The sequence below is a fragment of the Bartonella quintana genome (assembly GCF_009936175.1).
GTDB lineage: Bacteria > Pseudomonadota > Alphaproteobacteria > Rhizobiales > Rhizobiaceae > Bartonella > Bartonella quintana.
The window spans coordinates 1-230,686 of sequence record NZ_AP019773.1 but is presented as its reverse complement, the minus strand read 5'-3'; the positions used below and the strand labels follow the sequence as shown (position 1 = coordinate 230,686).

Annotated in this window: 159 protein-coding genes, 4 tRNA genes and 16 pseudogenes; 80 read left to right on the top strand and 99 right to left on the bottom strand. The window is 39.0% G+C overall.

Translation table 11 applies throughout. The features are described 5' to 3' along the window. The first annotated feature begins 5 nt into the window (after positions 1-5). From ugpA to MF1_RS00850, 3 genes are read left to right on the top strand one after another with little or no spacing between them, the layout of a single operon-like run. Positions 6-890: a sn-glycerol-3-phosphate ABC transporter permease UgpA gene (gene ugpA, locus MF1_RS00860; protein WP_161510253.1), complete on the top strand. Its 885-nt coding sequence runs from the start codon at positions 6-8 to the stop codon at positions 888-890. A 10-nt stretch (positions 891-900) separates the two neighbouring features. Beyond that, on the top strand, positions 901-1,752 hold the full coding sequence (gene ugpE, locus MF1_RS00855) for a sn-glycerol-3-phosphate ABC transporter permease UgpE (RefSeq protein ID WP_011178992.1): 852 nt from the start codon (positions 901-903) through the stop codon (positions 1,750-1,752). 2 nt (positions 1,753-1,754) lie between these two features. Next, entirely contained in the window at positions 1,755-2,801 is a 1,047-nt protein-coding gene (locus tag MF1_RS00850) for a sn-glycerol-3-phosphate import ATP-binding protein UgpC (RefSeq protein WP_011178991.1), read from the top strand. A gap of 113 nt (positions 2,802-2,914) precedes the next feature. Here MF1_RS00850 and MF1_RS00845 read toward each other — a convergent pair whose 3' ends face one another. From MF1_RS00845 to MF1_RS00835, 3 genes are all read right to left on the bottom strand, one after another. Next, positions 2,915-3,637, bottom strand: coding sequence for a glycerophosphodiester phosphodiesterase (locus MF1_RS00845; protein ID WP_042995544.1), 723 nt, complete (start codon positions 3,635-3,637; stop codon positions 2,915-2,917). 176 nt (positions 3,638-3,813) lie between these two features. After that, positions 3,814-5,370 carry a glutamine-hydrolyzing GMP synthase gene (gene guaA / locus MF1_RS00840; RefSeq protein WP_161510252.1) on the bottom strand — a complete coding sequence of 519 codons (1,557 nt, stop codon included), beginning with the start codon at positions 5,368-5,370 and terminating at the stop codon, positions 3,814-3,816. A 131-nt stretch (positions 5,371-5,501) separates the two neighbouring features. Next, a complete protein-coding gene (locus tag MF1_RS00835) occupies positions 5,502-6,788 on the bottom strand; it encodes an RsmB/NOP family class I SAM-dependent RNA methyltransferase (protein ID WP_161510251.1) in 1,287 nt (428 codons plus the stop codon). Positions 6,789-7,306: 518 nt separating this feature from the next. Here MF1_RS00835 and MF1_RS06620 point away from each other — a divergent pair. Further along, the gene (locus tag MF1_RS06620; RefSeq protein ID WP_167535269.1) at positions 7,307-7,453 is read left to right on the top strand and encodes a hypothetical protein; all 147 of its coding nucleotides are present in this window, start codon (positions 7,307-7,309) and stop codon (positions 7,451-7,453) included. 160 nt (positions 7,454-7,613) lie between these two features. Here MF1_RS06620 and guaB read toward each other — a convergent pair whose 3' ends face one another. From guaB to MF1_RS00820, 3 genes are all read right to left on the bottom strand, one after another. Next, the gene (gene guaB / locus MF1_RS00830) at positions 7,614-9,113 is read right to left on the bottom strand and encodes an IMP dehydrogenase (protein ID WP_161510250.1); all 1,500 of its coding nucleotides are present in this window, start codon (positions 9,111-9,113) and stop codon (positions 7,614-7,616) included. Between the two features lie 150 nt (positions 9,114-9,263). Further along, on the bottom strand, positions 9,264-10,835 hold the full coding sequence (locus MF1_RS00825) for a phospholipase D family protein (protein WP_161510249.1): 1,572 nt from the start codon (positions 10,833-10,835) through the stop codon (positions 9,264-9,266). A gap of 429 nt (positions 10,836-11,264) precedes the next feature. Continuing rightward, complete coding sequence (locus MF1_RS00820) at positions 11,265-12,650, bottom strand: sigma-54-dependent transcriptional regulator (protein WP_011178985.1); 1,386 nt, start codon at positions 12,648-12,650, stop codon at positions 11,265-11,267. Positions 12,651-12,901: 251 nt separating this feature from the next. On the opposite strand from MF1_RS00820, the gene omp10 reads away from it, so the two are divergent. Next, complete coding sequence (gene omp10 / locus MF1_RS00815) at positions 12,902-13,261, top strand: outer membrane lipoprotein Omp10 (protein ID WP_042995543.1); 360 nt, start codon at positions 12,902-12,904, stop codon at positions 13,259-13,261. Positions 13,262-13,547: 286 nt separating this feature from the next. Here omp10 and MF1_RS00810 read toward each other — a convergent pair whose 3' ends face one another. Both MF1_RS00810 and MF1_RS00805 read right to left on the bottom strand, forming a co-directional pair. Then, positions 13,548-14,543 carry a KpsF/GutQ family sugar-phosphate isomerase gene (locus tag MF1_RS00810; protein ID WP_161510248.1) on the bottom strand — a complete coding sequence of 332 codons (996 nt, stop codon included), beginning with the start codon at positions 14,541-14,543 and terminating at the stop codon, positions 13,548-13,550. Between the two features lie 39 nt (positions 14,544-14,582). Continuing rightward, complete coding sequence (locus tag MF1_RS00805; RefSeq protein ID WP_042995279.1) at positions 14,583-15,473, bottom strand: UTP--glucose-1-phosphate uridylyltransferase; 891 nt, start codon at positions 15,471-15,473, stop codon at positions 14,583-14,585. Between the two features lie 268 nt (positions 15,474-15,741). Between MF1_RS00805 and MF1_RS00800 the strand changes: the two genes are divergently transcribed. Next, positions 15,742-16,998 (top strand): lytic murein transglycosylase, encoded by a 1,257-nt coding sequence (locus MF1_RS00800; protein ID WP_161510247.1) that lies wholly within the window; start codon positions 15,742-15,744, stop codon positions 16,996-16,998. A 69-nt stretch (positions 16,999-17,067) separates the two neighbouring features. After that, positions 17,068-18,078 (top strand): SGNH/GDSL hydrolase family protein, encoded by a 1,011-nt coding sequence (locus MF1_RS00795; protein WP_161510748.1) that lies wholly within the window; start codon positions 17,068-17,070, stop codon positions 18,076-18,078. Between the two features lie 358 nt (positions 18,079-18,436). Here MF1_RS00795 and MF1_RS07035 read toward each other — a convergent pair whose 3' ends face one another. The 3 genes and pseudogenes from MF1_RS07035 to MF1_RS06725 form a co-directional block, all read right to left on the bottom strand. Then, positions 18,437-18,637, bottom strand: coding sequence for a hypothetical protein (locus tag MF1_RS07035; protein ID WP_280178046.1), 201 nt, complete (start codon positions 18,635-18,637; stop codon positions 18,437-18,439). Positions 18,638-18,744: 107 nt separating this feature from the next. Further along, positions 18,745-19,417, bottom strand: a pseudogene (locus MF1_RS07030) (M3 family metallopeptidase). A gap of 234 nt (positions 19,418-19,651) precedes the next feature. After that, entirely contained in the window at positions 19,652-19,882 is a 231-nt protein-coding gene (locus MF1_RS06725; protein WP_244614189.1) for a hypothetical protein, read from the bottom strand. 736 nt (positions 19,883-20,618) lie between these two features. On the opposite strand from MF1_RS06725, the gene mgtE reads away from it, so the two are divergent. The 3 genes from mgtE to ppa all read left to right on the top strand — a co-directional run bounded on the left by mgtE (position 20,619) and on the right by ppa (position 25,663). Then, positions 20,619-21,995 carry a magnesium transporter gene (mgtE, locus tag MF1_RS00785; RefSeq protein ID WP_014923690.1) on the top strand — a complete coding sequence of 459 codons (1,377 nt, stop codon included), beginning with the start codon at positions 20,619-20,621 and terminating at the stop codon, positions 21,993-21,995. Positions 21,996-23,236: 1,241 nt separating this feature from the next. Continuing rightward, positions 23,237-25,063 carry a translational GTPase TypA gene (typA, locus tag MF1_RS00780; RefSeq protein WP_042995278.1) on the top strand — a complete coding sequence of 609 codons (1,827 nt, stop codon included), beginning with the start codon at positions 23,237-23,239 and terminating at the stop codon, positions 25,061-25,063. Positions 25,064-25,132: 69 nt separating this feature from the next. After that, the gene (ppa, locus tag MF1_RS00775; protein ID WP_014923688.1) at positions 25,133-25,663 is read left to right on the top strand and encodes an inorganic diphosphatase; all 531 of its coding nucleotides are present in this window, start codon (positions 25,133-25,135) and stop codon (positions 25,661-25,663) included. A gap of 14 nt (positions 25,664-25,677) precedes the next feature. Here ppa and MF1_RS00770 read toward each other — a convergent pair whose 3' ends face one another. The 14 genes and pseudogenes from MF1_RS00770 to MF1_RS07210 form a co-directional block, all read right to left on the bottom strand. After that, a complete protein-coding gene (locus MF1_RS00770; protein WP_011178976.1) occupies positions 25,678-26,022 on the bottom strand; it encodes a DUF167 domain-containing protein in 345 nt (114 codons plus the stop codon). A 24-nt stretch (positions 26,023-26,046) separates the two neighbouring features. Next, the gene (locus MF1_RS00765; protein ID WP_014923687.1) at positions 26,047-26,340 is read right to left on the bottom strand and encodes a YggT family protein; all 294 of its coding nucleotides are present in this window, start codon (positions 26,338-26,340) and stop codon (positions 26,047-26,049) included. A 334-nt stretch (positions 26,341-26,674) separates the two neighbouring features. Then, positions 26,675-27,235, bottom strand: a complete 561-nt coding sequence (locus tag MF1_RS00760) for an invasion associated locus B family protein (RefSeq protein ID WP_161510246.1) — start codon at positions 27,233-27,235, stop codon at positions 26,675-26,677. Positions 27,236-27,346: 111 nt separating this feature from the next. After that, positions 27,347-27,868, bottom strand: a complete 522-nt coding sequence (locus MF1_RS00755) for an RNA pyrophosphohydrolase (protein ID WP_014923685.1) — start codon at positions 27,866-27,868, stop codon at positions 27,347-27,349. A 41-nt stretch (positions 27,869-27,909) separates the two neighbouring features. Then, the gene (locus tag MF1_RS00750; protein ID WP_161510245.1) at positions 27,910-29,235 is read right to left on the bottom strand and encodes a S41 family peptidase; all 1,326 of its coding nucleotides are present in this window, start codon (positions 29,233-29,235) and stop codon (positions 27,910-27,912) included. Beyond that, complete coding sequence (locus MF1_RS00745; RefSeq protein WP_161510244.1) at positions 29,225-30,505, bottom strand: murein hydrolase activator EnvC family protein; 1,281 nt, start codon at positions 30,503-30,505, stop codon at positions 29,225-29,227. The genes MF1_RS00750 and MF1_RS00745 overlap by 11 nt, the downstream gene beginning before the upstream one ends. A gap of 97 nt (positions 30,506-30,602) precedes the next feature. Further along, positions 30,603-31,086, bottom strand: a pseudogene (gene rlmH / locus MF1_RS07025) (23S rRNA (pseudouridine(1915)-N(3))-methyltransferase RlmH). A 1-nt stretch (position 31,087) separates the two neighbouring features. After that, a pseudogene (gene rsfS, locus MF1_RS06715) lies at positions 31,088-31,519 on the bottom strand (ribosome silencing factor). Positions 31,520-31,579: 60 nt separating this feature from the next. Then, on the bottom strand, positions 31,580-32,173 hold the full coding sequence (locus tag MF1_RS00730; RefSeq protein ID WP_161510243.1) for a nicotinate-nucleotide adenylyltransferase: 594 nt from the start codon (positions 32,171-32,173) through the stop codon (positions 31,580-31,582). Between the two features lie 29 nt (positions 32,174-32,202). Then, entirely contained in the window at positions 32,203-33,459 is a 1,257-nt protein-coding gene (locus MF1_RS00725) for a glutamate-5-semialdehyde dehydrogenase (RefSeq protein WP_161510242.1), read from the bottom strand. 49 nt (positions 33,460-33,508) lie between these two features. Further along, entirely contained in the window at positions 33,509-34,663 is a 1,155-nt protein-coding gene (proB, locus tag MF1_RS00720) for a glutamate 5-kinase (RefSeq protein ID WP_161510241.1), read from the bottom strand. After that, positions 34,647-35,672 (bottom strand): GTPase ObgE, encoded by a 1,026-nt coding sequence (obgE, locus tag MF1_RS00715; protein ID WP_161510240.1) that lies wholly within the window; start codon positions 35,670-35,672, stop codon positions 34,647-34,649. The genes proB and obgE overlap by 17 nt, the downstream gene beginning before the upstream one ends. Positions 35,673-35,839: 167 nt before the next feature. Continuing rightward, the gene (locus tag MF1_RS00710; protein WP_014923678.1) at positions 35,840-36,565 is read right to left on the bottom strand and encodes an RlmE family RNA methyltransferase; all 726 of its coding nucleotides are present in this window, start codon (positions 36,563-36,565) and stop codon (positions 35,840-35,842) included. 61 nt (positions 36,566-36,626) lie between these two features. After that, positions 36,627-37,891 (bottom strand): annotated as a pseudogene (locus MF1_RS07210) (Ppx/GppA phosphatase family protein). 568 nt (positions 37,892-38,459) lie between these two features. Here MF1_RS07210 and MF1_RS00700 point away from each other — a divergent pair. Next, a pseudogene (locus tag MF1_RS00700) lies at positions 38,460-38,942 on the top strand (adhesin); the annotation flags it as partial. Positions 38,943-38,986: 44 nt separating this feature from the next. Here MF1_RS00700 and MF1_RS00695 read toward each other — a convergent pair. The 6 genes and pseudogenes from MF1_RS00695 to MF1_RS00670 form a co-directional block, all read right to left on the bottom strand. Next, positions 38,987-39,240: pseudogene (locus MF1_RS00695) on the bottom strand (hypothetical protein); the annotation flags it as partial. A gap of 349 nt (positions 39,241-39,589) precedes the next feature. Then, a complete protein-coding gene (locus tag MF1_RS00690) occupies positions 39,590-40,162 on the bottom strand; it encodes an invasion associated locus B family protein (protein WP_014923676.1) in 573 nt (190 codons plus the stop codon). After that, the gene (locus MF1_RS00685) at positions 40,159-42,981 is read right to left on the bottom strand and encodes a Vomp family autotransporter (protein WP_161510238.1); all 2,823 of its coding nucleotides are present in this window, start codon (positions 42,979-42,981) and stop codon (positions 40,159-40,161) included. The genes MF1_RS00690 and MF1_RS00685 overlap by 4 nt, the downstream gene beginning before the upstream one ends. 393 nt (positions 42,982-43,374) lie before the next feature. Continuing rightward, entirely contained in the window at positions 43,375-46,167 is a 2,793-nt protein-coding gene (locus MF1_RS00680; protein ID WP_434061854.1) for a Vomp family autotransporter, read from the bottom strand. A 175-nt stretch (positions 46,168-46,342) separates the two neighbouring features. After that, positions 46,343-49,150 (bottom strand): Vomp family autotransporter, encoded by a 2,808-nt coding sequence (locus MF1_RS00675; protein ID WP_161510237.1) that lies wholly within the window; start codon positions 49,148-49,150, stop codon positions 46,343-46,345. Positions 49,151-49,543: 393 nt separating this feature from the next. Continuing rightward, the gene (locus MF1_RS00670; RefSeq protein ID WP_161510236.1) at positions 49,544-52,741 is read right to left on the bottom strand and encodes a Vomp family autotransporter; all 3,198 of its coding nucleotides are present in this window, start codon (positions 52,739-52,741) and stop codon (positions 49,544-49,546) included. A gap of 1,630 nt (positions 52,742-54,371) precedes the next feature. On the opposite strand from MF1_RS00670, the gene MF1_RS00665 reads away from it, so the two are divergent. Next, complete coding sequence (locus MF1_RS00665) at positions 54,372-54,593, top strand: hypothetical protein (protein WP_011178960.1); 222 nt, start codon at positions 54,372-54,374, stop codon at positions 54,591-54,593. 1,519 nt (positions 54,594-56,112) lie between these two features. On the opposite strand, the gene MF1_RS00655 is transcribed toward MF1_RS00665, so the two are convergent. The 4 genes from MF1_RS00655 to rplU form a co-directional block, all read right to left on the bottom strand. Beyond that, positions 56,113-56,202, bottom strand: a tRNA-Ser gene (locus tag MF1_RS00655). A gap of 463 nt (positions 56,203-56,665) precedes the next feature. Beyond that, positions 56,666-59,176: a phosphoenolpyruvate--protein phosphotransferase gene (gene ptsP / locus MF1_RS00650; RefSeq protein ID WP_161510235.1), complete on the bottom strand. Its 2,511-nt coding sequence runs from the start codon at positions 59,174-59,176 to the stop codon at positions 56,666-56,668. Between the two features lie 1,429 nt (positions 59,177-60,605). Next, on the bottom strand, positions 60,606-60,875 hold the full coding sequence (gene rpmA, locus MF1_RS00645) for a 50S ribosomal protein L27 (RefSeq protein ID WP_014923670.1): 270 nt from the start codon (positions 60,873-60,875) through the stop codon (positions 60,606-60,608). A gap of 12 nt (positions 60,876-60,887) precedes the next feature. Then, positions 60,888-61,379, bottom strand: a complete 492-nt coding sequence (gene rplU / locus MF1_RS00640) for a 50S ribosomal protein L21 (protein WP_161510234.1) — start codon at positions 61,377-61,379, stop codon at positions 60,888-60,890. A gap of 284 nt (positions 61,380-61,663) precedes the next feature. Here rplU and MF1_RS00635 point away from each other — a divergent pair. After that, positions 61,664-61,753, top strand: a tRNA-Ser gene (locus tag MF1_RS00635). A 37-nt stretch (positions 61,754-61,790) separates the two neighbouring features. Here the strand turns inward: MF1_RS00635 and pgi are convergent. The 3 genes from pgi to MF1_RS00620 all read right to left on the bottom strand — a co-directional run bounded on the left by pgi (position 61,791) and on the right by MF1_RS00620 (position 67,925). After that, a complete protein-coding gene (gene pgi / locus MF1_RS00630) occupies positions 61,791-63,455 on the bottom strand; it encodes a glucose-6-phosphate isomerase (RefSeq protein WP_161510233.1) in 1,665 nt (554 codons plus the stop codon). A 206-nt stretch (positions 63,456-63,661) separates the two neighbouring features. After that, a complete protein-coding gene (locus MF1_RS00625; RefSeq protein ID WP_161510232.1) occupies positions 63,662-66,787 on the bottom strand; it encodes an efflux RND transporter permease subunit in 3,126 nt (1,041 codons plus the stop codon). A gap of 22 nt (positions 66,788-66,809) precedes the next feature. Further along, entirely contained in the window at positions 66,810-67,925 is a 1,116-nt protein-coding gene (locus MF1_RS00620; RefSeq protein ID WP_014923666.1) for an efflux RND transporter periplasmic adaptor subunit, read from the bottom strand. Positions 67,926-68,306: 381 nt separating this feature from the next. Here MF1_RS00620 and MF1_RS00615 point away from each other — a divergent pair. The 7 genes and pseudogenes from MF1_RS00615 to MF1_RS00600 all read left to right on the top strand — a co-directional run bounded on the left by MF1_RS00615 (position 68,307) and on the right by MF1_RS00600 (position 72,332). Next, a tRNA-Arg gene (locus MF1_RS00615) sits at positions 68,307-68,383 on the top strand. A gap of 752 nt (positions 68,384-69,135) precedes the next feature. After that, entirely contained in the window at positions 69,136-69,324 is a 189-nt protein-coding gene (locus MF1_RS07110; RefSeq protein WP_342212006.1) for a formate--tetrahydrofolate ligase, read from the top strand. A gap of 77 nt (positions 69,325-69,401) precedes the next feature. Continuing rightward, a complete protein-coding gene (locus MF1_RS07105) occupies positions 69,402-69,680 on the top strand; it encodes a formate--tetrahydrofolate ligase (RefSeq protein ID WP_014923664.1) in 279 nt (92 codons plus the stop codon). Then, positions 69,628-70,194: pseudogene (locus tag MF1_RS07100) on the top strand (formate--tetrahydrofolate ligase). The gene MF1_RS07105 and the pseudogene MF1_RS07100 overlap by 53 nt, the downstream one beginning before the upstream one ends. 7 nt (positions 70,195-70,201) lie before the next feature. Further along, a pseudogene (locus MF1_RS07095) lies at positions 70,202-70,552 on the top strand (formate--tetrahydrofolate ligase). Between the two features lie 227 nt (positions 70,553-70,779). After that, entirely contained in the window at positions 70,780-71,013 is a 234-nt protein-coding gene (rpsU, locus tag MF1_RS00605) for a 30S ribosomal protein S21 (protein WP_011178953.1), read from the top strand. A 761-nt stretch (positions 71,014-71,774) separates the two neighbouring features. Beyond that, entirely contained in the window at positions 71,775-72,332 is a 558-nt protein-coding gene (locus MF1_RS00600; RefSeq protein WP_161510231.1) for an SH3 domain-containing protein, read from the top strand. Positions 72,333-72,391: 59 nt separating this feature from the next. Here MF1_RS00600 and irrA read toward each other — a convergent pair whose 3' ends face one another. After that, entirely contained in the window at positions 72,392-72,892 is a 501-nt protein-coding gene (gene irrA, locus MF1_RS00595; RefSeq protein ID WP_161510230.1) for an iron response transcriptional regulator IrrA, read from the bottom strand. A 231-nt stretch (positions 72,893-73,123) separates the two neighbouring features. On the opposite strand from irrA, the gene fabA reads away from it, so the two are divergent. The 3 genes from fabA (at position 73,124) to fabI (ending at position 75,782) form a co-directional block, all read left to right on the top strand. Beyond that, the gene (gene fabA / locus MF1_RS00590) at positions 73,124-73,633 is read left to right on the top strand and encodes a 3-hydroxyacyl-[acyl-carrier-protein] dehydratase FabA (protein ID WP_011178950.1); all 510 of its coding nucleotides are present in this window, start codon (positions 73,124-73,126) and stop codon (positions 73,631-73,633) included. A gap of 61 nt (positions 73,634-73,694) precedes the next feature. Further along, the gene (fabB, locus tag MF1_RS00585) at positions 73,695-74,915 is read left to right on the top strand and encodes a beta-ketoacyl-ACP synthase I (protein WP_014923661.1); all 1,221 of its coding nucleotides are present in this window, start codon (positions 73,695-73,697) and stop codon (positions 74,913-74,915) included. Positions 74,916-74,963: 48 nt separating this feature from the next. Beyond that, the gene (gene fabI / locus MF1_RS00580; RefSeq protein WP_011178948.1) at positions 74,964-75,782 is read left to right on the top strand and encodes an enoyl-ACP reductase FabI; all 819 of its coding nucleotides are present in this window, start codon (positions 74,964-74,966) and stop codon (positions 75,780-75,782) included. A gap of 286 nt (positions 75,783-76,068) precedes the next feature. Here the strand turns inward: fabI and gpsA are convergent, their stop codons facing one another. The 11 genes from gpsA to acnA all read right to left on the bottom strand — a co-directional run bounded on the left by gpsA (position 76,069) and on the right by acnA (position 90,293). Continuing rightward, positions 76,069-77,091, bottom strand: coding sequence for an NAD(P)H-dependent glycerol-3-phosphate dehydrogenase (gene gpsA, locus MF1_RS00575; RefSeq protein WP_014923660.1), 1,023 nt, complete (start codon positions 77,089-77,091; stop codon positions 76,069-76,071). A gap of 432 nt (positions 77,092-77,523) precedes the next feature. Next, positions 77,524-78,030, bottom strand: a complete 507-nt coding sequence (gene cyoD, locus MF1_RS00570) for a cytochrome o ubiquinol oxidase subunit IV (protein WP_161510229.1) — start codon at positions 78,028-78,030, stop codon at positions 77,524-77,526. Next, positions 78,030-78,695: a cytochrome (ubi)quinol oxidase subunit III gene (locus tag MF1_RS00565; RefSeq protein WP_042995272.1), complete on the bottom strand. Its 666-nt coding sequence runs from the start codon at positions 78,693-78,695 to the stop codon at positions 78,030-78,032. Before MF1_RS00565 ends, cyoD begins: the two co-directional genes overlap by 1 nt. Next, on the bottom strand, positions 78,692-80,710 hold the full coding sequence (gene cyoB / locus MF1_RS00560; protein WP_014923657.1) for a cytochrome o ubiquinol oxidase subunit I: 2,019 nt from the start codon (positions 80,708-80,710) through the stop codon (positions 78,692-78,694). The genes MF1_RS00565 and cyoB overlap by 4 nt, the downstream gene beginning before the upstream one ends. Before the next feature lie 73 nt (positions 80,711-80,783). Next, on the bottom strand, positions 80,784-81,755 hold the full coding sequence (gene cyoA, locus MF1_RS00555; protein WP_014923656.1) for a ubiquinol oxidase subunit II: 972 nt from the start codon (positions 81,753-81,755) through the stop codon (positions 80,784-80,786). Positions 81,756-81,876: 121 nt separating this feature from the next. Next, positions 81,877-82,323 (bottom strand): type II 3-dehydroquinate dehydratase, encoded by a 447-nt coding sequence (aroQ, locus tag MF1_RS00550; protein WP_014923655.1) that lies wholly within the window; start codon positions 82,321-82,323, stop codon positions 81,877-81,879. Positions 82,324-82,375: 52 nt separating this feature from the next. Then, positions 82,376-83,509 carry a DNA replication/repair protein RecF gene (recF, locus tag MF1_RS00545; protein ID WP_014923654.1) on the bottom strand — a complete coding sequence of 378 codons (1,134 nt, stop codon included), beginning with the start codon at positions 83,507-83,509 and terminating at the stop codon, positions 82,376-82,378. A 20-nt stretch (positions 83,510-83,529) separates the two neighbouring features. After that, positions 83,530-84,651, bottom strand: a complete 1,122-nt coding sequence (gene dnaN, locus MF1_RS00540; RefSeq protein WP_161510228.1) for a DNA polymerase III subunit beta — start codon at positions 84,649-84,651, stop codon at positions 83,530-83,532. Positions 84,652-84,844: 193 nt separating this feature from the next. Further along, positions 84,845-86,416 (bottom strand): chromosomal replication initiator protein DnaA, encoded by a 1,572-nt coding sequence (gene dnaA / locus MF1_RS00535; RefSeq protein ID WP_161510227.1) that lies wholly within the window; start codon positions 86,414-86,416, stop codon positions 84,845-84,847. 696 nt (positions 86,417-87,112) lie between these two features. Continuing rightward, positions 87,113-87,379 carry a 30S ribosomal protein S20 gene (gene rpsT / locus MF1_RS00530; RefSeq protein WP_161510226.1) on the bottom strand — a complete coding sequence of 89 codons (267 nt, stop codon included), beginning with the start codon at positions 87,377-87,379 and terminating at the stop codon, positions 87,113-87,115. A 226-nt stretch (positions 87,380-87,605) separates the two neighbouring features. Next, on the bottom strand, positions 87,606-90,293 hold the full coding sequence (acnA, locus tag MF1_RS00525; protein WP_161510225.1) for an aconitate hydratase AcnA: 2,688 nt from the start codon (positions 90,291-90,293) through the stop codon (positions 87,606-87,608). Between the two features lie 299 nt (positions 90,294-90,592). Between acnA and ccmA the strand changes: the two genes are divergently transcribed. Genes ccmA through MF1_RS00500 form a run of 5 tightly spaced genes read left to right on the top strand, consistent with a single transcriptional unit; the run spans position 90,593 to position 93,564 of the window. Beyond that, positions 90,593-91,219 (top strand): heme ABC exporter ATP-binding protein CcmA, encoded by a 627-nt coding sequence (gene ccmA, locus MF1_RS00520; RefSeq protein WP_161510224.1) that lies wholly within the window; start codon positions 90,593-90,595, stop codon positions 91,217-91,219. Beyond that, complete coding sequence (gene ccmB / locus MF1_RS00515) at positions 91,216-91,881, top strand: heme exporter protein CcmB (protein ID WP_014923648.1); 666 nt, start codon at positions 91,216-91,218, stop codon at positions 91,879-91,881. Before ccmA ends, ccmB begins: the two co-directional genes overlap by 4 nt. A gap of 45 nt (positions 91,882-91,926) precedes the next feature. After that, positions 91,927-92,706, top strand: a complete 780-nt coding sequence (locus MF1_RS00510; RefSeq protein WP_042995537.1) for a heme ABC transporter permease — start codon at positions 91,927-91,929, stop codon at positions 92,704-92,706. Beyond that, the gene (locus MF1_RS06700) at positions 92,694-92,945 is read left to right on the top strand and encodes a heme exporter protein CcmD (RefSeq protein ID WP_042995268.1); all 252 of its coding nucleotides are present in this window, start codon (positions 92,694-92,696) and stop codon (positions 92,943-92,945) included. The genes MF1_RS00510 and MF1_RS06700 overlap by 13 nt, the downstream gene beginning before the upstream one ends. Then, a complete protein-coding gene (locus tag MF1_RS00500) occupies positions 92,920-93,564 on the top strand; it encodes a DsbE family thiol:disulfide interchange protein (RefSeq protein ID WP_161510223.1) in 645 nt (214 codons plus the stop codon). Before MF1_RS06700 ends, MF1_RS00500 begins: the two co-directional genes overlap by 26 nt. An 817-nt stretch (positions 93,565-94,381) precedes the next feature. Here the strand turns inward: MF1_RS00500 and MF1_RS00495 are convergent. After that, on the bottom strand, positions 94,382-94,915 hold the full coding sequence (locus MF1_RS00495) for a GcrA family cell cycle regulator (RefSeq protein WP_161510746.1): 534 nt from the start codon (positions 94,913-94,915) through the stop codon (positions 94,382-94,384). Between the two features lie 483 nt (positions 94,916-95,398). Between MF1_RS00495 and MF1_RS00490 the strand changes: the two genes are divergently transcribed. The 4 genes and pseudogenes from MF1_RS00490 (at position 95,399) to MF1_RS00480 (ending at position 98,570) form a co-directional block, all read left to right on the top strand. Then, positions 95,399-96,592 carry an aspartate aminotransferase family protein gene (locus tag MF1_RS00490; protein WP_161510745.1) on the top strand — a complete coding sequence of 398 codons (1,194 nt, stop codon included), beginning with the start codon at positions 95,399-95,401 and terminating at the stop codon, positions 96,590-96,592. 20 nt (positions 96,593-96,612) lie between these two features. After that, complete coding sequence (locus MF1_RS07185; protein ID WP_350339263.1) at positions 96,613-96,735, top strand: hypothetical protein; 123 nt, start codon at positions 96,613-96,615, stop codon at positions 96,733-96,735. A gap of 11 nt (positions 96,736-96,746) precedes the next feature. Continuing rightward, positions 96,747-97,576: pseudogene (locus MF1_RS00485) on the top strand (Rossmann-fold NAD(P)-binding domain-containing protein). Then, positions 97,569-98,570: an Hsp33 family molecular chaperone gene (locus MF1_RS00480; protein WP_161510222.1), complete on the top strand. Its 1,002-nt coding sequence runs from the start codon at positions 97,569-97,571 to the stop codon at positions 98,568-98,570. Before MF1_RS00485 ends, MF1_RS00480 begins: the two are co-directional and overlap by 8 nt. Positions 98,571-99,502: 932 nt before the next feature. Here MF1_RS00480 and MF1_RS00475 read toward each other — a convergent pair. Then, a pseudogene (locus MF1_RS00475) lies at positions 99,503-100,086 on the bottom strand (Smr/MutS family protein). Positions 100,087-100,142: 56 nt separating this feature from the next. After that, positions 100,143-100,835 carry a Tim44/TimA family putative adaptor protein gene (locus tag MF1_RS00470; RefSeq protein WP_014923640.1) on the bottom strand — a complete coding sequence of 231 codons (693 nt, stop codon included), beginning with the start codon at positions 100,833-100,835 and terminating at the stop codon, positions 100,143-100,145. A 183-nt stretch (positions 100,836-101,018) separates the two neighbouring features. Between MF1_RS00470 and MF1_RS00465 the strand changes: the two genes are divergently transcribed. Together MF1_RS00465 and secB are read left to right on the top strand one after the other, a co-directional pair. Next, a complete protein-coding gene (locus MF1_RS00465) occupies positions 101,019-101,522 on the top strand; it encodes an FxsA family protein (RefSeq protein ID WP_014923639.1) in 504 nt (167 codons plus the stop codon). Between the two features lie 141 nt (positions 101,523-101,663). Further along, positions 101,664-102,140, top strand: a complete 477-nt coding sequence (secB, locus tag MF1_RS00460) for a protein-export chaperone SecB (protein WP_014923638.1) — start codon at positions 101,664-101,666, stop codon at positions 102,138-102,140. Between the two features lie 51 nt (positions 102,141-102,191). Here secB and MF1_RS00455 read toward each other — a convergent pair whose 3' ends face one another. Next, the gene (locus MF1_RS00455; protein ID WP_014923637.1) at positions 102,192-104,489 is read right to left on the bottom strand and encodes an NADP-dependent malic enzyme; all 2,298 of its coding nucleotides are present in this window, start codon (positions 104,487-104,489) and stop codon (positions 102,192-102,194) included. Between the two features lie 209 nt (positions 104,490-104,698). Between MF1_RS00455 and mutS the strand changes: the two genes are divergently transcribed. Next, positions 104,699-107,434: a DNA mismatch repair protein MutS gene (gene mutS, locus MF1_RS00450; protein WP_161510221.1), complete on the top strand. Its 2,736-nt coding sequence runs from the start codon at positions 104,699-104,701 to the stop codon at positions 107,432-107,434. Positions 107,435-107,875: 441 nt separating this feature from the next. On the opposite strand, the pseudogene MF1_RS00445 reads toward mutS, so the two are convergent. The 3 genes and pseudogenes from MF1_RS00445 to MF1_RS00435 form a co-directional block, all read right to left on the bottom strand. After that, positions 107,876-108,307, bottom strand: a pseudogene (locus MF1_RS00445) (dihydroxy-acid dehydratase domain-containing protein); the annotation flags it as partial. Between the two features lie 491 nt (positions 108,308-108,798). Beyond that, a tRNA-Ala gene (locus tag MF1_RS00440) sits at positions 108,799-108,874 on the bottom strand. Positions 108,875-108,991: 117 nt separating this feature from the next. Continuing rightward, on the bottom strand, positions 108,992-109,372 hold the full coding sequence (locus MF1_RS00435; RefSeq protein WP_011178923.1) for a TIGR02300 family protein: 381 nt from the start codon (positions 109,370-109,372) through the stop codon (positions 108,992-108,994). Positions 109,373-109,560: 188 nt separating this feature from the next. Here MF1_RS00435 and aroA point away from each other — a divergent pair, with 188 nt between their 5' ends. The 5 genes from aroA (at position 109,561) to pncB (ending at position 123,571) form a co-directional block, all read left to right on the top strand. Next, complete coding sequence (aroA, locus tag MF1_RS00430) at positions 109,561-110,889, top strand: 3-phosphoshikimate 1-carboxyvinyltransferase (protein ID WP_161510220.1); 1,329 nt, start codon at positions 109,561-109,563, stop codon at positions 110,887-110,889. After that, a complete protein-coding gene (gene cmk / locus MF1_RS00425; RefSeq protein WP_161510219.1) occupies positions 110,886-111,533 on the top strand; it encodes a (d)CMP kinase in 648 nt (215 codons plus the stop codon). Before aroA ends, cmk begins: the two co-directional genes overlap by 4 nt. A 133-nt stretch (positions 111,534-111,666) precedes the next feature. Continuing rightward, the gene (gene rpsA, locus MF1_RS00420; RefSeq protein ID WP_014923634.1) at positions 111,667-113,367 is read left to right on the top strand and encodes a 30S ribosomal protein S1; all 1,701 of its coding nucleotides are present in this window, start codon (positions 111,667-111,669) and stop codon (positions 113,365-113,367) included. A gap of 200 nt (positions 113,368-113,567) precedes the next feature. Beyond that, positions 113,568-122,135: a glycoside hydrolase family 94 protein gene (locus MF1_RS00415; RefSeq protein ID WP_161510218.1), complete on the top strand. Its 8,568-nt coding sequence runs from the start codon at positions 113,568-113,570 to the stop codon at positions 122,133-122,135. Positions 122,136-122,266: 131 nt separating this feature from the next. After that, on the top strand, positions 122,267-123,571 hold the full coding sequence (gene pncB, locus MF1_RS00410) for a nicotinate phosphoribosyltransferase (protein ID WP_161510217.1): 1,305 nt from the start codon (positions 122,267-122,269) through the stop codon (positions 123,569-123,571). A 392-nt stretch (positions 123,572-123,963) separates the two neighbouring features. Here the strand turns inward: pncB and MF1_RS00405 are convergent, their stop codons facing one another. From MF1_RS00405 to nth, 10 genes are all read right to left on the bottom strand, one after another. Then, on the bottom strand, positions 123,964-124,350 hold the full coding sequence (locus MF1_RS00405) for a YbaN family protein (RefSeq protein ID WP_161510216.1): 387 nt from the start codon (positions 124,348-124,350) through the stop codon (positions 123,964-123,966). Between the two features lie 412 nt (positions 124,351-124,762). Further along, on the bottom strand, positions 124,763-125,668 hold the full coding sequence (locus tag MF1_RS00400; protein ID WP_161510215.1) for a metal ABC transporter permease: 906 nt from the start codon (positions 125,666-125,668) through the stop codon (positions 124,763-124,765). Continuing rightward, positions 125,665-126,531 (bottom strand): metal ABC transporter permease, encoded by an 867-nt coding sequence (locus MF1_RS00395; protein ID WP_011178915.1) that lies wholly within the window; start codon positions 126,529-126,531, stop codon positions 125,665-125,667. The genes MF1_RS00400 and MF1_RS00395 overlap by 4 nt, the downstream gene beginning before the upstream one ends. Next, the gene (locus tag MF1_RS00390) at positions 126,528-127,355 is read right to left on the bottom strand and encodes a manganese/iron ABC transporter ATP-binding protein (protein WP_161510214.1); all 828 of its coding nucleotides are present in this window, start codon (positions 127,353-127,355) and stop codon (positions 126,528-126,530) included. Before MF1_RS00390 ends, MF1_RS00395 begins: the two co-directional genes overlap by 4 nt. Next, on the bottom strand, positions 127,352-128,260 hold the full coding sequence (locus MF1_RS00385) for a metal ABC transporter substrate-binding protein (protein ID WP_161510213.1): 909 nt from the start codon (positions 128,258-128,260) through the stop codon (positions 127,352-127,354). The genes MF1_RS00390 and MF1_RS00385 overlap by 4 nt, the downstream gene beginning before the upstream one ends. A 274-nt stretch (positions 128,261-128,534) precedes the next feature. Then, a complete protein-coding gene (pheT, locus tag MF1_RS00380) occupies positions 128,535-130,949 on the bottom strand; it encodes a phenylalanine--tRNA ligase subunit beta (RefSeq protein ID WP_161510212.1) in 2,415 nt (804 codons plus the stop codon). A 38-nt stretch (positions 130,950-130,987) separates the two neighbouring features. Beyond that, positions 130,988-132,067, bottom strand: coding sequence for a phenylalanine--tRNA ligase subunit alpha (gene pheS / locus MF1_RS00375; RefSeq protein ID WP_161510211.1), 1,080 nt, complete (start codon positions 132,065-132,067; stop codon positions 130,988-130,990). Positions 132,068-132,160: 93 nt separating this feature from the next. Further along, positions 132,161-132,562, bottom strand: a complete 402-nt coding sequence (gene rplT, locus MF1_RS00370; RefSeq protein WP_161510210.1) for a 50S ribosomal protein L20 — start codon at positions 132,560-132,562, stop codon at positions 132,161-132,163. 33 nt (positions 132,563-132,595) lie between these two features. Further along, positions 132,596-132,799 (bottom strand): 50S ribosomal protein L35, encoded by a 204-nt coding sequence (rpmI, locus tag MF1_RS00365; RefSeq protein WP_011178909.1) that lies wholly within the window; start codon positions 132,797-132,799, stop codon positions 132,596-132,598. Between the two features lie 148 nt (positions 132,800-132,947). Further along, a complete protein-coding gene (gene nth / locus MF1_RS00360) occupies positions 132,948-133,688 on the bottom strand; it encodes an endonuclease III (protein ID WP_161510209.1) in 741 nt (246 codons plus the stop codon). A gap of 108 nt (positions 133,689-133,796) precedes the next feature. Between nth and MF1_RS00355 the strand changes: the two genes are divergently transcribed. Together MF1_RS00355 and MF1_RS00350 are read left to right on the top strand one after the other, a co-directional pair. Next, the gene (locus tag MF1_RS00355; RefSeq protein WP_014923623.1) at positions 133,797-134,228 is read left to right on the top strand and encodes an Hsp20 family protein; all 432 of its coding nucleotides are present in this window, start codon (positions 133,797-133,799) and stop codon (positions 134,226-134,228) included. A 25-nt stretch (positions 134,229-134,253) separates the two neighbouring features. Next, positions 134,254-134,505 (top strand): BQ00720 family protein, encoded by a 252-nt coding sequence (locus tag MF1_RS00350; RefSeq protein ID WP_011178906.1) that lies wholly within the window; start codon positions 134,254-134,256, stop codon positions 134,503-134,505. Positions 134,506-135,929: 1,424 nt separating this feature from the next. Here MF1_RS00350 and MF1_RS00345 read toward each other — a convergent pair. Both MF1_RS00345 and MF1_RS00340 read right to left on the bottom strand, forming a co-directional pair. Continuing rightward, positions 135,930-136,517 carry a transglycosylase SLT domain-containing protein gene (locus MF1_RS00345; protein WP_011178905.1) on the bottom strand — a complete coding sequence of 196 codons (588 nt, stop codon included), beginning with the start codon at positions 136,515-136,517 and terminating at the stop codon, positions 135,930-135,932. 108 nt (positions 136,518-136,625) lie between these two features. Continuing rightward, entirely contained in the window at positions 136,626-137,810 is a 1,185-nt protein-coding gene (locus tag MF1_RS00340; protein ID WP_161510208.1) for a DNA recombination protein RmuC, read from the bottom strand. Positions 137,811-137,899: 89 nt separating this feature from the next. Here MF1_RS00340 and def point away from each other — a divergent pair, with 89 nt between their 5' ends. From def to truA, 3 genes are read left to right on the top strand one after another with little or no spacing between them, the layout of a single operon-like run. Continuing rightward, complete coding sequence (def, locus tag MF1_RS00335) at positions 137,900-138,430, top strand: peptide deformylase (protein ID WP_014923620.1); 531 nt, start codon at positions 137,900-137,902, stop codon at positions 138,428-138,430. Continuing rightward, on the top strand, positions 138,430-139,359 hold the full coding sequence (gene fmt, locus MF1_RS00330; protein ID WP_161510207.1) for a methionyl-tRNA formyltransferase: 930 nt from the start codon (positions 138,430-138,432) through the stop codon (positions 139,357-139,359). Before def ends, fmt begins: the two co-directional genes overlap by 1 nt. A gap of 1 nt (position 139,360) precedes the next feature. After that, complete coding sequence (truA, locus tag MF1_RS00325; RefSeq protein WP_014923618.1) at positions 139,361-140,104, top strand: tRNA pseudouridine(38-40) synthase TruA; 744 nt, start codon at positions 139,361-139,363, stop codon at positions 140,102-140,104. Positions 140,105-140,136: 32 nt separating this feature from the next. On the opposite strand, the gene MF1_RS00320 is transcribed toward truA, so the two are convergent. Further along, entirely contained in the window at positions 140,137-141,000 is an 864-nt protein-coding gene (locus MF1_RS00320; RefSeq protein ID WP_014923617.1) for an LOG family protein, read from the bottom strand. Positions 141,001-141,105: 105 nt separating this feature from the next. On the opposite strand from MF1_RS00320, the gene dapD reads away from it, so the two are divergent. Next, the gene (gene dapD, locus MF1_RS00315) at positions 141,106-141,954 is read left to right on the top strand and encodes a 2,3,4,5-tetrahydropyridine-2,6-dicarboxylate N-succinyltransferase (protein WP_161510206.1); all 849 of its coding nucleotides are present in this window, start codon (positions 141,106-141,108) and stop codon (positions 141,952-141,954) included. Positions 141,955-142,027: 73 nt separating this feature from the next. Here dapD and lepA read toward each other — a convergent pair whose 3' ends face one another. The 5 genes from lepA to dnaK form a co-directional block, all read right to left on the bottom strand. Then, on the bottom strand, positions 142,028-143,833 hold the full coding sequence (lepA, locus tag MF1_RS00310) for a translation elongation factor 4 (protein WP_014923615.1): 1,806 nt from the start codon (positions 143,831-143,833) through the stop codon (positions 142,028-142,030). A gap of 565 nt (positions 143,834-144,398) precedes the next feature. Further along, positions 144,399-145,313 (bottom strand): DMT family transporter, encoded by a 915-nt coding sequence (locus MF1_RS00305; RefSeq protein WP_161510205.1) that lies wholly within the window; start codon positions 145,311-145,313, stop codon positions 144,399-144,401. Positions 145,314-145,347: 34 nt separating this feature from the next. Then, positions 145,348-146,253 carry an acetylglutamate kinase gene (argB, locus tag MF1_RS00300; RefSeq protein ID WP_042995265.1) on the bottom strand — a complete coding sequence of 302 codons (906 nt, stop codon included), beginning with the start codon at positions 146,251-146,253 and terminating at the stop codon, positions 145,348-145,350. A 1,729-nt stretch (positions 146,254-147,982) separates the two neighbouring features. After that, the gene (gene dnaJ / locus MF1_RS00295) at positions 147,983-149,125 is read right to left on the bottom strand and encodes a molecular chaperone DnaJ (RefSeq protein WP_011178895.1); all 1,143 of its coding nucleotides are present in this window, start codon (positions 149,123-149,125) and stop codon (positions 147,983-147,985) included. A 158-nt stretch (positions 149,126-149,283) separates the two neighbouring features. Continuing rightward, positions 149,284-151,188, bottom strand: coding sequence for a molecular chaperone DnaK (gene dnaK, locus MF1_RS00290; RefSeq protein WP_034449659.1), 1,905 nt, complete (start codon positions 151,186-151,188; stop codon positions 149,284-149,286). An 884-nt stretch (positions 151,189-152,072) separates the two neighbouring features. On the opposite strand from dnaK, the gene MF1_RS00285 reads away from it, so the two are divergent. Next, entirely contained in the window at positions 152,073-152,621 is a 549-nt protein-coding gene (locus tag MF1_RS00285; RefSeq protein ID WP_161510204.1) for a copper chaperone PCu(A)C, read from the top strand. A 134-nt stretch (positions 152,622-152,755) separates the two neighbouring features. Here MF1_RS00285 and lysM read toward each other — a convergent pair whose 3' ends face one another. After that, a complete protein-coding gene (gene lysM / locus MF1_RS00280; protein WP_014923609.1) occupies positions 152,756-153,211 on the bottom strand; it encodes a peptidoglycan-binding protein LysM in 456 nt (151 codons plus the stop codon). Between the two features lie 373 nt (positions 153,212-153,584). Here lysM and MF1_RS00275 point away from each other — a divergent pair, with 373 nt between their 5' ends. The 6 genes from MF1_RS00275 to thpR all read left to right on the top strand — a co-directional run bounded on the left by MF1_RS00275 (position 153,585) and on the right by thpR (position 158,609). Beyond that, positions 153,585-154,307, top strand: coding sequence for a response regulator transcription factor (locus tag MF1_RS00275; protein WP_011178891.1), 723 nt, complete (start codon positions 153,585-153,587; stop codon positions 154,305-154,307). Between the two features lie 39 nt (positions 154,308-154,346). Next, on the top strand, positions 154,347-156,131 hold the full coding sequence (locus tag MF1_RS00270) for a sensor histidine kinase (RefSeq protein ID WP_161510203.1): 1,785 nt from the start codon (positions 154,347-154,349) through the stop codon (positions 156,129-156,131). Positions 156,132-156,154: 23 nt separating this feature from the next. Next, entirely contained in the window at positions 156,155-156,619 is a 465-nt protein-coding gene (locus tag MF1_RS00265; protein WP_011178889.1) for an HPr kinase/phosphatase C-terminal domain-containing protein, read from the top strand. A 132-nt stretch (positions 156,620-156,751) separates the two neighbouring features. Next, positions 156,752-157,159 (top strand): PTS sugar transporter subunit IIA, encoded by a 408-nt coding sequence (locus MF1_RS00260; RefSeq protein WP_011178888.1) that lies wholly within the window; start codon positions 156,752-156,754, stop codon positions 157,157-157,159. 10 nt (positions 157,160-157,169) lie between these two features. Then, complete coding sequence (locus MF1_RS00255) at positions 157,170-157,466, top strand: HPr family phosphocarrier protein (RefSeq protein WP_011178887.1); 297 nt, start codon at positions 157,170-157,172, stop codon at positions 157,464-157,466. A gap of 603 nt (positions 157,467-158,069) precedes the next feature. Further along, entirely contained in the window at positions 158,070-158,609 is a 540-nt protein-coding gene (thpR, locus tag MF1_RS00250) for an RNA 2',3'-cyclic phosphodiesterase (RefSeq protein ID WP_161510202.1), read from the top strand. Positions 158,610-158,710: 101 nt separating this feature from the next. Here the strand turns inward: thpR and grpE are convergent, their stop codons facing one another. After that, entirely contained in the window at positions 158,711-159,373 is a 663-nt protein-coding gene (gene grpE, locus MF1_RS00245; RefSeq protein WP_161510201.1) for a nucleotide exchange factor GrpE, read from the bottom strand. 123 nt (positions 159,374-159,496) lie between these two features. Continuing rightward, complete coding sequence (hrcA, locus tag MF1_RS00240; protein WP_011178884.1) at positions 159,497-160,567, bottom strand: heat-inducible transcriptional repressor HrcA; 1,071 nt, start codon at positions 160,565-160,567, stop codon at positions 159,497-159,499. 268 nt (positions 160,568-160,835) lie between these two features. On the opposite strand from hrcA, the gene rdgB reads away from it, so the two are divergent. Beyond that, on the top strand, positions 160,836-161,483 hold the full coding sequence (gene rdgB / locus MF1_RS00235; protein WP_161510744.1) for an RdgB/HAM1 family non-canonical purine NTP pyrophosphatase: 648 nt from the start codon (positions 160,836-160,838) through the stop codon (positions 161,481-161,483). Next, positions 161,480-162,679: a radical SAM family heme chaperone HemW gene (gene hemW, locus MF1_RS00230; RefSeq protein ID WP_161510200.1), complete on the top strand. Its 1,200-nt coding sequence runs from the start codon at positions 161,480-161,482 to the stop codon at positions 162,677-162,679. Before rdgB ends, hemW begins: the two co-directional genes overlap by 4 nt. Positions 162,680-162,778: 99 nt before the next feature. Here the strand turns inward: hemW and dapE are convergent, their stop codons facing one another. The 3 genes from dapE to MF1_RS00215 all read right to left on the bottom strand — a co-directional run bounded on the left by dapE (position 162,779) and on the right by MF1_RS00215 (position 165,736). Then, a complete protein-coding gene (gene dapE, locus MF1_RS00225; RefSeq protein ID WP_161510199.1) occupies positions 162,779-163,951 on the bottom strand; it encodes a succinyl-diaminopimelate desuccinylase in 1,173 nt (390 codons plus the stop codon). Positions 163,952-164,174: 223 nt separating this feature from the next. After that, positions 164,175-164,921: a M48 family metallopeptidase gene (locus tag MF1_RS00220; RefSeq protein WP_161510198.1), complete on the bottom strand. Its 747-nt coding sequence runs from the start codon at positions 164,919-164,921 to the stop codon at positions 164,175-164,177. Between the two features lie 17 nt (positions 164,922-164,938). Continuing rightward, the gene (locus MF1_RS00215; protein ID WP_161510197.1) at positions 164,939-165,736 is read right to left on the bottom strand and encodes an alpha/beta hydrolase; all 798 of its coding nucleotides are present in this window, start codon (positions 165,734-165,736) and stop codon (positions 164,939-164,941) included. 196 nt (positions 165,737-165,932) lie between these two features. On the opposite strand from MF1_RS00215, the gene infC reads away from it, so the two are divergent. Together infC and MF1_RS00205 are read left to right on the top strand one after the other, a co-directional pair. After that, on the top strand, positions 165,933-166,451 hold the full coding sequence (infC, locus tag MF1_RS00210) for a translation initiation factor IF-3 (RefSeq protein ID WP_011178878.1): 519 nt from the start codon (positions 165,933-165,935) through the stop codon (positions 166,449-166,451). A 223-nt stretch (positions 166,452-166,674) separates the two neighbouring features. Then, positions 166,675-168,441 carry an ABC transporter ATP-binding protein gene (locus MF1_RS00205; RefSeq protein WP_161510196.1) on the top strand — a complete coding sequence of 589 codons (1,767 nt, stop codon included), beginning with the start codon at positions 166,675-166,677 and terminating at the stop codon, positions 168,439-168,441. 28 nt (positions 168,442-168,469) lie between these two features. Here MF1_RS00205 and MF1_RS00200 read toward each other — a convergent pair whose 3' ends face one another. Next, positions 168,470-173,116 carry a translocation/assembly module TamB domain-containing protein gene (locus tag MF1_RS00200; protein WP_161510195.1) on the bottom strand — a complete coding sequence of 1,549 codons (4,647 nt, stop codon included), beginning with the start codon at positions 173,114-173,116 and terminating at the stop codon, positions 168,470-168,472. Then, positions 173,116-175,077 (bottom strand): autotransporter assembly complex protein TamA, encoded by a 1,962-nt coding sequence (locus MF1_RS00195; protein WP_161510194.1) that lies wholly within the window; start codon positions 175,075-175,077, stop codon positions 173,116-173,118. The genes MF1_RS00200 and MF1_RS00195 overlap by 1 nt, the downstream gene beginning before the upstream one ends. Positions 175,078-175,490: 413 nt before the next feature. Here MF1_RS00195 and MF1_RS00190 point away from each other — a divergent pair, with 413 nt between their 5' ends. Further along, the gene (locus tag MF1_RS00190) at positions 175,491-177,023 is read left to right on the top strand and encodes a YifB family Mg chelatase-like AAA ATPase (protein WP_161510193.1); all 1,533 of its coding nucleotides are present in this window, start codon (positions 175,491-175,493) and stop codon (positions 177,021-177,023) included. A gap of 12 nt (positions 177,024-177,035) precedes the next feature. On the opposite strand, the gene MF1_RS00185 is transcribed toward MF1_RS00190, so the two are convergent. After that, positions 177,036-177,905, bottom strand: a complete 870-nt coding sequence (locus MF1_RS00185) for a transporter substrate-binding domain-containing protein (RefSeq protein WP_161510192.1) — start codon at positions 177,903-177,905, stop codon at positions 177,036-177,038. Positions 177,906-178,892: 987 nt separating this feature from the next. Between MF1_RS00185 and gyrB the strand changes: the two genes are divergently transcribed. The 14 genes and pseudogenes from gyrB (at position 178,893) to trxA (ending at position 205,564) form a co-directional block, all read left to right on the top strand. After that, positions 178,893-181,325: a DNA topoisomerase (ATP-hydrolyzing) subunit B gene (gene gyrB, locus MF1_RS00180; protein ID WP_014923594.1), complete on the top strand. Its 2,433-nt coding sequence runs from the start codon at positions 178,893-178,895 to the stop codon at positions 181,323-181,325. A 118-nt stretch (positions 181,326-181,443) separates the two neighbouring features. Next, positions 181,444-182,226 (top strand): bifunctional demethylmenaquinone methyltransferase/2-methoxy-6-polyprenyl-1,4-benzoquinol methylase UbiE, encoded by a 783-nt coding sequence (gene ubiE, locus MF1_RS00175; RefSeq protein ID WP_161510191.1) that lies wholly within the window; start codon positions 181,444-181,446, stop codon positions 182,224-182,226. Between the two features lie 2 nt (positions 182,227-182,228). Continuing rightward, on the top strand, positions 182,229-183,815 hold the full coding sequence (ubiB, locus tag MF1_RS00170) for a 2-polyprenylphenol 6-hydroxylase (RefSeq protein ID WP_161510190.1): 1,587 nt from the start codon (positions 182,229-182,231) through the stop codon (positions 183,813-183,815). A 69-nt stretch (positions 183,816-183,884) separates the two neighbouring features. Continuing rightward, positions 183,885-185,270, top strand: coding sequence for a bifunctional phosphopantothenoylcysteine decarboxylase/phosphopantothenate--cysteine ligase CoaBC (gene coaBC / locus MF1_RS00165; protein ID WP_014923591.1), 1,386 nt, complete (start codon positions 183,885-183,887; stop codon positions 185,268-185,270). An 832-nt stretch (positions 185,271-186,102) separates the two neighbouring features. Next, positions 186,103-186,771, top strand: a pseudogene (locus MF1_RS07205) (sulfate transporter family protein); the annotation flags it as partial. A gap of 575 nt (positions 186,772-187,346) precedes the next feature. Continuing rightward, the gene (gene accD, locus MF1_RS00160) at positions 187,347-188,267 is read left to right on the top strand and encodes an acetyl-CoA carboxylase, carboxyltransferase subunit beta (RefSeq protein WP_161510189.1); all 921 of its coding nucleotides are present in this window, start codon (positions 187,347-187,349) and stop codon (positions 188,265-188,267) included. Positions 188,268-188,270: 3 nt separating this feature from the next. Continuing rightward, positions 188,271-189,590 (top strand): bifunctional folylpolyglutamate synthase/dihydrofolate synthase, encoded by a 1,320-nt coding sequence (locus MF1_RS00155; RefSeq protein WP_161510188.1) that lies wholly within the window; start codon positions 188,271-188,273, stop codon positions 189,588-189,590. A gap of 43 nt (positions 189,591-189,633) precedes the next feature. Beyond that, positions 189,634-190,632 (top strand): complex I NDUFA9 subunit family protein, encoded by a 999-nt coding sequence (locus MF1_RS00150; RefSeq protein ID WP_161510743.1) that lies wholly within the window; start codon positions 189,634-189,636, stop codon positions 190,630-190,632. A gap of 689 nt (positions 190,633-191,321) precedes the next feature. Next, positions 191,322-192,719, top strand: a complete 1,398-nt coding sequence (gene ahcY, locus MF1_RS00145; RefSeq protein ID WP_161510187.1) for an adenosylhomocysteinase — start codon at positions 191,322-191,324, stop codon at positions 192,717-192,719. Between the two features lie 39 nt (positions 192,720-192,758). Next, positions 192,759-195,203 carry a PAS domain-containing sensor histidine kinase gene (locus tag MF1_RS00140; RefSeq protein WP_161510186.1) on the top strand — a complete coding sequence of 815 codons (2,445 nt, stop codon included), beginning with the start codon at positions 192,759-192,761 and terminating at the stop codon, positions 195,201-195,203. Between the two features lie 74 nt (positions 195,204-195,277). Further along, positions 195,278-196,780, top strand: a complete 1,503-nt coding sequence (gene tsaE, locus MF1_RS00135; protein WP_161510185.1) for a tRNA (adenosine(37)-N6)-threonylcarbamoyltransferase complex ATPase subunit type 1 TsaE — start codon at positions 195,278-195,280, stop codon at positions 196,778-196,780. Between the two features lie 1,759 nt (positions 196,781-198,539). Further along, a complete protein-coding gene (gene addB, locus MF1_RS00130) occupies positions 198,540-201,659 on the top strand; it encodes a double-strand break repair protein AddB (RefSeq protein ID WP_161510184.1) in 3,120 nt (1,039 codons plus the stop codon). After that, positions 201,656-205,129: a double-strand break repair helicase AddA gene (gene addA, locus MF1_RS00125; RefSeq protein ID WP_161510183.1), complete on the top strand. Its 3,474-nt coding sequence runs from the start codon at positions 201,656-201,658 to the stop codon at positions 205,127-205,129. The genes addB and addA overlap by 4 nt, the downstream gene beginning before the upstream one ends. Positions 205,130-205,240: 111 nt before the next feature. Next, positions 205,241-205,564 carry a thioredoxin gene (gene trxA / locus MF1_RS00120; protein ID WP_161510182.1) on the top strand — a complete coding sequence of 108 codons (324 nt, stop codon included), beginning with the start codon at positions 205,241-205,243 and terminating at the stop codon, positions 205,562-205,564. A 101-nt stretch (positions 205,565-205,665) separates the two neighbouring features. Here trxA and MF1_RS00115 read toward each other — a convergent pair whose 3' ends face one another. From MF1_RS00115 to MF1_RS00105, 3 genes and pseudogenes are all read right to left on the bottom strand, one after another. Next, entirely contained in the window at positions 205,666-207,243 is a 1,578-nt protein-coding gene (locus MF1_RS00115) for a peptide chain release factor 3 (RefSeq protein WP_161510181.1), read from the bottom strand. Beyond that, positions 207,243-208,904, bottom strand: coding sequence for a lysine--tRNA ligase (locus MF1_RS00110; RefSeq protein ID WP_161510180.1), 1,662 nt, complete (start codon positions 208,902-208,904; stop codon positions 207,243-207,245). Before MF1_RS00110 ends, MF1_RS00115 begins: the two co-directional genes overlap by 1 nt. Before the next feature lie 409 nt (positions 208,905-209,313). Beyond that, a pseudogene (locus tag MF1_RS00105) lies at positions 209,314-209,920 on the bottom strand (adenine nucleotide alpha hydrolase family protein); the annotation flags it as partial. 94 nt (positions 209,921-210,014) lie between these two features. Here MF1_RS00105 and MF1_RS00100 point away from each other — a divergent pair. Continuing rightward, a pseudogene (locus MF1_RS00100) lies at positions 210,015-210,697 on the top strand (LysE family translocator). Here the strand turns inward: MF1_RS00100 and rlmN are convergent. The 6 genes from rlmN to lptC form a co-directional block, all read right to left on the bottom strand. After that, positions 210,647-211,876 carry a dual-specificity RNA methyltransferase RlmN gene (gene rlmN / locus MF1_RS00095; RefSeq protein WP_161510179.1) on the bottom strand — a complete coding sequence of 410 codons (1,230 nt, stop codon included), beginning with the start codon at positions 211,874-211,876 and terminating at the stop codon, positions 210,647-210,649. The pseudogene MF1_RS00100 and the gene rlmN overlap by 51 nt on opposite strands. 45 nt (positions 211,877-211,921) lie before the next feature. Next, a complete protein-coding gene (locus MF1_RS00090; protein ID WP_014923578.1) occupies positions 211,922-212,425 on the bottom strand; it encodes an invasion associated locus B family protein in 504 nt (167 codons plus the stop codon). Between the two features lie 1,406 nt (positions 212,426-213,831). Next, on the bottom strand, positions 213,832-214,296 hold the full coding sequence (ptsN, locus tag MF1_RS00085) for a PTS IIA-like nitrogen regulatory protein PtsN (protein WP_011178855.1): 465 nt from the start codon (positions 214,294-214,296) through the stop codon (positions 213,832-213,834). Positions 214,297-215,468: 1,172 nt separating this feature from the next. After that, positions 215,469-216,263, bottom strand: coding sequence for an LPS export ABC transporter ATP-binding protein (lptB, locus tag MF1_RS00080; RefSeq protein WP_161510178.1), 795 nt, complete (start codon positions 216,261-216,263; stop codon positions 215,469-215,471). A gap of 6 nt (positions 216,264-216,269) precedes the next feature. After that, positions 216,270-216,848, bottom strand: a complete 579-nt coding sequence (locus MF1_RS00075) for an LptA/OstA family protein (protein ID WP_161510177.1) — start codon at positions 216,846-216,848, stop codon at positions 216,270-216,272. A 112-nt stretch (positions 216,849-216,960) separates the two neighbouring features. Then, a complete protein-coding gene (gene lptC, locus MF1_RS00070) occupies positions 216,961-217,629 on the bottom strand; it encodes an LPS export ABC transporter periplasmic protein LptC (protein ID WP_161510176.1) in 669 nt (222 codons plus the stop codon). A gap of 191 nt (positions 217,630-217,820) precedes the next feature. Between lptC and ihfB the strand changes: the two genes are divergently transcribed. The 7 genes and pseudogenes from ihfB to MF1_RS00035 all read left to right on the top strand — a co-directional run bounded on the left by ihfB (position 217,821) and on the right by MF1_RS00035 (position 223,848). After that, positions 217,821-218,099, top strand: coding sequence for an integration host factor subunit beta (gene ihfB / locus MF1_RS00065; RefSeq protein ID WP_011178851.1), 279 nt, complete (start codon positions 217,821-217,823; stop codon positions 218,097-218,099). Between the two features lie 8 nt (positions 218,100-218,107). Then, positions 218,108-218,412, top strand: a pseudogene (locus tag MF1_RS00060) (LapA family protein). A gap of 157 nt (positions 218,413-218,569) precedes the next feature. Beyond that, positions 218,570-219,502: pseudogene (locus MF1_RS00055) on the top strand (class I SAM-dependent rRNA methyltransferase). A gap of 2 nt (positions 219,503-219,504) precedes the next feature. Then, complete coding sequence (locus MF1_RS00050; RefSeq protein ID WP_034449688.1) at positions 219,505-220,326, top strand: TrmH family RNA methyltransferase; 822 nt, start codon at positions 219,505-219,507, stop codon at positions 220,324-220,326. A 25-nt stretch (positions 220,327-220,351) separates the two neighbouring features. Next, positions 220,352-220,855, top strand: coding sequence for a signal peptidase II (lspA, locus tag MF1_RS00045; RefSeq protein ID WP_011178848.1), 504 nt, complete (start codon positions 220,352-220,354; stop codon positions 220,853-220,855). A 1,232-nt stretch (positions 220,856-222,087) separates the two neighbouring features. Then, entirely contained in the window at positions 222,088-222,861 is a 774-nt protein-coding gene (locus tag MF1_RS00040) for a Bax inhibitor-1/YccA family protein (protein ID WP_014923570.1), read from the top strand. Between the two features lie 111 nt (positions 222,862-222,972). Next, positions 222,973-223,848 carry an endonuclease/exonuclease/phosphatase family protein gene (locus tag MF1_RS00035; protein WP_161510175.1) on the top strand — a complete coding sequence of 292 codons (876 nt, stop codon included), beginning with the start codon at positions 222,973-222,975 and terminating at the stop codon, positions 223,846-223,848. On the opposite strand, the gene polA is transcribed toward MF1_RS00035, so the two are convergent. The 6 genes from polA to MF1_RS00005 all read right to left on the bottom strand — a co-directional run bounded on the left by polA (position 223,845) and on the right by MF1_RS00005 (position 230,686). Next, a complete protein-coding gene (polA, locus tag MF1_RS00030) occupies positions 223,845-226,751 on the bottom strand; it encodes a DNA polymerase I (RefSeq protein WP_161510174.1) in 2,907 nt (968 codons plus the stop codon). The genes MF1_RS00035 and polA overlap by 4 nt on opposite strands. A 329-nt stretch (positions 226,752-227,080) precedes the next feature. Beyond that, a complete protein-coding gene (gene dnaQ, locus MF1_RS00025) occupies positions 227,081-227,788 on the bottom strand; it encodes a DNA polymerase III subunit epsilon (protein WP_161510173.1) in 708 nt (235 codons plus the stop codon). A gap of 4 nt (positions 227,789-227,792) precedes the next feature. Then, positions 227,793-228,380 carry a dephospho-CoA kinase gene (coaE, locus tag MF1_RS00020; RefSeq protein ID WP_161510172.1) on the bottom strand — a complete coding sequence of 196 codons (588 nt, stop codon included), beginning with the start codon at positions 228,378-228,380 and terminating at the stop codon, positions 227,793-227,795. Next, a complete protein-coding gene (locus MF1_RS00015) occupies positions 228,377-229,258 on the bottom strand; it encodes a shikimate dehydrogenase (RefSeq protein ID WP_161510171.1) in 882 nt (293 codons plus the stop codon). Before MF1_RS00015 ends, coaE begins: the two co-directional genes overlap by 4 nt. Continuing rightward, complete coding sequence (locus MF1_RS00010) at positions 229,251-229,847, bottom strand: Maf family nucleotide pyrophosphatase (protein WP_161510170.1); 597 nt, start codon at positions 229,845-229,847, stop codon at positions 229,251-229,253. The genes MF1_RS00015 and MF1_RS00010 overlap by 8 nt, the downstream gene beginning before the upstream one ends. Next, the gene (locus MF1_RS00005; protein WP_042995258.1) at positions 229,844-230,686 is read right to left on the bottom strand and encodes a pyruvate, water dikinase regulatory protein; all 843 of its coding nucleotides are present in this window, start codon (positions 230,684-230,686) and stop codon (positions 229,844-229,846) included. The genes MF1_RS00010 and MF1_RS00005 overlap by 4 nt, the downstream gene beginning before the upstream one ends.

Sequence of the window (230,686 nt, the reverse complement as noted above, 5' to 3'; positions counted from 1 at the left end):
TACGAATGCAAGAAAAACATGCATATTTCAAAAATAATCTGCTTCCTTACTGGCTGCTTTTTCCTCAGCTCATTGTGACTTTTTTGTTTTTCTTCTGGCCTGCTGTCCAGTCAATAAAATCATCTTTCGAGCGTGAAGATCCCTTTGGCTTTATCACAACCTTTATTGGTCTTGAAAATTATCTGACAATTCTCTCTGATCCTGCTTATCTAAAATCACTTCTCATAACCGCAGTATTTTCCATTTCGGTAACTGTCGTTTCAATGACGATATCACTTCTTTTGGCTGTCTGTGTTGATCGTGTCATCCGCGCAAAAAAGGCCTACACAACGCTTTTGCTCTGGCCCTATGCTGTTGCTCCAGTATTGGCAGGCATATTATGGTTATTTATCTTTCACCCAACCATCGGAATCGTCCCTTTTGTTTTTCAAAAAATAGGTATCACATGGAATTATCGTATTAATGGCATTCAAGCAATGATCCTTATTGTAATTGCAGCCAGCTGGAAACAAATTTCCTATAATTTTCTCTTTTTTCTTGCTGGTCTCCAATCTGTTCCACGTTCCCAAATAGAGGCAGCCGCGATTGATGGTGCTGGCCCTTTTAAACGATTTTGGACCGTAGTTTTTCCGCAAATTTCACCGACTACCTTCTTTCTTCTTATCGTCAATATCCAATATGTTATGTTTGATACATTTGGCATTATTGATAACATAACCTCTGGAGGTCCTGCGGGTGCAACAAATACTCTTGTCTATAAAGTGTATGACGATGGTTTTAAAAACCAAATAATCGGCGCATCAGCAGCACAATCAACAATATTAATGTTGATGGTTATTGTCTTAACGTTTATTCAGTTCCGCTGGATTGAACGCCACGTACAATATTAGGAAGAAAATAATGGTTGAAAATCGCCCTATTTTGAAATTTCTAACCCATATCACCCTTATTATTGGCATTTTTATTATCTGTTTTCCAGTTTATGTTGCTATCATTGCATCAACCCATAGTTCAGCAGCATTTAACTCAGGAACACTTCCCCTTTTACCGGGAAAGTATGCATTGGAAAACTATAAAACAATCTTTGGCGATGATCTTGTGCAGCTTGGTCTGCCCAATCTCTGGCCACTCTTAATGAATTCGCTCATTATGGCACTTGGCATTAGTATTGGAAAAATTATTATTTCACTCTTGTCTGCTTATGCAATTGTCTACATGCGCTTCCCTTTTCGCAAAACTGCTTTTGCCCTCATTTTTATCACACTGATGCTGCCTATCGAAGTTCGTATTATTCCAACGTATGCAGTGGTCGCACAATTAGGCATGATAAACACCTATGGCGGGATGATTATTCCACTTATTGCATCCGCAACTGCTACATTTTTATTTCGCCAGTTTTTTTTGACTGTTCCTGATGAACTCTTAGAAGCTGCTCGTGTTGATGGTGCAGGATCATTTAAATTTTTTAAAGATATTCTTCTCCCTCTTAGCAAAAGCAATATTGCGGCTTTATTTATCATTATGTTCATTTATGGATGGATACAATATCTCTGGCCTCTCATAGTTACAACTGATCAAAATCATCAAACTATTCTTATTATTCTCAAACAACTTATCGTAGAATCACTTCAACATGATCCTAAATGGAATATACTCATGGCAGTATCGGTCGTCGCCATGGTGCCACCTGTTCTTGTTGTCATCTGCATGCAGCGGCTTTTTATCAAAGGTCTTATTGAAACGGAGAAATGACTGTGGCCATAATCCAGTTATCAAATATAAAAAAACAATATGAAAACGGCATTCTGGTCATTGACGATTTAAACTTAACTGTTGCCGATAGTGAGCTTCTTGTCCTTGTCGGTCCTTCAGGATGTGGTAAGTCAACTTTATTACGCATCATTGCAGGATTAGAGCAAGTTACTTCAGGTGAACTCTATATTGATGATGAGCGTATTAATGATCGTGAACCAGCTGATCGCGACATTGCTATGGTTTTTCAAAATTACGCTCTTTATCCCCATATGACAGTTCGTGGAAACTTAGAATATGGTCTCAAAAATCGTAAAACACCTAAGGACGAAATAAATAGGCGTATCACGCATGCTGCAAAGCTTTTGGAGATAGAGTCATTTCTCGATCGTAAACCACGACAATTATCAGGAGGACAACGCCAACGTGTTGCAATGGGACGTGTTATTGTACGTCAACCACGTGTCTTTCTCTTTGATGAACCTCTCTCAAATCTTGATGCAAAATTACGTGCTCAAATGTGTATTGAGATTAAAACACTACAGCGCTCATTAGGAACAACCAGCCTGTATGTTACCCATGATCAACTAGAAGCCATGACATTAGCTGATAGAATAGCCGTTATAAATAAAGGAGCTATCGAGCAAATTGGGACCCCAATCGAAATTTACGATACCCCAGAAACAACATTTGTTGCTGATTTTATAGGGTCTCCCCCTATGAATTTTCTTGATCGCAAAATACTAGAGCAACATTTAGGTTATTCATTTTCTTATAATAAAGAAACTGATCTTTTGGCATTCAGGCCAGAGGTAATCTTATTGGGCGAATATCCAGACAAAGGACCTGTCTTTCACACACAAATTGAGCTTATCAAACCTATTGGAACAGGATGCCATGTTTTAACACGTTGGAATGAGACTATTTTTACCATTGAAATAAAAGAGCGCCTTACAAACGATTATGGTAAAAAACTAAGCTTTACTGTCCCTCATCAAAATTTTCATACTTTTAATAAAACCACTGGAAAACGTAAAAGCAATAAGTAAATAGTGCAAATTTTCACCTTACAAGCATCATCAATAAATACCTCTCACTTTCTCCTAACAACTTCGTTTTTGTTAGGATATATCGTGCCTTTTATATTATAGACGTGTGCTTTTTATCTCTGTGCACGTAACTGTAAAGCAAGGTCAGGTTGATCTGTTGTGATATAATGTACAGGCATATCAATCCAATGCGATAGGCGAGCTCTCCCATTGATTGTCCATACCCCCACAGTAAAGCCATGTTCAAGCGCAGATTCAATCAAGTCTTGTGATACAATAGAGCCATCTAAACTTAGATCAGAATAACCCAATTGTTTCCACTCAGAAAAATGACGGTGCATATCACCTTCAAAACTATCAATACATGGACCAGATGTTATCCCTGCTTCAATGAAAGGACGAAGGTTCGTAGGATCAAAACTGATTGCAGAAACCCGCTCTGCTAAATTTCGGTTTTTTATCAACGCCAGCGCTTTTTGAGATAAAATCGTTTCACGCTCAACTTCCCCACATGTTTTGATTTCAAGATGCATCGCAATATTGGTTGCTCCCAAAAGATCAAGCACCTCTTCTAATAAAGGAGGAGCTTCAGTACTTCCTTTCACAAAGAGTCGTTTACGTGTTTCATTATCAATATCGTGAATATATCCTTTTTTTCCCACTAGTTGCTCGAGATGAAAATCGTGAAATACAACCACTTCACCACTTTTAAGCAGATGAACATCGCATTCAATTTCATCAACTCCCAACGCAATTGCATGACGAAATGCCGAAAGTGTATTTTCAGGATAAAGATGAGCTCCACCACGATGTGCAACAATTTTTTTCTCAGACATACGAAATTTCACACTTTTTAATTTTAAACAAGCTTGATTCATATACAATGAAATCGTAGCTTTTAAGAATCATCCCTACACAATAACTTCTTTAGAAGTTGGTTCCTTTTGTCCACTCTACCAAATATCAAATTCTAAACAGCACTTTATTGTTAAAATGCTTTGCTTAATTTCAATCATTCCCATTCAATAGTACCAGGAGGCTTCGACGTTATATCATAAACAACCCGATTAATTCCCCTCACTTCGTTAATAATACGTGCTGCTGTTTTGCTTAAAAATTCCATATCATAGGGATAAAAATCAGCGGTCATTCCATCTACAGATGTTACCGCGCGAAGAGCACAAACAAATTCATAAGTGCGTCCATCACCCATAACACCGACAGTCTGCACAGGAAGAAGAACAACAAACGCCTGCCAAATTTCATCATAAAGACCAGCTTTACAGATTTCATCAAGGTAAATGGCGTCTGCTTCACGTATAATTTCTAATTTTTCACGTGTCACTGCACCTGGACAACGAATTGCAAGACCGGGCCCTGGAAAAGGATGACGGCCAAGAAACTGCTCCGGCAATCCTAACTCTCGCCCCAAAGAACGAACTTCATCCTTAAAGAGCTCACGCAACGGCTCCACAAGTTTCATGTTCATCCGCTCCGGCAATCCCCCTACATTATGATGGCTTTTAATTGTTACCGATTCACCAATAGCTGATACACTTTCAATGACATCTGGATAAAGCGTGCCCTGTGCTAAAAATTCTACACCTTCTATTTTTTTGGTTTCTTCTTCAAAAACTTCAATAAAAAGGCGGCCAATCATTTTGCGCTTTTTCTCTGGATCTGTCTCACCTTCTAAAGCATTGAGAAAAATATTAGCAGCATTAACGTGAATAAGCTCGATGTTATAATGATCTCGGAATAATTTAAGAACTTCTTCAGCCTCATTTTTGCGCATTAACCCATGGTCTACCAAAATACATGTCAGTTGATCTCCTATTGCTTCATGGAGAAGTACAGCCACAACTGATGAATCCACACCACCTGAAAGACCACAGATGACACGACTTTTTCCAACTTTCTTCCGTATCGTAGCAATTGCCTGATCACGATAAGAAGCCATTGACCAATTGTCTTTAAGACCAGAAATTTTATGAACAAAATTTTGCAAAAGTTTTGTACCATCGGGTGTATGAACAACTTCAGGATGAAACTGCACTGCATAAAGGCACCTTTTTTCATCAGCAATGGCAGCATAGGGAGCGCCTTTTGATGTTCCTATTACACGAAAGCCTTCTGGTAAAGCTGCCACATGATCACCGTGACTCATCCATACTTGATAACAGGAACCTTTTTCCCATACACCATCAAAAAGTGCACTCTTTTCTTGCACCTCCAAAAAAGCCCGTCCAAATTCACGCCGATGTCCTGATTCAACTTTTCCACCAAGCTGAACACACATGACTTGTTCACCATAACAAATACCAAGAACTGGAACACCAATTTCAAAAATTTCCATCGGCGCACGCGGTGAACCGTCATCAATCACTGAATAAGGACTGCCTGATAAAATAACAGCTTGAGGTCTTAGCCGCTTGACACCTTCTAAAGCTAATTGAAAAGGAACAATTTCACAATAAACACCCATTGCTCGCACCCGCCGTGCGATAAGTTGTGTAACTTGTGAACCAAAATCAATGATAAGAACAGTGTCTGGATGTGATATGCTCATAGAAAACCAATCAATAATTGTAAAAGAGAACCAGTGAAATTTATTATTTAATTTTTCTTTTTTACAAGCCTATTCGCCTGAGAAAAAGATTATTTCCGTAAAAATTAAGCTAAAAAATGTGAAAAGATGTCTCAATGTTTTTTTTGCAACACAGATAAAAAGAAACCGTCTGTTTTTGTTGTTGCCGGCGATAAAGTAAGTCCATAATGTGAAAAGATCGGTTGCACAGGTGAAAAACTAAAATATTTCTGCCAAAGTGTGCGCATATTTATTGGATAAAAATTGGAATGCTGTTTAAGAAAAAGAGAAATTTGTTCCTCATTTTCACCAAAAAAAAGAGAGCACGTAATATAAACTAAGCGCCCATTTGGTTTAAGATAGTCCATAGCCTCATTCAAAATAACTCTCTGTTCCACTTGGCGCTGTCTTACCTGTTCTAACGTTAAACGCCATTTCGTATCTGGACGCCGCCGCCATGTGCCTGTACCACTACATGGTGCATCTAGCAAAACTCTATCCATCTGACTGACTAAGGACTTCAATTCTTCTCTGTGCGCCCGCACCTGTACGTTACGAACACTAGCGCGTTGAAGACGATCAAAAATAGAAGCCAAGCGAACTTTATTTGAATCATAGGCATAAATTTGCCCTTGATTCTTCATACTGGCAGCTAAGGCTAACGTTTTTCCACCAGCACCAGCACAGTAATCCAATACCTGCATACTTTCTTTTGCTTCTACAAGGTGAGCAACAATCTGAGACCCCAAGTCCTGTATTTCAAAGTGCCCCTTTTGAAAAGCAAGTTCCATCTGAATATTAGGATGACGGCCAAATTTTTCAATCGGTGCAATCCTTAAGGCTTGCGGAAACCATGACAAAGACTGAATTTTGGTTTTTGCTAATTCCTTAAGTACCTTTTCTGGCGTTGCCTTCAAGCTATTCACGCGTAAATCTAAAGAAGGGCGGGTTGCTAATGCAGCAGCTTCAATTTCCCAATTATCAGCAAATAAAGGATGCAAATGCGCTTGACACCATTGGGGAATATCACCCCGAATATAGTCTGGTGCATCAACTAATTGCCGCCTTTGCCATGATTGACGCTGCTTAGACCCTAATAACTGGGGCGCAAATCGATCTCCTTCTAATTCACCATCAATTTGTTCAATCGTCATTTTTCCAGTATCTAATAAGGTGCCGAAAACGACATCCCTCATATCATCGCTCTCCATACGCCATTGTAAAGAATAACGCCGTCTTAAGACATCATAAACGATTGTACTAATTGCTGCGCGGTCGCTTGCTCCAGCAAAGCGATGAGAAAGCCCCCAAGCTCTTATAGCTTGACCTGCAGGGCAATGCCGGGTTTCTATCTCTTTTAGAATATCTATTGCCGCCTGCAAACGCCCACCTAAGCGCATTCACCTCTCCTCTTGAATTCCTACAAAATTCTCAACAACTTAAGCAAGAACACAATTATCTTTCTTGCTGCCAACGTAACCTTTTCAAATCCATACAAAATTTGCACTAAAAGCCTAATGATTTTTACTATTCAGATTCTTCATCGCTATGCTGTACATTTGCATTTTCTGTTCTTCTAAACTATGTGATATCTTTTTAATGCTGCAAAATAGGCAGGTATTCATAAAATACTGCTTGTCGTTATGAACTACACAAAAATCGTAAAACCCTCATTATTGTGTAAAATTAAGTGTTTAGCAACCTTATATAAACAGCACTTAATATCAAATATCCCATATCTTTAAAATGCTATCCTCTTAAAAAGTGAGAAAAATACTTCTGCTAAAAAAACCATGCAAATTCATCTTATTCTAAACAAAACATAAGTTAACTTTTTCGAAAACACTTGGAACCACTGTTTGACATGACCGTTTTTACTATACTGGCTCTATGCCAGATAGTTTAAAAGGAGAAAATAATGAACACTTATAATAATGGCAAAACAACTTCATCTAAAAGCCGCTACGATACAACACCCTCAAACAATGGAAAGAAATCCGTCCAAAGTGATCAGGCTAACACTCGTCAACGCGCATCAAAGACGGAGCGGAAAACAAAAAGTTAATCTTCTCAATTTTATATAACCTAAGGAAAGAATTGGATCGTTAGCTTCCAATTCTTTCCCTTTACGCTTGAGATTATTGTACCAAACCACAAACAGCAGTTCTTGTACATTTTTCTAAACAGTCTTTTATGCTCTGAAATGACTCTAAGGTCTTTACATTTCAAAGAGGTTTTCGATAATTTGGACTTTCCCGTGTGATAGCAACATCATGTGTATGACTTTCGTGGAGTCCAGCATTGGTAATACGAACAAATGTCGCTTTTTCACGAAACTCCGCTAGATTTTTCGCCCCAACATAACCCATCGAAGCACGCAATCCACCAGCCAGCTGGTGCAGAACCGGCGCTATCGGTCCTTTATAAGCAACTTGACCCTCAACACCTTCAGGAACTAATTTAAGCTCATCACGAACTTCATCCTGAAAATAACGATCTGCCGATCCTCTTGCCATAGCGCCAACAGATCCCATGCCACGATATGCTTTAAAAGACCGTCCTTTATAAAGATAAACTTCACCAGGACTTTCTTCTGTACCCGCTAAAAGGGAACCAATCATAGCAGCACAAGCTCCACCTGCCAAGGCTTTAGCAAAATCACCAGAAGCTTTGATCCCACCATCAGCAATCACAGGAATATCTGCTTTGTCAGCAATTTCTGCAGCACTCATAATGGCCGCAAGCTGCGGTACACCAACACCTGCAACAATTCGTGTTGTACAAATAGAACCAGGACCAATACCAACTTTCACAGCATCTGCACCACTATCAATCAAAGCTTGTGTTGCTTGCGGAGTCGCTACATTACCAGCAATAATAACCTGAGAGGATGCCATTTTTTTAATACGTTCAACTGCGTCTAGCACACGCTGAGAATGTCCATGAGCCGTATCAATTACCAGCACATCAACACCTGCATCAATTAATCGTTCAGCCCGCTCAATACCATCATTGCCTACACTACTTGCAGCCGCAACACGCAAACGGCCTTGCGAATCTTTGGTAGCATTTGGATTTAATTGTGCTTTCTCAATATCTTTGACTGTTACCAAGCCAACACAGCGATTTTGTTTATCTACAACCAATAATTTTTCAATACGATGATGATGTAAAAGATACTTCGCTTCATCGAGTTGGACATTTTCACGCACTGTAATCAAATTTTCATGCGTCATTAATTCATAAATTTTCTGTTTTGGATCTGATGCAAAACGCACATCTCTATTCGTCAAAATGCCAACAAGTCGCCCAATACTTTCACTTTTAGCAGCATTTTCAACAACCGGAATACCTGAAATACCATAAGAGTGCATCAAAGCTTTTGCCTCTTCAAGTGTTGCATCTGGACCAATCGTGACTGGATTAACAACCATCCCAGATTCAAATTTTTTTACCTGACGTACTTCTTCAGCCTGCTCTGCAGGAGACATATTACGATGGATAACACCAAGACCACCAGCTTGAGCTATAGCAATTGCCAAACGTGATTCTGTGACGGTATCCATTGCAGCAGAAAGCAACGGCAAATTCAGCTCAATATCAGCTGCGATACGTGTTTTAAGATCTACTTGGTTAGGCATGACAACCGAATGACCAGGCTGTAAAAGTACATCATCAAAAGTTAATGCTAACGCCCCTGTCCCCGTTTCAACAATCTTTGCCATAGCCAAATTCCTTCAATAACAAACCATCGCACGTAGTCTAGGATTACAACCGCAGTTCTAATAAATTCTGAATTGGCAGCGAGTTATGCCATGCTATAAAAAAAATGAAAAGAAAAATAAAAATAATTTTTTAATTATGGTTTATAAAATCTACAATTGTGATTCAATGGGCAACCAACTTATTATTCTTGTAAAGGCACGACGCCAAAAGTTGCTTTCTGGCTCATAATCAATGCTGTATTGCTTTTCGTTTTCAATAAAATCCCAATAAATGCGGTTGTTATTATCAAGACGGAGATTATAACTCATTTCACCGGTCGTTTCTTCAGAAAAAAGCAAATCTAACCTCGCTGTAATCGGTGCACATTCAAAAAGAATGCCCATTTCCGTATTCAACGCAGCTGACCGAGGATCAAAATTTAAAGATCCAATAAAAGCAGTTTTACGATCAACCAAAAAAGCTTTAGTATGTAAACTGGCCTTACTTGATCGAAACAATCGCAACCCATGCATGTTTCCATCCGGCTTTAACTCATAGAGCTTAACACCACTTTTCAAAAGCGCTTTACGATATGGTACATAACCACCATGCACGAGTGCCACATCGGTAGCTGCTAAGGAATTTGTAAGAATTTTAACATCAACACCTTTTGAAACTAAATTTCTAAAACTCTGCGTACCGACCTTACCAGGAACAAAATAAGGTGATGTAATTTGAACAGTTTTTTGGGCATCTCCAATAACCTGTGAAAGTGCTTTCATAAGCCAATTTCCAGCTTTTTTGCGCAATGCTTTCTCCGGAGGATCAGAAAGAACAACAACTTTATCTGCTAAAAATAATCGCTTTCCTGTTTGAATAAAACAGTCAAAATTAATATGCTCCTTAACATAATCCAGATAAACCTTTGCAACCTTGGAATCACGAAATTTTCGTAATTTCTCCTTCCAATAACCAAGGTCGCTTGTACTTTTAGGAACAACCAAAGTATGAATTGGTAAAACTACAGCGCTATTCCAAAAGTCATCAAAGATGGTTTCCACCTTTTTAACCGATGGACCAATTAACATCAAATCTAAATCTCGAAAATGTGATTCTTCACCAGCGTCAAAATAAGAATCTGCAAGATTGCGTCCTCCTACAAAAGCCACTCGGCCATCCACAATAAAAGCTTTATTATGCATTCTGCGTGTTACAGTAATTGCCCGTAATATAATCTCTAAACCACGGCGTAAACCACCCTTACGTGATCGCCCTGGATTAAACATTCTCACCTCAATACGAGGATGTTTATCCAGCGCAATATAAGCTGGATCACGTGCCTGAGCATTAATATCATCTAAAAGAAGGCGCACCCGAACACCACGATCAGCTGCCTCCACTATTTCACTTAATAATAAGCGCCCTGTTAAATCATCATTCCAAATATAATACATTAGATCAAGACTACGCCCAGCCTGTGCTGCTCCTATCGCACGAACACAAAATGCATCCAAATTGCTAATGATGAGTGAAAGAGCATCTTTATCAACCCCCAATCCATCCGTTTCCTCCGCCAATTGACTTATTATACGGTCAAGCTTGGTTTCATCTTTCTTAACAGTCAATGCATAAGAACACTCCCCCCGAGCATTTTTAACAAAACGTCCATATGTATAGATCGCTAACATAGACGCAATAAAAAAAAATATGATAAAACTGATAACAATCTGTAGCAGAGTCAAAGAGAATCAACTTTCCATTTTTAAGCCATTGCACCACCCTAGATAGGAACCACAATAACTAAAACCAATAAAATCAATGATTCTAACCTAATGGTGTAATAAATAGAATGCCACCTTTTGCTTAAAAGAATATAAACCCAACATAAACGACTCTAGACTTTTAGCTTCAATGCTAAAAAGCCTGAAAGTGATCCTTTTAAGTGCGGACCTAACTAAAGTCATGAAAATTGAAACAAGAAGAGAAAGCTGAAAATGATTTTAGCAAACAAAATCCATACTTACTTGATTTTATAAAATTATTCTTAATATCTAAACTCTGCAATAAACGCTATTCCTTTTAAAACCTCAAATCCCCCACTGCTTTCACCAAAAGCTCCTACAGTTTTTCTGAAAACCATACTTTTTATGAATGGAAATTTGTCATGAATTTTACTTCCGTTCTTGACTGTTTATCGCTTTCAATCCCTCTATTTTGCGATAAAGTGTAGAGCGCCCTATACGAAGACGGCGAGCAATCTCACTCATATGTCCCTTATAATGCTTAACCGCTTTTTCAATAATATCACGTTCCATCTCAGCAAAAGTACGAACATGCCCAGCAGCATCCAAAAATTTTACCGATTCTTGTTCATGATCCTCTTGTATATTACTCTCGATGATATTTGGAACACTCATTAATGAATTTCCCATTAATTGTGGGAAGTCTCGAACAGTTAACAATGGTCCTTCGCTGAGCAAAATCGCACGAAATAAAAAATTCTCAAGTTCACCCCGATTACCAGGCCAATCATACTGCATAAGCAATGAAAGAGCTGATCCTGCTAAACCATGTACATGCGATCGCCCTGTTTCCGTAATAATGCGATCAATCAAACGTTGCGTAAGATCTGGAAAATCATCCCTCAATTCTCGTAAAGCCGGAACGCTTATAGATAATTGAGAAAACTGTTCAAACAAACTACGCAAAAAAAAGTCTTCTTTAACGAGATCCATCAACCGAGACGTTGAAATAGCAATAATCCGAAAAGGAAAAACTTTGTTCTTTGTAACCTTTTCTCTTTCTTTAAGGTAATGGGCAAAACGCTTTTGCTGTATGGGCTCAAGTCGATCAACATCACAAAGGCAAAGTGTCCCTTTTTCAAGGGAAGAAACCAGTGGTAAAAATTCTTTAAACCACTGGCGATTTTCTTCTTCTGGATCAACGATAGCTGAACATTGAAAGCGAATAAAAGCTCCCTCAGATAACAAACCCTCATGATGAATAATACGGGCTAATGTTTCACGACCAGTTCCTACTTCACCTTCTATCAAAAGATTCTGTAAAGAAGCCGCTGCTCTTTTCGATTGCTCTAAAACTATCTGCATCGATCTACTTTTTATGTAGAGATCAGAAAATCGCAAATGATTCTCATCTTTTCGCCGAATATAACGGACCTCACGCTCCAATGCAGAGATGAGAGCAAGAGTATCCAAAGTGATCCTCAACCGCAGTAATGTAACTGGATGAATCCAATAATCAACAGCTCCCGCTGTTAAAGCTTTCTGGAGTAACTCTTGATTTTCTTGTTGTGCTATCACAACAATAGGCACAGCAACACCAGCAACTCTAATCATTTTAATCAAATCACCCACACTCAAATCACTCATGACAATATCAAGGAGTGCAAGCACAATATTTTTACGTCTGTGTAAAAGATCAATCGTACGGAGGCTATTTTCTGCTTCAATGACACGGTAACCAAAACCTCGGAGCATAGCAGAAAGCTCTATACGCTTCCCATAATCTTCACTCGCAACAAGAATCGGCCCAACCATAATTTAATAATCTCCTCTGAGATTACTAACCAGCTTAATATAAGAATTGTTGTAAACCATAAGAAATATTTCACCTCTTGTGTTTCACATATGAATTGTATCAAGCTGCTAATTAAATACAACATTAAGGCATTTTTTTCCATTTTTTTGCTTTTTCATTGATTTTCATCAAATTTTTTATATTGACTCATGAAGTAATTTAACAATGTTATAGAATCTAAAAGAGCAGAGAACATAAATAGATGAAAAAAATGAAACACACCTGCCGTATTTTATGTCTTACAATCACCGCTTTGGCATTAGGTGCCTGTGGCTTCTCACAATATTATGGCCCAAATATGCCGGCTGGAATTGACGGTAAATGGATTGATGAAAACGGTATTATTTCTTCTTTCCACGATGGTGTTTTTGAAACGCGAGCAGCAGATACCGAAGAAAAACTATCAGAAGGCACATATAATTATATCAGTGCTCAACACATAGAAATTGAAATACGCTCCATTCTCCGTGGAACAATATCTAACGTCAGTTGTACGATATCGCATGACGCAACACAACTTCTCTGCACATCACAGACAGGATCACAATTTTTTCTTAAGCGAAAATTTTAAATAGAATAAAAGCCAAGGCTTTTCTTAAAAACACAGAGAGCATAGCATAACAAGAAGAGAAAAAATCTCTCCTTCTGATGGGAGTCTCTTCTAAGATACACAGACACCGTGATAAGCTCATCTGTCAACGTAATTTGCATTACACTATGGGAATCCGTAAAATATTTATCTTCTTCAAAAGGTACCTCAATAAAGCTGCCTCCCAGACTCCCAGAAAGAATTTCGTCTTTTTATGCTGAACTTCTTACCCAAAACAAACTTTTATCTGAAATAGATATTTTTTAACCTAAGCAACACCAATACGCAAAAGATCGTGAAAATGAACAATTCCTAATGGTTTCTTATCCTCAACCACGAAAAAGGCACCAATATGGTGATCATTAATAAAAGCTGTCGCAGCACCAACCAGTGTATTCGGCTCGACAATTTTTGGATCTTTTGTCATCACCTCATCAACATTAAATTTTGATAAGTTAAAGTGAATATTGCGTGCAAGATCACCATCGGTCACAATCCCAATTAATTCACCTCTTTGATTCACAACACCAACACAACCAAAATGTTTCGCAACCAAAACATTCATAGCTTCAGTCATGGTTGTACCTTGCACCACCAAAGGAATACTATCACCCACGTGCATAATATCACGCACGTATTTAAGGTGTGCACCAAGAGAACCACCAGGATGGTAAATTTTGAAATCCGTTGCAGTAAAGCCACGCATTTCTAAAAGAGCAACAGCTAATGCATCTCCCATCGCCAATTGCACAACTGTTGAAGTTGTAGGAGCAAGCCCGTGGGGACAAGCCTCTTCTATCTTTGGCAATAAGAGTACAACATCAGCTTGTCGTGCTAATACAGAGTGCTCACCCGATGTCATTGCGATAAGTGGTGTGCGAAAACGTGCAGCATGGTTTATAATGCCATTTAATTCCAAGGTTTCGCCTGACCATGATAAGGCAAGAATGACATTGTCAGATCCTATCATACCAAGATCACCATGATTAGCTTCTGCAGCGTGTACAAAAAAAGCAGGTGTCCCTGTTGAAGCTAAGGTTGCAGCAATTTTTGTACCTATATGACCACTCTTCCCAAGACCAGTAATCACCACATGACCATTGGCATTTTTGATGGTTTGAACAGCAACTTCAAAAGAGGAAGAAAGGTTTCCAAGAAGAGCTGCTTCAAGAGCTTCAAGCCCCTGTTTTTCACTCGCAAGTGTTTTAAGCGCCGATGTAACAGCGCTTTGAAAACCTAACATACTAGAAGACTGTATTGTCATGATCAAATTTGATAAATGAAATTGAATGAGAGATCTATATCATTTTCCCACTTTAATGGTTTCTAGTAAATTTTTCAATGAAGCAGAAATTTGGCTATGCATATCAGCGCGTGCTAAAGAAAATGCAACATTGGCTTCAATAAAACCGGCTTTTGAACCACAATCAAAAGTGCGCCCCTCTAACTGGAAGCCAAAGAAATCTTGCTCATTTGAAAGCCGCATCATTGCATCTGTTAACTGAATTTCGTTTTCTGCTCCTCGTTCTTGATTGGAGAGAATATTAAAAATTTCTGGTTGCAAGATGTAACGTCCATTGATGTACAAATTCGATGGAGCTGTTCCTTTTGTTGGTTTTTCTACCATTTTTGTGATTTCAAAACCATTTGCAATCTGTTTGCCTTTTCCAACAATACCATATTTATGCGCTTGTGCAGGATCGCACTCCTGAACGGCGATAATATTGCCACCACCGGTTTTCTCATAAAGATTAATCATCTCAGAAAGGCACCCCTTTTTAGCTTGCATCAGCATATCGGGTAACAACAAAGCAAAAGGTTCCCCCTCAACTAATTCACGTGCGCACCAAAGAGCATGTCCTAGCCCCAAAGGTTGCTGTTGCCGCGTAAAAGAAGTCGTTCCTGGTGGAGGTTGTAAACCGTGTAAATGCTCAAGTTCTTCTCTTTTGCCACGTTCGGCAAGGATTGTATATAACTCAACTTGCACATCAAAATAATCCTCAAGGACTACTTTATTACGCCCAGTAACAAAAATAAAATGTTCAATACCAGCTTCACGTGCTTCATCTACAACATATTGAATAACGGGCTTATCAACAACAGTTAGCATTTCTTTAGGAATTGTTTTTGTTGCAGGAAGAAAACGTGTACCAAGACCAGCTACAGGAAATACTGCTTTCCGAATTTTACGCACTTTTACCCCTCCTGATTTACCGTATAGCATCCTGACTTTATTTAGCATCTGTTTTTACTAAATGGTAAAAAAGATATCTTATTGTTTTCATTGCCAATACAATGGACAGGAAAAAGATGCAAGAGTATGATAGTTTATTGAGAGCATCTCCTCAAAACAAATCATCTGTTTCAGCCTTTCTCATTCGCTTGATAACATTATTAATTAAACCAAGGACAAAATGAAGTTATCCCAATAAAAATACTTGAACATTAATGGGAATTTAAAAATGCAAAAAACAGAATTTAAGGCCTTTTTTTCTTCAGCGGAATCAATAAACGTGAGAACTTTTATCATTTGTTCAGTTGCTCTTCTTTCTGCTTTTTTGATGTTTTTTACATCATTTTCACACGCTGATAGCAACTTTAAACGCTGGATTAAAGAATTTAAACAAACAGCCCTCGCCAACAATATTTCATTAGCTACGTTTGATATGACTTTTAGAACCGTCAACACAATTGATCCAGAAGTTTTAGAAAGAGCTGCACATCAGCCAGAATTTGTCGATCCTTCATGGAACTATTTCGACAATCGTGTTCATGATGTTGCAATTGTAGAGGGACGGCGTCAAGCGCAAAAATGGAAAAAATGGCTTCATCAAATTGAGAAACGTTTTGGCGTTGACCACAATATTCTTCTCGCTATTTGGTCAATAGAAAGCAATTATGGAAAAGTTTTAACAAATAAAAGTGTAATACGTGATACCATTCGCTCTCTCGCAACCTTAGCCTATGCTGATAAAAAACGTGCAAAATACGCGCGTGCGCAACTGATTGCCGCTATGAAAATTCTCCAAAGTGGTGAAATTACACGCGCACAACTTATTGGATCTTGGGCCGGTGCAATGGGACAGACGCAATTTATTCCAAGCAGTTATCTCGCTTATGCTATTGACATGGATGAGGATGGACGACGCGATATCTGGTTATCTGTTCCAGACGCCCTTGCAACTGCTGCTAATCTTCTTCATATGAATGGTTGGCAACCTAACCTGCCTTGGGGAGTAGAAGTGAAATTACCTCAGGGAAAAAATCTTCCTAAAGACTGGCATTCCTTTGAACAATGGACAAAACTAGGGGTAAAACATGCAAACGGTCATCCTTTTCCTTCACCGTTTGAGCAAGCAATGTTGAAATATCCAGATGGACTAGAAGGACCTATATTCTTAGTAACAAAAAACTTCTTTGTTATTAAACGCTACAACAATGCAGATCGTTATGCTTTCGCCGTTGCCCTTCTCGCTAATCGCATTGCTGGACACCCTAAGTTGGTTCAAGATTGGAAAAGACCATTTCAACCTCTTACCTTCCAAGAACGTAAAGAACTGCAATCTCGCTTAGCTGCACTTGGTTATTATAAAGGAGAAGTTGATGGCAAAATCGGTACTGGTTCTAGAAAAGCAATTAAAGCTTTTCAGCTGCACCATAGCTTAGAGGTCAATGGAAATCCCTCTCTTCAAGTGCTTTCTCTTCTCCGAAAACAATAATCGGGAGTTAAGATGTTGTCTCATTTCCGCCTTATATATTTGATTTTCCTGGTTTTCTCTCTATTCGCCATGAGTGTCATACAACCATCCCCAAGTAAAGCGACGAACTTCTTTAAATGGTTGCTCCAGCATAACAAACAAGAGCAACAACCACCACAAATTATCGAACAAAAAATACACAAACAACCCAAAAGGATTGTATTACAAAAAACCACACAAAAGCCAAAAAAAGAGAACGCAAAGCGCATTCTTGTTATAGGAGACTTTGTAGCTTCTGCTGTTGCTGATGCACTCAAGAATCTTTTTACTGATAATACCGATATCATCATCATAAATAATACAATGCCGGATTCGGGCTTAATCCGAACTGATCACACTTCTTGGGAAAGCAATATTACTGAACTCATTGATAAAAACAAACCTGATGCTATTGTCATAGTGATAGGTGCAAATGATAATGAACCAATCATAACACCGCACGGCATAGTCAGTACGATTCATCCAGCATGGCTAAACATCTACAAACAAAGAATTATCGAAATTGCTAAAAGCCTTCGCAATTCAGGAAAACCATGGATATGGGTGGGGCAACCTGCTTTTAGAAATGATAATTTGACACAAAAAATGAAAATTTTTAATGAACTCTACAAGCAAGAAACAGAAGTAGCAGGAGGATATTTCCTGGATATCTGGAACGGATTTATTGATGAACAAGGTCAATTTTCTTTATCAGGCTATGACGTTAATGGAAAAACAACCAAATTACGCACCAATAACGGCATTAACTTCACCTTTAAAGGCAAACAAAAACTTGCTTTTTATTTAGAAAAACCATTGAAAAATATTTTAAATTTTTATCCATCACCCCATAAAAATATACATCTCACTCATACGAATACTTCACAAATTATGGCACAAGAACCAGATAATATTGTGCGACAACCTCCAATGAGCCTCAATGACATAGCACAACAAAATACCCGCTTACTAAATAAAATAGAGCCAAGTCTCATAAAAAAATCGTGGTGCCCTCCAAATGGATATCAAAGAGATCGAGCTGATAATTTTTCTTTCCCATGATGTCTTAAAAAGATAGAGTCTTATTTTCTTAATAAACCAAGAGCAAAATAAAAAGTCTATTTTACATGGTCATTAACGAATCCAGAACCCGCGCAAATCTCAGCCGTAAAAATGAATATAAACGATAAACGGTATAGCACGTACTATACCGTCGTTATACTTTACAGCCCACGTTTTTAATCATCGCTTCTGGTGAAGGCAGCTATCCCCGAAAAGCTTTATATAACTCCTCTGGATTCCGGTTTCCTCTAGCAGAATAGATAAAACACTTTAATCGATCAGCGAGCTGTGAATTAAAAACATCACCTGTTTCTTCAAAAACCTGAAACGTATCGGTATCCAACACCTCTGACCACATCTAAGAATAATAACCAGCAGCATAACCATCACCTGAAAATATATGCGTAAAATGTGGAGGACGATGACGCATGATAATTGTATCAGGCATTTGCAACTTTTCTAATTCCTGATGCTCAAACATTGTTGGCTCAGTTACCGTTTCTCCTTGATAAAAAGCTATATCTACTAGAGCCGATGAGATAAATTCAACTGCAAACAAACCAGCATTAAATGTCTGTGCTGATAAAATTTATCCATCAATATTTGCCGGCATTGGAAGCCCTGTTTTTGCATGCGCAGCATAAGATTGTAATATCTCTGGTACGATTACCAATGTTCATAAAATTGAGAAGGAAGCTCAACAAAATCACGCGAAACCGACGTTCCAACTACAGATAGCCACGTTACATCAGAAAGCAAACTGTGCAATGGCACGACCAAATTCGTGGAAAAGCGTACGCGCATCCTCAAGATAAAAGAGCAATTTTCCCCTTTGGGTAGTTTAGCAAAATTACAAATATTATAGAACAGGTTTTTGCCCGCCATCCAATTTATGCTGCGATTGTAGTCTACTCATCCATGCACCAGATTGCTTTGAAGAGCGCGTAAAATAATCGCCAATAAAATGCCCAAGCAGACTTCCATCAGATTTCTTTATTTCCCACAAACGTGCATCAGGATGCAAAAATACAACAGCGTTTTTTTCTTCAAATGAAATCCTAAAGAGTTTTTCTGCCACTGTAAAGGCTGCTTCTCAATCATATGATCAAGCTGAAAATAATATTTAACGGCTTCGTCGAAAAAAATTTTCAGCGCGAAGTTTTTCAGCATAATAACGCCAATCCCAAGCTTTTAAAGATTCATTGCTTCCCTGACTTTTTGCAAAATTTTGCAATTCGACCTGTTCACTAGCAGCCTTCGCTCGTGCCCGTTCCCGTAGAGGTGTAAGCAAATCCATAACTGCATCAATACTCTTCATCATGGCATTATCAAGTTTCAAATCTGCAAAGAATTTATACCCTAGTAATTTAGCCTGCTCATCTCGAAGCCAACAATCTCTAAAATAATTCCTCGATTATCATTCTCGTTATTATTTTCACCACGTTTAGACCAAACTTGAAACGCTCTCTCACACAAATCGCAACGACGAGAAAATTTCAAAAAGGGTTCAAAAACTGAGTGCACTAATACAATACATAAGCCCCCGCATTACCTCTTTCGTGTGCAATTTTCTTCATTGAAACAATGAGATTACCAACAAACCCAATAAATCTGTTTGTTTTAAAAATAAAATCCACTCAACTTCATCTTTTAAGACATGCTGACCAAAAATATCCCCTAAAAAAGCAAGTTTTTCGTTAATTTCAACAAATCGTTTTTTACCTTTTTCATCAAGTTTTGCATCACTACAAACAAACTTTTTCCACCATAATTCAAGTACACGTGTTGTTTCACTGTCATACATGCCCTGTTGCGACTGTTTAAAACATATTATCTATTTTTCACAAATATCCTCGCATCCATCATAATTTTCGAAGAATAACGAGAAAGTTTCACAATAAATTCCTGTTTTAACTGCTGGATCAAGGCATTACTATGAGCACCTGTACACAAGAAAAATATTGAACATACACAATTAAGTGCTTTGCCCGAAAGCTCAAAAGGTTGCAAAAAATTCTCAAGCATTGGTGCTTCTTGCACCGTTGCAATCGTCTCTAATTCTTCTTCTGCTTCTTGAAAAGCTTATTCAAAAGCGGATTTAAAATCTTCATCCCTTATTAAAGAAAAATCAGGAAGCCCCGAAAATCCCTTCTAGTCCTCCAGCACTGCTGCTTTTGTCACGATACTTTCTATCTTCATTATAAATTTAAGGTATAATAATTATCTTTATGATATACATTGATAATACACTAAAATTATCTCGTGTTCTTAAAAAATGCCTTTCAAATCTATATTTTAGGAAAAAAATAAAGAATGTTTTTGTATCAGGAAGAGAGAAACAAAAATGAAAAATCCTTGATACCTGAATTCATGAAATTGTTTATAACCTGTAATCTACTCTTGATTTTATTTCAAATATTAACAATTGGAGATATAATTGAAAGGTCTTTCTTCTTAAATCTTCCATAACTTTTGTTTTACCCTACTACTACTATATATCTGGATTAATAATTCTCCAATCCTTCGGAAGGTACTTTATCATGACTGAAATCAGAACGACCTTCGACTTCAAAAATTCTTCCCCTGAAGTTCTCGCCGAAGAATTAAAAACCCATCACTTTGCTGACTCGATTGATATCATCAATGATCTCGATATCATGGAACGTGTAGCTATTCTTAGTCTTTTACCTCTTGATTATGTCATTGAACTTTTTGACAAACCAGAACTTGAACAACCAGCAGCTATTCTTGAACTTCTCCCTATAAACCGCTCTGTTGAAATTCTTGACGGTATGTCTGCAGATGCTGCTGCAGATGTCTTTCAAGAAATGGATACAGAAACCCGCACGCGGCTTTATGCATTGCTCAAACCCTTAACACGCGCTGAACTAAAAAAACTTACCAGTTACCCTGATCATACAGCGGGTGCACTGATGACAACAGAGTTCATAGCTGTTCCCGCAAACTGGACTGTAAAAAAAACTTTGAATCACATCCGTGATGTCGAACAAACGCGTGAAACAGTTTATACAAGCTATGTTATCGACCCCAAAACGGGCACTCTTCTCAAAGCTGTCTCACTGCGTAATCTCATCCTTGCTTCACCTGATGATCAAATTCTAAACGTCTCTACACATGACACACCCATTACAATATCCCCCTTCACACATCATGAAGACATCGCTCGCCTTTTTCAGCGCCATGATCTTCTCTCTGTACCGGTTATTGACGACAGAAATCATGTCATTGGTATTGTGACAGTCGACGATGTACTTGATACAATGGTTGATGAAATGAGTGAAGATGCCTATAAATTCGGAGGGATGGAAGCACTCAATAAACCCTATATGCAGATCAATTTTCTTGGGATGATGAAAAAACGTGGAGGCTGGCTTGCCTTACTCTTTGTCGGGGAAATGTTGACAGCCAGCGCTATGCAATATTTCGAAGCAGAACTTGAGAAAGCTATTATCCTTACACTTTTCATTCCTCTCATTATGAGTTCAGGAGGAAATTCTGGCTCACAGGCTACATCTCTTATTATTCGTGCATTAGCTTTACGTGAACTCACGCTTAAAGACTGGTGGAAAGTTATCATCCGTGAAATTCCAACAGGGCTGTCTCTTGGTTTCTTACTCGGAATCATTGGAATTATGCGCATTGTTTTCTGGCAACAACTGGGTATCTATGATTATGGAAAACATTGGATTGCTGTTTCCACAACGGTAGGTACTGCTTTGGTCGGGATCGTTACATTCGGTTCATTATCCGGCTCTATGCTTCCTTTTATTCTTAAACGTTTGGGATTTGATCCAGCAAGTGCTTCAGCGCCCCTTGTCGCAACTTTAGTTGATGTCATGGGGATTGTAATCTATTTTTCTGTTGCCTCCTTCATTTTATCTGGAACTCTCCTCTAACACGGAGAAGAAAAAACGCATTTCATGCAATTTAAAATCTCTTCTGTTTGGCAATTGTTAGCAACATATTGATTTTTTTTAAATATAAAACAGCCTTACACATTTTTTAGAAAAAATCTCTTGAAATTGTTATTTCAAATGCTTCTCTTGTTTTGGTTTTTTAGGGAGTGCATTAAATGCTCATAGTAAGTGTGATAATCTTTGATTAATATTTCTAAGCTTGAATAAGGAAGTTTTCGCTAAGTTGCAAAATTTTTCTTGCTCGTGCTATTTTTAGTTCTTGGCTCATTTCACGAATATTTTTATTAGTAACTAGCTTAGATAGTATAAATGGGTTTGTCTCTTCGACACCTAATCTTTCTAGCTGTTTATTGGCATAATTTATACGTCTGATTAAATTTCTTAATTTGGTATTTATTTTTCTCAAAGATGTTATTAAGTTTTAAATTTAGAAAAATTATTTGACGCTTAATAAATTGATAACTTTGCTGATTATGAATAAAGAGATTAAATGACAGGCTTGTTTCTTTCTATTAAGCATTGTTTACAGATTCCTCACTACTAACTAATTCAACGAGGTATCATGTTCTTTTTCCACTTTTGAGTCGGAAAGTAACTATAAAACCTTTGTTTTAAGAAGGTATACCGAATATTTCAAAAATCATTCTAACAGCTGTTACTAGAATATATGAACAATACGTCACCACTGTCTTTGTATAAGTATAAGAAATTTGCAAAATCTGTTATTTTTTCCCTGTTTTTTCATCATCATAGATTAATTAGCGTTTTGCAATTTCATAACAAATAATTTTTATAATTAAATCGCCTTTGTTTTATATTTTGTATGCTACTAAATCTTAGCATTTAACACTCTAACTCAACAAAGAGAATGATGCTTACCTCATTATGAATCAATGCATTGCTGGTAAAGATGTGTTTTTATCTTTGATATTGATTTACAGACAATAATTAAAATACGCATTTTATTATATAAAGAGCAAATGATATTATTTTTTCTCGAGCATATATCCCATATGAAATATTCATACATTAAAAAGTTTTTGGAAAAACTCCTCCAAGCCAAAAGAACATAAAAAAACCTTTGCAAACACTTTTCCATAAAAATATTTCCTCCTCTTTCAAAATTATAAAAAAACATGTAAAATGTTTTGTAATAGCAGGCAAAGGGCGCAAAAGCTTTGCCTTCAATGAAATTTCATGAAACGAAAAGAAGAAAATTTATGCAATTGCGTAACATTGCCATTATTGCCCACGTTGACCATGGGAAAACAACGCTCGTAGACGAACTCCTTAAACAATCAGGAAATTTCCGCGATAATCAGCGTACTAGTGAGCGTATGATGGATTCAAATGATATTGAAAAAGAACGCGGAATTACAATCCTAGCAAAAGTGACATCCGTTGTTTGGAAAGATACCCGAATTAATATTGTTGATACACCAGGTCATGCCGACTTTGGTGGAGAAGTTGAACGTATTTTAAACATGGTAGACGGAGCAATTGTACTTGTTGATGCCGCTGAAGGTCCAATGCCACAAACAAAATTTGTCGTTGGCAAAGCATTGAAAATAGGATTGCACCCTATTGTTGCTATTAATAAAATTGACCGTGCTGATGCACGCACTGATGAAGTCATCAATGAGGTTTTTGACCTTTTCGCGGCTCTTGATGCAACCGATGAACAGCTTGATTTTCCCATTCTCTATGGATCAGGACGCGATGGATGGATGGCTGAAGCTCCAGAAGGACCTAAAGATCAAGGACTAAGTCCTTTGTTTGATCTTGTAACGCGCCATGTCCCTTCTCCTACTGTAGCAGAAGGGCCATTTCGCATGATCGGAACTATTCTTGAAGCAGATCCTTTTCTAGGACGAATTATTACAGGCCGCATTCATTCGGGCACTATTAAACCAAATCAAAGTGTCAAAGTTCTTGGACAAGATGGAAAACTTTTAGAAACTAGGCGCATTTCAAAAATTCTAGCATTTCGCGGGCTGGAACGGCAACCCATTGAAGAAAGTATTGCCGGCGATATTGTAGCAATTGCAGGTCTCCAAAAAGGTACCGTTGCTGATACTTTCTGTGATCCTGCGGTCAATGAACCTCTCATCGCTCAACCAATTGATCCTCCTACTGTTACTATGAGCTTTCTCGTCAATGATAGCCCCTTTGCGGGAACTGAAGGTGATAAAGTAACAAGCCGTCTTATACGTGACCGTTTGTTAAAAGAAGCAGAAGGTAATGTAGCCCTTAAAATTGAAGAAGCAACCGATAAAGATTCTTTCCATGTTTCAGGACGAGGAGAATTACAACTTGCAGTCCTCATCGAAAATATGCGCCGTGAAGGATTTGAGTTTAGTGTTTCACGTCCTCGTGTCGTTATGCAAAAAGATGAAAACGGAATAACTCTTGAACCAATCGAAGAGGTTGTCATCGATGTTGATGAGGAATATTCTGGAACTGTTGTTCAAAAAATGTCCGAACGTAAAGGCGAAATGATTGAATTACGTCCCTCTGGAGGCAACCGTGTACGCCTTGTCTTTTACGCACCAACTCGAGGTCTTATCGGCTATCAATCCGAGCTTTTAACTGATACACGTGGTACAGCAATTATGAATCGCCTCTTCCGCACCTATGAACCTTACAAAGGAGACATTGCTGGTCGTGTCAATGGTGTTATGATTTCAAATGATACTGGTGAATCTGTCGCTTATGCTCTTTTTAATCTTGAAGATCGTGGACCTATAGTGATCGATGCTGGCGTTAAAGTTTATCAGGGTATGATTATTGGCATACACTCACGTGATAACGACTTAGAAGTGAATGTTTTAAAAGGAAAAAAGCTAACCAATATGCGTGCTTCTGGAAAAGATGAAGCCGTAAAACTAACCCCTCCACTTAAAATGACGTTAGAACGCGCTCTATCGTGGATACAAGATGATGAACTTGTAGAAGTAACTCCTAAAAATATTCGTCTCCGCAAACTCTATCTTGACCCAAATGAACGCAAACGTTTTGAAAAAACACGCGCATCAATTTCAAACTAATTTCATAACTTCCTTGATCAAATATTTTATTGTTATTGAGTTTCATCATACCTCTGAAAGGATATTTACATGAATATTAAGGAAATACCCGTTGGTAAAAACCCACCAGAAGATATCAATGTTATTGTAGAAGTCTCTCTCGGTGGTCAACCAATAAAATACGAGATGGACAAAAAATCGGGAGCATTATTTGTTGACCGTTTTCTTCATACATCGATGGTTTATCCAGGAAATTACGGTTTTGTCCCACATACTCTTTCAGATGATGGTGATCCCATTGATGTTCTGATCTGTAACACCCGTCCACTGATTCCTGGTTGTGTTATCAATGTTTGCCCCATCGGGGTCCTTATTATGGAAGATGATGGAGGTAAAGATGAAAAAATTGTTGCTATCCCTACTCCCAAATTAACGCAAAGATATATCAACATTTATGACTATACAGATCTTCCTGAAATTACACTGAAACAAATTGAGCATTTCTTCAAACATTATAAAGATCTGGAGCCTGGAAAATGGGCAAAAATTGAAGGTTGGCGTGATAAAAGTTTTGCACATCAATTGATTAAGCAAGCTATTGAACGCAATAAAGAAATATAACTCTTTCAGAAAAATCAAGCCTGTTTTTTGAGCAGGCTTTCATTTTTGTGCGTAGAGGTATATAAGGATTGTAATATCTCTCCTACCTCTTGTAAATATCCTGAAAAATAAAGCTGCTTGTAGCGCGATGTCTCACCACTTTTAAGAGAAATATAAGAAGATGGAATTTTCCATTGCTTTGCCAAAAATTTAATAAGTGCTTTATTTGCTTTTCCATTTTCAGGAAGGGTGCGAAGACGTATAACCAAACGCTGCTTTCCATCATCCCTGCATTCAACTCCTATTATTTTGTCAACTGAAGCCTTGGGAATAAGGTATACAAACAGAATTATGCCATTCGTATCAACTTGATGAAACATTTTCGTTCACCTAATGTAGTATTTTTAGAAATACATACCCGCATAAGCGTACCACATAAAATTACGAATAAAATAAATAATCAGGAACACTACAATAGGTGAAATATCAATCGCTCCCAAATTTGGTAAAAACCGCCGGATAGGACCTAAAACTGGCTCTGTAACGCGGTACAAAAAACGCCCTACAAAAAAAACAAAACGATTGCGTGTATTTATAATGTTGAATGCATAAAGCCAAGAAAAAATTACATTTGCGATTAAAATATCAATATAAATATTGAAAATCAAATCAATCACCCGAAACAAGGCATAAACCATTCTTCATCTCTCTTTCAATTAAAGAAACAGAAAACCATATATAGGGCATTATTAAAACAAACCCATTTTATATAACAATGGTTCTTTATACTCCAATGTTCCTTTTTCCATGAATAGAAAATCCAAACATCTCAACTTTTTATCTCTCTATTATGGTGGTGAAACCTCACAAAAAAATAGCTGGTCAAAACAAAAGCAATAGCGAACAATTTAAGAAAACCTCAAAAAACTTTGAACATCTCTTATGCAATAATCTTGCCATTTTAGTTATAAGTATGCTGTAAAAACGCTCAAATTAAAAACGGCCTTAAAGGCCGCTTTTTTATTTTTAAGATTATTTTTGCAAAGCAATCAAACGATTAAGTGCATTGCTAAAACCATTCAGCTGAACAAACAAATCATTTAAAGCAGGTTCGCCTGAAGCAGCAATTGTCATAGCTAACTTCAAATGCTTTCCAGCACGTAAAGCCGCTAAATGATTTTTGTCAAAAACCACTGGAACAACGCAACCTGCTGGCACACAAGTCCGAATACCAGTCTCGATAACAGCTTTCCCCTCATCGACTTGTAAACGAACAGGCTTAGAAACCAAAATGCCAAAAGGAACTGTTAAATTGCCAGATACAACACCATCAGCATTGAGACCAACGTTCATAGCTACAACTACACGATTCTGATCATTCACCTCCTGACGGTGCATAAAACAAACTTTTTTCCCATCTTGTATACCGCAGTTAACACTCCACAAACCGTAGGTTTCAGTCAAAGAAGAAGCACCATTTGGCAATGTAGCTATTGCAGATTTGGTTGCAGCTGGCTTTGAATCTGATGCAAATGCCACAGAAGAAATACTCAAAAAGGCAAAAACTATAAGTGAATTAAATAAATTTTTCATTTTATATTCCAGTTCTTTACATAAAAGAGAAATACGCTTATTATTATTTTTTAACAATTATACATAATATAAAAGGCATCTATAAAAAAGCTCTTTGTAATCATATAGCTTTTATAAACACCTAAAGCTACCTCGAAATTCGCTAACAACTTTTCTATAAACATGCTTTTTAAAAGAAATAACGATTGAAGGAAGGGCTTCTAAATCAACCCATTTCCACTGGTCGAATTCTGCCTTATTATCATCCGGTGGCGGATTAGTTGCAATTTCAGAAAGCTTTCCCGTAAACTGAAAAGCAAACCATTTTTGTATTTGTCCACGATATTTATTTTTTAATGTGCACCCAACAAGTTTTTGTGGAAAATCATAATAGAACCAATCTCGCGCTTCCTTAATCAACTTTATAGACCGGATGCCCGTTTCTTCGTAAAGTTCACGACATGCTGCATCTAATGGTTCTTCACCCTCATCAATTCCCCCTTGAGGGAGCTGCCAACGATGAGACATTTCAATATCCGCATGAGCATACTTCGTTAAACGGCGCCCAACCCACACTTTACCCTCATGATTAAATACAACAACCCCAACACATCTTCGATAAGGAAGATTCTTCAAATTAATATCTGTATCCATTTACTTATCCGTACAAAAGAATAAACTTTACACATCCTTTCTTACTTTAAGACATCCTTTTTTAAAACATTCTTATTGGGATCTGGTGGAAATGCTGCATGTGCCATTTCACCCCGTAAAAGCTTATAAGCCTCACTCAATTGAGTATCATCCTTAGGATCTTTCGGAACAAAAGCGGCTGAACCAGACCCTTTATTGCTCTCTTGTTTTCCTTTGATATGCCCTTTTAACTCAGATTCACCAAGCTTTACATCGTAATCTTTATATTGTTCAGGCAATGGTTGCTCTACAATAATATCAGGTGTGATCCCAGTTCCTTGAATTGAAGTTCCAGCCGGCGTATAATAGAGTGCTGTTGTTAAGCGTAAAGCACCATTTTCACCTAAGGGGATAACCGTTTGAACAGATCCCTTGCCAAAAGATTGTGTGCCTAAAATTGTAGCACGACGATGATCTTGTAGCGCACCTGCGACAATTTCAGAAGCGCTTGCTGAACCACCATTAATGAGTACAATAAGCGGCTTTCCATTGATGATATCCCCTGGCTTAGCATCAAATCTTACCACATCATTCTTTTTGCGCCCGCGGGTTGATACAATCTCGCCTTTATTGAGAAAAGCACTGGAGACATTTACAGCCTGGTTGAATAGCCCTCCAGGATTAAGTCGCAAATCAAGAACATACCCTTTCAATTTATCTTGAGGAATTTTAGACTGAATATCTTTAATTGCAGTCTGAAGATCTCCAAAAGTCTGTTCAGAAAATCGGATGAGTCTTAAATAGCCAATATCATCTTCAACCCGGTATTTCACTGCCTTAACCTTGATGATATCACGAACAACCTTAATCTCAAGCGGCTTATCAACACCAGAACGAATAATCGTCAATGTAATTGGTGTTCCAGGAGCACCCCGCATCCTCTTGACAGCTTCATTCAATGTTTGACCATTCGTCTGTACACCATCAATTTTTGAAATGAGATCCCCTGCCAAAATACCTGCTTTTGAAGCCGGTGTATCATCCATTGGAGAAACAACTTTAACTAAGTTTTTTTCCATGGTCACCTCAATACCAAGGCCCCCAAATTCTCCCTTCGTAGAATCCCACATATCCTTGGCTTCTTCAGCATTCATATAAGATGAATGGGGATCAAGTGATGTGAGCATGCCATTGATAGCATTTTCAATAAGCTTTTTATCATCTGGAACCGTCACATATTGCATACGTACTCGTTCAAAGATATCGCCAAATAGGGACAGCTGTTGATAAGTATCACCTTCATTGTTCGCAGCAACAGACTGCACCATAATCATTGAACTGGCGCCAAGTAATACCCCAGCGACCAAAAGAATAACTTTACGAATCATTTTGGTTCCTTTTCGTTTTTTCACTCTGCCACCAAGGAGTTGGATTCACAGGTTTTCCCTGCTTTCTAAACTCAATGTAAAGCATTGGAGCAGTTTTGCCTATATCCAATGCAACACTGTTTGCAATAAATTGCATTCCCATCATACCCAGAGGCTCACCTGAAAGAACGAATTGCCCCTGTGTTACGTTGATTCTCGACATCCCAATAAGAACAATATGGTAACCATTTCCAACATTCAGAATAATTAACTGTCCGTAAGAACGAAAGGGTCCAGCAAAAGCAACAAGAGCATCAGCAGGTGCTATAATAACAGCTTCTGATTCTGTTTCAATCATTTCACCAAAGCGCGTAATCTGCGAACTATTATTAATGTGTTGAATTTTTTTTCCTAAAACAGGAAAAAGTAAAGAACCTTTTCGACTTTCGAAATCGTACTGCTCTAACAATTGTAAACTTTTTCGTACCTGTATTGATTCATCAGCATTAAGCTTCGACTGACGATCAAGTTCTAAAATCAATTCTTCCAAAGACTGCGCTTTTTTAGCAAGAGCAATATTTTTTTGTTGCTGCTCTGTAAGTTCTTCTTCCGATCTTTTTTGTAGTTTGGCTTTTTTATCTAATAAAAGCTCTAAACGCTTTCGCTGCTCTGCTTGATTTTGCATTTTAGTCTTTAAAGCCTTATACTCCCTTGTAATTGAATTGCTTAAATTGGTCAATTCCTTGAGGTTCTCTGTTAAAGTCCGTGTTTTCTCTTGCATTTGAGGTATGACAGCCCCTAATAAAACAGAACTACGCACAGAAGCTAACACATCTTCAGGTCGTACCATAAGAGCAGGAGGTGGGTTCAACCCCATCCGTTCTAAAATAGCAAGAACTTCGCCAAATTCAGCACGACGGCTTTTTAAACTTTGATGAACTTGTGCCCGCTTCTCTATCATTTTTTCAAGCTTTTTTTCCCTTTCAGCAATATCATTTGCTAACGTACGTTCTTCTTTAGCAGCTTTTATGAGTGCAGCGCTTAAAGTGTGTTGATCTTTTTTTAAACGCTCAACTTCACGAGCAAGAAAAACAGCACGCTCACGCAAAATAGAAATACTTTGGCGAATTTCTCCCAACGCTTTATGTGCTTCTGTACTCCTTAGTTTATCTTCTGCATGCGATACAGACAAGCAAAACCCCATACTCAAGAACAGCACAACAAATATCGCGTATTCTTCACATAAACATTGCATCTTTCTATGAAGAATCTTCTTCATTTGCCTAACCATTAAGCTTTATCGTATAAATTTAGAGATGCTTTAAATGGTGTCAGCTAAAACAATATTAATAAATATATAAATATGTACTAAAAATTGCACAAAAATGTTAAAAACGATGGTAAGGGTGATTGCTCGCAATTTTTACAGCACAATAAAGTTATAAAGTTGTTCTGTAAGAAGTATACGCGCAATTTGGTGTGGCCATGTCATAAAACCAAAAGACAATCAGCGCGATCTCTTATATGTTCTTATGCGTATCAGGCCCATCCAAAGCAATAATGACATCACGAACACCTTCATCACGATAAAACTCCAATTTTTCAGCAAAAGCAGATGATGAAATCGACTTACCCAGCGCATCCAACACGATTAATCGACACCTTTCAGATAAAAATTCAATAAATCCTCTCCCCTCTCCTTCTATTTACTGACACGCCATCTGAGCACAATTTTTTGATATCCCCCGTAGTTTTTCTAAAATAAAAACCCACAGCTTCAAAACTCTTAGAAAAACGGTCCAAATAATGATGAACCAACTTGTGTTCCACCTCCTTTTTCAGGCGATCAACAGCAAAAATAGAAATTTGCATGTCAATGATCTCTGAAGAAAACCAACTTTGTATTGTTTAAGTCCGGAGCGAGCCACATTTTTTCTAAATTGTAAACAGAGACGAATTTCCGGATAAAAACAATGAACGATAATACCGCCTGTATCAATAATATCCACTCTCCTCCAGCAAGCCCTTGTACACTCGCTCGGCTGTACCCACTGTCTTTCCAAGTGCATAAAATGGTCAGCAACAGAAGAGACATAACGCTGTGAATTTGCTTAAGCTATCACCGTGCAATAAGCTAACGACGATTTACTCTGAATATCAATGGAGATGATCTTTTGTACCCTCTAAACTCTTGAGAATAACTTTAAGAATATCACTGATAGAAAAGATTTTTTTCTGCCGGAGGTACAATACTGCAAGAGTGTTTTTGTGAAATGTTTTCCAGATTCATATCCTTTCTTATCATTTGGAATATAGAAAAAAGAGGAACTTCTCTAACAAAGAGAAGCAGAATCTTATAAAATGTTCAAGAAAAATCATTCTCCTTTAAACGCAGATTCGTTGAAGACTGAAAAGAGAGAGGCCCATGCAAATAAGTCCAAGCTGGTGGTTTCATAAAAGGTAACTGTATACTTTTTCTCTCATCTAAACGAAAAGAACGGTAAATGTGCGCCATAGGAGAAGAAAGTGCTGGCATATGCATAAAAGGACGATCGATAATCGCAATAGGAAGCATAGATATGATATCACGCCACCGATACCAATGATGAATTGTTGCCAAACTATCTGAACCCATAACCCACAAAAAATGCACCCCGGGGCAGTGCGTAAGAATATGGGAAATCGTCTTTATTGATACTGCGCTACCTATAGCCTGCTCAAAACCTGTTACACGAATCTTTGGATGATCAATGAGTTTAAAACTTAAGCGCATTCTCTCATCTAAAGATGGTAACTCTGTACAATCTTTTAAGGGATTTCCCGGAGTTACTATCCACCATAACTGATCAAGACATAAACGCCGAATTGCAGTTTTTGCAACAAGAAGATGCCCTGTGTGCGGTGGATTAAAAGACCCACCCAAAAGACCCACAACATTGGATCTTTCAACGTATGGCATACGATTTTTCCACCGAAGAAATGGCTGTTTCAAGACCTAACCTGTCCATTTCCTTTAACATGATACTGAAATGATGTCAGTTGTTCAACACCTACGGGACCACGCGCATGCATTTTTCCTGTTGCGATACCGATTTCCGCCCCAAAACCAAATTCACCTCCATCGGCAAATTGTGTAGATGCATTATGAAGCAAAATAGCTGAATCCAAACAATTAAAAAATATTTTTACCACCTTCATATCCTCAGCAATAATCGATTCCGTATGCCCCGATGAATAACGTCGAATATGCGCAATAGCTCCCTCAATCCCTTCAACTGTTTTGACAGAAAGAATTGCATCAAGATATTCCTGCGACCAATCTTCTTCAGAAGCTAATTTGACGTCTGACAGAAGAAAAACAATATCTTCTGTTGCACGAATTTCACAGCCCTTCTCTTGTAAAGCAGTCAGAACAGGAAGAAATTTTTTTAATGCCTGACGGTCAATGAGAACTGTCTCAACAGCACCACATATACCTGTCCGCCGCAACTTTGCATTTAAAACAATATTACGCGCCATATCTAAATTGGCCGATTGATCAATATAAATATGACAGAGCCCTTCTAAATGCGCAAAAATCGGAACACGTGCATCAGATTGGACGCGTGCAACAAGGTCTTTTCCACCACGAGGTACGATCACATCAATCGCTCCATCCAATCCCTTGAGCATTTCTCCAACGACATCGCGATCTTTCGTTCCAACCATTTGAATGGCATCTTGAGGTAAACCGGCTTCCTCTAATCCTTTCACCAATGCTGAATGAAGTGCATGTGCAGAATGAAAACTATCCGAACCACCACGTAAAATTGCAGCATTTCCAGATTTTAAGCACAAAGTACTCGCATCAATCGTCACACTTGGCCGACTCTCATAAATAATACCAATCACACCAAGAGGTGTACGAACGCGACGAATATGAAGCCCATTTGGACGTGTCCACTCACTCATCACTTGACCAACAGGATCAGGCAAACAAGCAACTTGGCGTACACTGTCTATGATTGCACACAAACGCACTTTATCCAACTTAAGCCGATCAACCATCGCTACATTCAAATTATTCTGAGCAGCGTTCACTAAATCTTGATGATTAGCCTGTAAAATTTCAGCTGACTGAGCTTCTAAACTCAAAGCTATCATTTCCAACGCCTTGTTCTTTTGTTCAGAAGACATAACTGCCAGCAGCGCAGCAGCATGACGTGCTTTTTGCCCCATGTCCTTCATCTGTTCTTCTAAAGTCATATAATCGTCCACTATGCCCAAAAAATAAACAAGGTAAAAGATAACTTTTTTAAGTAGAATCGGTCAAGCAGCGTAAAACCATATCATTACGATGCACCATAGCAGAACGCGCTTCATACCCAAGAATAGACTCGATTTCTTCTCTTTTACGCCCCATAATGCGTACAGCTTCATTTTTGCCATAACTCACAAGCCCACGAGCAATCTCAACGCCCTTTGTATCAACAATTGCAACCGTATCTCCACGATGAAACATCCCATCAACCGCTATAACTCCTGCAGCTAATAAGGATTTTCCTGATTCAAGAGCCTTAGCTGCTCCCGGATCAATCGTTAAAATACCAGACGGACCTAAATGACCAGAAATCCATGTTTTCCAAGCATTAACAGGCTTTTCACTGGCAGCAAAAAAACTTCTGCGTTCCCCTCTATCAATCGCTGCAAGAGGATTCATGCGCTTGCCTGAAGTAATAACCATTGCTGTTCCAGCAGAATTTGCTATTTTTCCGGCATCAAGCTTAGTCTTCATTCCTCCCCGTGAAAGCTCTGAAGCAGCAACGTCTGCCATTTTTTCGATATCACTTGTAATTGATGTAATAAAAGGAATAAATTCAGCTGTTGGATCACGATGAGGAGACTTCGTATAAAGACCATCAATATCTGATAAAAGTATTAAAAGATCCGCACCCATCATCGTCGCCACACGGGCTGCTAAACGATCATTATCACCATAACGAATTTCACTTGTTGCAACAGTATCATTCTCATTAATAACAGGCACTGCTCCAAAACGTAAAAGCACATTAATCGTAGCACGCGCATTGAGATAACGCCGTCGCTCTTCCGTATCCAATAGAGTGAGCAAAATCTGACCAGTTTTTAATCCATATTGAGCAAGCGCATCACCATAGGTTTTTGCTAATTCAATTTGCCCCAAAGCAGCACATGCCTGACTTTCTTCCAATTTCAAAACACCTCTAGGAAGACGGAGCAACGTTCTCCCTAAGGCAATAGCCCCTGAAGACACTAATAAAATCTCAACGCCTTTTTGATGCAACTTGGCAACATCATTTATCAAACTTTTAAGCCATTCAGCTCGTAAACCTGTCTGAGGCTCAACCAAAAGCGCAGATCCAATTTTTACCACAATACGTTTATAGTGCGCAAGTTTTTGCAATCCAGCTGTCTTAATCAGTCCTGACATCCCTATCGACACCTTCTTTGCGTACCATTTCAATCATATGTGCACCAACACGCAACATAGCTTCTAAACTCTCACCACTGACCGCAGAAAACATCATTACAGATTTACCCGTCACTCTTTGTAAAACCTCTTGTTTGACTTTACGTTCTTCAAGAGTGAGAGTATCTATCTGACTTATCGCTACAATTTCAGTCTTATCACTCAGATTATTTCCGTACGCCTTAAGTTCATTACGCACAATCTGATATGCTTTTGCCACATCTTCTTCTTGAGCAGAAATCAAATGAAATAAAACGCAACAACGTTCTATATGCCCCAAGAAACGGTCTCCGAGCCCAATGCCTTCATGTGCCCCTTCAATCAAACCAGGAATATCAGCCAAAACAAATTCACGAGCATCAATGCGTGCAACACCAAGATGAGGATATAAAGTGGTAAAAGGATAATCTGCAACTTTTGGCTTTGCTGCCGTTACTGACGCTAAAAAGGTTGACTTTCCAGCATTCGGCAAACCAATAAGCCCTGCATCAGCAATCAACTTCAAACGAAGCCAAAGTGTGCGCTCTTCTCCAACCAAACCGGGATTTGCACGGCGAGGTGCCTGATTTGTAGAGTTCATAAAATGGAGATTCCCAAAACCGCCATTCCCTCCTTTTGCAAGACGATAACGTTGTCCAACTTCCGTTAAATCACAGATTAATGTTGTATTATCTTCTTCAAAAATTTGCGTCCCAACCGGTACTTTAAGGATAATATCATCACCCTTTTCACCGGTCATATTCCGCCCCTTGCCGTGCCCCCCTGTTTTTGCTCTAAAATGTTGCTGGTAGCGATAGTCAATCAGTGTATTAAGCCCATCTACAACGAGAGCCCAAACATCACCACCACGTCCTCCATCCCCCCCATCAGGACCTCCAAATTCAATGAACTTTTCACGACGAAATGATACAGCCCCTGCTCCTCCATTACCAGAACGAATATAAACTTTAGCTTGATCAAGAAATTTCATTGGAAATGCTCACTGAGGAATCAATTATTCCTACTTTAAAGGTATATATTAGTTTTACCAGTTTTTCATCATTTACAAAAAACTATAAACAATATTACTGACACCTGTTTGAAAATATCCTCACAGTTAAATATGTAAGCAACTTAAACCTTCTGAAAAAAAAGCTTTTATTTTACTTCTGTTTTTGCCTTAAATTCGAGTGCTAGAAGATAAAGCTCCACTGATTCTGTCCGGCTTGCAGGTGGTTTAACATGATGGACTGTTTTAAAGTTCTGTTTCAATGTCGTAAGAAGGGTGTTTTCTGCCCCACCTTGAAAGGCCTTTACTAAAAAATGCCCTCCAGACTTGAGAACAGAAAGAGCAAAATCAGCAGCGACTTCACATAAATAAATCGTTCTTAAATAATCTGTCTGACGATGTCCTATTGTTGGTGCGGCCATATCAGAAAGCACTACATCTGGCTTTGTCCCTAAAGCATCAATCAATTTCTGCGGTGCATCTGTATGCAAAAAATCCATTTCCAGCATTATAACCCCAGGCAATGGAACAACAGGCAAATAATCAATGCCAACCACACTAGGCTTTTCATCACTTGACCCTACAATACGCTGAGCCACCTGACACCATCCCCCCGGCGCCGCTCCCAGATCAATGATTTTTTGACCTTTTTTGAGAAATTTATAGCGCTCATTCATTTCGATGAGTTTATAGGCCGCACGCGAACGATAACCATCTATTTTCGACTGATGAACATAAGGATCGTTCAGATGCCTTTCTAACCATCGCCGCGAAGATGCTTTAATGGTTCCTGCTTTCTTCTTTACGCGCTGATATAATTTATGCGATCCTGAGCCCCCGTATCCGCCAGTCGGTGTTTTTCTCGTTTTTTTCATAACTATTTATTGTCTCCATATTCTGATATAGCTAATGCTTGAAGCTTCCCCTCTTCCCATGTCAACACCCTACACCATCTCGTAACATCAGCTCTATCAAAATTCCTTCTCTCAACCCACGATCAGCAACTCTTAAACGTTGACTGGGCCAAACCTCTCGAATAGCATCTAAAATTGCACAACCAGCTAAAACGAAATCTAGCTCTCTCTCGCCCAATATAAGAATCGATTCTGCGCTTTTTTTATGTCTCATGACAATAAACGTTTGATCATAAGAGTAATATCTGCATCATTCATCCAAATGCCATCCATTTTCTTCCAATCGTAACGCTCTAAATTAAGGTGCATTCCTGCTAAAGTCGTAATCATTCCAGAAGTTCCCAAAAGATGAAACTTCGAGCCCTGAGCTAGATCTCCCAATTTATAATGATCTGAAAAATTATTTAAAAAACCCTGCACATAGCTTTTCATCTTTTCAAAATCATCTAGACTAATATCACTACCTCCAAAACGTTCAGCAAGGTGACAACACCAACAGAAAGCGAAGTCCAAGCTGTAATCTGTTTAGCTAAACGCAAAGAACGCTTTTGAGAAATATCAAGAAGCACAATTTCCGATGACTATCCTCTAATATCAAAAAAGACAATTGCATCAGTATTTCGCTCAACTAGTGTACCATATTCCTGAAACAGCAAAGCGCACTTCTGTTTTCCGATAAACAATTTCCAATTTAAGGTCAGTCGCATCCAAAACGCGTTGAATAAAATGTCTCCCATTTTTTGCCGAACGTCAAGCTTCTTTGCAACCAAACGATAACGCTTAATACGCCTTTATTTTAGCTTTAAATGACAAATCTTTAATGCTTCAATCGCGCGGTCCATAGCTTATGTATTAAGGAAAGCCGTTATTTACTAAACCTTCTCCCAATTTTACAATAACAACTCGAAAATACCCAGGTTTACTAGGAGATACAATAAGAAGACGACAATTATTCGTTCCCAAATCAAGGGCTGCGTAAAGAGGTGAAGATTTTAATTGAGAAAACCGTGAAAAAAAGGTGTTTTTTGACTTTTTGTTTTTTCAACACCTATAATCATTCGACTTCAGAATTCACAAGCTGTATCCGATTGAATAAGGACTTGTCTCTGTTTCCAAAGTCTTTTTCTCTGTTTTTTTTATATCAACAGAAGTAGAGCGTACCCCTGTCTGTAAGAATGCAGAGCGATTATTTCGATTGTTACCACTGTAACCATACAATTGCTCTGTTCTTGTATTGTACAGTCTTCCTTGCTTTGACTCTTTTGAATCATAATCTAACAGAGTCATTTTTTCTTATCCCTTGAGCATTTCCCCCCCCCAAATAAAAAAACGCGAGAACCCTTCTTCTGCTATCACTAGAACTAAAGTAAAAATGCGGAATTAAATTACCAATACTAAGAAAATATTTATTATTTTTCAATCATCGAGATCTTCTACATAAGTATCTTTCAAGTTACTGCAAGATATTTTGATGATTAAAAAATTAAAACTTTCTGCAACAGCATATTTTTCTTTATAAACTTAGAATTATAAATTTTTTTATGCTGACATCCAATTTTGTATTCTGCCGCTCCTCTTTAAAAGCATTATTAATATTATTTTCAGCAATTATAATATCAATATAAAAACCACTGTATTACTTCAATTTATATCTATTGCCATTGAATCATATTGCCCTAAAATACATAAAAGCTTTCACAAAAAATTGACATCTTCCTTGTCGGAAAGAGCGAGTATTCTTAATTTATTTTATTCAGTTTTAAACTCACTATTCTCAGTGATTTTGTACTGATAAAAACTAACGTAATTCACTAGTTTCTCTTAGATGGGGCAAATTGAGCAAGGGTCGAGTGAAGCCATTACAGATAATCAGCTTTATATGATGAGCAATAAGCTTGCTGCTTATTTTGATGGCGGTGCTAGATATGAGAATGGTCAGTGGTCGGATCCAACATTTACGCTTCACCAATGGAATTCTGATGGCAATTTTGTTGAGAAGAACTATAAGACTGTAGCGGATGCTTTTGGTGGTGTTGATACGGTTATCAAGGATATTTATAGTAAAATTGGGGATTTGCCTGGTGGGGGCGTTAAGGATCAAGATGCCTTATTGTGGAGCGAGACTGAGAATGCTTTTGTTGCGCTTCATGGGTCGGAAGGAAAGAAGACGAATAGCAAGCTGAAGTTTCTCTTAGATGGTGCCATTGAGCAAGGGTCGAGTGAAGCGATTACGGGTAATCAGCTTTATATGATGAGCAATAAGCTTGCTGCTTATTTTGGTGGCGGTGCTGGATATGAGAATGGGAAGTGGTTGGATCCTATCTTTAAGGTTGGCCAATGAACAACACCCAATTTCAAAATTTCTCAAGTTGCTGCAGATGGTATAGCTGTAAACCCAGAAACCTGATCTAAACCACAAACATAATCATCACCATCTTCTGCCAAAACACCCTTGCCATCAAAAGCACTTAGAGAAAGAATACAAATATTCTTACGATCATTCTTAGTCTTACGATCCAAAATAACTTCCTGGCTCATAGGTAAAGTCAAAGCAAAAACAGCCGATACACTCGATAAGAGGGTAACCAGAGTGATGCTTAATGAACCCACTTTAAAAAACTTAGTCTTGAATGCAATTGAAACGAGCTATAAGACTGTTGCTGGTACTTTTGGTGGTATTGAAAGCAGTTTTTCTCATTTGAATAAGTATTTGAGGATTGTTTGAACAGGGGACGTCTCTAGTACTTCCGTCTCATGATTCCGACACATTACTATAAGCCCTGTGGAAAACTCTAAGCTGATTTTCTATTACATAGAGAAAGCTTTATGATTTTATATTTGTAAAATGTGCTTTCATTTTGCTAAATCATCTCTCTGATTAGATTGATGTGAACTTCTTACTCCATTGCACTCTTCATTTAAATCTGAAAATACAACGCAAAGATTTATAAAAAAATAATCCTGCTAAAAGCTATCTACACCAATCTATCGTTGTAGAGAATAAAGTGCTGCACTCAGCCCTTTAAATGGCACAATAAAAGAAAATACCTTTCCCTCTTTAACTTTATAGGAAATACGTGCTTCTTTATTCTGCTCTATTTGTTTACTAAAAACTGGTCCTACAAGCAATTGTGCTAAGCAGACCTCTTCATCACATTGCGTATAACGAATGAGGAAAGGCTTTTTAACGCCTTCAATAAACATTCGAATAGGGACATTTGTATCAGTATTTGGCAATGTTCGAAAGAGCATTACTGCTTGACCATTTTTCGTAGAAACAAGAGACCAACTAAAAATAGTATTATCTTCCTGATCATGAACAGTTTGAGTCACATTACATACACCTTGCTTAAACTTTTGTTTTTCATCGCAAATCAACGTCCAATAATAAAATTGCATAATGATTCGACGTGTTTCACCAAGTTCTCCCTTAGGAACAGATAATTGTGGTGGATGCACTGTATAAGCACTATTGTTTTCATCAGCAAAACTATTACCCTTGCCTAATAAAATAGAGGCAAATAAAAAAACTACAATAATAATTTGATTTCTCATCATGATTTTAGTTTTAAGCTTAGCCCCGCACCGATTCCCCAATGACCAGCAGAAGTCGTTATCGACCCACTAGAAAGGATCTTACCATCTTTAGATGCATAACCTGCACCAAAGGCAAATGCACCTTGACTACGCCATAAGCCGCTCCCAAATGCAATGCTTAATTTTCCAGGTGTATCATTGTAACGTAAGTTAGATACCGCTAAACCTACAGCCGCTGCTTGCCTCGCTTCTTTCCGGGCACCCTCAATACCATAATTTAAAGCCTCAAACTTCATATCTGTATAGTCTTTAGCCTGAGAAACAGCATCATTAATGGCATCAACAGTGATATTCTTGATACGTTCATCCGTATATTTTTTCGCATCATCAAGAACAACCTTCATCTGTTGTTCCGTATAGTCATGCAACTGACCACCATTCACTGCTTCTTTCGAACCCTTCTCTATCTTCCCATCCGCAACATTATCAATCACTACAGGTTCACCAGCATTACCACCTTGTAAACTGATTTTATTCGTTTTATTCCCATCCTCATCTCGGTCATAGCTAACAGCACCATCAACAACCTGACCAATCCCTTGCTCAATAGCATCAACCTTTTGTTCAACACCAGAGAGACGTTCATTGGTTTCCCAAAGCTGTCCACCATTGACTGCATCTTTCGAACCTTGCGCAATATTACCATCAGCTACTTCCGTAATCTTACCAGGTTGACCCTTATGGCTCGCATCATACCCGCCCTTCTCTTCATTCCAATGTAACACATCAGAATCAGAAGACGGAGGTACCGGAGATGCCCCTTGTTCAACAGCCTTCAAACGATCATTGAGATTAGACAAACTGCTATCAACACCACCAAAAGCATCCGCTACAGTCTTATAGCTCTTCTCAACAACACTGCCATCAGGACCCAATTGGTGAAGCATAAATGTTGGATCCAACCACTTCCCATTCTCATATCCAGCACCGCCACCAAAATAAGCAGCAAGCTTATTGCTCATCATATAAAGCTGATTACCCGTAATCGCTTCACTCGACCCTTGCTCAATGGCACCATCTAAGAGAAACTTCAGCTTGCTATTCGTCTTCTTTCCTTCCGACCCATGAAGCGCAACAAAAGCATTCTCAGTCTCGCTCCACAATAAGGCATCTTGATCCTTAACGCCCCCACCAGGCAAATCCCCAATTTTACTATAAATATCCTTGATAACCGTATCAACACCACCAAAAGCATCCGCTACAGTCTTATAGTTCTTCTCAACAAAATTGCCATCAGAATTCCATTGGTGAAGCGTAAATGTTGGATCCGACCACTGACCATTCTCATATCTAGCACCGCCACCAAAATAAGCAGCAAGCTTATTGCTCATCATATAAAGCTGAGAACCATTTATGGCATCTGTTGAAGCTTTACTAATGTCACCGTTCAAAAGATAGGTAATCTTACTGTTCGTTTTGTTTCCCTCTTTTGCATGAAGTGCAACAAAGGCATTCTCAGTCTCGCTCCACATTAAGGCATCTTGATCCTTAACGCCTCCACCAGGCAAATCCTCAAGTTTACTATAAATATCTGTGAGTATGTTATCAACACCACCAAAAGCAGAACCAACATCACGATGCTGTTTGCCCTGAATAGTGTAAGTTGGTGCAACATTCTGAGCCACATCTGCACCACCACCTAAATAGTTTGTGAGATTCTTACCTAGATTGTTTAAAGTTCCATTTAGACCCGCAACTGTTTGATTGGTTTCCCAAAGTTGATGACCATTTATTGCCTCAACTGACCCCTGAGAAACCTCCCCGTTCTTCACTCCAGCCAAAACTCGATCTTGCCCATCGCTATTTTTAATATCTATTTTGTCTCCCGAGCGCTTTGAACCAATACGAATAAGCTTAGAACCTTCATCGTACTCAATCATCCCCCCTATATTGTCTTTTACCCACTCTCTTAACGCTTTTAGCTGTGCGACATTGACTGCATCGGTGTCTTCCAAACCTGCCGCCACTCCTGCTATATGTCGGGTTTTACCTTTCTCAACATCACCAATGCTGACCTCACCCAGAGAAGACACCCACCACGGATTATTATCGCTGGGATTAGAATCATTTATTCGAGGATCCCAACCCCTGGGATTCTCTCTCGATCTAGTCGCAGAACCAGAACCTAGAGCTACACTTGTAGAAGTCTCAGCCTTAGTTATAAAGTTAATGTTGCTAGTACCTATAGCGATAGATTCCTCAGCCTTGGCGCCGCGCGATCCTATTCCAATCGCCCCACGAGGCAACGGAGGGGCATTTACCCAGGGTCTGCCCCCATAAAAAGCAATCCATGAATCATTATCATAATGCCCATAGGATTGTGGTCCTGCAACTTTTTTTGTTTCAGCTAGATCAAATATTGCTGCCTCATAACCTAGCGTATAGGGATGGGAACTGCTCCTAACAGAATGAACACCAGAAACTCTAGAGAAAGGCCCCTTCAAAGCGCTATCCTCTCTCTTTACCGTAAGCGCAATACCCTCTTTCTCTGAACTTTCCCCAACTTGGTTGATATCTAACGCATCAGACCCAGAAACCTGATCTAAACCACAAACATAACCATCACCATCTTCTGCCAAAACATCCTTGCCATCAAAAGCACTTAGAGAAAGAATACAAATATTCTTACGATCATTCTTAGTCTTACGATCCAAAATAACTTCCTGGCTCATAGGTAAAGTCAAAGCAAAAACAGCCGATACACTCGATAAGAGGGTAACCAGAGTGATGCTTAATGAACCCGCTTTAAAAAAACTTAGTCTTGAATGCAATTCCCTCATAAAATTCCCCAATAAAAATTGCAAGATTCCCCTTAAGTGCCTGTAAATAATGAAAAATGTTAGGAAAATATTTAAAATTAAGGCATTTTTCCCCCCGCAAACGGAAATAGTCTGTTGCACAGACTTTACTTTAGTGAGAGCCCTTTATAGCAAATACTATAAAATAGCAAGAAAAAAATTAATAATCCTAATTTAGATGCAAATGAACATTTATTTTTATTTATGATAATTATACAGTGGCCAGTATTCTTTGAAGTTTTTGCAATTAGATTTATAATTATGCATCTTAAATAAATTTGTATAATCCCTTTTTAATTCTATCAAAACTCTTCACCTCTGCCTTATTTAGGCAGAGGTGAACGGAATTGCGCTACCATAGCTGTCTTTGTATTATCAATTCAGTGTTAAGCCTAATCCAGCACCAACTCCCCAATGACCACCAGAAGTCGTTATCGACCCACTAGAAAGGGTCTTACCATCTTCAGACGCATAACCTGCACCAAAGGCAAATGCACCTTGACTACGCCATAAGCCGCTCCCAAATGCAATGCTTAATTTTCCAGGTGTATCATTGTAACGTAAGTTAGATACCGCTAAACCTACAGCCGCTGCTTGCCTCGCTTCTTTCCGGGCACCCTCAATACCATAATTTAAAGCCTCAAACTTCATATCTGTATAGTCTTTAGCCTGAGAAACAGCATCATTAATGGCATCAACAGTGATATTCTTGATACGTTCATCCGTATATTTTTTCGCATCATCAAGAACAACCTTCATCTGTTGTTCCGTATAGTCATGCAACTGACCACCATTCACTGCTTCTTTCGAACCCTTCTCTATCTTCCCATCCGCAACATTATCAATCACTACAGGTTCACCAGCATTACCACCTTGTAAACTGATTTTATTCGTTTTATTCCCATCCTCATCTCGGTCATAGCTAACAGCACCATCAACAACCTGACCAATCCCTTGCTCAATAGCATCAACCTTTTGTTCAACACCAGAGAGACGTTCATTGGTTTCCCAAAGCTGTCCACCATTGACTGCATCTTTCGAACCTTGCGCAATATTACCATCAGCTACTTCCGTAATCTTACCAGGTTGACCCTTATGGCTCGCATCATACCCGCCCTTCTCTTCATTCCAATGTAACACATCAGAATCAGAAGACGGAGGTACCGGAGATGCCCCTTGTTCAACAGCCTTCAAACGATCATTGAGATTAGACAAACTGCTATCAACACCACCAAAAGCATCCGCTACAGTCTTATAGTTCTTCTCAACAACACTGCCATCAGGACCCAATTGGTGAAGCATAAATGTTGGATCCAACCACTTCCCATTCTCATATCCAGCACCGCCACCAAAATAAGCAGCAAGCTTATTGCTCATCATATAAAGCTGATTACCCGTAATCGCTTCACTCGACCCTTGCTCAATGGCACCATCTAAGAGAAACTTCAGCTTGCTATTCGTCTTCTTTCCTTCCGACCCATGAAGCGCAACAAAAGCATTCTCAGTCTCGCTCCACAATAAGGCATCTTGATCCTTAACGCCCCCACCAGGCAAATCCCCAATTTTACTATAAATATCCTTGATAACCGTATCAACACCACCAAAAGCATCCGCTACAGTCTTATAGTTCTTCTCAACAAAATTGCCATCAGAATTCCATTGGTGAAGCGTAAATGTTGGATCCGACCACTGACCATTCTCATATCTAGCACCGCCACCAAAATAAGCAGCAAGCTTATTGCTCATCATATAAAGCTGAGAACCATTTATGGCATCTGTTGAATCTTCACTAATGTCACCATCCAAAAGATAGGTAATCTTACTCTCCGTTTTATCTCCTCCCAATCCATGAAGTGCAACAAAGGCATTCTCAGTCTCGCTCCACATTAAGGCATCTTGATCCTTAACGCTTCTACCAGGCAAATCCTCAAGTTTACTATAAATATCCTTGATGACGGTATTAACACCACCAAAAGCAGAACCAACATCACGATGCTGTTTGCCCTGAATAGTGTAAGTTGGTGCAACATTCTGAGCCACATCTGCACCACCACCTAAATAGTTTGTGAGATTCTTACCTAGATTGTTTAAAGTTCCATTTAGACCCGCAACTGTTTGATTGGTTTCCCAAAGTTGATGACCATTTATTGCCTCAACTGACCCCTGAGAAACCTCCCCGTTCTTCACTCCAGCCAAAACTCGATCTTGCCCATCGCTATTTTTAATATCTATTTTGTCTCCCGAGCGCTTTGAACCAATACGAATAAGCTTAGAACCTTCATCGTACTCAATCTCCCCTGGTCCTGTGAGCTCGCTTGCCCACTCTCTTAACGCTTTTAGCTGTGCGACATTGACTGCATCGGTGTCTTTCCAGCCTGCCGCCACTCCTGCTATATGTCGGGTTTTACCGTTCTTAACATCACCAATGCTGACCTCACCCAGAGAAGACACCCACCACGGATTATTATCGCTGGGATTAGAATCATTTATTCGAGGATCCCAACCCCTGGGATTCTCTCTCCATCTAGCCGCAGAACTAGAACCTAGAGCTACACTCGCACGAACATAAGCCTTAGCCTCAGCACCCAAAGCGACAGCATTGATGGTTGCAAACGCATTCTCCCCTATAGCCAATGCCCCTTCTCCCTCTGCCCGTGCACCTTTACCGATAGCAGTCCACATTGAGTTCTGATCATAGTAATTATAAGGCTGTCCTGCAACTTTTTTTGTTTCAGCTAGATCAAATATTGCTGCCTCATAACCTAGCGTATAGGGATGGGAACTGCTCCTAACAGAATGAACACCAGAAACTCTAGAGAAAGGCCCCTTCAAAGCGCTATCCTCTCTCTTTACCGTAAGCGCAATACCCTCTTTCTCTGAACTTTCCCCAACTTGGTTGATATCTAACGCATCAGACCCAGAAACCTGATCTAAACCACAAACATAACCATCACCATCTTCTGCCAAAACATCCTTGCCATCAAAAGCACTTAGAGAAAGAATACAAATATTCTTACGATCATTCTTAGTCTTACGATCCAAAATAACTTCCTGGCTCATAGGTAAAGTCAAAGCAAAAACAGCCGATACACTCGATAAGAGGGTAACCAGAGTGATGCTTAATGAACCCGCTTTAAAAAAACTTAGTCTTGAATGCAATTCCCTCATAAAATTCCCCAATAAAAAGATGAAAAGACATATTTTCCTGTCAATGTAGTTATAGGAATATGTAGTAGATTTATCTTTGTTACCAATTGACGCTATTCCTTTTTGTGTGAAGAAACTCTTACTTTTACCATTCAAAAAATGATATGGAGGCCTAAAACAAGAATTTGATTTCTCATCATGATTTTAGTTTTAAGCTTAGCCCCGCACTTATATTCCAGACCCCCCCAGAAGTTGTTATCGACACATTAGAAAGGGTCTTACCATCTTCAGACGCATAACCTGCACCAAAGGCAAATGCACCTTGACTACGCCATAAGCCGCTCCCAAATGCAATGCTTAATGCTCCAGGTGTATCGTGATAACGTAAATTAGATACCGCTAAACCTATAGCCGCTGCTTGCATCGCCTCTTTCCGGGCACCCTCAATACCATAATTTAAAGCCTCAAACTTCATATCTGTATAGTCTTTAGCCTGAGAAACAGCATCATCAAGGGCATCAACAGTGATATTCTTGATACGTTCATCCGTATATTTTTTCGCATCATCAAGAACAACCTTCATCTGTTGTTCCGTATAGTCATGCAACTGACCACCATTCACTGCTTCTTTCGAACCCTTCTCTATCTTCCCATCCGCAACATTATCAATCACTACAGGTTCACCAGCATTACCACCTTGTAAACTGATTTTATTCGTTTTATTCCCATCCTCATCTCGGTCATAGCTAACAGCACCATCAACAACCTGACCAATCCCTTGCTCAATAGCATCAACCTTTTGTTCAACACTAGAGAGACGCTCATTGGTTTCCCAAAGCTGTCCACCATTGACTGCATCCTTCGAACCTTGCGCAATATTACCATCAGCTACTTCCGTAATCTTACCAGGTTGACCCTTATGGCTCGCATCATACCCGCCCTTCTCTTCATTCCAATGTAACACATCAGAATCAGAAGACGGAGGTACCGGAGATGCCCCTTGTTCAACAGCCTTCAAACGATCATTGAGATTAGACAAACTGCTATCAACACCACCAAAAGCATCCGCTACAGTCTTATAGCTCTTCTCAACAACACTGCCATCAGGACCCAATTGGTGAAGCATAAATGTTGGATCCAACCACTTCCCATTCTCATATCCAGCACCGCCACCAAAATAAGCAGCAAGCTTATTGCTCATCATATAAAGCTGATTACCCGTAATCGCTTCACTCGACCCTTGCTCAATGGCACCATCTAAGAGAAACTTCAGCTTGCTATTCGTCTTCTTTCCTTCCGACCCATGAAGCGCAACAAAAGCATTCTCAGTCTCGCTCCACAATAAGGCATCTTGATCCTTAACGCCCCCACCAGGCAAATCCCCAATTTTACTATAAATATCCTTGATAACCGTATCAACACCACCAAAAGCATCCGCTACAGTCTTATAGTTCTTCTCAACAAAATTGCCATCAGAATTCCATTGGTGAAGCGTAAATGTTGGATCCGACCACTGACCATTCTCATATCTAGCACCGCCATCAAAATAAGCAGCAAGCTTATTGCTCATCATATAAAGCTGAGAACCATTTATGGCATCTGTTGAAGCTTTACTAATGTCACCGTTCAAAAGATAGGTAATCTTACTGTTCGTTTTGTTTCCCTCTTTTGCATGAAGTGCAACAAAGGCATTCTCAGTCTCGCTCCACATTAAGGCATCTTGATCCTTAACGCCTCCACCAGGCAAATCCTCAAGTTTACTATAAATATCCTTGATGACGGTATTAACACCACCAAAAGCAGAACCAACATCACGATACTTTTTGTCCTCAATAATGTAAGTTGGTGCAACATTCTGAGCCACATCTGCACCACCACCTAAATAGTTTGTGAGATTCTTACCTAGATTGTTTAAAGTTCCATTTAGACCCGCAACTGTTTGATTGGTTTCCCAAAGTTGATGACCATTTATTGCCTCAACTGACCCCTGAGAAACCTCCCCGTTCTTCACTCCAGCCAAAACTCGATCTTGCCCATCGCTATTTTTAATATCTATTTTGTCTCCCGAGCGCTTTGAACCAATACGAATAAGCTTAGAACCTTCATCGTACTCAATCATCCCCCCCTCTATATTGTCTTTTACCCACTCTCTTAACGCTTTTAGCTGTGCGACATTGACTGCATCGGTGTCTTCCAAACCTGCCGCCACTCCTGCTATATGTCGGGTCTCATTCGTATCAACGTTACCAATACTCATTGAATCTAAGACACTGCTCCAGATCCAGTTGGCGCCGCTGCCTTCATCAATCGTACCCGTTTTAGGGTTATAATAAGTCTTGTCAGCCCAACGGTGATTGACAGAATTACAACCTAAAGCTATGCCCTTACCAACAGGTGTATTGCTACTCCGACCAATAGCGATAGAGTCATAGTCATAAGTGTTCGAATTTGCTCCTAGAGATATACCCCACCCATATGCACCCTTACCGATAGATAACCACCCTTTGGTACCGGATCCCGACATCGCCCAATTCGCATAGGATTGTGGTCCTGCAACTTTTTTTGTTTCAGCTAGATCAAATATTGCTGCCTCATAACCTAGCGTATAGGGATGGGAACTGCTCCTAACAGAATGAACACCAGAAACTCTAGAGAAAGGCCCCTTCAAAGCGCTATCCTCTCTCTTTACCGTAAGCGCAATACCCTCTTTCTCTGAACTTTCCCCAACTTGGTTGATATCTAACGCATCAGACCCAGAAACCTGATCTAAACCACAAACATAACCATCACCATCTTCTGCCAAAACATCCTTGCCATCAAAAGCACTTAGAGAAAGAATACAAATATTCTTACGATCATTCTTAGTCTTACGATCCAAAATAACTTCCTGGCTCATAGGTAAAGTCAAAGCAAAAACAGCCGATACACTCGATAAGAGGGTAACCAGAGTGATGCTTAATGAACCCGCTTTAAAAAAACTTAGTCTTGAATGCAATTCCCTCATAAAATTCCCCAATAAAAATTGCAAGATTCCCCTTAAGTGCCTGTAAATAATGAAAAATGTTAGGAAAATATTTAAAATTAAGGCATTTTTCCCCCCGCAAACGGAAATAGTCTGTTGCACAGACTTTACTTTAGTGAGAGCCCTTTATAGCAAATACTATAAAATAGCAAGAAAAAAATTAATAATCCTAATTTAGATGCAAATGAACATTTATTTTTATTTATGATAATTATACAGTGGCCAGTATTCTTTGAAGTTTTTGCAATTAGATTTATAATTATGCATCTTAAATAAATTTGTATAATCCCTTTTTAATTCTATCAAAACTCTTCACCTCTGCCTTATTTAGGCAGAGGTGAACGGAATTGCGCTACCATAGCTGTCTTTGTATTATCAATTCAGTGTTAAGCCTAATCCAGCACCAACTCCCCAATGACCACCAGAACTGGTGACAGATAAATTAGACCGAATAGCCCCACTCTCAGATGTATAACCCGCACCAAAGGCAAATGCACTTTGACTACGCCATAAGCCGCTCCCAAATGCAATGCTTAATTTTCCAGGTGTATCATTGTAACGTAAGTTAGATACCGCTAAACCTATAGCCGCTGCTTGCCTCGCTTCTTTCCGGGCACCCTCAATACCATAATTTAAAGCCTCAAACTTCATATCTGTATAGTCTTTAGCCTGAGAAACAGCATCATTAATGGCATCAACAGTGATATTCTTGATACGTTCATCCGTATATTTTTTCGCATCATCAAGAACAACCTTCATCTGTTGTTCCGTATAGTCATGCAACTGACCACCATTCACTGCTTCTTTCGAACCCTTCTCTATCTTCCCATCCGCAACATTATCAATCACTACAGGTTCACCAGCATTACCACCTTGTAAACTGATTTTATTCGTTTTATTCCCATCCTCATCTCGGTCATAGCTAACAGCACCATCAGTCATTTCGTTAACCATCTCACCAATATCAGCAATCGTATTGGAAATATTGTCCACTCTGTCTGAAATATGCTGAATATCTTGTTCAACACCAGAGAGACGTTCATTGGTTTCCCAAAGCTGTCCACCATTGACTGCATCCTTCGAACCTTGCGCAATATTACCATCAGCTACTTCCGTAATCTTACCAGGTTGACCCTTATGGCTCGCATCATACCCGCCCTTCTCTTCATTCCAATGTAACACATCAGAATCAGAAGACGGAGGTACCGGAGATGCCCCTTGTTCAACAGCCTTCAAACGATCATTGAGATTAGACAAACTGCTATCAACACCACCAAAAGCATCCGCTACAGTCTTATAGCTCTTCTCAACAACACTGCCATCAGGACCCAATTGGTGAAGCATAAATGTTGGATCCAACCACTTCCCATTCTCATATCCAGCACCGCCACCAAAATAAGCAGCAAGCTTATTGCTCATCATATAAAGCTGATTACCCGTAATCGCTTCACTCGACCCTTGCTCAATGGCACCATCTAAGAGAAACTTCAGCTTGCTATTCGTCTTCTTTCCTTCCGACCCATGAAGCGCAACAAAAGCATTCTCAGTCTCGCTCCACAATAAGGCATCTTGATCCTTAACGCCCCCACCAGGCAAATCCCCAATTTTACTATAAATATCCTTGATAACCGTATCAACACCACCAAAAGCATCCGCTACAGTCTTATAGTTCTTCTCAACAAAATTGCCATCAGAATTCCATTGGTGAAGCGTAAATGTTGGATCCGACCACTGACCATTCTCATATCTAGCACCGCCACCAAAATAAGCAGCAAGCTTATTGCTCATCATATAAAGCTGAGAACCATTTATGGCATCTGTTGAATCTTCACTAATGTCACCATCCAAAAGATAGGTAATCTTACTCTCCGTTTTATCTCCTCCCAATCCATGAAGTGCAACAAAGGCATTCTCAGTATCGCTCCACATTAAGGCATTTTTAGAAAAATTTTCAATTTGCTGATTAAAGCTATTGGCTACATATGTTAGACGGCTATTCACACTTCTGACATTCACATCAAGCCCTGTCAAAGCTGAGCCAACATCTTCAAAGACCTTTTGTTCTACATTACCATCTGCAAAAACTGCAGATAAATTATATCTAGGGCCCACGAAGACACCACCTTCAAATGCCGCATCGCCGCCAAAAAATTTCGCAATATCTCCAGATATCTTATTAATTTGGCTGCCATTGATTGCATCATGCGATTCTTTGGTAATTTTGCCATCTTTGACATTAAGGAGAGCAACGGGTCCATCGCTCTTACCCCCGCCCAAAGTCACATTATTATAATTAACGGTGTTATCACCATTTTTATCATAGAGAACCGCAAAAGCACTTTCTGTCTTAATATTGTTAATAATATCAGTAATATCTGCAATATGGCCATCAAGCTGTTTTTTATTAACAGCTTCATTATCGTTTTCTGCTGCTTTCACACCGGCGATAATCCGATTTCCCTCACTGCCTGCAATATCAATTCTCGTGCCACCTTTTTCAGCACCAACAGTAATAAGCTTCTGCTCTTCCACCCAATTAACAAGACTATCTCCTGCTATTTGATTTTTTAGTTCGTTCAACTGTGAAACATTTACTGCATCATTCTCTCGAATACCATTTGCTACTCCTGTAATTTGCTTATTTCCGGCATTAATACCACCAATAGTCATGTTTGGGCCACCAGTAATCACGAAACCTACATCACTTACGTTCGCCTTGCCTGCTATTACACGTTTAACTCTGATAATATCATTTAGATCAAATTGTACCTCATTATTATTTCCTTTGGTAATTTTGATATTTCTACTATCTTCATTATCCTCCTCCGCCTTAACACCTACAAATTTTACTATACTGCCTGCATTAACATCTATAGGAGTTTCATCGTTAACAACAAGTTGCCAAGCTCCTACTACCAAATCTTTCATAGCTTTTAGCGGTGCCACATTCATTGCATCGGTACCAGAGGTCCCTGCTGCTACTCCTGTAATTTGTCGTGTTATATCATTCTCAGTATCGCCAACACTAAAAGCTTGCGCACCACCAGCCTTTCGCACCGCTTCTGCACCAAACACTGTTGAATAGTTTCCCGTCGCAGAAAATCCACAACTGGTAGCAAAAGAATAAACACCATAAGCCTCAAGTAGAACACTCTGAAGACCAACAGTGGCTGTTCCCATATAACTACCACTGCTGTTACTTAAGACTCCATCTCTAACCCAAGTAACTTTTTCAGTGGTTGTGCCATAAGGGTTGCGGCCATTAAATGTTCTATCTTCGATAAATCTGTTATATTGTTCCTCTGCCGTTATTTGATTATTAAAGCCCTGAGTACTGCCACCACGACCAATAACATTATCTACACCACAGTAATCATCATCACTAGCAAAAACAATACTGGTATAACTCCTTTTTGGATAAGGACCATCAGTGCCACTCGAGTTTCGAACAAATCCTTCTGTTATGGAAACACCTGCAGCAAAAACAGGAGAGACACTCGATAAGAGCGCTGCCATTGCCGTTCCCAATGAGGTAACTTTAATCCAATTTTGTGTTGAATATAATTTTTTCATAAGAACCTCCTCCAACAGAGTCCAATATCATCACAAGGCGCAAAAAATCCCACGGCAAAACCCCTGTTTGCGCACCAAAAAAACCGATAAATAAAGATAAAACTCCCCCTTCGTAATACCGATATTCATTACGGCATCACCCTAAAATCTCTACAAAGACACTAAACCTAGAAAAGTCCCCAACACTTTTAGCTAGAGGGATTTAAGCTAAAAAATGAATAAAATAGACAATTTTGAAAATGTCGCATACCTCCCCTTTAAAAACTCCGTTTATCTTCTAACAAAAACAGCTTCATTAAGAGAAATTCTAACTTTCAAATAAAGCGCATAAGCAGAATGACAAGAGCATAAAAAATAATTTTTCACAAATTTGCAAAAATAACTGAAACATATCTATAGGCGATATCCTAAGAAGAGCATTTCCATGAAATCTTGTAATTGAAAATATAATAGACAAAATGATTGTTTATCCTTGTAACTTTATTCATAACTATCAGACAATCCAGTAAAACACGCCAATATACAATTTTCTACTCTGCCTTCTCCCAGAGGGATCCTATTTTTTATCGTGCAAAATCCATGGTTTTTATGAAACTTTTTAAGTTGAGGGGTATAAAACAAAGTAAGAGAATAGAATTTTCAAAATTAAGCACCTTTCATCAAAAAAACATCACAATTTGCGATCTTATAATCTTGCTGCGAAAATAAGAATTCTATACTGCTCTACCTGGTGCTTTTTCGTCTTTATGTATATTGCTCCTTCCTTTTTGGTTCATAGAAAGTGAATTGCTGTAGCTTATCAGTTTTCTCGCTGAGCCATCGATTTATTTGCACTGTACCAAAATAAAAAGCCTGTTTTTCTAGAGATAACCAAAACAAATCTTTTATATTTCTGGCGTTGTCCGCACTCCATTCTTTAACGGAAAGCTATCATCCAGTGTCAAAAACATTTGGAAACAGCCCTATGAAAAAGTTGAATAGCTAGTGTCGATTTTATCGGTTTGCCCATCAAGAAGATTTTTGTCGACTGCTCTCCCAAAAGCTACAGTCGCATTTTCAAAGCAGCAAAAAAGACTGATACGATTTCTCTTGTTTATTCCGTACTGTGGATAACGCCGCTTAACCCCCTTGCAAGGAAATGCGTGTTAAACGCATTTCCCATGTGTTTAATTACATAAGATAAAAGGCTTATCAATGTCCAAAAGTCAATATAAAATAGGCAAGATAATTGGTATTCTGCAAAAAATGAGGTCATTACCTCCTATTCAGAGGCTGAACCTTTAGTTGATATCAATGACATTGATTTGACTTTAACTGGCAATGGTGAAACCTCAGGGCGTTTGGTTCATCGTCAAAATGATCCATCTTACGTAGAAATTAAAAGCCAATTAGCAATCATGCATCTTATAACACCTACAGTGAAAATATTGCCATATGTATTCATATGATTGGAGGATTGAAGATCTTGGAGCGATAAAGTTCCTGATATGCATTGCTTTAACAGCTGATGCTTTGTACAAAATTGACAAAACCATGATGTTGGTATACATGGCAATTTCTGGTGATGACATTGGAGCGATGCCTAAATATACCAAAACTGCAAGAAAAACCGCAATGTGGAGGAATGTGCATGATCTCTTTATGCGATCAAGAATTATCGGATACACTTGTTGGTCTTTATGACGACTATCAACGCGGCTTTGACATTGGAGCAGAGCTTAAATTGTGCGTAGATTTGGCTTTATCTCTTGAATTGGAACTCAGTATTCACCGTTTAAGCGAAGCAGATGCAGTTTTTAAAAAGGAAGTTGTCAAAACCTTACACCGACGCAAAGCTTCTCTTTCCAATTAATATGAGACTAACACAGTTATTCATACGGATTTTTAAGAACGCAAATAATGGAATACCCCCTTATATGGTGAGAGATTGCCCGATTGCCTTGTTTAAACATGAAAAAAAGAACTTTTAAGAAGTTTCAAGGTACTGTTTTCTTGACCTCTCACAAGAGTGAGATGAATCAAAGAGACATATTATGCTTCTTAGTCACTGATAAAAAAAATAGCATTTTATAGAATAGATAAGATTTATGCTTTACTCGTTAAAAGTTCTATCCTTGATATTTACTTTTCTATCCTTTAAAAGCAAGATATTCAATGTAAAGCATCGCAAATGTTTGTAGAATAACATATGTTTACAGCATTGAAATGCAATTTATTGTTTTTTATTTTTGTAAAACCAAACAGTGAACATTCCAATAACCGCAATGATACTTTGAAAAAAGTATAGAGACTGAGATGAAATGTCATTGCTATCTCTTGCTATAAAGAGATAGACTCCAAGCATAAAGCACCCAGAGATACCATTAAAACTCGCTTGCAATCTTCCTTGATATTCAGGATCACAAGAGAGTGGTGATAAAGAAATTGAAAGAGCCCAACTCAAAAGTCCAAATCCAATCAGGAAATAACAGAAAAAACAATGAGAATGTGTGTATTGATAGACAGAATAACAAGACCAATAGCCATAATGGCTAATAAAACGTCGATGTTTTCCTGATGATTAAAACTTTACAAAAAAGTGGTGAAAGAAGCACACCAGTAAAGATACCTGCTGAATAAAGCGCTTCAAATATTGCAAAGATCCTGCTATCCGCATTCAAAATCTCTTGTATATAAGGAACCAGAATAACAGGGATAATCAGTCAAAAGAACCATAATAATCAGTCTAGCTTAATAAGGCATAAAAAGAGCCGGATTCTGCTTAAAATAACGAAGTGACGATATATATTTCCCACCAGTTTTGCTGGTTTTGACTTTCAGATCTTTGGTTTAGGTACCTTCATTGCAAAGTTAAACAAACCAGCAATAATAAAGAATACGCTACCTATCAGGAGGGTTCCTTTTGTTCCTGCATAGGCAAATATAAATCCACTTAATCGCCAAATTCATAAACCATATCAATTGTCGCATTTGTATTTATTTATAAGATGTTCTTTCGAAATAATACTTTGGATTAAAGAAATAGCTGATAGCATATAAAAAGAGATAAAAACACCCAAGAGGGTAGATAAAACCATCAATTCAATTTTTATGCCAAACTTCCAAATTACTCAACCCATGATCATCAAACCTCTGACAAGATTTAAGCTGCGCTTTTTTGGGGCGTCGTCGCACAAGCATGACGAAAAACTTTGTACTTTGCTTTTTCAAGTACGTTGTTTTTCAGGCAAAGGGCATAGAAAAGAGAAAAATTAGAGAAAAACGGAGTGTTTTTATAGAAAGGACGTCAATTGCAAAAAGCAAAAAACTGCAAATACTGGGTTTTTGAGACTATGCCATCAAGAGGTATAGGAAAGTTCATTTAGAGTCAATGGCGGAGAGAGAGGGATTCGAACCCTCGATATAGTTTCCTATATACACGCGTTCCAGGCGTGCGCCTTCAACCACTCGGCCACCTCTCCAGAGAGTCCGCACTATACCCAGAAAGAAAGAACCTGCAAGCTTAAACTATACACTCAAAACTCAAAAAATGACTTCATCTACCAAAAGAAGATAGGATACTTGTTGAATAACAAATACATCCTTCATTTTTAAGAAGTAACTTTTTCCGTGGATAGACCTGTAAAAGGCAATAATTGGACGATCATAAATCAACAATTTTCACGTTCGTTTACGCACCTCTTCACTCAACGTTTCTTCAAAAACTAAAGCATGAAAAACACCACCTATTTATTACCACTAATTGTATCTCATAATCAGCAACATAAGCAGCTACATAAACCTTCTTGATCTCCGATATTAAACACGCTTCACGGGGATAATAAACTTCATTCCAACAAAAATAATTTATAATCTAATTGCTTACCAAATTGCAGAATTGACAAACTCTCCCCTCTTAAAATTTCCCATTACCTTATATCATTTCTAAATATCATTTCTAAGGGCACGTACAGCTCCCGCAGTTTCGCACTGTAACGCTTTTTTTGCTAAAATTTTCATATCTTCAAAACTATGCGCTTGCAAACACGCTTTTACTGAAGAAATATCACAAGATATCATGGAAAGTTCATGAATCCCTAATCCCGTCAAAATCATCGCTGCAAAAGGATCTCCAGCCATACCGCCACACACACTAACCCAACATTTATGTTTTGCTGCACCCTGGATAGTGTAGTTAATCATACGCAAAACCGCTGGATCAAGACTATCAGCTTCAGACACAAGATGAGGATTTTGTCGATCAACAGCCATTGTATACTGAGTTAAGTCGTTAGTTCCAATCGAGAAAAAATCAACATGAGCACTCAAAATATCTGCCATAATAGCAGCTGCCGGAACTTCAATCATAATACCAAATTTCAATTTTGGTGCACCAATATCGTTCTGAATTTCTTCTGCGATCTTTTTCATGGCAAAAATCTCTGAAACAGACATGACCATTGGAAATAAAATCCATAGATCACCCCCCTCTTTTGCTGCTCGATACAGAGCACGCAACTGGGGAACCAAAAGATCACGTCGACGTAGCAAAAGCCGTGTTCCCCGAACACCTAAAAAGGGATTGTTCTCTTTAGATAAATGTAAATGTGTAACCTGTTTATCCCCTCCAATATCGAGCGCACGAATAATTAATGGCTTATCTCCTCCCACAGCTGCAATCATCGCTCGATATACATCAAGTTGTGCATCTTCATCCGGAATGTTTGGACTATCTATAAACAAAAACTCTGTACGCATGAGTCCAACACCTTCGGCTCCCAAATCAAGTGCAACAGGAACCTGATTTGCGTAATTGACATTAGCCATGATACGAATTCTTTGACCATCTGTCGTTTGCACTGGTAATCTACACGCGCATACCCCACTATCACGCTTTTGCGCAACAATGCTCATCTGTTTTTGAGCTTCTTCCATATCTTCAAGAGTAGGATGAAGATATATAAACCCGTTATCACCATCAATGATGGCCTGAATATCACGTTCAATTGCTAAAACATCAACACCCGCAGCAACAACCATTGGAATACCAAGAGTGCGTGCTAGAATAGCTGTATGAGACAGTGGCCCTCCCCATGCTGTTGCTAATCCGTGCACTTTTGTACAATCAAGCTGAGCTACATCAGAAGGAGATAAATCATCTGTAACAAGAATAACCTCAGGTGGGATATCATTTAAAAAGAATGATCTATACGATGGATTGATTTCGCCTAGAACACGACGACCAACATCAACTAAATTAACAGCACGTGCTGCTAATAAAGGATTATCTACCTTAGAAAGCATATCTGCAAACTGCCGAACTGCTCTATCCCAAGACCAAGCCACACCATGACCTTCTGCCATAAAACGACAAGCTTGAGCTATCAGATTTTCATCTTCAAGCAAAACCATTTGCGCAGAAAAAATCGCAGCAGAATCCGCCCCCATACGCGCTGTGATATCATCAATAATTGATGCCATTTTATGTTTTGTTTTTGTAAGAGCATTTTCAAGACATACCGTGCCCGCTACAAAACCAGTTGGCTGGTCCGTTATGGAAATGTCATTCTGCCTTAAAACGAAAATCTTACCAAGAGCTAACCCTGGACTTACCCCAATACCAGAAAGGCCTCTTTGCCCCGAGCGCGGATACCAACTATGAAAAGTCTTGGTTTGAGCTTCCATTTCTCTTATCACACATTTTTCACTTATGCTCACTTTTTTCACAACAGAAATTGCTTCCTCAAGAAGTTGCGCACCTTCTAAAGCATCCGTTGAAAAAATAAGAACATCACCGTTTTTTGCTCCTAATTGTAATAAACCAACCAAATTTTTCATTTCAACGGCATATTGACCACGGCGAACTCTGATAGAGCTCTGAGCTTTTTTTGCAAAGTCAACCCAAAGAGAAGCTGGTCGCGCATGAAGACCACTTGGATAATCTAAAGTCCATTCCTGACATACTGAAAGGTCACCAATAAAAGTCCTCCCGCTCTCCGTATCTTGATCTTGACCAAACAGTGTTGTAACAATCTGCTGTCTGTCCGCAGTTGTTGAAAGTGCTTCAAGTTGCTCTTTATTAAATAAAAGACGCATCAATTTTTTGCAAATCTCTATATAGCGATCTGGGCAAGCTGCAATGGCAATGACCAAACGTGCTTTATTTCCATCCCGCCACTCAACACCAGCAGGAATCTGTACAACAGCAACAGCATCTCTGATAATCAAATCACGATTTTCAACCATTCCATGGGGAATTGCTATACCATTCCCAAGCCAAGTATTCGTTACTGCTTCGCGTTTCAGCATGCTAGCTAAATAACATTTGTCAACTGCGCCAATCTGCACAAGCAATTCAGCTGCAGCGTGAATCGCATCATTTTTATGATCAAAAGCAGCTGCAAGTTTTACAGATCTTATCGATAAGATTTCTATCTCATTAAAACCTGTATTCATTGCTTATACTTCCTCACATCTCATCATGAATTTAAACTGTCTCACGTTTGAGCATGAATGTTTCTAATAAACTTCGGTTCAAAACCGCATTTCCTAAAATACAAAGATAAACAGCCACGCAAATTTCCTTTGTTTTAAAGAATATAACTTAAGTGAAGCGTTTTAAAACTCTAACGTAGTTCATTAAATGATTAGATATTGGTCATCTACTTGGGTTACTTAAAGCCATCATAAGCAAACCTGACTCTTCCTCTTTACTTCAAAAAAATAAATGCTCTGTCCAACCAATTGAAAAGCTACTTTTTAAAAATGCTCTCACCATCCCAAGTTATTCAACATAGCTTTGTCATTATTTCTCATATAAGAAAGCAGAATACCCCAATCACCTGCAATTTCAGCTAACATCTTAACTTACTCTCCTAAAACTGAGCAACCAGCACTTGCTCCTTTCCGATTCATTATATGATCAAAAATTGCTACAAGCAGTCCGTCTTTAAGATTCTACGCAGCCTAAATATCTCACAACACAAAATCTTCAAGACACAACCCTGACTACAGATAGGCTTCCTTTTCTCAAATAAATATCGCAACCGTACGATGCATTCTGTCTACGCATCCGCAAAATCTATACACCAACAACCAGCATCCTCGACAGCTATAATCAAGCAGAGCTTCAAAAATGACCTGAATTTCTAGATACTTCGATAAACAAGATAAATAAGGCACTCAAATCAAAAATTTTTACCTTAAATCAATCTTTTCTCTCATGCTGACAGATTTTATCATAACGCTCAAAAACAGATAGATCAAAAAGTACTCTTGATGTAGCTGATTGCACGTAGGTCATTTTGATATCTTCAGACTAAGTCCCCTTAATAGCACAATTTCACCCTCAATTTCCTGAAAATCTTTCAATGTACATATACCCAAAGCAACTTTGATCAATGCTCTTATAGCCTCTTTTACATATTCCTTCTCTTCTAAACGGATAGCCTAAATATCCACCCCCGCCCAAAGAATATTATGATCATTATGAACATCACTGTAGCCAATAAACTGGCTTAGTCTTCACTAACATGACCGCGCAAATGCTCTATTTGAATTCCTCTACAATTCTCTAACAATAAATTGCTTGGCACTTTTTCGCGCACAGAGAGAAAGCACACTTTCTGTATCATATTATAACCGATTACCAGAAAGTTCCATCATCACATCAATGTCTTCAGTACAGAAAAACGTAAAATCCTATCTTTTTGTTATTTAAAGAAAAACACTTCTCCTAGTTTTGTTTTTTAGTTTCCTTCACATACTATCCACTTTGTATTATATCATAGAGTAAAAAAAAAGAAAGACACCATCTTGCCTTTCCTTTCTAGTGCTAAAAGAACTTCAAAATCGAAGTCTAACAAAATATTGGTAATATTACGGCTTACTCTTTTGCCTCCACCATAGAAACGACTGAGACGTACGAACGGTTATTCGCTTTTCTTTGAAAAGAGACCACTCCATTTGACAGGGCAAAAAGGGTATGGTCTTTTCCAATGCCGACATTGTCACCAGGATGCCAGCGCGTCCCACGCTGGCGAATAATAATATTTCCAGCGATAACGGTTTCACCACCAAATTTTTTAACGCCAAGACGTTTCGATTCTGAATCGCGACCATTACGCGAGGAACCACCAGCTTTTTTATGTGCCATGAACGTTCTCCTTTAATCTTCTTTACTATTCGAAATTTCAGCCGCTTTCTTTTGTGTTGCGGACTTTTTTTCAGAAGGTTTTTTTGCAGTTTTTTTAATAGAAACAGTTGCTTTTGTTTTCTTTGTCGTTTCTTTTAATACAGCTGCTTCCTCTTTAATTGGCTTTGCAACTGCTCTTTTAGGCTTTAAACCACCTGTTAAAATTTCTAAAATACGAAGTATTGTCACTTCTTGACGATGACCACGAGTGCATTTCGAATTTTGACGACGGCGCTTCTTAAATGAGATAACCTTACGCGCACGTGCCTGCTTTATAATCTCAGCCGTAACCAAAGCATCGGCAACAACGGGTGCACCAATAATCGCATTATCCTCTTGCCCAACCATCAATATATCATTGAATTCAACAACATCACCGGCATTACCAATAACTTTTTCAACTTTCACCACCTGGTTAGCAACAACATGGTATTGCTTACCACCAGTTTTAATGACTGCGAACATTTTTTATCCTTTCGTTCACCCCAGCTCTTATTTGATTTTGCCTTATAAATAAGGGAAAATAGGCTGCTTTTTATCAGTCGTAATAGATTTAAAGAGAGATGAATTTCTCTCTCACAAATATACGCAAATTTCCCGCGCTTGTATTTTGGGTACATATGACGGAATTTCCATTCTCTGTCAATAAAGTCCCACAAAAAAGCAAAAAAGGGGTTGTACTAAAAACAATTGAAGGTTATCTACCCCCATACACTCAAACAGTGTAAAATTTTGTTGCACTTTTATGTGGAGAGATGGCTGAGTGGTTGAAAGCACCGCACTCGAAATGCGGCATAGGGGCAACTCTATCGGGGGTTCAAATCCCTCTCTCTCCGCCAAAGTATCAGCTTAAAGTAAGCATTCATTAAAATATCTTTATTCTTCACGTCTTGTCTGAATATATGCCAACAACCCTAATGTGGAGCTATCGCGATTATTCGCTTTGTTTTCTCCACGCAGAATTGGTAACAATTCATTTGCTAATTCTTTACCAAATTCAACGCCCCATTGATCAAATGAATTAATATTCATCAAAATACCTTCGACAAAAATACGATGCTCATAAAGTGCAATGAGACGGCCGAGCGTAAAAGGTGTCAATAAATCCTGAACTAGCATAATACTGGGACGATTTCCCTCAAAACTTTTATGAAGTGCTAGTTTCTCTGTCTCATGCACATCAATTCCACTTTTTACGAGAATACGCCGAACATCTTCAACACTACGTCCCTTCATCAAGGCTTTTGATTGCGCTAAACAGTTTGCTACCAATATATCATACATAGGATGTAAATCTTGCTCATGCCCTTTTATAAATAAAATAAATTCCACAGGAATAACATCTGTTCCTTGATGCAAAAGCTGAAAAAAAGCATGTTGCCCGTTTGTCCCTGAATCACCCCAAACAACCGGACCACTTGAAAAATTTAACGTTTTTCCATCCAAAGAAACCTGCTTACCATTTGATTCCATATCAAGTTGTTGCAAATAAGCTGGAAAGCGCGCTAAACGCTGTGCATAAGGAATAATAGCACGTGATGCATAACCACAAACAACACGATGCCAAAACCCTAAAAGCGCAAATCGAATAGGAATATTTTTATGCAAGGGTGCAATCTTAAAATGTCGATCCATCTGCTGAGCACCGTTGAGAAACTGGCGAAAATTCTGACCGCCTATTGCTAACATTACAACAAGACCAATGGCCGACCAAATCGAATAACGCCCTCCAACCCAATCCCAAAATTTAAAGATTCTTGAAGAATCTATGCCAAATTCTGCTACCTTATCAAGCGCACTTGAAACAGCAACAAAATGCCTGCAAACAGCTTCTTCCCCTAAATGTGAAATAATCCATTGACGTGCAACTTGAGCATTTGCAATTGTTTCAACCGTCGTAAAAGTTTTAGAGGCAATAATAAACAGCGTTGTTGCCGGATTCAAAACAGAGAGAGTATCAGAAATATGAGCAGTGTCAGCATTAGAAACAAAATGGCAATGCGGACCATCATGATAAGGTTTTAAAGCATGTGTGACCATTGCAGGTCCAAGATCAGAGCCCCCAATACCAATGTTCACAATATTGATTATCTTCTCACCGGTGTTCCCCTTATAGCTGCCATCGCGCACCATTTCAGAAAATCTTTCCATATGAGCAAGAACATCCTGAATATCCCGAACAAGATCATGACCATCCAACATGAAAACTTCGTCAGTAGGCATACGTAATGCAATATGAAGAACTGAACGCTTCTCCGTTGTGTTAATGGCTTTACCAGAAAACATTGCCTCACGCCTACCTAGCACATTCGCTGCAACAGCCAAATCATCTAGAAGTTGCAAGGTTTTAAATGTTATACCACACTTCGAAAAATCGAAAAGGAGATCATCAAGCCTTAAAGAAAAATGGGAAAAACGCTGTTCATCCTCTACGAAATGTCGACGAATATCATAAACGCCATCCTTTGTGGCGTGCCTTCTTAAAGCTTGCAAAGCTTCCTCAAAAGCTTTTTCATTTCGAATTGATAAACTATCTCCCATGAACTTATACCACATGGTTATTAACAATTAAATCTACACACAAACAATAATAAAACAGAGAATTTCTCCTTTATTGCAACTAATTTGTACTCTTCATACACCCAATGAAATGGTGGAAAAAGTGCAAAGGTAAGACCTGAAAACGACATTTTTAAAACGAAAATAAAAAAATTATCAAATATTTCCTACCAGATAAATCATTCAGCTTAGCTGAGTTCTCTTATTAAGCGTGTAGCTTCTTCTGATTTTGGTCTCACAAAACGACCAAGAAAGAGATAAACAACCGGTGTGACATAAAGCGTAAAAATAGTTGCTAAACCCAAACCACCAACGATAACCCAACCTAAAGCTATACGTGCTTCTGCACCAGCACCTTTGGCTAAAACCAAAGGAATCCCCCCTAAGATAGCACAAATCATTGTCATACAAACTGGACGAAGACGAATATTTGCTGCTTTTTCTATAGCTTCACGCACGCTTTTACCTTGATCACGTAACTGGTCTGCAAATTCAACAATAAGAATACCATTTTTAGCCATAACCCCAACCAACAAAATTAAACCAATTTGACTGTAAATATTAAGACTTACTCCACTTAAAAGCATAGAAATTATAGCACAACCAACCGCTAATGGGACAGTAGCCATAATAATAAATCCTGAAACAAAACTTTCAAATTGTGCAGCCAAAACCAATAGAATAATCACAAAGGCCATTCCAAAAACAATCATAAAATTGGAAGATGTTTCACCAAGTGTAGCGGCTTCCCCCAAAGGAACAATATAATTTCCCTCTGACAACAAAGGAGCAGCGATTTTCTGCACAGTCTGATAAGCGCTCCCTAAAACGACACCTGGAGCAAGATTTGCGCTTAAAACAATGGCACTCATGCGTTTCTCTCGTTTTAATTGAGGCGCAATGGCTTTTTCATGCAAGTACGCAATAACCGATAAAGGAACATATTGATCGCCTTTGGTTTTTAAAAAAATATTTTCCAAATCATGAGGATTATTAATAGGATTCTTACGCGATGTTAGTTTAACATCATAAGCATGGTCATCCACATAAACAGAACCAATTTTTTTCCCATCCAACATTGCTTGTAATGTATTGCCCAAATTGGTGATATCAATTCCTAAATCAGAGGCTTTTTCTCGATTAATTTCAATAAAAAATTGTGGTTGCGTTGCATCAACAGTAAGCCGTGGGCCAATAAAATGCGGGTCAGCTCGCAAAGCACTCACAAGCTTATCAGCAATTGGCTGTAATTTTGTATAATCATTTCCAAGAATTGCAAACTGTAATCCTTGACCGGTTCCTCTAACACCTAAAGAATTTCCCTGCACAGCAAACACAAAAACTGCTGGAAACCGTCTAACCTTTGCATTAACATCTTCCACGATCTCTTGTTGACTCCGCAAACGCTTATCCCAAGATGAAAGCAACAAAATCAAAAAAGCGGTATTGGGTGAACCACCAACGCCGGCGATAGAGTAACTGTTAACAATCTCTCCAGAATCACGTAAAGGTTGTAAACTCGTCTCAATTTGCTCTACCTGCTCATTCAAATATTGTGTCGAAATACCCTGTGGTCCATTAATAACCAAAAAGATAAAGGCTCTATCTTCTGCAGGCGTCAATTCTTGTTGCAACTTCATATAGCCCTCAACACAAAGACCAGCAAAAACAAGCGAAGCAAAGACAACGGTCCAAGGTCTTCCCAAACATTTATGCAGACTATACGCATACCCCTTGCTAAAAAAAGAGCCCAATTTATACAAAAAAGTAAAATGACGCGCCCCTTCCTCATTACTCTCAGCATATTCCTTAAGAAAGCGTGAGGCCAACATAGGACAAAGTGTTAAAGCAACAATCGAAGAAAGAAGAATAGAAATTGCCAACACAAAACCAAATTCTCTAAAAAGTCCTCCAACTTGCCCAGGAAGAAAAGAAATAGGTACAAAAACAGCGACTAAAGTCAATGTTGTTGCTAAAACGGCAAAAAACACTTCTCGTGTTCCGAGCACCGCCGCCGCCCGAGGACCTAACCCCATATTGCGCCATCGAACAATATTTTCAAGAACAACAATCGCGTCATCTACCACAAGCCCCGTTGCCAAAACAAGTCCTAAAAATGTAAGAATATTCAACGAAAATCCTACAAGGTAAATGGCAGCAATTGTACCAATTAAAGCCACAGGAATAGATAAGGCGGGAATGAGCGTTATACGAAAATCTCTCAGAAAAAGAAAAATAATCAAGATAACACTGAGAACAGCAATAACCAATGCAACCTCAACTTCATGAAGTGCACTCTTAATAAAAAGTGCATCATCACTAATAATGCTTATATGCACAGAAGAAGGAATAACACTTTTGAGATGATCGACAACCGTTCGAATGCCCTGAGAAATATTAAGAGTATTAGATTGCGCTTTACGCACAATCCCCAACCCAATTCCTGTCTTCCCGTTGATACGAAGAATAACTGTTTCTACATCAGGTGACAAAGTAACATGCGCAACATCACCAAGACGCACATGAGGTTTTAAAACAACTTGTTCAAAAGCTTCTGGTGTTTTTAAACGCGCAGTAGCACGGACAATTAAAGCTTGCTTAGAATTGCGCAATGACCCCACCGGAACATCCGTTGTCATATCAGCAAGAACACGTGAAATATCCGCCACGGTCAAACCATAGCTCGCAAGCCTTGTTTGATCAACATCAATTTGAAAAATCTTCGTGCGCGCACTATCAACCTGTACATCACCAACACCATCAACGGCAGAAAGTGCATCAACAATTTGATCGTCTACAACCATTGTTAAATCATCAATATTCATCGTTGATGAAGTTACAACCAAATACATCATCGCAGCAGCGTTAGAATCTGCTTTAATGATCAGAGGTGAATCCGCATTTTTTGGTAAAGAATAAGCAATACGAGAAAGAGCATCACGAATGTCAGATGCTGCAACATTTAAATCAACACCGACATTAAAATGAAGCTCCACACGTGAACGACCAAAAGAAGAAGTTGAAGAAATTGTTTTAACACCTGAAACACGAGAAACGGCGTCCTCTATAATTTTCGTAACTTCACGATCAATTGTTTCCGCGGATGCTCCAGCAAAAGCTGTCACAATTGTTGTCACTGGAGTATCAACATCCGGAAGTTCACGTACATCAACGTTCAGCCACGCAGCAAACCCCGCAATTACGATTATGGCATTCAAAACAAAGGTAAAAACTGGCCTGCGAATAAATAAGGTGATTATACCACCTTGCTCCACCTGTGCTCTAGGCTGTTTCGTGCTAAATTCCTGATTCATTGTACATCCTGCTCACGAAGTGCTAATCATTGCTATTGATGGATTTTGGATCATCAAAAGTAACCCTACTTCCTGGATGAAGCATCTGTACTCCCTGTATGACAACTTGATCACCATTTTCTAGAGGTGCTTTCACAACTACCTGATCTGCTTTATGCTGAATAATTGATACTGGAACAGGCTCTACCTTACCCTCTCTTACACGCCAAACAAACGATCCTCTGCTGTTCCATTGAACTGCAAGAGGATTAATGATAGGGAGAGAATCACCAGAAAATTGCAATGCAACAGAAAAAGACATACCAGACATAAGAGTATCTTTTTCATTCTTAATTTCAACTTGAACGTGAAGTGTGCGGGTTTTTGAATCAACCACATTATCAATCGCATAAATATGACCAATAAAAGTCTTATTCGGCTGCGCCGTTAGTGTTGCAGTCACTTCATCTCCTTTATGTATTCGTGACACATATCGTTCAGGAACCCATATATCGACCAAAATACGATCTCTATTCTCAATACGACCTATTACCGTATTAAGGGTCACAGCAGTGCCCTCACCAATGGGTAGAATACCAACAACTCCGCTAATCGGTGCACGAATTGTTCGCCGATCGAGGTCTAACTCAGCATTACGTAAAACCAAATTTGCGTTATCCAATTCTAAACGCGCAGCAATTTCTTGAACCTCTGTGGCTGTATTGCTAGCACGTAATTTAAGAATACGTGAAAGAGTTAACGCACTATTATCATGTTGCATTTTTGCTTTTGCAGCCGCTATTTCTTCCTTTTTAGAATCAAGCTTTGCAATCACATCACCCTCCTGTACTTTTGTACCAGCTGATACAAAAAACTTATCAACAACACCTGATGACCAAGGGATCAACTCCACCGCAGCAAATGCTTGACCACTCCCAAGTACATTCAGCTGTTCATGAAAATCTTGAACTTTTACAAGATCAATGACAACATTCGTTGGCAGCCTTTCCGTTGACGGCTTTGAAATTTTATTGGATGCATTTTTTGTTTTATCCACTAATGGAATGAATTGTTCTGAACTCTGTTTGCCTGCCCAATAAGTAACCACCAAAATGGCAATGAAAAACACCAGTGAAAAGACCTTTTTTGACAACTCCATACATCTACCCTTGCTGTGTCGTGAATATGTAAATTTGTCTGAAACAGTCTTCAACAGTAATATCCGAGTTTCACACAAAAACCGAATTGCAGGTAGTGTCTCTTACCCCCACCGCAAAAAACATATCTCATCTCTTGTTTGATTATCTTTCGTAGATTAAAATATCAAGTTAACTATCGTTCATATTGATTTGTACCGTTCACCCAACAAAAAATGACCCCGCAAAAATCCAACTGAAACTGGAAATATACTCTCACCTTTTTAAAATGTATCACCAACAAAGAGATAAAATTTTCTATTTTTACCAAGTTTCACTTGCAATTCCTTAATGAAACGATTAGGAACCTTTTGTTTTAACAATATAGAAATTAAAAATGTTGTGCACCCGTAGCTCAGCTGGATAGAGCACCAGACTACGAATCTGGGGGTCAGGAGTTCGAATCTCTTCGGGTGCGCCATTATAATTATATAAAACTTCTTTTTTCTTCACTATATTATTGAGAACAATGAACAATAATCTCTCTCTTGAGCTATTTTCTATAACGCACACTTATAACACTATCAGATGGCCGGGCTCCATATAACTGCTTCTTTCAATTACGAATCAAGACTTCTTTCCAGGGTATTTTTAGCCGCATCAGACATTTAATGCGTTTTCGTTGCTTAAAAATGGGAGTCTTCGGCGGCCTGTCTTCCTTCATCTCTTAAGACTCAAGACAAATATTTTGTCCTTCTTTTAAAGAACCTTCATTATTTTAACAAAACCTTTGTCCATAAAACTTCCAAAGCTATAACATTCTTTGTCTTAGTAAGATATAGAAAATCCGAACAAAATAAATTGTTGGGAGGGATTTAAAAGCACAACAATAGCTCTTATAAAAAGTTTAATTGGTATCAAGGCGTCTTTTCTGACACTTTTTTACCTCTTCTAAAAACTTGTCAGAACTAAAAAGCCAAGTTTAAAGAATTTTCTGTGCCTCAAACAGATATTGAAATTGCTCGCACTGCTCAAAAGCAACACATCACTGAAATTGCGCAACAATTGGATCGCACATGAAAATCTTATTCTTTATGGACATGACAAAGCTAAAATTTCTTCTGCATAAATAAAAGCATTCAATAAAAATCTTGATGGTAAACTTATCCTCATCACCGCTATCAATCTAACAACTGCCGGAGAAGAGAAAAACAACAACAACGATTAGACTAAATGATGCTTAATCTCGTTGGAAAAAAAGCAATATCCACCTTGAGAGAACCGTCTTTAGGCCCCTGTTTTGGTATAAAAGATGGTGCTGCTGGAGGTAGTTATGCCCAAGTCGTACCAATGGGTGACTTTAATTTGCATTTTACTGGCGATTTTTTGCCATTACAGCTGCTCATAATCTTCTTGCTGTAATGATCGATAATCATATTTACTGGTGAAACACCCTAAATATTGATTCATGCCACATTGTTTGGAAGCGAGCCCTTGATATGAATGACCGTGCATTGCGCAACATCGTTATTTCATTGAGCAGAGTACCAATGGTTTTCCACGTCAAACAAGTTTTGATATTACTGTTGCATCAGAAATTATGGCTATTTTTTTGTCTCGCAAAAAATCTAGAAAATCTTACGCAAAGACTCAAAAAAATTGTTGTCACCTATCGGTATGATAAAATACCTGTAACAGCTGCTGATCTTAATGTAGAAAAGTGCAATGACAGTTCTGCTCAAAGACGCCATGCAACCCAATCTCGTACAAACAATTGAAAATAACCCTGTTCTTGTACACAGAGGCCTTTTCCAACATCGCTCATGGTTGGTAATTCAGTTACCACAATGAAAGCTGCCTTAAAACTGGCCAATTATACTGGCCGATTATGTTGTCATGGAAGCAGGATTTGGAGCCGATCTTGGAGCAAAGAAATTCTTCAATATTAAATGTTGACAAACAGGTCTTGTACCAGATGCTACAGTAATTGTCGTAACAATTCGCGCATTAAAAATGAATAGTGGCGTGGATAAAAATAATCTGACAAAAGAGAATATCACCACTTTACAAAAGGGGGCAGCCAACCTATATGGCATATCAAAAACATGGCGCACGCGCACTACAATATTATTTGTGTTGTCGCTACCAATCATTTTAATTAAGCAATGCTGGAATAAGTACGTTACAAAAAATAGTCGCAACAACCGGACACACAACTATTCTCTACAGACATTGGAAATAAGGTGGAAAAGACGCAATAGAACTTGCACAAGAACTTATTACTTTGATTGAAGAAAAAATGCTCATTATTAAAATTCTGTATCAAGATGATCCTCCACTCACCCAGAAAATTAATTGTATTATAACAAACCTCTATGGTGGACGGGGAGCCATTATCCCGAATCCTATTCTCAAGCAGCTTGAATATTAGGAAAAAGCAAGGATATGGAACATGCCCTATTTGTACGGCAAAACATCTTATTCCCTTTCTTCTGATCCCAAATAATATGGTGTTCCTGTTGATTTTGAAATTCTTGTACGAGAAGTTTTCCTCTCAGCAAGCGCAGGTTTTATTGTTATCATTTGCCGAGATGTCGCAATCATGCTTGGCTTACCAAACTTACCCTGTCGCGGAAAGAATTCAGCTTGATTGAAATGATGAGATTCTAGGACTTTCATAGGTTTAAATTGTAAACTCAATCATTCATTATGAAAAACACCGTATCGCAAAAAGAATAGAATTTTAAAAAGCGATATAGACAAACAGCTCATTTATGTGCTATATGCCCTATGAGGTGTATTCTTTTAGATATACCTTTATAAGGTGACTGGGTTTTTTCCTATTATTTATGATACTGAAACAAAGCAGGATAAACAGTGCAAGTACTCGTTCGTGATAATAATGTTGATCAAGCGCTACGCGCGTTAAAGAAAAAGATGCAGCGTGAAGGTATCTTTCGTGAAATGAAAATGCGTGGATATTATGAAAAACCATCAGAAAAGCGTGCTCGCGAGAAGGCTGAAGCTATCCGTCGCACACGTAAGCTTGCCCGTAAGCGTGCACAAAGAGAAGGTCTTATGAGCAACGGCCGAATTTCTGCACTAAGATAGTATACTTTATGGTGTGAGAGTGTACTTTGTTAATGTGTTATTAAAGTTACATTGACAATAGTGTAGAAAGGTATCTAAAGGGCCTGTGTGTAAGTAAGTTGCTATGTGTGGAATTTTTTTTGCGTAGTGTTTTTTAGAGGTGTTTATTTTATCCGGAGTGATAGTTGATTTTTCCCTCTTGTAATATGGTAAGGCTGTTTAGTTTTTAGCCATTTCAAACATAAAGAACCATTGCTGATATTTAAGAGTAGTTGTAGTCGCGTAGGATGTGTAGGGTATGTAAGGCGTTGAGCTGTTGTCTTGCGATACAATGTTTTCTTCGCATACAAATCCTGTGATGGTTTTCTTATCTGGACTAAGCTGCAAAATCTTTCAAATTCCCTAACTCACATAAACTGCAACACATACATTACTATCGTAATATGCAATTGTGTCCGCAAAAAGAATGATATCTGACACACGATCCCCCTCATATTAAATCAAAGCGATAAAACTCTGTAACTTTCGGTGTCTCATACTAATCCGGAATTAATATGTGCTTATGTAACTCGATCTACTTGCTTAGCATACTTACTCTACAGATTTTTATAAACAAAGTGACCATTAAGAAATTCAAATTTTGCCTTATTTATCCCGTTATTCTTGTAATAATTTCATCACTGTTTAGATCTCTTTAACTAGTGGTATGCCATAGCTTTGATCAGTTCTCAATCCTATCTTAGATTGCTAATAATAGCAACGATATAGCAAAAGGTTTAAGTGTGCAATATTCTCGTTGGTTTCGATTTTTAGTGCTCGCACCATTTATCTTCATGGCAGGAGTCTTTGCCTTCAGTTCATCTGATTTTTTGCACGCACAAACACTCAATCAAAATTTAGGACCAAGTGGTTTACCACTCCCACGATTTGCTTCGATTAAACCCACCCGTGTTAATGTGCGCATCGGGCCAGGGAGCAATTACTCTATCATCTTTACGTACAAAAAGCAGGGGTTGCCCATTGAAATCATCCAAGAATACGATCAATGGCGCAAAATTCGTGATGCCGAAGGTGATGAAGGGTGGGTCTATCAATCACTTTTATCAGGAAAACGAACCGCTATAACTATTCCATGGCAAAAAGATAAAACAAAAAGGCTGATGCTACGCAAAACCCCCACAGACAACGCAAAAGTTGTGGCAGAAGTCGAGCCTAATGTCATTGGCAACATTCACCAATGCGACGGATACTGGTGCGAACTAGACATTAATAATATCCGCGGATGGCTTCATCAACCCCAGTTATGGGGAATCTATCCTGATGAAAAAATAAAAGGTTAGTGAATTTTTAAACTCACCAAGTTTAATTTTTATTTTATTGAACTCTCTAAGCCCCATTATCAGGTTGATTTTTTTGGTTTCAACCGAACTATCAAATCAACATGCGAAATTTCCATACCCTCCGGCGGTTGAGGCAAATTTCCAATAATCGGAGCCTCCTCCAAATTGCACGGAATATCAAGAATACGATTTTCGCCTTCTATATAAAAATGATAGTGATCAGATGTATTGGTATCAAACCAAGTTTTCGAGCCTTCTACAGCAATAATTCGTAACAACCCTGCTTCCGTAAATTGATGAAGCGTATTGTAAACAGTTGCTAAAGACACAGGCACGCCCAACCTAATTGCCTCTTCATAAAGTTCTTCAGCAGCAATGTGGCAGTTGCCTTGAGAAAAAATCATATTAGCAAGTTCTAGCCGCTGGCGTGTTGGTCGCAAACCATTTTGACGCAAATGCTTCTCTAACACAGATATGGAATAACAACTCTCAACCTCTCCACAGTCCTTCGCAGACTGTCCCTCTTCATCCAAACCTAAATTGTCTGCGTTCACTGACATGTTCCAAACCACAATAAATTTCTGATTCAATAAAGTTAAAATACAAAAAAATAGGAACAGTATGATATATTTTTATTCCATTTTAAATAACCACCCACGCAGAATACATAAAAAAGGGCTTCTGTCACTAAAAATGATACAAAATCATTTCCCTCTCCTTAAAATTTGCTCTAAAAGTAGATTGGGGAAAAGCGCAGAAGTAAAAAATATACGCAAATAAATGGAGTAACAATGGCTGAACAAAAGTCTCGCTATACTTATGAGGAACTTCTAAGCTGCGCTCGCGGCGAAATGTTTGGTAAGGGTAATGCACAATTACCGGCACCGCCAATGTTGATGATTCATCGAATCACCGAAATCAGTGAAACTGGCGGTGAATACAATAAAGGAATAGTTCGCGCTGAATTTGACATTACTTCAGACCTATGGTTCTTTGATTGTCATTTTATAGGTGATCCGGTTATGCCAGGGTGTCTCGGTCTGGATGGCATGTGGCAATTAACAGGTTTTTTTCTCGGTTGGCTAGGCGAACCAGGAAAAGGAAGAGCTATATCAACAGGTGAAGTAAAACTATCAGGTATGGTAACTCCACAAACCCAACTTCTTGAATATGGAATAGATTTTAAGCGTATCCGGCGTGGAAATTTGGTCTTGGGAATAGCCGATGGATGGGTAAAAGCAGATGGAGAAACCATCTATAAAGCAAATGATTTACGCGTTGCTTTATTCAAAGAAGACTAAAAATTATTTCCATCAGAAGATGGTATTATTTTATTATTCTGTATGAAGCAAGGAGGTATGAATGCGTCGAGTTGTTGTAACCGGAATGGGAATTGTCTCCGCGATTGGAAATAACCCTCAAGCCGTTTTGACTAGTTTACATGAAGCAAAATCCGGAATTTCTTACGCATCTCAGTATGCCGAATTAGGTTTCCGCAGTAGAGTTTACGGTAAACCTGATATTAATATAGAAGAATTGGTTGATAGGCGTGCTTTGCGTTTTCACGGTCGCGGAACAGCCTGGAATCACATCGCTATGGATCAAGCAATTGCTGATGCAGGTTTAGAACCTCATGAAGTATCCAATGAGCACACAGGTATTATTATGGGCTCCGGAGGCGCTTCAACCCTGTCAATCGTTGAAGCTGCTGACATTACACGTCAAAAAAATCCCAAACGTGTCGGCCCTTTTGTCGTGCCTAAAGCAATGAGTTCTACAGCATCCGCAACACTCGCAACTTTTTTTAAAATTAAAGGGGTGAACTATTCAATCTCTTCTGCTTGTGCCACATCTAATCATTGTATTGGCAATGCTTATGAGATGATACAATATGGCAAGCAGGATCGCATCTTTGCCGGTGGCTGTGAAGATCTGGATTGGACATTATCTGTTTTATTCGATGCTATGGGTGCCATGTCCAGCAAATATAATGACGTACCAGAAAAAGCTTCCCGTGCTTATGACACTCATCGTGATGGATTTGTTATTGCAGGTGGAGCCGGCGTTTTGGTTCTTGAAGAACTGGAACACGCTAAAGCACGTGGTGCAAAAATCTACGGAGAAGTTATTGGTTATGGTGCTACATCGGATGGGTACGATATGGTTGCCCCCTCAGGAGAGGGAGCAGAGCGGTGCATGCGCATGGCGCTCGCAACCGTGAAGAATAAAATTGATTATATCAACCCGCATGCAACAGCAACACCTGTTGGGGACCCCCCTGAAATAGAAGCAATCCGCCGTATCTTTGGAACAGGTGATCAATGTCCACCGATTTCCGCCACAAAATCCCTGACCGGTCACTCCTTGGGAGCAGCAGGTGTTCAAGAAGCAATCTATACACTGTTAATGATGAATCATAATTTTATTTGCGAAAGCGCCCATATTGAAGAGCTTGATCCAGCTTTTGCTGATATGCCAATTGTTCGTGCACGCCGTGATCATCAACAACTTAATACTGTCTTGTCAAATACCTTTGGCTTTGGCGGGACCAATGCAACGCTTGTTTTCCAACGTTATGGGTAAATAGGAATTCTTAGCTGATTTAAAAAGCACGGTCTTACGGAGAATAATATGAAAGGTTTGATGGAGAGCAAACGTGGCCTTATTATGGGGGTTGCAAATGATCACTCAATTGCTTGGGGCATAGCGTGTCAACTTGCAAAAGCAGGAGCTGAATTAGCATTTACCTATCAAGGAGATGCTTTCGGGAAACGTGTTCAACCACTAGCCGAAAAAATCGGTTGTAAATTAGTGCTTGAATGTGATGTTGAAAAAATTGAAAATGTTGATCGTGTCTTTGAACATCTTGAAAAAGAATGGAAAACAATAGATTTTGTTGTTCACGCCATTGGTTTTTCAGACAAGTCTCAACTAAAAGGGCGTTACGTTGATGTTACAACACGTGAAAACTTTAAGCGCACAATGGTCATTTCAGCTTATTCCTTTACTGAAATTGCTCAGCGTGCTGGTAAGCTTATGCCTAATGGGGGTACGCTTTTAACACTCACCTATGGTGCTTCACAGCAAGTTGTACCTAATTACAATATCATGGGTGTCGCTAAAGCTGCCTTAGAGGCTATGGTGCGCTACTTAGCGGCCGACTTTGGCCCCCACAATATCCGTGTCAATGCAATCTCAGCTGGTCCTATTAGGACCTTAGCTGGCAATGGCATTGCAGCTGCACGAGCAATTTTTTCGTATCAACGCCGAAATGCGCCCCTGCGCCGTAACGTAAACATTAACGAAATCGGAAAATCTGCTCTTTACCTGCTTTCTGATTTATCTTCAGGCGTTACTGGTGAAATTCATTATGTTGATTCAGGTTATAATATTATGTCTATGCCGACGCTGGAAGAATTAAAACAAAGTGAAGAAGCTCAGGGAGAATAATTACCCATAATCCTTTTAAAATAGAAAAAGCAATTTATATACCATTTTAGAATGGTATATTTGTACTTTCTCTGACGTAAATGATACGTATAATGAGAAGAGATAAATTGTTTTCAAAGATATTACTTAGACAATAATCAAAATTTTCATGTTTAAGTCATATTGCATAAAAAACTGGCTCATATAAGCTTTCAATTTGCTAAAACTTACCGTATTGTCCAATGATTAATACAATCTATTCTGTTCCTGCTGTATTATTGACATATCTCTCATGGATTTGAATAATTTAAAAGCATACTTTATCATGTATCTCATCTTTGAGTGTACGGCTCAGTAATGTATTAGCCGCTTCAATTACACTTTTACCACTATAGAGAACGTGATAAATTTGCTCTGTAATTGGCATTTCCACCCCGATACGTCGTGCTAACATACGTACTTCTTTGGTATTTAAATACCCTTCAACAATCTGACCAATCTGTTTTTCTGCTTCTTCTATATCCATTCCTTGGCCAAGCAGAATTCCAAAACGACGGTTGCGTGACTGGTTATCAGTACAGGTCAAAACCAGATCACCTAAACCTGTCATTCCCATAAATGTGGAAAGCTCCGCGCCCATAGCAATGCCTAAACGACTAATTTCAGCTAATCCTCGTGTAATAAGAGCTATTCTAGCATTTGCTCCAAATCCCATACCATCTGATATTCCTGCACCAATAGCAATGACATTTTTAATTACTCCACCTAACTGAACACCGATCATATCGGGGTTTTTATAAACTCTAAAACTTTTATCACAATGGAAAAGTTGCTGTAGTTCTTCACTAAATTCAGCATCAGAAGCTGCTACCGTAATTGCAGTAGGCAAGCCGATAGCAAGTTCTTTAGCAAAAGTTGGTCCAGAAAAGACAGCTAAAGGGATTTTATCACCTAGAATCTCGCGAGCAACTTCTTGTAGAAGGCGCCCCGTACCATGTTCTAAGCCTTTCGTTGCCCAAATAATGCGTGAATGTTGATTCAAATAAGGTTGAATATTGTATAATACCTGATGAAATACATGGCTTGGAACAGCAATTAATATATTACGACTTGCTGTTATTGCAGTCTCAAGCGAAGCCTCAGGCGATAGATTATCAGGAAACTGAACATCAGGTAAAAATGCTTGATTGCAACGATGTATCTGTAATTCTCTAACATGTTGAGGATTATATCCCCACAATAAAACATGATGGCCGTTACGAGCAAAGGCAATGGCTAATGCAGTGCCATAAGAACCAGCACCAATAACTGTCATCGAAACCGCATTCATGAAGTTTCCTAATGATTTTTCAAATCTTTGTTTTTAATTGGATACTATTGTTGCAAAAACTCTTCACCTGAAAGATTTTTCATATCAATTAACTAGATATAAATATTACCTCTTCGTGATTTTACTTTAACACACAATGAACGAGCTTCTAAAAATCCTCATGCTCTCTGTGTTAAATTGTGATAAATACTATTGCTTGCGCACTTATAAAATAACCGTTTTCTTGGAACAAAATAAGATTTCACTAAACCATCTATAGATTCCTTTGTTTAAAATAAAAATATACTCCAAATTGTAATGACAAAACCCCTAATGACTATTCCACCAGCCCACGTACACGCACCTGCTTTACAAAAGCTTACACACTTAGCGATTGCGGTACGGGCATTTCTGCCCGACAATTAATTGATGAAAATCTGCATACCTAGAAACTTACTCCACCAGCGTTTCAGAGTTAGGTGCAAGTTCTATGGGGGTTTGCATACCTGGTACTTGCCCCACAGGCATTTCAGAACCGGGCGCAGATTCCACAGGAACTCGCATACTTGGCAGTTTCTGCACAGGTATGTTTTCGCCCGATAACTGTTTTTCTGGCTCAATAACACGTCCTGAACTACCCATCATATTATAATTCAAATGGGAAATAGCCCACCAAGTACCCCCAATAATAACAAAAACGCAGATAGCTGCAAACCACAGGGCACTTAAATTCCATTTGGCATCGGGACCAGCATTTAAATGCAAAAAGAAAACAATCTGCACTATAATCTGAATAATGGCCATCCCAATAAGATATGCAACCTTCGTGCTAATTGCCCAACTTTCCATCATTCCATACATCACAGGAATAAAAGAACCCAAAGTGAAAAAGACAGCTAGAATAAAGCCAACAAAATAGGAACCAGTACTAGGAATATGTGTTTCGTTATGCATGCTCATTACAATGCTCCTAATAGATAAACCATAGTGAAAACACCAACCCACACAATATCAAGCAAATGCCAGAAAATCGAAAGGCATGCCAAACGTGTTTTATTATCCTGATCCAAACCACGACGACGAAGATGAAAAAACATCACGATCATCCAGAGAAGACCAACACTTACATGAAGACCATGGGTACCAACCAAAGCAAAAAATGCTGACCAATAAGCAGATAAAACCTCTCGTCCAAAAAGCTTTAAACCTTTCGCAGGATCAATACCAGCATAAGCACCAGGATCGTAATAGAATACTTCATTCAAAAGTTCATGGAATTCGTAAATTTCCATTCCAATAAAACAAAATCCAAGCACAAAAGTAACAGTCATCCATAAACGCACACCACTGATATTACCTTTATGCGCTTGAACCATTACAAACCCATAAGTGATTGATGAAAGCAATAAGATAGCGGTTTCAACTAAAACAAAGTTTAAATCAATAAACTCATTGCCAGGTTTTCCCCCACCATAAGAAGCAGAAAAAACAGCAAAACTTGAAAAAAGTGTTGAGAACAGGATCAAATCCGAAAGTATATAAACCCAAAAACCAAATATCATGATTGAGCTACTGTCGTAATGATGCTCATCAATGTGAGTCTTATTCATTGTCGTTGCACTCATACTGTTACTCCTTGCTTTTTCAGAACAGCTGTAAAAGCATCCTCAGTTTTTTGTACTTCTTCAGCTGGAATGTAGTAACCATGGTGATCACCCATTAATGAATGACACAATATCGTGGCAATAAAACCAATCAATCCAATCGCAACAAGCCACCAAATATGCCAAACAAGTGCAAAACCAACAGCTAACGAAAAGAACCCCGCAATAATTCCAGCTGATGTATTTGACGGCATATGGATTTTTGAAAATCCACTTGTCGGACGCTGATAACCATTCTTCTTCATATTCCAATAAGCATCGTCAGATTGAATCTTTGGAATCATTGCAAAATTGTAAGAAGGAGGCGGTGAAGAGGTTGACCACTCAAGCGTACGTGCATCACCCCAAGAGTCATTTAATGTTACCGGTAAGCGTCCTTTATGCTTGATACCATACCAAATCGCTAAAACAATTTGCAGTCCAAAACAAAGGATACCAAGCAAGATAATAAAAGCACCCAGTGCAGCAATCATAAACATCGGCTGCCAACTAGGTTCCATGTAATGTTGGAGACGACGTGTTGCACCCATTAAACCAAGTGCATAGACTGGAAAAAAAGCAAGGTAAAAACCAATGAACCAACACCAAAAAGATGCAATACCTAGGGCCCGATTCGGTTTATAACCAAAAACTTTTGGAAACCAAAAAGCAAGCCCAGCTAAATAGGCAAAAATGACACCCCCAATAATTGTGTGGTGGAAATGGGCTACCAAAAAGAGCGAATTATGAAACTGCCAATCAGCAGGCACAATAGACATCAAAACACCCGTCAACCCACCACCAACGAATGTAAAGATCATCCCTATGCACCAAAGCATTGGAGGTTCAAAGCGAATCCGACCTTTATACATGGTCAACAACCAATTAAAGACTTTAACACCTGTTGGAACCGCAATAATCATTGTTGCAATACCAAAGAAGGTATTTACAGCTTCACCCCCACCCATTGTAAAGAAATGATGTCCCCAAACAAGAAGCGAAAGAATCAAAATAACCAGCATTGCCCATACCATTGAAGTATAACCAAAGAGGCGTTTTGAAGAGAAAGTTGACACAACCTCAGAAACAATCCCAAAAGCAGGAACAACTAAAACATAAACCTCAGGATGACCAAAAATCCAAACATAGTTAATCCATACCATTGGATTTCCGCCAGCAGCATTGGTAAAGAAATTCATACCTAAATAACGATCACATGCCAATAATGCGAAAGCGACAGCTAAAACAGGATAAATAACTAAAATAAGAACATTACTGACAAAAGCACTCCAACAAAAGACAGGCATTCTCATCATTGTCATCCCAGGAGCACGCATTTTAATGATAGTCGCAACAAAATTGATTGCCCCCATCGTCGTCGCAATACCAGAAAGCTGAAGTGACCATAAATAATAATCTACCCCTGTATCCGGACTATTTTGCAATTCTGAAAAAGGAGGATACATCAACCAACCACCACGACCAAAATTACCAATGCCAAGTGATACATTAATTAATATTGCTGCCGCAGCTGTAATCCAAAATCCTAAATTATTCGCAAATGGGAATGCAACATCACGCGCACCAATCTGAAGCGGTATAAGATAATTGAAAAGACCAAATAAAATCGGCGTAGCCATAAAAAAAATCATAATGACGCCATGGGCAGAAAAGATTTGATCAAAATGCTCAGGGGGTAAATACCCTGCTGTTTCACTCCCAAGCGCCAAAGCCTGATGTGTTCGCATCATAATAGCGTCAGCAAAACCACGAACCAGCATGATAATGCCAAGTACGACATACATAATACCAATGCGTTTATGGTCAACTGTTGTAATCCAATTTCGCCATAGAACTCCCCACCATCCAAGAACTGTCAAAGCAATAACAGCAATTAAACCACCCACAAAAATCGCAATACATGTGTATAAAACAATCGGTTCATGTGCAAGTGCATGAAAAGCACCAGCCGTAGGATCTGTAAGTCTTCCAAACATTTCTCAACCCGTATCAGATAAATTTCACTTTAAAGAACCCTCTTTTTCAAAGGGCTCTTTTTCTATTAATATTTTAAATAACACCAGGATCAAAAACAGAACAAAGTGCACCCCAAAGTGTCTGAGCAGCAGCACGCTTCATTAAATCTTCATTACATACTGTATTTTCATCGACACATCGGTTGACAATCCGGTAGTAAAGCCCCTTCTCAACAGGGGCAAAATAACGTATTTCAGCATCCTTTTCCTTCGCAGCAATATCACCCATACGAGGCGCAGTGGAAAGCTGACGATAAGATACACGATCAAGGACTTGACCACTCGCACGAGCTTTAGCAACCCAATCGTCAAAATCCCGAGAAGATACAGAATGCCATTTAAATCGCATACCTGCAAAACCATCACCGCTGTAATTTGCTGAGCTTCCTTTAAATATTCCTTGCTTATCAGCCACTAAATGCAATTTAGCATTCATCTGCGGCATAGCGTAAAGAACTGTGCCCAGTTTTGGTACCCAAAAAGCATTAACAGAACTCTCTGACGTCAACTGTAACAAAACTTGACGACCTTCAGGTGCATAAATTTCATTAATTGATGCAATATTGTACTCCGGATAAATAAAGAGCCATTTCCAATCGAGAGCCACAATATCGACTTGCAACGGCTTCTCTTCACCAACAATTTCCACCGGAAGTGGATTTGCTGGTTCAAGTTTATAGGTATAATAGGCCGTCAATGCACCTAAAACCGTTACGATAAGAATTGGAATACCCCACATAAATGCTTCAATTTTATTTGAATGCCCCCAATCAGGTAAATAATCTTCTGCTACGTTCGACGCACGATACTTAAAAGCCAAAAGCACTACACTTACCATCACCGGAATTACAACACAAAGCATAACAAACACACAAACAGCAATCAAAATAAGCTGTTGACGTGCAACATATCCGGATGGCTGAAGAACATCAACTTTACAACCAGATAGAAGCAGTGCACCCCCTAAAACTGCAAAGATTTCTAATTGTCTAACAAAGCTTCTCATCTTAACCTGCCGCCGTTATACGCACTGGAAGTTGCAAAAAATACAACGGTGATATCTTACTCATCAAGAAATAATTATCAAGTAAATTCAATGCCCATACTGCTCTTATCCAACATTGCTTTTAACAATTATAATTAAATCGTTGAGCAATATATTCAAGCGCAAGCCAATATCCTTTACTCCCACAGCCAGAAATAACTGCATCCACACCCGCAGACGTATAAGAATGGTGACGAAAAGCTTCACGGTGATAAACATTAGACAAATGAACTTCTATTTTTAGCCCCGAAAACATCTTTAATGCATCAAGAATTGCAATAGATGTATGGCTATAAGCAGCAGGATTAATGATTAATCCCGCACTCACGCCAATCGCTTCCTGTATCCACTCTACCAATTGCCCCTCATAGTTGCTTTGATGAAAGTGCACTATTATGCCAAGCCTCGTTGCACATTTTTTGCAAAATTGTTCAATATCTTCTAAGGTTTCAGTGCCATAAATTTCTGGTTCACGTTTACCAAGAAAATTTAAATTAGGACCATTTAAAACCGTTATAATCTTAGACATAATCGCCTCTTCTTTTCGATCATCAGCTTATAAAAAACTTTTAGCATATTTTTTATGGCAACAAAGTTCCATCTTTAATCTCAAAAAACTCTGCTCGCCCTTTCAAAGCGTCAAATAAAATGGGATCTGTTCCGGTCATAAATGTTTGTCCACCTAAATCATCAAGAAGATCAAACAAAGCAGCACGCCGATGAGAATCAAGATGAGCAACTATTTCATCAAGAAGGAGAATAGGTGCCCTCTCCGACATTATACTTGTTAAACGCGCATGACACAAAACCAAACCTGTCACCAAAGCTTTCTGCTCACCTGTCGAACAAGATGCTGCCGCCATATTTTTATCAGCATAAAAAATCTGCAAATCTGTGCGATGTGGTCCTTCTAATGTCCGCCCAGCAGCACGATCTATCGCGCGGTTATTCTGCAATCGATCACAAAATTGCTCTTCAACCTCAATCGCTGATGCCTTACTAAGAGCTGTTTCTAAAAAACCATCAACTTGCAAAAAAGCGCGTGGGAAAGGTGTATGAACTGGCGCTTGTGCAAACATGCCATTTAAAAGCCGAATAATATCAATACGCGCTGCAGCAATAGCTGTTGCCAATTCTGCCATCTGCTTTTCTAAAGCATCAAACCAAGCACGATCTTCACTTCCATCCGAAAATAAACGATTACGAGCGCGCATAGCCCTATCATAATCCATTATACGACGGCCATGAAAAGGATCAATAGCCAAAACCATACGATCTAAAAAGCGGCGACGCTCAAGCGAAGAACCTGTAAAAAGCCCATCCATAGAAGGAGTTAGGACACTCATATGACAGTAATCTGTTAGGCAATCACCTGTCTTATTCACACCATTAATATGTACTTTTCGGCTGTTATCGTCAATGTCCCAAGCCGTACCAATATCTACTTCACCATAAAGAGCACATTGAAGGCGCGCAAACACAACAAATCCTGTATTTCCACTATCTGCAAAGCTGACATCAGAATAAGCCGCCCGCCGTAAACCACGACCAGGAGAAAGAAAAGACAATGCTTCTAAAAGATTTGTCTTACCAGCACCGTTATGTCCAGTAAAGACTACATGCTGACCCGAAAAATGAATATTAAAAGAAGAATAATTGCGATAACGCACAAGCCTTAGCTGCCTCACTGTCACTTTGTGCACATGGCCAGCCATGCATTGCAAAACAATCGTCCCTAAACGCGGATGGGCATCAGCACGTAAAGCGCATCCGCGTCATCATTATCACGAATCAGAGCTGGGGCTCCGGCTTCGGCCAGCATAAAAACCATCTCATCGCCCGAAAGTTGTCCAGCAATATCCAAAAGATAACGTGAATTAAACCCTATCTCGAGTGGATCAGATGTGTAAGTAGCTGCTAATTGATCTTCTGCACTCCCCGAGTCAGGGTTATGAACAACAAGCTTTAATTGTCCCTGCTCAATCGTTAACTTCACTGCACGCCCGCGATCACTTGAAATTGTAGAAACACGATCAACGGCAGAAGAAAAATTCTGCTTGTTGACGATTAATTTTTTATCATTTCCAAGAGGGATAACACGTTGGTATTCTGGGAATGTTCCATCGATTAACTTAGATGTAAAAACCACAGAACCTACAGAAAAACGAATTTTTGTTTCTGAAAGCTCTACACACACATTATCATTAATTTCTTCAGAAAGAAGCTTTTGCAACTCTCCTACAGCTTTACGGGGAATAATGATACCAGGCATGTCTTTAACCCCCGAAGGCGCTTCCATATCAACTTGCGCCAAACGATGACCATCAGTAGCAACTAAACGCAGCTTTAGAACACCATCATCAACGACATGAAAATAAATACCATTAAGATAATAACGAGTCTCTTCAGTAGAAATAGCGAATTGCGTACAATCAAGCAAATGCTTCAAGCTTGATGCCGATAAAGAAAAACGGTAACCAAATTGACCTGGAAGCGACTCTGGAAAATCTACTTTGGGAAGACACTGAAGCTGAAAATGTGCACAACCAGAAACAACAGACATCGTACTCGCCTGATTCATATCAACTGATAATACAATCTCACTCCCATCAAGAAGTTTACGAACTATGTCATACAGCAAATGTGCTGGAACAGTTATTGCTCCCGCTTGTTTTACATTGGCCATAAAAGATTCTGTAACCTCTAAATCAAGGTCTGTTGCTTTTAATTGCACACCGTTCTTGTCTGCATCAATCAACACATTCGACAAAATAGGAACAGTATTACGACGCTCAACCACACGGTGAACACGACCAAGAGACTTGAGAAGTTGATTGCGATCAACTGTAACGTGCATAAAAATCCCCATTATAATTTACCAAGAATTATAGGAATTCTCTAGATTGAAAACAACACGATCCCCTTGAAAGAATCACCCGCTGAATTTTACTCAACCTCTTTTAAAATAGCAAGTGACTCCTGTATAAGCAAAAACCATCTTTATTAATTCCTCTGCAAGATTTTCGATAACAGTGGGAAAATTATAAATGCTATGCAGCTTGCTCTCCAATCAACCGCTTAAGCAATTCAAGCTCTTTGGCTAATGTCTGATCATCACAAACCAAATCTTCAATTTTACGGACAGCATGTAAAACTGTCGTATGATCACGCCCTCCAAAACGACGCCCAATTTCTGGCAACGAACGAGGTGTCAACATTTTCGCCAAATACATCGCAACTTGTCGCGGCTTCACGACTGTACGCGTCCGACGATTAGACAATAAATCTTGCTTAGAAACATTATAATGGCGCGCAACTGCGCGCTGAATTTCTTCAATCCGAATACGCTTCGATTCACCTGAACGTGTCAAATGACCCAACAATTCATCAATCCGTTCTAAAGATAAATCAGATTCAAAAGACTGACGGAACAACAATTGATTAAATGCTCCTTCAATATCACGCCCTGAACCCAAAATCGTTTTAGCAATATACTGCAAAACCTCATCAGAAATTACAACCATGTTATCATCTTGTTGCGCCACTTTTAAACGTTGGCGTAACATTTTCAAACGCATTTCATAATCTGGTACTTCAATTTCAAGAGCAACCCCTCCCTGAAGTCGAGACCGAACGCGAAGATCAAGTGATTCTAATTCTGCTGGCGGACGATCTGCAGCAACAACAACTTGTTTCGCACTATCAAGCAACATGTTGAGCAAATGACAAAATTCGTTCTGTATCGATTTTCCTTGCAAAAATTGCATATCATCAATAATCAAAAGATCAATATCACGAAGCTGTTCTTTAAAAGAAAGAGCAGCATTATCACGAATAGCTGTCGCAAAACGCCACATAAAATATTCAGCAGTTAAATAAATAACCCGTGCAGGCATTAAACGCTTTAGTGCAGCAGCTGCAACAGCTTGAAGCAAATGGGTTTTTCCTAAACCAACAGAGGCGTGAATAAAAAGAGGATTAAAGCGCAAAGCACTTTTATGTCCCTCTGCAATCGAACGCGCTGCAGCTAATGCAACACGGTTAGAAGAACCCTCAACAAAACTTTCAAAAGTATAACGAGAATCAAGTGGAGAACCAAAAACTCCTGCTTCAATATCCTTTACTGAAGGCTCTGTATAACTCTCAACAAAAGAGGAAGCTGTCTGCCCTTCCAGAACAACAGGAGCTGCACTCGTTCTACAGACTACGCCTTTTGAAACGCGCTTCATACCACGAACAATGACTTCAACCCGAAGAATCGCTGAATTCTCTTGTTTCCATAAATTGGTCAAAAGAGAACCATAGTGATTATTAATCCATGAACGCAAAAATGCTGTAGGAACAGAAAGCTTTACAAGATTACGGCTATATTCAGCAAGCTTCAAACGACCAAACCAACTGGTATAAGCCTCGATACCAACCTGTGCCTTTAACTGCGCCATCACACGCGCGAAAGTCGCTGCACCTTCTTCTTCTGAAATAACTGGATGCTCTATAGAAGCATTTTCAACAACTGGCCCACCTATATTCGTCATCTTACTTTTTATTATTTTCTCTGCCGACAGGATATCCACCGAAACCCTTTTAAAGGAACTAGCTTTAGAGTTCAATTTATCCACCATCTTTCATCCCGATAAAAACAAAAACTTTGTCTCGCCAAACAGCTAAAAATCAACTTAGCAAAGGCAAAACGCCCTACCCCAATAAGATTATTCATCCTCCCCCAGGATAACCTCATCACAACCCCACCAACAAAGATGACTAAGATTTACTTGCACTTATGATATGATCCATTTTTCTAAAATGAAAAACACACCATTCAAGAAAACTAAAAAATCCGTCAGAAAACCTATCCAACATGAGAGCCCATAACAGCCTAAACTAAAGCACCTTACACTCAACAACACAGGATAACTCTCTCTGATCTGAACCCTGTATTTTTTTAGTTTCTACAAGAACCATACAAAACAGCAGAGGTAAAATGCAAGAGGTCAAAATAAAATCAAAATCTCCTAAAAAACCGCTATAAACCTGCTGATATAAACGAGGAATGAGAAAAATAATTGATTCAATTTACTTTTTTTTTCTAAATTTACCAATAATTAAAGAATCTCTTCAGACTAAAAAAAAAAAATAAAAAAGCTTGACAAAAAAGACTCTGCAAAAATCCACAAAGACTGTGGATAACCATATAATTTCTACAAATCTTCTCTAGCTTTTCTGGGAAAGAATCATTGCATTTCTCTGCCTTAAAAAGAAAGCAAAAAAGCCAGCACCTGTAGAGGTGCTGGCCTAAATTTTAAAAAAATGGAAAAAGCCTAAATGCTAAGGGCCTTCAAACGTTTTGCTAAACGTGATACTTTTCTTGCTGCAGTATTTTTATGAAAAACCCCTTTGGAAACCGCACGCATAATCTCAGGTTCAAAATTCTTAAATGCTACTTCCGCCGATGCCTTATCACCACCAGCCAAAGCATCATAAAACTTACGCATGAAGGCACGAACGCGCGAACGGCGAGCCCGATTAATCTGCGTACGGGCAGCAACCTTGCGCACCGCTTTTTGAGCCGAAGGTGTATTCGCCATAAATATATCTCTCTTTCAACTCACCAGTAGGAATAGCACAAGTAATACCCCTACAGATATAAATGAATCTAAACCAAATTATAAATTTGCTGATAACTGCATATCTTATAGCGCAATCCTAAGGCCAACGTCAATCGAATTCTCAAATATGGGCATAAAAAACAAACACCAACTCCTTGACACCAAACTTAATAGTTTAAAGACACTCCTAAATAACCAAATACAATTAAACCGCCAGATTACGTAAAACATATGGTAAAATGCCACCGTGATGCAGATAATCCAACTCATCTTCAGTATCGACACGACATAATAATGGAATGGTTTTTACCGTTCCATCAGAAAAAGTAATCGTAGCTACAGTCTTCTGACGAGGTTTTAAGTTATGAATCTCTTCAATCGTTACCTCTTCATCTCCCTTTAAACCAAAAGATTGCCAGCTTGCACCCGCTTCAAACACAAAAGGAACAATTCCCATACCAACAAGATTAGAACGATGAATCCGCTCAAAAGACTGAGCAATAACCGCTTTTACACCAAGAAGATTGGTGCCTTTAGCTGCCCAATCACGAGACGACCCATTGCCATATTCAATACCGGCAAAAACAACCAGCGGAACACCTTCCCGTTTATATGCCATTGCTGCATCATAAATTGCTTGTTCTGTCGCTGAAGGATAATGAACTGTATAGCCTCCTTCACGACCATTTTCTCCTAGCATGAAGTTACGAATCCGGATATTGGCAAAAGTCCCACGCATCATAACTTCATGATTTCCACGACGCGTTCCATATTGGTTAAAATCAGCCACTTTAACACCATGATCAGCCAAATATTTTCCAGCAGGAGAATCAACTTTAATGGAACCAGCAGGAGAAATATGATCCGTTGTGATTTTATCACCAAACAAACCTAAAATCCGTGCGTTTTTAATGTCTGACAAGGCATTAGGAACCTTCCGTATATCACCGAAATAAGGTGGATTACGCACATATGTTGATTGCTTATCCCAGGAATAGGTAGCACCTGTAGGAACCTGAACTTTTTGCCAATTTTCATCTCCCTCAAAGACATCTGCATATTTTTCAGCAAAAATCTTACGCGTGACATTTTTTTCGATAAACTCCTGTATTTCTTTAGAAGTTGGCCAAATATCTCTCAAATAAACTGGCTGACCATCTGCACCTTCGCCAAGAGGTTCCTTGGTTAAATCCTTACGCACTGTTCCTGCTAGAGCATGCGCAACAACCAATGGTGGTGAAGCTAAATAATTCGCCTGTACATCAGGTGATACACGCCCTTCAAAATTACGATTTCCTGAAAGAACCGCAGCTGCAATTAAACCATTATCATTAATCGCTTTGGAAATAGCTGGGTACAAAGGACCAGAATTCCCAATACATGTCGTGCACCCAAACCCCACTAAGTTAAACCCTAATGCATCCAAATCTTTTTGGAGACCTGAATTGTGAAGGTAGGCTTCAACAACTTGTGAACCGGGCGCAAGAGAAGTCTTAACCCATGGTTTGCTTTTCAGACCTTTCGCCACAGCATTACGCGCCAAAAGACCTGCTGCAATAAGAACACTTGGATTTGATGTATTTGTACAGGAAGTAATTGCAGCAATCACCACATCGCCGTGCCCAAGCGTGTATTCCTCACCTTCGACATGATAACGGCCATCTTGGTCAAAAGTCTTCTTATAATCCTCAACCAACGCCTTCTCAAAACCCTGGCCAACACTTTCCAATGCAATACGTCCTTCAGGACGTTTAGGACCAGCCATAGAAGGCACAACGCTTCCCATATCTAATTCAATTATATCACTAAAAATGGGATCGGCTCCCATTTCATCATGCCACATCCCTTGTGCTTTGCAATAAGCTTCTACTAAAGCGATCCGATTTTCATCGCGCCCTGTCATGTTGAGATAACGCACTGTTTCCTTATCAATTGGAAAAAAACCACACGTTGCTCCATATTCAGGTGCCATATTCGCAATTGTCGCCCGATCAGCAAGCGTCATGTGCTCCAGGCCAGAACCAAAAAACTCAACAAATTTCCCTACAACACCCTTCTTGCGTAACATTTGTGTTACCATTAAAACTAAATCGGTAGCTGTCACACCTTCTTTAAGTTTACCTGTTAAACGGAAACCAATCACTTCAGGTAACAACATAGAAATGGGCTGACCTAACATTGCCGCTTCTGCTTCAATACCACCAACACCCCAGCCCAAAACACCCAGACCATTTACCATAGTCGTATGCGAATCAGTTCCTACACAGGTATCAGGATAAATCGTCTGATGTTTCTCCTCATCTTTTATCCACACACATTGTGCCAAATACTCTAGGTTAACCTGATGACAAATTCCTGTTCCTGGAGGAACAACGCGAAAATTTTGAAAAGCTTGCTGCCCCCATTTAAGGAAACGATAGCGTTCACTATTCCGTTCATATTCACGCTCAACATTTTCCTTAAAAGCCATAGGATTACCAAAATCATCAACGATAATTGAGTGGTCAATAATAAGGTCAACAGGGATGAGAGGGTTGATTTTTTCAGCGTTTCCTCCGAGTTTAATCATCGCGTCACGCATCGCAGAAAGGTCAACAACAGCAGGAACACCGGTAAAATCTTGCATGAGGACGCGTGCAGGGCGGTAGGCAATTTCTGCACCAGCACTTCCTTTGTCGCTTAGCCATTTCGCAACGTTTAAAATATCTTCTTTCTTAATCGTACGCCCATCTTCAAACCGTAATAAATTCTCGAGAATCACTTTCATCGAAAACGGCAAACGGGAAATACCCTGAAGTCCATTTTTCTCTGCTTCAATCAAGCTATAATAAGCATATCCCTTGCCACCAACATTTAAAGTTCTGCGACAATTAAAGCTATCAATTTGAGTCATGACTGTCCACCCTCATACTACAAACCTCTCAATTTCCTGGAATGAACAACACAAACCACGCACCAAAGTCGCAGCTTGAGCGCAGACGTAATCACCTCCGCCATCCATTTCCCCCTCTACCTTCCCATCAGCAAATTCGGAAATCAGCGCTAAAAACCATTCTACACCAGATATTGATGTAACACATTGCTTATAAAACTATTTCTAGAACTATTCTAGATACAATTGCGCAAAATAACGTGTTTTTTATCCTATAATGCAATAAAGATTATAGAAGTAAAGGCAAAATAGGCAATCATATGGTGTTATCGGGCAAAGATTTGGCAGCTCACAGAAAAGAAGAAATTCTTTTCCAAGGTCTTTCTTTTTGTTTATTCCCACACCAACTTATGACAATCACAGGTCCAAATGGAATCGGGAAATCTACCTTACTGCGAATCATTGTTGGTCTTTTTGAAGCTGCTGAAGGTCATGTAAGTCTTAAAGACCATGAACAAACATATCCTGTAGCAACTGCATGTCATTATCTTGGCCCCCAAAATGCTATGAAACCTTTCTTATCTGTTATCGATAATCTGCAATTTTGGTCAGCATTTTATGGACAATACCTACGCTCTCCACACGAAGCTCTTGCCGACATGGGTCTTTCTGATCTTGCCCCCCTACCTTTCAATGTTTTGTCAACCGGGCAAAAAAGATGTGTAGCCATTGCCCGCCTTTTGCTCTCCTATCGACCTATTTGGATTTTAGATGAACCTACATCAGGACTTGATAGCCATGCTCAAACTCTCCTTGCCAATCTTTTTCAGCGTCATCTAAACCAAGGCGGTATGATTATCGCTGCAACCCATAGTCCTTTTGGTATTCCAGAAAACCATAAGATCGCTTTGGAAAAATTTGTACCTTCCCAAGAGAAAAGAGAATGAAAGCACTGTTCTGGCGTGATCTTAAATTAATCTTAGTGCCACAAGCTTCCTCGTTAACAGGACTTTTGTTTTTCATCGCTGTTATTGTGATAACCCCCTTTGCCGTTGGACCAGATCCAAAAATTCTTGCACAAATCGGCCCAGGCATATTATGGTTTGGAGTCCTTCTCGCAGGACTCCTTAATCTGAATAAACTTTTCCAAACCGATTGTGATGATGGAAACCTCGACCAGTTCATCCTTTCTGGACAAAGACAGAGTTTTACATTGATTGTGTTTACCAAATGTCTTGCCCATTGGGTGGGAACTATGCTTCCCCTTATTTTTTCTACTCCTATTTTAGCAGTCATGCTTCATTTAGATGCCACAATAACTTTTACAACAATACTCACTCTCTTATGCGGAACACCTGCCATTATTTTTATTGGCGCTATAGGAGCAGCCCTTGCAACGTCATTGTTACACAGCACTCTTCTCATTTTCATCATCATCTTACCGTGGATTATTCCAATCATGATTTTTGGCGTTTCAGCTGCTACAGCCCCAATAAATCCAAATGTCTCTTTTCTTACTTCCTTGACTCTTCTTATTGCTTTTTCACTTCTTTTGAGCCTTTTTAGCTCTTTTGTTGCAGCTATAACACTCAAGTTTTTATCAGAATAGTAAAAGATGATTGCCGCAAAACTAAATTCTGCCTATTATAAATTCATGAATAAAACATCTCGTACATATAAAATGAGGTCACTCCCCGCAAGTTTAAATCATTTCATGAAAATAAGCAGTACCCTTTTGCCCTGGTTAACTTACATAACAGTGTGTTTTCTTATCTTAGGGCTTATTCTGATTACACATTCCCCTGAGGATTATCAACAAGGTATCGCTGTCAAGATTATGTACATTCATGTACCATTCGCGTGGTTATCTACGTTCTGTTATATCATAATGAGTATCGCTGCACTAGGAAGCCTGATTTGGAGGTATCATCTTGCTGATGTAGCACTCAAATGTGGTGCACCCATTGGAGCAATTTTTACAGCCTTAGCTTTGGTAACAGGAGCGCTTTGGGGACGCCCTACATGGGGAACATGGTGGGTATGGGATGCACGACTAACATCGGTCTTGATCTTGCTTTTTATCTACCTTGCCATTGTTATGCTTGCTCGTGCTTTTGATAACAAAGAAAAAGCTGCACGCGCTACAGCAATTCTCACACTGGTTGGATTGGTAAATATTCCCATTATCAAATTTTCCGTTAATTGGTGGAATACACTGCATCAATCAGCATCGCTTTTACGTTCAGGAGGCACAACAATCGACCGTGCTATGTTATGGCCCCTCATAACAATGATAGTTTGTTTCACCTTTCTGTTTATTTCGCTCTATTTGATGGCTATGCGAAACGAAATCAATGGTCGTCATATTCAAATACTTCAGATACAAGAAGCCCGTCGTGCACAACAACAAGACTCTTCATCATGCCCGAGTTAAACAGCATCCACAGTGGACTTTTAGGAAATCTGTCTCAGAAAATTGATTTTTTCCTTGGTACCCTTCACCACGAGCAAATTGTTGTTTTGAGTTACATGCTTTCTGCAATTTCCCTTCTGGGTCTTATTGGGCACATTGTTCGCAAAGCTATCCACCAAAAAAAAATCCTACAGCAGCTGAATGAAAAAGAACTGTTTCAGAAAGAAAAATATAATGAAAATTACCCCTCAAAAACCTAAAAAAAACATATCCTTATCTGTTCTTTTTGGTCTTTTTGGACCATTTGTGCTTTTTCTTCTTCTTATTATGCTTTTCTTCAACTTTACGGACAGCAAATACCCTAACGATACTTTTCTTCTTCCAAACGCATTAGCTGAAAAACCCGCCCCAAAAACCAATCTTCCCTTACTTAACAATGAAAACCATTTGGATCTAGAACAGTTTAAAGGGCGCATAATATTGGTCAATTTTTGGGGATCTTGGTGCTTACCTTGTCGTGAAGAACATCCTCTTCTTATGAAGATTACACAAGATCAACGTTTTGATCTTATTGGCATTAATTATAAAGATAACAAAGAGAATGCTCAACGCTTTCTGAATAATTTTGGTAATCCTTTTAAATTTATTGGCTTTGATGTTTCAGGGCATACGGCCATTAACTGGGGGGTCTATGGACCACCAGAAACTTTTCTTTTGAATAAAGAACACATCATTATTGCCAAATATGTTGGTCCCTTAACATGGCAAGTCTATCAGAAAGAAATCCTGCCAAAAATCGAAAAGATTATCACAACAGAAGAAATATTAAACGGTAATATATTGACTTATAAAGATAATTTATCTTTTTCCCTATATTGAATGAGAAAACACTAAAGACAGGAAGTTTTTCTCATTTCATCCTTCTCTTATGATGAATCATAAAAAAAATGTTGCTCGCGCATCATAAAAAGAAGCGATGTGTAAATAAAAAATATTTGAGAAAAGACTTAAATCTCACTTATGAACCTGCTTAATGCAAGAACAGGTGCAAGATTGGGAGTTGGTAAATAGAATGACGATGCTGGCTTGCACCTTCATAAGTATAAATGGAGGTGCCCTATGGGTCTTATATCATTTACGGACGAGAATTGGAAGCAAGGAGAGATGTCTCTTTTAAACAAATGCATGCAGTAAGAGCAAAATAGCATACTCTACTGGTCTTTGTGAGGAGAGAACCCATTAAAGAACAAAAACGTGAGATTCTGCACAATCTATTATTTAAAAGACATTGCTATAGATACTTTTGAAAGCTGTAAAGTTACCCTAAAAAGAGACAACGAAGATGAGCAATAATTTGCACTTTTACGGCGCATCATTCCGCACGCAACAGAATATTATCGGTCATTATAAGATCAAAACCACCATAAAAGGTAAAACTAAGCGTTATCATAAAAAAAACACGAAAAGATAAAACTTGAATAGCCCCCCTTGAAGGCAGAATTTCTCATTCATTAAAGTATTATCTTCACAATTTTCTCTTTGCATAGCAAATTATATATTGATGATATTCTTTTTATTCAAAAGAACGCTCTCTAGTGAGCCATAGCCCCCCCAATTAATGGTCTTATGATCTAAAACATTTAAGCTGAAATAATAATAAGGGCATACAATGCAATATGAAATTACGTTGCGAATATTATATTCTTATCCGCCGTCTTTCAGAAATTGGCTGAAATGCTATCTTAGCATGAAAGGCACAATAAGGACTATTTTCACCGGAATCGGCACCACAAAAATGAAAATCTGATGATAAAGGATCGCCAACTGGCCATCTACATGTATTTTCACTCAATTGCAAAAGATTAAGCTGGCGGGAAATAGGCACAACCACATTTGATTTTGCGGACATGTCAACTTCTGCCACATCCTCCGTTACAACATCCATCTTTAAAGCTGTCGCCCCAATACTGCAAGAAGCAGCATTCGTTGGTAATATCGTCGATGGTGTGCGACGCATCCGCGGAGCCGATGAACTGACACCTACAACTGTCTTTTGTGCACGCGACATTCCTTGGGCTGTCTTACTACGTCCTGGTAGTTTTAACCGGTGTACTTTACCAATCACTGCATTCCTACTAACTCCACCTAACTGAGATGCAATCTGACTTGCACTTAACCCCTCACTCCAAAACTTCTTAAGAAGTTCAACGCGTTCACATGTCCAACCCATACCGCACTCCATTCTGATCACCTCATTGAGATTGCACCCCTTTGCACCTTCAAATGTTTCAATCATCTTTTCAATGAGCCGAATGAAAAAAATTTATATTCTATCCGAGCACAAAAAACTTCCCTCAACCTGTGGAATTTACAAACCGAAACATAATCTTGCCTGCTGATTTAAATTACAATATGCACTGACTCTATGACAAGAGCCTTTCCCTCTTGAAGAGCCCATTTAGAATGTTTTCCCCAACTTGCGAATCAAACATAAATCAAACTCTCGTTTTTGCTTAAGACTTTTTCCCATAAATGCTTCTTTTAAAAACCTTCTTTAACTTTTTGCCAATCGGTGTTGTAATGATCTATCCTGTAAGGGTAGTAATTGACCGCAATGAAACGCTGATTATCTATACCAAAGATGCAACGTATTTTGTTTGCAGCGTTGTTTTGTTTATTGTATTGCAGAATTCGAAACATAAAGGAAAGCATGATGGACGCTACCACTCTACAGCCACTTTACGAATGCTTTGCTCGACGCAATTTGCGTTTCGAACAAGGCAATGGTGTATGGCTTGTTTCCGATAAAGGAGAGCGTTATCTTGATTTCACCTCTGGCATTTCTGTCAATGCATTAGGATATGCACATCCAAAATTGGTTGATACTCTCAAAATACAAGCTGGAAAACTTTGGCATGTTTCCAATCTTTTTCAATCCCCTGAACAAGAAGCTCTTGCCGCACGACTTTGTGCAAACAGCTTTGCTGATAAGGTCTTTTTTTGCAATTCTGGTGCTGAAGCACTGGAATGTGCATTCAAAACTGCTCGTCACTATCATTATACATCTGGCCATCCAACACGCATTGAAATTATTACTTTTGAAGGTGCATTTCATGGGCGCACATTGGCAACGCTCGCTGCTACCGGACAGGAAAAATATCTTGAAGGTTTTGGACCAAAAGTTGATGGATTTATTCAAATTCCTTTTTGTGATGAAAGCGCTTTGCGTAACGCTATCAATAAAAATACTGCAGCTATCCTTATTGAACCCATTCAAGGAGAAGGAGGAATACGAACAGTTCCCCGTGAATATTTAAGTTTTTTACGCAAAATATGCAATGATAATGATCTGCTCTTAATTTTGGATGAAGTCCAAACAGGCATTGGACGAACAGGAAAGCTTTTTGCTTATGAATGGAGTGCTATCACACCTGATATTCTTACCCTTGCAAAGGGACTGGGTAGCGGATTTCCGTTGGGAGCTTGTCTTGCAACAGAGAAAGCTGCAAAAAGTATGATACCAGGAACCCACGGATCAACCTTTGGAGGCAATCTTTTGGGGATGGCTGTGAGCAACAGTGTTCTTGATATCATATTAGAATCAGGCTTTCTCCATCATGTTCAACACATGGGGAATAAGTTAAAAAATGGACTTTCAAGCATTTTAAGCGCATACCCTGATATTATCTGCGCAATTCAAGGTGTAGGACTTATGCTGGGTATTCAATGTGTCCTTCCCTCAAATATTGTCGTTAGTGCCTTGGAAAATGAATATCTTTTGAGTGTTGGTGCAAACAACAACGTAGTGCGCTTTTTGCCTCCTCTTATCATCAAAGAAGAAGAAGTAGATGAAAGCTTGCATCGTATTCAAAAAGCAATTGCTTACCTTTCGCAAACAAAAAAATAACAAAAGGCAAGTATCTAAACATGAAAAATACTCTTCGCCACTTCACCGATTTATCTGTTTCGATCCCGCCAATAGCACGTGCTATTATCGACTATGCAAAAATCCTTCAAAGCAGGAAAAAGTTCAAAACCTTTCGTTTATAAGATACTAGCTGATGATTTTTGAAAAACCGTCCACACGAACCCGTATTTCATTCGATATTAGCATGCGCCAACTTGGTAGAGACACGATCATGCTAACAGGTTCAGAGATTCAGCTTGATCATAGCGAAATCATAGCTGATACAACACGTGTCTTATCGCGTTTTTTGGATATCGTTACATTACGAACAACGATACATCACCGGATGCTCGAATTAGCACAATATGCACCAATCTCTGTCATTAATGCCCTTACAGATGACCTACATTCTTGCCAAATTCTGGCGGATATGCTCACCTATGAAGAATATCGTAGACCAATCGCAAGTAAAATATTTGCGTGGATGAGAGATAGAAATAATGCGCTTCATTCTTTGATTGAAGGAACTGCTTTTTTTAACTTTCATCTGCGTATTGCCACTCCAAAAGGCAGCAAACCACAAGAAAAATTTTTGCACTGGGCACATAAACGAAGGGCTCATATTACACTGACCCAGATCCCCAAAAATCTGCTAAAGATGCTGACTGTATTATGACCAACACGTGGGTTTCCATGGGGCAAGAATTTCGTGCCCGCAGTCATCCTGTTTTTCAACCTTATCAAGTCAATGAAGCTTTAATGAAATTAGCAAAACTCTGTGCTCTTCTCATGTATTGTCTTCCCGCTCATCATGATGAAGAAGCTGTTGATACTGTGATAGATGGACCGCAATCTGTCGTTTTGATGAGACTGAAAATCGTCTCCATACCCAAAAAGAAATTCTTACATAGTGTTTACAAGATGCGTTTTTCTCTCCACATTAACCTGTCAAATAAATCATATAAAAGGCAAAGATATGAGTGAAAAAACCCCAGATGAAGCCTCTCTCAACAATATCTATTTGAATGAAGATGATACTGTTATTGCCTTTCAAGTCGAAGAACTCGATATCCGTGGGCGTACTGTACAGCTTGGAGAAACTTTAAATTCTATTCTCACAAGACATCAATATCCTGAACCGGTTTCTTACCTTCTAGCAGAGGCTCTAGTTTTGACCGTTCTTCTTGGGACCTCCCTGAAACTTAAGGGAAAATTTATTTTACAAACCCATTCCAATGGACCAGTTAATATGTTGGTGTGCGACTTTTCTCCTCCTTCCAGTTTACGCGGATACGCTCGTTTTGATGAAGAAAAACTAAAACAAGCAAAGGCCAATGATCAAATATCTTCAGAAACACTTCTAGGAAAAGGCACTTTAGCCTTCACCATCCACCAGGACACCCACACGCAACACTATCAGGGGATAGTTGCATTAGATGGATCAAATTTACAAGAAGCTTCCCATGCCTATTTTGACCAATCAGAACAAATTCCTACCGACATCCGTTTGGCAGTCGCTATATTGACCAACCGCGACCAACAAGGGAAACCACAGAAAAGCTGGCGAGCAGGGGGGATTTTGACCCAACTTTTGCCCCAAGCATCGTCTCATCATCAAATATATGAACCCAATAAAAAACCCAAAGAAACCAAAACCCGTTCCCAACTTGAAAATCAATGGCAAGAGGCCAAAGCATTGACGGCAACCATTGAAAATTCAGAACTGATAGATCCCCAAATCGGCAGTAAGCGGCTTTTATTCCGTCTTTTTCATGAACAAGGGGTCAAAGTTTTTAATCCCCTTTCTCTTGTAGAGCAATGCTCCTGTTCGCGCGAAAAAATTAAAGAAATACTGGAAGGCTTTCCCACTAATGAACGAAAAAAAATGGTTAAAAACAAATATATTTCAGTAACATGTGAGTTTTGCTCAACAACTTATCGTTTTAAACTGCAAGAATTTTTTGAAAATAAAACATGACCAATATTTCTCAAAAAAAAAGAAAATACAGATTGCCGCTAAACCCCTTAATTACACCTCAAAAGTCTAGCAACAGCTAGTATCAAACTTGATAACATATTGTGTACTCTGCTCTCTTAGAGTTAAGCACTCTTTCATTGCCTAGACAACCATACGCCTGTTCAAATCAACACACACTTCATACGCTGTTTATGAAAAAAGCCCACTTTTAAAAATATGCTCTGTCTTCTCTAACAATATCTTTATTTTAGTTTTTGGCATACCAGAAGAAATTGATCTTTTACCACGAACAAGTTCCTTTAAGTCCTTTTAACAACCATATCAAGATATTGATTTTAAAGATAAATAATTTCTTTATATTAAATTATATTCCTGAATACAGTCAAATTTTCTTATTCGAATCCTCTCTCTTTGAAGAACCAAAAAAACATTTACGTGCGTGCTACAAGAGAGGTGAGCATGTGGATAAAACATATGAGATAAGATTAAATACGGCTCTACAAACCAACCATTTTAATGCAAGAATAGGTGCATACTGAATGAAAATACAATGAATGATAACACCAATCTGGTATTTCATAAACATAAAAATAGTCGTGAAAAATCTTCATTACAGCGTATACCCCAAATAAAAAAACGAAAACAAAACACTGTGTAATTTTGCACAACTATCGATAGCATTCATCAATCCCAATATGTTGCTAGGACAATACTCTGCTAATCTAAATAATCAAAAATAAAGCCAGCAAATAGAGGTTTAACCGCTGGAGAAAAATCAAAATTCACCAATCTGTTCCTGTAGTATTTCGAATATTCTTTTATTTCACAAATGTTTTTTGACGATAACGGTTATCCAATTCTCTTATGAAACCACCAAAACAGAATGACTATGCGTAAAAATTGGACCTAAAATAGCCTAAACAACATCATACCTACTTCCCGGACATAAGGCGCAACCGAACATAAAGCGCACCAGCACTTGTTGTGAGCAACTTGTTCAAATGCATGAACATAAGCGTTAACAACCAACCAGTGAAAGACAAACTGATACAACACGCCATTACTCCCATGTGACCGGTCTTTTCCTGTGATTATTAGCACATAACGCAATCCATTCTACGAGAGTATTGTAGAAAATTTTTCAAGAAAAAATAGGCTCCTTCCTGCATACAACCGTGAAGATTAAGACGATCCTCAATAGAATAATGACCTTTGGCAATTTTACGATGGTCAAAACGATCGAAGAAATGGACTCTATGTGCTTGTAGCAACTATCTTCTTTTCTCTTTTAACCATTGCTGATCTCTGTTTGTTCCCCTAAGACAATGGGAAGATTTGTGTTATGCGCTTTTTTATTGTCGATATTTGCAAAATCCTTAGTAATATTTGCGGTATCTTTTGCAAAAGAAGAATGGAGCTTATTATGAAGCGGTATGTTACGACACACCCTTTCCCAAAGAAAGCGATCCTGCAAAGCCAATAGATCACTTCTTTTTCTCCATTCATCCATGAACATTTCAATCTTCAGTCTTTTATGAATCTTACTTATAAGATTTTAAGACGAAAAATATTTTAATTTTCATCTTCTGTTGCAAAAAGCTTCCAGTTTGGATCCGATGATAGGCTATTGTGAACAAAAGTCCAAACATCCCTAATTTCTACAATAGCATCAGGATCACCATCTATAAGTTCTTCCTGTTCATTGTAAGTCGCAGAAATCATTTCACTGACAATACGCACAGTTAAAAACTCTTCATTGTCTTGCATTGCTGCTGCAACAAACTCAATTTTATTAATTCCGACAAACGTAAACTGGACTCTTTCATTATTTTTTTCGCGTTGTTCAATGGCCGCACAAAAACTCTCAAAAACATTCTGAGAAAGCAATTTCTTAAGTTGATCGCGATCCCCTTTGGCAAAAGCTGTTACAATCATTTCGTAAGCAACTTGAGCACCCTTTATAAAAAATTGAGGAGAAAAATGAGGATCACTCTGGCGAAGTGCCCGTAAACCTTCATTCAGTGCACTTCCTGTTGGTGAAATTGCATCAATTTCGCTAAAATCGTCCTTTTGCGAATTGCCTTGATGAGGAAAAGAAACAATATTATCAGCCGTTTCTGTTTCAGTCTGTTTTTTAGAACGACCCGAATAAGGATCAAAGGGAGGCTTTTCAAAACCAATCCGTTTTCCTAATACATTACGCAGTTGTACAAAAACAACAACCATAATAACAAGAGCTAAGACAAGTACGATGTTAAATTCCATGGGGACTGTTAATCTCCAAACTTAAGATGATCTGCAATAAACATTGCAGTCAATATCATTTATCAATAAATATGTAAAATAGGGAATCTACCATTCAAGTATTTCTATAGCCTCTAATTTAAGTTTTAAAAGGAGTTTTCTTAAATAATTTTCCATCCCAAACCTTGAAAAGGGAATTTTCATGTGATCAAATCTTATTCCATAAATCCTCGCTTTTTTATTATTCTCACCCTCGGAACTCTCTTAGTTGAAATTGCCGGTTTTATCTTTGTCGGAAAAAAAATTGGAATTTTAGCAACTTTGAGTTTGGTCATTATAACAACAATAGCTGGAAGCATTTTGTTGAGAATTCAAGGGTTTAGCCTTTTAAAAAATATACAACGTGAACTTATCCAAGGACGTACACTAGAGAATTATTTCATCAATGATGGCTTCATTATTCTTGGTGCAATTTTGCTTATTCTTCCCGGTTTTGTAAGCGATATTTTGGGAGTATTACTCCTTATTAAACCAGTTCGTACTATTGTCTGGTATGTGTTTTCATCATTTAGAAACAAAATGAATCCCCACCCTAAAAACAATACCAACGCCAAAAATGAGTCTGAAAAAATAATTGATCTTAAAGCAGAAGATTACCACTACAATATCACAGAATCTCCATGGCGTAAAAATGATGATAACCATTGAAATGCCCCCAAACTTGTAATGGACTAAAAAAATAATCAAGACAAGCAGAGTGTTTCTTGCAACCTTTCGCAAGGCGTGATAACCAGCCTTGTCTTTAGGTCTAAAATAGAAATATATACATTATGATGAGAGGTTCTTAGTATGGTCAAAAGTGAAATTAACAACAATGGTGGAGAACCAGTTTTTGCTGTATTGACGCAATATTTAAAAGATTTTTCATTTGAGAACCCAAGTGCCCCTCGTTCACTGCGTCCACGGGAAAAGTCACCACAAATCGATATCAACATTAATGTCAATGCTAACCCAATTGGTGATGACAATTATGATGTCGCTTTGTCCCTCTCAGTTAAAGCTAATGATAATAACGAAACGTTATTTCATGTAGAACTGATTTACGGTGGCGTTTTTCATATCAAAGATATTCCACAAGAACATATTATGCCACTTGTTTTTATTGAATGTCCACGTCTTTTGTTTCCCTTTGCTCGGCAAATTATATCTGATGCCACCCAAAATGGTGGTTTTCCACCTTTATGGATTGACCCGATTGATTTTGCAGCTCTCTTTCAAAAACGTGTTGCTGAAGAACAAAAAAACAGCCAAACACAACCATCTTAAAAATTTATTTTTTTATCAAAAAGGCCATGAAATATCAGTGGCCTTTATTTTTTATAACTTTTTTGCATGGTAAGCAGCTAAGGTTGCGATATTGACAACATCCGTATCACTTCCACTAAATGGTACAATTTGAACAGATTTTTCCAATCCAATCAAAATAGGACCAATAATAGTTGCTTCACCAAGCTCTTGCAACATTTTGCTCGCTATGGAAGACGCATGATATCCAGGCATCACCAAAATATTAGCAGGTTCCGTTAATCCCATAAAAGGATATTGCTGCATCAATTTTACATTGAGCGCCACATCAGCACTTATTTCTCCATCAAATTCAAAACCAACCTTGCGTTCATGCAAAATATTGACAGCATCTTGAATATGCCGTGTAATCTGTCCTTTCATATAGCCAAAAGTAGAAAATGCCACAAATGCTACCCGTGGTTGAGATCCCAACTTACGAACAAAAGAAGCTGTCTGTTCTGCTATATCAGCAAGTTCCTCAGCTTTAGGATTCTCATAAACAGCTGTATCTGCAATAAACACAGTTCGTCCACGACAAATGGCCATTGAAATACCAATTAACCGTTCTTTTGGTTTTTCATCAATCACCCGGCGAATATCGATCAACGCTGTTTCATAATTGCGTGTGACCCCTGTAACCATTGCATCAGCATCCCCTAATGCTACCATACAAGCAGCAAAATAATTGCGATCATTGTTGATGCGACGATAACAATCACGCAACAACCAGCCTTGACGCTGCATTTTTTTATAAAGATAATGAGCGTAAGCATCTAGGCGACAGGAGAGCTTGGCATTCATAATAGATATACCTTCACGCTCAAGATCAATTCCAGAAATAGCAGCCGTTTCCTTAACTTGCTCTTCACGACCAACCAAAATCGCCTGTCCCAATTTTTGATGAACATAAGATACAGCTGCCCGCATTACCTGCTCTTCTTCACCTTCTGCAAAGACAATTTGTTTTGGCGCCTGACGAACATGATTATAAACACCACGCATCATGGAAGAAATGGGATCACGTCTCGCATTTAAATCGCGCTCATAAGCCTCTAAATCATCAATGTGCTTTTGCGCAACACCGCTTTCCATTGCTGCTTTTGCCACTGCAATTGAAACAACAGTGAATAAACGCGGATCAAAAGGAACAGGAATGATATAATTCGGACCAAATTTCAACCGCTTTCCACGATAAGCTTCTGCAACGCTGTCAGGCACTTCCTCATGAGCTAAATTTGCAAGAGCCCTTGCGGCAGCAATCTTCATATCTTCATTAATAACTGTCGCACGTACATCAAGCGCACCACGAAATATATAAGGAAAACAAAGGACATTATTAATCTGATTTGGATAATCGGAACGACCTGTCGCTACAATCGCATCATTACGCACTTGCATAACCTCTTCCGGTGTAATTTCTGGATCAGGATTAGCCATGGCAAAAATGATCGGCTGAGGTGCCATCGACTTTACCATTTCAGGGGTAATTGCGCCTTTAGCAGAAACCCCGAAAAACATGTCAGCACCTTCCATCGCTTCAGCGAGAGTGCGTTTATCTGTTGGAACAGCATGAGCAGACTTCCACTGATTCATCCCCTCTTTACGACCTTCATAGACAACACCCTTAGTATCACACAATATGATGTTTTCAGGTCGAAACCCCATCGCTTTAATCAGTTCAATACAAGCAATTCCCGCAGAACCAGCACCATTACAAACTAACCGCGTATTTTCCATATTGCGTCCAGTTAAATACAAGGCATTGAGCACGCCAGCAGCCACAATGATTGCTGTACCATGTTGATCGTCGTGAAAAACAGGAATATTCATGACCTCGCGTAAACGACTTTCGATCATAAAACACTCAGGCGCTTTAATGTCTTCAAGATTTATGCCGCCAAAAGAGGGTTCCAAATGACGTACCAGATTGATAAAACTTTCCGTATCGTTCGTATCAATTTCCAAATCAATGGAATCAATATCCGCAAAGCGCTTAAAAAGGACTGCTTTACCTTCCATCACCGGCTTAGAGGCCAGTGCACCTAAATTGCCTAAACCCAAGATAGCAGTTCCATTTGATATAACAGCGACAAGATTGCCCTTTGCAGTATAATCGTAAGCCAATGCTGGATTTTGAGCAATCGCTTTAACCGGAACAGCAACACCTGGTGAATAAGCAAGTGCTAAATCATACTGCGTTGCCATAGACTTTGTTGCAACAATTTCAAGCTTTCCAGGCCGGCCACGACTATGAAAATCAAGAGCTTCTCGCTCATTGACATTATAAACCATTTGAGGCATTTTCTGATCTTGCTCACTTTTTTTCATCTCACCTAAGCTTTCCCAAAAACAGTATAAATTCTGTTCGATAACGCGTGTAATTATCCGATTTTACAATTTGATTCATATATCAGAAATCGCTATGCTTGTTCTAATAAACCTGATAATGCATTTCAATTCACAGATAATGAAGATAAACGTTGAAATAAATAAAAAAGGGTATCAAAGCCTCTATTAAAAGAAGCAAGCGGGTAAAAATGGATAATAAGACTGACCATAAAAATGATTTAAACTCACAACCCGTTCCCTCATCTGCCCCACATAAAGAACGCCTCACACCTATGATGGAGCAATATATAGAAATCAAAGCAGTTAATAGCGATTCTCTTCTCTTTTACCGTATGGGTGATTTCTATGAATTATTTTTCAATGATGCAATTGAAGCTGCTCAGGTTTTAGGAATCACACTCACAACCCGTGGAAAACATTTGGGTAAAGATATTCCTATGTGTGGTGTTCCAGTTCATGCTGCGGATGATTATTTGCAAAAACTGATCTCCTGCGGTTATCGCGTTGCTGTTTGTGAACAAACAGAAGATCCAGCAGAAGCTAAAAAACGTGGATCAAAATCAATCGTTCGGCGCGATGTCGTTCGTCTTGTTACACCTGGAACTATAACAGAAGAAAAGCTTCTTGATCCAACCCGCGCAAATTATCTGATGACACTTGCCCGCATTAAAACCACCAAGGGAGAAGAATTTGCCCTTTCCTGGATTGATATTTCAACAGGCATATTTCGTGTAACAGAAAGCCACCCTGAAAAACTTTTGGCTGATATCATGCGCGTGGATCCACAAGAAATCATTGTAGCTGACTCCTTTTTCCATGATAAATCGCACAAATCGCTTTTTAATGTTCTTGATCGTATTGTTTCGCCTCAACACGTTAGCCTCTTTGATGCAGTCACCGCTGAACGCGACATTTGCAGTTATTTTAAACTCTCAACCCTTGAAGGTGTTGCCGACTATTCACGCTCCGAACTTTCGGCAATTGCCGCTGCCATTCGTTATATCGAAAAAACACAAATCACTCACCGGCCTCCTCTCATGCGCCCTGAGCGCCAAAATGAAAACGCTACCCTTTTCATTGATGCTGCAACCAGACTAAGTCTTGAACTTATTCGAACCACATCGGGACAACGTGATGGAAGCTTACTAAAAGCCATTGATCGCACTGTCACAGGAGGGGGATCACGCCTCCTCTTTGATCGCCTCATTGCACCTCTCACCACACCTTCAGCTATTGATAAACGTCTGGATTCGATTGCCTTTTTTCTGCGCAATACATCTCTTGCAGAAGCCATACAGCTCATCTTAAAAGGGGGACCAGATATGCCACGTGCCGTTTCACGTTTGGCTCTTGGCCGAGGAGGACCACGTGACATAGCTTCAATTCAGCGCGGTTTTGAAATCATTCATGAATTGAATCAGCTTCTTAACAATGAATTGCTTCCCCAAGAAATAAGTGATGTCCAACAGGTTTTCTCACATTTACCTACTGCTTTGCATTTTCGTTTAGAACAAGCATTATCCGATGATCTTCCCCTCCTTAAAAGGGATGGTGGTTTTATTCGCCCTAATTATCATAAAGAGCTCGATGAAATGCGTGCTCTGCGTGATGAATCTCGCCTTATTATTGCTGAACTTCAAGCACAATATGCCAAAGAAACAGATATTAAAACACTCAAAATTAAGCATAATAATATTCTAGGCTACTTCATCGAAATAACCAACTTACAAGCAACTGCTCTCACCAATACCCCACAAGCAAAAGCACGTTTTATTCATCGACAAACACTGGCAAATGTTATGCGCTTTACCACAACAGAACTTGTTGAGCTTGAAGGCCGTATTGCCCATGCAGCAACCCATGCTATGACGCTTGAATTGGAAATCTTTGACACTCTTGTTCATGAAATTACTGAACAGGTTGATTTCATTCGTAAAGCTGCTGAAGCACTTGCTATTTTGGATGTTTCTGTTGCTTTAGCACGTTTGGCTGAAGAACAAGAATATTGTCGTCCTAAAATTGATCAGTCACTTACCTTTCGTATCACCGCAGGGCGCCATCCTGTTGTAGAGCAAGCACTCCGAAAGCAAGCAGCAGAACCATTTGTTGCCAATAACTGCAACCTCTCTGTACAAAAAAATCATCAATATGCAGCAATTTGGCTTTTGACAGGTCCCAATATGGGAGGAAAATCGACTTTTTTGCGGCAAAATGCTCTCATTACTATTATGGCACAAATGGGTTCTTTTGTTCCAGCGAGTTCAGCGCATATTGGCGTTGTTGATCGCTTATTTAGTCGTGTTGGTGCTTCTGATGATCTTGCGCGAGGACGCTCAACTTTTATGATGGAAATGGTCGAAACAGCAACGATTCTTAATCATGCCAGTAGCCATTCCCTTGTTATTCTTGATGAAATAGGACGCGGAACATCAACCTTTGATGGACTTTCAATTGCCTGGGCAGCCGTTGAATATCTTCATGAAGTTAACCAATGTCGTGCTATTCTCGCCACGCATTTTCATGAAATGACAGCACTCACTGAAAAACTTGACCGCCTTTATAACGTAACAATGAAAGTCAAAAATTGGGATGGCGATGTGGTTTTCCTTCATGAAGTCATGCCAGGAGCTGCTGACCGATCCTACGGAGTACAGGTTGCAAAGCTTGCTGGACTTCCCACAGCAGTTATTACACGTGCTACAGATGTCCTGCATCAATTAGAACAAGGCGAAACAGCTGGAAAAGGAAATAAATTAATCGATGATTTACCGCTTTTTTCCCTTAAAACAACATCTCTCATAAATGAAGAAACAAACAAACATTGCATGCTTCATGAGGCTTTAAAAAATATCTATCCTGACGAGCTCTCTCCGAAAGAAGCTTTAGAAGTACTGTATCGCCTAAAACAACTTGAAAAAAAATAAACCTTATAGCTAATCAAACAAAGTGCTCTTTCTGAATTATTCTTAAGTTCTGTACCTTAAGTTAAGATGTGAGAGTCAAAATGAAGCCATAGCAGTGTTCCATTTGTAACGAACAGGAGTATTATATTACCAAAAAGAAGTATTCCATCAAAGAGTCAAAAATTGGCAAAAGATTTACCATTCGTTTATGATAAAAAATTCCTCCGATGCGCATAAGGACTGAAAATCTCTCATTTTGTTGAAGACGTTTCTATTGATTTCACAAGCCAGAACTCAAGAATGAAAAACTTACTTTTACTTCAGGCAAATGGTGTATCATCCATGAATCAATCCATGAAAAGTAGTATAACATCCATCGATAAACATGATCAATTCTTGTCTGAAAGAGATCTCATATTCAGTTTTTGAAGCACTTGCCGAACTTACGGGTTATGATGGTGAAGCTGTGAGGATTGTTGGAATATTTAGCCGTAAAGAAGTCATTAACATACCAGGCGTAATCTTGTCATAATTAGAAATACAAACAAACGCGTCTGCACAACGGGCGTTAACCATATATTCAAAAGAATTAGCAATAATTTCACGTGAAGGCAAAGAATAAAGTATTCCGTCATGCCCTATAGCAATTCCATCATCTACAGCAATCGTGTTAAACTCCTTCGCAACACCGCCAGAATCCGCTATCTGCTGTGCGACCAGTTGCCCAAGATCTTTTAAATGGACATGCCCTGGTACAAATTATGTAAAAGAGTTCGCAATTGCAGTAATGGGTTTGCCAAAATCAGACTCTTTCATTCCTGTTGCGCGCCAAAAACTGCATGCTCCTGCCACATTGCGCCCATGAGTCGAGATCCTTGAACGGTAAGAAGGCATTATTCTCCCCTCAAATAATTCTATTTTCTCTGTTGTGCTACACTCCAGCCCTAAAAATTTAGTATTCGAAAGAAAAAAATACCTTTTATTGAGGCATTTAAATCACAAAATTTTAAGATATGTGCTGCATTCAACAATCATTATTTAATAAAGCCTGCTAATAAAATTCCTTTTTAAAAAATAATTACTGGATCATTCATAAAACCTGATTAAGAGTTGCCTCTTAGCTGGGCAAAACATTTAGATTTAAGCAACAGTGTGTAGAAAAGCGCTCACTTAAATTATAGAAATAATAGTTTTTTATCGTACGCAAACGACCTTTATTAATAAGATCTCTCTGATCCAGATGCTTCTTTTTCTATGCATTATGCCACAAATTATAAACAGCTTATTTTTTTCTTTTTGTACGCATCACAAGAACAGCACCAAGCTGCTTTTTCTCTTTCATAACAATCAAATACTGATGTTCTCTTGAGAAAATATGGTCTTTTTGGTGGAGCTAAGCGGGATCGAACCGCTGACCTCTTGCATGCCATGCAAGCGCTCTCCCAACTGAGCTATAGCCCCACATAAAGACAGATTTTTCCTGGATAGTAAACAATCTTAAGAAGAATTTTTAGAACGAGAAAAATCGAAGATCAAGAAGAATTTGCATTCCATGAAAAGAATGCCCTCTCACTTCTCTTAAGAATCGCCATCCTTAGAAACACCACCTCCAAGAATATCGGTAACGTCATCGTCATCGTCATCGTCATCGTGTGACAAAAATGCATCATCATCATCGCCTAGATCCACATCACTATCTTCCAAATCAGGAATATCATCATCTTTGGGATCGTCACCATCCTCTTCAAGAAGCATAAAGGCAGATTTTTCAAGCGCTGTATCAAGCTCTTCAGTATCAATTTCCTCTTCACTATTTGCTTCAGCTGCCGCAACTTCAAAATAAGAACGCGGATAAGAAATCCCTGTATAAGGCGACACAATAGGGTCGCGATTAAGATCATAAAACTTCTTTCCTGTTTCTGGATCAACACGTTTAGTTCCAAGTTCTTGTTTTGCCATGAACCGTGCCTCTTTAGTTAACTATAATTCCATTATAAAGATAAATTTCATGGTGCTTAATCGAAAAATAATGTCTTTGTCAAAGATAAATACATCGTTCCACATGGATTTCCTCATGACGCCTTTCAAAGCATGTGCTAAAGAGTGCTTAATTTAATAAAAGGCAGATGAGATTAAATAGAACTTCTATGCAAAAAACAACACCCATAACCGCCTACAAATCTACTTGTCTTTCTGGAAAAATTAAAATACCAGGCGATAAATCAATCTCCCATCGATCCCTTATATTAGGAGGGTTAGCAAATGGTGAAACACATATCCACGGACTGCTTGAAAGCGATGACGTTCTCAACACAGCTGCTGCTATGCAAGCTATGGGCGCCTGTATTATTAAGAAAGCTGATCGCTGGATCATTCGGGGAACAGGGAATGGCTGCCTCTTAGCTGCAGAAAAACCTTTAAATTTCGGCAATGCTGGAACAGGTGCCCGCCTGGTTATGGGAATGGTTGGCCCTTATCACATGAAAACGACTTTTATTGGTGACGCTTCTCTCTCCAAACGTCCAATGGGGCGTATTCTGAACCCACTGCGATTAATGGGTGTTGAAATTGAAGCAACACATAGCGACCGTCTCCCTTTAACGCTTTATGGCCCTAAAATGGCTAACCCGATTCGCTACCGTATTCCAATAGCTTCTGCTCAAGTTAAATCAGCAATCCTACTTGCTGGACTCAACACTGCTGGCACCACAACTGTTATTGAACCGATTCTCACACGAGATCATACAGAAAAAATGTTAAAAGCGTTTGGTGCTGAACTTGAGATAAAAACTGATGCAGAAGGAACGCGTTTTATTCATCTCAATGGTCAACCACACCTTACCGGACAAACGATTCATATTCCAGGCGACCCCTCTTCTGCGGCTTTTCCAATTATCGCAGCACTTCTTGTAGAAAACTCTGATATCACCATTGAAAATGTTCTTATCAATAAATCTCGAATGGGACTTATCGAAACATTGTGGGAAATGGATGCTAAAATTGAACTTTTGAACCAACACAAAACAGGTGGAGAAAATGTTGCCGATCTACGAGTAAAATCATCAATGCTAAAAGGCGTAACTGTGCCCAAGGAACGAGCTCCATCAATGATTGATGAGTACCCCGCTTTGGCGGTAGCAGCAGCCTTTGCTGAAGGCAAAACAGTTATGCTAGGAATTGATGAGTTGCGCGTTAAAGAATCAGATCGACTGTCTGCACTTGCTCAAGGACTAAAAATCAATCACGTAGACTGTGAAGAAGGTAAAGATTTTCTCATTGTTCATGGAAAAAGCTCGGCAAAAGGATTGGGTGGTGGACACGTCACCACACATCTTGACCATCGGATTGCAATGTCCTTTCTTATCTTCGGACTGGTATCAGAAAAACCTGTTACCATTGATGATAAACGAATGATTGCCACTAGCTTTCCAGAATTTATCCCTTTTATACAACAACTTGGGGGGAAAATTTCTTGAAACCTTTTGTGATTGCAATTGATGGACCAGCAGCCTCAGGAAAAGGAACATTAGCACGAAAAATTGCTACTCATTATCGTCTTCGCCATCTCGATACTGGCCTCACTTATCGCGGTGTTGCCCATGCGCTTTTACAACAAAAATTGGCTCTCAATGATGAAAAAAGTGCACTTGCTTATGCTAAAAAACTTGATTTTAACACTTTAAAGCCAGCTCTTCTTTCTTCTTATGAACTTGGCGAAGCTGCTTCAAAAATAGCACTCATACCAGCTTTACGTGAAATTCTTGTTGCAAAACAACGCGACTTTGCTAGAATTTTCCCTGGCAGCGTGTTGGATGGCCGAGATATTGGTACTGTCGTTTGTCCGGATGCTGATATTAAGTTTTATCTTCTAGCCAATATTCAAACGCGTGCAAAACGTCGTTATCAAGAAATTTTAAAGAAAGGAGCCCAAGCAGACTATCATGAGATTCTTGCTCATCTTGAACAACGTGACAGTCGCGATATAACCCGCACACAAAGCCCGCTAAAATCAGCGCAAAATGCCCACTTGCTTGATACGTCAGAATTAGGTATAGAAGCAACGTTTAAAATTGCATGTGCTCTTATTGATCCGATCATAAAAGCGCATATAATTGAATGAAGTCGTCAAGGTGATTTCCGGCCAAGCGCTAATTTTTCTTCCTGTATTAAGGAAAAAGGCAGGAAGTTACTCCGTATCCACACTAACTTAGCGCTTATACCTTTTTAAATTAAGGTATGTATCAGGAGTTCTTATGTCACAATACAATCCTACAACAGCGGATTTCGAAGTCCTTTTAATGGAATCTTTCCAAACCAATGATCTTAATGAAGGATCCGTTGTTAAGGGCCGTATCATCGCAATCGAAAAAGACATGGCCATTATTGATGCTGGACTTAAAGTCGAAGGACGCATTCCCCTTAAAGAATTTGGAGCTAAAGGAAAAGACGGTTCCCTGCAAATTGGCGATGAAGTCGAAGTTTATATTGAACGTATTGAAAATGCAATGGGTGAAGCTGTTCTCTCGCGTGAAAAAGCACGGCGCGAAGAAAGCTGGATTCGTTTGGAAGAAAAGTTTAATGCTGGTGCACGTGTCGATGGCGTTATCTTTAGCCAAGTAAAAGGGGGTTTTACAGTCGATCTCGATGGTGCTGTTGCTTTCTTGCCTCGTAGCCAAGTCGATATTCGCCCTATTCGCGATGTTTCACCGCTCATGCATAATTCACAATCTTTTGAAATTTTGAAAATGGATCGTCGTCGTGGCAATATTGTTGTCTCACGTCGTACCGTCTTAGAAGAAAGCAGAGCTGAACAGCGTTCAGAAATCGTACAAAATCTTGAAGAAAATCAAATCGTTGAAGGGGTGGTTAAAAATATTACCGATTATGGTGCCTTTGTTGATCTTGGTGGAATCGATGGGCTCCTACACGTCACAGATATGGCTTGGCGGCGTGTTAACCACCCATCTGAAATCCTTAACATTGGTCAAACAATCAAAGTTCAAATTATTCGCATCAATCAAGACACACACCGTATCTCTCTTGGAATGAAACAGCTTGAAAGTGATCCTTGGGAAAGCATTAGCGCTCGATATCCGGTTGGTAAAAAAATTACTGGTGCCGTTACTAACATTACAGATTACGGTGGTTTTGTTGAAATCGAACCAGGAATCGAAGGGCTGATCCATGTTTCCGAAATGAGTTGGACAAAGAAAAACATCCACCCCGGAAAAATTCTATCCACATCACAAGAAGTAGAAGTGGTTGTTCTTGAAATCGATCCTTCTAAACGGCGGATTTCTCTTGGCTTAAAGCAAACATTTGAAAATCCATGGGTTGCTTTTGCCAATAAATTTCCTGTAAATTCGCAAATCGAAGGAGAAGTTAAAAACAAAACCGAATTTGGCCTCTTTATTGGTCTTGAAGGCGATGTTGACGGAATGGTTCATCTCTCTGATCTTGATTGGAACCGTCCTGGTGAACAAGTCATTGATACTTACAATAAAGGTGATATTGTTAAAGCTGTCGTACTTGACGTTGACATTGAAAAAGAGCGTATTTCTCTTGGAATCAAGCAACTTTCCAGCGATAAAGTTGGAGAAGCTGCTGCTGCTGGCGAACTTCGCAGAGGTTCTGTTGTGACATGTGAAGTGACTGCCATCAATGACAACGGCATTGATGTAAAATTGACCAACCACAATCTTGAAACAACCATTCGTCGTGCTGACTTGGCACGTGATCGTGATGAGCAACGCCCAGAACGTTTCTCGATTGGCCAGAGAGTTGATGCCCACATCACTGCATTCGATAAAAAAACACGTAAACTTTCAGTATCTATCAAAGCTTTAGAAATTGCTGAAGGAAAAGAAGCTGTTGCACATTACGGTTCTACAGACTCAGGTGCTTCTCTTGGCGATATTCTCGGTGCAGCTTTGAAAAAACAAGAACAAGATTAATATGATTCAATAAATTAAACTTAGGTCGCTTGTTTCTCTGGCGACCTTTTTTTATTTTCCAATGAAACTGCTCTGTTGATTTTTCAATGCCTGGTTTAAAAATTGTAAATACTTTCAGATACAAATCCTATTATTAAAATAGAAATGCCAACAACCTATTGAATAAAAGAAACCACCTAATTGAATAGCAATAAAATATTATGGCGCTTACACTCTCTTTCATGAAGTATTTTTTTTCTCAACAAACAAGCAGCTGCCGTCTTACTGAAACTAATTCTCCTCTTCGCTCAACTTACAAATCGCAGGACGAACTCTATGAATTAGGTCATAACATAGCCTCTGGCGAAGAGATTTTAATCCCTGAATATGAAAAAAGTAAGAGTTTTCATAAGCGTTTGAATGAAAATGCCAAACTTATTCTCTGCGCTTTTCATAGAAGCGATATTGCCGCTCGAAACGATGAAACTATTGCACCAGCTGCTCAATGGCTTATTGATAACTATTATACCATTGACAAAACAATACAGCAGCTAAGCCGTAACTTACCTAAATCTTTCATCAAACAACTTCCTCTTTATAAACAAAAGGCAGAAATACCACGTATCTTTGCTTTAGCTTGGCTTTATATTGCTCATACAGATAGCAGATTTTCACAAGAAACACTCACAGCTATGATCAATGGATTTCAAGAAGTTTGTGCCCTCAAAATTGGTGAATTATGGGCGCTACCTTCTGTGATACAAATGCTCTTAATTGAAAATGTTTGTCGTCTTTCATTGCGTATTGAACAAGCACGGCACATGCGCCATCTCGCTCATCAAGTGGCTGATAAAATTTCTCTTGCAGAAAATGAAACAAAATTACACACCCTTTTTATTCTGTATGAAACACTCACTGCTGATTCAACCTTTTCAGCGCATTTATTCTATCGCTTACAGAGTGCATCTGTCGATGCAACAACAGCATTAATTTGGCTTGAAAAGCAATTACAAAGCCAAGGCAGTAATCTAGAAACTGTAACAGCCGATGAATATACCCGCCAAGCAGTAGATGGCGTGACTATGGGCAATATTTTCAATGCCCTTAAAGCTATTGATGATCTTGATTGGACAGTATGGTTTGAAAACATCAGTTCTGTAGACTCTATTTTACGTGAAAATAGTGATTTTTCCGAAATTGATCCTAACTCACGCAATATCTATCGACAAGTGATCGAAAAAATTGCGCGCTTTTCGCCTCTTAGTGAGCTAGAAGTTGCACGCAAAGCTATAGAAATGGTGGATTCCTCCTCCAAAGATACTTCTTATCATAACAATTCCTCTGTTGGGTGGTATCTCGTCGATGATGGGCGTTGTGCATTTGAAAAAGCTTGTGGATATACTACGCCTCCTCTTGTAAAATGGATACGAGCTTACTGTTTTTCAAAGATAAGAATTATTGCAATTCCTGTCTCTCTTTTAACGCTTGTTCTTTTGCTCGCAGTCTATGCTCTCTTAAAGATATCTGGCATCACACCATGGATGACCCTTTTCTTTACTGCATTAGCGCTTTTCCCTGCTATGGATGCCGCTTTTGCTTTCTTTAATACTGTTATTTCGTGGTTTATCCCATCAAAACAGCTCATTGGTTATGAATATAAAGAAGGTATTCCCAAACATGCACGTACAATAGTTGTTGTACCTACTTTAATTACATCACGCGATGACATTGATGAGCAAGTACAAAATCTTGAAGTACATTACCTTTCCAACTCAAAAGGTGCGATTCATTTCGCTCTCCTCACAGACTGGGTCGATGCTCCATTTGAAGAAACGCAAGACGATCTTGATCTATTGCTCTATGCGCAAGAAAGTATTGATAAACTCAATCGCCGTTATCATCGTGATGATCTCCCCCTCTTTTTCCTTTTACACCGTCGACGGCTCTATAATACCAGCGAAAAATGTTGGATGGGCTGGGAACGCAAGCGTGGTAAACTTCATGAACTCAATTTATTATTAAGAGGAGAAAAAAATACAAGCTTTTATCCCCCAAATCCACATCTTCCCATGGATTGCCGTTTTGTTATGACGTTGGATTCGGATACACGTCTCACCCCTGAAAGTGTTACAAAACTTGTTGGAAAGCTTAACCATCCGCTTAATCAGCCGATTTTCGACTCGCAAAATAGGCAGGTTGTAAAGGGCTACAGCATTTTGCAACCCCGTATTACACCTTCTCTTACAACAGGAAAAGAAACATCAATTCTGCAACGAGTATTTTCTACCAATCGTGGCATTGATCCTTATGTCTTTTCTGTTTCTGATACTTATCAAGATCTTTTGGGAGAAGGAACTTTTATCGGCAAGGGTCTTTATAATATTGATGCCTTTGAAAAAGCACTTGATAACAAAATTAAAGAAAATACTGTTCTCAGTCATGATCTCTTGGAAGGAGGATATGCACGTACTGCATTGGTAAGTGATGTAGAAGTCATTGAGGATTATCCAACAGCCTATAATGTTGATGTCACCCGTTACCACCGTTGGATTCGCGGTGATTGGCAACTCCTTCCTTATCTCTTTTCTCCCCATAAAATCAGCTCTATTACACGTTGGAAAATGCAAGACAATCTGCGCCGTTCTCTCACACCACTTATGTGGTTGATTGCAACAGCCGCAGGATGGTCTCTTTTACCTTTAAAGATAGCAACCATCTGGCAAATATTTTTGCTGTTTAGTCTCTTCGTCTCACCAGTTTTAAGTGTATTACAAACGCTTATTCTATTCAATATTGATTATTCTCTGCGGGGAGAATTCCGATCAATTTTGAATAAAACTACCCTCATGTTAGCAAATATATTTCTTAAAACCACGTTTATTGCCCATTCAGCTTATTTTATAACTGATGGAATTATCCGCACACTCTATCGAATGAAGATTTCAAAACAGCATCTCCTTGAGTGGAAAACCTCAGCCGCAACAAAATCGATTCCAAACAGTTTAGGTTTCTATGTCCTCACAATGTGGCCAGCATCACTTATCGGTATGATTGCTATAGCACCACCTCTTTTTTCTCATACTCTCACAAGCTTTGTTGCTTTGCCTTTTGGACTAGCATGGTTTTTTTCACCTTTAATCGCGTGGATAGTCAGTCAACCTTCAGAATTTCAAGATACCCTTCATATATCTTCAGAGGATAAAAAAACATTAAGATGTATTGCACGACAGACATGGCTTTATTATGCAACCTTTGTTAATGCGCAAAACAATCATTTGCCGCCAGATAATTTCCAAGAAGATCCCAAACCTCTTGTTGCTCAGCGTACATCCCCTACAAATATTGGAGTTTATCTTCTTTCCATTATTGCTGCACGTGATTTTGGCTGGATTAGTTTTGAAGAAGCTATTACGCGTGTTGAATGTACATTAAACTCTCTTGCAAAAATGGAAAAGTTCCGTGGTCACCTCTATAATTGGTACGAAACGGATACACTCAAACCTCTTTTGCCAACTTATGTGTCAACAGTTGATTCAGGAAATCTTGCTGGCCATTTAGTGACACTCTCTTCTGCCTTAAGTGAATGGGCTAAAACACCTCATATTTTTTTGCAAAGTGATCGTATGGGCTTATGTGATGTCAATGCTATTCTTGAAGAAATTGTCAAAGAAATTCCCGATAATCAACACATAATACGTCCTTTACGTCAAAGAATCAAAGAGCACATCGCTTCTTTTTATTGCACTGCCAATGCCCTTCCTATGGAAAAATCAGATGATACTGCTCTCTGCCTCCTTAAACTTTCACGTACTGCTCATGATATTGTAAATCTCATAAATGAACTCGATCAAAAAATTCAAACGACAGAATCCGCTCATGCACTCTCATGGGCCAAATGCCTTGTAGAAACCTGTGAAGCTCATCATCATGATACCAATGGTGATTATGATACCGAAAAATTACGTCGAAAATTAAACACCTTAGCCGTAAATGCGCGGCAAATAGCTTTTGATATGGAATTTGACTTCTTAGAACATTCTGAACGGCATCTTTTGTCCATTGGATATCGTGTTCAAGAAAATAAACTCGATACAAGTTGTTATGACCTGTTAGCTTCAGAAGCACGGCTCTCGAGCCTTTTTGCAATTGCAAAAGGAGATATAAAACTTAAACATTGGTTTCATCTTGGACGATTACTCGTCCCCATCGGTTGGAAAGGTGCCCTCTTATCATGGTCTGGATCCATGTTCGAATATCTCATGCCATCTCTTGTTATGCATGAACCATTAGGGTCTATACTGGATCAAACAAATCGATTGATTATTCGTCATCAAATACAATATGCCTGTAAACGTGGATTGCCATGGGGTATTTCAGAAGCCGCATTTAACGCTCGCGATCACTTAATGAATTACCAATACGCCAATTTTGGTGCCCCAAGCCTCGGGCTCCAACGTGGTCTTTCACGTAATACTGTTATTGCCCCTTATGCTAGCCTTTTAGCTGCGCAATATGCACCTGCTCAAGCTGTAACCAATTTAAAACGGCTGCGTGATCTTGGAGCTTTAGGAACATACGGTTACTATGACTCTATTGATTTTACCCCCTCACGTGTACCGACAGGAGAGAAATATGCCGTTGTACGCAATTATTATGCGCACCATCATGGTATGTCTATTCTTGCTATCGACAATATCATTTTTCAAGGGCAGATGCGCGATCGCTTTCACCGTGATCCAGCCATTCAAGCAGTACAACTGTTATTACAGGAAAAAGCACCGCACCAACTTCCCATCATTAAGACTAAAGTTGTTCATCCCTTGCGCAATAACTCTCAAGAATTTAACGACGCCCCTTTGCGCATGATCACGAATCCGCTGCTCAAACCACGTGCAACTTTGCTTTTATCTCATGGTTGTTATTCTATAATGTTGACAGCCAATGGTTCCGGCTACAGCCGTTGGCATGATTATGCGATTACACGATTTCTTCCTGATACTACAGAAGATCAACAAGGCACTTTATTTTTCCTCCGCGATATGCATAACGGGCGTTGGTGGTCTGTTACTGGTGAACCAACACGTGTTGTTGAAGAAGAAGCAATCAGCATTTTTACAGATGAAAAAGCTGAATACACGAAAACGGTTGATGGCATTAAATCAACCCTTGAATGTCTTGTTACTTCTGAAGGGTGCGGTGAAGGCAGACGTATCCAACTTATAAATACAACGAACAAAGATCGTCTTATTGAAGTGACCTCTTACGGTGAACTGGCACTCGCAACAATGGATACAGATTGCGCTCATCCTGCTTTTTCACGTATGTTTATAGAGACAGAAATTGCTGAAAGAGAAAGAACAATTTTTGCTAAAAGACGTAAACGTTCCCCCAGTGATCCTGAAATCTATATTGCTCATTTTGTCACCGATACAATGAATACACTCCGAGAGATAGAAGCTGAAACTGATCGCTCCCTATTTATTGGTCGAGGACGATCTATTCATCAACCCGCTGCATTTGACCGAAATGCTCGCCTTAAAAATAGCCAAGGTTGCGTTCTTGATCCAATCATCTCACTTCGATGCCGTATAAAAATTCCAGCACATGAAAAAGCAGAACTTATTTTTTGGACTTTTGCCGCTAATGCAAAAGAGACACTGTATAATCATATTAAACATTATCGACAACCTAATATGTTCCAGAAGGAACTTTCAATGGCATGGACACGCTCGCAAGTTTCATTGTATCAGAACGGTATCCACCCTAGAGAAGCTATTACTTATCAAAAATATGCGACATCGCTTATCTATCCCGACAGAATATGGCGTCTTCCTCCAAAAATATTGGCAAAAACTCTTGGGAAACAATCTGATCTTTGGCCCATGTCCATTTCAGGAGACACTCCTATCTGTCTGCTTAGATTAGATAATAAGAAGCACATATCTGTCCTGCATGAACTGCTTAAAGCACACAAATATTGGCGTATACGCGGACTCATCGTCGATCTGGTTATTCTCAATGAGCAGGCATTTTCCTATATACAAGATACACAACGCGCTATTGAATGGGTGTGCGAATCCTACCGTCATCAGACTCACGAAACTGATGAACGCCAACATATTTTTATGCTTCAACGGGATCAAATAAATGAACAAAGTTTTAAGACACTTCTTGCCTCAGCACGCATCATCCTTCATGCTCAAAACGGATCTTTATCTGAACAGCTCAAAAAACTTAATGAGAGTGATTTTGATCTCATAACCCGTAATAGTCATCAAGGATCTTATTATAAATTAAACGAAAAAAGAAGACAAATAACAACCCAAACTGAGAAAAACCTCTTTTCTTCCATTGATCTTATCAGTCAACAAAAACCATTCCCTTTCTCCGTTAATGGAGAAGATTTACAGTATTGGAATGGTTATGGTGGCTTTAACCACCATAGTTATTATGTGATACGTTTTCATGGACACACCACAACACCACATCCTTGGATTAATGTCATTGCGAACCACAGCTTTGGCTTTCATGTCTCTGCTGAAGGAGCAATCTTTACCTGGGCCAACAATAGCCGTGATTATCAATTAACCCCTTGGATGAATGATCCCGTTTCTAACCGTCCAGGAGAAGCACTTTATCTTGTAGATCGTCTTTCGTTAAACCGCTTCTCACCTGTTTCTGCTATAGAATGCAACGAAAGTGTTGTATATGAGGCTTGCCATGGTTTTGGATTCTCAACCTTTAAATCTACACATTCAGAAATTGTATTAGAGCTTACTCATACGCTTGATCAAGAAAAACCTGTTCGCCTTTCACGTCTCATTCTCAAAAATGAAGGAAAAAAATCACGGCATTTACGTCTTTATAATTATGTTGAATGGGTTTTAGGCAATGTTCGCACAAAATATGCACCCTTTATAATTCCCTCTTATGATTCCAAACGTGGTGCGCATTTCATTCAAAATCCCTATCACATCGAAAAATCGCAACAAGTGACATTTCTATCAGCATCCGAAATGCCAACCAGCACTACTACTGATCGCACTGAGTTTATCGGTTTAACAGGAACAGTTACACAGCCACACGCTATTCGTAAAGCTGCTCCCCTTTCAAATACGGTTGAAGCAGGGTGTGATCCTTGCTCGGCACTAGCTTATGATATTGATTTGTTACCAGGACAAACAAAAGAAATAACCTTCTATCTTGGCAGTGCTGAAAACATGCAAGAAGCTGAGAAATTACTAGATCAAGTGCGTACAAATGATTTTGAAATTCTGCTCACACAACAAAAACAACAATGGAGTCATTTCGTTTCCCCATTCCAAGTAAAGACACCCGATCCTTCTTTTGATATTATGGTCAATCATTGGCTTCCCTATCAAATCTATGCATGCCGCATGATAGCACGTGCAGCTTTTTATCAAGCCAGTGGTGCATTTGGTTTTCGTGACCAGCTACAAGACAGCTTGTCCTTGTTATTGCTGGAACCACAACTAGCGCGTGAACAATTATTAAACGCCGCGGCTCATCAATTTCTTGAAGGCGATGTGCAACACTGGTGGTTACCTCATACCAATGCTGGGGTTCGCACACGCATTTCTGATGATATTGTCTGGCTTGTGTATGGAACAGCTCTTTATGTTAACACTACTGACGACTATGCATTTCTTGATACCCCAATTGCTTTTATTGAAGGCGCTGCTCTCAACAGTGGACAACAGGATGCCTATTTTCAACCCACACAATCTTCAAAGGTCGCAACACTTTATGAACATTGTGCTTTAGCTTTAGATCTTGCCATCAAACGCTGTGGCCAACATGGACTCCCTCTTATTTTAGGTGGAGATTGGAATGATGGAATGAATTTGGTAGGTATTGAAGGCAAAGGTGAAAGCACTTGGTTAGGATGGTTTCTTGGTACTACGCTACAAGCATTCATCCCAATTGCCAAAAAACGTAATGATAACAGCCATATCAGAATATGGAGTGCATACCTTAAACGTTTAACCAAAGCTTTAGAAGAAAGCGGGTGGGATGGTGCTTGGTATCGACGTGGCTATTTTGATAATGGAACTCCTCTTGGCTCTAAAATAAATGATGAATGCCAAATTGATACCATTGCTCAATCTTGGGCTGTCATTTCTCAAATGGCATCGCCTAAACGCCAAAAACAAGCAATGGTCTCAATGCTTGAGCATTTGTGTGATGAAAAAGGAGGTCTTATACGTCTTTTCTGGCCACCTTTTGATAAAAGTACTCTTGAACCTGGTTATATAAAAGGTTATCCTCCAGGAATTCGAGAAAATGGCGGTCAATACACACATGGTGCCATTTGGAGTATTTTAGCACTCGCTAAAATGGGCGAGAGCGACAAAGCTTATAGTTTGTTTTCTATGATCAACCCAATTACCCATGGGCAAAATCCTGAAACTTACCGTGTTGAACCTTATGTTATGGCCGCAGATATCTACGCTACTGAACCACGTCGTGGACAAGGCGGTTGGACATGGTATACAGGCTCAGCGGGCTGGTTCTACCACGCCGCAACACAAGCTATTCTTGGAATTCACCGCCAAGGCAATCAATTGTTTTTACACCCACATTTGCCTTCCTCTTGGCCCAAATATGAAGCAAAAATGAAATTTTATGATGCTGTTTACACCATTAAAGTGAAACGGGGATCCAAAAACATCCTCTGTGTTGATGATAGAGAATATTCGGATGTGCATACAAAGATAAAGTTAAAAAAAACAGGTAAACATGAAATCATACGCACTCTTAAATCTTAGAAACAGAAAAGATAATTGGCTTTTTACTCTTGCCCACAACCTTAGAATTGTTATACTTTTTGCATTCCCTATATTGATCACACTTGGTGCACAATAATTTTAGATTCCATGAAACTGAAAGAAAAAGGGCTATGAATCATCCAGATATCGCTCAACGTGTTTACAATCATACCTGGAAACTCGATCCTATTATTCGTTCACTTCTCGATACGGATTTTTATAAACTTCTTATGTTGCAGATGATTTGGGGACTTTATCCCAATGTAAATGTTACTTTCACCCTCATAAACCGCACCAAAATAATACGTCTTGCCGATGATATTGATGAGGGTGAATTGCGTGCCCAACTTGATCATGCACTTAGTTTACGCTTTACTAAAAAAGAAATGATCTGGCTCGCTGGTAATACATTTTACGGACGTAAACAAATTTTCAAACCAGATTTTCTTCATTGGCTTAAGAATTTTCAACTGCCAGAATATGAACTTACACGTAAAGATGGCCAATATATCCTTCATTTCCATGGTCCGTGGTCCCATAGCTCCATGTGGGAAATCCCCGCTCTTGCTATTATCAGTGAATTACGTTCACGTGCCGCCATGAAAAATCTAGATCGTTTCGCTCTTGATGTACTTTATGCGCGTGCTAAAGCGAAAATGTGGAGTAAAGTCGAACAACTAAAAAAACGACCGGATATTAAAATATCCGACTTTGGTACAAGACGTCGTCATTCTTTTTTATGGCAACGCTGGTGTGTTGAAGCATTAAAAGAAGGGATTGGCGATTCTTTTACAGGTACTTCTAATGTCCTTCTGGCCATGGCTACAGATCTAGAAGCTCTTGGTACCAATGCACATGAATTGCCCATGGTCATCGCCGCTCTCACCAATAATGATAATGAATTATGCAAGGCACCTTATCAAGTCTTGCAAGATTGGAATCGTTATTATGGTGGAAATCTTCTTATTGTTTTGCCTGATACCTTTGGTACAGAAACATTTTTATGCAATGCACCAGATTGGGTGGCTGATTGGACAGGTTTCAGACTTGATAGTGCTCCCCCTATTGAGGGCGGTGAACGCATTATCCAATGGTGGAAAGAAAAAGGAAAAGACCCGCGTGAAAAATTATTGATTTTTTCTGATGCACTCGATGTCAATACAATTGAACAGACCTATCACCATTTCCATGGGAGAGTGCGCATGAGTTTTGGATGGGGAACAGATCTTACCAATGATTTCGTAGGCTGTGCGCCCCAAGAAATTGCGACCTTTGATGCTCTTTCCCTTGTCTGTAAAGTTACCCAAGCCAATGGTCGACCTGCCGTAAAACTTTCAGATAACCCTGAAAAAACCATCGGTGATCCACGAGAAATACAACGTTATCTTAATTTTTTCGGCAATGAAAACTGTATCACCAGGCCTATAAACACTTAATCATCAGCTCATTTGTATAAAATTAAAAATAAACAGCTATGAAATCAATCACTGACTAATTTCTGTAGGCAGATGTAAATTTTATCGACATTCACTCACAAAAATAGCATTTCTCACTTATGTAATCCATCATTGCTCTAAAGTGATTTTATGAACATTCTTTGGTTAAGGTGCTTGTATTACAGCTTTCTTTGCTCATAAAATTGTTTCACGAACATATAATTCTATTCAACGAACATAATCTTCCCAAAAAGCTTATTCTTTAATATAGGCCCTTAAACTATTGTAGATATGATACTCAAATTTGAGGGCGAAAATTCTCTGCCAATAACTTTAACTAACCAACACAAATAAAAAAAGCATTTGACTCATAAGGTCTTTTATTTCTGTCATTATGAAGATGGACGTGTCACAATATAAATGGCAATCAATAGCAAAAGAGCCGCAATCAATAAAGCAAACCATAAAGGAGGGTGAGTCATCACAAAAAATGATAAAAAGCCACCAGCCATATTAACCACTGCAAAAACTTTAATAAATGTGGGGATGGCTCTCTTTTCTTTCCATTGTTTAATAGGTGGACCGAAAACGCGGTGATTATTCAGCCAATGGTGAAAACGTGGTGAGGAACGAGCAAAACACCATGAAGCAACTAATAAAAAGGGCACGGTCGGTATAATAGGTAACACTATGCCGATAACACCTAATACGACCATTATCCAACCCACTATAGAAGTGCAAATACGCAAAGGATGAGATGTCTTAAAATCTTTTTTCATCTTCCAGCGTTATTTTCCGCTACAAAAAACATTATACATTCTCCTATTTTTCACACGCTTTAGCGCACAAACAGACTCCTCCACAATACCACTTTATTCGTAAGCGTATTTTCTGTGATCACTTCTTCCAAAATATAAGAATAGCTTTTGCAATATGATGATTATTCCAAAGTTTTCAAGAAACCAGAATAAATTTTTAGGAAATCGCAAAATAAAAAAAGGCTGCAGAATAAATCAATGCAGCCTCTTAATTAACGAATGCAGTTTTTTTTAAGGGGGGGAGAGAATACATACTGCATTCATTTGCTAGATATTAGGAGGAAAATAACCTAGCGCCTCGTCTTCTAATTAAAACAAACATGAGAGACAATACACAAAAATGCATGGCTGATATGCATAACTTTTGGCGTGCTCAAATTTCATGAACGGTAATTCGACGCAAGAAAACCGACATAAAAATGGTTATAAAGATCAGTGTTAAAATCAATACAATCGTGGAAGCAGAATCAGAGCCAATAAATAAACTCAGATAAACACCTAAAAAACCAGAAAAAGCAGCAATAAGTATAGCGATTATCAACATAAGAGAAAACCGCTTTGTGATAAGATAAGCTATTGCTCCCGGCGCTATTAATAAAGAAATAACGAGAACAATTCCAACAGCTTTCAAAGCCGCAACAATAGTGAGAGAAATCATTGCTAAAAGGGTATAGTGGAGTACCGATATTCGTAATCCCATTGCACGACCTTGAACTGAATCAAAAACGTATAGCATAAAATCGCGCCATTTCGCTCCTAAAATAAAGGTGACAACAGCAGAAATTATCGCCGTCTGCGTAATATCAAGCCAATTAACACCCAAAAGATTACCAAATAAAATGTGATTCAAATCTAAGCTACTATAAATAGAGGTTGCCAAAACCAGCCCCAAACCAAACATAGATGAAAAAACAACGCCCATCACCGTATCCTGTTTAATACGGCTATTGCTTCCTAAAAAACCTGTTGCAAGTGCACAAATCATACCCGCAACAAAAGCACCACAAGTAATCAAAGTCATTGTAACATTAGCCGGATGCACATGCTGAAACCAAGCAAATGGCAAAGAAGTCAAAAATGTTATCACCCACGGCGTTGTCATATAACCAAAAACGACACCAGGAAAAACCGCATGGGAAATTGCATCACCTAAAAGTGCCCATCCTTTCAAAATAAGAAAACAAGAAAGCATCGCCATTGGAACAGAAAGGATTATGACAATAAACATGCCCTTAAGCATAAAAGAAAACTGAAAAGGAAGGAGTAATTGATCAATCATGATATCACTACACCTCTTTTTGCCGCATTGATACGTAAGCGCGCAGCAATAAAACCGTGTTTAGGAGCAAAAATAAAAGCTAAAATAAACAGAAGCGCTTGAAAAAGCACAACAACACCACCCGTTTGCGCATTCAAAAAATAACTCACATAAACACCCAATATGCTTGTGAATGTCCCAATCATAACTGCAATGACCAAAACATTCACAAAACGATCACTTAAAAGATAAGCTATTGCCCCAGGCGTCACAACAAGACAAATGACCAAAAACGCTCCAACTGTTTGCATAGCGGCAACAGTACAAGCAGCAAGCAATGTGAAAAAGAGAATCTTTAAAAACTTTACATTTAATCCAATAGCGCGTGCATGCGTTTCATCAAATAAAGAAACAAGAAGATCTTTCCATTTCAAAAGCAATATAAGCAAAGAAAAAAAACCAATAAAAGCCAATTGTATAACATCTGATGAACTGATTGCTAAAATATTTCCCAAAACAATCGTATCAATATTAACAGCCATCGGTTTTAATGATTTGAGAAACAACCCAAAAGCAAAAAAAGAAGAAAAAATGAGACCAATAATGGTATCTTCTTTCAGCTTTGTCCGGTGGTTAAAAAAGAGCATCGCCGCCGCAGCAAGCCCACCAGAAAAAAAAGCTCCAAGTGAAAAAGGTAATCCTAAAAGGTAAGCGCCTGCTACGCCAGGAACAATTGAATGGGAAAGTGCATCACCAATCAACGACCATCCTTTCAACATCAAAAAAGCAGAAAGAAAGGCACAAACACACCCAACTAACCCCGAAACCCACATTGCATTCACCATGTATTGGTAACTCAGTGGTTCAAGCAACCAAGAAATCATGCAACATGCTCCATTCTTTGAGAACTTTCAAGAACAAAAGCTTGTTCATCCCCTATGTAAATATCATTTTTTGCGCTTTGAAAATCAAAAATATGATGATGCAAAGCACCTCCAAAAGTTTTCTCAAGATTTTTCTTTGTAAAGACAGCTTCAGTTAACCCGGAAGCTAAAACCGTTCCCTTTATTAAAACCGTGTGATCACAAAATTCACGAACAGAACCCAAATTGTGGGTAGAAACTAATATCACAGCCCCTTCTTTACGAAGATCTTGTAACAAAGCAATGATTTTATCTTCTGTTGTGACATCAACCCCTGTAAATGGCTCATCTAATAAAATAGCTTTTGCCTGCTGTGCTAGAGCACGTGCTAGAAAAACGCGCTTTTTCTGTCCACCAGAAAGTTCACCAATTTGACGCTTAGCAAATGCCAACATATCGACGCGTTCTAATGCAATACGGACAGCTTTATAATCCCGCGCCCGTGCATAACGAAAGAAATTCATGTGACCGTATCGCCCCATCAAAACAACATCCTCAACGAGAACAGGAAAATTCCAATCAACATCCTCACTCTGAGGAACATAAGCAATAAGATTTTGTTTCAAAGCCGTGCCAACAGGCAAACCAAACACACGAATTTTTCCTTTTGATGGTTGCACAAACCCCATAATAGCTTTAAATAACGTTGATTTACCTGATCCATTAACGCCAACTAATGCTGTAATGGAACCTGTTGGGCTTTCAAAATTCACTTCGCGTAAAGCTGTATGTCCATTACGATAAGTTACCGTTACCCCTTGGACAAATATTCCAGATCCCGTCATTGGCCTTTTACTCCATTTAATAAGGCATTGCTAATACGCCGGCTTGTAACACGTAATAAATCAATATAGGTTGGCACCTCACCATTTTTCTCACTCAGAGAATCAACATAAAGAACACCACCGTATTTAGCCCCGGTTTCTCTCGCAACCTGCTTAGCAGGCGCAGGGGAAACAGTGCTTTCAGAAAAAACTACTTGAATATTGTATTTGCGAACCATATCAATAACATGCTTAACTTGCTGCGGTGTCCCTTGCTGATCAGCATTAATTGGCCATAGGTAGAGTTCTTTCAGATCAAAATCACGCGCTAAATAGCTGAATGCACCTTCACTGGTCACAAGCCAACGCTTGTCTTGCGGTACTGCTTCCAATTCAGCTCTAATTGGATCAATTGTTGCGCGAATCTTCTGCTTATAAATTTCGGCATTTTCTTTATAAATAGCAGCATGCTCAGGATCGTACTTTACAAAAGCATCGCGAATATTATCAACGTAAATCAAAGCAGAAGTCTGTGACATCCATGCATGAGGATTGGGTTTACCACTAAAAGGCCCCTCACCAATTTCAATCGGTACAATGCCTTTTGAAACAACAACACTTGGAACATCCTTGATATTTTGAAAAAACTTTTCAAACCAAAGCTCCAACTCTAACCCATTCCACAAGATAAGATTGGCTCCTTGCGCGCGCATAAGATCGCGAGGTGTGGGTTGGTATTCATGAATTTCAGCACCTGGTTTCGTGATTGATTCAACAGTAGCAGCATCACCTGCTACATTCCGCGCCATATCAGCAATAATAGTGAAAGTCGTAACAGCTTTAAATTTGCTAGCACACAAAGCGAGATTGGGTGTCAAAAAAATAACACTCCCCCAAATTATGATAAAAAAAGTTTTTACGTTCATTGGATCCTCTCTTTATTGCCAATGATTTGCATTACCATTTAGAAATAACAGTTATTTTTCACTTTTGCAATCAAGAATTCTGACAAAAAAATAACTTTTCAAAATGTTTAAAAACATTCTTTTTTGTCTTAAAAAAAATTGATGATTTAAAAGAGAGCCTGTGCTTTGATACGGAAAACCTCTTTCAAGAAGCTCTATAGATCTTGAATGCCAAAAAATAAGGGAGCACTCAAAAGTGCTCCCGCTTTATAAAATAATCCGATAAAAAAGAGATTCAACGACGCAGATATGCGCCCGTTGCTTTGGTGACATTTTCTACCACTTTCGAAGCAAGCGCTTCTATATCCCCATCAGTTAAAGTCCGTTCAATAGGTTGAATAGCCACTTCAATCGCAACAGATTTTTTATCTTCACCAAGACTTAAATCTTCAAAAACATCAAAAACCCGAACCGAATGAATAAGCTTTTTATCCGCTCCACTCGCAGCACGAACAATAAGAGAAGAAGTAATCACTTTATCAACTACAAATGCAAAATCACGCCGCACCATTTGAAAAGGCGATAGTTTCAAAGGAGAACGGCTTTTTGTTGCCTTTTTCTTTGACTCCGGAATCCGATCGAGAAAAATTTCAAAACCGCATAAAGGGCCACTGACATCTAATCTCTCTAATATAGCAGGATGAAGAACACCAAAAAAACCAAGAACAATCTTTGATCCAAGCTTCATGACCCCTGAACGACCAGGATGATACCAATCAGGTGCTCCAACCTCAATTTGAACCTTGTCAAGATCTAGCCCACATGCTTCTAAAACAGCCAATGCATCTGCTTTCGCCTCAAAAACATCAACTGTTCTCGTATGACCATCCCAAAAGCGCCCTGCTCCTTCAAACCGCTCTGTTCCACGGCGAATACCACCAGCAACACTCTGTTGCTTTTCAGGGGTATCATCTTCGTAGATGTTAGAAACTTCAAACAAAGCAAGATCTGGAAAACCACGATCAGCATTTCGCTGTGCAGCTATAAGCAATCCAGGTAAAAGAGAAGGACGCATTACTGACATATCAGCAGCAATGGGATTTACTAATTTAAGCTGTGCTTGACCTCCTCCAAAAGCAATTGCCTGACTTTCAGAAATAAAAGACCATGTCACAGCCTCTCTCATACCGCGATCCACTAAAGCCAAACGCGTAACACGTGAACGAATCTGTGTGCATGTTAAAACTTGGCCTTTTGCCTCTGCAAAACCTTCCAATGGAATTGGCTCAATTTTATCAAGTCCATAAATCCTCATCACTTCTTCTACTAAATCCGCTTTACCAGCAATATCAGGGCGCCATGTTGGTACTTTAACCGTAACCACATTTCCCTCACCTTCAATACCAAATCCAAGGTTTGTTAAAATAGTAATGGCTTGCTCACGCTCTATTTCCAGATGTGTTAAACGTTTAATTTCAGAAAAAGGAAAAGCTATCTGTTTGATTTCTGGCTGCTGATAACCAACAATCTTTGTCTTTGAACCTTCACCGCCACAAAGACGTAAGACCAATTCTGTTGCAACCTCAAGCCCTGTTTCCATAAAAGCTGGATCAACACCCCGTTCAAAGCGATAACGCGCATCACTGACAAGCCCTAATGCCCGGCCCGTCTGTGCAATACTGCGCGCATCCCAAAGTGCCGACTCAATGATAACACGGCGTGTCATCTCATCACAGCTCGTTCTCTCACCCCCCATAATACCAGCAATCGAAACAATTCCCTCTTCATCTGCAATGACACAATCCTTAACGCTTAAATTATAGATTTTTCCGTTAAGCGCTTGAAGTTGTTCTCCTTCACGACCACGACGTACCCTCAAATCCCCTTTAATTTTATCCGCATCAAAAACATGAAGTGGACGACCAACATCAAAACTTATGTAATTACTCATATCAACTAATGCATTCATTGGTCTCAAACCAATCGCACTTAAACGCTGCTGCATCCATTGCGGCGATACCCCATTTTGAATATTACGGACTTCACGCCAAGAAAAACCTAAACATAATGATGTGTCTTGCGAAAAATCTAAAAAAACACGCAACGGCGTTTCAAAAGAAGACACAAATTTTGGCAAAGATAATTTTCTTAACCGTCCGATTCCAGCAGCAGCCAGATCACGTGCAATACCGCGAACACCTGTGCAATCAGAACGATTAGGTGTCAAACTAAGATCAATGACCGGGTCATCTAAACCTGCATAAGTCGCAAACAAACCTCCAATAGGTGCATCTTCTGGAAGCTCGATAATCCCATCATGCTCATCTGATAATTCAAGCTCCGCTTGTGAACACATCATCCCAAAACTTTCAATACCGCGGATTTTCCCTACAGATAAGGTCACATCAAGCCCAGGCACATAAGTGCCTGGCAACGCAAGAACACCAACGAGCCCAACACGTGCATTTGGCGCCCCGCAGATAACTTGCACAGGCGTCCCGGATCCTGTATCAACTAGCAAAATTTGTAATTTATCTGCATCAGGATGCTTCATTGCCTTTAAAACTTTCGCAATCACAAAACCTTTTAAAGAAGAACGGTCATCAACATGGCCAACCTCAAGGCCGATAGCCGTTAGTTTGTCACAAATTTCATCCAAAGATGCATCGGTCTCTAAGTGATCTTTCAACCAAGACAATGTAAATTTCATTTTAAAACCTCACAGAAAAACTATGACAAGATCACACATTATCTTAAACCAGGAAAAAAAGCAGGCATGTCAAAACAGCGAAAGCCATAATGATCTAACCAACGCAGATCAGCATCAAAAAAAGCCCGCAAATCAGGCATACCGTATTTTAACATCGCAATACGATCAATGCCCATTCCCCATGCAAAACCCTGATACACATCGGGATCTAAACCAACATTCTGTAAGACATAAGGATGCACCATTCCGCAGCCTAAAATTTCCAGCCAATCCTGTCCTTCCCCGAATTTTACTTTCGAACCAGAGCGATCACATTGAATATCCACTTCCATGGATGGTTCAGTGAAAGGAAAAAAAGAGGGGCGGAAACGCATATTTACAGAAGGAACTTCAAAAAAAGCTTTACAGAAAGTCTCATGAAGCCACATCATATGCGCAATAGTAGAAGTTTTATCAATCACAAGACCTTCTACCTGATGAAACATGGGGGAATGAGTCGCATCCGAATCCATACGATAAGTTTTTCCAGGAATAATGATACGTATCGGTGCTTTTTGCTTTTCCATCGTACGAATTTGCACAGGTGATGTATGGGTACGCAATAATTTCCGCTCTCCCGTTTTATCAACATCAAAAAAGAAGGTATCATGCATTTCGCGAGCTGGATGACCTTCAGGAAAATTCAATGCCGTAAAATTATAATAATCTGTTTCAATATCTGGTCCCTCTGCAAGTGAAAAACCCATATTCGCATAAATAGCTATAATTTCCTCAATCACCTGTGAGATAGGGTGAATACGCCCCCGTTCTAGAGGTGAAGAACGAACAGGCAAGGTAACATCAACCGTTTCACGAGAAAGTCGCGTATCCATTGCCTGACGCTTAAGAAGATCACGCTTTTGCACCCATAATTCTAAAACACGATTTTTTAATCCATTAAGAACTGGTCCAACTTTATGGCGTTCTTCAACATCCATCTTTCCTAATGCTTTTAATTTTTCAGCGATGCAGCCTTTTTTGCCTAACGCTGCAATACGCACTGTTTCAAGTGTCTGTTCATCACTCGCTGCCTCTAAAGCCAAACAAATTTCTTTTTCAAGACGCTCAATATCGTTCATACTTTTGCCTATCTTGTTTGAATAAAAAAACCCGCACTAGCAAAAACCAGAACGGGATCCCGAATGAATGTGCTTTAAGAGAACGCGACTGGCTTACTTGACAGCGCCTTCAAAAGCATTAGACGTTGTATCTCTCAAATACTCTAAAGCTTTCTTTGCGGAAGCTACTAAAGCAGAGAATGCCGCTGACTCATGAACTGCTATGTCTGAAAGAACCTTACGATCAATCTCAATACCGGCTTTTGATAAACCATCAATAAAGCGTCCATAAGTTAAGCCTTCTGCGCGAACAGCAGCATTGATTCTCTGAATCCACAAAGCACGAAAAGTGCGTTTCCTATTTTTGCGATCACGGTAAGCATACTGCTTCGAACGATCAACCGCTGCTTTAGCTGCACGAATAGTATTTTTACGACGACCGTAAAAGCCTTCAGCTTGTTTAAGAACTTTTTTGTGCTTAGCGTGCGCTGTCACACCTCTTTTTACACGTGCCATGTAATAATCTCCTAAAAATCAAAAGCGCAAGGTTTAAAAACCATTCGGTAAATAATATTGAATGACTTTTTTAGCATCTTGATCACTCAAAACCATTGTTCCACGAGCATCGCGAATAAATTTATTTGAACGTTTAATCATGCCATGGCGTTTACCTGCAGCCGCTACCTTAACTTTGCCTGACGCAGTGATTTTAAATCGCTTTTTAGCTGATGATTTGGTCTTCATCTTGGGCATTTTGCTACTCCATACATTTTAGTCAGGTGGATCTTTTCACTCAAGCGGACCAACGCTTGAACAAGCATTTAAATAGCCACGGCATGCCCTGCCAGGTGACTCTAACAGTATTTTCATAAGCCAGTATACACAAAATAGCAAGTCCGTATCAAAAAAAAATCGGAGCTCCATTGCCCTGAATTTCAACCAAAGGTGCTGGAACTGCATTTGTTTTGATTGCTGCTTTACATAAATCAGCAATGATACATTGCCTACATTGTGCTTTACGCGCTTGGCAAATATAACGCCCATGTAAAACGAGCCAATGATGTGCATAACGAAGATAACGAACTGGTATAATCTTTAGCAACTTTTCTTCGACAATCTCTGGTGTTTTACCAGGCGCTAAACCAAGACGATTCCCAAGACGCAAAATATGCGTGTCCACCGCTATTGTAGGTTGCCCAAAAGCAACATTCAAAACAACATTAGCCGTTTTACGTCCTACCCCAGGAAGTGTCATAAGAGCCTCACGATTATCAGGCACTTGCCCGCCATACTGATCAATTAAAAAGCTGCAAAGCGCGTAAACATTGCGTGCTTTTGCACGCCAAAGCCCAACTGTACGAATATGACGTGCAATTTCTTCTTCTCCTAACGCAACCATTTTTTCCGGGTGATCAGCAAGGCGAAATAATTCTTTCGTCACTTTATTAACGCTCGCATCTGTAGCTTGAGCTGAAAGAACAACTGCAACCAAAAGAGTAAAAATATTGGTATAAATAAGATCACTTTTGGGGGTAGGACGTTGAACAGAAAAACGGCGAAATATTTCTGCAATTTCAGCTTCCCTATACAATATTCCAGCAATTTCTCTTGCTTTTAACAATTTTACTGTTTTGTGAGTCATTGAACTCTCTCATCTTTCCTCTTGAAGTTACCACTTACACTTGCCATATGAGAGGGATAGAACAAACGCTTTTTTTAGAGTATAGCCGCTTTGAAGAGGACATTCACAATGACACATGTGACGCCTTTCTCCAATCCCCTTCTTTTAGGATTTGAAGCGGTGGAGAAAACATTGCGACGTATTAATAAAGCTGATGAGACCTATCCAGCCTATAATATAGAGCGTTTACACAAAAACGATGAAGCAAACCATATACGCATCACTTTGGCTGTTGCCGGATTTAAAGTCAATAATCTCACTATTTTTCTAGACTGCAATCAACTGATCATTCATGGCAAACAAACCGACAATCAAAACCGTCAATATTTATATCGTGGTATAGCTGCACGCCAATTCCAACGTACGTTTGTTCTTGCTGAAGGAATGCACGTCACAAATGCCGAGTTGAAAAATGGTCTTTTATCAATTAACTTATACCAACCGAAATCAAAAAAACAAATAAAGCAGATTCCAATTAAAGTCAGTAGTGCTGAGTCATAAAGTTGAAGCGTAAAGGAATAATGAAATGGGAGAGCATAAACAAAATTTGTCGTTGCAAGATATGACCCATTCTGATACAGGCCAGGTTGCTTATTTAAAAAAAGTTTGTACAGATGATCTAGCTAAAAACTTTCCAGATCTTCCACCAATGACCCCAGGCATTACAATATGGGCTCTTTTTGGTGAAACAGGTTATCCGATCATTTTATCCGATGAGCGCTCTATCGCTCTTGCAGGAGCCAATGAGCATGAACTACAAATTGTAACTCTGCATTAAATTGTGTGTACTTCAATCTCTAAGCCAGAGGATGATTGGAGCTTAAAAAAACAATTCCATAAAAGAAGAAGCTCTTTATCCTCCCACGAGGAGATACGTCTAAAGTGATTGCATTTATTGAAGAAGCCTTCGATAAGATAGCGTTCTTTTTAAAATTGTTCGCTATTGTTCTGTGTTGTTTACCCCTTTAAGCGGCAAGCAAGAACAGTGACGCTGTCTTGCTTTTTCACCCATTCTCTTCGTATCTTTGAGGTGTAACCTTTAGAAGTAATAACTTGCATATTTTTATCCCCCATAAAGAAGCTGATCTGCTTGGATAATATCATTGCAGTCTCTTATTGTTAAGAAGAACATGTAAAGCTTGACTCAAAACATCCACCACAGCATGACGCTTCGAGGATAAATTTGGCTTGCTTTTTGCCAACGCTTCCCTCTCATGCTTATCTTCTTTATAGCCTGCTGCACAATTTATAGTTTCCAGCATAGAGATGGACCAAGATAAAGGGAGTATTGATCCTTACAGTTTTACCATCATAACCTGTAAATTCTTGATAAGATCTTCAAAAACTAAATACCGGCCATCTTTCTGACACCAGGATTGATAACATTTATTAATAGATGCCATGCCACTTTGCCGTGGGTGCTAGACTACTTGCGTGAAATGCAAAGGGGAAATTTTTGCCATTGAGTCCACACGCTTAAAAGAAAATGAACCCATTTCACAAAGCATTGGGTAAGGTTTTTAGTCCTCACGTGTACTGAGAGAGACTTATCCTCAATAAATCGTAAATCCTTTGTCAATCCTTAACTGATGAAATGCTTCTGCGTAGTAATATGCCTGTTCTTTACAAATGGAACATTACTACCATTCTACTTTTATCTCAAATCTTAATTTAATGCACAAAACTTAGATTGCTTCACAAAAAAACAACTGACCCATACTTATAGATTCGTCCGTTGCCCGATAAAGCACGATGGAAAACCTTTTTCTCTGGATAAACTGGAAGAAAATAATTCTGGTTTTAAGGAATCATAGTTCTTTTTAATCAAGAAGTACGGTGGAGCTTAATTTCAAGCTTTTCTGTTTACAGACCACTCATCTTTTTGAACAGCAACGTTTATTTTTTCCCCTTTGATAGAGAGGCTTTTGTTGATCAATTTTATTTGGCGGATCATTCTGCCAGATTTTTATGTTGAACTTTTTACTTCTTGAAACAAGATCTTCTTCTCAAAAAAGATTTTTATAAAAATATCCTTTACATCGTCCTCCCAAATACATTGCAAAAGCCTCCTCCTATCGCCTGGATTTACTTAATTTGTGTAACAAGAAAAGCTATATCTGTCCATTCAATCATGACAAATCTGGTTATCGAATCAATTTCAAAACCACTCCAATCCCCGATTCAGATATTTTCACAGTCCCCCTAACGCCGTCTACATGTCCTTAATTGTTGTTCATAGTGGCTCGATATTTCTGCCATACGTTCTGCTGCCTGTGCAAGTGCTGCAGTTACACGACCCCCACTACGCGCATAAGCACCGTGTCCCATATGATAATTTAAATAAAGTCTATAGGCATCATTAAACCTCACACCATTCTGTTGAACAGTTTGACGATGATACCAAGCAACAAAATCAGCAGCATCTGCAAAATTGGTACGTCGAGCAAAAGATTTTCCTGTAGAGCGGAGATACATTGCCCATGTACCGTCAAGAGCTTGAGCATAACCATAAGCTGTCGACTGACGTTTCCATGGAATAAAACCAAAGAGTTTTTTGCGTGGAGGACGTGCATTATGATGAAAACTTGATTCCACATTAATGGTTGCAAGAATAATAGACATAGGAATGGCGTAGCGCATTTCTGCTTTTTTAGCAGCCTTTTCCCAATTATCAAAAAAACCATCTTTTTGAGCTAAAATAGCGCAAACATTGCTTGTATATATAGGAGGTTTTTTTGCACACCCTCCCAAAAAAAACACCAATGCTCCTAAAAACAAAAGGTGTCGCATATTTTCTCTTCCTCTCATTAAAAAATAAAACGCACACTATGGATACTAAAAAATTACTATCAATCAACAAAGGATACAATCACATTCTGTTGTAGTGAAACCCTTACTTTATTCCTCATCAACAAAATGTAATGTTTGCGATTGACCAGAAGTTGCCATTTGCGCTGACACAGAATCCTTCTCCTTTAATTCAAAAGCTTCAATACGGTTAGCCCGTTTTATAATTTTAGAGGATGATGTTAAAATCCCTTCAATATCCTCGCCCACTTTGTAAAAGTGTTTCTGTAAAGCGCGAACACGTGTATCCATTCGTTCAAAATCTTCCATCAATTTTGCTACTTCTGACTGGATAAAATGTGCTTGTTCCCGCATCCGTGCATCTTTCATAATCGTTTGTACAACCTGAACAGATAGCATTAACAAAGATGGTGATACAATAATCACATGCGCCCGATTGGCTTTTTGTACCAATGGCTCAAAATCTTCATAAATTGTTGCAAAAATCGATTCCGATGGTACAAAGAGAAAAGCAGTATCGTGGGTTTCTCCAGGAATCAAATATTTTTGTGTAATATCACGAATATGTACCTCCATATCAGTGCGAAATTGGCGCTCTGCATTTTGGCGTTCTTGAGATGATGATGCTGCACGCATCGCATTCCAAGCCTCTAGAGGAAATTTAGCATCAATAACAAGAGAGGGTGCCTCATGAGGCATATGAATGAGACAATCTGGTCGTTTTCCATTTGAAAGAGTCGCTTGGAAAACATACGCATTCGTTGGTAAAGCATCGGCAATAATTGCTTCCATCCGCCCTTGACCAAAAGTGCCACGCGTCTGCTTATTGCTTAAAATAGCCTGTAGCTCAACAACCTGTCCCGTAAGTGATTGAAGATTATTTTGCGCCGCATCAATTACCGCTAAACGCTCTTGCAAACGAGTCAAACTTTCATAAGTAGATTTTGTCTGCACCTGAAGAGTGTGACCCAAATTGGTTGCCATCCCATTGAATTGCTCATGAATAGATTTATTCAATTCAGCCTGTCTTTGACCAAAAATTTCTGCCATAGCTTGCATCCGCCCTTGCATTTCAGCTTGTGTTTTCAGCAATGTCGCCATTTGCATTTGTGCCTCACGGGCGCGTTCAGCAGTTTCACTTTCCAAAAGTGTTTTTTTTCGATGAGAATGTAACAGCATAAAAAATGCCAAGCAAACGAGTATAAGCAAAAGTAGATGTATCAGTTTAGCAAAAGGTTCACCAAAGAGCATAAAAGAAAGAAACGAATCAAACATGGGAAATAATATAACGCTCTTATCTAAAAAAGCGCAAAAATCCGTTATTCAATATTGACCTATAACAAACCATTGATTAATCTGCATCCATGCCAATTAAACCTTTAGTTATTTTACCTGATCCAATTTTACGGGAAGTGTCCAAACCTGTCGAGCATGTTGATTCAACCATCCAAAAACTCGCAGATGATATGTTGGAAACGATGTATGATGCCCAAGGTGTTGGCCTTGCCGCTATTCAGATTGGGATACCACTACGCATGTTGGTCATAGATGTCTCTAGAAATGAAACCCAAAAAAATCCGCTTGTTATTATTAATCCTGAAATCTTATGGCTTTCCGATGAGCGTAATATTTGCAAAGAAGGTTGCCTTTCTATTCCAGAGTATTATACAGAAATCGAACGGCCCAAACGTCTCTGTGTTCGCTATCAAGATCGCGAAGGAAAACAAACAGAAATTGAGGCAGATCATCTCCTGGCTACTTGTTTGCAACACGAAATCGACCATTTAAATGGTCGCCTTTTTATTGATCACATTTCGAAAATCAAACGCGATATGGTGATACGAAAATTTAAAAAACGCGCAAAAGAAAAAAACGCACAGGAAGCAATTTTGTAATGGGATTACGATTAAGTTTTATGGGAACACCTCATTTTTCCGTTCCCATTTTACATGCTTTATTGGATGCTGGCCATGATATTGTAGCTGTTTATAGCCAACCCCCCCGCCCAGCAGGACGTCGTGGTCTTAAAATGATCCCCTCACCCGTTCAAAATGCAGCACAAGCAAAATCCATTCCTGTTTTCACACCACAGACACTCAAAACAGCCGAAAAACAAGCACAATTCGCAGAACTTGCTGTCGATGTTGCTATTGTTGTTGCCTATGGACTATTCTTACCGAAAGCCATTCTTGAAACACCGCGTTTGGGTTGTTTCAATGCCCACGCTTCACTTTTACCACGTTGGCGTGGTGCTGCGCCTATTCAGCGTGCAATTATGGCTGGTGATAAGGAAACAGGGATAATGATTATGAAAATGGATGAAGGACTTGATACCGGATCTATCGCTTTATCTCGCTCTATCCCCATTACTGATAACACCACCGCCGATGAACTTTCAAACAAGCTCTCACATATCGGTGCAGAACTTATGATAGAAATGCTATCGACTCTTGAAAAAGGGCAACTTAAACTTACTCCACAATCAGAGGAAAATATAACCTATGCCTCAAAAATCAAAAAGGAAGAAACGCGCATTGATTGGACAAAATCTGCAGAATTTATTCATAGGCAGATCCGTGCTCTTTCTCCCTTTCCTGGTTGTTGGTGCAAAATGAATATCGCCGGTCGAGAAGAACGCGTAAAAATTCTCGGAAGTCGCTTAACAAAAGGCCCTTCTCGTGAAATTGGGTGGATAGAACCCAATTCTTTAATTATTCATTGTGGACAAGGGCGGATAGAAATAACTTCCCTCCAAAAATCTGGTGGTAAAATTCTTGATAGCGCAGCATTTTTGCGAGGTGCTCGTCTTTCTACTGTTTTTTGATATGCCACGTTTTAAACTCACCCTTGAATATGATGGCTCAAATTATGCTGGCTGGCAACGCCAAGCAGAACTTCATACCATACAAAGTGCCCTTGAACAGGCTATTTTTCATTTTAGTGGACAACAATTAACCATTACAACAGCCGGCAGAACTGACGCTGGTGTTCATGCTACAGGACAAGTTGCACATGTTGATTTCATCAAAAATTGGCAAACATATACTGTCCGCGATGCACTCAATGCTTATTTACAAAAACAGGGAGAAGAGATTGCCGTCCTAAACGTACAAAATGTCCCGGATAGCTTTGATGCACGATTCTCCGCAATCAAACGCCATTATCTCTTTAAAATTCTCAATCGTCTCTCACCACCAGCCCTAAATATCAAACGCGTATGGTGGATACCAAAACCTCTCAATGTTGACGCTATGCATCAAGCTGCTCAAAAACTTGTAGGACAACATGATTTCACCACTTTCCGCTCAGCCCATTGCCAAGCCAAAAGTCCTATTCGTACCCTTGAACGTCTCGATGTTTACAAGGAAGGAGAAGAGATCTTCCTCTATGCACAAGCCCGCTCTTTTCTTCATCATCAAATCCGTTCATTTGCAGGAAGCCTCATGGAAGTTGGTATTGGACGTTGGACTGCTCAAGATCTTGAAGCAGCTCTCCATGCTAAAGATCGTAAGCGTTGTGGCATGGTTGCACCTCCTTCAGGACTTTATTTGACACAAGTCGACTATTAACTATTTTTTAAAAGTTATTTCCTCAAAAAAAGTTAAGGGAGCTTATAAAAGGAACGAATTTCTTCAAAAGCTTCCGCCGCTGTTTTAACAAATTTCACAAAATTGACATCGGAAGGGGATATCATACCTTGTGTAGACAGATAATCAAAATTGATAACATTGTCCCAAAATTCCTTGCCAAACATTAAGAGGGGAACTTGTTTCATACGTCCCGTCTGCATTAAAGTTAACGTCTCAAATAATTCATCTAAAGTGCCGAATCCTCCAGGAAAAACGGCTAATGCCTTTGCCCGCATTAAAAAATGCATTTTGCGCATCCCTAAATAATGAAAATTAAAACACAAATGCGGTGTCACATAAGGATTGGGCTCTTGTTCATGTAGTAAAACAACATTTAAACCAATCGTTGGTGCGCCAACATCAGCAGCACCACGATTTCCCGCTTCCATTACCCCTGGTCCTCCCCCAGTGACAACCACAAATTCACGATACTCGGTCGTTGCAGAATAACGTGAACATAAACGGGCAAATTCTCTTGCCTCATCGTAATAATGTGACATAGCATGCAAATTTTTCTTTTGCGTTTCATTTTTTGCTGCCCACGCGTCTTTCCCGGATTCAAAAATACGAGCACTACCAAATAAAACAACTGTTGATTGAATATCATAGTCTTGAAGCGTTATTTCCGGTTTTAAAAACTCAAGACTTATACGCTGTGAACGTAGGTCAGGACGCATCATAAAGTCCTGATCAATATAAGCCAAACGATAAGCAGACGAACGCATTTGTGCTAGATTAGAAATTTCATAGCCTTGTTTTAGAGTATCTTTTGCACAAATAAGAGGCATCCAATTTTTCTGCTCTTCTTCTCTTTTTCCTTTATAGCCTTTTTTCATGCACCTGTCCTGCTTTCTTATTGTTTTATTGACTGAATACATTTCTTCGCGTAGGTCATAGAAATACATCTTGAAGCTTTCAACTTATTTAACGGAACTCTGGTCATGACCAATCTCACACAACTTGAAATGATTATTGAAAAAGCATTTGATGATCGCGATTCTATCAAGACCACAACAAAAGGCGAAATTCGTGAAAGTGTCGAACACGCATTAAATCTTCTTGATAAAGGTGAAATCCGTGTAGCAGAACGTCAAAAAAATGGGCAATGGCATGTTCATCAATGGTTGAAAAAAGCTGTTCTTCTCTTTTTTCGACTTAATCCTATGCAGATTATTGCTGGTGGGGTAAATGGAACATACTGGTGGGATAAAGTCCCTTCGAAATTTTCTAATTGGCAAGAAACTGACTTTAAAAAAGCTAATTTCCGTTCTGTTCCTGGAACTATCGTACGTCATTCTGCCTACATTGCACCCAACGTCATATTAATGCCATCCTTTGTGAATCTTGGTGCCTTTATCGATGAAGGAACAATGGTTGATACATGGGCAACCGTTGGTTCCTGTGCACAAATTGGTAAACATGTCCATCTCTCTGGCGGCGTTGGTATTGGAGGTGTTTTGGAACCACTGCAAGCAAACCCAACCATTATTGAAGATCATTGTTTTATCGGTGCACGCTCCGAAGTCGTCGAAGGTTGCATTATCCGTGAAGGCGCTGTTTTAGGAATGGGAGTCTTTATTGGAAAGTCTACAAAGATTATTGATCGTACAACAGGGGAAGTGTTTATAGGTGAAGTACCAGCTTATTCTGTTGTTGTCCCAGGTTCTCTACCCGGAAAGCCATTACCAAATGGTGAAGTAGGTCCAAACCTTTATTGTGCTGTCATAGTGAAACGCGTCGATCAAAAAACACGAGAAAAAACATCTATTAACGATCTATTGCGTGACTAAGAATATTCTTCAAGAACTTTAACCAGGAAACAAAAAAAGTGCAATTAATGAGGGAGAATTCTCCCTTTTTTTATTATTTACTCATTTTAAGCGCTTCAATAAAAGCCGATTGCGGAATTTCTACTTTTCCGAATTGACGCATCCGCTTTTTTCCTTCTTTTTGCTTTTCCAAAAGTTTGCGCTTACGCGTCACATCACCCCCGTAACATTTAGCCGTTACATCTTTACGCAAAGCACGAATTGTTTCACGAGCAATAATTTTACCACCGATTGCTGCTTGAATTGGAATCTGAAACATATGCTGAGGAATAAGATCTTTCAGTTTTTCGCACATAGAACGCCCACGCTTTTCTGCAACAGTACGGTGCACAAGCATCGACAATGCATCAATAGACTCTCCATTCACCAAAATAGACATTTTAACCAAATCGCCTTCAGAATAATCCGTCATTTGATAATCGAAGGAAGCATACCCCTTTGAGATTGATTTTAAACGATCATAAAAATCAAAAACGACTTCATTGAGCGGTAAATTGTATGTCACCATGGCGCGCGTCCCAACATAGGACAAACCAACCTGTATCCCCCGCCGTTCTTGGCAAAGTTCTAGAATGGCCCCAAGATAATCATCAGGGGTCATAATTGTTGCCCGAATCCATGGTTCTTCAATGGAAGAAACTTTAACAAGATCAGGCATATCTGCTGGATTGTGCAATTCCTTAACAGAACCATTATTCATATTCATGCGATAAACAACCGAAGGTGCTGTCGCAATTAAATCCAAATTAAATTCGCGTTCCAAACGCTCTTGGATAATTTCAAGATGAAGAAGCCCTAAAAAACCACAACGAAAACCAAACCCCAAAGCTGCTGATGTTTCCATTTCAAAAGAAAAACTGGCATCATTTAAGCGCAATTTGCCCATGGCTGCACGTAAACAATCAAAATCAGCAGCATCAATGGGAAAAATTCCACAAAAGACAACCGGTTGAGCTGGTTTAAAACCAGGCAAAGCATTTTCACAAGGACGACGCTCTTCAGTAATAGTATCGCCAACCCGCGTATCAGCAACCTCTTTGATAGAAGCCGTGATAAAACCAATCTCTCCTGGCCCTAACGTATCAACCTGCACCATTTTAGGGGTAAACACACCAACGCGTTCAACAAGATATTTTACTCCTGTACCCATCATGCGAATGATTTGACCTTTTTTTAAGATACCATCTATTACCCGTACCAAAACGATCACGCCAAGATATGCATCATACCAACTGTCAACCAACATTACTTTCAGGGGGTTTTTAACATCACCAATATGCGGAGGTGGCAATTGCCTTACAATTGCTTCTAAAACATCTGGAACACCAAACCCTGTTTTTGCAGATATTTCTACAGCCTCAGATGTATCGATACCAATCACATCTTCAATTTGTTCTTTAACACGCTCAGGTTCTGCTGCTGGAAGATCGACCTTATTGAGCACAACAACCAATTCATGAGAATTATCAATGGCTTGATAAACATTTGCCAACGTCTGCGCTTCCACACCTTGGCTCGCATCTACAACTAAAAGTGAACCCTCACAAGCCGCCAATGAACGTGATACCTCATAAGCAAAATCAACATGACCGGGCGTATCAATAAGATTTAAAATGTAGGTTTCACCATTTTTTGCTTTATAGTGCAAGCGTACCGTTTGTGCCTTAATAGTAATGCCACGTTCCCGCTCAATATCCATGGAATCAAGCACTTGCTCTTTCATCTCCCGTGTTTCAAGCCCTCCTGTCATTTGAATCAAACGATCAGCTAATGTTGACTTTCCGTGATCGATGTGCGCCACGATGGAAAAATTGCGGATATAATTACGATCTACTGTCATACGGGCGATTTAGCAAAGAATAAAATAAAATGCAAAGGCCAATTATGTCCCTTCGAAAACCTTTAAAAAATATAAACGAAAAGACCTCCTTAAAACACAACTCTTCATAACCTAAAAAACGAGGCTTTTTTGCTAAACGCACTACCAATAATTGAAAAGTAGCCAAATGCTCTTAACTCTTTTTCATATCCGTTCGGTTTATTACTCATATGCCCGTATAATATTAGAAAATGCGTATAGAGTTTAGATTTGGATCAAATTCGTAAGAAATGCTGTTTTTTATTTACACACAATACGTTGCTTTTTTCGTCAATCTTATACAAAATGAAAAAAGCTTAAAATCGGAGCAATAAATCCTCTAAACTATCAAAATCTTAGAAAGATGCTCTCTTACACGATATCTTTTGAAAAAAATCACACTTTTCTATAAGATTGCGTTTTTTCCTCTCTTTAAAGACGAAAAACACATCAAGAGCCCATTTTATTTCGTTGAAGAAACAACAAAAATGAAATCTCCTCAAGTGGAAATATCACGAAATAAAATCATAATAAGAGAGGTGCAAAGTTAATCTATTTTTTCAATCATTTTATTTTTTTTACGCCATTGTGAAGGTTGTAATTCAGCCACGATAATCCCAATCAAAATAAGTGCTCCTCCTAATAAAGCTAAAGGAGATAAACGTTCACCAGCCAAACGCCCAACAATACCAGCCCATACAGGTTCTCCTGCGTAAATGAGTGTTGCACGTGTAGGCGAAATAGACTTTTGTGCCCAATTCATCGCCAATTGAATGATGGCACTCATAAAAGCCAATCCTATACCAATACTCAACCACACCCACGAAAATTCAGGAATGCTTTCACCACTCAAAGGCATACAAAAAAATGAAAAAAGACCACTAAAACATAACTGTAAAACCGTTACGCGCCGACTATCAACTTTGTTGGCAAAAATTCCGATGAGTATAATTTCTCCAGCAATTGCTAAAGCACCTAACAAAGTTAAAATTTCACCTTTTGAAAAATCAAACCTTCCTGACTTTTGTCCAGAAACAAGTATAAGCCCAATAAAAGCGAAAATAATACCAACCCAACAAGCTAAACGAGGTGGCTTTTTAAAAATAATCCATTGCAACACTGGAACTATCGGAATATAAAGCGCCGTGATAAAAGCCGACTGACTACTAATAATCGTTTGAAGCCCCATAGCTTGAAAAGCATAACCCAAAAACATCCCCAAACCAACAGCCATCCCAGCAAAAATTTCATAAACAGTTATACCTTTCATAGAGCGCCAAAAAATTGCCCCACATATCAGCGATGCAACAGTAAAACGAAATCCAACAAAGAAGAGAGGCCCACTATAGCGTACTGCGATGTGAATCACTAAAAATGTAATGCCCCACAATATTGTTGCAGCAAATAATGCCAACTCCTGTTTGCTTAATAAAGAGCATTTTAATTGCTTTATATTACTCATAAAAGGCTTCATCCTCCAATTTATTCTCTATGTCTTACGAAACAATAAGCGTTCCAGCTCCCTGTTCAGTAAACAGTTCTAGTAAGACAGAATGGGGGGTTTTGCCATTTAAAATGACAACACCTTCCACCCCATTTTGAAGAGCCTTCATACAAGTTTCTACTTTTGGAATCATGCCACCTGAAATTGTTCCATTTTTGATGAGATTTTCAACTTCAGAGATTGTCAATTCCTTTAAAAGTTTACCCTTTTTATTCAATACACCAGGCACATCAGTCAAAAACAAAAGGCGTTTGGCCTCTAATGCACCAGCAATGGCCCCAGCAAAAATATCAGCATTAATATTATAGGTTTTGCCATCGCGGCCTGGAGCTACAGGAGCAAGAACTGGAATCATTTCAGAACATGCCAAAAGATCCAACAATGTACGATCAACTTCAACAGGTTCACCCACAAATCCCAAATCCAAAACACGTTCAATATGCGAATCGGGATCAATCACAGTTTTATAAGCCTTTTCGGCAAAAACCATATTGCCATCCTTGCCACACAGCCCTATTGCCCATTCACCTTCAGCGTTTATGAGAGCGACTATTTCTTTGTTTATGGAACCTGCTAAAACCATTTCAACAACTTCAACGATTCGTTCATCGGTTACGCGTAAACCGTTTTCAAACCGCGACTCAATCCCCATTTTCATCAAAATTTCAGCAATTTGAGGACCTCCACCATGAACAACAACGGGGTTAATACCTGATTGCTTCAACAGAGCAATATCACGCGCGAATGCCCGCCCCAAAGTAGAATCACCCATAGCATGACCGCCATATTTTACAACGACCGTTTCATTTTCGTATTTTTGCATATAAGGTAAAGCAGACGATAAAAATGCTGCTTGTCTTTCAAAAACATCTGCAGCACAATTTTCAACATTATCCATTAAAAGAGCCTCCTCATTGCCTTTTACCATCTCTGAGTGGAATTTAGGAAAAGCGAAAAAGACTTTATCCATCCCCCTGAAAATCATCGATTTTTCTTTAAATTACCACCAAAGTAATAACGAGATGTAATAAAAGCATCTTCCTTGAAAAGAATTGGCATAAAAGAATTAAACAGAATAGCTGTACAAAATGCCATTGTTTTATGACCTTATGTATAAAACTTGAAAATAGAATTTAGAAGAATTTTTAAGTCACGCCGTACATTATTCACTCACTGAGTTTACCCTATAGCAGAATCTTTAACAATGAATATATACAACTATTGATTTTATAGAATGAAAATAAAAATTTTTATAATAGTAAAGTTAATCACTATATTGCCCATCCAAAACATGGTTAAGTCGTAAATATCCCTCACTTAGGCTACATTTTGACCTAAAAACCACCTTTTTCCTCATAATGAAAATCAGAAAATATGACTTAAATAATCCACCACCAGACATGCTCTAAAAACAATAATATGTTGTTTTTAATGAATATTTTATTGCTTTCCAACTTGAATGAGAGCACCAAATACTGTAAAATCCTTGCATTTAGAATCAAAAAGCAACCGTTTACTTATACGTTACAAGAGGAATTGGTGTGTGGATAAACATCTGTTTTAGAAAGGAATAAGCTGACAAATATCATGATAACGTCGGGCTGATACCTTCATAAGTATAAGAATATTGGTACCCTATGGATTTCTAAGCTATACTCTTCACAGACACCATTATGAGATGAGTTTAAGACTTAGTCAAAATGTCTCTTTAAAGCAAATTTGTGAATGAGCAGTGCAATGATTTGCTGTATCCCCATTTCCGAAATGACTCAACCCTCGCCTCAATCTGACATATAAAAACTGCAACAGCAGAGGAAGCATTAAATCGTCTCCATATTTATCTCAAACATGCTGCTGCCTTAGGGTGAAATATCGATTTACAAGCAATAGTTAAAGCACGTGCTTTACATATGGGCAAACAATGCCATAAAATGCAAAGCATGTTGGCTAAAGTTGGAAAGATATCTCGGCTTTTTATAAAGCACTGAGCAAAACAACAGAATCACATTAAAAAAATTGTAGCAAAATCACATTGTCCATTGCTAAAAATAAAAGTTCTTGACGACATATAAGATAAAATCAGAATCGTAAAATCGCTTTTCTAGATAAAAATATTCAAACTGAAAATTGTCATTTCCGTTCGCTTAAAGAAATATCCATAATTCATTAACATTAATTTATAGGCATTCACTGCATGAGGAAGCATAAAATGAGGATTCGGAATATTACAACCTTGAAGCATTAAAACATTGATACTCGTTCATGCCCCTTCCCATTAATAGAAGTGGCTGCAACGTATCAAACAAGGAAAAGCTTCGATCGTTTGATCCCCATTCTCAAAAAACGCTTGAATACATGACAGTGTCTTAATAGTCAATGAATTGTCACAATGGATAAGCTCCCGTTCAAATTTCATAGTACTCGAAATAAAAGTGGCTCATAGAGCTGTGAAATGCAATATAAAAACCAATCGAACAATAGGAACGCATCCTAAAATAACCAGTAAAAACTTTTCTCTCTTCAAGCAAGAAGAATGTTAACCCTTCCAAAGATTATGATGCAATAGAAAAATTAATTAAAGCAATCTTTCAAGGACACTCTCCCTACATTCATGCTAACGGACTTCACTAGTTTTGACCGGAAATATTTTCAAAAAACTCTTTCATACGTGAGAAAAAACCATGTGATTGCGGTGAATTCTCATGATTTGAAAGCTTTTCAAATTTTTGTAATAATTCACGTTGCTCTTGCGTCAATTTCTGCGGTGTTTCAATAGTGATATGAATATAAAGATCACCTCTCACCTGCTGACGACGTAACATAGGCATTCCTTTGCCTTTAAGGCGAAACTGACGTCCATTTTGTGTCCCTTCTGGAATCTTAACACGTGCTTTGATACCATCAAGGTCGGAAACTTCAAATTCCCCTCCTAAAGCAGCTGTAACCATTGAAAGAGGAATACGACAATGAAGATCTGCTCCCTCTCGCTGAAAAAATTCATGCGGTTTAACGGAAAGAAAAATATAAAGATCACCGTTAGGACCACCACGAATGCCAGCGTCTCCCTCACCAGAAAGACGAATACGCGTACCATCTTCGATACCAGCTGGGATGTTTACGCTTAACGAACGATTTTTTTCTACCCGTCTTGTTCCCTGGCATTTTGGACATGGATCCGTAATGACCTCACCACGCCCATTACATGCATGACATGTTCTTTCAATGGAAAAGAAACCTTGTGCAGCACGGACGCGGCCAGCCCCATGACAAGTCCCACAAATTTGTGGCTTAGAACCTTTTTTCGCGCCTGACCCTTCACAAGAATCACAAACAATAGAACTGGGAATATTAATTTGCGCAGTTTTTCCTGAAAATGCCTCTTCTAAGGTCACTTCCATATTATAACTCAAATCTGCGCCACGCTCACGACCATCACTGCGCTTACGGTGCCCACCCCCCATAATCTCGCCAAAAAAATCTTCAAAAATGTCAGAAAATCCACCAGCAGCAAAACCACCAAAGGGATTTCCTCCTCCTTGATTGTTATTTTCAAAAGCCGCGTGACCAAATCGGTCATAAGCAGCTCGCTTTTGAGGATCTTTGAGAACTTCATAAGCTTCGCCAATTTCTTTGAATCTCCGCTCTGCCTCTTTATCCCCCGCATTGCGATCAGGATGATATTGCATTGCCAGCTTACGAAAAGCAGATTTCAGCTTTTTATCATCACATTCGCGAGTCACGCCAAGAATTTCATAATAATCGACCTTCATCATGTATTCCTGATAATTTCTTGTCATCCATCTTCATGAATAACATTTGCTTTCAATTTATATTTTTCACAATAAAGTTGCAACTCATCTCAAATAATAAAGCCCATCCTTATGTTTCAAAGGCTGGGTTTATTATCTGATCAACACAGTTGCTACACTTATTTCTTCTTATCACTAATTTCTTCAAAATCAGCATCGACAACATCATCACTCACATCATCACTTTTTGTATCTGTTTCAGTGTTGGCTGTTGCTGCTTGTGAAGCTTCATACATAGCCTGCCCAAGCTTCATACTGACTTCTGCTAATTTCTGCATTTTTGCTGTTACTTCTTCAGGATCGGTACCATCAAGTGCAGACTTCAAATCAGATATTGCAGTTTCAATCTGTTCTTTCTCTTCAGTTGATATCTTATCGCCATATTCCGTAAGCGATTTTTCAGTTGAATGGATAAGAGCTTCTGCTTGATTTCTGGCTTCGACACCTTCACGGCGTTTTTTGTCTTCAGCCGCATGCTCTTCTGCATCCTTTACCATTTTTTCGATGTCAGCGTCACTTAAACCACCTGATGCCTGAATACGAATTTGATGCTCTTTACCGGTTCCTTTATCCTTTGCCGAAACATTTACAATACCATTCGCATCAATATCAAAAGTAACCTCAATCTGAGGCACGCCACGCGGGGCTGGTGGAATACCGACAAGATCAAATTGAGCAAGTAACTTGTTATCATTAGCCATTTCGCGCTCACCTTGGAAAACACGAATAGTCACAGCATTCTGATTATCATCAGCTGTTGAAAAAACTTGTGATTTTTTAGTTGGGATAGTGGTATTGCGTTCAATAAGACGTGTGAAAACCCCACCCAACGTTTCAATACCCAAAGATAAAGGTGTGACATCCAACAGCAAAACATCTTTTACATCGCCCTGCAAAACACCCCCTTGAATGGCAGCTCCCATCGCCACAACTTCATCAGGATTAACACCTTTGTGTGGATCTTTGCCGAAGAAGCTTTGTACAACTTCCTGAATCTTGGGCATACGCGTCATACCACCCACTAAAACAACTTCGTCAATCTCACCAGCTTTCAGTCCTGCATCTTTCAGTGCGGCTTTACAAGGCTCGATAGTGCGCTGAACTAAATCATCAACGAGAGATTCAAATTTTGCCCGAGTCAATTTCATCGTTAAGTGCTTGGGACCAGATTGATCTGCTGTGATAAACGGCAAATTGATTTCTGTTTGCTGTGAAGAAGAAAGTTCAATCTTTGCTTTTTCTGCCGCCTCTTTTAAACGCTGCAACGCCAGTTTATCATTTTTTAGATCAATTCCTTGTTCTTTCTTGAATTCGTCTGCAAAATAACCGACCAAACGCATGTCGAAGTCTTCACCACCTAAAAACGTATCTCCATTAGTTGATTTAACTTCAAAAACGCCATCTCCAATTTCAAGGACAGAAATATCAAATGTACCACCACCAAGGTCGTAAACAGCAATCGTTTTTCCGTCTTTTTTATCCAAACCATATGCTAAAGCAGCAGCTGTTGGCTCATTGATAATTCGTAAAACTTCAAGCCCTGCAATTTTACCCGCATCTTTGGTAGCCTGGCGTTGTGCATCATTAAAATAAGCAGGAACAGTAATAACCGCTTGCTCAACTTTTTCACCAAGATAAGACTCGGCAGTTTCTTTCATCTTTTGCAAAATCATAGCTGAAATTTGTGACGGAGAATATTTCTTACCCGCTTCTTCAACCCACGCATCACCATTGTCACCCTTAACAATTTTATAAGGTACAAGCGCTTTATCTTTTTCAACCATGGGGTCATCAAAACGACGCCCAATCAAACGTTTAACTGCAAAAATTGTCCCTTCAGGATTCGTAACTGCCTGCCGTTTAGCAGGCTGCCCAACAAGTCGCTCCCCTCCATCAGTAAAGGCAACAACAGAAGGCGTTGTCCGCGCTCCTTCTGAATTCTCAATAACCTTTGCGTTTTTGCCATCCATAACAGCAACACAAGAGTTAGTCGTTCCCAAATCAATACCTATTACTTTTGCCATATCATAATCTCCATTCAGCAAGCTACCTCAACCTTCATCAAGCATCTTTCTAAGACAGCTCCTTATAATACTCAAGGCCTGCATTTCATTTCAAATTACACAAATCATGAACCGCACGTCGCAACAAGCCTTGCTGCTTCGTATATAAGAACAGGCTCTGACTGCTACAAGAGAATAATGAGAGAAACATTCTTAAAATGAAACTTTTCTTTTAAAATAGGCATTCGACTTCCACGCAAAAGCCATATTCATTAAAGATGTGGGTATCATAGTATATCTTTCCTGCGATTCTTAATAAACATATTAAGCCTACAAAAATTGAAAAAATAAAGATAATGATTACATATCTTCCTTGGTCTCTCAGAGTCACACAAGATACTCACATGAGAGATTTTTAAAAAGATCGCTCGGATGCGATAGATTTATGCCACGAATATCACATTTTTCTTAGCCAAATCTTTTGCAAACTTCATATCTTTATGAAATCAATGGCTGCAATGTTTCTTATATCAACAACTTATAACGTTAAATTTAACATTTCCAAATGCTAATATTTTGTGAGGACAATTATTTGTAAATCTGCTCACAGCTCTACTTCTAACCACTTAATCCTTCACTGCTGTTTGAAAGCGTGCCTTGAATACACTCGACATAGCCCTCCTCTTCTTACCTGCATACCTCTAGAGTAAGAATGCCCCCTTCGCCTTTAAGTGCACTGCCATTTTAAACCTTATGGCCTTCCTCTAAAACCAAGAGCCCCATTCCTTTCTCTTTGACATTCAAATTAATCTAATTCTAGAAATTCTCTCTTTTATTTTAAACAGAAACTCTGCTAAAATGGGCAAGGTACTCAAAAATTGAGTCTAACGAAGGAGGGTAAATCGATGATGACATTTATCGTCGGACAAATAAAGAATTTTATGTCTAAAGATCCAGCTCATACACAGTCTCCATTCAAGAAGATTATCACAAATGTTGGGTGGGTTCTTTTTTTTGCTTTCATAACTCTGCCTGCAGCCGCTCAATATTATAAACTTGGCGACATAGAAATTCTTAATCCTTGGACGCGTGCAACACCCAAAGGTATGAAAACCGGCAATGGTTACCTTTACATTATTAATCACAGCAATACACCAGACCGTTTGATTTCTGTTTCAACAAACGGTGTACAAACAACAGAAATCCACTCTATGGCGGTCATCAATGATATCATGAAAATGGAAAAAAGGCACAATGGCATCGAAATTCCAGGCAATGGCGAAATCACACTTAAACCCGGTGGTGATCACATTATGTTCACCGGGCTTTCACAACCATTCAAGCCAGGTGACAAAATTAGCGCAAAATTGACATTTGAAAAGGCGGGAACAATTAACGTTGATTTCTCTGTAAATGCTATGAGCACAACATCATCTTCTAAATCAGCTCCTTGATCACTAAGCTCTTTCAGTACCATTCAATCAATATCTTAACTTTAGAAGTGTGAAAACTTTTTCACACTTCTTATTTTTGTTTAGCGCTGCAAAACACACCGTAAAAAAGCAAAAGATTCGCCCCTTGTCTGAGACTAAGCCCATTCAATTTCAGGAATACGCAAAACTTGTCCAGGATAAATTTTATCGGGTGATTTCAACATCGGCTTATTGGCTTCAAAAATGAATGTGTTTTTACCACCTTGTCCTTTCCCATAAACTTCTTCAGCAATCTTCCAAAGATTATCACCTGATTTTACCTCATAAAAGCGAGAGGCTTTCGTAGGTGTAGTATCTGTAATCTTTAATTGGTCAATATCAACAGAAGAGATCCCTTGCGAATTGCCAACAACCAAAAGTGCTTTTTCAAGTGTTTCCCTATCTGGAACCTCGCCACTCAAAACAGCTTTACCATTTTCAACCTGAATATTCATTTTTTCCGTGCCGAGTTGAAAATTATCGAATGCAGCCTTAAAATCTTCTTCTTTTGGCTCATTGTCCCCAATACCAAGCTTTTCACCAACCGTTTTAACAAAATTAAAAAAACCCATTATGGACTCCTTTCGTGCAGTGGGTGCAAATTTTTCACATATGCCATCCCACTCTTTCCCCTGCTCTTAAAACAGATAGGAGGATTTTTTAAACTTCAACGATCAAAAGCAAACCTGTTTAATTCTGAAACAAAGATAAAAAGAAACTTTGACAAAAAATACCTCTCTGACAACTTTATCCCCCACATAGGGATCTTAATGTGCGCAAAAGCGTTATAAAATTGCAGAGATAAAACAAGCTTTTACCGTAAAGATGAAAAGTTTTTTACTCAGCTACAATTTGTACCACATTTGTTTTGCAAAAAAAATGCGAACTCCCATATAAATAGCATAGGTGATTTGCTGAAACAGCAATAGAAAGGTCTAAGAAACCATGAAAGATACTCCAACAATCACGCAAACGATTGTACTTGTTGATGATGACCGCAATATTTTGACATCTCTATCTTTTGCGCTCGAAACAGAAGGCTATCGGGTTGAAAGCTATACAGATGGAGCATCTGCACTCAAAAATCTAACACTACATCCCCCACATTTAGCTATTTTTGATATTAAAATGCCCCGAATGGATGGGATGGAACTTTTGCGCCGATTACGTCAAAAGTCTGATATTCCAGTTATTTTTCTTACCTCTAAAGATGATGAAATTGATGAACTGTTTGGTCTTAAAATGGGAGCTGACGATTTTATTACTAAACCTTTCTCTCAACGTCTTCTCATTGAGCGTGTGAAAGCTATTCTGCGCCGTGCCAATGCTCGTAACCAACCGCTTGCAACAGGAGCCTCTTCTACCTCCTCTCTTAAACGCGGAGATCTTGTGATGGATCAAGAACGTCACACCTGTACATGGAAAGATAAACCTGTTATCCTGACTGTTACAGAATTCTTGATTCTACAAACCTTAGCACAAAGACCAGGGGTTGTGAAAAGTCGTGATGCTTTGATGGATGCAGCTTATAGTGATCAAGTTTATGTAGATGACCGCACCATTGATAGTCACATTAAACGTCTGCGTAAAAAGTTTAAACAAGTGGATGATGATTTTGCAATGATTGAAACACTTTACGGTGTAGGTTATCGTTTCCACGAAGTGTGAAGCTGTTTTGTCGCAAAAATTTGAACGGCGATCAAATCGATGACAAAAAATACTCAACTGGAAACCCTGCAAAAAACAACACCAAATGGCTTTCCCTCCCCCCCCTTTTCTATACTTGCTAATTTCCGTTTTCGGATACGACGTCTTCTCAGACAATTGCTTTTTTCCAGTCTCACACGCCGCATTGTCATTTTAAATATTGCTGCCCTTGCCATTTTGGTTACAGGCATTTTATACCTTAATCAATTTCGTGATGGTCTGATTGAAGCGAAAATCAAAAGCTTATGCACCAAAGGAAAAATTATTGCTGGAGCCATTGCTGCCTCTGCAACGGTAGATACGAATTCTATTCTCATCGACCCCCAAAAACTTTTGGAATTACAAGCTGGAGAAAGCGTTACACCTGCACCCCAATCAACAGACTCTTGGGATTTTCCCATTAATCCTGAACAAGTTGCCCCTCTTTTACGACGCCTTATCACACCCAAAACAACAAGAGCACGTATCTATGATCGTGATGCTACTTTGCTTCTTGATTCGCGCGTTCTTTATTCTAGCGGTGAAGTTTTCAGTTACGATTTACCTCCACTTAAAACTGAAAAAAACCTGTGGGAGCGCCTCACTTCATGGTTTTCAAACGCCTTTTATGGCAATGGTATTGCCATTGATAGAGAGCAAGAAAAAAACCGGGGTATTGCTCATCCAGAAGTTTACCGAGCACTCAATGGATCTCTTGCTACCGCCAAACGCCGCAACAGACAAGGTCAATTAATCGTTTCTGTTGCCGTGCCTGTTCAACGTTATCGGGCAGTGGTGGGTGCGCTTCTTCTTTCAACCACTGGTTCAGATATTGACAACATTGTAAAAGGCGAAAGATTGGTTATTTTTAAAGTCTTTGCTGTCGTCGGGAGCGTGCTTTTGGTACTTTCCTTATTTTTAGCCCATACGATTGCTCATCCATTAAGCAAATTGTCCGCCTCTGCCAACCGTGTGCGCAATGGCAACAATAAACGCGTGGAAATTCCTGATTTCTCAATGCGCGAAGATGAAATTGGTCATCTTTCGACTTCTATTCGTGATATGACCAATGCTCTTTATATGCGTATTGAAGCCATTGAACGTTTTGCTGCTGATGTAAGTCATGAATTAAAAAATCCACTTACCTCACTGCGTAGTGCTGTTGAAACCCTTCCTCTGGCTAAAAATGAAGAAGCACAAGAACAATTACTTGAAATTATTCAACATGATGTGCGTCGTCTTGACCGTTTGATTACTGATATTTCTGATGCCTCACGACTCGATGCTGAGCTTGCTCGTGAAACCGCGCAGATCGTTGATATGACACAGCTTTTGGAAAGTCTTGTTCATGCTGCTCATGAAGTATACCGTAACACGCAATCCATTGATATCAGCCTCAATATTGTCCCACGTCCTTATGGAAAAGCCTACCTTGTGTTGGGACATGAACTCCGTTTGGGGCAAGTTATTTCCAATCTCATTGAAAATGCACGTTCCTTCATTCCCCATGATAATGGCAAAATTTATATAACTATGAAGAGTCATGCTTCAACCCTCATCTTAACCATTGAAGACAATGGCCCTGGTATTCGTTCAGAGAATATTGAACGCATTTTTGAGCGCTTCTATACCGATCGACCAAGCGAAGACACATTTGGACAAAACTCAGGACTCGGCCTTTCTATTAGTCGGCAAATCATCGAAGCTCATAATGGGACAATTACAGCTGAAAATATTGTTGACCCCAAACTTGAAAATAGTAAAATTGGCGCACGTTTTATTATTATGCTTCCCTTCGCTAAATAAACCCTTTACGCAAAGCAAAAGGCATGAAAACAAAAAATGAAATACTCTATGCAAATTGCCTCCAATTGGGCGGAAGGGGTCTTCTGATTATAGGTCCATCTGGTTCAGGAAAATCAACCATCACCCTTTCCTTGCTCGACCGTGCTGGATGGTCAAAACGTAAAGCAAAACTTATCAGTGATGATTATACAATGCTCTGTGTGGAAAATGGAAAACTTCACGGATACACTCCAGAAGATTTGCAAGGTGGTATTGAGATTCGCGGTGCAGGCCTTTATATGATAGAGTCTGAAAAACAAACAATTATCGATTGCGTTGTTCTTCTCGGTCCTGAATATGAGCGCTTTTCCACAAATCAGACTTTTAAATTTGCAGATCTACACATTCCTCTTTTAAAGCTCCCTAGCCTTCGTGAAGCAGATTGTACAGCCATTTGTCAGGCTATTGAGGCATTCTTTTTTAGGAAAATATGGCTAAAATCTGTTTAATTTTTTTCAAAAGAGGAAAAAACGTTATTTTTGCTTTTTTTTGAAAATTTTTCTTGGCAGCAGAATAAAGCCTTGTAAAATGCTCTCTCTACCATATGGTCGGGTCTTTGTGTTAACAGGAGTTTTTGTAAAATGATTGGACTCGTGCTTGTAACGCACGGTGAGCTGGCTGTTGAATTTCTGCATGCTGTAGAACATGTTGTTGGAACACAAGAAAAATTCGCAACGATATGCGTCTATCCTGACGATGACATGGACCAGCGCCGAGGTGATATTATATCTGCAGTTTCCTCTACAGATACAAATCATGGGGTGATCATATTAACAGACGTGTTCGGTGGAACACCATCAAATATGGCTATTCCTGCCATTGAAAAAGGGCGTGTTGAAATGATTGCGGGTGTGAATTTACCTATGCTCATTAAACTAATTTCTATTCGCCAATGTCCTGATATTTCATTATCAGAAGCTTTAAGAATAGCGCAAGAAGCAGGACGTAAATATATTACATGTACCAAGTATGACTTTAATAGCGGATAATTAAACACTTATGCTTTCCAAAAATTCTCTTCCATCTACATTAAGCCGCCATTTCAATATCTGTAATAAACGTGGGTTGCACGCGCGTGCTTCTGCAAAATTTGTACAAATTGTTGACAATTTCAACGCCATTGTTGAAGTTGAAAAGGATGGGAAAATCGTTGGTGGCTCGTCAATTATGGGTCTTATGATGTTAGCAGCTTCATCCGGTTGTAACCTCACTATTCGCGTTTCAGGACCAGAAGCAAGTGACGTTCTCGACGCTCTTGAAAAACTTATCAACAATAAATTTGGAGATGAGAACTAGAGTTTCTAACCCCAAAAAGCAGTTGATCATCCCTAAGATAAGAAGAAACTTCTTCTTATCATTATTTTATTGGCTTCTTCATTTTTTCTTAGCAGTATTAGCATGTCATATTTATATAGGTAGCATCCCTGTTATCGTAGGCAGAAAATGCTTATGGCAGTTGTGTTCTGATAATATCTGCGTGATCTTCCTTTCACACTGATATCTGACAAATTTGAATGTTTGTTGAGTATGTTACTACACTTAATACGTATAATAATCTGTTTAATAGAGATATTAAAGCCCCTTTGAATCTATTTTTGACAAATGTAAAGGTGATCCTACAATTAGAGATTTACCAACTTTTCTTATTTAGGCTGTATTTGTAGCATTGATAGCAACGAGTAGTGATCTCTATTCTTATGATGAACACACAAATGTGGCTTTTATTGGAAGTTAGGACTACTCTCTTAGATTCATACGCTTTATGAACTCAATTTACAATTATGGTGGCCATTTTTTAGCCGCTTTTTTATATTATTATCCTTTCTCCTAGTGATATATTTTACTTTCAACTTATCAACGTCAAACTTGTATTGAAATTTTTTTCTATTAGCAGATACCATGTACCGTTTGTTTAGCGCTCTTCAGATTCCTAAGAAAACAACAGAAGCACTCATATCGCTGCAAAATGGCTTACTAAAGGCGCAGTGGATTAACCCACAAAACTTTCATGTCACTTTGTCTTTTTTTGGTGAGATTGAAAGCTCTCTAGCCGATGAGCTTATGCGTGCCTTTGACACAATAAAGCTTCCTCCTTTTATGCTACACATGAATGGTTTCAAAGTTTTTGGTTCGGAAAATGCTCCTCATTCTCTTGTTGTTCGTATTGAGCCTTGTGAAACTCTCAGCCTTTTACATGAAAAAATGGAATGTATTCGGAGCAACTTAGGGTTAAATCCTGATAAAAAACAATTTACTCCGCATATCACTCTTGCACGACTGCTTGATATTAAACCTGAAGATCTTCCTTTTTATCTATCTTCTCGAGGTGACTTTTCGTTTCCTCCCTTTAAGGTTGACCATTTTGCTCTACTTTTATCGCCTTCGCCTTTAAGCGATGCCCCTTATGTTGTAAAAAGAAGGTGGGCACTTCAAGGATAAAAGGAGGGTGTTAACACCCTTTAGAATTCTTTGATAAATGCCTTACGAATTTAGAAACGTAAGGCTACCTTTTGTACTCAGGACATTGTTCCTGATGCATTTCAAGCTGAACCAGATTCCACAGGCACTTCTTTTGTTTCTCCTTTTGCTACACCCACTATAGCCGGGCGCAGAACACGTTCACCGATAATGTAACCGGCTTGCACAACTTGCTGAACGGTATTATCTGGAACATCACAGTTAGGAATTTCAAACATCGCTTGATGAAAATGAGGATCAAATTTTTGCCCTTCTGGATAAATTTTCTGTACTCCATGACGTTCTAGTGCTGCTATCATTGCACGCTCAGTCATTTCAACACCCTCAGCTAATGTTTTCAAACCAGCATCATTCTCCTTTGCTCCTTCTGGAATAGCCTCCAAAGCACGATTGAGATTGTCAGAAACAGATAACATGTCACGTGCGAAATTAGCAATCGAATAGGCCTTCGCATCAGCCACATCACGTGCAGTACGGCGCCGAAGATTTTCCATATCTGCAACAAGACGTAAAAGCTGATCTTTTAATTCTTTATTCTCGTCCTGCAAAGCAGCCAAGGGATCACTAACTTCATTGTTTTCTTCTTTAACTTCTGAATGAATTTCTGCCTCATGCGTTTTTAAAAATTCATCAGTAGCTTTTTTAAGTGTATCACGATCAACTGGATTTTTCAGATCGCAATTTTCAAATGAAGCGTCAGTAAACTTGTTTTTTTCATCAGACATAAAAATTCCATTCCTTCATAAGATTTGTTATTCTTGATATCGAAATTTTACAGACAAAAATCAAGGGGTCTCTACGTATCTTAATATAATGAAATTTATAGTACAAATATTCATTTGATCGTTTTAACGCAACAGTTGTGATACAAGTTGAGCCGTATAGTTAACCATGGGTACAATCCTTGCATAATTAAGCCGTGTAGGTCCAATAACGCCTAAAGCGCCAATGACTCTTTGTTGTGAATCACGATAAGGTGCCACCACTAAGGAAGAACCAGAAAGTGAAAACAGCTTATTTTCTGAACCAATAAAGATACGAACCCCTGGACCTTCATCCGTTAAATCGAGCAGCTGCGCCATACTTTCGCGTGTTTCAAGGTCATCAAACAAGTGTCGTAACCGTTCTAAATCTTCTTCTGCTTTCACATCTTCAAGCAAATTGCTCCGCCCACGAACAATAAGGTGGATTTTATGATCAGCATCCTCTCCTCCCCAAAGAGCTAACCCCGTTTCAACAAGATGATGAGACAAATGATCGAGTGCAGCCCGGGTTTCTGAGCACAAACGTGCAATTTCCTCTTTAGCTTCACTCAATGTACGCCCCTGAATATGAGCATTAAGAAAATTCGTTGCCTCTGTTAATTGTGCATGGGTAACACCTTTCGGTAAGTGAACAATACGATTTTCAACCTCACCTTGTTGAGTCACTAAAACTGCAAGAGCTTGTTGCCCATCAAGGCGCACAAATTCAATATGCTTCAACGTCCCTTCGTATTTTGATGCGAGAACGAGCCCTGCCCCACGTGAAAGATCTGAAAGAATCTGGCTAGCTTGAACGAGAAAATGTTCAACTGATTGTGCATGGCCAGCCTCCTTGACTTGAGCTTCAATACTTTCGCGTTCCTCATTTGGCAAATCACCAGCTTCCATAAACGCATCAACAAAAAATCGTAAACCTGATTGTGTTGGCATACGCCCTGCAGATACATGAGGGGCATAAATCAAACCGAGATGTTCAAGATCACTCATTACATTGCGAATCGTCGCAGGCGATAATGTCTGTCGCAAAAGTCGCGAAAGATTTCGTGATCCTACTGGTTCCCCATCATTAAGATAAGCTTCAACAATATGGCGAAAAATATCACGTGAACGCTCATCAAGATATTTTAGTTCATCATCAATGGGTTTTTGCTTCATCACAATTAATTCACTACTCTAAAAACACCCTCTTATTATATAAGTTTTGCCAAGGTTTGGTCAAACAGTCTAAAGCAGTGCAAAAACACAATACATATTTATCATAAAAATGCTATAATCAACACGAAAAATTTCATTTGAACAAAATATTAATAAACGTTCAAAAAAATCGTATCTCGTAAAATTTGGAAGAACTCATATTATATGTTTGTTTAAACTGGTTTTTAGCATAATAAAGAGCACCCCTTTTCATTTTAGAGAGATGGATATGAGAAGCATAGCAAGCAAAAAACTCGTCATTGCTACACATAACACTGGCAAATTGCATGAAATTACCACATTGGTCGCTCCCTTCGGTTTAGAAATACAATCAGCAAAAGAGCTCGACTTGCCTGAACCAAAAGAAACAGGAGTAACCTTTGAAGAGAATGCTTATATCAAAGCCTTTGCAGCCGCAAAAAATACAGGACTGCCTGCTCTCTCTGATGATTCAGGCTTGGAAGTGGATGCACTGGATGGTGCACCAGGCGTTTATACAGCTGATTGGGCTCTTCAATCCGATGGCACACGTAATTTTTCAAAAGCTATGCAAAAAATAGAAGACGAACTTCAAAAAATCGGCGCTCATGAAAAAAGCCAAAGAAAAGCTCGGTTTATATCGGTTATCTGCATTGCATGGTCCGATGCCTATGCAGATTATTTCCGCGGCAGTGTTGAAGGTACATTTATTTGGCCACCACGTGGAGACAAAGGTTTTGGTTTTGATCCCATTTTTTTACCAGATGGCTATGAAAATACTTTTGGCGAAATGTCAACGGAGCAAAAACATGGTTGGAAACTCAATGATAAAACACCCCTCTCTCATCGTGCGCGTGCTTTCAAGCTTTTAGCAGAAAACCTTTTGACACTCTCATGAATGAACCTTTTGGCATCTATATTCATTGGCCTTTTTGCGCTGCCAAATGTCCTTATTGTGACTTTAATTCGCATGTTCGCGTCCATGGTGTTGATCAACCACGTTTCGTAAAAGCTTTTAAACGTGAAATAGAAACACAATACCATAAAATAGGTCCACGTCATATTACGAGTATTTTTATCGGTGGGGGAACCCCTTCGCTTATGACACCTCAAACTGTTGATGCCTTGTTGCAAGCACTCGCAAAAATGTGGACGGTCGATGATAAAGCTGAAATCACACTGGAAGCCAACCCATCCAGTGTGGAAGCAAATCGTTTTTATGGATACCGGGCAGCAGGAGTTAACCGTTTGTCCTTAGGTGTACAAGCACTCAATGACAAAGCACTACGACAACTCGGCCGTCTCCATGATGTAAAACAAGCTCTTCATGCTATTGTTTTAGCGCGGGAAATTTTCCCACGTCTATCCTTTGATTTAATTTATGCCCGTCCTGAACAAACACTCGAACAATGGAAATGTGAACTTTTTCAAGCCATTGATTTAGCAGCAGACCATCTTTCTCTTTACCAACTCACTATTGAGGAAGGAACTGCTTTTAAACGGCTCCATGCCGCAGGAAGACTCATCCTCCCCGAATCGGAACTCGCAGCAAATCTGTATCATCTCACGCAAGAAATGACCGCACTGCATGGACTTCCAGCCTATGAAATCTCAAATCACGCAATCCCTGGTGCCGAATCAGCACACAATCTTCTTTATTGGCGTTATCACGAATATGCAGGCTTTGGTCCAGGAGCACATGGACGATTCATCGAGCGTTCAACGAATCATTTTTCTCCCTTTTTAAAATCATCTTCCTCTCAAATTAAAAACCGTGAACGTTCTGTCACAATAAATGAAAAACATCCTGAATATTGGCTTGAATTGGTAGAAACGAAAGGGCATGGCTGTGTCGAAACAGAACAATTGACCCCGCTGCAACAAGCAAACGAAATGCTCCTCATGGGTTTACGCCTTTGCGAAGGTTTGGATCTTACACGCTATGAAACTTTAACCTCTAAGAGCTTACCAATAGAAAAACTTATCAACCTAAAACATCAAGGGCTGGTAGAAACGATAGGACACCAACGCTTAAAAGTCACAGCCAAAGGGCGCATCCTACTTGACCATATCATCAGCCAACTCGCAAACTAAAATCTTTATCGCTCCAACCTGTCATAACATCAATTGTGCTATAAATTCACAGTTTTCAATGTGTGATGGATATGATTTTGAAAAATAATCGCTTCTTTTTTACGCAAAAAAATCAACAATGAAACGTTCATAAACAGAGGTGAGGGTTTCTATTGCGTCAAGAGTCACACACTCATCTACCATATGCATCGTTTGTCCCGGTAAACCAAATTCAACCACTGGGCAATAATCTTTAATAAATCGCGCATCCGATGTGCCGCCTGAAGTTGAGTATTCTGGTATATTCCCTGTGACGCTTTCAATAGCATTTGATAAAATTTTAATGAGTTTGTCATTTTTAGTTATAAAAACACTCCCCAAGCTTGGAATCCATTCAAGCTGATAGTAGGGGTATTGATCATCATTGTTTTTTAATTGCACCGAAGCAAGACGTTTTTCAATTTCCGCCATAAGCGTTTCTTTTGTCCAAACATCATTGTAGCGTATATTAAAGCGGATCGTTGTCTGCGCTGGAATAACATTTACCACAGGGTTATCCGTATCAATAGTTGTTAATTCCAAATTGCTTGGTTGAAAATTCTCTGTTCCTCGATCTAAAGCAGTTCGTGTCAATGCTTGAATAAGTTTACCTGCTAAAGGCAATGGATTGACTGCCCGCTCCGGAAAAGCAACATGACCTTGTCGACCTTTAACCGTCACGACACCAGAAAGTGATCCCCGGCGCCCAATCTTAATGACATCACCAACAGTTTTTACGCTTGTTGGTTCTCCCACAAGAGCTGCTGTCCATTTTTCACCTTTTTGCTCGGCCCATTTCAGAAGTTTGACCGTACCGTTAAGTGCAGGACCCTCTTCGTCTCCGGTGATCAAAAGGCTTACCATTCCTTTAATCGACCGTTTTTCAAGGATCCGAGCCAGCGCTGCAACAAAACACGCGATTGCGCCCTTCATATCAACAGCACCTCGCCCATATAATTTTCCCTGATCTATGACACCTGCAAAAGGAGGGTATGTCCAATCTTCTAACGCACCTGGCGGCACAACATCAGTATGACCTGCAAACATAAGATGTCGTCCTTCTCCGCCCATCTTGGCATAAAGATTTTCAACATCTTCTGTATTTTTATCAGTAAAAACAGGACGCTTAACATTAAATCCCATCTTTGTTAAAATCTGTTCCAAAGTTGACAAGGCACCTGCTTCATAAGGGGTCACAGAAGGACAACGAATAAGCGCCTGTAGTAGCTGAAGTGGATCTGTAAGAACAGGCATAAGCGCTTTTCCAATCTAAACTGAGAGTTCTCAAAAATTAGGATTATTAAGCTGAATTATAAAAAAGATAAAGTAAAAACATTGAAGACACTCAGCAAATCAAGCAGGGGAAGACAAGTGTGCTGAGACTTCAATGGCTTCCTCACTATGCGTGACAAAGCACACAAATAACGACATCCCTGACAAAAAGTTCCATCGAATATTAACCTCTTCACGATTTTTTTTAATTCTCCAACCTATATGACTGAAAATTGATCGTATGAAGCATCTGACCATTTTCCTTCAACCAAGCACGATATGTGTTACTGTCAGGACAAAGTTTTTTACAAAGAGCCCAAAATTTTGGTCCGTGATTCATTTCGATAAGATGGGCTATTTCATGCGCAACAACATACTCAACAATTTCTTTTGGCGCCATAACAAGGCGCCAAGAAAAAGAGAGACGCCCATCTATTGAACAAGATCCCCAACGACTTTTAGTATCTTTATAGCAAATTGACCTCACTTTACGTTCTACTTTACAGGCATAATGTACTACCAACGGCGTTATAATAAGTGCAGCCTGTTTTTTCAAAACATCAGCAATGCGTCTTGGTAAATATTCTAATTGACCATAAACAATAATTTTAGGCTCTTTTCTCCCATCACCTGCAACGATTTCTGTCACCCCGCGTCCTTCTTTATGTCTTATAGTATGTGCAACACCCAATAAAGGAACTGTTATCCCTTCTTTAAGATAAGAATTTTTGTGATAAACTTGAACGCGAGCAAGGTGCGTCTCAATCCAAGATCGGTGCCTTTCAATGAAACCTTGAATCGAACAGAGACTTATCGCCGGCGGTGTTGTTAAACAAATTCCCTGGCCATCTGCATCAATACGCAATGTGAAACGGCGTGCGCGCCTACGTTCTTGCACACGTAGAGGCACAACGCGATCAGAAAAAATTAAGTGCTGTTCATAACCAGTCATGCATTATGTCTTCATCATCAATGAACTTGCCCACCCCCTCCTGCATTAATCCGACCAATCAATGACTTCAAAACCATGTAGAGGCATTCCAAATCTTGCAAACGTGAAAACCGATGATCTGCATCACGAACCAGTGTTAAGGTTACATCATGTAAAGGCAAATGATCAAGTAAAGTCAATGTATGCTGATAGGTTATTTCTTCATCTGCCATCCCTTGTAGAATATGAATCGGGCACCCAACATCGATACATCCTTTCATGACGCAATTGTCCCGTCCATCTTCAATCAATGCCTTTGTAAAGAGCATCGGCTCCTCGTCACTCATGGCAGGCTTTTCAATATATCCTTTTTTTTCCAAAGTTTTCCATTCCTCCGGGCCTAACTTTGGTTCTACCAATGTTTGTGTAAAATCAGGAGCCGGTGCAATCAGCACCATGCCAGCAAGCCTCTTGTTTTTCTGTGCTAGCATCACAGCAAGCTTTAGAGCAATCCACCCCCCCATAGAAGAACCAATCAAAATTTGTGGCCCTTCACAATAGGTTTCAAAAACCGCTAAACTTTCCTTAACCCAACGCGAAATCGTCCCTTGAAAAAAATCACCCTCAGACTCTCCATGGCCAGAGTAATCAAAACGTAAACAGGACAAATCATTCTTTTGAGCAAAAAAATCAACCATCACCGCCTTTTTGCCCAGCATATAGGATTGATAGCCAGAAAGCCAAACTAAACCAGGGGAGCAACTGCCTTTGCGATGACGTACTGCGAGATTAGTGCCTTCAAACGAAAAAAATTGGCAATGAATATTTTGGTCCATTATTCTTCATCCTCTATAAGACATTGTTTCTTAAATACAAAAAAAAAATTTATCCTTCAAATTATTCTCAAAAGCAATAAATCAAATCATGAAAAAAGCATGAATTCTAGTTGTTTTTCTGTGTATAATTGTATATTAAATTATGCTGTAGATGAATCAAAATTAAGGAGCATAAACCATTCGCAGATCGTTTAAAATGACACCTACCCAGAAAGATGGGCCACGTTCGAATCAAGATATTCGGGTCCCTTGTGTTCAGCTTATTAATGATGAGGGGCAACATCAGGGAGTCGTTGCAACACAAGAAGCGCTTGCTATGGCTGCAGAGGTAGGACTCGATTTGGTTGAGATTGTACCAAATACCGAACCGCCTGTGTGTAAAATCATTGATTTGGGCAAATTGAAATATCAGACCCAAAAAAAAGCGGCTGAAATACGTAAAAAGCAAAAAGTCATTGAAATCAAAGAGATTAAGATGCGCCCCAATGTTGATGTCCATGATTATGAAGTCAAGCTCAAGGCTATTCATCGTTTTATTGGTAATGGGGATAAAGTAAAAATTACTTTGCGTTTTCGTGGTCGTGAAATGGCACACCAAGATCTTGGATTAAAGCTTCTTCAGCGGGTTAAAGAGGATACAAGTGAAATTGCCAAAATCGAAGCTGAACCAAAACTTGAAGGCCGTCAAATGATGATGGTGATAGCACCTAAATAATTTTCATTAAATAAAACGTGCAGCTTGCTTGAAATGGGTATAATGGGTACACAGATTGATTTTAAAAGCACTGCATGTGGGTGTTACGGTGCTTTTAAAAGAGTCGGTTAGTGCGCACTAGCTCCCTTACAGGGGAATACTCTTTTCATTAAGAAGGCTAACTGTCTTTAATTAAAAGTGCTTCAATCTTGCATAAAACAACGATGGAATATAGAAGCGCTTTATGACCAAAAAACGAATCTCCTCTTTTGATAAACATCTTATCATCCGTCTTTTACGAGAAAATTTTTATAAACATGCGCGTTGGTACAGTGCAGCTATTTTTTCAATGATCATTATTTCTTGCACAACTGCAGCTAGTGCATGGATTATGCGTGACGTTGTTAATTATCTTATTGACGCACAAAATTTTGCTATGATTGTTTTGATTTCTAGTATCATTGCTTTCATTTTTATCCTCAAAGGGATTGCAACTTTTGCTCAAACTTATTTTCTAAGCAAAGCAGGTAACAATATTGTTGCTGAACAACAACGCAAAATCTATGCACGCCTTATGGAACAGGGAGTCTCCTTTTATAAGAATAATACCTCATCCGATCTTCTTGTCCGCGTAACCCACAACGCTACAGCAGCACGTAATATCATTGATACTATTATCACAACTTTTGTACGTGATTTGCTCTCTGTCAGTGGCCTATTGCTTGTTATGTTCATTCAAAATTTTGCGTTAATTTCCATTACCTTAATAGTAGGCCCGCTCGCTTTTTTAGGGGTTCGAATGGCTTTAAAACGTGTTCGCAGTCTTGTGGAAAAAGAACTCCTTTCCCTCGGTGAAATTATCAAAATTATGCAAGAAAGTTCGATTGGTATTCGAGTCATCAAGGCTTTTTCACTGGAAGAATTAATGAAAAAACGTATGAACAAAGCTATTTGCGATGTTGAAAAACAAGCAAACAATATTGCAACGCTTGAAGCCATTACAAATCCAATTATGGAAACACTCGCTGGCATTGCCATTGCAGGTATTATCTGTTTTTCCGGCTACCTTGCAAACCAACGTGCAGGCGTCCAAGGTGAATTCATGTCCTTTATCGTTGCGTTACTTCTCGCTTATGAGCCTGCAAAAAGGCTAGCAAATGTACGTGTTAAAATTGAATCTGGTTTGGTTAATATCCGTACGATGTTTGAAATACTCGACCACCCTCTTACGATTATAGAACATGAAAAAGCTAAAGATCTGGATAAAACGCAAGGGCCTATTCGTTTTGAACATGTTTCTTTTGCATATACAGATGGACAAATAGTGTTGAGGGATATCAACTTAGAAATAGAACCCGGAAAAATGACAGCATTGGTGGGACCTTCTGGTTCGGGGAAATCAACTCTTATCAATCTTATTATGCGTCTCTATGACCCGACACAGGGACGTATATTAATTAATGATCAAGACATCCACTACATCACATTTCGCTCCCTTAGAAAACTGATAGCCTACGTAGGACAGGATACTTTTCTCTTTCAAGGAACTGTGAAATATAACATCGGACTTGGTAACGAACGCGCCAGTGACAATGACATTATCAAAGCAGCAAAAACAGCCAATGCTCACGACTTTATTATGAATCTTCCAAATGGCTATGATACGCAAATAGGTAATAATGGTGATAATCTTTCAGGTGGACAAAAACAACGCATCGCTATTGCCAGAGCAATGCTTCATGATAGTGAAATCCTGATTCTTGATGAAGCAACAAGTGCTTTAGATTCACACACTGAAGCACAAATTAATGAAGCCCTTTACCACCTCACAAAAGGACGTACAACTATTATCATTGCTCATCGCCTTTCAACGATTAAGCGCGCTCATAAAATTGTTGTCATACAAAACGGGCAACTGATTGAACAAGGTACCCAAAAAGAATTGCTAGCAAAGGAACATGGTTTTTACAAAAAACTTCATCATATCCAATTCGAAAAGCAAATGTCTTAAAGCAGTTGAATCTTAAAAACTTTGATTCTTAATATTCTCTTTCATAAAATATGCCAACACTAGAATTCTTTTCATTCCCTATAGCGCCTTTAGCTTTGAGATGACGAGAAATGTCCAAATTAATTGTTCCTTTTGTCGTTCCATCTGACCCTGCTTCAAAGCCTAAATAAACATTATTGTGTATGTAACGTCCAATGCGTAAGCCCGTATTACCCTTTTCATCAACGATAACATCAAGATCATCAAGACCGATTTTAGTCCGTAAAGCATTCAACAAAGACATATTAGAAGCACCTGCAAGATCAGCTGCTGCTGCCGCAAGCTGAGCAATCTGAAATGGTGATAATTCGTTAAGAGAGCGGTTAAAAATCAAACGAGCTAAAATCTCATCCTGTGGCAAACTAGGTTGTGAAGAAAAACTAACATCAAGATTATCAATCGTTCCACTTACGGTTACAGTGACGTGAATATCACCACTATTGTGATTGGTCACAAAATAAACAGTAGGATTAAGATTACCGCTAAAACTCGCTTGCCCGTGATCAAAATTGAGATGTTGTGAAAGAATATCAAAACGTCCACGAATCATCCGAAACTCACCAACTGGATGTACGTCACTCAATGGACCCGTTAGATTAATGCGCCCTCCCAACTCCGTATCTAAACCTCGCCCACGTACAAAAAACTGATTGTGCGCAGTCAGACGCATATTTAATAACACAACCGATGAAGATTCTTGAAAAACGTTACGGTTTTGATTGGTGTTCTTAACATCAGCATATTCAAGCGTTTTTTGAATCGGTTTGGTTAAATTCTTATTTTTAATATCCAGAAATTTTGCGTTTTGAAAATGATCAGAAACAAAAACTTCAGCTTTTTCAACTATGACATCACCACCAATAACAAGATCACCAAAAAAATGACCCCTCATTGTCATCTTGCCTGACAACGTTGCAAAAATCATAGAACCATCATTATAATTGGCGTGGTCAAGATGAACAACTAAATCTGTTTGTAGATCATGAAAGATACGACCTGAAGCAGTAATTGATCCTCCATTAGATGAAGAAGCAAAAGTTTTCTCTATAAGAATATGATCACCATTTAATTTGCCTTCAAGCGTTATATTGTTAAGTTCTAAATTTGTTTGTGAATCAAAAAAGCTCCCATCGACTATAGAAAAATTCCCTATCAGTTGCGGCTGAAACAATTTACCCTTTAGAACAGTATCAATTCTTGCTGTACCCGTTATATGGGCACCACGCTTAGCTAACAATAAATCAACAAAAGCAAGAGGCATTGTCCCTTTAACACTCAATTTAACCTCTGAACCATTCAGAGAAAGAGGCCCATTTATGGAGAGATCTAATCCCTTATCTCCGGTTGCCACCAAATTCTCAATATGAAGAGCCGATTTTTTGTAAGAACCACGGGCATTCATATTTATCGACATAAGTCCTTTATGTGTCATAACAGCCAGGCTTTGACTAGAAAGCTCAAAATGCGCAGATGGATCCTTCACTGTTCCACCAATATTAATCTTGCCTACCATCGTTCCTTCAAGCACTTGCCCTTCAATAAGACTATTGACCAAACGCGCAGACAAATTTTGCAAATCAATATAGAAATCAAGTTTGTTTTTATCTAAAGATACACGTCCTTCTGCTTTTGCTTGTATCCCTTCCCCCATTAAATCTGCATTCAAAGTAAGATTTTTGTCTACTGTTTTCCCTGTAGCAGAGAACCCAAAGGGCATTATTTTTTTCTCTTGAAAAGCAGCAGTGGTGAGGCCCTCACCTTTTATATCATAGGTCACATCAGGTTCTTTGAAACGACCACCAATGATAATTTGCCCTGTTAAGGTACCAGAAACACCAAGATCAGATTTCCATAGATTGACTAAAGCAGCAGGAAGCGCATTCATCGTAAGACGCAGATTAAGGGTGTCTTGAACATTTCCCGCAAGCACAATCCTACCCTCATTAATCTCAACGCCTAATTCATTTATTGTCATTCCATTTTTATCAAAAACAATCGTAGCCGGTTTAGGCAATGCCGCGTAAAAATTGCGCTGTTTCATGTTCATGGTTTCAATCTGCACTTCCTGTTTTATACCCACCGGAAGCTCTATAACCATTACACGGCCAGAAAGCTGTGCGCTGGTATGATTAGGCAACATCGCTTGAACAGTAAAACTCGTTTGCCCATTATTGCTATTGCCGTGAACATTTAAACGATTGAACACCATCAAAGGTGTTTGAACATGTTCCGCATTCATAAAGCCATCAAACTGTGCTGTGCCAAAAGGGTCCAATATGTGCGTCTCTATTGCCAACTTTTTAATTTTATTCTTTGCAAAATCCAAATGGTCAACGTGCGCCTTCACATTGGCTTTTTGTTTGCCATCTTGTTCATAAAAAACAAAATCTCCTTTTACTTTTCCCTTGCCGTCCTGCAAAAATAACGCAGAAAATATTGAAATATCATCAGCGTCAATATGCAAAGCTCCTTTCACAAAACCTCCAAACGTTTGAGAAAGATCACCAGTTATTTTTGCGTTTCCCCCTCTAATATCAATATTTTCAAGTTTTCGAATCTGATTGGAACGTTTAAAAGAAGCAGCTAAATACAAAGGTTTTTTAGCAAAAGTTCCTTCACCCTTTACAGAACCTGTTAAAGAAGGAACCGGCGATGTATTATCCATAAGTGTCTTAATAGTTAGCGTTGTATTCTGAAGTTTTTTCCCCACTAAAAACGCTTCAACAACATGGGCACGTGTGCTAAGTTTTATAAGGTTATTGTGCCCTCTAGCAGTACTTTGGATTGTGAGCGCCCCATTCATTTTCGGATCTAATCTGGCGAGATCAGATATTTGAGCGTATAAATCCATTTTAGCACTCTCACTTGAAAAATAGCCATCGGCTTTTAGATTTGCATATTGATTCTTCAAATCAAAACGACGCAAAACTAAATCTGTCGTATTCCAAGCAGCACCACCTGAAAGAGTAAGATTTCCTTTGAATAAACGATCAAAAGGTTGCACACCTACTTTCATATTGTCGGCAATTCCTGATAACTCAAGATCAAAAATGCCACTCATTAAACCGATAGTGCCTTTAGCTTTAAGATCTGCGCTACCAGAAAGTGGTTGTTCGCTGAATAGACCTAAAAGAGCTAATGTTTGTGCTTTTAAACTAAGATTGCCTTTAAAAACAAAATGGTCCACTTTTCCTTTTAACCAAGCAGAAAAACCCTGAGCCGTAATACTAAAATCATGAATCAAAATTGGTTTTCTAGAAACAATATCCGTATCTAGATGCATATGAACCGTTTGGCTTAAACTTTCTTCCGACGCACCCTTAGTCTTTATAACCCCCTGAAGTGTTCCATTAACCTGAATACCGACATGACGAGAAGCTACGTCATCAAGATTTTCGCTCATCCCTCCCATATCAAAAACGGCATCACGAATATGAATATTTTGATTACTCAAATGATGTATAACAAAACGCCCCTTCCAAGATTGCTGTCCTTCGCGACCATAGTCAATGGTCAAAGCAAGATTATTCGCCCGCATTGACGCTTCTGATACTGGTAAATGAACAGACCCATTTTCCTTATCAAGAGCCATTTTACCATCAATAAAAAGTCGCCGTAAAAATCCATCTTCTGTTATTTGAGCATTGGCCATAATATTCATTGCTTTGCCTTGAATGACCATATGATCAAGATGCGTTACACCTTCTCTTGTTATCCTCGCCTTTGCTTCCAGCGTTACATCAGATTCGAAAAAACTCCGATATTGAGGAGGCATTAAAAGACCAAGTGTACCCACCAGTTTAGTAGAAAAATTATGCCCTTCTGAAATACTTGCAAGAATAACATTGCCATCTAAAATAGGATGGTGATCGGCTTCCAAATAAAGCCTAACAACCAAATCATCAAAAGTACCATCACCTTTAATAGCGAGATTTAACCCAGGACGTTTTTCAATATTCAAAACATTTGCCAAAATACCATTTTGCGGTTCATCAGCAGAAACATTGATTTTAGCTGTACGGTCATTATTGGATATCTTGGTTAGAACAGAAAAAGAGCCACGTGCATCTAAACGATGCGCTACTATGTCAACATCAAAATCACCATGAGTCAAGGTTAGATGTCCTTTTAAGGACACATTAGCAGAAAGACCAAAAAGGTTTTGTTCAAACGCCACATGCTTAGCTGTAAGCGTACTGATAGAAATGGCAAGTGGCAATTTTGGTAAAGAAAACTTTCCCGCCTCAATAGAAGAAACAAGAGAAGAACCCTGGGGCTTGCGTAAAAACGTAATTTGTTCTACCGAAAGCTGGTTAACATCCATGCGCCCTCTCAGCAACGCTAGGCGGTTCCAATCCATTTTAGCATTGGTAATTTTAAGCCAAACACCCTTTTTATCACTAACGGTAATAGCATCAATTGACATTTGAGAAGACAGAGTCCCACGTATATTATGTAAACGAACTTGGCGATTAGGCGCTGAAAGTTTGCGTTCAATTAAGGAGACAAACCATGAACGATTATCTCCTGCTGCTTGGCTAGAAGGTGTATTACTTCTCTGCGCAAAAATAAAAGCGCTTACCAGAAGAAAAAAAAGTCCAAATAAGAAAGCTGATAAACGCACACTTTTTTCCATTAAAATGCTTGCCCTATACCCACATAAAAACCAACACGAGGATCACCTTTTTCCCGCTTAAGAGGAAAGGCTAAATCAATGCGTAAAGGACCAAGCCCTGTCATATAGCGCCCTCCAAGACCAGCTCCCCATTTCATTTTTTGAGAAAAATCAAAACGTGCTTTTTCCCCTACAAGACCTCCATCAAGAAAACTGACAAATCCTATCTTATCATTTAAAGAAAGACGTAATTCTGCCGAGCCCTCAACAAGCGCCCGCCCACCAACAACAGCATTATTTTCTGTTTTGATACCAATATTGCGATACGCATAACCGCGAACAGATCCACCACCACCAGCAAAAAAAAGCGTATCAGAAGGTAAATGTGCTGTATCGCTCCCAATAATTGTACCAAATTTTGCTCGCGCTGCAAAAACAAAATGATCCTTTTCATCTAGCGCCCAATAAGAACGACCTTCTACAGCCATTTTTGTCACAAAATTGTTAAAGCGCATTTCATAAAAAGGTTCAACAATTGCTTCGCCGTACCAGCCTCTTTTCGCATTCAACTTATTATCACGGCTATCGTAAATCAAACCACTTGGTAACCCAATTGTTGTAAAATTACGGCTTCCAAAATAGATATCGCTTGAATAACCATTAGAACCTTCTACAGCAGTCTGTCCCGATAGATTACTATTAAAGATATGCGTAATACCCAACTTTGCTCTGATAGCTTTTGTTGTATAATTGTCTAAAACATCTTGCTGTATTTTCAGCTCTGCCCCAAAGTTTGTATCAGGAGTGAATATACCAGGCTTTATGAATGTACCACCAAAAAGGTAATCAAAATTTTTAAAATTATATGATCGTTCCTTATTGCTGCAAACACCACTTATTTTCGTCTCGATTTTAAGGCGCTCCGCGTGGCCAAAAAGATTGTTATGCATCCAATAAGTTTCAAAACCGGCACCGTCTAATGTTGAATAGCTAACACCTACGCCAAAACGACGTGGTTTACGTTCTTGTAAAACAAGCGTAACCGGTAAACTACTATCAGGATTAATCGTCTCAGCCTCACGTATATTCACAGCACGAAAAACATTAAGTCGCGCAAGTCGTTCATTAGCTTTGGCTAATCCATCAGAATCGTATTTCTGACCTGGCTTTAAGCCTGTCATCCATGCGATATACGCTGAATCTACGCGTGGCCTCTTGCTAACATTACGCACACTTAAAGGACCGTAATAAGCTTCCCGTCCAGAATCAACCGCTATCTGCGCATCAACGAGACGTGCAGCATGGTCAGCAATGACTTCACTCTTAACAATTTTAGCTTTAGCATACCCTTGTCGACGCCATCCTTCAATCGCCCATCTTTCTGCTTTAAGAACGGTTTCAGATTTGGCAACAGCCCCAACTTTATAGCCCAATTCTTCAATTGTAGGCATTCTATTGGTTTTATCTTTTAAGAATGGAGCAACTTTATCGATACCTGCGACACTAAAAATATATCGTGGACCAGCATCAATCGTAATCACAATATGGGATTGTGCAGGGAGCTGAGTCACAGGACTCAAATCAGCGGCTTCTAAACCATTAATCCGAATACTAATAACACCACCATAGCGTCCGTCAGCATAAAGAGCAGAAAGAATTGCCCGATAATCTGACCGGGCTTTAGCCAACAAACCAGAAGAACTCGGTAGGGCTTTATCTTGATCAGCAACAAGAGAAGACACAGCCTTCACTATTTTAACACCTTCTGCCGACGCACCCGGTGATGCGATGACATCAACTTTATAAAATTTCTCTGTACCACTATCATTAGAAGAGGAATTTATTTTTTTTTGACCAAAAAAAGGAATACCGAAAAACTCAAATGCTGCAAGTGGCTGCGGAAAAGTAAAGGTTAAGCATAGACCCATCAATACACTGCGTATGGTCCCTGATTTTAACAAAACTCCTGTCTGATATACCATCCAATCAGATACCTTCAATACACTTTACATCATTTTTCTATAAATAACATTAAACAAAAAAGATAAATATATCTGTTTGGAATTTTCATACTTTTGTCACATCAAATAACGTTCTTTTCTTGAGATGCACAAGGCTACCAGCGCCCTTACATTCACAAAATCCCGCACTTGATGTGCAATACAAACAGCCTCGCTCTTTGTTTTTCTTAACATATTCACTAAGCACATTATAAACGTTTTATTTAACAGCATGCCATCATGGTTAAATTTGTGCAACTTTCTACACAATAATTGCGCTACAAATCATGCGCACCTATATAGATTTCTCGACACAAAAAACCATACAGACACTTCTTGATTTTTATGCGCAGATATGATTGTTTCTTCCAAGTCAAAATGGGGAGAACAAATTGATGATCGCGCGTGTTACAACTGTTGCTTTTCGCGGTCTAGAAGCAATACCTGTTGATGTACAGGTTATGATTTCCTCTGGTAAAATAGGAATGGCTATTGTTGGATTGCCAGATAAGGCAATCGCAGAAAGTCGTGAACGCGTGCAAGCAGCCCTTCATGCTTGTGGACTTTCTATGCCGAACAAACGGGTTACCATTAATCTTGCGCCTGCTGACTTACCTAAAGAGGGATCGCATTATGATTTGCCAATTGCCGTAGGCTTAATGCTTGCTATGGAGCTTCTCCCTCCTGACGTAGCGCAAGACTACATCATTTTAGGCGAATTGTCACTAGATGGATCTATTACAGCCGTTAATGGTGTTTTACCAGCGGCAATGACAGCTTTAGCATGTGATAAAGGACTTATTTGTCCCTATCAATGCGGATCTGAAGCTGCATGGGCAAACGCAGAAATGAACATTCTTGCACCCGAGAATCTTCTCATTATAGTCAATCATTTTAAAGGAACCCAAATTCAAAAACGTCCACAACCACGCCAATATACAATCCAAACTGAACTGCCAGATCTTTGCGAAATCAAAGGACAAAAAACCGCTAAACGTGCATTAGAAGTTTGTGCAGCTGGACGGCATAACCTTTTGTTTGTAGGCCCTCCTGGTGCAGGAAAATCCATGTTAGCGCAACGGCTACCTTCCATTTTGCCGCCTCTTGATAGCCGTGAGCTCTTAGATGTTTCTCTGATTGCTTCTATCAAAGGAGAAACAGTACACAATACCATTTCGCGCCACTGCCCCTTTCGTGCCCCACATCATTCTGCTTCCATGGCAGCAATGATCGGTGGTGGATTTAAAGCACAACCAGGAGAAGTCTCACTCGCACATAATGGCGTTTTATTTCTTGACGAGTTGCCTGAATTTTCTCCACAGGTCCTCGATTCTCTTCGTCAACCTTTAGAGAGCGGAGAATGCGTTATCGCCCGCGCTAATCATCATATCAGCTATCCTGCCCGTATCCAACTTATTGCAGCAATGAATCCTTGTCGATGTGGTATGGCAGGCGAAAAAGATCATGTTTGTGCAAAAGGAATACGCTGTCAAACTGATTATCAATCTCGTATTTCTGGTCCTCTGCTCGACCGAATTGATTTACGGATTGATGTTCCTGCTTTAACAGCTATGGATCTTATGCAACCAGAACAAGCAGAAAAAAGCTGTGATGTTGCAAAACGCGTTGCAAGGTGTCGTGCTATTCAAACCAAACGTTTTACTAAACTGGGTTTCGACCATATTCGCACCAATGGCGATTGCCCTGCAAAGATTATCGAAAAAATTGCCATTCCCGATAAAAATGCGGCCACACTTTTAAGCGATGTGAGTGAAAAGATGCATCTTTCTGCACGCGCCTATCACCGCATTCTCAGAGTTGCACGTACCATTGCTGATCTTGATGAAGCAGATCATCTTTCACGTCGTCATCTCGCAGAAGCTATTTCCTATCGACAAAGTAGTGAAAGGTTAACAGCTCTTACCTAAAGAAAGCATGCATCAATAAAAACTGATTGGAAAATAACGCAGATAAAGCTCTGCAAGCTTGCCATCCTCTTCTAAAGCTCTCAGAGCATAATTGAGCGTATTAACCAATTTTGCATTTTTTTTTGCAACGGCAAGCCGCATTCCTTCCCCCAATAACTGTGGAGCTATATACGCACCCCCAACAAAATGGCAACAATTCAATGACTTTGGATCATTTAACCATAAAGATAAAGCAAATCCATCATCGAAAATAAGATCAATCTTATGATCTCGTAACGCCTTATAGAGCTCCGCCCTATTCTTAAATCCTTGCCATTTTGCTTCAGGAAAATAACTACGAAACAGCTTTTCATGAGCACTCCTGAACAAAAATCCACTCTCTAAATGTGCCAGTTTATCGCTTATTGGCGCATCGAGATTCACAAGCCGAGAAGCAACAAATCGACCTGGAAAACGCAAATAAGTCCTTGTAAAAACAAGATCTTGACGCGTTTTGATTGTTTCTTTTAAACCTGCAATAATAACTTCTGCACCACCATTTTTGACACGGTCCACGAGTTCTTCCCAGGGAACAACTTCCACTTCACAAAATTTCTCTAGGTTTAATTTTGAACAAATAGCGCGCAATAAATCGATATTATAGCCTGTAAGATGCTTGGTCTGATCAAAAAAATTAAAAGGGGGAAAATCAAAAGTTGTTACAAAACGCAAGCGGATTATATCTGATGTATCAGGTTGTACCAAATGTTCATGTGAATCAAAAAAAGAAGGCAATTTTCCAACCGTTTCAGCCTCTGTGAAAGAGGAAAGCAAAAATCCCCATGCTATAAATAAGGCTCCAATAGAAGCATTGAATAGTTTTATAGGTTTCTTTATTTTCAAAATTTTCCCTCCATTTTTTCAAAGCTAAAATGCAATTCTTCTCAGTCATAGTATTTAATGCAATTAACTGAAATATCTGGCACTTAATAAATTAAAATGCCTAGTATTTTCTAAAACTGTCAAAAAATTTAACTGTTTCCCTCTATTTTTCAGAATATATTGGGAATTTTAGCATTTTGGAGGAATGTCAAAATCTTGGCGTACACTTTCCCAAACAAACCCACAAACAAAAGTCATTCGGGAGGAAAACGATTTCTATAGCAGAAATGTAAATAAAAAAACTTCTGTTCTCTTGTCAGTTTTATTTTCTCCTCAATTTCTTTACGAAATCAAAAATATTTCTTATATTTTTCTTTTGAACAAATGCAAAATTTTGCTCTTTAAAAAATATATTCCGATTTTTCTTCTATAAGCGATAAGCTGTACACATATTTTTGGCATTACCACATAACTTCATTAAAATCCTCTACACACTAACAAAAGTGGCGCAAAATACATCATCCGTTTTTAAACCTTATGCAAAGATAAGCAAAACAAATGGCATAGTTTTATGAAGTCACCTACTACATCGTACAAGCAATGCTCATAAAAGCATAAAAATTGATTTGATTTATACCACGCACTCTTATTCATTATCACAAGGAAGCATAAAACACTTCACGTTCGCGCATTGTAAAACCTAAGTAACTATTGTTCTCTCTCAATACTAACAATTCATAAGGATAAATTTCATCAGACCGATTGTAAGTATTTTTTACATTCAAAATGCAACGTAACGGGACAACATCGTTTGCGTATGCGAAAATTACTCTATGTAATTGTGTAATATATGGGTACCTTCTCCCTTTATATACCGACAGATGTTGAATATAGATCTGATATACGATAAATGTTTAATGTGGTTATTCCATAAATAACTGTCCAAAAGATTAAGCTCAGAAAAAGCTGATGAAATATCGTAAATTAAATACAGAAATGGATTAACTTATGAGTAATGAAATAACCTCACCGATAAATGGTAATGACTATGATGCCGCTTCTATCAAAGTTCTCAAAGGCCTTGATGCTGTCCGCAAACGCCCTGGTATGTATATCGGCGATACAGATGATGGTTCAGGCTTGCATCATATGGTCTATGAGGTTGTAGACAACGCTATTGATGAAGCCCTGGCTGGTCATGCCACTCTTGTAAATGTCACACTCCACACTGATGGCTCCTGTTCCGTTCGTGATAATGGACGTGGAATCCCTACCGATATTCATCCAACAGAAGGTATTTCAGCAGCCGAGGTCATCATGACCCAACTTCATGCCGGCGGAAAGTTTGATCAAAATTCCTATAAAGTTTCAGGTGGATTACACGGCGTTGGTGTCTCTGTTGTTAACGCACTCTCAGTCTGGTTGCAACTACGAATCAAACGCAATGGAAAAATCCATGAAATGTCGTTTACGCATGGGGTCGCTGATTCCCCACTAAAAATTGTCGGCGATTGCGATGCAGAAAATGGAACAGAGATCAGATTCTTACCAAGTTCTGAAACCTTTACCATGGTTGAATTTGATTTTGAAACCTTAGAGCGCCGTTTACGGGAATTGGCTTTTTTAAATTCTGGTGTACATATCCTCCTTGTTGATCAACGCCATGCTGACGTCCGATCAGTTGAATTGCACTATGAGGGTGGCTTAACTGAATTTGTCAAATACATTGACCAATCGAAAAAAGCGCTCCTTGACTGTCCTATTTACATTGCAAGTGTAAAAGATGGAGTGAGTGTCGATGTTGCTTTGTGGTGGAATGATTCATATCATGAAAAAGTCTTGTGTTTTACCAATAATATCCCTCAGCGTGACGGTGGGACTCATTTGGTGGGTTTCCGTAGTGCTCTCACACGCCAAATCAATGGTTATGCTGAATCTTCAGGCATTGTAAAAAAGGAAAAAATTAACCTCACCGGTGACGATTGCCGGGAGGGGCTAACAGCTATTCTTTCAGTTAAAGTTCCCGATCCAAAATTTTCTTCGCAAACAAAAGATAAATTAGTCTCCTCTGAAGTGCGCCCTATTGTTGAAAATTTGGTGAATGAAGGTCTTTCTGCATGGTTAGAAGAACATCCTAGTGAAGCAAAAATCGTTACAAGTAAAGTGGTAGAAGCTGCGACAGCTCGTGAAGCTGCACGCAAAGCACGTGAACTCACAAGACGAAAAGGGGCCCTCGATATCACGTCTCTTCCAGGCAAACTCGCTGATTGTCAGGAACGTGATCCGGCAAAATCGGAGATCTTTATCGTTGAGGGAGATTCGGCTGGTGGCTCAGCAAAAAGTGGACGTTCACGCCAAAATCAAGCAATTTTGCCCCTGCGCGGTAAAATTCTTAATGTTGAACGAGCACGCTTCGACCGAATGCTCTCATCTGATATGATTGGAACGCTTATTACTGCTCTTGGAACTTCCATTGGCAAAGACGAATTTTCACCAGATAAATTACGCTACCATAAAATCATCATTATGACCGATGCGGATGTTGATGGTGCGCATATCCGCACCCTACTCCTTACTTTCTTTTTTAGACAAATGCCCGAGCTGATTGAACGTGGACACCTTTACATTGCTCAACCACCCCTCTACAAAGTGGCTCGCGGAAAGTCTTTTCAGTATATTAAAAATGAAGCAGCATTCGAAGAATTTTTGATTGATACTGGACTAGAAGAAACAACATTAGAACTCTCAACAGGAGAAATCCGTGCAGGCGCTGATTTGCGCCAACTTGCCGAAGATGCCCGCATGTTACGCCAACTTTTAAACGGTCTGCATACCCGCTACAATCGCAATATTATTGAGCAAGCAGCAATTGTCGGGGCTTTTAATCCTCAAGCCTTTGCAACACCAGAAAGAGCTCAAAAAACAGCTGATAACATAGCAAGTCGTCTTGATTTGATTGCTGACGATATGGAGCGTGGGTGGAGCGGTCATTGCACATCGGATGGAAGTTTATGGTTTGAACGCATTTTACGTGGGGTTAAAGATGTTATTACCCTCGATGCAAGACTTATAAATTCAGCTGATGCACGCCAAATTGATCGTGTTTCCCAAAATCTTATGGAAATATATAGTTCTCCTCCTCTCCTGCATCGCAAAGATAAATCAGAACAAATTTTTGGACCTATGAACTTATTAGAAAGCATTTTTACAAATGGTAAAAGAGGCATCACTCTCCAACGTTATAAAGGTCTCGGAGAAATGAATGCTGAACAGCTTTGGGAGACAACCCTTAATCCTGATGCGCGCGCTCTTTTACAAGTTAAGATCAATGATGCAACTGATGCAGATTTACTCTTTTCCCGTTTAATGGGTGATGAAGTTGAACCGCGGCGAGCTTTTATTAAAGATAATGCCTTGAGTGTTGCCAATCTTGATATCTAAAGGTACTCTTTTGTTTCTAGCTGTATAAACGCTTCGGTTTTATACAAAGCTTTTTCGTATTTGAACATCCCCTCTGTATTTCATTTACGATAACAGAAAAATAAGGGAGGTCACGCACATGACAGCTGAAACAGAACGCATAGGAGTCAAAGGAGGCATGGAATACTCTTTTGGCTTTCAAAAAATTGATGAAGCGCAAAAACAATCCATGGTTGATGGTGTATTTCACTCTGTCGCTGAAAATTATGATAAGATGAATGATATTTTGTCGCTTGGACTACACCGTACCTGGAAAAATTCTATGGTTGCATGGCTTTCTCCACCAGCACTTTCTAACTGGAAAGTGCTTGATGTAGCTGGTGGTACCGGTGACATCGCTTTTCGTATTCTTAATGCTTCACGCCAAAAAGCTCATGCTACAGTTCTTGATATTAATAGTTCGATGCTTAGCGTTGGCAAAAAGCGTGCACAAAAAAATGGTCTCGCCCCTCTGATTAACTTTGTTGAAGCAAATGCAGAACATCTTCCTTTTGAAGATCAAAGCTTTGATGCTTATACTATTGCTTTTGGAATCCGCAATGTACCTCATATTAATCAAGCTCTTAGAGAAGCTTTTCGTGTTTTAAAACCAGGTGGACGTTTTTTATGTTTAGAATTTTCAAATGTTGAGATGCCTCTGCTTAACAAAATTTATGACCTTTGGTCTTTCCATGTTATCCCTAAGCTTGGTCAATTCATTGCAGATAATGGCGATGCTTATCGTTATTTGGTTGAATCTATTCGCAAATTTCCTAAGCAAGATGATTTTTCCTATATGCTCAATCATGCAGGCTTTTCGCGGGTATCGTACCGCAATCTCACGGGTGCAATCGCAGCGCTGCATTCAGCCTGGAAGATTTAAAAATGGCACAAATTTCTACTTACTTTCAATTGATGCGTGCAGTATGGGTTTTAGCACGTGAAGGCGTTTTGAGTGCTCTTCCTGGCGATGATCTTCGAGGATTTCCAACATTGTGCCACCGCATAGCAGGTATTTTAGCGCGGCGTAAAACGAAAAAGAAGCGACGATCTGAAAATATTTCGCATGCTATCAATAAGCTTGGTCCCTCTTACATAAAGCTTGGTCAATTTCTTGCCACCAGACCTGATATTGTCGGACGTGATATCGCGAAGGACTTGGTACAACTACAAGATCGTGTCCAAACGTTTTCCTGCTCCGCTGCCATTGATCAAATTGAAAGTTCGCTTGGTCGATCTATCAATGATTTATTCGTAAATTTTTATCCACCTATTGCTGCTGCTTCCATTGCTCAAGTTCATCCAGCTGAATACTATGATGAGGCAGGACATAAAAAAAAATGTGCTGTTAAAGTCATTCGCCCCGATATCAGAACACGTTTTGCGAAAGATCTTAGAGGCTTTTATCTTGTTGCCTATTTACAAGAGCGTTATATGCCGGCTTCTCGGCGGTTGCGCCCTGTTTGTGTCGTTGACACTTTGGCACAAACCACACGTATTGAAATGGATTTACGGTTAGAAGCAGCCGCCATATCAGAAATGGCTGAAAATATTCAACATGATACAGGCTTTCGGGTACCACAAATTGATTGGGAACGAACAGGGCGCAATGTTCTCACAATGGAATGGATCGATGGTATCAGAATATCCGAAATTGCCGCCCTTAAAGAAGCTGGTTTTGATTTGAAAGTGCTTGCAGTTACACTTATTCAATCTTTCCTTCATCATACATTACGTGACGGTTTCTTTCATGCGGACATGCATCCTGGCAATTTATTTGTAGACCAGAAAGGATGTATTGTTGCTGTCGATTTAGGAATTACAGGGCGACTTGGCAAAAAAGAAAAACATTTCCTTGCTGAAATTCTTTACGGCTTTATTACCCGTGATTACCATCGAGTGGCACGCGCCCATTTTGAAGCAGGATATGTACCCCCCCACCACAACATTGAAAGCTTTGCTCAGGCCAATCGGGCCATTGGTGAACCGATTCATGGACAATCAGCGCAAAGTATTTCTATGGCTAAGTTGCTCACACTGTTATTTGAAGTCACTGAGTTATTTGATATGCAAACACGACCTGAACTTTTATTACTCCAAAAAACTATGGTTGTCGTGGAAGGTGTTGCTCGCACATTAGATCCCAATTTCAATATGTGGAAAGCCTCTGAACCCGTTGTTAAAGAATGGATTAGCAAAAATTTAGGGCCTGCGGGAATGGCAAAAGACTTTAGTGAAGGAGCACAAGCTTTCCTTTCGCTAGCACGTAAAACACCGCAATTGATACAAAATTTCCAACGTATGGAAGAAAACCTCAATCAAATGATAGAAAGAGGATTGCATCTTTCTCCCGCCACCCTCAAACAATTTGCTGTCGAACAAAGTCACTCTAACCGTTATAGCCGTTATAGCCTCTTCATTATTGCGCTTTGTTGCGGGTGTCTCATTTTTTACCTTTTTGCTCTTTTTTAATCTACTCAATGTACTAAAAAACATCTATAATGAAATCATTGCAATCATTTTGTTTTTTGGATATATTTTATGGCTAGTCTTACCATTCGTAATCTGTCTCCTGAAGTTAAAGAAGCTTTGCGCATACGTGCTGCGCAAAATGGTGTTTCTATGGAAGAAGAAGCACGTCGCCTTTTAAGCAATTTCACAACTCCAACCATATCATCATCTCAAGCAAGTACTGTAGAAATGCAATCATTGAAATCAAAATCCATCCTTCTTATTATTGGTGGGAGTATTGCAGCCTATAAAATGCTTGATCTGATTCGCCGTTTACAAGAACGTGGAGCACGCTTAAACATTATTATGACAAAAGCAGCACAAAAATTTATTACTCCTTTAGCAGCTGAAGCGCTAAGTGGTTGTACTGTGCATAGTGATCTATTTTCACGTGAAGAAGAACATGACATTGGCCATATCCGGCTAGCACGTTGTGCTGATTTGATTATTTTAGCACCAGCTACAGCTAACCGTATTGCAAAAATAGCTACCGGCATAGGAGAGGATCTGGCGGATTGTGTCCTTTTAGCAGCACGTTGCCCACTCTTGCTTGCACCGGCTATGAATCCAGCCATGTGGACACATCCAACAACTGTTCGCAATCTTGCACAACTGTGTGCAGATGGTGTTCATATAATAGGACCAGAAATAGGCAAAATGGCTGAGCGCGATGAGACAGGTCCGGGACGCTTGAGTGAACCCTTAACTATTTTGGCTGCAGCAGAAGCTCTTTTGCGTGTACAAGAAAGACCACTTTCTGGACGCCATTTCATTGTTACTTCTGGCCCTACCCATGAACCCATTGATCCAGTGCGTTATCTTGCTAATCGCTCTTCGGGCAAACAAGGCCACGCCATTGCAAAAGCTTTAGCCCACTTGGGCGCAAAAGTAACACTTATTTGCGGACCAGTTGATCTTGCCGATCCGCAAGAAGTGAAAACTATTCATGTTGAAACAGCATGTCAGATGTTACAAGCTGTTCAAGCAGCATTGCCTGCTGATGGGGCACTTTTTGTTGCCGCTGTCTGTGATTGGCGCAGCCAAACGCAATCTCTACACAAAATCAAAAAGAGTGCCAATAAAACGCCACTATCCTTACCTATGCTCGAAAACCCTGACATTTTGGCAACAATTGGTCATGCTTCAAATCGCCCTCCACTTGTGATTGGTTTCGCTGCTGAAACATGTGACTTTATTGCCAATGCGCAAAAAAAATGTGCCGAAAAAGGAGCCAATTTTATTCTTGCTAATAATATTTCCCTCCCTGATGGTACAAACGTTATGGGTGCTGATACAAATCAAGTTTGGCTTGTCAGTAAGGAAAATGTTGAACAATGGCCGCATATGAGCAAACAGCAAATAGCTGAAAAATTGGCGAGCATTGTTGTTTCATTTTTCTGCTCTTCTTCTAATTAAAATTAATAAAAAAAACTCCTTGTTTTAAATGATAATAAAATTCTTTAGATAACTTAATATCGTTCAAAAAACGCAACATAAAATAAGAAATAATTTTATCTCATAAAATTACACGAAAATACCTGTATCACCAACTCAATTAATTTAATGATAATACTTGCAAAAAGAGAATCTAAATGAACTCTCTCAAGGAGAGGTTGCGTACATAGCCGGCAAAAACTAATAAACCGTTCTCAGCCTCTATAGAATCCACTCCTACTTGATAAAATACGTTGCAGTGATGATTTTTTTGCCTAAAGTGTCTGTACGCTTATAAAATTTGAAAGTAAAAAGGGAGAAGTGATAATATTCTAGTTGTAAAGGAAAAGCTTCTTCTTTCATGGGATTCCTGGTTTCTGTTTCAATCGTTCTCTTGCTTCGAGAGTAAAGGAGGCGAAACCTTGTGGTTATATCATCACGCAGCAATTTTTAGTATGCGTCATCCCAAAAAAAATAGCGAATATATTCTAAACAAGAACATTGAAAAGAGTTTTCTCAAAAGGAATCTTCTCATCTCTTTCCCGCTCTCAAAACATAGATGTTCGTAATCTTACTACAGTCTGACTTAAGCTTATCTCTGTAGTTTCTCTTACTCACCGCTAGTATTATCCACTTTAATCAGTTCTATAGACAAACCTTACTCTGATTTTCCATGATAAAGATTCCTCCTCATCCGCAAAGCAATATAATTGCTCACAACCTTAACCAATATAACTCATGTTAGATCGCATGATTTATAAACAACTACCCAATTTATCTCTTTGTTCTTTACTGTTCTGTTCTTTTTTTATTTATGATTTTTACTGCCACGTATCAAGCCCTACAGCGCCTCTCAATACCGAAGATCGCGCTATGATATTGAAAGCATTGCGGCTTACTTTTATTGTGCTCTTTATTATACGGTTGTTTGCGTACCAATTTTTTATATCCTATTTTGCGCTTCGGATTGCTCATTTTTTTTTCCGATTTATCAAATTGGATAAGGTTGTTAGAACTCAGTATAGTTATTATTTTTAATTTGGGCTTTTAGCTTTACTTATGGACTTTTTAATTGCTCCAATCACAGCTATGATTGGGAGCTTTTTTATTGATTCTGCTGCTGAAATTATTGAAAAAGAAGATTATCCGAATGAACCTATTAGACATGTACTGTCGTTTGGGCGTTCTTTCATTCTCTCTTTGAAATTTTTTATTTGAAGCCTTTGTGGTAATGAACTCGCTTTTATTTTGTTTTTCGTCCCAGGAATCAATTTGATTGCCTTTTATGTTATCAATAGCTATTTATTGTTGTCGATCTAAAGAAGAAGCTCATACTTTATTGATGCGTTTATTACATAACGGTTTTTAGTGCAGGATTGTTGATGGCATTTTTTGTTCAAATTCCCTTTCTTAATTCAGCAACACCGCTTTTCACAGCCATCCTTATAACACATTACACAAAATGCTTTCTCAAAAGGTATCACACACGTCATACCTAAATAATGACACCCATTCACTTAAGAAAAACGTAATGAGCAAAGAGCACAAAAATAGGTTTTGGCCTTTTAAAAATCACTTTTATTCTTAATCATTAGAAAAAGCCTTGAAAAATCTTGCTCCTATGTAGGCATTTTTCTAACATAATGTCATCGCATCCATTATTTTTATAGACTCTTTAGCCTTATTGATATTTATAAATAAGGCTTTTTTGTTTCAGATTCGCACCTCTAGTGTTCATTGTTTGCTGAATGTTAGTTTTTCATCAGAAACAAATTAGGACTTTACCAACCAGCGCAAACAAGAGGTTTAATATCAAAGCAAAAAAGCAAACAATGTTAAGTTATTAAAACGCTGACAGCTTTATTGTAAGGAATATTTTTATTCAGATTGCCGCTGTAACATTGAAAACACAAAAAAATTAAAAGATAATGAAGGTTAAAGTTGTAAAAGTATTAAATGGATTTGTTTATTTAACCGATAAAGCGGGTCTGACCATTCAGTCCTATATTTCCTCGAATCGTGCAAAAAGTGTATAATACGTAAAGAGAGGCTACAAAGATGAACTGGATTACAAATTATGTTCGTCCCAAAATCAATTCTATACTGAGACGCCGTGAAATTCCAGACAATCTGTGGATCAAAGATCCCACCAGTGGTGAAATGGTATTCCATAAAGATTTAGAAGTTAACCAATATGTGATCCCTAACTCTGGTTATCATATGCGCATCAGCGCCAAAAATCGCCTCATGCATTTTTTTGATGATGGCATTTATACGCCTCTTGAAAATCCAAAAGTTGTAATCGACCCTTTAAAATTTCGCGATGAAAAACGCTACATTGACCGATTAAAAGATTATCGTTCTAGACTTGGTGTCGATGACAATATTTTAAGTGCACAAGGTACTATTGAAGGCTTGCCAATTGTCGCAACGGTTCAAGACTTTGCTTTTATGGGAGGATCACTCGGCATGGCTTCAGGAGAAGCGATCATTAAAGCGTTTGATACTGCCATTGCCAACAAATGCCCTTTGGTTCTTTTTTCCGCTTCTGGCGGAGCACGCATGCAAGAAGGAACACTTTCACTGATGCAGATGCCTCGTACAACAGTAGCAATTGAAATGATGAAAGAAGCAAAACTTCCCTATATTGTGGTTCTTACCAATCCAACGACCGGCGGCGTTACTGCTTCTTACGCAATGCTCGGCGATATCCACATTGCCGAACCTGGTGCTATGATTGGTTTTGCGGGGCCACGTGTGATTCAACAAACCATACGTGAAACTTTACCAGAAGGTTTTCAAAGTAGCGAATATCTGCTCGAACATGGCATGATTGATATGGTTGTCTCACGTCTAGAAATGAAAGCTACCATTGCACGACTTTTACGTTTGATGATGAAATGTCCCCCAGTAGTTAATCCTTCCAATCCATCTCCAACAGATTCTCAGCCACCGCTTTCTAAAGCAGAAGCTGCTTAAACTATGAAAAAAAACCAAGTACAAAGAATAGTAGATGATTTACTGAAAAACTATCCGAAAAAATTTGATCTTTCTTTAGAGCGTATTTTACGTCTTTTAAAAAGCCTTGGTAGTCCACATTTAAAGCTTGCACCTATTATTCACATTGCTGGAACAAATGGAAAAGGATCTGCTTCAGCTATTTGTCGCGCTCTTTTGGAAAGTGCAGGCTACCGTGTTCATGTCTACAGCTCACCTCATCTGGTTAACTGGAATGAACGTTGTCGACTAGGGCAAACAGGAAGCGGACAACTTGTCACAGAGGAACTATTAGCCGAAACAATTCATCAAGTTGTAAAAGCAAATGATCAAAAACCCATCACTGTGTTTGAAATTCTCACCACAGCTGCCTTTATACTGTTTAGCACACATCCAGCTGATTGTGTTATTTTAGAAGTTGGGTTAGGAGGACATTTTGATGCTACAAATGTGATTAACAAGCCAGCTGTATCCCTTATCATGCCTATTGACTATGATCACGAAACCTTTCTTGGAAAAACAATTGCACAAATCGCTTTTCAAAAAGGGGGAATTATAAAACCGCAAGTCCCAGTGGTTATCGGTAAGCAAGAGCACGATGAAACCCTTTCTGTTTTAACGACCCTTGCTGATAAAAACAAAGCACCTTATTCCTTATTTGAGCAAGATTATCAAAGCTATACAGAACATGGACATATGGTCTTTCAAAACAATCAAGGTCTCATAAATCTTCCACTTCCTAATCTGATTGGAATGCATCAAATTGCCAATGCTGGAGCTTCTCTTGAAGCAATTTATCAAGCAGGTTTTCGACTTTCAGAACAAGTAATTAGTCATGCTTTGCAAAATATTTACTGGCCAGCACGGATGCAACATCTTACCCATGGAAATTTAGTTGATCAAATGTCTCCTGGTATTGATTTATGGTTAGATGGCGGTCACAATCCCGCTGCTGGAAAAGTTGTTGCGGCAGAACTTATTCAATGGAAAAAAAAATCAACCCGTCCTATTATTATGATTGCCAGTATGCTCAATACCAAAGATACTGTCGGCTATTTTCGCCCTTTAGCAAACCTTGTCGATAAAGTTTATACGATTCCGTTGATCGACAACAACGCAAGTCTTTGTCCAACGATTTTAGCTGAATCAGCGAGAAAAGTAGGGCTTCTTGCCAACCCACAAGCACATCTTCAAGAGGCCTTACAGAGAATTAACACAGAGTATAGAGAAGCAATCGTCCTCATAGGTGGTTCTCTTTACCTTGCGGGTGATATTTTACGTGACAATAAAACACCGCCATGTTAGAAATCGATTATTCATAGAGTTTTAAAAGATAGACCTTTTGATCATGCAACTTGATTGCGCACTTTATCAACGTCCTAAACTTATTACTGTTTTCGGTGGATCTGGTTTCGTAGGACGACATGTCGTTGAAACTTTAACCAAGCGGGGTTATCGCGTTCGTATCGCTGTTCGCTCTCCACAAAAAGCTTATTACATGCTACAAATAGGAGAAGTGGGACAAACCCAAATGCTCAAAACTGATATCAAGCATCGTGCCTCTGTTGCACGCGCATTGCTTGGTGCACATGGTGCAGTGTTTCTTCCTGGTAGCTTAACACAAGCAAGTCAATCGGACTTTCAAAAGACACAAATTGAAGGTACACAAAACGTTTCCGAATTAACAGCAGAAGCTGATATCCCTCTCATTTATATGTCAACACTTGTAGCTAACCAGAATGCTCCTTTTCTATATGCACGCGTCAAATCTATGAGTGAGAAAATCGTTCATAACAAACATCCTCAAGCAATTATTATGCGCCCATCCGTTATCTTTGGGCCAGAGGATTGCTTCTTTAATACCTTAGCAAACTTATCATGTTTTTTACCGATCATACCCCTTTTTGGGGGTGGACAAAACAAATTGCAACCCGTATATGTTAGCGACATTGCTGAGTTTGTTGTGCGTGCTTTAGAAGAACAGATTGTCTGGGGAAAAAGCTATGATCTTGGTGGACCACAGATTATCACATTTCAAAATGCTCTTGAAAATATATTAAAAATCATTCACCGTAAAAAAACAATTCTATCCATGCCTCTTTCTGCTGGGTTGTTTATTGGAGGTCTTTTGGGAACTATCGGTAAATTGCCTTTCATACCCACACTGATAACAGCCGCTCAAATACGCTTCCTGCAAGTAGATAATATTGTTTCTCAAGAAGCTATCGAAAATGGATATACTTTAGAAGGGGCAGGAATTACCCCCAGAGCAATGATGGCACTCTTGCCAAGTTATCTATGGCGATTTCGTCCACAGGGTCAATTTTCCAAAAATTTACAAGCCTAGCGTAGATTTTCTCACCGGTTTAAGCTGTATGCACTTCATTCTTTAAACCAGAAAACGATTGAAGCAGAGACTAGAAATTCCATAAAAGAAGATGCTTTTTATCCACAAAGAGATACATCTGAAACATTTGAATCCATTGAAGAAGCATTCGATAAAACAGCGTTCTTTGTAAAAATGTCCATTATTGTTATGGAGTGGTTTTTTATTTAAAGAAGAGAGAAGAATAGGAGGGCAGTTTTGCTTCCTCACCCGTTCCCCTTCGTGCAAAAGATAGCATAAATCCTTACAGATCACCATAATCTATAGTTCCTGATAAGCTCTGCTAAAACCTGATGTAGCTCCCTTACTGACACCAAATAATTATAACATTTATAGATGCTATGCTACTTGCCCATGGATGCATGGATGATACCTCATTTGCCCGAGGGCAAAGGAAAGGAAGCTCTCGTCCTTGACTCCCATTTTTAAAATAACATGAATGCCTTCAACAAAACGAAAGGGTAAGTTTTCAATAGATTCTTTGTCCCCTGTCAAGAACATCATAACTCATTCTATAAATGTATGTCTGTTGCAAAAATTTACGGAGACTGAATAAAGATTTTTTCACAGAAAGGAATCTTCCTATTGGCTTGCATTTTTTTTTAATTTCTCCTACCGTCTTGGAAAAACTTATTTTGAAGGAATAAAGAATGGCAGCTCAAGATTATGTTGTCAAAGATATCGCACTTGCTGCTTATGGTCGTAAAGAAATCGATATCGCTGAAACAGAAATGCCCGGTTTGATGGCTTGTCGTGAAGAATTTTCTTTCAGTCAACCGTTGTGCGGAGCACGGATTTCTGGTTCGTTGCATATTACCATTCAAACAGCTGTTTTAATTGAAACACTAAAAGCAATTGGTGCCGATGTCCGGTGGAGTTCTAGTAATATTTTTTCCACGCAAGACCACGCAGCAGCAGCTATTGCAGCCACTGGAACTGCTGTTTTCGGGGTTAAGGGTGAAACACTTGAAGAATATTGGGCTTATATAGATGCCATTTTCCAATGGCCTGATGGCAATCCTTCCAATCTTATCTTAGATGATGGAGCTGATGCCACAAACTATATTTTAACGGGAAGCCGTGCGGAAATAAATAAGGATATTCTATCTTATCCCAAAACAAAAGAAGAGGAATTTTTCTTCAAACAGATCCAAAAGCGTATGAAGATTACACCAGGATTTTTTACACGCCAACGTACAGCAATTAAAGGTGTCAGTGAAGAAACTACAACAGGTGTACTCCGTCTTTATCAATTACAAAAGGAAGGGCTTTTGCCTTTTCCTGCCATTAATGTCAATGATAGTGTCACTAAATCAAAATTTGATAATAAATATGGCTGTAAAGAATCATTGGTAGATGGTATCCGACGTGGGACAGACGTGATGATAGCTGGAAAAACGGCTATCGTCTGTGGTTATGGCGATGTGGGTAAAGGTTCAGCAGCGTCTTTGTCAGGTGCAGGAGCACGTGTCAAAATAACAGAAATCGACCCAATTTGTGCTCTTCAAGCGGCAATGGACGGTTACGAAGTCGTTACTTTAGATGACGCAGCCTCTAGTGCTGATATTATCATCACAACAACTGGCAATAAAGATGTTGTCCGCTTAGACCATATGCAACAAGTCAAAGATATGTGTATTCTTGGAAACATTGGCCACTTTGATAATGAAATCCAAGTATCAGCCCTTAGAAACTTGCCATGGACAAATATTAAACCACAAGTCGATATAGTTACCTTTCCCGATGGAAAACGTATAATTTTGCTTTCTGAGGGGCGTTTGCTAAACCTGGGTAATGCGACAGGTCACCCTTCTTTTGTCATGTCAGCTTCTTTTACCAATCAAGTCTTAGCGCAAATTGAACTCTTTACCCGTGCAGAACATTACAAAAATGAAGTAACTGTTTTGCCCAAACGTCTTGATGAAAAAGTTGCACGCCTTCACCTTGATCGGCTAGGAATAAAATTAAGCGTTTTATCAGAAGAACAAGCGGTTTATATTGGTGTCACACCACAAGGACCCTATAAACCAAATCATTACCGTTACTAAGACTTTTCCTTGTGTTAAAAGAAAAAAGGAAAATGCATCGTGCTCAGCTTTGGTGACTACGACCCCAAAGAAAAAGCTCAAAAAATGACCCAAATCTTTATCGATATTTTTTGCCTTCTTTTCTTTTTTTTTCCGACATGCGCTACTGCTCAATCATTGGAAGATCATTTACCATCTTATTTCACCAATGGTCCATGGCTTCTTTTAGCACTCTGTGGAGGAGTTTCTTGTGCTTCACTTCTCATTTGCATGGCAGTTATTATGCATGCAAAAAAAGCTTCACAGAAGCTTTTGAAAACAATTCAAGCAGATTTTTCTGAAAAACTTAAGTATTACGAATGGCTCCTGGAAGAAACCGGCCAGTATCTTCTTATTTGGGAGACCCCCACGGCTTTACCTCATGTGATTGGCAATATTCCAGCGTTGCAAAAAACAGGAATTCCTCAACAAAATTTTCAGTGTTTTGAACTCTGGCTTGAAGAACCTTCTCTGCTGGAACTTGACCACGCATTAACGCAATTACGTTGCAAATCTCACCCTTTTGAGCTCTCTATCACCACAAAGAATAATATGTTGTTACAAGTTACAGGAGTCATCGCAGGAACAGTAGCCATTGCACGCTTTCAAGATACCTCAACACAGCAGAGCGAAAATGCTCGTTTACAGAAAGATATCACCCGAATTCTTACAGAATTAAGAATGCAGCGCAACCTCCTTGATCTTATTCAAGAACCAGTATGGATACAAGATTGTGAAGGAAAAGTTTGTTTTATCAATCGCGCCTTTAGAGAAATGACAGGTTTTCGGGAAGACAGTAATAAAGTAGTTGATCTTTTCAATGAAACAACACAACGTCAAACAGATGAAACAGAAACAATCTTTCAAGAGCACGTTCATACGGTCATCGGTGGAGAACGGTATCGTTTTCATCTCACACGGATTACAACCACTGAAGGGATGGCAGCCTTTGCACGTGATGACAGTGCATATGAAAATCTTTCCAATGAATTAAGACGTGTCCTTCAAAGCCATTGTGAAACACTTGATCAAATCTCAACTGCTGTAGCTATTTTTGATACCAACCAAAAATTAAAATTCTGCAACCATGCGTTTAAAATTTTATGGCCGTTGGAGAACTCTTTTCTAGAAAGTGAACCAAGTCATACATTGCTCCTTGAACGCTTGCGTGAAAAAGGGCTTATTGGTGAAAATCCTGATTGGCGCACATGGAAAGAAGAACTTTTTAAAGCCTACCGGCAAACAGAATCAAATCAACAAATTTGGAATCTGCCAGATGGGCGCACAGTGCGTGTTATTTCTAGCCCTCATCCACAAGGAGGTGTCACTTGGCTTTACGAAAATCTCACAGAAAAAATTGACCTTGAACGACGCTATAATACACTCATTAAAATACAGGGCGAAACACTTGATAAGCTTTCAGAAGGAGTGGTGGTTTTTGCCACTGACGGACGCCTTCGTTTATCCAATCCTGCGTTATCGAAATTATGGTCGCTACCCTATAATTTATTGGTGGAAGGCACCCATATTACGCAATTACAAAGTTATTGTTCGCCCCTCACTGTGGGGAAAGAATGGGATTGGTTTACTAAATTCATTACTGGTTTTGCTGAAAAACGTGATACATATTCAGGTCGTATGGACCTCAAAAATGGCATGATCATTGATTATACATTGGTCCCCCTTCCCAATGGAGAGACGATGCTCACTTTCGTAAATGTGACAGATACTATTTATGTCGCACGTGCTCTTCAAGAGAAAAATGAAACCTTAGAAAGCGCTGATCGTTTGCGCAATGAATTTGTCCAACATGTTTCCTATGAATTGCGTACGCCTCTTACCAATATTATTGGATTTTCCGATATTTTACGCGATCAAATTTTTGGCTCTATCAATGAACGCCAAAAGGAATATCTTGGCCATATTCACTCAGAATCAAGCACTCTTTTGAATATTGTTAATGATATTCTTGATCTTGCAACCCTTGATGCAGGCATAATGGAGCTTAACATAAAATCAGTTAATATTGCTGATGCTATGGTGCAAGCCGTAGCGCGCGTGGAAGAGCGTCTTAACGGACGTCATATCACGCTTTTACAACAAATTTCTCCTTCCTTGAATTTTATTTCTGCGGATGCAACCCGTTTGCATCAAATCTTTGTGAATATCCTCAGCAATGCCATTAATTTTGCAACGGAAGCAAGTACGATTGAATTTTGTGCTGAAGAACAAGATAATAATATCGTCTTCAGTGTCCACAATGAGGGATCTGATATTCCAAAAGACATCCTTGATCGAATTTTCAAACGTTTTTCTTCCCATTCACATCATGGGGGGCGTGCAGGAGCAGGTCTTGGTCTCTCCCTTGTCAAAAGCTTTGTTGAACTCCACAATGGACATGTTGAAATTCTTACTGGTGCTGGACAAGGAACAACGGTTCAATGTTTTTTTCCAATTCCCAAATGAGATAAAGTTTTTTAATCTGGCCCTTTATTTATTATGATAAAAACTTTTTCTCAACCACTTTTATGGAAATCTTAATGAACTTTAGTTTTTCTCTTGAAAATGAAAAAGCAACCAAGCTTTTTGCGCAAGATTTAGCCCTCGCTTTAAAGCCGGGCGATCTTGTAACACTTCAAGGCGATCTTGGCACAGGAAAATCAACCCTCGCACGTACAATCATTCGCACACTTGCTAACGACACTACTCTGGACGTCCCAAGTCCTACTTTCACTCTTGCTCAAAGCTATCAACTTCCACAATTTGAAATTATTCATGTTGACCTTTATCGCCTTTCTATAGCAGAAGAAATCGATGAATTAGGACTTCATGAAGCACGTGAGCAAAGTATTTTACTCGTTGAATGGCCAGAAAAAAGTGCAGAACTTTTAGGACCGGTTACTTTTGCCCTCACTTTCCAATACGAAGATTATGGGCGTCATGTGACTCTTACATCAGCAGAACACGCTCTTGAGCGTCTACAGCGGTCTTTTGCAATTCGCAGATTTTTAACAATCCATAGACGCGGTCATGTTCATCGTCGTTTTTTGGCTTGTGATGCCTCAGCCCGAACTTATGAACTTCTTGATCATGGACATCATCAAGAAGTTCTCATGAATGCACCAATCATGCAAATGGCACAAAATGAAGATTCCTCTTACGTAACAATGGCACATCTTGCAAAAGATATCCGTCAATTTGTAGGGATTAACCAGCTCATTTTAGACAATGGATTTTCTGCTCCTCGCATTTTTGTAGAAGATTTTGAAAAAGGTCTTTTAATTCTAGAGGATTTCGGACGTGAAGGACTTTTAGATCAAACCGGCGATCCTCTAGAAGAGCGTTACATTGCCTGTAGTAAATTGCTGGCTGCCTTCCACCAAAAGTCGTGGCCTTCAGTAAAGCAATTTGCGACATTTTTGCTTCAAATTCCCTCCTATGATTGCCAAACACTAAAAACAGAACTCTCTTTATTGCTGGACTGGTACTTGCCCTTTAAAACGCGAAAAACTCTAGATCAACAACAACGTAAAGCTTTTTTTACCTGCTGGCAGCCTTATCTCGATAGCCTCGCCCAAGGAGAAGACACCTTTGTCATGCGTGATTATCATTCACCCAATATTCTTTGGCGTGCACACAAAGAAGGAACTGATCGCATTGGTCTTCTTGATTTTCAAGACGGCTTAAAAGGGCCAACAGCCTATGACCTTGTCTCTTTAGCACAAGATGCACGTCTGTTTATTTCACCAACACTCGAAGCAAAAATTCTCGACGCTTATTGCATTGCACGTCATCAAGCGTCACGACCTTTTGATGAAGATAAATTTCGTAAGCTTTACGCATTTGCAGGTGCTCAGCGCGCTTCGAAAATTCTCGGGATTTTTGTCTGCTTTCAACAACGTGATGGAAAATCATCTTATCTTAAACATCTTCCCGATGTGCAGGATTATCTCGCCCGTAATCTTTCTCACCCAATTCTTGCGCCTTTACAAAGCTTTTATCAGGATATAGGTCTCCTTTCAAAAGCACAAGAAACACCTTAACTCTTAACCTTTCAAGACGACCTTTCTTAAGGTAATCTGTTTCCGCTACAGAGCCTCGGTTTTATAGCTTAAGTTAAGATTATGAAATCAGAATGGATTGGTGGTAATATCCCATTTGTAAAGCGTTCCATTTATAAAAAAGGCGTATTACTAGCAGAAGTCTTCCATCAATACAGTGCAGCAATCAGCAAAAGATTTACCGTTTACGGATGGTAAGTCTGTTAGGATAGGCGTGAGTACTGAAAACCCTACCCGTTTTTTGTTGAAAGCATTCATTTTATTTTAAAAGCCAGAAGTCAAGGATGAGAGTTTCCCCTTTCGTCAGGTAAATGAGGTACATCCATGTATCCATGTATCCATGGTAAGTGGCATAGTATCCATCGATCAATGTTATAGTCCTGGTTGGTGCTAGAAAAACCGTTGGCATCCAGTTTGGGAAGCGCTTATCAACTTCGTACAAGATCTTGTTTATAAAGATAATCATGAGATACTTAAGATACTCTCGTTTCAAACCTGTTTATGTTGGATCAAACAAAACTATTCGCTTCCACGTCACAAGCCGGATTGGCTGTGTGGATAAAAATATTGAAGAAAAGAGTAAAAATGCCTCTTAGGAACCGTCTCAATGCAAGAGCTGTCTGCACCATTGGGGGTTGTTGGCAAAAATAATGATGGTGCCAGACTGGCTTCTTCCTAAGTGTACGAACTATGATGGTAATCTGTGAGGAGTGATATTACCTTTCTTTGTCCTCACTTCTTCCTGTGTGGGAAACTATAGATTGTATTGTGGGCTATTATAGAAAGAGAAAGGGCAGCATGAGAGGGAAATGTTGCAAAAAGCAGGGCCAAGATTTGACCCTGAAGTGCTTTGCTGTGGTCAATAACCTTGAGCTAAGCTTTGTGTTTTCTTCTTAAGAACAGAGGACTGGAATGCAGTTATCCAAGCAGCTTGTTTGTTGATGGAGAGGAAAATACACCAGTTGTTAGGGAGATGATAGAAGTTATGTTCAGATGCATGAACAGAAGGGATGAGGAAACAAAATGCATCCTTGTTCTTTCTTCTCATCCAAACCAAACTGCAAAATAGCACAACACAACGATGGTGAACATTTTTATAAAGAATGCTACTTTGTTGAAGCATCCTTTAATAAACGTGACCGCTTCACACCTATCGCCTCTTTGATAAAAACTTCTCCTTTTATGGGATTGCTCATCTCTGATGCAATCGTCCTATGCTCCTAAAAAGTGAGGGGCAAAAAACTAGGAATAGATATACATATCTGCTTCCATTTTTTTCCAAATCTTTGATGAAGATTAACGAATCTTATCCACTAGATCATTCTTTAAGTCTAGCTTAGATATTGCAATGGTGTGGATCAATTTTTCTTAAAAAAGCGTAGTATAGAGAGAGCATTTTCATATTGTACTGTAAAAGCAGTAAGTTTCTTTTTTATCACGCTCAAAAATTTCCAATATGTTTACAGATCAAAACTTTAATATTTGCTCCTTTATCTCTTGTTTAGGCTAAACAAAAAGCCTAGCTAATTCCTTATTGAATAATATTAAAAAAGTTTTTTATATCTTCATGCGATGATCTAGACTACATGATGCGTTTCAATGTTTTTTTCATAAATCAAAGTCAAAAATCTAGATGCAAATGCAGCTTTTCAGTTTTTCCCACTGTGAAAATTGTATACAGTAGGAATAATGCAAATAATCTATAAGATAGAATTTTTCCAAGTGTTCCAAATGAGATCACATGATTTATAAACCACGTATCTTTTCTATTTCTCCGGGAACTTCTTTTTTACCGCATTTCGTCGATTCACTGCTCTCGGGTGCTCTTCTTGATAACTTTGCACCAGATGGAGATGTACAAACTGCTCTTGCAGATACCCTCATCTATGTTCCAACACGCCGTGCTGCTCGCGCTTTGCGTACAGCTTTTGCTGAAAGAAGTGACACAAAATCAACCTTCTTGCCAGCCATTCGCCCCTTAGGAGATGTGGACGAAGATAGTTTCCTTTTTGTTGAAAACCATCCCAACACTTTAAATCCTCCACTTGGAGAAATTGAACGTCTTCTGCTTTTAGCACGCCTCATTCGTCCTTGGCGTGAAAATTTACCTGCTCATTTGCGGACCATGTTTGGCACAGAAGATGTGCTTATTCCTACTCATACTGCCGATGCAATTTGGCTTGCACAAGATTTAGCACACTTGATGGATGAAATTGAAACAGAAGCAGCAAATTGGTCAAAGCTTAAAGATATTGCACCCGATATGGTCGCCGAATGGTGGCAAATAACGCTCGATTTTCTTAGCATTGTCACACAAAACTGGCCGCAAATCTTAAAAGAAAGACAACGAAGCAATCCAGCTGAATGGCGCAATCAAATACTCAAAATACATGCCGAGACTTTGTATCGTACACAACCTGAGAAACCTATACTCGCGGCTGGTGTATCAGGTTCTATTCCCGCAGTTTCTGATCTTCTAAAGGTCGTTGCCTCCCTACCAAAAGGTGCTGTTGTTCTTCCAGGCCTTGATCTTCATATGGATGAAGATCAATGGAATGCATTAGGCACAACCCATGAAGAAAAAAAAGCTTTTGATTCGTTCGATCATGCAGCTAATGTTTTTGGCCACCCTCAATATCATTTAAAAAAGCTTCTCTCTCTTATGAAATGCCAGCGCATTCATGTTCGTGAAATTGGCCAACAAAGCACAATAAAAGCAAAACGCGCGGCTCTTTTATCAGAAGCATTCCGACCAGCCTCTACAACAGACCGATGGATACAAATTGTCCGCGATGATTATGAAAACCTGTGTGCAGATTGGTCATTCATTGAAGCTATAAATGAACGCGAAGAAGCTCTCGCCATTTCTGTTGCTTTACGTAACGCCATTGAAGATCCTCAAAAAACCGCAGCTCTTATCACAAATGACCGTAATTTAGCACGCCGTGTCGCAGCTGAATTACAGCGATTTGGAATTGAAGCAAATGATTCAGGAGGAATACCACTTGCACAAACACTCCCCTCAACCCTGTTACGGCTTCTTTTAGAAAATGTGTTTCAACCTGATCCAATTGCTTTTCTTTCGCTTCTCAAACATCCACTCACAAAACTTGAACAAAACCGTCCTCGATTACGCGAAATGGCAGAAAATTTTGAACTCTTTGTTCTCCGAAAAAGCACTGGCCGTATTAATCTTTGCGAATGTGACCAATTTCTTGAAAAATGGATAAAAACATATTCCCATGATACCTCCGAAAACAGCACTCTTGATCAACAGAAGTGTGAAGAAGCACGTCTGCTTTGTTATCTTTTGAAGAAAGCTGTCGAACCTTTAGCATCTCTCATAACCCAGCGGAAGGAATGCACCATCAATGAAGTTGCAATAGCAACTGTTGAGGTTTTTGAAAATTTTGGGCGTGATGAAAACAATTCTCTCGTAAATCTTTATCAACATGAAGCAGGACAAGCCTTATCAACTTTTTTGTGTGAATTGGTAAGTGATCAATCAGGATTAAAATTTCAGCTTCGCGAATGGCCTGCTATGTTTTCAGCCCTTATAGCAACCCGCTCCGTAACACCTTCCCCGGGTGGCCATCCGCGCTTGTTCATCTGGGGCACTTTAGAATCACGTTTGCAAACCGTTGATACCGTGGTTATCGGTGGTCTTAATGAAGGATCATGGCCTATTACAGCCCGCAATGATGCTTTTTTATCGCGGCAAATGAAAATGATGTTAACTCTTGAACCACCAGAGAAACGTATTGGTCTTTCCGCGCATGATTTTCAGTGGGCTATGGGAATGAATAAAGTGGTTATGAGCCGAGCACTACGGGTTAATCATGTTCCTTCACTTCCTTCACGCTGGTTACAGCGCTTAGAAACGGTTATAGGAAAACAAGTTTGGAAACAAATCCGCACACGAGGTGAAATATTGCTTCATTGGGCGAAAATGCTTGATAATACAAATATGACTGCCTGTGCCACACGTCCTTCCCCTATACCACCCCTCAAAATGCGTCCCCGTCACTTTTCGGTCACTGAAATACCAACGTTGCGGTATGATCCTTATGCTATTTACGCAAAAAAAATCTTGCGGCTTAAACCGCTTAAAGCTCTCATCCATGACCCGGATGCTGCTGAACGTGGCACACTTTATCACGCTATTCTTGCTGCTTTTTGCACACAAGTAAAAAATCCAAATACTGCAAACGCATTAGATGTGCTCCTGAATATCGGGCGTAAAGAATTTGATAAACTTAATTTGCCTGCCGATATTGAAGCAATCTGGTGGAACAATTTTGAAAACTTTGCTCCATTTTTGATCCAATGGGAACAAAGTTTAGAGCCTCGTAAACGATATGCCGAAGTGGTTTCTCAAAAAATACCCATAGGTACAACGGGTGTAACACTTTCGGGACGCGCTGATCGTATTGATGTTTTGCCAGGAAAAATGGTTGAAATTTTTGATTTTAAAACCAGCACACCCCCTTCATCAAAACAAGTTCGCGATTTATTATTTCCACAATTGGCATTGGAAACAGCTTTGTTCATGCAAGGAGCTTTTACAGATTTTCAAGATCTTACCCCTACAAATTTATTTTATATCGCTCTCAATGGAAAAGGTGAAATCGCTCCCCAATCAATTCTTTTAAAGAAAGGGAAAAAAGACACCCAAAGCGCAATTAATCTTGGTGAAAAAGCATGGAAACATCTTATTGCGTTAATAGAATATTATCAAAATCCACAACAAGGCTATCTTTCACACGCCGTCCCTTTAAAAAAAGAATATGAAGGTGATTATGACCATTTGGCACGCTTATGGGAATGGTCAAGTAGTCTTCATAAAGCAGGTCAATCATGACTCCTTTTTCTATTCCTGAAGCAGCCCTTGATGCACAAGCAACAGCAACACATCCAAAAACCAACGTGTGGGTTTCCGCAAATGCAGGATCTGGAAAAACCCATGTTCTAAGTGAACGTGTCATCCGTTTGCTTTTAAATGGTACCTCTCCAGCACGTATCTTATGCCTTACTTATACAAAAGCAGCGGCAGCCGTGATGCAATCGCGGATTTTTCGCACACTTTCCAGCTGGAATGAACTTGATGATACACAGCTTCAAACAATCCTTTCGCGGCTTGAAAATAAACCCATCAACGCGCAAAAATTAATCTATGCACGTCAACTCTTTGCACGTGCCCTTGAAACACCTGGTGGCTTAAAAATCCAAACTATTCATGCATTTTGCGAATCTCTCTTGCACCAATTCATGCTAGAAGCCAATATTGCCGGGCATTTTGAACTGCTTGATGATATCAGTCGAAAAAAATTATTACAAGAATCTCGTCGCCAACTTTTGGCACATCACGATACACAATCCGCTTTGAAACAGCTGCTTAAAGTTATCAATGAGCACACTTTTAACCAATTGCTGTATGAAGCAACTGAAAAGCAATATGAACTGTCTGATTTTTTGTCTTCTCTTCTGTCTGAAAATGGAGAAGAACGATTGCGTGCGCTTTTTCATTTAGCGCCTGATGAAACAAACCAACAGCTGCTGGAAAAAATTCAACAAACTGCTCGCCTGCCTCTTTATATTCTTACGCATTGCAAAACCCACGGCAATCAACACCTCAAAGATATGATTGCGAAATTTTCCCAACTAGCAGAGACTTGTGATGAAACAAATATTATCAAAATTATTTCCAATATTTATTTTAGAATGACAGGTGAACCTCGTAATTTTTCGCGTTTGTCTTGCACAAAATCAGATGAAACTTGGCCCTTTATTCAACAAATGATTAAAGAAAAACAAAGCAAGCTTTCTGTTCTTTTAGAGAAATATCAATGCTTAAAAATCGCCACACTCAATATGGTTGCTTTTCGGCTTTGTACTCTGTATCTTAAAATCTATGCGAATTTAAAAAAAGCCAATGGCTTCTTAGATTTTGATGACCTTATTGAACGCACACTCCACTTGTTGCAGCGTAAAGGTGCAAGCCAATGGGTGCACTATAAACTTGATAGTGGTCTTGATCATATTTTGCTTGATGAAGCACAAGATACCAATTCTGAGCAATGGAAAATTATTCAACTTTTGGCGCAAGAATTTTTCACAGGTCACAGTCAGTGTACAAATATACGCACTCTTTTTGCTGTTGGGGATGAAAAACAATCCATCTATTCTTTTCAAGGCGCTGCACCAGAAAATTTTGCTGCAAACGGTCGAATAATTCAAAAAAAAGTGCAGCAGGTAAATCAGAAATTTGAAAAAATACAACTCAATTATTCTTTTCGCTCTACAGCCGATGTACTTAAAAGCGTTGATCTTGTCTTTGAAACACCAGAAAATTACAAAGGGCTTTCAGCAGAAAATACAAAAACGGTACACGAAGCTATTCGTGTTCATAGCCCAGGTGATGTTATTTTATGGGATGCCATTTCCAAAGAAACAAATGAATTTCCTGATGATTGGCATGTAACTGTTGATCATCTAGACACACCCGAAGTACGTTTGGCAGAAAAAATTGCTGAAACCATTGCTAATTGGTTACACAACGAAGAAATGCTTCCAGCAAAAGGACGCTTAATGCGGGCTAGCGATATTATGATCTTAGTGCGTAAACGTGATCAATTTGTCTTAGCACTTTCCCGTGCGCTTAAACTACACAATATCCCTGTCGCTGGTGCTGACCGTTTACAGCTCACCAACCATATCAGTGTACGTGATTTAATGGCGCTTGCACGTTTTGTCTTACAACCACAAGATGACCTTTCGCTTGCCTGTGTTTTAAAAAGTCCACTCTTTGCACTTACCGAAGATGAACTGTATCAGCTTGCTGCTCATCGTACAGGCTCTCTTTGGCAAAGTCTTTGTATGCACGCACTATCACATGCATCTTTTAAAGATGCTTTTGAAAATTTAAATCATTATCGCACCCTCGTGGATAAAATACCGGTTTTCGAATTCTATAGCTATATTCTGAACATTGATAAAGGACGACAAAAGATTCTAGCCCGCTTAGGATCTGAAGCAAATGACGTGCTTGATGCTTTTATGGATTATACGCTCACTATTCAAAAAACGGGGTTACCAGGACTGCAAGCTTTTTTGGAAACACTAAGTGAAAGCGAACCAGAAATTAAACGCGAGTTTCATCAAAACCATGAAGAAGTTCGTATCATGACTGTTCATGCTGCAAAAGGACTAGAAGCTGCTGTTGTTTTTCTCGTTGATCCCGGTAGTCCAATTTGGCATCCTCAACATGCGTCTCACTTGCTTAAAGTTCCTTTCTTCCATACACAATTGAGCGAGCAAAAAAATTTTATCTGGCACCCCAACGCACAATTTAACACAAAACTTTCTGAAAAAGCACTTTCACGCTTAAAAGAGCGTGCAGAAGAAGAATATAAACGCCTCCTCTATGTCGGAATGACACGTGCTGAAGATCGATTGTTTATTTGTGGATATAGCGGTAAGCGCACCTTCCCTCGTACATGGCTACAATTGGTAAAAAAAGCTCTCACACCGCATGCAATTCCTATAAAAGGTCCTGCAGAAGATATCGCAGCTTGGCGCTATTGCATCACACCTTCTTCTCCTATCCCAATAAACCAGGAAGTATCCTGTGTCGAGAGCCAAACATTCCCACCTTTACCGGATTTTTTCTTCCATAAAGTTCCAGCAGAACCAGCCTTACCAAAACCGTTGAGGCCCTCTGTTGCTAGCCTTTCTATTGAAGCTGATACTGAACTTGCCCCCAATCTAAAACAGTTCAGTATCTCACCTGTTTTAGGGAAAACAAACACCAACAGAGCTTTTTCCATTGAATATGGTAATCTTATTCACCTCTTGCTGCAATATCTACCCAATTGCGTCCCTCAAAAACGTCGAGATTATGCCCAACACTATCTCAATACCAAAGCCTCTCATTGGGATGAGTCTCAAAAAAAAGATGCGCTGCGTCATGTTTGGCAGATTTTAGACCATTCATACCTCAAACCTCTCTTTTCTGAAGATGCACGTGCTGAAGTTTCCTTGATGGGCATTATAAAGATTCGTGGAAAAGAACAAGCAATTTCTGGTCAAGTTGACCGTCTCTACATTACACAAAATAAAATTATCTTTGCTGACTTTAAAACTGGGATTCCTCCTGAAAACGAAGCAGCTATCGCACCACGTGATTTGTTGCAAATGGCTCTTTATCGAAAATTGCTGCAGGCTATTCATCCCACCAAAAACGTCCAAGCTCTTCTTATCTACACCAAAGAAGCAAAAATTTTTAAACTTCCTTCTGAAAAGCTTGATGCGCTTCTTGATGAAATTGCTTGATAATCCAAGAAAATCCTTTCCTCTAAAGTTTTCTATAATTTATCTTTGTTATAACTTGATATGACGTGCCGTGATACCAATGTATAGAAATTAAATGTAAAGGATAAATCAATGACCTGTATAAAAACTGATAAGTGCAATTTCGAAAATGAAGTTCTTGCTTCTTCCGTCCCTGTTGTGGTTGATTTTTGGGCGGAGTGGTGTAGTCCTTGCAAAATGATTGCTCCGATTTTGGATGAAATTTCAACAGAAATGCAAGGCCAGATCAAAATTGCCAAAGTAAATATTGATGAAAATCCCGAATTGGCTACTCAATACGGAGTCCGCTCGATTCCTACTTTATTGATGTTCAAAAATGGAAAAGCCTCATCGAATATGGTGGGAGCCGCTTCTAAAGGACGTGTTTCTGAATGGATTAAAGATGGTCTTCGTTAAATCTACTCATAATGATTTTTTTTAAGGAGAGGAATTTTGCCTCTCCCTTTTTTTGATTTTTCTTAAAGAATCATTGCTTTTACCGTAGCAAAAGCTGCTTTTCAGTCAGAGCGTGACTGATAGTCTTTAAAGATAGTAAACTTTATTTTCGGCGCCCGTTCTGCTTCATAATTCAATGAAAAGTGATTTTCTGCTAAAAAAACTGGATCGCCATCTAAATCGTGTGCAATAGCAGATTCATGATTGGTGAGAAATTTTTGAAATTCGTCTTTGCTTTCCGTAGAAATCCAACGACATACGCTAAAACGGACCGGTTCAAAGCTCACTGGTAAAGAATATTCCACCTTAAGCCGCTCAGCTAAAACGTCAATTTGCAAAGCACCAATCACACCAATAAGAGCTGGTGTTCCATCAACGGGGATAAATAATTGCACCACACCTTCTTCAGCCATTTGTTGTAAAGCTTCTTTAAGCTTTTTCGCTTTCATTGGATCACCCAAGCACACACGACGTAAAATTTCCGGTGCAAAATTGGGTACTCCTTTAAAGAGGATTTTTTCTCCTTCCGTCAATGTATCCCCAATACGCAAAGTTCCATGATTAGGGATCCCTACGATATCACCAGCATAGGCTTGATCGGCAATTTGACGTGAACGCGCAAAGAAAAATTGTGGCATAGAAAGTGTCATTGACTTTCCAGTGCGTACTAATTTTGTCTTCATACCGCGTTCAAGCGTCCCGGAACACACTCGAAAAAATGCAATACGGTCACGATGGTTAGGGTCCATATTAGCTTGAATTTTAAACACAAACCCCGTCATCTGGGACTCCATGGCTCTTACATTGCGTTGATCTGCCACCTGATCACGAGGACTTGGACCAAAATCGATCAACGCATTGATCAAATCACGAACACCAAAATTTCGTAAAGCTGAACCAAAATAAACCGGTGTCATATGTCCTTCTTGAAAAGCTTGAAGATCAAAATTCTTGCAAGCACTCCAAGCGAGATTTACTCCTTCAATAAAAAACATGCGCTGGTCTTCAGGAAGCAAAGTTGCAACCTCATCAGGCCCAGAAACCATTTCTTGAGTTACCTGATCATCTTGTTGACGAAAACAATTATGATGAAGATCAAAGGTACCAACAAAATCTTTACCTCTGCCGATAGGCCATGTGATGGGTGCGGTATCAAGCGCGAGCTTTTCTTCAATTTCATCTAAAAGTTCTAAAGGATCACGTGCCTCACGATCCATTTTGTTGATAAAAGTCACAATAGGAATATCCCGCATCCGACACACTTCAAAAAGTTTCAGTGTCCTAGGTTCAATTCCGCGTGCACCATCTAGTACCATGATAGCACTATCAACAGCCGTAAGAGTGCGATACGTATCATCTGCAAAATCCTCATGGCCTGGAGTATCTAACAGATTAAAAATATGATTTTCATATTCAAATGTCATCACCGATGTTACCACGGAAATACCACGGTCGCGTTCAATACGCATCCAATCAGAACGCGTTTGAATACGGTCTTTTTTCGCCTTCACTTCACCGGCAAGCTGAATAGCACCACCAAACAACAAAAGTTTTTCTGTCAATGTTGTTTTCCCAGCATCAGGATGCGCGATGATCGCAAATGTGCGACGCCGCTTTACTGCTTGCTCTCGCTTTTCCATTATTCCCCCATAGGTCGCGCAAGTGCTTCCGCAATAAGTGCACGCACTTCATTAACTCCATACAGTGCAATAAATGATCCCAATCGCGGTCCTCGTTCCTGTCCTAAAAGAACTTCATAGAGCATTTGAAAAAAGACATTTGAAACACCCGGTCCCCCTTCAGGACTCTTTTTGTTATGATCTTGATAGCGTTCCGTTAAACGTGCAACATCAAGAAGTGCATTTTGAAACGTGTCTCCATCAGCAGTTTCAGGCAAATTAGCCAATTTTATATCAATTTGTGCTAATGTTGCGCGCTCACTCTTATCAGGAATTCTGAATTTTTTGTTTGGTTTAACAAAAACATCAAAATATTTAATGGCAAATTGCACCAACTGATCAAGTGCTGGATAATTTTGTGCATTTGCTCCTTTAGCGTGGCGAGAAATAAAACCCCAAAGAACTTCTTTGTTCTCGGCATTTGAAGCACTTACTAAATTTAAAAGCATAGCAAAGGATACAGGTAAATCAACCTGAGGAGGGCAACCATTGTGAATATGCCATACAGGATTATTAAGCTGCTCTTGCCATTTTTGGCGACCATAAGCAGAAAGATGCGCATAATACTCATCAACGGCTTTTGGAATTACATCAAAACAAAGCCGTTTTGCTGTTTTTGGCTTTAAAAACATATAAAGCCCTAAGCTTTCCGTTGGTGCATAAGTGAGCCATTCATCAATGGTTAAGCCATTCCCCTTGGATTTGGAAATTTTCTGCCCCTTATCATCCAAAAAAAGCTCATAATTAAATCCTTCTGGTGGCTTTCCACCAAGCACTTTGCAAATTTTAGAAGAAAGATTTGTAGAATCGATAAGATCTTTTCCTGCCATTTCATAATCAACACCAAGTGCTGCCCAGCGCATTGCCCAATCAACTTTCCACTGGCACTTGACTCTTCCCCCTGTAATCTCCGTCTCAATGGTTTCGCCTGTTTCAGGCTCAATATAGGTGACAGTACCTTTCTCAACATTCCGGGCAATCATCGGCACCTGTAATACCTTTCCAGAAAAAGGAGAAATAGGTAAAAAAAGTGAATAGGTAGCCTGCCGTTTCTCACCTAATGTTGGTAGAACAATTGCCATTATTTTGTCATAACAGGCAAGTATTTTTAAAAGTGTTTCATCAAAACGACCGGAATTGTAATAATCTGTGGCACTCGCAAATTCATAATCAAAACCAAAACGGTCAAGAAAAGCGCACAAACGTGCATTATTTGCTGCTCCAAAGGAGGGATAAGTATCCCCAAAAGGGTTGGGTACACGGCTGAGCGATTGATCAAGATAGCTTGCCATTTTTTCGCGGTCAGGCACATTATCGGGAATTTTACGCAGACCATCCATATCATCAGAAAAACAAATAAGTTTTGTCTTAACTTTATTCTCAGTGAGAATATGAAATGCATGACGCACCATAGTCGTACGAGCAACTTCCCCAAAGGTCCCAATATGCGGTAAACCAGAGGGACCATAACCAGTTTCAAATATGATACTTTCTGGATAACCCGTTTTTTCATACCGTTTTATAATTTTGCGTGCTTCTTCAAAAGGCCAAGCTTTCGATTGAGCAGCTGCATCGCTTAATTCAGACGTAAGGCTAAGGGCATCATACGAATCACACATCATTATCTTTATCCTAAAAATTAAACTCTTTAACGATATGGTGTATGGTTCTTGCATTTATTCGTCAATAATAGCAAGTGAAAGCTGCTAAAAATTTCTTATAACGACCTTTTTATGACCAATCTCTGTTCTATTCTTTTCGTTATATTCTCTTTTTATCTTCATATTGATGAAGTATAAGTATCATGAGTCGTAGTTTACTCATTTTGATTATTGGTGCTTTAGTTGTTATTACTCTACTAGGATTTTCGTATTACACTTAGTCAACAAGAAAAAAATCCTCCAGTATGGAACTAAAAATCGGACAAATAACCTATTTACAAAAACAAATTAGAAAAATGTCAAAATTAAACGTTTTATGTAAAAACACCCTTTTTATTCTACTGTAAAGGTGGTTTAGAAGATCGTTTATTTACAATTCTGACGAACGCGCTGCCAATGTATGTAAACGTAGGGCATTCAATTTAATAAAGCCGGCAGAGTCTTTTGATCATAAACACATTCATCATCCTCAAAAGTTACCAATTTACTGGAATAAAGCGACTTTTTGCTTTGGTGTTCTTCAACAATCACATTACCCTTATAAAGCTTTAATACAACTTCGCCTTCAACATTTTCCTGGGATAAATTAATAGCAACCTGCAATATTTCGTGCTCAGGTGAAAACCAAAAGCCGTAAACGAGTCCAGCATAACGCGGCCATTAATTCATTTTTTAAATGCACCGCACCACAATTCAATGTCAAAGATTCTATCGCCCGATAAGCAGTTAAAAGAATAGTTCCTCCTGGTGTCTCATAAATGCCACACGATTTCATACCAACAAAGTTTACTAATCTAATCGGTCGATACCGTTGTCACACCCATAACTATTTATTTCAGAAAGTAAATTCGCAGGAAATAAATTCTTTCCATTAATCGATATGACATCGCCTTTTTAAAAAAGCCAATAGTGATTACAGTTGCTTGATCTAGAGCAGCTTCCGGTGAAAGGGTATACATATGCACATATTCAGGAGCAGTAATACTGGATCTTCATAAGAATAAATTCTCTTTAAACAACATTAAAATAAATATGATGGTGAACACCGCTTACAAATAAAAGGAGATTTACGTGTCATTTTTACCTGAGCGGTCTATTGTTGTACAATTTGCTTTAGCATCGCTGATTCCTAGCGCTCATTCCGGAACATGATATCATGTTGTCAGTAGGGTGTACGATTGCACAAAGCAAAAAAGCCGGGGTTATATGTACTTTCGGGAGTGCAATGGGTTTTGCTATTCAGGTTACTACTGTAGCTCTTGGTTTATCAGCGTTTATTTTTGCTTTGCCACGTGCTTTTTTTCTCATTAAAATTGTGGGAGCTTTTTATCTTTTATAGCTTTCCTTGCAAGCATTGCGGTAAACACTTGGCATTTTCTCTCAAATAAACATCTCAAAAGCGCCACAGTCTTAGATATAATTGACTTTATCGGTATTGGAATTAATCTCTTAAATCCTAAAATTATTCTCTTCAACGTAACTTTCTTGTCACAATTTATTACCCATGGCCACACAAAAATTGATTATTTTAGGCCTTCTTATATCCCCATTTCTCTGCCAATTACAATTTCTATGGTTTTTATGGCGCATAAATTCGCGCAACACCTTAAGCAAAATCCTTTTTATATTCGCTTTCTTGATTGGTTTATGACTAGCATTTTACGAGTTTTGTTTTACGTCTCTTGATTACCCAAAGATTAAAGTTATTTGTTGCCAACCGCATATTCAATTTGCAAACGTTCAGATTTTCGTAAACGTTCTGAAGCAGATTTAAGCTGACCACATGCAGCTAGAATGTCACGTCCACGCGGTATCCGAATCGGTGAAGCATAGCCTGCTTGATTAACCACATCCGCAAAACGCTCGATTTGTTCCCAATCAGAACATTGATAATTACTTCCCGGCCATGGATTAAAAGGAATTAAGTTGATCTTAGAAGGAATACCTTTCAGTAATTGAATCAATCGCTTAGCATCATCCAAACCATCATTTATACCTTTCAGCATAACATATTCAAATGTAATTCGCTTGGCATTAGAAAGGCCAGGATAATTACGGCAAGCATCAATTAAAAGAGCAAGCGGGTATTTTTTATTGATTGGAACAAGCATGTCTCGCAGCGTATCATGCACTGCATGCAGTGAAACCGCCAACATAACCCCAATTTCCTCCCCCGCTCGCACAATTTCAGGAACCACTCCACTGGTTGAAAGAGTAATTCGACGTTTTGACAAAGAGAGGCCATCTCCATCAGAAGCGATTAATAAAGCTTTTTTGACTCCTTCAAAATTATAAAGTGGTTCCCCCATCCCCATCATAACGATATTGGTAATTTTGCGTCCCTCAACTGGAACAATTGCTCCATCAGGGGTAGTCCTATTAGGGAAATCACCTAAACAATCACGGGCAACCAATAATTGTGCCAAAATTTCTTCCGCTGTCAGATTGCGAACAAGCACTTGTGTTCCCGTATAACAAAAAGAACAAGTTAGCGTACACCCTACTTGAGATGAAAGACACAAAGTACCACGCCCTTCTTCAGGAATATAGACCGTTTCAACCTCAACAGGCCTTCCGTCTTCACGTGCTGGAAAACGCAACAACCATTTACGCGTACCATCTTTTGATATTTGTTCTCCAACAATTTCCGGACGCGCAATGGAAAAATGGTTTTTAAGCATTTCTCGTATTGGCTTAGAAATGTTCAGAATTTCATCAAAATTTGAAACGCCACGCACATAAAGCCAATGCCAGAGCTGACGTACACGCATACGCGTTTGTTGTTCTGGTACACCGATTGCCTTTAAAGCTTCCGCCATTTCATTCTGCGATAAGCCAATTAAAGAGCGCTTAGATCTCTTCTTCACGACAACATTATTTGATTCTCGTGCTCGACATACACTAATCGGTCTAAAGTCATATGAAACAGCCATTGTTTTCCAATTTATATCGCTCGCTACTTTAGAGTTACAAAGACTTTAACGGCATTTTTGTGCCACATTTAATGCAGCAGACACCCCTTTTAAGGAAAAAGTATAGGTAGTCTGAGTTCCCCGTTTTGAGAGTGCATTCACTGTCATATTTGCTCCAGCACGCATAGCAGAAACAAGCTGCTTTTCTAATGCGGATGATGCTAACCAAGCTGACGAATCCTTCGTGAAAAAATCAAAATCTTTATTTCCAATAGTCACAGTAACTCTTGATCCCTCTTTAAATGGATAACCAGCCATGAATTGTGGTTCAAACGAAAGAGGTGAATTAGAACGCTTAGTAACTAAAAAGAAATTATCGCCATGATTAACTGTCGTTGGAAGTGCCTCTAAAGGTACCGACAACACATAACAAATTGTATTTTTTTGCGATTTATAAGAATAGGCTCCCCACGCCTCAAATTGATCCAAACGGCTTGGCGCTTGTGCACATGCTGCTCCTGCAGTAACTAGAACCATTACAGATACAGCAATAACAGTTTTTTCAAACATCTTCATTTAGCTCACTTCTTTAGTCTTTAATAAGATTCTCTTCATTGGAAAAACTCAACAAAAGCTCATCAATACCTTAGTTTTGTTATTCCAACCACCTCAAAAACGAAACATTTTCGCACCAATTAGAACAGATTCTTACATCTAATTGCGATCTCTTAGTTATTACTAAAACATGAAGTTTTTATTCAATAACCAGATTTTTAAAAAACAACATTTTGATTTTATTTCATCAATTTCATTTTTTGTATAAAAATCTACTGTTTTAAGCAATGGAATTTTAAAAAATATGAATATACCATCACTCTGTTTAAGAAACAAACTATGCTATTTTACCGCAAATAACTTGTTGCAAAATCTTGGAAACACATACTATAAAAACACTCCAAATTTCACAGCTTTTCGAATATTCCCTATAAATTTAACACATTCAACGCATTTGCATCAGTAAAAATCGCAAAATATTCTTTTCTTTCTCCAATTTAGTGTATCCATGTTCTTTATTCAATATTGTCTCGGTACAGCTTATTCATGGTCTTAAAGTCCTTTTGCAAGAAACTATCCAATATTATCAGCATGTTTCCCATAGAACACAGAGCGTGTAACACCTGCCTAACCACCGCATTCTTTGCCTACTTTAAGACCCTTTATTCTTGCCATATGCCTTTCATCTTAAATTACCAATTTCTGAAACGATACCAATAATCTAAACTGGTTTAATGATACCGTCTCAATGGATAAAAGAATATTCACTTTTTTCCACCAAAAACTTCTGAGTCATTCATTGGGTAAACATTACCATCCTATTTTGAAGTCATTTATAAATAAAAACATAGGACCATTTTTTCTACAACAGTGTCTTGTACTTCTACCCCATAGTTCTTTAAACAACTTCTCCATCGATTAAATCAAAATTGAATGAGTTTTACACGTACAAAAAAGTCTTTGCTCAACTAAAAATTTACAATCTTCATTCTCCTACCCTCTACCATATAAAACTGTTTTTTTCCATCTTGGATTTCTGCAGCAGCTGATATTTAAACTAAACCTGTCCTTAAATAGTTGACCTCTCTCACCCTTTTACAAAAAGAAAATGATTCCCCTTAACCCTCGAAACTTTAAGTACCAATATCATCAAAACATACTCAAACCATTTTGACTTACGAAAAACTTTAATTCACGGATGAAGACTCCAAAAGTAGCTGAAGAGCATGACAATAAAAAAACAACAAAATCCAGTGCTCGCTCCTGCCCCCCCTTTTCTTCAAGAGATTCCTTTGGAAATGATTTCTTCAAAAATCCCCTGACGCAATTAGCGTTTTCAGCTCTGTTAAGCACAGCTTATATCACTTTCTAACCTGCTCGGTGGTACATGCTCCGCAATATGTATATTTAACACCGGACTTTTAAGCTGCGTTTGATGCTGAATTCTGAATCAATAAAGCATAAAGAGCATTGGCATCATGGGTATTGCGCAATTTTTGAACAACATCAGAATGGCGCAAAACACGCGCGATCTGTGACAAAGCTTTTAAATGGTCAGCACCAGCGTTCTCAGGTGCTAAAAGAAGAAAAACAAGATCTATAGGTTCGTCATCAAGAGCTTCAAAATCAACTGCATTTTCAAGGCGCGCAAATATACCAATGATTCGATTAATATCAGGCAATTTACCATGAGGAATCGCAATACCACCACCCAACCCCGTTGAACCTAGTTTTTCACGTTGCAAAACGATATCAAAAACCACACGCTCATTAAGACCTGTCAATTCAGCAGCTTTTTCGGCTAAAATTTGCAGAACTTGTTTCTTCGAATTCGCTTTAAGAGCTGGAATAATAGCTTCTGGTGCAATTAACTCACTCAAATTCATATTTTAATTTTCCTTTTGCACGCTCAAATACTCATCCACAAACTAATCAACGGTATGGATTTTTAAAGTTCTGTCACTTTCTTGCATCATCGCATGTGTATTTATTTTTCAATTTATAACGGGTGATGGTTCAATTCATCTCATAATTCACTATCGGCACAACAATAAATAGGTATTCAGCCTCTCATTAACAGCATAAGAAAACAAAGAAATGGTGTTGTCCATAAAATATTAATCTCTCTAGGATACGAGCAAAGGCTACCGTTTAAAAATTTTCGATTTTTTAATTATAAGAGTTGACATACAATTTAGGTATAAGATCTTCCTCTTCCTTTTAAGAACCGGCTCCCATAAGATGATAAAAATATCGAGATAAATGACACTTTACTTTGACGATACTGTGTGCTTGAGCACTCCTAACTACAACAATCTAAACAGATTTAATGCGTTCACAAAATACTTTAAAAACACTTGCAAATCTGGCTTGATATCCACAAGCCGTGCACCATTTCTAAATACGCAATGCAAACCAACAAAATACTACAAACCCTATTTGACAACTGTAATATATATACCCCATAGTGCCACCATAAAAATATCCGAAATAATCAATACGTTATTTAATTCGACAACAAAAAGTATTATTAATATACTTTCCAACAACACGCATATTTATTTCTAGTCTCGTTTAGCATTCATTATAAGGTTAATCTAGCGATATCTTTCGCATGGTGCAATTAAAAGCAGATTAAACCAATAATGAGATTATCCGATTTTGATGAGATTTTTTTATTTATTTAGCAAAAATTCAGTTTAAGACGACATTTATACAAGAATTTTTGGCACAAATTAAAGAGCTTCTCAGCAATAACGCGATAAACACAATCGCTATCGAAGGTTTTATTGTGTAACTCAGATAAAAAACACTTATTTCCCTTTTGCTCTCAAACAACTGCATCTCCTCATTATTTGAAGCTCTTAATGAGATCATTATAGTTTCTTTCACATAAAGTAATAATTATTCTTACTTTATGTGAAAGAAAAGTAGATCAAAAATAAATTCTCATTCAATCCTGTGAAATACGTTGGATTACCGAATATATGGAGATGGAACTTATCTTTACCATATTAATCCGTTTAAGTTTAAGCAAGGACTCATAGAAACTGTAAAATTAGAGAGAAAATTGATTTCCCAAATAAATTCTGCGTACATCAGTGTTGTTTATAATATCGTTAGGGCAACCGTGAACTAACACTTTCCCTGCATGAATGATATAAGCGCGGTCGACAAGTTCCAATGTCTCACGCACATTATGATCAGTTATCAAAACACCAATCCCACGTTGGGTTAAATAACGAATAAGCTGCTGAATATCAAAAATGGCAATAGGATCAATTCCCGCAAATGGTTCGTCAAGTAATATAAAATTGGGTCGAGAAGCTAAAGCGCGCGCAATTTCAAGACGCCGACGCTCTCCCCCTGATAAAGAAAGAGCGGGCATCTTGCGTAAGTGGTTAATTTTAAATTCATGTAAAAGGGCATTCAACTCTTCATGTCGTTTAAAGCGATCTTTTTCGACTACCTCCAAAACAGCTTTAATGTTATTTTCTACTGAAAGGCCGCGAAAAATCGATGCCTCCTGCGGAAGGTACCCAATACCTAAACGAGCACGCCGATACATTGGCAGATGGGTGATATCAAATCCATCAATTTTAATCTTCCCCCCATCCGATTTAATGAGTCCCGTAACCATATAAAAACAAGTCGTTTTTCCCGCACCATTGGGACCTAAAATACCAATCGCCTCTCCGGTACGAATGCCGAAAGAAACATCATTAATAACCTGCCTTCCACGGTAAACTTTAACTAAATGACTGGCAACTAAGGTCCCCTTTAAGTGTTTTCTTAAAGCTTTACTTGTAAGATCATGTTTGTCTGTCCGTTTTTCTCTTTTGATTCCAAACATAAAATCTTAATGACCATTCTTTTGACTTTGTTTAAAAATAATGGAAACGCGACCCTTTTTCTCAAACGTCTCACAACCTTCTAGAAAAGCCTTTCCGCTTTCCATATCTGCTGTCAGCTTGCATCCTGTTGCTACATTATCACCATCGGTCAATACCACATTACGCCCTGTCAAGCTCATCATTTTTGATTCTCCATCAAAAACGCCTTTATCACCTGTAGCAATTTGCGTGGCGATTTTTATATAAACCTTTCCTAAAGCTTCCATTTTTTTAATACCTGTTGAACCAAACCTGGCATGTGATTCTGCCTTCGTGTCGACTCGATCCTTATCAGCTACTTTCTGCGTCTTATCGTAATAAACAACTAACTTTGCCGTTCGCAGAAGACATTCACCTTGAACCACTGAAACATCGCCATTAAAGAGTGCTATCCCCTCTTTATCACGTATTTCCAAAGAATCTGCATAAAGTTCTACCGGTTCCTTGTCGTTTAAGAGATGAATTCCAAAACAGGCTACTTCAGCATATCCGACATCTTCTCCAAACCCTAATATTCCTACGTTCAAAGCAAAAATCATACCCATCCACTTTCTGTATGATCCCCCCGGCTTCATTTCATCACTCGCAATTCTTTTGTTTGCACATACACATACTTCTGTTTCATAAAGATCGCTCAAGATTCGTATTGATACTCTCTCATTGCTTGTCAAGCACTAAATGAACCCCACCATAAAAATATATGTTTTGTCCTTTTTTTCGAATTTGCAAACCATTCGCTGCAAGATGCAAACCTGCACGTTGAATATTTACACGTTGATCTGTGCTTAATTGCCCCTCAGATAAACTAATATCTGCTGTCATAAATTGTGCAATCATTCCATCACTTGTTGTAATTGTGAATGGCTTATTCAATTGCAAACAACCATTAATATTATCGTAAATTCCCCCTTGCGCATCAATAAAAACGCGTCCTTGTTTGCCTACAAACGTCTCAGCTGTAATGTTTTGTAGCCCAACCACTCCAGAACGTGTACGATCTTGAAATGCCTTTTCTGCTTTGAGCCAATAAGGCTCTTGAGAACGCGTATAACCCTCTAATTTTGGATTGAGCATCGTCAATTTCATTGCCATTGCCCCATTCTCTTCATCATTCAAAATCACAGGGTCACAAGAAGCAGGAAAAAAGAAAAATGTAAACCAGCAAAAAACCAGCGCTGTAGCCAATGCACAGAGAGGTAAAAAAAACTTTAATATGCCAATGCGATACGAATGGCGAGATGCTTTTTTAAAAACATCTCTAAAAGATGATTTCTTACAAAAAGGTAATTTTGTTGAAAAGATTTCAGAATGATTGTGTACGGACATACTATCCTAATCTCTCAAATATTCCGTGTTTTTCGACTTGATAGTCCTTCATAAGATGTATTTTCAAATTTTGTTTCTTGCAATTTGTTTTTTCTTGGTTTTATTTTACTTCCATCCATTTATATATGTAATATGCATGCATAAAGTGTACAATTGTAAAAAAATCTTTTTTGTCTGAAAGAGAGGTTATTTTGGTTAAATCAGAGCTTGTGCAAATTATCGCCCGTCATAACCCGCATCTTTTTCAACGTGATGTGGAAAATATTGTGAACGCTATTTTTGAAGAAATTTCAACAGCACTTGCCAATGGCAATCGTGTTGAACTTCGCGGTTTTGGAGCTTTTTCTGTCAAAAGCCGCTCAGCCCGTAATGGTCGCAATCCACGAACAGGTGAAACCGTTATGGTTGAAGAAAAATGGATTCCTTTTTTCAAAACTGGTAAAGATTTGCGTGATCGGCTCAATCAATGAGTAAATTTATGACAACCAAACGCATCATTTTAACAATTATTTTGGTGCCTATCACAACTCTGTTGATTGCCTTTATCGTAGCTAACCGTCAAATGGTTACATTGACGTTTGATCCTTTTCGAATCAGCTCTGACAATTTTACTTATCAAGCTCCTCTTTTTATATGGCTCTTTATTTTTTTCGCTCTCGGCGTTTTATTAAGTAGTATAATCAATTGGTTTGCATGCCATAAATGCAAAAAAGCCCTTAGAGAAAGCAAAGCAGAGCCTGAGAAATAAAAATGTCGATCGCTGATATGATGGTCCTTTTGTGAAATTTTTTCCTCTTTGTGTTCAACACATCATTACAAAGTAAGCTCTCATTTTTTCACTATAAATGTTTTAATCGACTTCAGATCTTTGCATTATTATAGAAATTTAAGAGCCCTTTTAACGTAAATTCTTTAAAATACCTGGATCGTGAAACTGGATATGCTTGCCCAATGCTTTCAAACACACTACAGCAGTCTATATCCGCAGGAAAAGTTGCCTCTTAATTTTAGAAATTAGGTGTGAGTGCAGGTTATGCCTCTCATTGACTCTGCTAATGGGCGAAAATTGGAATGTTATGGAGCTTACTGCATTATTTGGTCAGAACGTCAAGCGCTATGGAAATCAGCTTTATCACAGAAACATTGGGCTAATGTTGGTGCTATTTTCACAGGAAATCGAGATGAAGAAGGTGTTTGTCGTTGGTATTTTCCCAAAAAGCTGCCTGGTAAACCATGGACATTTTCTTGGAATGGACTGTCCTTTCTGAGCCACTTTACTTCGTTGCATCACATAGGTGTTTTTCCTGAGCAAGATGCCTGTTTGTGTTCGATGGAAGAACAAATTGTTAATGCTACATGTCTACTCAAATTGCTCAATCTTCTTTTCTACACAGGTATTGCCTTTTTGATTGGTGCATGCGCGGGTGCAAATGTGACACATGTTGATGCTTCTAAAAAAGCCATTGCTCGGGCAAAAACCAATCCAGAAAGAGTAGGATTATCAGATTGCTCTATTTGCTGGATCTACGATGACGCTATAAAATTTGTTGAACGGGAATTGCGTTGTCAAAAAACCTATGATATGATTTTTCTTGGTGTTTCTGCACATAGACGTGGAATTCATGGCGAGATTTGGCAACTATCTGATTACTTAACAACAATGATCACAAAATGTTGCAGGCTTTTCTCCAACAAACTTCTTGCCATCGTACTTATAGCTCATTCTGTTCGTGCTTCCTTCTATACACTGCATGCTTTGCACGATGAATTTATAAATCTTGGTGGTAGGGTCGAATCAGGAGAATTGATTTTGTGTGAAGAAACCACCGGATGTACTCTTTCCACTTCTCTTTTTAGCCGTTGGATTGCTTGAACATGTGTATCCCCAAAATCGGTAAGGTTAAAGAAATTACCTCTCTTAGCAATCCTATCATCAAAGATCTTAAGGCTCTTAGCCAAAAGAAAAATCGTAATCGAGAAGGCCTTTTCATGGCAGAAGGACTTAAATTGGTGATTGATGCTTTAAATCTTGAATGGACAATACAAACACTTATCTTCTCCAAAAGCAAAATTGGTGACACTGCCATTGAAAACATTGCTGCACACACAATAGCCAATGGTGGTCTTGTCATTAAAGCCTCAAAAAAAGTCATGGAATCTATCACCCGCCGTGATAATCCACAAACAGCTATTGGTATCTTTAAACAACAATGGCAACCACTTGAAATGATCAAAAGACGCAACGAAGATGTATATGTTGCGCTTGATCGAGTGCGCGATCCCGGAAATCTTGGTACCATTATCCGCACTGTTGATGCTGTAGGGGCTAAAGGTGTCATTTTGATTGGCGAGACAACAGATCCTTTCTCACTTGAAACAGTACGTGCAACAATGGGATCAATTTTTTCAATACCACTTTATCGTTTTGATGAAAGCGCCTTTTTAAACTGGTCTGCACACTTTAAAGGCATGGTCGTTGGCACGCATCTCAAAGGATCTATTGATTATCGTAAAATTGATTTCAAAAATGGTCCCGTTATACTTTTAATGGGAAATGAAAAACAAGGTTTACCAGATACTCTTGCGAATCGTTGCGATCAACTCGCTCGTATTCCGCAAAGTGGACGCGCTGATTCGCTTAATCTGGCGGTAGCAACCGCTATCATGCTTTATGAAATTCGCCGTTCTTATTTATAACACTGGAAGTACGCGAGGCTGCAATATGACACGCAAGTCATTCTCCTTTTTTCTTCTTGGTTTAATCCTTACAGTAGGGATTGATCAAACAGTTAAATACTGGATTATGCACAATATGCTCCTCGGAACAGAGATCCCGCTTCTTCCTTTTCTTTCTCTCTACCATGTACGTAATTCTGGTATTGCATTTTCGTTTTTTTCTTCTTTTTCTCATTGGGGACTTATTGCCCTCACACTCATTATTCTTATTTTTCTTTTATGGTTATGGAAAAACACTGAATATAACAAATTTTTATCACGCTTCGGTCTTACCCTTATCATTGGTGGTGCAATCGGCAATCTTATTGACCGTATTTGTTTCTATTATGTCATTGATTATATACTCTTTTATATTGATGATATCTTTTATTTTGCTGTTTTCAATCTTGCAGATACTTTTATCACACTTGGTGTTATTGCTATCGTTACTGAAGAATTGCGTATCTGGATTAAAGAAAAACGTCATTCCAAACGTACATTTTCTAGATAAATATTTGGGTTTCGTATCAACATATTTATTAAGCGCGCGTATTTTTAACTCTTTGTTTTAGAATTTATCTCTTTCCATCTTTCTTAATAACTTGATTAGAAAGACTCTGTTTTTTCTTATTTTTACATGTCCTCCTTCAGAATATTAAGCAAGGCTTACAGTTTAACAACTGCTTTGTTAAAAATAGACGTGTTACCAGGGAAAAGTATGACATCAGTAGCCAAGAATCGGCAACGGACTTGTCCTTTATTAAGGTTAAGTTTCTCGAGTACATTTGAGGACAGAAAACTTTACTTGTTTTTTTGTTAAAGGTGCTCATTTTATTTTGAAATGAGAGTTCAAGGGTGAAAACTTCTTCTTACCTTCAGGTAAGTAAACCCAACATCGATAAATGTTACCTGGATCAGAAAGGGATCTCACATCAGGTTTTAGAAGAGCTTGCCAAGAACTGAGGACTGTGAGAATGGATGTCACCTTTGCCCAGACTCATCCCTATGCTTACAAGCTATAGAGATAAAATCAGAATGAGAGAAAAGCATTGCGAAGAAGTCAGTCAAGCTTTACGTTTTCTTCTTAAAGACAGGAGACTGAAATACACTTCTGGCACCTTAGTTTGCTAAAGGGAATGAAAATACGAAAATTATTGCTGATAAAGGTTATGTTCAAATGCATAAAGAAAAAAATGGGAGAAAAGAAGCAAAACTGTATTTTTGTTCTTCCGCCCTACTCAAAAAAACAATTCAGAACAATGACGGATATCATTACTAAAGAATGTTACCTGATCGAAGGCCTCTTCAGTAAACCAAACCACTTCAAATTTATCTCCTCATGATTCGGTAAAAAGCTTCTTCTTTGTATTAGGATTGTTGCCTTAAGCTTTAATTATTCCATGGCTTAAAAAATAAGGTATGCAAAACTTAGCTTATTCGTTAGAGATACAGAAACTCTTGCATTCTAGCTTTTTACCTCACACAAATATTACAAAATAACTTAGCATTTTTGATCAAAATGAGCCCTTTTGTTACCAATTTGTAAGCTTTTCTCCTAATAAAAGTCTCTTGTAATTTTGAAATAAATCTCCATAATAAGAAGAGGTAAGCTGGAATTCTGCCAGCGGTACCAGGGGTGTTTGTATATGCCAGGTCAAAGCTTATACAGGACTATTGTTGTAAGGGTACCGATCCTTTCTAACCCCAATACCTGACGGAACATATGCTAAAGGACTTTATATTATGGCTGATTTCAAAAATTTACGTTCGGCACCTATTTCTCATGCCGATGCTTCAATTGATCAAGGATTGCGTAGCTATATGGTGGGTGTCTACAACACGATGGCCATTGGTTTGCTTGTTACAGCTGCTACCGCTTATGCAATTGCATCATTAGCAACAACAACGGAGATGAGTCAGGCAGCCGCACAAATCAATAGCAGTGTCTACTTAACTTCATTTGGAGTAACATTTTACACATCGCCATTCTCTTACATTGTTATGTTTGCACCACTTGTGGCGGTATTATTCCTTAGTTTCAAAATTAATACGTTGAGTACAAGTGTTGCCCGGAGTCTCTTTTTTGGTTATGCTGCCCTCGTTGGGCTTTCACTGTCCTCTATCATTTTGCGTTATACAACAGAAAGTATTGTACAAACATTTGTTATTACCGCTGCAGCTTTTGGTGCTCTTTCGCTTTATGGATATACAACAAAGCGCGATCTCACAGCGATGGGCTCATTCTTTTTTATCGGTTTGGTTGGCTTAATGCTTTCCATGATTGTTAATATTTTTCTTGCATCGAGTGCTTTGCAATTTGCTATCTCCGTAATTGGTGTTTTTATCTTTGCTGGTTTAACAGCTTACGATACACAAAACATTAAATTGATGTATTATGAAGGAGATGGAAATGACACCCAAGGTCGTAAAATTATTATGGGTGCATTAAATCTTTATCTTGACTTCATCAATATGTTTGTCTTCTTGCTGCAATTTCTCGGCTCAAACCGTGATTGATTGTAATAATCACGCTCAATTTAAAAACCTTGTTTCTCAAAAGAAACAAGGTTTTTTAGTTTTTAGTCAAACGTCTACCCTTCACCCTCTTTGGCACATCCTTTTCACAAAATGATAAAGAAGCCTTACAAGAAAAAATTTCCCCGATTCACTGCCTTGATTCAGCAAAAGCTCGATAGCCCTTTTTTAAACGCCATTCGCAACCGCCCTCATCATTGGTCAAACATAATAAACCGGAACGGTCAGTATGATCTTACCGTCGCTTCCTATAATGTCCATAAATGCGTAGGCATTGATAAAATTTTTAATCCTACCCGGATTGTACGTGTGATTACCGAATTACAAGTTGATATTCTCGCTCTTCAAGAAGCAGACAAACGTTTTGGTAAGCGCATTGGTTTAATTGATCTTCAACTGTTAAAAGCTGAAACAGGTCTGATTCCAGTACCTTTAAAAACCATGTCACCTCATGGTCATGGCTGGCATGGTAACGCTCTTTTTTTGCGAAAAGGACATATACGTGATACTTTACAAATCACTCTTCCTGGTATTGAACCACGTGGCGCTATAATTGTAGAGTTGGAAATGGAAGCAGGACCTATTCGTGTTATTGCCGCTCATTTTGGCTTATTACGCCATTCTCGTAATCAGCAAACAAAAATGCTTCTTTCACTTGTGCAAAAACGTTCCCTTATGCCTACATTGCTTATTGGCGATTTTAATGAATGGCGGATAGGGAAAGGCTCATCTTTAAACCATTTTTCTCCCTATTTTGATAGCACACTTGGAACTGTGCCAAGCTTTCCCTCTCGTTTCCCTTTTCTAGCTCTTGATAGAATTCTTGCTTTTCCCCATCAATTGATAACAACTATTGAAAATCATCATTCACCGCTCGCACGCATTGCTTCAGATCATTTACCTATCAAAGCTTATCTTGACCTTGCACGTGCAATGGATACTCTTAAAAAAACACGTGAAAAAAACTAATGTGCTTCCTCCCAATTTTGAGCGGCCATTACTTTTACTTCAAGCGGAACAGACAACGAAAGAACTGGCATTGTAGCATTTTCCATAACCTTTTTAACAAGAGCCATAGTTCTTTCACTCTCATCTTCTGGTACTTCAAAAATCAGTTCATCATGCACTTGTAGCAACATTTTTGCTGACAGCTTTTCTTTTTCCAAAGCATCTTCCATTTGAATCATTGCACGACGAATAATATCTGCTGCCGATCCTTGAATCGGTGCATTGATAGCAGCCCGCTCATTAAAGGAACGAACTTGTGGATTAGCTGCTTTTATTTCTGGATAATGGATACGACGTCCAAAAATTGTCTCTACATAACCATTTCGGCATGCAAAATTTTTAGTCATTTCCATATAATCTTTAATTCCTGGAAATCTTTCAAAATAAAGTTGAATATAATGACTCGCTTCTTGCCGTGAAAGACCCAATTGATTAGCTAATCCAAAAGCTGAAATACCATAAATAATACCAAAATTTATCGCTTTCGCACGTCGTCGTATATCTGAATTCATCCCTTCTATCGCAACTCCAAACATTTGCGATGCTGTGATAGCGTGAATATCCTGACCTTGGGCAAAAGCTTCTTTTAATGCTGTGATATCGGCAATATGCGCAAGAATACGCAATTCAATCTGGCTATAATCCGCTGATAGTAGCATATGTCCTTTTGGAGCAATAAAAGCTGTTCGGATTTTACGTCCTTCAGTAGTCCGCACTGGAATATTTTGCAAATTTGGCTCTGATGATGATAACCGCCCTGTTGATGTTATCGCCAAAGAATAATTCGTATGAATACGTCCTGTTTTTGATAAAATATAAGAAGGCAAAGCATCTGCATAGGTAGATTTCAGTTTTGCCAGCTGGCGCCAATCAATAATTTTACGCGGCAAAATATGACCTTCAGCAGCTAATTCCTCTAAGGTTTGTGCAGAAGTTGACCACTGTCCACTCTTAGTTTTCGTACCTCCAGGCAAACTCATTTTGCCAAAAAGGATATCTCCTAACTGCTTTGGCGAAGCAAGATTAAATTTTTCACCAGCCAGCTGATAAATTTCTTCTTCTAGAATAAAAACAGCCTGCGCTAATTCTCCTGAAAGACGCAATAAAATCTGCCTATCGACCAGAATCCCGCGTTCCTCCATTCTTGCAAGAACTTCTACGAGTGGTCGATCAAGACGTTCATAAACCTTCGTCATTCCCCGTGCCACAAGCTGAGGCTTCAAAACTTGCCACAAACGTAGCGTTATATCAGCATCTTCAGCAGCATAAAGGGTTGCCTGTTTCAAATCCACTTGCGCAAAAGACGTAATCTTTTTTCCGTTGTGTGTTAAATCCTTGTAGGCAATCGGCTTATGCCCAAGCCAACGTTCAGATAAAGCATCCATATTATGCGTTAAAGCTCCAACATCTAAAGCATACGATAAAAGCATTGTGTCATCAAAACAGCGTATTACAACACCGTATTGCTTCATCACTAACCAATCATACTTTATATTTTGACCAATTTTTAAAACTGCTTGGTCTTCTAATATCGGTTTTAAAAGTGTTAAAGCCTTTCGTATCTCAATCTGCCCAACGATGCGTCCACCTCCCAAAAGGTCATCTCCTCCCTCAAAATGTTCAAGTGGCACATAGGCCGCTTTTCCTGGCTGTAATGCTAACGAAAAACCAACAAGCTTTGCTTGCAGAGGATCAAGTGACGTTGTTTCAGTATCAAAAGCAAAAAAGCCTTGCTCTTTTGCTTCAGATAACCACTTTTTCAAAATTTCTTCATCAAAAATGCTTAGATAAGCATCCCTTTTGATTGTCTGGCTTAACGCTTGGCATTTACGTTTTTGTGCCAAAACTTGTGGTGTATTTTTAGAAAAATCATGTGAAAGTGCTCTTTCAGCTCTCTTTACCTCAGAATCACACCCATACACAGGCTCTGCCCATTCAACGTCTAGATCAAGCGCATCAATGACTGCTGCATCACATGCTGTTGCCTCTGCCACACGGCGCGTTAATGTGGCAAATTCCATAGTTTTAAGAAAAGCGATTAAGCGTGGACCATCTTGTGATTCTAAAGTAAGATCATCTAAATCATTTTCTATAGGCACATCTGTTTTAAGCTGAACAAGTCTACGAGAAATTTTTGCTTGTTCACTATAAGCCTGAATATTTTCACGTCGTTTTGTTTGCTTAACTTCTGCCACTCTCTGCAACAAAAGATCAAGAGAGCCAAATTGATTCAACAATTGAGCAGCAATTTTAGGACCAATGCCTGGAATACCTGGTACGTTATCCGTTGGATCTCCAGTCAAAGCTTGCAAGTCGACCATTTTTTCAGGTGCAACATCCCATTTTTCTAAAACTTCAGAAATACCAATGTGCTTGTCCTTCATTCCATCATACAAGGATACATGTGTATTGACTAATTGCATAAAATCCTTATCGGAAGAAATAATGGTTGTTTTTGCCCCAACCTTTGTTGCCAATTGCGCATAAGTAGCAATTAAATCATCCGCCTCAAATCCTTCCTTTTCGATACAAGGTAAATTAAAAGCCTTCGTTGCCTGGCGGATGAGAGAAAATTGAGGAATAAGATCTTCTGGAGGCGCTACCCGATTGGCTTTATATTGTGGATAAATGTGCTTCCGAAAAGTATCAGATGAATAGTCAAAAACAACAGCAAAATGCGTTGGAACAGTGCCGATAGCTGTATTACGCGCATCACAAAGTAGCTTCCACAACATATTACAAAAACCCGCTACAGCTCCTACAGGAAGCCCATCCTTTTTGCGCTTTAAGAGTGGTAAAGCGTAGTAAGCACGAAAGACATAGCTTGATCCATCAACCAAAAAAAGATGATCTGTTGCTTTCATGACAGTTCTATTTCTCCATTTCAACTAAGAGACAATTTACTCTTATACATTTTTATATTTTTTTTCATTCTTATTTTAAAATTTATCGAATTGCCTCTAAAAAGCCATTTTTTTTTTTCATAAAGTGTGAAGTCGTTGCGCTTTATAGTTAGTACCTAGAGCTTTTCTTTGCTGTTACAGGATATAATAGCTTTCATTTTGCTCCTCCTATGATAGCTGAGGTACGGTGTAACGACAGGGTCGTTGTGGTGTTCCCCTCCCCACAACGACCGTATTTTTTAGCTTTTGTATTTTACTGTCCTATAATAATTCAAAAAGAGACAAGGAAGTTAGTGAGGGATTTTGAAGAAATTCCACAGAGCTTTTTCACCAATTTTTTTGATAAAATCAGCGTGCATAATTTTTTCTTGCGCACTTAACCTTGGAGAGAGTGGTTGTGGGCGAACTTTAACTGCTAAGAGAGCATTCTTGTCATTCTGACTATCCTGCTCAACACTCTTACTGTCTTCAAAACCCAATACACCTTGCTTTCCACCAATGAGTTCAATATAAACATCGGCGAGAATCTCCGCGTCAAGCAAAGCACCGTGAAAAACACGATGACTATTATCAATTCCAAAACGTTTGCACAAAACATCGAGAGAATTAGGACCCATAGGAAATTTTCGCCGTGCCATAGCCAATGTATCAAGGATATTGTCGACACTGATAAGTGGCTTATTCACTCGTCCTAATTCTGCATTAAGAAAGCCAATATCAAAACTTGCATTATGGGCAACCATTGTTGCGCCATTGATAAATTCCAAAAGTTCATCAGCAATATCACTAAAGCTTTTTTCGTTCTTTAAGCGTTCATTAGTCAAGCCATGAATTGCTACAGCTTCATCAGAAATAACAACGCCTTGTGGATTCAAATAAACATGGAATCGCTTTCCTGTAAGATACCGATCAACCATCTCTACACAACCGATTTCGATTATGCGATCTTTCTCTTTATCCAAGCCTGTTGTCTCTGTATCAAAAATAATTTCACGCATGATTTTAATTCTTTAGCAAATTTTCTATTACGGAAAAAACTTGTTGATGTGTATTCTCTAAATCTTTCCCTGTATTAATGATAAAATCAGCCCGTTCTCGTTTTTTTTCATCAGGCATTTGTTTAGCATTGATAAAGGAAATTTTTTTTTCATTCATATCCGGACGCGTCATTATCCGTTCTTTTTGTATTGCCAATGGAGCAGATACCACAATTACACTGTCCACACGTTTTTCACCTTTTTTTTCAAAAAGGAGTGGAATATCAAGGACGACTATTTTTTTTCCCTGTTGGCGTGCTTTATCAATAAATTCTTTTTCTTTTTCTTGTACTAAAGGATGAATTATTTCTTCTAATGTTTGTAATTTTTCACTATCATTGATCAAAATTTTAGAAAGCTTTAGGCGATTAACTTTACCATTTTCAACAACGCCAGGGAATGTATGTTCTATGAGTGATAAGATTGGTTTACTCTTATAAAGCTGGTGTACTGTCTCATCAGCACTAAAAACGGAAATACCTGCTTGTTTGAAAAAATCAGCAGCTGTTGATTTTCCCATAGCGATTGATCCGGTCAGTCCTATGATTTTCATACTCTTTCTTCACCCATATCTTCTAAAATTTTCGTTCGTAAAGCCTTTGTTACCTGTGGAGTTATTCCAAACCATCGTTCAAAGCCAGGAACGGCTTGATATAAAAGCATACCAAGCCCATCAACTGTTCTTAGACCATGGGCTTTTGCTTGCTGTAAAAAAGGGGTTTTTAATGGTGTATAAACGACGTCTGTCACCAACGTTGTTGTCTTTGTTTTTTGAAAATCACAAAACAAAGAACCAGTCTTCCATCCGTGTGGGTCTGTAATACCTACAGAGGTCGTATTAACAATCAAATCAGCTTCATAAAGTATCTCGCCGACATTATGCCAATCGTGGACTTCAACAGGTTTTCCGAAATGCTCAGCTAAATTATCGGCGCGTTGTCTTGTACGATTAAGCAAGCAAATACGCTCAAATCCCCGTTTTTTTAAGGCATATAGGATGGCACGTGCAGCACCACCTGCACCAAAAATAAGAGCTGTTTCCCCTACCCAATTAGGAGCAGAATCATCAAGATTAGCGCTAAAACCATAGGCATCACTATTTGTGGCACAAAGTTTATCTCCTTCATACCAGAGTGTATTAGCAGCACCAATCATTGTTGCTACCTCGTCTTTATAATTTGCCAAACGAAAGGCTTCCTGTTTGTAAGGTAGAGTGACATTACCTCCACAAAAACCTCTTTTTTTTGTAGATGTAAGAAAATCACTAAATTCTTCCAATTTTACTTCTTGTGCCAAATATTCACCTTGTAAACCATACTGTTTAAGCCAAAAATTATGAATTTTTGGCGATTTTGAATGGTGAATAGGATAACCAACAACAAAGGCACGAGAAGGAACTTTTTCTTTACACTTTATTGTCAAATCAATCACAAATGATCCCCAAATGACGCAATTTTACTAATAAAGGTAATAAAGGTAAACCAATAATAGTAAAAAAATCTCCATCAATTTTTTCAAAAAGATGAATCCCTTCCCCTTCAATTTGATATACTCCCACACTGTTTAGAACATCTGTCCCTACGTATGCTAAATAACGTTTAATGAACTTTGGTGAGAGGGGACGGACTGACATATGTGCACTAAAAGCTTCAACCCAAATTTTTCGGCCATTCCGAAATAAAGCCACTGCACTATGAAGAGAATGAGTTTTTCCCGATAAAGTGCACAAACGCTGATATGCTTCTTTTTTACTTGTGACTTTGTGAAAAACCTGACCTTCTAAATCAAGGACTTGATCACAACCAATGACTAAAGCATCAGGAAAGCGATCAGAAACATTTTTTGCTTTTGCACTTGCAAGAAAACAACTGAGTTCTTTAGGTGTTTTTACTTTTTCTATTTTTCCTATTTCTCTCTCATCAAAAGAGGCCCCTTCAATGAGGAAATTTAAACCTGCCTTTTTCAACAATTGTGCACGATAGGAACTAAGAGATGCTAATATTAACGTATCTGCCATCATGAGGGGTTTTTCTTCCATTTTCCTTCACGAAACCACGACAAAAGTTCAAATATCGCTGCAGCAGTTTCTTCGATAGAGCGTCTTGTAACATCAATAACAGGCCAGCCAAAACGTTCGCAAATGCGTTTTGCATAGATCAGTTCTTCAGCTATACTGATTCGATCAGTATAACCTTCAACAGCAAAACCATGCCCCAAATCTCGATTTTGACGAATATGTGAGATTCTCTCAGCTGAAGCAATTAAACCAACAATTAAAGCATTTTTTGCTTCCAAAAGAGCTTCTGGAAAATCAATCCCTGGAATAAGAGGAACATTAGCAGTTTTGATTCCACGATTTGCTAAATAGATACTGGTTGGCGTTTTAGAAGTTCTTGAAATTCCTACAAGGATTACATCTGCATCCGATAAGCCCTTGGGAGACTTTCCATCATCGTGCTCTATTGTAAAATCCAACGCTTCAATACGACGAAAGTAATCCGCGTTGAGATCATGCTGTGCGCTGACACGTAAATTTGTAGGCGTGCCAAGATAAGATTGGAAGGCATCCAAAACAGGATGCAGTATATCAATACAAGGAACTTCCATTTTCTCACATCTTTTCTTAAGAAGCAGTTTAATTTTTTTATCAATGATTGTGTAAAGAACAATACCAAGCTCCTGTTGTATCTCATCAAGAGCTCTCCGTAACTGTGTTTCGTTGCGAATCATCGGATAAATATGTTCTGTTACCTGACTTGTCGCATATTGTGATGCAACAGCCCTTCCGACAGAGATTAATGTCTCCCCTGTTGCATCAGAAAGCATGTGTAGATGAAAGGATTTTTTTTCTCTTATCAC

Excerpts from the sequence above, each read along its gene's own strand:
- obgE (WP_161510240.1), bottom strand. The coding sequence starts at position 35,672 with ATGAAATTTCTTGATCAAGCTAAAGTTTATATTCGTTCTGGTAATGGA.
- ptsP (WP_161510235.1), bottom strand. The coding sequence starts at position 59,176 with ATGAATACAGGTTTTAATGAGATAGAAATCTTATCGATAAGATCTGTA.
- MF1_RS00220 (WP_161510198.1), bottom strand. The coding sequence starts at position 164,921 with ATGACTGGTTATGAACAGCACTTAATTTTTTCTGATCGCGTTGTGCCT.
- rpmI (WP_011178909.1), bottom strand. The coding sequence starts at position 132,799 with ATGCCCAAGATGAAGACCAAATCATCAGCTAAAAAGCGATTTAAAATC.
- MF1_RS00075 (WP_161510177.1), bottom strand. The coding sequence starts at position 216,848 with ATGGGTATGATTTTTGCTTTGAACGTAGGAATATTAGGGTTTGGAGAA.
- ptsN (WP_011178855.1), bottom strand. The coding sequence starts at position 214,296 with ATGAATTTGAGTGAGTTAATTGCACCAGAAGCTATTATTCCAGCTCTT.
- ccmB (WP_014923648.1), top strand. The coding sequence starts at position 91,216 with ATGAAAGCACTGTTCTGGCGTGATCTTAAATTAATCTTAGTGCCACAA.
- lspA (WP_011178848.1), top strand. The coding sequence starts at position 220,352 with ATGACACGCAAGTCATTCTCCTTTTTTCTTCTTGGTTTAATCCTTACA.
- MF1_RS00345 (WP_011178905.1), bottom strand. The coding sequence starts at position 136,517 with ATGCGACACCTTTTGTTTTTAGGAGCATTGGTGTTTTTTTTGGGAGGG.
- MF1_RS00305 (WP_161510205.1), bottom strand. The coding sequence starts at position 145,313 with ATGAGTAATATAAAGCAATTAAAATGCTCTTTATTAAGCAAACAGGAG.
- MF1_RS00480 (WP_161510222.1), top strand. The coding sequence starts at position 97,569 with ATGAGTGAAAAAACCCCAGATGAAGCCTCTCTCAACAATATCTATTTG.
- MF1_RS00200 (WP_161510195.1), bottom strand. The coding sequence starts at position 173,116 with ATGGAAAAAAGTGTGCGTTTATCAGCTTTCTTATTTGGACTTTTTTTT.
- MF1_RS00455 (WP_014923637.1), bottom strand. The coding sequence starts at position 104,489 with ATGAAAAAAAGTGAGCAAGATCAGAAAATGCCTCAAATGGTTTATAAT.
- hrcA (WP_011178884.1), bottom strand. The coding sequence starts at position 160,567 with ATGAAGCAAAAACCCATTGATGATGAACTAAAATATCTTGATGAGCGT.
- MF1_RS00385 (WP_161510213.1), bottom strand. The coding sequence starts at position 128,260 with ATGAACGTAAAAACTTTTTTTATCATAATTTGGGGGAGTGTTATTTTT.
- MF1_RS00395 (WP_011178915.1), bottom strand. The coding sequence starts at position 126,531 with ATGATTTCTTGGTTGCTTGAACCACTGAGTTACCAATACATGGTGAAT.
- MF1_RS00500 (WP_161510223.1), top strand. The coding sequence starts at position 92,920 with ATGAAAATTACCCCTCAAAAACCTAAAAAAAACATATCCTTATCTGTT.
- pheT (WP_161510212.1), bottom strand. The coding sequence starts at position 130,949 with ATGAAATTTACATTGTCTTGGTTGAAAGATCACTTAGAGACCGATGCA.
- MF1_RS00265 (WP_011178889.1), top strand. The coding sequence starts at position 156,155 with ATGAAAACAAAAAATGAAATACTCTATGCAAATTGCCTCCAATTGGGC.
- MF1_RS00620 (WP_014923666.1), bottom strand. The coding sequence starts at position 67,925 with ATGGAGTTGTCAAAAAAGGTCTTTTCACTGGTGTTTTTCATTGCCATT.
- MF1_RS00745 (WP_161510244.1), bottom strand. The coding sequence starts at position 30,505 with ATGGTTAGGCAAATGAAGAAGATTCTTCATAGAAAGATGCAATGTTTA.
- rplT (WP_161510210.1), bottom strand. The coding sequence starts at position 132,562 with ATGGCACGTGTAAAAAGAGGTGTGACAGCGCACGCTAAGCACAAAAAA.
- MF1_RS00755 (WP_014923685.1), bottom strand. The coding sequence starts at position 27,868 with ATGGATACAGATATTAATTTGAAGAATCTTCCTTATCGAAGATGTGTT.
- MF1_RS00405 (WP_161510216.1), bottom strand. The coding sequence starts at position 124,350 with ATGAAAAAAGATTTTAAGACATCTCATCCTTTGCGTATTTGCACTTCT.
- MF1_RS00285 (WP_161510204.1), top strand. The coding sequence starts at position 152,073 with ATGATGACATTTATCGTCGGACAAATAAAGAATTTTATGTCTAAAGAT.
- MF1_RS00270 (WP_161510203.1), top strand. The coding sequence starts at position 154,347 with ATGACAAAAAATACTCAACTGGAAACCCTGCAAAAAACAACACCAAAT.
- MF1_RS00260 (WP_011178888.1), top strand. The coding sequence starts at position 156,752 with ATGATTGGACTCGTGCTTGTAACGCACGGTGAGCTGGCTGTTGAATTT.
- MF1_RS00835 (WP_161510251.1), bottom strand. The coding sequence starts at position 6,788 with ATGCGCTTAGGTGGGCGTTTGCAGGCGGCAATAGATATTCTAAAAGAG.
- MF1_RS00730 (WP_161510243.1), bottom strand. The coding sequence starts at position 32,173 with ATGCCATACGTTGAAAGATCCAATGTTGTGGGTCTTTTGGGTGGGTCT.
- MF1_RS06620 (WP_167535269.1), top strand. The coding sequence starts at position 7,307 with ATGAACACTTATAATAATGGCAAAACAACTTCATCTAAAAGCCGCTAC.
- mutS (WP_161510221.1), top strand. The coding sequence starts at position 104,699 with ATGGATAATAAGACTGACCATAAAAATGATTTAAACTCACAACCCGTT.
- MF1_RS00470 (WP_014923640.1), bottom strand. The coding sequence starts at position 100,835 with ATGGAATTTAACATCGTACTTGTCTTAGCTCTTGTTATTATGGTTGTT.
- recF (WP_014923654.1), bottom strand. The coding sequence starts at position 83,509 with ATGGCTGGCCATGTGCACAAAGTGACAGTGAGGCAGCTAAGGCTTGTG.
- MF1_RS00040 (WP_014923570.1), top strand. The coding sequence starts at position 222,088 with ATGGCTGATTTCAAAAATTTACGTTCGGCACCTATTTCTCATGCCGAT.
- ugpE (WP_011178992.1), top strand. The coding sequence starts at position 901 with ATGGTTGAAAATCGCCCTATTTTGAAATTTCTAACCCATATCACCCTT.
- accD (WP_161510189.1), top strand. The coding sequence starts at position 187,347 with ATGAACTGGATTACAAATTATGTTCGTCCCAAAATCAATTCTATACTG.
- lepA (WP_014923615.1), bottom strand. The coding sequence starts at position 143,833 with ATGACAGTAGATCGTAATTATATCCGCAATTTTTCCATCGTGGCGCAC.
- ccmA (WP_161510224.1), top strand. The coding sequence starts at position 90,593 with ATGGTGTTATCGGGCAAAGATTTGGCAGCTCACAGAAAAGAAGAAATT.
- MF1_RS00275 (WP_011178891.1), top strand. The coding sequence starts at position 153,585 with ATGAAAGATACTCCAACAATCACGCAAACGATTGTACTTGTTGATGAT.
- MF1_RS00435 (WP_011178923.1), bottom strand. The coding sequence starts at position 109,372 with ATGGCAAAACAAGAACTTGGAACTAAACGTGTTGATCCAGAAACAGGA.
- MF1_RS00765 (WP_014923687.1), bottom strand. The coding sequence starts at position 26,340 with ATGGTTTATGCCTTGTTTCGGGTGATTGATTTGATTTTCAATATTTAT.
- typA (WP_042995278.1), top strand. The coding sequence starts at position 23,237 with ATGCAATTGCGTAACATTGCCATTATTGCCCACGTTGACCATGGGAAA.
- dapD (WP_161510206.1), top strand. The coding sequence starts at position 141,106 with ATGACCAATCTCACACAACTTGAAATGATTATTGAAAAAGCATTTGAT.
- MF1_RS06725 (WP_244614189.1), bottom strand. The coding sequence starts at position 19,882 with ATGTATGACAGTGAAACAACACGTGTACTTGAATTATGGTGGAAAAAG.
- MF1_RS00090 (WP_014923578.1), bottom strand. The coding sequence starts at position 212,425 with ATGTTTGAAAAAACTGTTATTGCTGTATCTGTAATGGTTCTAGTTACT.
- dnaJ (WP_011178895.1), bottom strand. The coding sequence starts at position 149,125 with ATGAAGGTCGATTATTATGAAATTCTTGGCGTGACTCGCGAATGTGAT.
- addB (WP_161510184.1), top strand. The coding sequence starts at position 198,540 with ATGATTTATAAACCACGTATCTTTTCTATTTCTCCGGGAACTTCTTTT.
- coaE (WP_161510172.1), bottom strand. The coding sequence starts at position 228,380 with ATGAAAATCATAGGACTGACCGGATCAATCGCTATGGGAAAATCAACA.
- MF1_RS00110 (WP_161510180.1), bottom strand. The coding sequence starts at position 208,904 with ATGATGTGTGATTCGTATGATGCCCTTAGCCTTACGTCTGAATTAAGC.
- MF1_RS00685 (WP_161510238.1), bottom strand. The coding sequence starts at position 42,981 with ATGAGGGAATTGCATTCAAGACTAAGTTTTTTTAAAGCGGGTTCATTA.
- ubiE (WP_161510191.1), top strand. The coding sequence starts at position 181,444 with ATGACAGCTGAAACAGAACGCATAGGAGTCAAAGGAGGCATGGAATAC.
- MF1_RS00680 (WP_434061854.1), bottom strand. The coding sequence starts at position 46,167 with ATGAGGGAATTGCATTCAAGACTAAGTTTTTTTAAAGCGGGTTCATTA.
- tsaE (WP_161510185.1), top strand. The coding sequence starts at position 195,278 with ATGAACTTTAGTTTTTCTCTTGAAAATGAAAAAGCAACCAAGCTTTTT.
- ppa (WP_014923688.1), top strand. The coding sequence starts at position 25,133 with ATGAATATTAAGGAAATACCCGTTGGTAAAAACCCACCAGAAGATATC.
- guaA (WP_161510252.1), bottom strand. The coding sequence starts at position 5,370 with ATGAGCATATCACATCCAGACACTGTTCTTATCATTGATTTTGGTTCA.
- gyrB (WP_014923594.1), top strand. The coding sequence starts at position 178,893 with ATGAGTAATGAAATAACCTCACCGATAAATGGTAATGACTATGATGCC.
- ubiB (WP_161510190.1), top strand. The coding sequence starts at position 182,229 with ATGGCACAAATTTCTACTTACTTTCAATTGATGCGTGCAGTATGGGTT.
- pgi (WP_161510233.1), bottom strand. The coding sequence starts at position 63,455 with ATGGGAGATAGTTTATCAATTCGAAATGAAAAAGCTTTTGAGGAAGCT.
- truA (WP_014923618.1), top strand. The coding sequence starts at position 139,361 with ATGCCACGTTTTAAACTCACCCTTGAATATGATGGCTCAAATTATGCT.
- MF1_RS00390 (WP_161510214.1), bottom strand. The coding sequence starts at position 127,355 with ATGACGGGATCTGGAATATTTGTCCAAGGGGTAACGGTAACTTATCGT.
- trxA (WP_161510182.1), top strand. The coding sequence starts at position 205,241 with ATGACCTGTATAAAAACTGATAAGTGCAATTTCGAAAATGAAGTTCTT.
- rpmA (WP_014923670.1), bottom strand. The coding sequence starts at position 60,875 with ATGGCACATAAAAAAGCTGGTGGTTCCTCGCGTAATGGTCGCGATTCA.
- fmt (WP_161510207.1), top strand. The coding sequence starts at position 138,430 with ATGGGATTACGATTAAGTTTTATGGGAACACCTCATTTTTCCGTTCCC.
- pncB (WP_161510217.1), top strand. The coding sequence starts at position 122,267 with ATGAATCATCCAGATATCGCTCAACGTGTTTACAATCATACCTGGAAA.
- MF1_RS00035 (WP_161510175.1), top strand. The coding sequence starts at position 222,973 with ATGATAAAGAAGCCTTACAAGAAAAAATTTCCCCGATTCACTGCCTTG.
- MF1_RS00845 (WP_042995544.1), bottom strand. The coding sequence starts at position 3,637 with ATGTCTGAGAAAAAAATTGTTGCACATCGTGGTGGAGCTCATCTTTAT.
- proB (WP_161510241.1), bottom strand. The coding sequence starts at position 34,663 with ATGTCAGGACTGATTAAGACAGCTGGATTGCAAAAACTTGCGCACTAT.
- rplU (WP_161510234.1), bottom strand. The coding sequence starts at position 61,379 with ATGTTCGCAGTCATTAAAACTGGTGGTAAGCAATACCATGTTGTTGCT.
- MF1_RS00190 (WP_161510193.1), top strand. The coding sequence starts at position 175,491 with ATGATCGCGCGTGTTACAACTGTTGCTTTTCGCGGTCTAGAAGCAATA.
- omp10 (WP_042995543.1), top strand. The coding sequence starts at position 12,902 with ATGAAACACACCTGCCGTATTTTATGTCTTACAATCACCGCTTTGGCA.
- MF1_RS00490 (WP_161510745.1), top strand. The coding sequence starts at position 95,399 with ATGGACGCTACCACTCTACAGCCACTTTACGAATGCTTTGCTCGACGC.
- mgtE (WP_014923690.1), top strand. The coding sequence starts at position 20,619 with ATGACTGAAATCAGAACGACCTTCGACTTCAAAAATTCTTCCCCTGAA.
- aroQ (WP_014923655.1), bottom strand. The coding sequence starts at position 82,323 with ATGTCTAAGATTATAACGGTTTTAAATGGTCCTAATTTAAATTTTCTT.
- MF1_RS00255 (WP_011178887.1), top strand. The coding sequence starts at position 157,170 with ATGCTTTCCAAAAATTCTCTTCCATCTACATTAAGCCGCCATTTCAAT.
- coaBC (WP_014923591.1), top strand. The coding sequence starts at position 183,885 with ATGGCTAGTCTTACCATTCGTAATCTGTCTCCTGAAGTTAAAGAAGCT.
- grpE (WP_161510201.1), bottom strand. The coding sequence starts at position 159,373 with ATGTCTGATGAAAAAAACAAGTTTACTGACGCTTCATTTGAAAATTGC.
- dnaN (WP_161510228.1), bottom strand. The coding sequence starts at position 84,651 with ATGCACGTTACAGTTGATCGCAATCAACTTCTCAAGTCTCTTGGTCGT.
- aroA (WP_161510220.1), top strand. The coding sequence starts at position 109,561 with ATGCAAAAAACAACACCCATAACCGCCTACAAATCTACTTGTCTTTCT.
- dnaA (WP_161510227.1), bottom strand. The coding sequence starts at position 86,416 with ATGGTGGATAAATTGAACTCTAAAGCTAGTTCCTTTAAAAGGGTTTCG.
- MF1_RS00625 (WP_161510232.1), bottom strand. The coding sequence starts at position 66,787 with ATGAATCAGGAATTTAGCACGAAACAGCCTAGAGCACAGGTGGAGCAA.
- MF1_RS06700 (WP_042995268.1), top strand. The coding sequence starts at position 92,694 with ATGCCCGAGTTAAACAGCATCCACAGTGGACTTTTAGGAAATCTGTCT.
- MF1_RS00400 (WP_161510215.1), bottom strand. The coding sequence starts at position 125,668 with ATGATTGATCAATTACTCCTTCCTTTTCAGTTTTCTTTTATGCTTAAG.
- cyoB (WP_014923657.1), bottom strand. The coding sequence starts at position 80,710 with ATGTTTGGAAGACTTACAGATCCTACGGCTGGTGCTTTTCATGCACTT.
- rpsA (WP_014923634.1), top strand. The coding sequence starts at position 111,667 with ATGTCACAATACAATCCTACAACAGCGGATTTCGAAGTCCTTTTAATG.
- gpsA (WP_014923660.1), bottom strand. The coding sequence starts at position 77,091 with ATGAATGCGGTTTCGATGACAGTTATTGGTGCTGGTTCTTATGGCACT.
- MF1_RS00810 (WP_161510248.1), bottom strand. The coding sequence starts at position 14,543 with ATGACAATACAGTCTTCTAGTATGTTAGGTTTTCAAAGCGCTGTTACA.
- MF1_RS00750 (WP_161510245.1), bottom strand. The coding sequence starts at position 29,235 with ATGATTCGTAAAGTTATTCTTTTGGTCGCTGGGGTATTACTTGGCGCC.
- dnaQ (WP_161510173.1), bottom strand. The coding sequence starts at position 227,788 with ATGCGTGAAATTATTTTTGATACAGAGACAACAGGCTTGGATAAAGAG.
- MF1_RS00155 (WP_161510188.1), top strand. The coding sequence starts at position 188,271 with ATGAAAAAAAACCAAGTACAAAGAATAGTAGATGATTTACTGAAAAAC.
- MF1_RS07185 (WP_350339263.1), top strand. The coding sequence starts at position 96,613 with ATGAAAAATACTCTTCGCCACTTCACCGATTTATCTGTTTCGATCCCG.
- dnaK (WP_034449659.1), bottom strand. The coding sequence starts at position 151,188 with ATGGCAAAAGTAATAGGTATTGATTTGGGAACGACTAACTCTTGTGTT.
- argB (WP_042995265.1), bottom strand. The coding sequence starts at position 146,253 with ATGGATAATGTTGAAAATTGTGCTGCAGATGTTTTTGAAAGACAAGCA.
- lptB (WP_161510178.1), bottom strand. The coding sequence starts at position 216,263 with ATGTTTGGAATCAAAAGAGAAAAACGGACAGACAAACATGATCTTACA.
- MF1_RS00415 (WP_161510218.1), top strand. The coding sequence starts at position 113,568 with ATGGCGCTTACACTCTCTTTCATGAAGTATTTTTTTTCTCAACAAACA.
- MF1_RS00320 (WP_014923617.1), bottom strand. The coding sequence starts at position 141,000 with ATGAAAAAAGGCTATAAAGGAAAAAGAGAAGAAGAGCAGAAAAATTGG.
- MF1_RS00725 (WP_161510242.1), bottom strand. The coding sequence starts at position 33,459 with ATGACTTTAGAAGAACAGATGAAGGACATGGGGCAAAAAGCACGTCAT.
- MF1_RS00115 (WP_161510181.1), bottom strand. The coding sequence starts at position 207,243 with ATGGAAAAGCGAGAGCAAGCAGTAAAGCGGCGTCGCACATTTGCGATC.
- rdgB (WP_161510744.1), top strand. The coding sequence starts at position 160,836 with ATGAGAAGCATAGCAAGCAAAAAACTCGTCATTGCTACACATAACACT.
- MF1_RS00355 (WP_014923623.1), top strand. The coding sequence starts at position 133,797 with ATGACACATGTGACGCCTTTCTCCAATCCCCTTCTTTTAGGATTTGAA.
- MF1_RS07110 (WP_342212006.1), top strand. The coding sequence starts at position 69,136 with ATGATGCTTAATCTCGTTGGAAAAAAAGCAATATCCACCTTGAGAGAA.
- secB (WP_014923638.1), top strand. The coding sequence starts at position 101,664 with ATGGTCAAAAGTGAAATTAACAACAATGGTGGAGAACCAGTTTTTGCT.
- MF1_RS00195 (WP_161510194.1), bottom strand. The coding sequence starts at position 175,077 with ATGGTATATCAGACAGGAGTTTTGTTAAAATCAGGGACCATACGCAGT.
- MF1_RS07105 (WP_014923664.1), top strand. The coding sequence starts at position 69,402 with ATGAATGACCGTGCATTGCGCAACATCGTTATTTCATTGAGCAGAGTA.
- MF1_RS00710 (WP_014923678.1), bottom strand. The coding sequence starts at position 36,565 with ATGAAAAAAACGAGAAAAACACCGACTGGCGGATACGGGGGCTCAGGA.
- dapE (WP_161510199.1), bottom strand. The coding sequence starts at position 163,951 with ATGCCTGTTCTTACAGATCCACTTCAGCTACTACAGGCGCTTATTCGT.
- irrA (WP_161510230.1), bottom strand. The coding sequence starts at position 72,892 with ATGTCAGTGAACGCAGACAATTTAGGTTTGGATGAAGAGGGACAGTCT.
- MF1_RS00795 (WP_161510748.1), top strand. The coding sequence starts at position 17,068 with ATGAGTGTCATACAACCATCCCCAAGTAAAGCGACGAACTTCTTTAAA.
- MF1_RS00205 (WP_161510196.1), top strand. The coding sequence starts at position 166,675 with ATGACCAAAAAACGAATCTCCTCTTTTGATAAACATCTTATCATCCGT.
- cyoA (WP_014923656.1), bottom strand. The coding sequence starts at position 81,755 with ATGAGAAGCTTTGTTAGACAATTAGAAATCTTTGCAGTTTTAGGGGGT.
- hemW (WP_161510200.1), top strand. The coding sequence starts at position 161,480 with ATGAATGAACCTTTTGGCATCTATATTCATTGGCCTTTTTGCGCTGCC.
- fabI (WP_011178948.1), top strand. The coding sequence starts at position 74,964 with ATGAAAGGTTTGATGGAGAGCAAACGTGGCCTTATTATGGGGGTTGCA.
- rpsT (WP_161510226.1), bottom strand. The coding sequence starts at position 87,379 with ATGGCGAATACACCTTCGGCTCAAAAAGCGGTGCGCAAGGTTGCTGCC.
- fabA (WP_011178950.1), top strand. The coding sequence starts at position 73,124 with ATGGCTGAACAAAAGTCTCGCTATACTTATGAGGAACTTCTAAGCTGC.
- MF1_RS00215 (WP_161510197.1), bottom strand. The coding sequence starts at position 165,736 with ATGGACCAAAATATTCATTGCCAATTTTTTTCGTTTGAAGGCACTAAT.
- ahcY (WP_161510187.1), top strand. The coding sequence starts at position 191,322 with ATGGCAGCTCAAGATTATGTTGTCAAAGATATCGCACTTGCTGCTTAT.
- MF1_RS00670 (WP_161510236.1), bottom strand. The coding sequence starts at position 52,741 with ATGAAAAAATTATATTCAACACAAAATTGGATTAAAGTTACCTCATTG.
- MF1_RS00675 (WP_161510237.1), bottom strand. The coding sequence starts at position 49,150 with ATGAGGGAATTGCATTCAAGACTAAGTTTTTTTAAAGCGGGTTCATTA.
- thpR (WP_161510202.1), top strand. The coding sequence starts at position 158,070 with ATGTACCGTTTGTTTAGCGCTCTTCAGATTCCTAAGAAAACAACAGAA.
- fabB (WP_014923661.1), top strand. The coding sequence starts at position 73,695 with ATGCGTCGAGTTGTTGTAACCGGAATGGGAATTGTCTCCGCGATTGGA.
- MF1_RS00350 (WP_011178906.1), top strand. The coding sequence starts at position 134,254 with ATGGGAGAGCATAAACAAAATTTGTCGTTGCAAGATATGACCCATTCT.
- cyoD (WP_161510229.1), bottom strand. The coding sequence starts at position 78,030 with ATGAGCATGCATAACGAAACACATATTCCTAGTACTGGTTCCTATTTT.
- MF1_RS00340 (WP_161510208.1), bottom strand. The coding sequence starts at position 137,810 with ATGTTTGATTCGTTTCTTTCTTTTATGCTCTTTGGTGAACCTTTTGCT.
- ugpA (WP_161510253.1), top strand. The coding sequence starts at position 6 with ATGCAAGAAAAACATGCATATTTCAAAAATAATCTGCTTCCTTACTGG.
- MF1_RS00820 (WP_011178985.1), bottom strand. The coding sequence starts at position 12,650 with ATGGTTGGGCCGATTCTTGTTGCGAGTGAAGATTATGGGAAGCGTATA.
- acnA (WP_161510225.1), bottom strand. The coding sequence starts at position 90,293 with ATGACTCAAATTGATAGCTTTAATTGTCGCAGAACTTTAAATGTTGGT.
- MF1_RS00565 (WP_042995272.1), bottom strand. The coding sequence starts at position 78,695 with ATGAGTGCAACGACAATGAATAAGACTCACATTGATGAGCATCATTAC.
- MF1_RS00510 (WP_042995537.1), top strand. The coding sequence starts at position 91,927 with ATGAATAAAACATCTCGTACATATAAAATGAGGTCACTCCCCGCAAGT.
- rlmN (WP_161510179.1), bottom strand. The coding sequence starts at position 211,876 with ATGGCTGTTTCATATGACTTTAGACCGATTAGTGTATGTCGAGCACGA.
- def (WP_014923620.1), top strand. The coding sequence starts at position 137,900 with ATGCCAATTAAACCTTTAGTTATTTTACCTGATCCAATTTTACGGGAA.
- infC (WP_011178878.1), top strand. The coding sequence starts at position 165,933 with ATGACACCTACCCAGAAAGATGGGCCACGTTCGAATCAAGATATTCGG.
- MF1_RS00665 (WP_011178960.1), top strand. The coding sequence starts at position 54,372 with ATGATCTCTTTATGCGATCAAGAATTATCGGATACACTTGTTGGTCTT.
- MF1_RS00010 (WP_161510170.1), bottom strand. The coding sequence starts at position 229,847 with ATGATGGCAGATACGTTAATATTAGCATCTCTTAGTTCCTATCGTGCA.
- MF1_RS00690 (WP_014923676.1), bottom strand. The coding sequence starts at position 40,162 with ATGATGAGAAATCAAATTATTATTGTAGTTTTTTTATTTGCCTCTATT.
- lysM (WP_014923609.1), bottom strand. The coding sequence starts at position 153,211 with ATGGGTTTTTTTAATTTTGTTAAAACGGTTGGTGAAAAGCTTGGTATT.
- MF1_RS00760 (WP_161510246.1), bottom strand. The coding sequence starts at position 27,235 with ATGAAAAATTTATTTAATTCACTTATAGTTTTTGCCTTTTTGAGTATT.
- guaB (WP_161510250.1), bottom strand. The coding sequence starts at position 9,113 with ATGGCAAAGATTGTTGAAACGGGGACAGGGGCGTTAGCATTAACTTTT.
- MF1_RS00050 (WP_034449688.1), top strand. The coding sequence starts at position 219,505 with ATGTGTATCCCCAAAATCGGTAAGGTTAAAGAAATTACCTCTCTTAGC.
- pheS (WP_161510211.1), bottom strand. The coding sequence starts at position 132,067 with ATGAACGATATTGAGCGTCTTGAAAAAGAAATTTGTTTGGCTTTAGAG.
- nth (WP_161510209.1), bottom strand. The coding sequence starts at position 133,688 with ATGACTCACAAAACAGTAAAATTGTTAAAAGCAAGAGAAATTGCTGGA.
- addA (WP_161510183.1), top strand. The coding sequence starts at position 201,656 with ATGACTCCTTTTTCTATTCCTGAAGCAGCCCTTGATGCACAAGCAACA.
- lptC (WP_161510176.1), bottom strand. The coding sequence starts at position 217,629 with ATGTCCGTACACAATCATTCTGAAATCTTTTCAACAAAATTACCTTTT.
- MF1_RS00770 (WP_011178976.1), bottom strand. The coding sequence starts at position 26,022 with ATGTTTCATCAAGTTGATACGAATGGCATAATTCTGTTTGTATACCTT.
- MF1_RS00800 (WP_161510247.1), top strand. The coding sequence starts at position 15,742 with ATGCAAAAAACAGAATTTAAGGCCTTTTTTTCTTCAGCGGAATCAATA.
- MF1_RS00495 (WP_161510746.1), bottom strand. The coding sequence starts at position 94,915 with ATGGGTTGGACATGTGAACGCGTTGAACTTCTTAAGAAGTTTTGGAGT.
- polA (WP_161510174.1), bottom strand. The coding sequence starts at position 226,751 with ATGAAAGCAACAGATCATCTTTTTTTGGTTGATGGATCAAGCTATGTC.
- MF1_RS00150 (WP_161510743.1), top strand. The coding sequence starts at position 189,634 with ATGCAACTTGATTGCGCACTTTATCAACGTCCTAAACTTATTACTGTT.